Below are 228,376 nucleotides of genomic sequence, written 5' to 3' on the forward strand. Positions count from 1 at the left end.
TGTCCGACAAGATGGTCGCGCGCCACCCGCACGTGTTCGGGGATGAATCCCGCGATAAATCCGCCGAACAGCAGACCCGCGATTGGGAGACCATAAAGGCCGCCGAGCGGGCGGGCAAAGCCCAGCAAGGCGTGCTGGACGGCGTGGCCATCGGACTGCCTGCCCTGTTACGGGCGGTGAAACTGCAAAAACGCGCCGCGCGGGTGGGGTTTGACTGGCCCGATATCGGCCCCGTTCTGGACAAGATCACCGAAGAAGCGCGCGAGGTGGCCGAGGCGCGCGACACGCTTGGACCTGACGAGCTGCGTGAAGAGATCGGGGATTTGCTGTTCGTGGTCGCCAATCTGGCCCGCCATCTTGACGTCGAACCGGAGGAGGCCCTGCGCCACGCCAATGCGAAATTCGAACGTCGTTTCAAGGGGATCGAGCGGCGACTGGCCGTGGAAGGTCGCACCCCGGAAGATGCAACGCTTGAAGAAATGGATGGCCATTGGGAGGCCGAAAAACTGACTGAGCGGGCGGGCGGCAATTAATTTCCGATTAATTTAATCGGGTATTGACCCAATCAAAAGACTCAGGTTTAAGCGCAGCAACGAAACAAGGAGACCCATGTGATGAACATTGTTCGCACTTTCGCCTCGGCTTCGATCGTGGCCGCAACTCTCGCCCCCGCGATCGCAAGCGCCGACGAGGTCAACGTTTATTCCTATCGCCAGCCTGAGCTGATCCAACCGCTGACAGATGCCTTCACCGAAGAAACAGGGATTGCTGTCAATGTCGCCTTTTTGAACAAAGGCATGATCGAGCGACTGGAAGCGGAAGGCAAACGCAGCCCCGCCGACCTGATTTTCACAGTCGATATTTCCCGCCTTGCCGGCGTGGTGGATGCCGGTCTGACCCAGCCGGTCGAAAACGAAACGTTGACCGCCAACATTCCGGCAGAATACCGCGACCCCGGCAACCAATGGTTTGGCCTGACCACCCGCGCCCGCATCGTCTATGCCTCGAAAGAGCGCGTGGCAGACGGTGACGTGACCACCTATGAAGATCTGGCAGACCCAAAATGGAAGGGCCGGATCTGCACCCGGTCTGGCACCCATGCCTACACGCTGGCGCTGGTTTCAGCCTATATCCAACATCATGGCATTGAAGACGCCAAGACATGGCTGGAAGGCGTGAAAGCCAACCTTGCCCGCAAACCACAGGGCAACGACCGCGCGCAGGTCAAGGCCATCTGGGCCGGTGAATGCGACATCTCGATTGGCAACACCTATTACATGGGCAAGATGCTGAGCGATCCTGAGCAAAAGGAATGGGCCGAAAGCGTCAACGTGGTGTTCCCGACCTTTGAAAGTGCTGGCACCCACGTAAACGTCTCGGGCGTGGCGCTGGCCAAGAACGCGCCAAACAAGGACGCTGCGATCAAGCTGATGGAATTCCTGTCCTCACCGAAAGCGCAGGAAATCTATGCCGCCCAGAACTTCGAATACCCGATTGCACCGGGCACCGAGGCAGTCGATCTGGTGAAAAACTGGGGCAGCTTCACGCCGGATAGCGTCAACCTGATGGAAGTGGCCAGCCACCGCGCCGACGCGCTGAAACTGGTGCAAGAGGTCGATTTCGACGGCTGATCGGCCCCACCGGTAGAAACATCAAAACCCGGCCAATCGGCCGGGTTTTTTTGTGTTTCACTCACCCGCTTTTTGCATCGGCATCAGCATCTGCGCCAGGTAATGACCGGTATAGCTCTCCGCCACCTGCGCCACGTCCTCGGGCGTACCCGTTGCCACAATGCGCCCACCCCCGTCACCGCCTTCCGGGCCGATGTCGATCAGGTGATCAGCGGTCTTGATCACATCCAAATTGTGTTCGATCACGATGACACTGTTGCCCTGATCAACCAATTCATGCAGCACTTCCAACAGCTTGCGCACATCTTCAAAATGCAGACCCGTGGTGGGTTCATCAAGGATGTAAAGCGTCCGGCCCGTGGAGCGTTTCGACAGTTCCTTCGACAGCTTCACCCGCTGCGCCTCGCCGCCCGACAGGGTCGTCGCCTGCTGGCCCACCTTGATATAACCCAGCCCCACACGCATCAGCGCATCCATCTTGTCGCGGATCGACGGCACCGCCTGAAAGAAGGTCTGTGCATCCTCGACCGTCATGTCCAGCACATCGGCGATGGATTTGCCCTTGAACTGCACCTCAAGCGTTTCCCGGTTATAGCGCGCGCCTTTGCAGGTTTCGCATTGCACGTAGACATCGGGCAGAAAGTGCATCTCGATCTTGATGACACCGTCGCCCTGACAGGCCTCGCACCGTCCGCCCTTCACGTTGAAGCTGAACCGGCCCGGCTTGTAGCCGCGAGTCTTGGCCTCGGGCAGCCCGGCGAACCATTCGCGAATGGGCGTGAAGGCCCCGGTATAGGTCGCGGGGTTTGAGCGTGGCGTGCGCCCGATGGGGCGCTGGTCAATGTCGATCACCTTGTCCAGATGCTCCAATCCCTTGATGGTCTCGCAGGGCGCGGGTGTCTGGCGTGCTCCGTTCAGGCGCATCGAGGCGGTCTTGAACAACGTCTCGATGGTTAGCGTGGATTTTCCGCCACCCGACACGCCCGTCACGCAGACAAATTTGCCCAGAGGGAAGTCGGCGGTCACGCTTTGCAGGTTGTTTCCCGTGGCCTTTTTCACGGTGATTTTCTTGCCATTCCCTTTACGACGCGTGGCAGGGACCGATATCTCGCGCACGCCGGTAAGGTACTGCCCCGTAATGGAATTTAGGTTATTCGCAATATCTTCCGGCGTCCCTTGCGCAATGATCTCGCCGCCATGCACACCCGCGCCGGGACCGATATCCAGAACAAAGTCTGCCTCGCGAATGGCTTCCTCGTCATGCTCAACCACGATCACCGTATTGCCCTGATCGCGCAGGTTCTTGAGCGTGGTGAGCAGCCGGTCATTGTCGCGCTGGTGCAACCCAATGGACGGCTCGTCCAGTACGTAAAGCACGCCCGTCAGGCCCGAGCCGATCTGGCTGGCCAAGCGGATCCGCTGGCTTTCGCCGCCCGACAACGTGCCGGAATTGCGGCTGAGCGTCAGATACTCCAGCCCGACATTGTTCAGGAAGCCAAGGCGCTCGCGGATTTCCTTCAGGATGGCGCGCGCAATCTCGTTCTTTTGGGCGCTCAGATGGTTCGGCGCGTCCTCGACCCAAGCCAAGGCCTCGCGGATCGACATCTCGACCACCTGCCCCACATGCAACAGCTTGTCGCCCGAGCCGATTTTCACAGCCAGCGCCTCGTCCCGTAGGCGATAGCCACCACAGGCCCCGCACGGGCGGTTGTTCTGGTACCGCTCAAATTCCTCACGGATCCAGTTCGAATCCGTCTCGCGATAGCGACGCTCCATATTGGGGATGACGCCTTCGAAGGGACGCGTTACTTCGTAGACGCGCCCGCCCTCGTCAAAGCGGAACTTGATTTCTTCCTCGCCCGAGCCATAGAGGAACACCTGCTGCACATGAGCGGGCAGATCTTTCCATGGCGTATTCTTGTCGAACTCGTAATGTTTCGCAATCGATTCAATCGTTTGCAGGAAGTACGGCGACTTGCCTTTTCGCCATGGGGCCAGCGCGCCATCATAGACTTTCAGCGTCGCGTCCGGCACCACAAGACGTTCGTCAAAGAACAGCTCTTTGCCCAACCCGTCGCATTCCGGGCAGGCCCCGAAGGGCGCGTTGAACGAGAACAGGCGCGGCTCGATCTCGGGAATGGTGAAACCGCTTTCCGGGCAGGCGAAGTTTTCCGAGAAGGTGATAACCTCGGGGTCGCCTTCGCGCGGGGCGGTCTCGAACAATGCAATTCCGTCGGCCAAATCCAGCGCGGTGCGGAAACTGTCGGCCAGACGTTGCTCCATCCCTTCGCGCACCACCACACGGTCCACCACGACGTCGATATTGTGACGATATTTCTTATCCAGCGTTGGGGGCTGGTCCAGCTCATACATCTCGCCATTCACTTTGACGCGCTGGAAGCCCTTCTTCTGAAGCTCTTGAAATTCCTTGCGATATTCGCCTTTCCGGTCGCGCACAATGGGGGCGAGCAGATAGGCGCGTGTACCATCTTCCATCTGCATCACGCGGTCCACCATATCCTGCACCTGCTGGGCTTCGATGGGCAGACCGGTGGCAGGGGAATACGGCGTCCCTGCCCGCGCAAACAGCAGACGCAGGTAGTCATAAATCTCGGTCACCGTGCCGACGGTCGAGCGCGGGTTCTTGGACGTAGTTTTCTGCTCGATGGAAATCGCCGGAGACAGCCCCGCGATGTGATCCACATCAGGTTTCTCCATCATATCAAGGAACTGGCGCGCATAGGCCGACAGGCTTTCCACATAGCGCCGCTGCCCTTCCGCATAGATCGTGTCAAACGCCAAAGACGACTTGCCCGAGCCGGACAGACCGGTGATCACCACCAGCTTGTCACGCGGAATATCCACGTCGATGGATTTCAGATTGTGCTCGCGTGCGCCGCGGACCTGTATTTCTTTCAGCTCGGCCATTCTGACCCCCAGTTCACAATTGCTTAACGGTTAGGACAAACCGCGCGGCGGGACAATCGAAAAATTAGAACATTTGAAGAACACGCGCAATCACGCCGCCCCACCTGATGCCAAATATTCACCTTTTTGAATTTTTATTCACCGCCCCATTGACCTGTATACGATGCGATCTATATCCCGGATCAGACCCCTATCGGGACAGGAGCGATAGAATGTTTGGTTTCACAATGGGCGGCGCAAGGATGGACCCTCGCGAGGCGGTTTCCAAAGCCAGAACAGGCGACATAACGGTCATCGACGTACGCAACCATGGCGAGGTGCAGATGACCGGTAAGGCGAAAGGTGCCGTCGTCGTGCCGCTGACGGTCATGCCGTTCCAATGCGATCCGAAAGGACCGGATTTTCATGCAGATATCGACCCTGCTAAACCGGTCGCACTTTATTGTGCATCCGGCGCACGCTCGGCGCAGGGGGCGCAGATTCTGAAACGTCTGGGCTTTAACGAGGTCTATAATATCGGCGGGTTGGGTCACTGGCATCAGGCAGGTGGCGAGATCGAGAGATAACTTGGCGAAGTTGACGGCGCGAACATACATACGACGCGAAAAGACGCCTGACCGCTGTGACAATCCAACGAGCTTCTCGCTGGCTGTTACCCGGCGGTCTTAAACACCTGTTTTCAACCCTCCTGTCTTATCGCTCGTCACGTGACTCAGAATATGGGCACGGCTTACCAGCCCATTAGCCAGTTTATTTAAATGTTGGCTCGGTGACCGTCCGCCAGTAGCCCATCACACTCAACCAATTGATTTCAAATGATCAAATCACAGCTGCCCCTCTAAACACCCATTTTTCGTTTCGCAAATCTCATCCTGCAAGCACGGGATACACCGTCATTCACCTTTTTGGTTGACTGACTGCCCTTGGCTTGTTATTCACCCATATGGTTGAACGAAAGGATACAGATCGCCTTAGTGCGATATTGAAAGCTGCGTCGGATCCGACACGGCGCGCCGTACTCACGCTGTTGGCGCAGGAAGGGCCGATGCGCGTAACCGACATCGCGCGCCTTTTCGATATCAGCCTGAATTCAGTCTCGAAGCACATCAAGGTGCTGGAGGCCTGCGGCCTGGTGACCCGACGCACCGAATGGCGAGAGCATCTGATCGAGGTGCAGATGGCCCCGCTTTCCGAAATTGACCAATGGTTTGCCGAATTGCGTTCGATCTGGGCGCTCCGGCTGGATGCCCTCGAAGCTGCCCTGAAGGAGGACGACAATGACTGACCTATCCCTGGAAATAACCCGCCACATCCCCTATCCGCCCGAACGGGTTTTCGATGCATGGCTGGACGCAAAAATGCTTGCGAAATTCATGATCCCCGGCGCGGGCGTCACGGTGCCTGACGCAAGTGTCGACGCCAAGGTCGGCGGACGTTTCAGCATCATCATGCGGGTGCCCAACGCGGGTGATCTGCCGCATGAAGGCGAATACCGGATCATAGACCGCGCCAAAAGGCTGCAATTCACTTGGGAATCTCCTGCAAGCACGATTGACGACTCGATCGTCACGCTGGACCTGACTCCGAAAGACGGCGGAACCGATCTGCGCCTGCACCACATCCGTTTCCCGTCCGAGGAAAGCCGCGACAATCACAATGGCGGCTGGACCTCGATCCTGGCCAAACTGGACGAGGTGCTGTCGTGATCAACTGGGTCGCTATGGGCGCAGGTGTCGTCGCGGCCTTCCTGCTGGGGTTTGTGATCTATGGACCGTTTCTGGGCCTGCAACGCCGCTGGGCCGAAGGGACGCGGATCAACCCGGACCCGCCCGCAACAATGCCGGTGGGGCCGATGCTCGCCCAGATCGTATCGCTTGCCTTTCTGGCTCTGGTCATCGCCATGACCGAAACCACGGGCGCATTGGGTGTCGCGATGGTCGCGATACTGGCCGTGGCCACTCAGACAGCCTCGGTTGGGGCATGGGCACAGAAAAGCGGGTTCGCCATGGCCGTGGATGTGGGTTACGCGTTGCTCAGCGGGGTTGTGATGATCTTGGCGCACGCCGCGCTTTGAAAAAGAAGGCCGGGCAATGACCCGGCCTTCTTTGTATTACATGTGAATGACGCGGTCATACGCATCCAGCACCGCTTCGTGCATCGACTCGCTGATCGTCGGGTGCGGGAAGACCGTGTGCATCAGTTCCTCTTCCGTGGTTTCCAGCGTTTTACCGACCACATAGCCCTGGATCATCTCGGTCACTTCCGGGCCGACCATATGGGCGCCCAGCAGCTCTCCGGTTTTGGCGTCAAAGATGGTTTTGATCATCCCCTCGGGGTCGCCCATGGCGATGGCCTTGCCGTTGCCGATAAAGGGGAAGCGGCCGACCTTGATGTCATAGCCCTGCTCTTTCGCCTTCGCTTCGGACAGACCGACCGAGGCGACCTGCGGGTGGCAATAGGTACAGCCGGGAATGCTTTCGGGTTTGACCGGGTGGGCGTGCAGACCGGCGATCAGCTCGGCCACCATGACACCTTCATGGCTGGCTTTGTGCGCGAGCCACGGAGCACCGGCGATGTCCCCGATGGCATAAAGCCCATCCACACCCGTGCGGCAATGGGCGTCGGTCACGACATGGGTGCGGTCGATCTTCACGCCGAGCGCTTCAAGACCCAGACCCTCCACATTGCCGACGATGCCGACGGCGGAAATCACAGTGTCGAACTCTTGCTTCTCGACCTTGCCGCCCACCTCGATATGGGCGGTGACTTTGCCTTTCGCGCGATCAAGCTGCTTGACCATGGCTTTCTCCATGATCTTCATGCCCTGCTTCACGAAGGACTTCTTGGCGAAGGCCGAGATCTCGGCGTCTTCCACGGGCAGCACGCGATCCATGACCTCGACAACAGTGGTGTCCGCACCCAAGGTGTTGAAGAAGCTGGCAAATTCGATGCCGATTGCGCCCGATCCGATGACCAGAAGCTTCTTCGGCATGCGCGGCGGGTTCAGAGCGTGTTTATAGGTCCAAACCAGATCGCCATCGGCCTCTAGCCCCGGAAGTTCACGCGCACGGGCACCGGTGGCGAGCACGATATTCTTGGCGGTCAGCTCGTCGGTGCCCTTCTCGGTCTTGACCGAGACCTTACCCTTGGCCGGGATCGTCGCCTCGCCCATCACCACGGTGACTTTGTTTTTCTTCATCAGGTGGCCGATGCCGCCCGACAGCTGCGCCGCGACCCCGCGAGAACGCTTCACGATGGCGGGCAGATCGTAATCGACCTTATCCGCTGACAGACCAAATTCCTTGGCGCGGTGCATCAGGTGGAACACCTCGGCCGAGCGCAGAAGCGCCTTGGTTGGGATACAGCCCCAGTTCAGGCAGATACCGCCCAGATGTTCGCGTTCGACGATGGCCACGTTCTGGCCCAGCTGAGCGGCCCGAATTGCCGCAACATAGCCACCCGGCCCAGCACCGACCACAACCGTATCAAAAGCCTTGCCCGCCATGGGGATCCTCCTCATCTTCAAGATAGTTTGCCATTAAACTATTTAGTTCAACGGATCAATGACGCTAGGTAAAACCCGCTAGTCGCTGAGCGAAACCCAGCTAAGCGCGGAAATTCAGGGGATCATGGATCGGACAGCGGCCTAACCGTCACGCCTCTGTGCCCTGTGCTTCAAATTTTCTGCGAAGCGCAGTGTATCCGCCATCCTCAATAAACGTGCGCTCTTCTTCCGTTGTTTCGCGCCCCAACGCCTCGTTGCGATAGGGAAAACGACCGAAGCGATCAATGATGGCGCGGTGGACCCGCGCGTGCAGCGTATCGCCCTGCCCCGGCGTGTCGGACATCCGCTCGGCCATCAGCGCGATGCAACGGTCCTGATCCTCCATTGCTTCGCTATGCATGAAAGGCAGATAGAAAAACTGCCGATCGGGCAACGGAATCTGCATATCCAGCCCGCGTTCAATGGCATGATCAGAACAGGCCCGCGCCGCCGGATCGGTTGCAAACGACCGTGCATCGCCACGAAACATGTTGCGCGGAAACTGATCCGTCAGGATGAGAAAAGCCAACGCCCCCTGCGGCGTGTCGCGCCAATGGTCGCGCTTGCCGTCCCGCGCGGCCTCGTAATCTGCCATGAAGCGTGCGCGGATCGTATCGTCCAGCTTGTCCGAGGCAGTGTACCACCCCTTCTCTCCGACCTCGTCGAACCAGAACGTGATGATCTCTTGCGGCTCTGTCATGGCTGTGCCTCCTGTTTCCTTCACCCTAGCCGGAAAGGAACACAGTGCAAGGCGGGACGAATGCGCAAGGCTATTCGTCCTCTTCCGCCTCTTCGGCCCAGACTTCTTGCGCCATGTCCACAGCAACGGGTGAAGCGGCTGGCGACATGGTCATGTAAGCGCCCGTATCCCTGGGGGACGGACCCGACCGCTGTGTCATACGCCACAGGCCATAGATCAGGAAGCCGACCAACAGCAGCGCCATATAGCCAAAGAACCCCAGCGGTCCCATCACGCCCATGACCCAACCGGTGACCACTGGACCGGCAATCGCCCCCATCCCGTTGATGAAGATCAGCCCGGCGGATGCGGCAGGCATGTCGTCAGGCTCAAGGAAGTCGTTCACATAGGCCAAAAGCAACGCATAAAGCGGGTTGGTCATCCCGCCCAGAAAGAATGCGGCCAGCAAAAGAAGCTCGTAGCGGGCACCGAACAAAACCGGCAACAAGGCCGCGACGGCCGCGATGGCTGTGACAATCAGGATCAGCACACGCCGGTCCATCCGGTCCGATATCCAGCCAATGGGATATTGCAGCACCAGCCCGCCAATATAAAGCGCCGACACGAAAACCGAGATCTGTCCAATCTTCAACCCGACCTGCTGACCGAACACAGAGGCCATGCCAAACTGAGCAGAGAACACGCCCCCCAGCAACATGAATCCCACACATCCCATAGGCGAGATATGGAACAGCTCGCGCAGGCTCAGGCCCTTTGTCGTTTCAAACGCAGGGGTTGGATTCACCGACAGAAGAATGGGGGCAAAAGCGATCGAAACAAGCACTGACGGCAGGATGAACAGGATGAACCCGCCGGGATCCCCGATCACCAGAAGCCCCTGGGCTGCGATAATCCCCACCATCTGCACAAACATGTAAAGCGACAGCGCCTTGCCGCGGTTTTCATTGTCGGCGGCGTTGTTCAACCAGCTTTCCGCCGTGACATACACACCCGAGAAGCAGAACCCCACGATCACCCGCAATGCGGTCCAGGCCCATGGGTCCGTAAGCGCGGGATACAGGATCAGCACCGCCGAGATGAAAGACCCAAGCGCGGCAAAGACCCGAACATGCCCCACCCGCCGGATCATGATCGGGGCCATGCGCGACCCAAACAGGAAGCCCGCGAAATAGCCGGACATGACCATCGACAGCTGAAAGGTGGAAAACCCTTCCAAGCCACCCCGGATCCCCAACAGCGTGCCTTGCACCCCGTTGCCGACCATCAGCAGCATCATACCAAGAAGCAGCGCCCAAGAGCTCGACAAGACCTGAAGCATGGGAATCTCCTGTTTGCGTTGGGTAAGAGCCTAACAACACATGGCCAGAATCAAAGGGCATTTCACGACATGTAACGGCCCGGCACCGGCCAAATCGCTAGGGCCTGTCGGGCAAGAGCAGCGAACTGTCACCGTAGGAAAAGAAGCGATAGCGCTCTGCGATGGCGTGATCATAGACCGCGCGCATCCGATCCACCCCCATCAGCGCCGACACCAACATCATCAGCGTCGATTTAGGCAAGTGGAAATTGGTCATCAGGCCATCGGTCACATTGAACTGAAAACCGGGCGTGATGAAAATATCGGTTTCGCCCTGCCACGGCGCAATTTGGCCCGGACCGGTCGCCGCGCTTTCGATCAGGCGCAGCGCGGTGGTGCCCACAGGAATGATGCGGCCACCGGAGGCGATGGTCGCCTCGATCTCCTGCGCGGCGGTGGTGCTGACCCGCCCCCACTCGGCATGCATCTTGTGCTGCGATATGTCATCGACCTTGACGGGCAGGAAAGTCCCCGCCCCCACATGCAGCGTGACATGGGTCAGCCCGACGCCCATGGATTTGATCTGGTCAAGCAGTCCGTCGTCAAAATGAAGCGATGCTGTGGGCGCTGCGACAGCACCCGAGTGGCGGGCAAACACGGTCTGATAATCTTCGTTATCTTGCGCATCTGCAGCACGCTTCGCGGCGATGTAAGGTGGCAGCGGCATGTTCCCGACCATGGTCAGCGCGGCATCGAACCGGTCGCCTTCAAGGTTGAAACGTATCAGTGCCTGATCTTCATCCCGGCCCAGAAAAGTTGCCGAAAGCGCGTCCGAAAAAACGATGACATCCCCGTCGCGCAGCTTGCGCAGGGGTCTGGCCATCACATGCCATTGCCCTGCCCCGTCTGGCGACAGCAGTGTGACCTCGATCTTCGCCACACCCTCTCCGGCGGCTTGCCCGGCCCGTGTGCGGGTGCCAAACAACCGACCCGGAATGACCTTCGTGTCGTTCAGAACCAGCCGGTCGCCGGGCCGCAGCCAATTGGTCAGATCGCTGACATGGGCATCGGTGATGTGATCGGGCGTCGCCACAAGCATACGGCTTGCGGTGCGCGGCCGCGCCGGGCGCGTCGCGATCAGGTCATCGGGCAGATCAAAGTCAAAATCACTTAGTTTCATGGCGGCGCGTGTAGGGGGCTTCGCGCGCCCCGTCAACGGGTTCCTGACGATCGCTGACCGATCATTCGGCCTGCGGTCGCGGCGGCGGGTTGCGGCGGAAAATGTCGCGGAAAAAGCCCGGTGTGAACAAGGACAGCGGATTAACCCCAACCTTGGGATCGGACGCGGTCCCCTTGAGGGTATAGTTGAAGCCCACCAACCCCTCGCCCTTACGTGCAAAGATGCGCCCGGCCGAATTCACCACGTAGAAGGGTGAGATCACCCCCTGCATGTCCAATTGGCCTGATCCAAGGAAATAGTATCCGTCCATCGAGATACCCATGGAATGCCCTGTCGCGGCCCCCTCATAGATCGTGATCTTGTCCGGGTCCAAACGGAACCGCGCATCCACGTCGGTAAAGGGAATGCCCTGCCCGCCAAGCTGCTGCAACAAGCCGACCACCGAAATGGCCGACAGCAGTTCGGCCATCGCGGGCGCATCATGCACGTCAATATTCTTGATTTTCAGATCACCGTCATACACGCCCTTGCGACCACCGGGGGCGAGGATCAGCTCCATTTCGCCTTTCCTGGCATTTTTCAGGACACCCGCAGCACGCAAAACCCCACCCGCGCTCTTGCTGGTTAACCGAAACGCCGTGCCGTTCGGCTGTGGCGCAGCCGTGCCACGAATGGCGGGACCGCCGCCAATCTGGCCCCGGAAAGTGCCATTCAACCCACCGCCCGTCTGGGTAAAATCGCCGTCGAACCCGGTGATCGTGATCCCTTCCGAGATGATGAGCCGGTCCAGCAGCAACGAGATCGGCACAGGTTCACCACCTGAACCACCACCCTTGCCTGACCCCAAAGTGGTCTTGCGCATATCCACGGTGCCACCCTTGACGGTGACTGAAACCGGTTTTCCTTCCCCACGCCCCGTCAGCGTTACTGGCGCATCCAGCCAACCGCCCAGCGTCACCCGGTCAAACTGCGCGGCGACCAGCCCACCGCCTTCGGCCATGATGACGCTGCCATTTGCATCAAGCCCCGGCGCGCGCAATGAAAGCTCTTCAATCACGGGGACCGATCCCAGCTTGCCCGACAGGCTGAGCGCCCCACTGCTTCCCTTCGATTTGGACCAGCCGAGTGCTGATATGTTCAGGCCGACGCCGTTCAGCGGTGCATCAAGCGTGATGCGCGGGGCCTCGCCGCGCGCAAGGGCAACCTTGTAACTTGCTTCTGTCGAACCGGTCACGCTGTCCGCCGGCAGCCCGATCGAGAACGCCTCAAGGAAGGTCTGATCCAACGTCATGTTGCCGGTGACGGTCGAGCGCCCCGAGCTCGCATCCCCATCGAATGACTGTGCCCATGTCCCGGTGACTGGAACACCCGACAATCTTCCCTGCCCACTGATGCTGATACCATCGGTGTTGACGGTCAGATCGGCGGTGGGCAACTCCAAAGGTCGCCCGTTTACAATCGTGTCGCTTTTGACGGCGCTGAGCGTGCCCGCCAATTGATAGTCGATCGCGCTGCGGGGCGCTTTGCGCTGCATTTCGATGTCGATCCGACCGCCAAGCTCCACCCGCCCGCTGGCCATATCCGGGCCAATCGCCCCCTCAGGGGTGTCGCGGAAAATACGGAATGGTTTGTCGTCCAGCAGATGGAGCGCCGCCGTCAGCGGGCCGCTTACCGACAAGTCCACCCAGGCGGGCACCGGCGGGCGCGGGGCCGTGGGGTCTTCGGGTCGCCGCCCCATCTGGGGGATCACGAAGCTGGTGCCCGCGGCGTCCAGGACACCCGCCACCTTTCCGTTTCGATCCAGCGGACGCAACACCCCGTGATCTGCCGTGACCACCAGACGTCGCCCATCAATCGTGAATTGTCCGCTGGCGTTTTCGATCGGCACCATTTCCTTGACCGCTCGTACGGTCACGCCATCAAACGTCGCGCTCAGTGCGGTATGCGCCGGACGGTCCTGTTCTTTTCGCCACGCCACGTTGACATTGGTGAACCGCCCCTTGGTCACGTTGTCTCGTGCCCAGACGCGGGTGCGTGCGCCATTGGTCAGGGGCCAGAAAGCTGTGACCTGTCCGGGGTTGACCTGATCGGCGGCTGCATCAATAGCCACTGACCACCCGTCAGATCCGACACCAATCCGCGCGCGACCCGTTGCCAGCGCGCCATCATGTGTGATCGCGAATTGCCCCACATCAACCCGGAACGGGTTAAGGTTGAGCCGAAAATCCGCCGATCCTTGCCCCAACAGCAATGGGTTCTCGAATATATCCGGTGGACTGATCCGCGCATGGGTAACATTCAATTGCCCCAGCAATTCGGTCGGCCAGCCGCCCACCCAACCGCGCAAGTAAGAATGCCCATCGGCCTGCACCTCGCCCCAATCCGATTGTAGCGAAGCCTGGGCGAAGTTCATCCGCTCGCGTTCCGGGTCATAATCCAGATAGACCTTGCCGCCATTGAACTTCACGGGCTTGGCCGCAGGATCGGGCGACAGGCTGCCTGCGCCGAACTCCAGCGTTCCCGCCAGACCGGACACCTGTCCAGTATCGTCAATGACCGTCCGCAATGCGCCAGAAATCGGGGCATCCACCAGCCCCAGAAACGTCAAAAGAGGGGTCTGGGCGGCAATGTCACGGGCACGCGCATTCTTGAAGGTCGCCGTCAGGCGCGCCGATGAACTGCCTTTGACCGAACGAAAGCCAAGCACCGTTTCAGCCAGCTCTTCCGTTTGATTGAACACGTCAAAAGACAGCGTCATATCAACAGCTTGATCGGATTGGGTAATGCTTAGCGCGCCGTCGGTCACTTGCCACAACCGCCCGGACCGTGCATCCTCAAGCGTCAGGGTCAGGTTCGTGGCCGAAATGCGTTCGCTGTTGGACAGAATACCGGTCGTGAACACGGCATCGATACGATCCAGAACCGACGCCAGATCACCGCTTGCCCCGATCCCCTGCCCAAGGCTCAAGTCAAATGACCCATCACGACTGCGCCGAATGGTGATCTGCGCCCCGCGCAGCGACAAGGTTGCGGGTTCGACGCGACCAGACAAAACCGGACGCAGAAGCAACGACCCTTCCACCGCGTTCAGCCGCCCGATCTCCAGCCCCGTTTCGTCCTTTACCCCAAGATCCACCAGCCGCAATCGCGGCAGACCAAGTCGGGTTACACCCAGTTCGACCTGTGACAGCGACAACTTTACACGGTTCGTCTGGTTGTTGATCTTCTCTTCGATCCGTTCGGTTGCCCATTTCGGCAGAACAAAAACATGCCCCGTCACCGACATCGACAACAGCGCCAGAAACAGCGTCGCCAAGACGACCAGCAAAAAGGACCAGATGCCGAAATGCCATTTTAGCCTCTTTCGGCGGCGCGCGCGCCGTTCAGGGCAAATCTCGTGTTTTTCCAGTCCTCTCGCTTTGCGTCGGCGCGGAAACCGGGCTGTCGCAGCAAGGGGGGTTGAATCTGTGACCGTGTCAGCGGAACCCACATCTTCCGGCACGTTTTTGTCCGAGGCATCATCGGCGTCGCCTTCATCCGAGACGTTCTTCGTGGCCGTTTCTTCTGGTTCGGCGCCGATGTCCAAACCGACGTCGTCCTCCGACGAACCGTCCTCAGCTTCCAATTCAGATAGGTGGTCTTGCGTGGACGACACATCACCATCGCAGACTGGGCGCGCACCCTTGGCGTCCTCTTGTCCTGTCGGCTTGTCGTCGTTGTCCATGCAGATCGCCCAGATGCCCTTTGGCCGTGCGGCCTCGCGCCTTTCATCCTGATGCGATACGGCATAGAAGGAAAGTTCGGGAAACACTAGCGACTTAGCACAGGGAATGCCAAGCGAATGACGGATAACATGCTGAAGACAGGCGATATTGCGCCGGATTTCACACTGCCCCAGGACGGCGGTGAACCTGTGACTTTGTCCGGGCTCGCCCCGGCGCCGGTGGTGCTGTATTTCTACCCCAAGGACAACACGCCCGGTTGCACCACAGAGGCGCTGGATTTTTCGGCCCTTCTGCCCGAATTTGAGGCGCTTGGCGCGAAGGTGTTCGGTGTGTCAAAAGACAGCCTGAAAAAGCACGAGAACTTCCGCAACAAGCAAGACCTCAGCGTGCCTTTGCTGTCAGATGCCGAAGGTGACGTTTGTGAACGTTACGGTGTCTGGGGCGAGAAGAAGAACTATGGCCGCACCTATATGGGGATCACGCGCACCACATTCCTGATCGGCTCAGACGGCAAGATCGCGCAAATCTGGGGAAAGGTGAAGGTAAAGGGCCACGCGGACGAAGTATTGGCCGCCACCCGTGATCTGGTTCGTTCATGACCGCCCTGTCCCGCCCACTTGCAGAAATGGCTGATGCCGTATTGCGCACCGCAGACGGGCGCGAAAAGACCGCGCTGGCCCGCAAATACGCAACCGAATGGTTTGCAGCACGCGAGGCTGGTGCAATCGTCGCGCCGCTCACCGACCGCGATCAATTCATCGCCGCCGCCACGCCGCCTGATTTCCCCGCCCGTCCTGACCGGCCGGAATTGAAAGACCCGCGTGACGTGCCCCGCCGCCGTCCCGGCAGCCGCGAAGGTCAAATCGCGCTTCTGCACGCCGTTGCGCATATCGAACTGAACGCGGTGGATTTGCATTGGGACATCATTGCGCGTTTCACCGACACACCGATGCCGTTGGGTTTTTATGACGATTGGGTGAAAGCCGCCGACGAAGAGGCAAAGCATTTCAATCTTGTAAGCGACTGTCTTGAGGCGTTGGACAGCCATTACGGCGCGTTGGCCGCCCATGCGGGTATGTGGCGCGCCGCCGAAGATACGGCGGATGATCTTCTGGGGCGGCTTGCCGTCGTCCCCATGGTGCTGGAGGCCCGCGGGCTGGATGTCACACCCGGCATGATCGAGGTGTTTCGCAAAGCCAAGCTGAACGACACCGTGGCGGCGCTTGAAGTGATTTATGCTGAAGAGGTGGGGCACGTCGCCTATGGATCGAAATGGTTTCACTTTCTCTGCGGGCGTCACGAGCTGGACCCGAAAGAGACGTTTCACGGTTTGGTCCGCACCTATTTCCATGGCGCTTTGAAGCCGCCATTCAACGAAGAAAAACGCGCCGAGGCTGGATTGCCGCCAGATTTCTATTGGCCCCTTGCCGAGAAAACAGCGGCACAGTCGCGCGGCACGCCGGATTGATCATTGGTCCCGACACCCGCCGACGTCGGCAGATTCTCGCTCGAAACCACGACAATTGTTAAGCAATTTCAAAATCTCTTGCGTGAATGTGTCGCCCGCGTTAATCACCTCGGGTCTGCGGGGGTCGCCATTAGAAGCTGCATTTCCTACGGACAAGGGATCAAAGGGATGAATTCGGGGCTTCGGACTTGCATATCAGCTTGATGAACAAGGTTAACCACCTACTTGAACGTGCGTTCCCCGAGCAGCGGCTTTTCCTGCGATCCGAGACGGGCACGCGATACATCCGACTGTCTCCGTTGACGCAAGCCCTTGGCTGGACAGGCTCGGCCGCGTTCATTGCATGGTCCATCATCGCCACCGCCGTTCTGTTGATGGATTCCATCGGGTCCGGCAATATGCGCGATCAGGCGCAACGCGACAAACTTCTGTATGAACAACGGCTGCAAACCCTGTCCGAAGAACGCGACGCCCGCGCCGCCGAAGCAGCAGCCGCACAGGAACGGTTTAACCTCGCCCTCAGCGAAATCTCGGAGATGCAGAGCGAGTTGCTGGCATCCGAAGAGCGCCGCAAAGAATTTGAAACTGGCATCGGTGTGATCCAATCCACCTTGCGTCGCACCATGGGCGAACGTGACGATGCCAAGGACAGCCTTGAAACGATGCTGGCCGCTGCGCAGGACGAGCAAACGACAGGTGGGTCAGGTGTTGCCCCGGCCCAAACCGATGCCACACTGGCCTTTCTGACATCAGAGCTGACGCGCACCGCAGCCGAACGCGATCTGGTGGCGCAAAACGCAGTTGAAGCCGAACGGTTTGCACAGGATATGCTTTACGAAGCCCGCCTGCGCGATGAACGCAATGATCAGATCTTCCGCCAGCTTGAAGATGCCGTGACCATCTCGCTGGAGCCGCTGGACAAGATGTTCGCCAAATCCGGCATGTCGGTCGATCACATCCTCGATCAGGTCCGCCGTGGCTATTCCGGTCAGGGTGGCCCGCTGACACCGATGATCCTGTCAACGCGTGGACAAGGCCCGGATCCTGACGCAGAACGCGCCAACAACATCCTGAGCGAGCTGGACAAGATGAACCTGTATCGCATCGCCGCTCAGAAAATGCCGTTCGGAATGCCGGTCAAATCCAACTTCCGGTTTACGTCGGGCTTTGGATCGCGCTGGGGCCGCATGCACAATGGTACGGATTTCGCGGCCCCTATTGGCACCCCTGTCTATGCGCCAGCAGATGGTGTCGTGGTCAGCGCCTCGTGGAGCTCGGGCTATGGACGGCTTATCAAGATCCAACACGAGTTTGGTATCGAAACGCGATATGCCCATCTTTCGCGCATGAACGTGCAAAAAGGACAAAGGGTCTCGCGCGGGGATAGAATTGGTGATATTGGAAACTCCGGGCGGTCGACCGGACCGCATCTTCACTACGAGGTGCGCGTCGGCGGCAAGCCCATCAACCCGATGGTCTATATCAAGGCAGCAAAAGATGTTCTCTAAAAGCAGGATCAATGAACCCGGCCCCAAAGCCGGTGACAAGGAAACCAAAACCGAGGCGAAGACCGACAAGCCCGCATCTTCGGCCCCGGCCGTTCCGCCCGCACCTTCGTCGGCTGCCCCAAAGGTCAAGCCGCCCGCATCCACCCTGTCCTCGGACCTGGTGATCAAGGGCGACATCAAGTCGACCGGCGATATCCTGGTCGAAGGCACCGTCGAAGGCGACATTCGCGCCCACCAGCTGACCATTGGCGAAACCGCCACGGTCAAAGGCGAAGTCATCGGCGATGACGTTGTGATCAATGGCCGCATCATTGGCCGCCTGCGCGGCCTGAAAGTGCGCCTGACCTCGTCGGCGCGTGTGGAAGGCGACATTATCCACAAGACCATTGCCATTGAAAGCGGTGCGCATTTCGAAGGCTCTGTGCAGCGTCAGGATGATCCGCTGGGCGGCGCAAAACCCGCGCCGCAAGCCCCGGCCGCGCCGAAATCCGACAACGGCTGACCCGGTTCACAAACCGGAACGAACAAGGCCGCCCATTGGGCGGCCTTCATGTTTTGGGGCTGTGTTGGTTCAAAGCGCCCCACAACCTGTTCAGGCGTCAAAGCTCATAACGCGCCGGTACAGATGCCAGGTCGCATGTCCCAGAACCGGCAGAACCACGAACAACCCCAGAAAAAACGGCAACATTCCGATCAGCATCAGACCAGAGATGATAACGCCCCAGCTTACCATCGGCAGCAGGTTTTGCAGGACGGACTGGAACGAATAGATCATTGCAGTAATGAAATCCAGTTCACGGTCCAGAAGCAGCGGCAAACTGGTCACGGTCAGCGAGAACAAGCAGAAGGCCAGCACGGTCCCGACCACCGTGCCCACCGTCAGCATCGTGATGCCATTGCGGTTCAACAGTGCATCCTGCCAGTTCGAGGTAATGTTGGTCAGCGGCTCAAGCCCCATGAAGATCGCGAAGACAAGATGCGCGACGAAGACCCAGAACATGAAGATCATGATGATCACCATGGCGATGGACGGAAACTGCCGATCCTTCTGGTTGAACACGACCCCCAACACCTGCGCCCAGTCCAGCGGCTCTCCGGCCTCCAGGCGTCGGCTGACCTCGTACAAACCGACCGCAAGGAACGGGGCAAGCAGCGGAAACCCAAGGGCGACCGGAATGATCCAGTAGCTTTGTTCCAGAACATCCAGCTGAAGGTAAATCACGATCCCCATAATCACGTAGAACCCGGCGAAAAACAGGCCAAAGCCCGGCGCACGCACGAAATCTCGCACCCCTGCCTTCAGCGACGAAACGATATCGTCAAATCCGATGGTTTCGATATTCGGCGGCGCAGAAGCCTCCAAATGAGTTGAATCAGACATATCACCTCCATGCGCCTGTTAATTTTTGTTTTCGCGCGTGGTGAGAGTTTTGCGACTTACACGCAATCCGTCAAGTTTCTGAATGTGTTAATTTCTGTTACCATGCCGAGAGTTAACACCGCGCACCCTCAGAATCCGGGTCATGCAAGCAAAGCCTTTACCAACAAGGCAAAAGTCATACTATTAAGAGGTCCGAACGAAGGAACTTTCTTTATGTCTATTTTCAGAACGCTTACCGCTGCTGGTTTCATCCTTACATTGAGCACAGGCATCACGCTTGGGGCCACTTGCGGCAACAATGCCAGTGGATTTGAAAGCTGGAAGGCTGCGTTTGCCAAAGACGCCAAGGCCGCCGGGGTTGGGCAACGTGGGCTGCAGGCGCTGGCCACCGCAAAATATTCCACCGCGACCATCCGTGCGGATCGCAACCAGAAATCGTTCAAATACTCGTTGTCGAAATTCATGCAGGTGCGCGGGGCTGATACGATTGTGGCGCAGGGGCGCAAGCGCAAGGCGGGCAATCCGGGGTTCTATCAATCGCTGGAAAAGCACTTTGGCGTGCCTGCGGGCGTCCTGTTGGCCATTCATGGGATGGAGACAGGGTTTGGCGGCTTCATGGGGGACACGCCCGTCGTGTCCGCAATCACCACGTTGGCCTATGATTGCCGTAGGCCAAATTTTTTCACGCCTCACGCCATCGGGGCGCTGAAGCTGGTGGACCGTGGAACAATCACTGCCAACACGCGCGGTGCCAAGCACGGCGAGCTGGGGCATACGCAATTCCTGCCGGGCAACGCTTTCAATTACGGCGTGGACGCGTCAGGGGATGGCCGGGTCGACCTTTACAACCTTGCCGACGCACTGGCGTCGACCGCGAATTTTCTGCGCAAGAAGGGTTGGAAGCCCGGCAAAGGCTATCAACAGGGCCAGACCAATTACCGGGTGATCAAGGAATGGAACGCGGCCAGCGTCTATCAGCAGGCCATTGCAATCATGGCCGCGCGGATCGACGGCTGATAACAGCGTTTCGAGATCAAGCTGGATCACAGCTTGATTTCGAAACGCCCACGACATCAATAGGGTCCGACCGTTTCGAAGTATCTTTGTGCATCAACGACAAATCGAAACGCTTTAGTCGTCGGCATTTGCCGCTGATTAGTCGTCGGCATTCGCCGCTTATTAGTCGTCGGCATTCGCCTCGGCGCGCGATTTGCCAGCCACATCCTGCGCCAGAACCGCGGCCATGAACGCGCCCAGATCACCGTCGAGCACCCCCTTGGTGTCCGAGGTTTCATGCCCCGTGCGCAGGTCCTTCACCATCTGATAGGGTTGCAGCACGTAAGACCGGATCTGGTTGCCCCACCCCGCGTCACCCTTGCTTTCATGGGCTTCGTTGATCGCGGCATTGCGGCGATCCAGTTCCATCTGATACAGCCGCGATTTCAGCGCCTTCATGGCAATGTCGCGGTTCTGGTGCTGGGACTTCTCGGAACTCGTGGTCACGATCCCGGTCGGGATGTGGGTGATCCGCACCGCCGAGTCGGTCGTGTTCACGTGCTGCCCGCCCGCGCCCGATGACCGATAGGTGTCGATGCGGATGTCAGACGGGTTCACCTCGATCTCGATATTATCGTCCACCACGGGATAGACCCAGACCGAGCTGAAAGACGTGTGCCGCTTCGCAGCCGAGTCATAGGGCGAAATCCGCACCAGCCGGTGCACGCCGCTTTCCGATTTCAGCCAGCCATAGGCATTGTGCCCCGAAATCTTATAGGCCGCAGATTTTATCCCCGCCTCGTCGCCCGCGCTTTCCGACTGAAGCTCGACCTTATAGCCCTGCTTTTCCGCCCAGCGGACATACATGCGCGCCAGCATTGACGCCCAGTCGCAGCTTTCCGTGCCGCCCGCACCGGCGTTGATTTCCAGAAACGTGTCATTGCTGTCGGCTTCACCGTCCAGCAGCGCCTCCAACTCGGCGGCGGCGGCTTTTTCGACCAGCTTGGCAATCGCGGTTTCGGCATCCGCAACAACCTCGGTGTCTTCTTCCATTTCGCCCAGTTCGATCAGGTCAATATTATCCTGAAGGTCCTGCGCCATAGCCTTGTAACTGTTGACGGAATCCAAAAGCGCCTGACGTTCGCGCATCAGCTTTTGCGCCCTGTCGGGATCGTTCCACAGATCCGGGTCTTCGGTCATCGCGTTGAATTCCTCCAACCGATGTTCCGCCGTGTCCCAACCGATCCGCTGACGCAACAGCGCCAGAGATTTCTCGATTGCGTCAACGTTGTTCTGAGCCTCTGCCCGCATGGGTGCGTCCCTTGTCCGAAAACCTGCCCCCCGCAATATCAACAGGGGCGCGGATGGGCAAGATGATCAGTTGTTGGGTGCGGGTTCGACCATCCAGCTTTCGATTAACTTGCGGACGGCTTGGTCCTGGGCGATCCAGCGCTTCTCATAGTCAACAGACGAGCGAAACTCGTAGTCGACGAGCAGTCTGTCGCTGAACATGTAGCTGATCTTGCAGTAACCAAATCCACTGCAGCGCGCCAATATCGGGTTCCCGACGGGGCTTGTGTAGTGTTCCGGATATTGGATTAGACCTGATGCAAAAGTGCGATCATCATATTCTTCGAACAACTGACCGGTTTTTGATTCGAGGCGTTTGAAGCCGAAGGGAATACCAGCCATTCGATCTTTAAATCTTTCCAGTGTTCTGAATGTCCCTTCTTCCATCGCTTCCCGCGAAATACCTCCGTCGAGTTCTAGCGATCGAACCATTTCCAGGTCACCAGGTTTGAAACCAATGGCACCCTGAAACTTACCTCTCATACCAGACCCGTAAACCTCACCGATTTCCATCGGTTCTTCCTGACACCTCAGGTCCCGCAGCCATATCCCGTTCTCACGCAATTGCGCATTCCATGACGCGGGATTGGGCAAGGCAAACTGCACTTCACCATCGTTGTCGTCGGTAGGTTCATAGACCTGAAGAACCACGTCCAGAGTTTCGCCATAGCAGGCGTTCTTGTCGGTTTCGGCAAGCGCGGCGATGATTGATCCGCCATACAGACCCACCGCGCCGATCATGGCCAATATCGGTTTCATCAAATCACCTCGCACAAACCTCGTGCGATTAGCCTAGGCCGGGCCGTGCCGCTCAATCAATGGTAGATCGGCACAGCGGATGATCGACGCGATCGCCTTACCCCCGCATCGTCACCCCGTCATGGAAGATTTGCAGCTTGGCGGGGTCGGCGGTCAGCTTCACCGTCTGCCCCTTCAAGTTGTCATGGATGCCCGGCACCTTGGCGATCAGGTGGGTCTGGTTGGCGCTGTCCGCCCCCTCGCCCACCGACATTTTCGAGGGGATGTAGAGCAGCGTAACCTCTCCCAGTGCCTCGACGATCTCGACCGTGCCGGTGAAGATCGCCTCGCCCTCGGTTTGCACAAAATCCTCGGGCCGCACGCCAAGGTTCACGACCTTGCCCATATCGGCGTCGGTGGTGGCAATGTCGGTGCGCGCGACGCCGCCCGCGTCCAGCGTCACCTCGGTCCGGGCGCCCGTTGTGGTGATCTTGCCCGGCAGAAGGTTCATGGCGGGCGAGCCGATGAACTGCGCCACGAACTCGGTGCGGGGACGTTCGTAAAGCTCCAACGGGCTGCCCACCTGTGCGATGCCCTTATTGGCTAAGACCACAATCCGGTCGGCCAGCGTCATCGCCTCGACCTGATCATGGGTCACATAGATCATCGTGCTGTCCGGCATCGCCTCTTTCAGCTGCGAAATCTCGATCCGTGTGGCGACACGCAGCGCGGCGTCAAGGTTCGAAAGTGGTTCATCAAACAGGTAAACCTTGGGGTCGCGCACAATGGCTCGCCCGATGGCGACACGCTGACGTTGCCCGCCTGACAGCGCCTTGGGCAGACGGTCCAGATAAGGATCCAGTTGCAACGCCTTGGCCGCTTTGTCGACAGCCGCATCAATCTCGGCTTTCGGTTTCTTGGCGATGTTCAGCGCGAAGGCCATGTTGTCGCGGACCGTCATATGCGGATAAAGCGCATAGGATTGGAACACCATGGCAATGCCGCGCTGGCTGGGTGGGATGTCATTCACCACATCACCATCAATCGTCAACGTGCCATCGGTGATCTTTTCCAGCCCCGCGATCATACGCAGGAGCGTGGACTTGCCACAGCCCGAGGGGCCGACAAACACGATCAACTCGCCCGTCTTGATATCAAGGTTGATATCCCCCAACACATTCACATTGCCGTAGTTTTTCACGACATCCGTCAATTTCAGATCGGCCATTTACTTGTCCCCCTCGGGTTTCATCACCAGCGATTGCCACGCGCCAAGAACAAAGGGCGCGCCGCCTGTCACTGTGAGTTGTTCATCCTCGACCGATTGCCATTGCCCGTTGGGCAAAGTGACAGATTGGTCTGATCCGCCGATATTGAACACACATAGAAGCTGATCGTCCCCGAGCTGACGCAGGAAACGCAACGAGGTTCCTTCGACGTGCATGTCGTCCATCGTGCCCTTGGCCAATGCCGGGTTCATTCGACGCAATGCGATAGAACGGCGGTAATGGTGCAGGAGCGCATGCGTATCCTCCTCGGCCATGGCCACAGCGTGACGCAGGTGTTCGGGCGCGACGGGCAGCCAGGGCCTGGCGGCAGTGGTGAAACCGCCCTGACTGTTTGAAGCCTCCCAAACCATTGGTGTGCGGCACCCATCCCGGCCCTTAAACTCGGGCCAGAATTCTATGCCATAGGGATCTTGCAGATCTTCAAAGGCCAGTTCGGCCTCGGTCAGTCCCAATTCCTCGCCCTGATAAATACAGGCGGACCCGCGCAGACACATCAAAAGCGACACGAACAGTTTTTGCGCTTCTTCGGTCAACTTCCATCGGGTCGCGTGGCGCACGACATCATGGTTGGAATAGGCCCAGCACGCCCAGCCATCCTTTGCCACTTGTGCCACATGATCCATCAGCGCCGCGATACCGGCCGCATCCGGTTGGTCGCCGGACAGCAATTCGAACGCGTAACACATCTGAACCAGATCATCATTGGCGGTATATTCACCCATGATTTCCAACCCGCGTTGGGCATCGCCGACCTCACCGACAGCCGCCGCACAGTAAGGGTCCATCACCGCGCGCAATTTGCGCAGGAAATCCAACGTCTCGGGACGGTTTTTGTCATAGAGGTGCTCTTGATGGTTATAGGGATTAACCGCAGGCGCAATCGAGGTATTGCGCGCATCCGGCGGCAAGGCCGGATTATCACGCAGCTCGGCGTCATGGGTATAAAAGTTGATGGTGTCCAGACGAAAGCCGTCCACGCCACGCTCCAACCAGAACCGCGCCACATCCAGCAATGCGTCTTGAACCGCGGGTTCGTGGAAGTTCAGGTCAGGTTGTGACTCAAGGAAGTTGTGCAGGAAATACTGGCAACGCCGTGCGTCCCACGTCCAGGCCGAGCCACCGAAAATCGACAACCAGTTGTTGGGTGGCGTGCCATCGGGTTTCGCATCGGCCCAGACATACCAATTGGCCTTTTCATTGTCGCGATCTGCGCGGCTTTCACCGAACCATGGATGCTCGTCGGAACTGTGACTCAGCACGAGGTCGATCATGACCTTCAGCCCCTGCCCATGCGCCGACCTTACCAACGTGTCAAAATCTGCCAGCGTGCCGAACATCGGGTCAACATCGCAGTAATCGGCCACGTCATAGCCGAAATCCTTCATCGGCGAGGTGAAAAAAGGTGAGATCCAGATCGCATCGACGCCCAGCGACGCGACATAGGGCAAGCGGCGCGTGATCCCGCGCAGATCCCCGATCCCGTCTCCGTTGTCATCCTGAAAGCTGCGCGGATAGATCTGATAGATCACCGCCCCGCGCCACCAGTCAGCCTGCTTTTCAAGATGGGTCATTTCGCGATTTATGACAGTTGCGTTCATTCCTCAGCCCCCTTTGACCGAGCCAGCCAAAAGGCCGCGCACAAGATAGCGTTGCAGTGAGAAGAAAACGGCGATGGGCACCGCGATGGACACGAAGGCCGACGCGGCTAGGATTTCCCAATCCCCCCCGCGCGATCCCAGAAGGTCGACAATACGGCCTGTCATCACGACTTGATCCTCGCCGGTGCCAAGGAACACCTTGGCCACCAGCAGGTCGTTCCAGACCCACAGGAATTGGAAGATCGCGAAGGACGCCAGCGCCGGAAAGCTGAGCGGCAGGATGATCTTGCGGAAGATTGCGAAATCCGATGCGCCGTCTACGCGGGCGCTTTCGATGATCTCGCCCGGCAGACCCGCCATATAGTTTCGAAGCAGGAACACCGCCAGCGGCAATCCGAACCCTGTATGGGCCAGCCAGATGCCGATATAGCCCTTACCGATCCCGATATTGTTATGCAGTTTCAGAAGCGGGATGAACGCCACCTGCAACGGCACAACCAGCAAGCCCACGATGCCCGCGATCAGAAGCGCACGGCCTGGCATCTCCATCCACGCCAGCGCATAGGCTGCGAAAGCTGCCACAAGGATCGGGATGATCGTCGCGGGGATTGTGACGGTCAGCGTGTTGAGAAGTGCCTTCCCCATCCCTTCGGCAAACAGCACCTCGCGGTAATTGTCCAAGGTGAAGCTCGGTGGGCTTTCGGCGCGCACGAACAGACGCTGGCCGCGACTGCCTGACGGTTGTTCAGCATAGGCGATCCGATAATCCCCATTGGCGCCCACCGTGATCTCGTGCCCGTTGGCATGAACGGCAACCTCACCGGGGGCGAAGGCCTCTGGTGCGCGCGATGTGATACCGAAGGCGGTGACATCGCCCGCGCCGCTGTCAAAGACATTGCCCGATACGACCCAGACCTGCCCCTCTTGAACAGCATTGTCCGGAACATCCGCACGCACGATCACGTTTTGCTCGGAGGCGGACAAAGCCGTCCACCAGCCCGAGGTCGAAATCGCATCGCGATCGCGGAACGAGCTGATCAGCAGCCCGAATGTCGGAATGATCCACAGAAGGACCAGGAATCCGACGGCCAGATTGACCGCCCATGTCAGGCGGGATTTTGTGCCAGCCATTTCCATCAGCGGTTCTCCTTATGTGCGTTCGAGATGTTCCAGATCATCACCGGCGTGACCAGCAGCATGATCACCATCACAATGGCCGATCCGCGCCCGAAATCCGGCGTGCCGCGGAACATCCAGTCATACATGAGATTGGCCAGAACCTGCGTGCCCCATTGGCCGTTGGTCATGGCAAAAACGATGTCGAACACCTTCAGGACAGTGACAGTGATCGTGGTCCAGACCACAGCAATCGTGCCCCAGATTTGTGGTATCTTGATCTTGAAAAAGATCTGCAAAGGTGTCGCCCCGTCCAGATAGGCGGCTTCGATGGTTTCCTCGCTGATACCTTTCAGGGCGGCGGACAGGATGACCATGGCAAACCCGGTCTGAATCCAGATCAGGATGATCATCAGGAATATATTGTTCCAGAACGGCAGCGTGATCCAGGTTTGCGCCGTTCCGCCCATCGCCTCGACCATCGCGTTCAGCAAACCGATCTGTTCACCCTGATTTTCACCGCGATAGTCATAGATGAATTTCCAGATGACCGAAGCGCCCACGAAGCTGATCGCCATCGGCATGAAGATCAGGCTTTGCGCAACTGATCCCCACTTGATGCGGTCTGTCAGGCCAGCCGCAACCAACCCGAAAAAGGTCGAGGCGGCGGGAACGATGACCAACCACAGAAGGTTGTTTCCAAGGCTTTCGCGAAACTTGTCGTCCCCCGCCAGCCAAGTGTAATTGTCAGCGCCCACAAACGTGCCGCGCGCATCGCGCATCGACAGGAAGAAGGTCGAGAACACCGGATAGACAAGGTAAAGGCCCAGCACCAGCAAAGCGGGCAACACAAACAACCATGGCCGGATCGCGTTGGCCTTGTTGATATTGGCCCCTGCATTGGGTCCGCTGGCGGGATACACCCGATCCAGAATAATGTTCGAGAAGTAAAAGTAGGCAACGCAGCCGAAGACACCCACGATGATGGTCGAGACCGCGAAAAGCAGCTGGTCCATAGCCCCCTCCTTCACCGGCTTGCGGTGTGTAAAGTGGTGTGCCCCGGCACCGGTCAGGTGCCGAGGTTGAAGTCACGGATGATTACTTGATCGAATCCCAAGTCGACTGGATGGACGCGGCCACCTCGCCGGCGTCCTTACCGCCTGCGTAATCGACCATGCCCGTCCAGAAGACACCTGTCCCGATTGCGCCCGGCATCAGGTCGGACCCGTCAAAGCGGAACGTATCTGCATTCAGCAGGATGTCGTTCATCTTGGCCACGGTCGGGTCGGTATAGACCTCTGTGTTGACGCCCTTATGCGGGGTCAGGAAGCCTTTCTGCGCCATCCAGATTTCATGCGCGATGGGCGATTTCAGGAATTCCATGAACGCCTGCGCGCCCTTTGAATCGCTGGTGATCCCCCAAACGGTGCCAGCGCCCAGCACCGGTTTGCCCAGATCTTTTTCCGCATAGGCCGGGAAATAGAAGAAATCGGCATCCACGCCCACTTCGGTACCTTCGGGGAAGAAAGTCGGAATGAAGCTGGCCTGGCGGTGCATGTAACATTGCGGCGGCGAGGCAAACAGGCCTTGCGGGCTGTCGCGGAAATCGGTCGTCGCGACCGCACCTGCCCCGCCCGAGACATAGGCGTCATTGCGGGCAAACGCGCCAAACTCTTCGATCGCGGCGACGACCTTGGGATCATCGAAGGGCAGTTCGTTCCTCGTCCACGCGTCATAATCTTCGGGCGTATTGATGCGCAGCATCATATCCTCGACCCAGTCGGTCGCGGGCCAACCGGTCGCACCACCCGACCCCAGACCGATGCACCATGGCACTTCGCCATCTGCCGCGATCTGTTCGGTTAACGCCTTCAACTCCTCCATCGTCTGCGGCACTTCGTATCCCGCATCCTCGAAGTTTTCCGGCACATACCAAACCAGCGATTTTACATCGACCTTGTAAAAGAAACCATAAAGCGCCTCGGTGCCGTCCGCACCGGCATATGTGCCAAGATCGACCCAGCTTTGCCCGGCGGCATAGTTGTCACGCACCCAGTCCGCGGTTTCCGCCGGCAATGGTGCCAGCAGACCCTTCGAGGCCAAATCCGCCGCCAGACCCGGTTGCGGGAAGATCGCAATGTTGGGCGGGCTGCCCGCTTCGGAATCAATGACGATTTGTTGTTCGAAACTGTCTGACCCGGAATATTCCACATCGGCACCGGTGGCATCTTCGAAATAGTGAACGACGCTTTCGATCAACTCTTTATCCGGACCAAGCCACGGCCCAAGGATCGAGACCTTTTCGCCCGACAGGTCCATGGACTTCAGAGCCTCGAAGCTGTCCCAGCTGAACGCCCCTTCACCGGGTGCAAATTTCAGCTCGCCTTCGGCATGCGCCATGCCAGCCGTCAGCGCCAACGCCGCCGCGCTTGCGTACATTACGTGTTTCATTATTCCTCCCACTGGCCCGAACGGACCTCCCAGGTTTTTGAGGTCGATGATCCGACCCCGGCGCCTGTGGCGCCTGGTGAATTCACCAAAACGGCTGAAAGGCAGATTCGCCAGTTTTCCAAACCGCTTTGAATAGCTTAAAATTACGCAGAATTTCCAACCTGTCAACATTTACGTTAGCGCAAACGCTTTTTCGTTGTTATTCTTTATTTTCAACGTTAAATGTAATTCTATCTTTGACGCTGTCACGGCATAAGCATATCTTAGACAGCATTCAAATCGCTTTGGATCACCGCGCGGCCACCATGACACTGAAAGAGCTTTCGAATATTCTGGGCCTATCCCCTACCACCGTCAGCCGGGCGCTGAACGGGTATCCGGAAGTCTCTGAAGCCACCCGCAAACGGGTCGCCGCCGCGGCGCGTGAACATGGCTATGCCCCCAACACACGCGCGCGATCTCTTGCGACGGGACGTGCGATGGCAATCGGTCATGTGATTCCCATCAGCGCGAAGCACGAGATGGTGAACCCGGTCTTTGGCGATTTCATCGCCGGTGCGGGCGAGGTTTATTCCCGCAACGGCTATGACATGCTTCTGTCTGTGGTTCCGGACGATGACGAAGACAGTGCCTATCGCAGCTTCATAACCAAACGGAATGTTGATGGCATCATCCTGCACGCCCCGACCCTGAATGACCCGCGCATCCCGCTTCTGAACTCGTTGGGATTGCCCTATGTCGTGCATGGGCGCAGCTCGGACACCGACGCCTCCTATGCGTGGGTGGATGTGAACAACAAGCGCGCCTTTCAACGCGCCACCGAATTTCTGTTGGACCTCGGGCATCGTCGCATTGCCTTGGTCAACGGGCTTGAGCACATGGATTTCGCAATCCGCCGTCGTGCTGGTTATGAGGCCGCTCTGACCGCGCGCGGGATCACACCCGACGCCGCCTTGATGTTCGCCGGCGAAATGACCGAGGCACAGGGGCACGACCTGACCCGCACCCTTCTGGCCCAGCCCAATGCGCCGACGGCCATTCTTGTCAGCTCCATGATCACCGCGATCGGTGTGCGGCGCGGGATCGAAGAAATGGGGCTTCGCATGGGGCGCGATGTATCGCTGATCACCCATGATGATGAGCTGAGCTATTTTCGAAACGGAGCCGACATACCCGTTTACACGGCCACCCGCTCGTCCGTGCGCGACGCCGGACGCAAGGCCGCACAGATGCTGATCGACATCATGCAACACCGCGATTCACCGCGTGAAATCCTGCTTGAGGCTGACTTGACACTGGGTCTGTCCACCGGTCCCGCCACCCCCTTGCACGCAGGCACCCGCTGACCCCTGCCGTGTCTGCTTAGCTTTTAACAGAGAGAGATCAAGATGCTGCCACATCGCTCTGACTTTCCAGACAATTTCCTGTTTGGAGCCGCAACGTCTGCCTATCAAATCGAAGGCCATGCCAAGGGCGGTGCGGGCCGCACCCATTGGGACGATTTCGCCGCGACGCCCGGCAATGTGGCGGGGGCCGAGAACGGATCCGTCGCCTGTGGCCATCTCGACCGCTGGGCCGAGGATTTGGATCTGGTGCGCGATGCCGGGTTCGACGTTTATCGGTTTTCGACCTCGTGGGCGCGCGTGTTGCCAGAGGGCCGAGGCACCCCCAATACCGAGGGGTTGGATTTCTATGACAAGTTGGTCGACGGGATGCTGGAACGCGGCATCAAGCCCGCCGCCACGCTGTATCATTGGGAGCTGCCCGCGCCCCTGGCCGATTTAGGGGGGTGGCGCAACCGCGACATCGCGGGCTGGTTTGCCGATTTCACCGAGATCATCATGTCCCGCATTGGCGATCGGGTTTGGTCCGCCGCACCGATTAACGAACCGTGGTGTGTGTCGTGGCTCAGCCATTTCGAAGGGCACCACGCCCCCGGCCTGCGTGACATTCGTGCCACCGCCCGCGCCATGCACCACGTGCTGCTGGCGCATGGCCGTGCAACCGAGGTGATGCGCGGATTGGGCATGTCGAACCTTGGCGCGGTGTGCAACATGGAGTACGCAACCCCCGTTGACGATAGCCTCGCCGCGCAAAAGGCCGCGACGGTGCAAGACGCGATCTACAATCGGTTCTTCCTGTCGGGCATCACGAAAGGCACCTATCCGACCGAAGTACTGGAGGGGATCGAACCGCATTTGCCTGCGGGCTGGCAGGATGATTTCGCCACCATCACAACGCCCATCGACTGGATTGGCGTCAACTACTACACCCGCAAGATCTATGGCCCTGCCGATGAGCCTTCCGCCCCCTGGCCCGCGACCCGTGAGCATGACGGTCCCTTGCCCAAAACAGCGATGGGATGGGAGATTTATCCCAACGGGCTTGCCCATTTTCTGCAGATGGTGCCCGATTACACCGGCGATCTTCCCATTTATGTCACCGAGAATGGTATGGCCGGGTTGGTTGAGCGCGACAACGATCCCACGGATGACCCGGATCGCATCGCCTATCTGCGTGACCACATTCACGTGGTGCAGGCGGCCATTGCAAACGGCATGCCGGTAAAAGGCTACTTTACGTGGTCGCTTCTGGACAATTATGAATGGGCTTTGGGCTATGCGCCGCGCTTTGGGCTGGTCCATGTCGATTTCGAAACTCTGAACCGCACACCAAAGGCGTCCTATGACGCACTCAGAAAGGCCCTGACGCGCCCATGACTTCATATTCACTTGTCGCCGATGTTGGCGGCACCAATACCCGCGTCGCCCTTGCCAAAGGCAAAGACCTGCTGACCGACAGCATCGTTAAGCACCGTAACACGGACTACGCCGGGCTTCCGCAACTGCTGTCGGCTTATCTGAAGGGTCAGGACAACCCGGATTGCAAACGGGCGGCTGTGGCCATTGCCGGGCCGGTCAAGGACGGGGCCGGTCGTTTGACCAACCTGAACTGGTACATCGACAAGGATACACTGGCCAGCCTGTCCGGCGCGCAACGCGGTGCGGTGATGAACGATTTGCAGGCGCAGGGCCACGCATTGGGGCATATTGACGAAGCCAATCTGGTGACTCTGAAAAAGGGCGCGGACGAGAACCCGAACGCGGCGATGCTGGTGATTGGCGTGGGCACGGGGTTCAACTGCGCCCCGGTGTTCCAGACCGCCAAGGGCCGCTTCGTGCCGCCGTCAGAGGCCGGGCACCTGACCTTTGCCGCGCGCGGGGCAGACCAATGGGATCTGTCCCGGTTTCTTGAGGCCCAGCTGGGGCATGTCGGGGTCGAGGATATCCTGTCCGGGCGCGGGATGGAGCGATGCTATGCTTGGGCATCCGACCGTGCAGGCGTAGGCAAAACCGCCACCACGTCCGAGGTTTTCACCGCTGCCGACAAGGGCGACCCGGTTGCCATCCGCGCCATCGAGGCCTTCGTCACTGCGCTTGGCAATGTGACGGGCGATCTGGCCCTGACCCTTCTGCCCTTTGGCGGCATCTATCTGATCGGCGGCATGTCCCGCGCTGTCGCCCCATGGTTTGACCGCTGCGGCTTTGACACTGCAATGACCGACAAGGGACGCTTCGGCGATTTCCTGAACGCCTTTTCGGTCCGGCTTGTCGAGGATGATTATGCCGCACTGTCCGGTTGCGCACATTTTCTGGCACGTGCTGACAATCAGTAATAGAAGACCCCCGGTCACAACCAGAAATCGGAGGAAAGCATGAACGGATGGGTCGCGTATTTTCTGGCGTTCCTCGTGTTTTTCCTGACGCATTCCATACCGGTGCGCCCCGCGATGAAATCACGGATCGTCTCGGCGCTGGGGCCACGCGGCTTTACGCTAGCCTATTCGGCCCTGTCTATCGCGGTGCTGGCACTGGTGATCATGGCCGCCGGGCGCGCGCCATTTGTTGGCCTGTGGGACTGGGCCCCGTGGCAAAATCACGTGACACTGACCGTCATGTTTCTGGTCTGCGTGATCGCCGCATTGGCGCTTGGCCGTCCCAATCCCCTGTCCTTCGGCGGATCGAACAATGATCGCTTCGATCCCGATCACCCCGGCCTGATTGGCTGGATGCGCCATCCACTTCTGGTTGCCTTGTTCCTGTGGGCATTCGGGCACATGATCCCGAACGGCAACCTCGCCCATGTGATCCTCTTCGCGGTATTCGCTGGCTTTGCGCTTTTGGGGATGCGGATCATTGACCGTCGTAAAAAGCGCATCATGGGTAACGCGAACTGGGCACGGCTGGCAGACACAAAACGCGACATTACAGTGACCAAGGGCGGACTTATCCGCATCGCCGTTGCCGTGGTCGTTTACGCGCTGCTGTTGTCTCTGCACGGCCCGGTTATCGGGGTGGAGCCTCTGCTCTGACAACCGCGTCACGTGCAATGTCGCGTGGCGTCAACCCGAATTCGGCCCGAAACGCACGGCTGAAGGCGCTCGCGTCGCCATAGCCTGCCCGCAACCCGACCTCGGCAACAGACAAGCCACCGGTGGCCAGCATCCGACGGGCAGCATTCAGGCGCAAACGGCGATAGACCTGTCTGGGTGACGCACCAAAGTGGCGCTCGAATCGCTGCTCAAGATCGCGAAGGCGGCAACCTGACCGGCGCGCCAGCTGTGGGATCGTCAATGGGACTTCGATGTTCGCCTCCATTTCACGCAGGCAGGTCTCGACCCGTCGGTCGCCGCGCACCTGTGTCAGCGCCTGAGGGGTGGCCATGCTGTCGGACATGAACAATTGCGTGATTTCCAGGAGCAGCGCCGCCCCGTGATCCTCTTTGATCAGATCACAGGTCAGCTCATAGGCCGCCATCCCCCCGCTGCACGTCAGGCGATCACCATCCTGCACCCAGCGCGCGCGCTCGACCTTGATCATCGGAAACCGTTCCGAATATGCATCTATAAGGTCATAGTGGATCGCAGCGCGATGCCCGTCCAGAAGTCCGGCCGCCGCCAGCAACCACCCCCCGGAGTCAACCCCCGCCATGATCTGATATCGCGTCGCCAGCACGCGCAACGTCTTTGCATTGGGCAAGGTGGCATGGCTCAGGTAATCATAGCTTGCCACGGCAAACAGAAGATCACCCTGCCCGGCATCGGCCAGCCGTGCCGTGGGCATCACCGGCAACCCGCTGGACGTATGAACAACCCCGTCATTCGGCGTGAAAATCCGCCATTCATAGGCTTTGCGTCCCAACAACATATTGGCGGCGCGCAACGGCTCTAACAAATTGGCAAGCGCAAGGTTTGAAAAGCGGTCGAACAGCAAAAACCCGATGACGCGGGATTTCGTGTCGGATTTTGACCAAATCTGCATAATTTTCAATAAATCTGCACATCGCTCCCGTCAATCCCGGACATCATCAATGTAACACCCACGCTAGGACCGAGGATCTTATGCCGCTTTCCATGAACTCAGAGGTTTTCATCACCTGCGCCGTCACCGGATCAGGCAGTACACAAGACCGTTCGCCCCATGTGCCGCGCAGCCCCAAGCAGATTGCCGACAGCGCCATCGCCGCCGCGAAAGCTGGGGCCGCCATTGTCCACTGCCACGTGCGCGATCCTGAAACCGGCGCGCCCTCGCGCGATCTGAAGCTCTATCGTGAAGTCACCGACCGCATTCGCGCGGCTGAGGTGGACGTGGTTCTGAACCTGACCGCCGGCATGGGCGGCGATATCACATTCGGTCCGACGGAGGCGCCGATGCCGGTGAACCAGACGGGTACCGACATGATCGGCGCGGCCGAACGTGTCGCGCATGTGGCCGAATGCCTGCCCGAAATCTGCACTCTGGATTGCGGCACGATGAACTTCGCCGAGGCGGATTATGTCATGACCAACACGCCCGGCATGCTGCGCGCGATGGGTCAGATGATGACCGATCTGGGCGTGACACCGGAAATCGAGGCCTTCGACACCGGCCACCTCTGGTTCGCCAAAGAGCTGGTGAAAGAGGGCGTTCTGGACGGACCTGCCCTAGTGCAGCTGTGCATGGGCGTGCCGTGGGGCGCGCCGGATGACCTGAACACCTTCATGGCGATGGTGAACAACGTGCCAAACGATTGGACCTTTTCGGCCTTTGGTCTTGGGCGGAACCAGATGGCCTATGTCGCGGCGGCCGTGCTGGCAGGCGGCAATGTGCGCGTGGGGCTGGAGGATAACCTGTGGCTGGCCAAGGGCGAGCTTGCAACCAACGAACAACTCGTCACCCGCGCCCGAGGTATCATCGAAGGCATGGGCGCGCGCGTGATTGGCCCCGACGAGGTGCGTAAGAAGCTCGGCCTTGTGAAAAGGGCCCCCAAATGAAGGCCGCGATCATCGGCGGCGGCGTGATCGGTGGCGGCTGGGCCGCCCGGTTCTTGCTGAACGGCTGGGATGTGGCGGTGTTCGACCCCGACCCCGAGGCCGAACGCAAGATCAGCGAGGTGCTGAGCAACGCGCGACGCGCGCTTCCGGGTCTATATGAAACGGCTCTGCCAACCGAAGGCAAGCTGACCTACCACGCGGATCTGGCCGGAGCAGTCGTTGGCGCGGATTGGATCCAGGAAAGTGTACCGGAGCGGCTTGATCTGAAGCACAAAGTGTTCGCCGACCTCATCGCGCTTGCACCCGGTGACGCCATTGTCGGCTCATCAACATCAGGCTTCAAACCTTCGGAATTGAACGAAAAAGGAGCACGCGCAATCGTCGCGCACCCGTTCAATCCCGTCTATCTTCTTCCGCTGGTCGAACTGGTTGGCGACGCCGACACCTGCGCGCGCGCGGCGGATATCCTAAGCGGCATCGGCATGTTCCCCCTGAAAGTCCGCAAGGAAATCGACGCCCATATCGCCGACCGCTTCCTTGAAGCCGTCTGGCGCGAAGCCCTGTGGCTGGTCAAGGACGGCATCGCCACGACGGAAGAGATCGACGAGGCGATCCGAATGGGTTTCGGCCTTCGCTGGGCGCAAATGGGCCTTTTCGAAACCTACCGCGTGGCCGGTGGCGAAGCTGGCATGAAGCATTTCATGGCGCAGTTCGGACCCTGCCTCAGCTGGCCCTGGACCAAACTGATGGACGTGCCGGAGTTCACCGACGAGCTGGTCGACCTGATCGCGGGCCAGTCCGATGCGCAGTCGGGTCACATGTCGATCCGCGAGCTGGAACGCCTGCGCGACGACAACCTTGTGTCGATGCTGCGCGCATTGAAGGCGCGCGGGCTGGGGTCAGGTGCTGGCCGCGTGATCCGGGAGCACGAGGCCGGGTTGTGGCCCCCGATGGATGACACTGCCCCCCTGCGCACCGTTACGCGCGACGTGCCCATCGACTGGACGGATTATAACGGCCACATGAACGAAGGCCGCTATGGACAGGTCTTTTCGGATGCGGCTGACCGGGTGATGGCGCATGTGGGCGCGGATGCGGAGTATGTGGCCTCCGGGCTCAGCTATTTCACCGCCGAGACCAACATCAAATACCTTAATGAATGTCACGCGGGCGACGCCGTCCATGTGGACAGCACCGTCACGCTGGGCGATGGCAAGAAACTGAGGCTCTGGCACGAAATGCGCCGCGCCGCCGATGGTGGGCTGCTGGCCACCTGCGATCAATTCCTGCTGCATGTCGACCTGACCACCCGCAAATCCTGTCCGCCGCGCGCAGATGTCGAAGCCCGCATCGCGGCCCTCGCCGCCCTGCACGCCAAAGGAGCCAACTGATGCAGTTTGGATTATCCGAAGAGCAAGAGATGATCGTCGCCACCGTGCGCAGCTTCGTCGAGAACGAGATCTATCCGCACGAGGATATGGTCGAACGCACCGGACAGGTGCCATACGAGCTTGGGCAGGAAATCAAGCAAAAGGTCATCGACCTGGGCTTCTATGCGTGCAATTTCCCCGAGGAGGTCGGCGGCGCGGGCCTGTCTCACCTCGATTTCACGCTGGTCGAACGGGAACTTGGGCGTGGCGCCATGGCGCTGACCCATTTCTTCGGGCGCCCACAGAACATCCTGATGGCCTGCAAAGGCGACCAGCGGGAACGCTACCTTCTGCCCGCCGTGCGGGGCGAAAAGATGGACGCGTTGGCCATGACAGAACCCGACGCCGGATCAGACGTGCGGGGTATGAAATGCGCGGCGGTGCGCGATGGTGGTGACTGGATCGTGAACGGCTCCAAGCACTTTATCTCCGGTGCGGAACATGCTGACTTTTTTATTGTTTTCGCTGCCACGGGTGTGGATGAAACTCCCAAAGGCCCAAAGAAACGGATCACCTGTTTCCTCGTTGATCGTGGGACGCCGGGCTTTGAGGTGCGCGATGGATACGCCTCGGTCAGCCACAAGGGATACAAGAACTGCATCCTCGATTTCGACAATTGCCGCCTGCCCGACGCGCAGGTGCTGGGCGAGGTCGATGGCGGCTTTGCGGTGATGAACGAATGGCTCTACGCCACCCGCCTGACCGTCGCCGCCTTCTGCGTCGGCCGCGCGCGGCGTTGTTTTGACATGGCGCTGGAATACGCCGCCGCGCGCAAGCAGTTCGGCCAGCCCATCGCGAAATTCCAGGGCGTCAGCTTTCAGGTCGCCGATATGATCACCGAAATTGACGCCGCCGACTGGTTGACCCTTTCCGGGGCATGGCGTCTGGATCAAGACCTACCTGCAAACCGGGAAATCGCGTCGGCCAAGCTCTACGCCTCGGAAATGCTGGCGCGAGTCACCGACACCACGCTGCAAATTTTCGGTGGCATGGGCTTGATGAACGACTTCCCAATCGAGCGCTTCTGGCGCGACGCCCGTGTCGAACGGATCTGGGACGGCACATCGGAAATCCAACGCCACATCATCAGCCGCGACCTGTTCCGGCCCCTGGGAGCATAGATTTTATGCCTTCGGCGAGGATATTTGCAGCCAGAAGAAACGCAGGAGGACCACCGGTGCCCCCCCGCGCGCTGAAACACCTGATCGTGCTTCTCCTGGCGCGGTCATCGGCGTCCCCGCCTGTACCGCAAGCCCATGTTGACCGGAGTTGGTTAACAAATCGTTGCTTCTTCTGGCGTCAAATATCCTGGGGTGAATTGGCCAACGGCCAAGAGGGGCAAGGCCCCTCGCCCGCCTTGCAAACAAATATGCGGGTACGTGATGACCCGAGACCTTAATCGCCTGTTGCGTCCGACCTCGATCGCTGTCATCGGCGGAGGTGCGTGGTGCGCCGAAGTCATCGGCCAATGTCAAAAGATCGGCTTTTCGGGTCAGATCTGGCCCGTGCACCCGACCTTGCGCAGTATTGGCGGCTTTTCGGCATATGCGTCGATTGAAGCGCTGCCTGCTTCCCCGGATGCCGCCTTTGTCGGCATCAATCGCAACGCCACGATCCCGGTGATCGCCGCTCTGTCGGCGCGTGGCGCTGGCGGCGCGATCTGCTTTGCATCTGGATTTGCCGAGGCCGCAGCGGAAAGCAACGACGGTACAGATTTACAGGGTGAACTGCTGTCCGCCGCTGGTGACATGCCGATCATTGGTCCCAATTGCTATGGGTTTCTTAACTATCTCGACCGGGCGGTGTTGTGGCCCGACCAGCATGGCGGCCTGCCCTGCGACACCGGCGTGGCCGTGATCACCCAAAGCTCGAACATCGCGATCAATCTGACAATGCAGACGCGGGGCCTTCCCATCGCCTATGCCGTGACGGCGGGCAATCAGGCGCAGACCGGGCTGGCCGAGATCGGGGCGGCGCTTCTGGACGATGATCGTGTGACGGCGCTGGGTCTGCACATTGAGGGTGTGGGAGATATCAGAGCGCTGGAGGCACTGGCCGCCAAAGCCCGACGGCTCGACAAACCAATCATTGCGTTGAAGGTGGGACGGTCCGATCACGCGCAGGCGGCCTCGATCTCGCACACGGCGTCGCTGGCCGGCAGCGAGGTTGGCGCGCGGGCTTTGCTGGCACGTTTGGGGATTGGGCAAGTCGCATCTTTACCCGCCTTTCTAGAAGCGTTGAAACTGTTGCACTGCGTTGGGCCGCTTAGCTCAAACCGGGTTGCTTCGATGTCCTGTTCGGGTGGCGAGGCCAGTCTTGTGGCCGATACCGCGCATGGTAAAAACCTGTCTTTTCCGACGCTTCCCCCCACCCAGTCCAAGGCATTGCGCGCAACCCTCGGCCCGATGGTGGCATTGGCCAACCCGTTGGATTACCACACCTATATCTGGGGCGATCTTCAGGCGATGACGGATACGTTCACCGCCATGATGTGCACCGATCTGGGCTTTGGCATGGTGGTGCTGGACTTTCCGCGCCCCGACCGCTGCACCTCTCCGGCCTGGGAACTGGTGATCGAGGCAGTCGAGCGGGCGCGTGACGCCAGCGGTGTTCCGATGGGCATCGTGTCGTCCCTGCCCGAAACGATGCCGGAAGACGTTGCCACGCGCTTGCTGTCCAAGGGGATCGTGCCGCTGAGTGGGCTGGACCACGCGATTGACGCGATCGAGCTGGCCGCGACCCTTGGCCAGCCGAATGACAGCCCGGCGCCGATCTTTCTGGGCACGCCACAGGGTCATGGCGTGATGAGCGAACGGGACGCCAAGCAGGCGCTATCGGCGCAGGGAGTGCGTGTTCCGCAGTCCCGACACGCGCAATCGCCCGACGACGCCGTCGACATGGCCCGCGAGATCGGCTTCCCCGTGGTTCTGAAGGGCGAAGGTCATGCCCATAAGTCCGAGGCGGGGGCGGTTCGGCTGAACCTGGCGAGCGGGGCCGAGGTGCTGGACGCCGCGCGCGGCATGGGGTGTGACACGTTTCTGGTCGAGGAAATGATCACCGGCGCCATCGCCGAGCTACTTGTCGGCGTGACTCGCGACCCCGCGCATGGCTATGTTCTGACGCTTGCGGCGGGCGGGGTGCTGACGGAAGTCTTGCAAGACAGCCAGTCGCTTCTGGTGCCGTCCACCCGCGGGCAGGTTCAGGCGGCCCTGATGCGCCTGAAGATCGCGCCGGTGTTGCGCGGATACCGTGGTGCACCCGCCGGCGACATCGAGGCGCTACTTGACAACGTGATGGCGGTGCAGGCCCATGTGATGGCCGCCCCGGCAGACGAGGTCGAGATCAATCCGCTGATCGTCACCCCACATGGCGCGGTGGCCGCCGATGCGCTGATACGAACAGGAGACAGATAAATGACCGACACCCCCATCAAGACCCATCGCGACGGGCATGTGCTTGAGGTCACGCTGGACCGGCCCAAGGCCAACGCCATCGACCTGGCCACCAGTCGGATCATGGGCGAGGTCTTCACCGATTTCCGCGACGATCCCGACCTGCGTGTGGCGATCATCACCGGTGCGGGAGACAAGTTCTTCTGCCCCGGCTGGGATCTGAAAGCAGCGGCAGATGGGGATGCGGTTGATGGCGACTATGGCGTTGGCGGCTTCGGCGGCTTGCAGGAGTTGCGCGGGCTGAACAAGCCGGTCATTGCCGCCGTGAACGGGATTTGTTGCGGCGGCGGGTTGGAGCTTGCCCTGTCGGCCGACATCATCCTGGCCGCCGATCACGCCAGCTTCGCCCTGCCCGAAATCCGCTCTGGCACCGTGGCGGACGCGGCCAGCATCAAGCTGCCCAAGCGCATTCCCTATCACGTCGCGATGGAAATGCTGTTCACCGGGCGTTGGCTCGACGCCGAGGAAGCCGCGCGCTGGGGCATGATCAATCACATCCACCCCGCCGCCGACCTGATGGCCGAGGCGCGCAAGATGGCCGCGCTGCTGGCCTCCGGCCCGCCGCTCGTCTATGCCGCGATCAAGGAAGTTGTGCGCGAGGCGGAAGATATGAAGTTTCAGGACGCGATGAACCGGATCACCAAAAGTCAGTTTGAAACGGTCGAACGGCTTTACCGGTCCGAGGATCAGTTGGAAGGCGCCCGCGCCTTTGCCGAAAAGCGCGATCCGGTGTGGAAGGGTAAGTGACGGCTCAGAACACCACGTTCAGCATGACAAGGGACACCACAAGGAAGATCACCGTCATCACGCCACCGCTTTTGACGAAATCCTTCACCTTGTAACCCGCGGGGCCCATGATCAGCGCGTTCACCTGATGGGTCGGGATGATGAACGAGTTCGAGGTCGAGATTGCCACGGTCAGGGCAAACAGTGCCGGATCCCCGCCTGCTGCCACCGCGATGGACACCGCCAAGGGCACCAGAAGCACCGTGGCCCCCACATTCGACATCACCAGCGAAAAGGCGGTGGACAGGATGGCAATGCCCGTCTGCAAGGCCCAAAGCGGCCAGCCATCCAGCAGGGTCAGGATCTGTTGCGCGATCCATTCCGCCGTGCCCGTGTTCTGCACCGCCTGTCCCAACGGGATCAGGCTGGCCAACAGGAACACCGTGTTCCAGCCCACCGCCTGATATGCCTCGTCGATCGAGATCACGCGCGACAGCAACATGCCGACTGCGCCCGTCAACAGACACAGGGACAGGCGGACATCGGTGAACAGGATCATCGAGATCGAGATCGCAAAGAACAAAAGCGCCCAACCCACCTTGTGCGGGCGCAATTCCTCTTGCGGGAAATCCGAGGTGATGATCACGAAGTTCCGGTCGTCCTTCAGATTGGTCAGGTTGTCCCAGCGGGTGTGTGCCACCAGCATGTCCCCGACCTGAAACTCGACCAACCCGATGGCGGTGGGCTTGTGTTCGTCGGTCTCGACATGGCTCAGGGTTTCTTCGCCCCGGTGGATCGCCAACAGCGACAGACCATAGGTCTTGCGCAGCAAAAGTTCGCGCGGGGACTTGCCGATCAGCTTGCTTTCCGGCGGGATGACGATCTCGGCGATGCCCGCATTGGTGGGGGCGAATTCTTCGACGAACACGTCGAGTTCGGGAAAGATCGACAGGCCGAATTTCTCGGCAAAGGCTTCGACCACCGTTCGTTTGCCGATGATCGCCAGACGGCAGGGCGCTGCGATTTCTGCCGTCAGGACCTGCACCATCGAGGTCTTGCCACGATAGAAGGTCGAGATGATGTAAAGGTTGTTCTCAAGGTTCACATCGGCAAGGATCTGACCGACCAACGGGCTGTCGGCGGGAACGTCCACCTCGTAAACATCCGCCCGCAGCCCATAGACCCGTTTCAGATAGGCCGACATCCCCTGCCCGACCGATGCACTGCTGGCGGTGCCGCCCTCGGGCAGCACCCAACGGCCCAGAAACAGGAAATAGACAATCCCGCTCAGGATCAGAACCGCCCCGATCGGCGTTACGGCAAAAAGGCCGAATGTTCCCATTTTCTGGGCGTCCGGCAGGCTGGTATTGGCGGTCTGGATCAGGTCGTTCAACAGGATCAGCGGAGATGACCCGACCATGGTCATAGTGCCGCCAAGGATCGCACAGAACCCCATCGGCATGGCCAGACGGTTCAGGGGAATGCCGGACCGGGTCGAAATCCGGCTGATCACCGGCAAAAACAGCGCCGCGGCCCCGACATTCTGCATGAAACTGGAAATCACGCCCACAGTGCCCGCGACAATGGGCTGAATGCGCGCCTCGGTCGCGCCGCCGCGTTTCATGATCGTGGCGGCGACCTTGTTCATCAATCCGGTCTTGTCCAGCCCCGCCCCTACAATCATCACCGCGATGATCGAGATAACCGCATTCGACGCGAACCCGTCAAACAGGTGATTGACCTCGGCCAGGTTGGACAAGGCGGGGACATAGCTGAGAATGCCAAGAATAACGAGGATCAGGATCGCAGCCAGATCAATGCGCACGATCTCGGATACAAAAAGGAACACGGTGAAAGCCAGCATCGCACACACGACGCCCATCTCTAACGAAAAGACAATCGGCTCCATCCTGTCCCCCCTGTTCGTGCGTCACAGCCAACTGCCACGCACATCAGCCGTGTCTCAGCTTAGAGTGAACCTTCTTCACAAATCAATTTTTTAAGAGAAATCCGCGCGTTGCATGGCACGTCACGGTAACATCTCGGGGCGCCGGTTACGCTGTTTCCCTCGTGTCCATATGGTGCCAGACGGCTGCAAAAACATGCAGAACAATTGGCAAACCATTGTTAAGAAAATGTTTTATAAACGTTGGAAAGGTTGCCGCACTCTGCTGGTTGTCAATCCATGAATGCGATCTGAGCCCACCTCTTGGCGCGGCATTGTGTTGGCGGTGCCAAAGGCCGAGAGTGGTTACACCAATCCAATGACCTCACATACCGCATTGCAGGCGCGCGCCAACTTGCATCGGATTACGCAACCGGATTCCACGAACTGGCATGCGGAAATGAGAACCCGGCTGCAAGGAGATTGCTGCCGGGTTCCTTGTCAAAGCCAATTGGCTTATTTCGGCATGATCACCGCGTCGATCACGTGGATCACGCCGTTCGAGGTCTCGATATCTGCCTGAACGACACTCGCACCGTCGATCTTCACGCCGTCGGTCGCATCGACCATGGCCATTGCGCCATTCACGGTGCCAACCTCCATGCTTTTGCCCGCGATGTCACCCGACATGACCTTTCCGGGCACCACGTGATAGGTCAGGATCGCGGTCAGCTGGTCCCTGTTTTCGGGCATCAGCAGGGTTTCGACAATGCCTTCAGGCAAAGCTGCGAAGGCGTCGTCCGTTGGGGCGAAGACGGTGAACGGACCCTCGCCCTTCAAAGTGTCGACAAGCCCTGCGGCCTCGACCGCGGCAATCAGGGTGGTGAAGCTGCCAGCCCCGGCAGCCGTGTCGACAATATCCATGGAATGGTTGTCCGCCATGGCCGGGGTGGCCAGAAACGCGGCGGTGGTGATCGAAAGAAAGGTTCTGCGAAGCATGATGTGTCCTTTTCTGTATCCCGGTTGGAAGTTGTATGAGGGATACGGCACGGGTCGCGACCCGGATCACAATGCACCGAGTTATTTTTTCTGATTGACGTCCAAACGGCGAGTTTACCGCCAATTGTTGCGAGCACGGACGCAGTCAGCGTGCCGCCGTCACCTGATCCAGATCACCAAGTGCGGCGGCAAGGGTGCCGACCGGCTGCAGATCATCGCTCAGCAGGATCACATCATCCACCCCGCGCCCCTCAAGCCGCCCGATTTCCGGTTGCCCAATACAATCGGCAGGGATCGAGATCGCCATGCGCAACGCGGTGGTCAGCGATGTACCGGTGTGATCCACCAACCGCTTGACCCCCTCGGCCTGCGTAACATGTGCGCCGGCCAGACTGCCTTCGGAATTGATCAAACGACCTTCCCTCAAGGCAATGTCTTGCCCATATAGGTTGAAGTGATCCGGCCCGCCTACTGTCGCCATGGCGTCAGACACAAGGAACATCCGATCGGGCACCGGGCGGGCGCGGATGGCCAGCCCCACCATGTCATCCGCCACATGGATGCCATCGCAGATGATCCCGCTGTAATGGGTCGAGTTGATCACCGCCCCAACCGCGCCGGGCGCACGCCCCGCCATCGGAGACATAGCGTTGAACAGATGGGTGGCGCAGCTTGCCCCGGCATTGAAGGCGGCCGCCATCATCTCGGCCGTGGCATCTGTATGGCCCAGCGACACCACAGCGCCCATTTGTGCAAGCTGTGTGATCTGCTCGGGCGTGGCAGCTTCGGGGGCCAGCGTAATCATGACCGACACACCTGCTGCGCGCAGGCGCGTCACGGTGTTCATTGTGCGCGTGTCCAGCGGGCGCACCAGATCGGGCGAATGGGTGCCACGTCGCGCCCTCGCGATATGCGGCCCTTCGATGTGAAGTCCGACGATCCCCCGCGTCCCCTGAGCCGCAATCGCGGCATCGGCAGCGCGGTCGGTCACGTCGGGCAAGTCGGTGATCACGGTGGGCAGCACCGCCACCGTTCCGAACGTCCGATGGGCTTCGGCGATGATCTGCATCCCCTCGGCTGTGGGGGTCGAGTTCAATTGTACGCCCCCACCACCATTGACCTGAAGATCCACGAAACCGGGCGTCATAAGCCCCGGCACACGGATGGCATCCGCCTGCGCATCTGCCATATCAATCACGCGACCGTCACGAACCCGCACGGAGATTTCGCTGTGCAGGTCGCGGCCATCAAACACGCGGTTCGGGGTTATCCAGTGGTCCATCATACGGCCTCATCAAAGAAATAGGGGTCGAGTGCAAGCTGTATCTGTGCGTCTATCAGCCGCTGCACCTGATCGCCGGTCAGTTGCTCGGCGCGGGTCAATACGTCATCGTCGAACACCGTTTGCAAGCTGGCGTCGGGGATTGGGCCATCAAACCCATCCCGCAGCGCCGCCACGGCCGCCTGCGCCGTCGGATCGGGCCAGTAATAACGTATGCGATCGGCCAGCCCGAGGTGGCGTTGTTGATAGAGCGCCTGCGCGTCACCGTTATAATGCCCCTGCCAATAGGCGGGGTTTGCCAACATCACCTTCTCCATCACGACCGTAAGCGCACCGGGAGCGGCGCTGATCTGGTCCAACGCATAGAGTGCTTGCCGATAGGCAAATGTCAGGGCGGGACCGATCTTCTGGAACGCGAAGCCAAGCTCGGCCAGTCGCGGAAAAACCGCGGGGTGTTGGTAGTCGGTCGAATGCGCCTCAAGACACACGCCCGGCCAGCCATCCAACGCGGCCAAAAGGCCGGGATCACGGTCCAGCGGCATGTGATGCACGGCGGTGGGGCTGAACTCGACACCCGGTTGCACGACCAGACCGCCGATCATCGACGCCATATCTTCGAAGCTGTCGCCATGCGCAGCCAGCGTGGCCTTGGCGGCAGCCGGGTCGGTTGGGGGAATGTCGCCATCCTCGTCCACCCGCGCGCCGCCGGGTGGTGGCACTTCGGTGCCAACGACAAAAAGCAGCCCGGTTGAGTTCCCGTTGCACGCCTCGACACAGACCTGCGCCAGATCAGCGGACCGCGCGGCGGTTTGCGCGTCGTCAAGCTGCGCGGGCTCACCCGCACACCCTTCCGAACAATCCAGATGGATTTTTCGAAACCCGGCTTTGACGTAGTCGCGCACCAGAACGCGGGCTTTCTCCATCGCGGCATCAGCGGGCATTGACCGCCATGCCTGGGGGCCAAGGTGATCACCGCCGAAGATGATGCGGTCGCGATCCACGCCTGCCGCGTCGGCGATGTCGTGCACATACCCGATAAACCCGTCCGGGGTAATCCCGGTATAGCCACCATCCTGGTTGACCTGATTGCTGGTCGCCTCGACCACCACCGGGCGGTCAAGGGTCTGCGCCCGCATCAAAGAGGCGCGCAGCACGTCCGGTTGTGCCGAACAGACCGACGGGATGGCCGCCCGTGCTCCAGACCGGTTGCGCGCAATAATGTCGCGAAGGGGATCAGTCATCCTGCTGCTCCTTGGCTTGCCAGGCGGCATAGGCAGCGCCGCGCGCGCCGCTGGTATCACCGCCCTGCGCCAAAACGAGCTTGGCCGCTCCGAAATCGCCGATTTGCGCCCGCAGCGCGGCGGCAGTGAGGTCGTCGACAACACCATCGATCTGGCTCAACCCTCCGCCCAGAACGATCAGGTCAGGATCGACCGTCATGGTCAACGTGTGCAAAAGTTCGGCCGTCATTTCACACCAGACCGACCAGACCTGCATCATGTCGCCATGGCGGCGCGCCGCGATCTGAGGTGGGTCGATGTCCTTTCCGGTCAGCGCCTTGGCCAGACGCTGCATCCCCGGTCCGGCGATATAGGTTTCGGTGCAACCCGGACGGCCACACCCACAGGTCACGACGGGCAGGTTGTATTTCGCGACCAGATGCGCGGGCGCAGCGGTGTGTCCGAACTCGCCCCCGGTCATGGTCGGACCTTGCAGGATCGTACCGTCCACGGCGATCCCGCCTCCGATGCCGGTGCCAAGGATCAGGGCAACGACCGTGCGCTGCCCCTGCCCAACCCCGAAGATCGCTTCTGACAGGGCCATGGCGCGGCAATCGTTGACATAAGTGATTGAGCGACCAATCGCAGCCTCGATATCCTGCTGGAAAGGCTTGCCAGATGCGGGAAGGTTTGCGGTCAGCGCAAGCCCCGTCACCGGGTGCAAAAGCCCGGCGGCCCCGATCCCCACCGGAACAGCCGCACCTGCGATATCATCGGCCCAGCGGACCTGATCGGCAATCGCCGCAACAAGGTCGTCATAATCGGAAGGTGTGGGCACGCGATGGCGATGGGCCACGGCCCAGTCATCGTCGAACAGCTGCACCTCGATCTTGGTGCCGCCCAGGTCAATACCGGCCGCGATCATGACGCCACCGGATAGAGCTTCACCCCTGACACGACACGGCTGAGCGTGCCCTGCCCCGAAAACGGATCATCCACGTTCAGACCCAGCCCGTTCGCCCATTCGACACCCGTGACCTGCGCCAAAGCGACACAAAGCGGGGCTGCCCATGTGGGGCCAAAGGGCATCGGAATGTCGACGTCGCCGCCCGGCCCGACCGCCGTCACCCGTGCGGTCGGGAACTGTGCCCGCAATTCAGCCACTAGATCGGCATCATAGTCGCGCGTGGGGGCATCGGGACTGGTAAAGACCGTGATCGCCGTGCCCTCGGTCACAAAGGATTTCGGTCCATGGCGAAAGCCAAGCGTGCTGTCCCAAAGGGCCGGGATTTGCCCTGCCGATAGTTCCATCACCTTCAAGGCGGCCTCACGGGCTGCAAACGCCAATGGTCCCGCACCGACATAAACCGCGCGTTCAGGGCGGGGCATATCGCGCAGCTGTTGCAACAATCCCGTCATCTGATCTGCCAGAGCATCCATACGCGCGGGCACATCACACGGCGCGTCAAACAGCGCCAGTGCGGTGAACAGCATGGTCGAGAAACTGCTTGTCATCGCAAACCCCGCATCATGGGTGGCATCGGGCAACACGATTACCTTCTGCGGCCCGCGAGAGGGGCGCGTTGCCAATGCGCCATCCTTGTTGCAGGTGATATGCAGCCGCGGCGCGTCAGGCGCCAGCGCATCCAGTGCATCCAGCGTGCCGATGCTTTCCGTGCTGTTTCCCGATCGCCCGAAACTGACGACCAGCGGTTTCACACCGTTTAGAAAGGCTTTGGGCGTGGCCACCAAATCCGTGCTGGGCACTGCGCGCAATCCGGGGCGCATACCGGGCACGCCTGCCGCGATGATATCGCCGATATAGGCCGACGTGCCAGCCCCGCAAAACCAAACCTCGTCATGGTCAAGGCTGGCGATCCAGCCCCGCAATCCATTGACGTCCAGGGTCTTTCCCCAGGCGGACCAGATCTCGGGTTGGCGATGGATTTCAGCCCAGGTCGCCCAGTTTTCAAGTGGAGTGTTCATGTTGTCTGTGTCACTTTCGAAAGAGTTTCGGGCACGTCCGGGTCCAGTCCCAGCGCCAATGCCGTGTTCAGAATGACCGGGTACATCACCGCCAGCAAAACAGCAGCCGCGGCAGCGGGCGTCAGGTCAGACACGCCGATATCGTCAGGCGAGATACGATGCACGTCACAGCCGACGCCCCTGAACCGGGCCTCGGCCTGATCAAGACTGTCCTGAATATGATCCGATCCCGTATCAAGGATCAGAACCATCAGGGGGTTGGTTGCCAGTTGCAATGGGCCATGCAGCACTTCAGACGCAGAGTAGGCCTCGGCATGCAGCGCGCAGCATTCCTTGAGCTTCAACGCCACTTCGATCGCCGCACCATGGCCAGTATCGCGCCCGATCACATAGACATTCCGCGCCCGCAGCAGCGCGGCCTGCAGATCTTTGGCACGGGGGTGAGCGGTCGAGACGTTCCGCAGCGCCGCCACCGAGGCGTCAATCCGTGTCTTATACTCGGGCTTGATGCCGCCCAACAGCGCCATCCCGGCTGCAACAGATCCGATCACCGTCTTGGTCGCAGGCACCGCCAGTTCCGGTCCAGCCCCGATTGGCACCGTGGTTTCTGATGCAAGTTCAACCGGACTGCCCGGCTGATTGGTGATTGCCACGACGCTGGCCCCATTGGCGCCAGCCCCTCTGGCGGCCCGGACAAGGTCATCACTGGCCCCGGACTGGCTGATCACCAGCGCACCGAACCCGTGAACACCGACGCCCTTGCCCAGTGAAAACACCGAGGGCGGAAGCGAGGTGACAGGCACGGACAGCTCGCGCATCATTTCATAGGACAGGATGTTCGCTGCCGCATCCGATGATCCACGCGCGATGGTGAAGATCACCTTGGAATCGGCCAAACCGCCTGCATCAACCGTTTGTGTCGCAGCACGGCCAAACACCTCGATCGCCTCGGCGCTTTCGGATGCCATCAGATGACCGTGTGTTTTCGTCTCAATGCTCATGCGCGTAGTCCGAAGCTGTCAAATTCTTCCCACGTGCGGCCCAGATCGACAACGCCGCCGCTGATCCGTGCCTCGTCCAGCGCCATGGCGGCCAGACCGGCCTCCAGCGCATCAACGACCCCGACCGGAAGGCTGTCAGTCTCGTCCCGCAGGAAGGCTGCAATGTCTGCAACCATCATGTGATCTGCCCCGTAATGCGCGGACGCGTGTTTCTGGTCCATCGCCGTATAGTCATGATCGGCAATCACCGATCCGTCCCGCGCCGTGGCTTTCAAATAACCGCGCACAAAGTCGCCCTCGGCCATGCCAAGCGCGCCGAAGACGCAAAACCGCCGATGGTCGTCGGGCGCGTTCAGATTGGTGTGAAACGCCATCGACGCCCCGCTTTCATAGCGCAGGATCGCGGTTTGGAAGTCGATGATATCGCCGTCAGAGTTATAGGGATCCGGCGCGCTTTCCCAAACGCTCGACTTCCGCTGAGAGATTTCGGTTTCGACGTTAGAAGTAGGTGCGAACTCTGGGACAAAAGACTTTTTGCCACCAAAGCTCGCCACCTGCATGGGCCGTGAGTGGGTCACCATGTTATAGATATCCAGATCGTGGCAGCATTTTTCCAACATGAAGCCGCCGGACAGCGCGCTTTTACGCCGCCAATCGCGCATGAAAAACGCACCATGATAGGGCGGGATATGTTCGTTCGCTTCAAGCGAAGCGACAGGGCCAAGCTGATCCAACACAGCGCGCAGATCGACCATGTGCTGCGAATAGCGCAACACCAGCCCGACCATCACCTGATCGGTGCCGTACTCCGCCAAAAGGCGCGCCAGTTCGAATGTGTCTTCGCGCGTGGTCACGACCGGTTTTTCGGTGAAAATCCGCACCCCGGCCTCAAGCCCCAGCTTGATGTGCTCCAGGTGATAGACATTGGGCGAGCCGACGAAAAACAGGTCGGGTTGGGTGTCTGACAGCATCGTAGCCACATCGTCAAAACGTGGGACGTCCGTGCCGATCATGTCCAGATGGGCGGGTTGCGGGTCGTAATAGCCGACAAACTCGATCTCGGGCATGGTTTCTTTCAGGATCGAAAGAACATGACCGGCGCGCAGCCCTATCCCAGCGGTGGCAACTTTCATGCAACCATCTCCGGTGCAGCCTGACGGCGCAACACATCGCCATTGGCATCAAAGACATGACAGTTTTCAGGGGCGACGCTCAGGGTCAGGTTGCGCCCTTCTTCAATCACGGCATCCCCCGGAAGCGAGGCACAGAACCGTGTTCCATCGCCGATCACGCCATAGGTGATCGACACACCGCCCAGACGTTCCAGAACGTTCACGGAAATCTCAAGACCTTTGCTGGACACCTCAACATGTTCAGGACGAATGCCGACTTCCACCTTGTCGCCGGCTTTGACCGTTCCGGCCGCAACCGGAAGCGCCATGCGGTGGCCGCCGTCCAGTTCCACAGACACGCCGGTCGCATCTGCCCCGATCACGGTGGCAGGGATCAGGTTCATATTGGGTTGACCAATGAACGAGGCGACAAACTTGGTTGCGGGGTGGTGATACAGTTCCATCGGCGAACCAAACTGTTCGACCCGGCCGCCGTTCAACACGACAATCCGGTCGGCCATGGTCATTGCCTCGACCTGATCGTGGGTCACATAAACCATGGTGGCGTCCAGATCGCGGTGAAGCTGGCTTAGCTCGACCCGCATGTCGCCACGCAACGCGGCGTCGAGGTTCGACAAGGGTTCGTCGAACAGGAATACTTTCGGATTGCGCACGATCGACCGCCCGATGGCGACCCGTTGACGCTGACCGCCGGACAACTGCCCCGGCTTCAACTGCAACTTGTCGGTCAGTTGAAGGATCGCGGCGGCTTTCTGCACACGGCTGTCCATCTCGGCCGCGTCCATCTTCTGAACGCGCAGCGGAAAGGCGATGTTTTCATAGACGCTGAGATGCGGGTAAAGTGCATAGGACTGGAACACCATCGAGATGCCGCGGTCCACTGGATGCGCGTCGCTCACATCGTCACCACCGATGACGATCTGGCCTGACGAGGCCTCTTCCAGCCCGGCGATGATGCGCAGAAGCGTGGATTTCCCACAGCCTGACGGGCCGACAAAGACAACGAATTCCTTGTCCTTGATCGCAAGGCTGATGTCATGCAGCACCTTGGCCGAGCCAAAGGATTTGCTGATCGCGTTCAGGTCAAGTGTCGCCATGGTCTGGGCATCCTTTTGTTGAAACGTAAGGGGGCGGTCCGGGCAACGACCTGCGCTGCCCAGACCAGGGAGGTTCGGTTAAAGCGCTTCGTCCAGCTCTTCACCCGCAATCGTCACGAGGTTATCCACGCTGTCATCCTTCAGGATGATGCCCTGAACCATGTTGGTGAACACCGATTGCAGCGACTTGAAGTCTTCGACCAGCGGCTCGGGGCCACCTGTCGAAATCGTCGCGGTGAAGTTCGGCCAGATCCCACTTTCGTAATACAGATCGCTCATGCCAAGCGCGGCATAATCAAGGATCGGTGTCAGACCCCAGCTGCTGTCCAGATCGTACTGGCTTTCGCCCGAGGTGATCATCTGTGCCAGTTCATGCGCCAGATCTTCATGGCCCGTGCCCTTGAACACAACGATGCTGTCGGTGATCAGGATCGTGCCGCTTTCGCCTGACGGGCCTGCGGGCACCGGGGCCACCAATTGGTTGATATCCTCGTTATGCTGGCCATAGCCCCATGGGCCTTGGACATACATGGCGATCTTGCCGTCGTTGAACAGGTCGCGCAGTTGGTCACGTTCCCATGCGGTGGGGCCTTCCTGTGCGACATCCACCAGCTTGCCATAGAATTCCAGCGTTTCGCGGGTCTGTTGGCTGTCCAGCTTGTTTTCGCCGGTCGCCGGGTCGATCACCGCGCCGCCATTGGAATAAAGGTAATTCAGGAACTGGTGCATCGTGTTGTCGAAGTCTTTGCCCGCAAGGCCGACGCCTGCCACATCGGTGTTGTCGACGACGCCCTTGGCCATGGCATACATCTCGTCCCAGGTTTTGGGCGCGACGCATTCCTGACCGCTTTCTTCAATGATGCCACAGTTGATATACAGCGCCTTGGTCGAGAACGCGTGCGGATAACCCCAAGCCTGCCCTTCGATCGTGACGGTGTTCAAAACGCCGTCCTGATAAGGCGTATCCGCCGAGATATTGGCCGGAACGATCAGGTCGTTATTGGCCATCTGGCGCAAGGTACGCGACCCCATATAAGCGATTGAAGGGGGATCGCCAGCCGCCGCAAGCGTCAGCGACTTGTCCTGACAGGTGCCCCACGGAACAGCCTCCAGATTAACGGTGACGCCTTCATGCTTGGCGACAAATTCATCCACGGTCTTCTGATCCGCTTCGCGCACTTCACCGCCACACATGATGAAGTGCAGTTCGGTGGTATCAGCCGAGGCGGTCATCGCCGAGCCTGACAGCAGCAGCGCCGCCAGTGATAGTTTGGTTACATTCATTTTGGTCTCTCCCTTGGTTGGACTATTCCTTGACCGCACCGGCCGTCAGGCCTGCGACAAGGTATTTTTGTAGGAACAGGAAGATGACCATGACTGGCAGGACACCCACCAGGGCCGCGGCCATCATCTCGTTCCAGGTCACCGACTGATAGCCGATGAATTCATAAAGACCGGCAGGCAGCGGTTGCAGCTCGCGGGTCTGGTTGAAGGTAATTGCGAACAGGAATTGCTGCGCATACGCACCGATGAACACAGCCACGCCGACCACGATCAGGCCCGGTGTGGCCAGTGGCAACACCACGCGGCGCAGGGTATAGAGGCGCGAGGCGCCATCCACGAACGCGGCTTCCTCAAGCTCGCGCGGGATCTTTTCCAGATACGAGCGCAGCAGCCAGATGCCGGTGGGGATCAGGAACGCCACGCCCGGCACGATCATCGCCCAATAGGTGTTCAGAAGCCCCATGGTGCGCAACACGCGATAAAGCGGGATCAGCAGAACCGCACCTGTGAACATGTTGACGCCCAGAAAAATGCCCAGCGACAGGTTTTTGAACGGGAACTGCAACCGTGCATAGGCATAAGCGGCGGGCACCACGAAGATCATCGTCAGCCCCGTCACCATGAACGAGATATAGATCGAGTTGAAGATATAGCGGCCCAGCAGCGGCACCGTCACCCACATCTGCTTGTAGGCATCGAAGCTGAAATCGTCCGACCAGAACTGATAGGGGCTGCGGAACAGATGCTCCAGCGGGCGTAGCGAGGCCATGAACATCTCGAAGAACGGCAACAGAATGAAGGTCAGGAAGACGGCGACACAGGCATAGATTCCGACCATTTGCAGCTTGGTGTAGCGGTCCATCATCTTACTTCACTCCGTATTTCTTGTTCACCTTGTTCAGGAAGAACAGATAGGCGAGTGAGAACAGGCCAAGCAGCAGCACGATGATCACGGCTCGGGCGGACCCTTCACCGAACTTGTAGTTGCCGATGGCGGTTTTATAGGTGTCGACGATCAGGGTGGTGGTTGCGCCACGCGGGCCACCTTCGGTCAGGATCCAGATGATCTCAAAACTGTTGAAGGTGAAGATTGCGGACAGCAGCGACATCGAAACGATCACCGGCATGATCTGCGGGATCGTGATGCGGCGGAACCGATACCAGCGCCCTGCCCCGTCGACCCATGCGGCTTCGTACAGATCACGGCTGACCCCTTGCATGGCGGCCAGGAAAAACAGTGTGACCATCGGCACGCCGACCCAGACGTCGGTGGCAATCGCGGAGTAGAAAGCCGACTGCTTTTGGGCAAGGAATTCGAACGGCGCATCGGTGATGCCCAGATGCATCATCACACCCGACAGCACACCGAAGTAACCGTTGTAAAGCCACAGCCAGCCGATACAGCCGATGGCGATCGGAATAACCCAGGGTGGCATCACAAGCACCCGGAACAGCGCACGCCCCGGAATGGCGGCGTTCAGAAGCGTTGCCCCGATCAGCCCAAGCACCAGCTTCAGCCCGACCGATAAAAACATCCAATAAAAGGTGCGCACGATTGTCTGATGAAACTTCCGGCTTTCAGCTAGGTCTTGATAGTTCTCCAGCCCGATAAACTTTTCGCCACCCAATCCGGCCTCCATGAAGGAAAGTCGTATGGTCTCGGCCAGCGGCCAGGCCACAATAACGGCGATGAAGATCATGGCGGGGCCGACAAGAAGCCAGGCAAACAGGCTTTCAGGTATGGTCTTACGCTCGCGCTTCGTGGTCGCCGAGCTGTCTGCGTGCATCACGTCTGCCATTGATTTCCCCCTGTGGCACCTCAAGCGAATCGAGGCGTATACCAATAACTACCATTTCAGACCTATTTTGACTACCATTATAATACCAAATATCTCCGCCAAGCAAAATATCCTTCAATTTCTTTATCTTACACCCCTCAGTCACGCCCTATTCGCAATTTTCCATTGCCATTCATATCTCTTTGGTATTATTTTTAGATACCAAATTGATTGGAAAACCGATGCAGGCACAGATAGACTGGCTTTCACCCACCGCGTGGCTCCAACCGGGGCGCGGCCCGCGTTACCTGCAGTTGCACCGCCATATCCGCGCGGCGATTCAGTCAGGTGATCTGGCCCCGGACGATCAACTGCCGCCCGAACGGGATCTGGCCGAAGCCGCCGACGTCAGCCGGGTCACCGTGCGCAAGGCCATTGCCAAACTGGTCGAGGACGGATTGATCGAACAGCGGCAGGGTGCCGGTTCCTTCGTGCGCGCCGCCGCTCCCAAGCTGGAACAATCGCTGTCTTCTCTCGTGTCGTTCACCGAGAACATGCAGGCGCGTGGCATGACCTCGACCAGTGAAACGCTGTCCTTGGGCCTATTTCGCCCTACCACTGAAGAGATGATTGCGCTTGGGCTATCCTCAAATGACCGCGTCGCGCGAATTGAACGGCTGCGCAGTGCCAGCGGCACACCAATGGCGTTGGAACGGTCATCCCTTCCCGGTGATATCCTGCCCCATCCCGAACATATCGACGTGTCGCTTTATGCGCTGTTGCGCAAAACGGGTCAGGCCCCCACCCGCGCGATCCAGCGGGTCACGGCAACCAACCTGACCGCCACGGACGCCCAGATGTTCAACCTGCCTGAAGGCGCGGCGGTGTTGGAAATCGAGCGCACCGGATACCTGACCACCGGTCGCCCGATCGAATTTACAAGCGGTCTCTACCGCTCTGACATCTATGACTTTGTGTCTGAATTAAGATTGGACTGATATGGACTATACCTGTCGGCTGGACGGCGCAAAAATGATCTGCACCATCACACCGGATCGGGACCTTTCGGCCCCGATCTTCTGCTTTTCCGGCATGTCACCGATGACTGCGACCGGTGGTGGCAGCCGATTGCGTGGCATGGGAAGTTTTACTGAAATCGCGCTGCCTGACCTCAAAGCGGGTCAACCGCATGATGTGGTCGTTGAATACACCCACGGTCATAAGCCGGCAAACCGGGCGTGGCTGCCCCTTGGTCCCTATCTGCGCGTCGGGCAGGACGTGATTGCGCTGCCGTATCAGCCCAAAGGCTGTGTGCCACCTGCCCTGCCCGACCTTGGTCCGTTTAAGGGCCTGCCCCTTGTGCCCCAACCACAACGGTGGGAGCCGCGTGGTGGCACCCTCGACATCGCGGGGGTTCAGTGTTCAGACGATGCCCTGCGCGCGGTCGCCGACCTTGCCAAACGGCGAGGCTGGACCTTCAACGGGGCCTTCCCGGTCACGATCACCACCGCCGACATGCCCGACGATGCCTATCGGTTGGAGATCGCGCCTGACAGCATCCAGATCACGGCGGGCAGCTATGGCGGGCGGTTCTATGCGGGGATCACGCTTCTGACACTGATGCAGGCCGGACCGCTGCCATGTGGGGTGATCACCGACGCCCCACGGTTCGGCTGGCGCGGGCAGCATCTGGACACCGCCCGACATTACTACCACCCACAGACCATTCTGGACCTGCTGGACCTGATGGCGCTGTTGAAACTGAACCGGTTTCACTGGCATTTTGCGGATGACGAGGCGTTCCGCCTGCAAATCGACAGCTATCCCGAGCTTTGGCGCAAGACGGAATTCTGTGGCGAAGGCCACTTGCTGCCGGCCCTATTCGCGGGAGGGGTCGAGGCCGGGGGCAGCTACTCCAAAGACACCGCCCGCGCGATCATCGCCCATGCCGCCGCGCTGAATATCGAGGTGATGCCGGAAATCGAAGCCCCCGCCCACGCGATTGCCATGACGCATGTGTTTCCCGACACCCGCGACCCGGCGGATAACGGGCCCGAAACCTCGGTTCAGGGGTATCAGGGCAATTGCGTGAACCCGGCAATGCCCAAGACATGGGAGGTGTTAGAGGCCATCGCCCGCGAGGTTGGCGACCTGTTCCCCTTCGGCCACTTGCATCTGGGCTGTGACGAGTTGCCCAAGGACACGTGGATGGGGTCACCCAAGGCACGCGCGTTGATGGCGGCGGAAGGGTTGGAAACAACGCAAGACCTGCAGGGCTGGACCATTGCGAAACTGGCCGCAACCGTGGTGCAGAACGGCCAGCGCCCCACCGCTTGGGAGGAGGCTGCACAAGGGTCGAACGGGGGGATCGGACACGATGCGATCCTGTTCAGCTGGACCGGACAAGGACCGGGGCTGGAGGCTGCGCGCGCTGGCTATGACGTGGTGATGTCGCCTGCCCAGCATGTCTATCTGGACATGGCCCACAGCGCCGACCCCGACGATTGGGGGGCAAGCTGGGCGGCCTTCATCTCGCTTGCCGATACAATCAATTGGGATCCCGTCCCCGATCCGGCCTTGTCAGACAGGATCATCGGCGTGCAAGGCACGTTCTGGTCCGAATTTACCACCAAGGATGACCAAATCTGGCCGATGTTGATGCCCCGGATGCTCGGGGTGGCGGTGAAAGCATGGCAGGTTGCTGACCCCAGCGCAGACGACCTGACCCGACTTGCCGTCCTCTATCAAGACATCTGGCCTGTCGAGACCGGGGCGTGACGCCTATGCGTCGATCCTGAGCTGTGTTGTCGGATCAAACAGGTGCGCCTGTCCGGGTTGCACCGACAGGCGCAACACCTGCCCCCGATCCTGCGCATGATGCACGCCGGGAAGACTGGCGGTGAACTCAGTGTTCGTACCCTCAAGCCGACCATGCAGCAGCGTATTGGCGCCCAGCGGCTCGGACAATTGCACCGACAGGGCGATGGGGCCATTTTCGTCAGGCACCACATGTTCAGGACGAATGCCCAGCTTGACCGGCCCGTCAGATTGCGTGGTTCGGGTGATCTCGGCTCCACCAATCCGCACCGCACCGCTCTGAACCTCGGCATCCAGGACGTTCATCGCCGGGCTGCCGATAAACTGCGCGGCAAACAGGGTGCGCGGGGTTTCATAAACCTCAAGCGGGGTGCCAATCTGTTCGGCCACGCCCCCGTTCATCACGATCATCCGGTCCGCCATGGTCATCGCCTCGACCTGATCGTGGGTCACGTAAAGCGCGGTGATGCCCAGTTTGGATTGCAAATCCTTGATCTCCAACCGCATCTGGACCCGCAGCTTGGCGTCAAGGTTCGACAAGGGTTCGTCGAACAGGAACACCGCCGGTTCGCGCACGATGGCCCGCCCCATCGCGACGCGCTGACGCTGACCGCCGGACAATTGCTTGGGGCGGCGATCCAGCAACGCCTCAAGCTGCAAAAGCTGGGCAGCTTCGCGCACCTTGCGGGTAATCTCATCCTTCGGAAGCCCGGCGATTTTCAGCCCGTAGCCCATGTTCTGCGCCACCGACATATGCGGGTAAAGCGCATAGTTCTGGAACACCATGGCGATGTCACGGTCCATCGGCTCCTTGTCATTGGCCCGTTCCCCGCCGATCAGAACCTCGCCCGAGGTCACGGTCTCAAGCCCCGCGACCATACGCAGCAATGTGGACTTGCCGCAGCCCGACGGCCCGACGATCACGATAAACTCGCCATCTTGGATCTCGGCGCTGATGCCATGGATCACGTCCGTGGGTCCGAAGCTTTTCTTGATATCTTTCAGCGTGACAGTCGCCATCGGTTATTTCTCGCTATCTACTAGGCCGCGGATAAACAGTTTCTGCATCGACACCACCACGATCACCGGCGGGATCATCGCAAGGATCGAGGTCGCCATGATCGTCGGCCAGTGGGCAAAGTCATCCCCGCTGGGAAACATCTGCTTGATGCCCATGACGATGGTGTTCATTTCCGGGTCGGTGGTGATCAGAAGCGGCCACAGATACTGGTTCCAGCCATAGATGAACAGGATCACGAACAGCGCGGCGACATTGGTCCGGCTCATCGGAACCACGATGTCGATGAAAAACCGCATTGGGCGGGCACCATCGACGCGCGCAGCCTCGGCCAGTTCGTCGGGGATGGTCAGGAAAAATTGGCGGAACAGGAAGGTGGCGGTGGCCGACGCGATCAACGGAAAGATCAGGCCGGAATAGCTGTTGAGCATTCCAAAACCCGCCACCACTTCGTAGGTCGGGACGATCCGCACCTCGACCGGCAGCATAAGCGTCAGGAAGATCATCCAGAAAAAGAATGTTCGCCCCGGAAATCGGAAATAGACGATGGCGAAGGCGGACAGAAGCGAGATGATGATCTTGCCCACGGCGATCCCGATTGCCATGATCAGGCTGTTCAGCAGCATGGTCCCGACCGGGACGTTGATACCTGAAAACAAAGCGTTCTTATAGTTGATCCAAAGCTGATCGCCCGGCCAGACCGGCATGGGCGGGCGTATGATCTCGGCCTGGGTGACGGTCGAGGCGACGAAAGCCAGCCAGATCGGGAAGAAGATCACCAGAATGCCTGCAATCATCAGGACGTGGGTCAGCCATAACCCCGCCCCGCGCTTTTCCACCATGCCATGTCTCTCGCGGGCCATCAGTAATGCACCCTTTTCTCGACAAACTTGAACTGAAGCACGGTCAGAAGCCCGACCACGATCAGAAGGATCACGGATTGCGCCGAGGACGAGCCGAGGTCCTGCCCCACAAACCCGTCCGAGAACACCTTGTAGACAAGGATCGTCGTCGATTGCTGAGGCCCGCCCGAGGTGATCGTGTGGATCACGCCGAAGGTTTCGAAGAATGAATAGACCACGTTGACCACCAGCAAAAAGAAGGTGGTAGGTGACAGAAGCGGCAGGACAATGGTGAAGAACCGCCGCCAGAATCGCGCGCCGTCAATGGCGGCCGCCTCGATCACCGAGCGCGGAACGGCTTGCAGGGCGGCGAAGAAAAACAGGAAGTTATAGCTGATCCGCCCCCAGGCCGAGGCAACGACAACCAGCCCCATCGCCTCGCTGCCGTTCAGGACGTGGTTCCAGTCATAGCCCAGCTGGCCAAGATACCAAGACACAACGCCGACGCGGGTGTTGAACATGAAAAGCCACAGCACACCGGCCACGGCAGGCGCGACCGCATAGGGCCAGATCAGAAGTGTGCGATAGACGCCCGATCCCTTGATCAGCCGATCCGCCAGCACCGCCAGAAACAGCGCCGGGATCATCGAGGCGAGCGTGACCAGAATGGAAAACACCGCTGTCGTCACGAAAGACGCGCGGTAAAACTTGTCTGACAGCAAGTATTCAAAATTCCCAAGACCCACATACTGCATCGACAGGCCAAACGGATCGGGAATGAACAGCGACTGCCAAATCGCCTGCCCGGCCGGGTAAAAGAAAAACACCACCGAAATGATGACCTGTGGCGCGATCAGGCAGAGCGGCAAAAGCCAACCGCGAAAGGTGACGCGTTTTTCCATCATATCCCCCGGAACGGAAAGGACGGGCCGAACCGGCCCGCCCCATAGAGGCTTGGCTTACTTGCTGGCTTGCTCAAACCGGCGCAGCAGCGCGTCGCCACGCTCTTTTGCGCTGTCCATGGCCTCTTGTGCGGTTTTGTCACCGGCCCAGATGCCTTCCAGCTCTTCGTCGATGATGCCACGAATCTGGTCGAACGACCCCAGACGGATGCCATTGGAGTTGGCGGTTGGTTGCTTGGCAGTCATCTGGATCACAGCCACATCGGTGCCGGGGTTTTCGTCATAGAACCCAGCCTCTTTCGTGGCCTCACCAGCCGCAACCGTGATCGGCAGATAACCGGTGTCCTGATGCCATTTTGCTTGAACCGGGGTTGATGACAGGAAGGACAGGAATTCGCCTACGCCCTTGTATTCCTCGGCTTCGTGACCCTGCATCACCCACAGCGACGCACCACCGATGATGGTGTTTTGCGGCGCGTTGCCAACACCTTCCCAATAGGGCAGCGGGCGCACATCAAAGGCAAACTCGGCCTCGGCCTTGATGCCGGCGTAGCCAGCCGAGCTTTCGGTGAACAGCGCGCATTCCCCTGCGCGGAAGTTCGCGCCACCTTCGTTGCGACGACCGGTATAGATGAACTTTCCGTCCTTGGCCCATTCACCCATCTTGCTCAGATGCGCGACCTGAACCTCGCCGTTCAAGGCAAGTTCGGTGTCGGTTCCGGCAAAGCCGTTATCTTTCGTGGCAAACGGAACATCGTGATAGGCTGACAGGTTCTCAAGGTGGATCCAGCTTTGCCATGCGGTGACCAGCGGGCAGTCTTCACCACCAGCCTTCAGCTGCTCCAACACCGCATCCACGTTCTGCCAGGTGGACAGATCGGTATCGGGATCCACGCCTGCCGCTTCCATCGCGTCGCGGTTCACCCACAACACGGGCGTGGAGGAGTTGAAAGGCAAGGACAGCATTTGCCCATCGGCGCTGGTGTAATAACCTTTGACCGCGCCGATATAAGCGTCGGAGTCAAATTCCGCCCCGCTTTCGGCCATAACTTCATAGACAGGCTTGATGGCCCCACCGGCCGCCATCATGGTCGCGGTTCCGACCTCGAACACCATCAGAACATGGGGTTGTTCGCCTGCTCGGAAGGCGGCGATCCCGGCATTCAGGGTTTCGGAATAGTTACCCTTGTGGCTTGCGACCACGGTATAATCGCTCTGACTTGCGTTGAACTCCTCGACCTGTGCGGCCACAAGCTCGCCCAGACGGCCGGTAAAGGCGTGCCAGAATTGGATTTCGGTCTGCGCGTATGCCCCAATCGGGGACATCGCAGTGGTTGCGGCAGCAATAGCGCCAAACACGAGCTTTTTCACATCATCCTCCTTGCACCACAAAAGGTGCGTTTCCCAGGTGTGTCACGCAGCCAGATCGGCGCAATTTGCCAGCCTGCCCCGCGTGTCTGGCAAAAGGGTTACATCCCGCATGACATAATGCAAGAATATTTAGTGTAACGGTTTTATAACACGGCATTATACTGTAACGCTGCCCTTGTCTGGAAAGGAAGATCGCATGACACATCCGCTGCGGCTGCGCCAGCTCGAAGCCCTTATGGCCGTCACACATCACGGTTCCATGACACGTGGCGCGCAAGAACTGGGCATCAGCCAGCCTGCAGTGAGTCGCCTTCTGTCGGATCTGCGCGAGGTATTGGGGTTCAATCTGTTCAACCGTCGCGACGGGCGTCTGGTGCCAACGCAGGAGGTTCGATTTCTGCTGCCCGACATCCGGCGGGTGCTGGACATGATGCACCAGATTTCAGAGGCCAGTCAGAACATCACCGAAAAGAAAGCCGGGCATCTGCGCATTGCCTGTTTGCCCGGATTTGCAACCAGCCACCTTCCCGGCATCGTGGCCGCGTTCCTGCGCGACCGTCCGGGCGTCAGTGTCACCCTGGAACCCGATCGCCCCGAACGCATTCTGGAATGGATGGTGGGCGAACAATATGATTTCGGGATCACCGACGGGTTTGAAGGCCATCCCGCCGTCGAAAGCGAACATATCGACATCCGCACCGTCTGCGTGTTTCCAGAGGGGCATCGGCTGGCGTCCCTGAAAATCATCAGCCCACAAGATCTGGCCGATGAAAACCTGATACACACGCGCCGCGACAGCGCCTTTTTTCGCGATCTGAACGAAGCGTTTCAGAAGGCCAACACAACCATCAACTCTCTGGTGGAATCGCGTCAGTTCACCGCCGCATGCGAGATGGTCTGCCAGAGCATCGGTGTTTCGGTTGTCAGCGCGGTGGATGCGGCGAAATACATTGGCCAGGGTCTTGATCACCGCCCGTTCACGCCGACCATACCGCATCGGTTGTCGCTGGTCCGTCCCACGCTGAAACAGCCCTCGATGATTTCGCTTGAATTCATGGAAGCCTTCTCGGCAAGCCTTGCGCCCTATAAACTACCCTGAAGCGCGTACGTCGGCCCCAGTTCCGCTCAGGCGTCGCCGACCTTGTCTTTTAGCCAGCGCGCGCGCGCCTGCTGTTCGCGCACCATGTCCAGCTTCAGCGCCAGCCGGTCCCTTTTTGATGGCTTAGTCGCCGCGTCAAACTCGTCCTGAAGCAACCGGGCCTTCTTTTCGAGCTTCGACAAGATCTTGTCGACATGAGATGGCTTGATCTTCTGAGCCTTCCCCTGCTCAAGCCGACCGTAATACTTGTCCAGTTTCTCAACGGCGCTTTCAAGTCCCATGGTGACCCCCGATTTGCGACAGCGCATGATACAGCCTGAAGGTAATGGGAATATGACAGGCTTGCCGGATCATTGCGCCGTATCCTTCTGCTTGTCTTTGATAGCGGCCCGAACGATGGCCATCAGCTCGTCATCATCAAGCGCAAGGATACGTTCGACCTCGGCCATCGCGTCGTCGCGTTCGATGTAATAGGCGCGTGCAGCCCCCAGCAGATCTCGCATTGCCGAATAGGCATAGCTGGAGTCATTCAGAAATGACGTCGCAACTGAGGCTTCCAGTTCGTGTTGGCGGATCAAGGCTTCAATCCTTGTGTTTGTCTCGCGCGCGTCGGTTTCCACCTGCATCCGTTCCTGATCCAGCCACAGGCTTGAACGGTCATCGGGGTCGGCCAGATCAAGCTGGCGAATTTCGACAAGAATGCGCGCGATTTGGGTGCGAAGTTGATTGTACAGATCGGTCACGGCCCCTTGCCGCCGCACGGTGTAGCGGTCGACGTTGCGACGCAGGTGTTTGATCGCCTTCACCGCCCGAACGATCCGTCCCGCCACATCGCGGAGCGTATAGATATCATCCATTACATCCGCAGGCATGTCCTTCGATCCGATCCGCGTGGCAAATTCGACAATCGCGGCGTAAAGCGTCTTGATCCGCGCTTCGTATCGTTCGTCGATATCAAACTCGACTGATCTGCGACTGGCCCGAACGGTGGCGGCGATGTCCTTTGATGCAAACACGTCGTTCCGGTGAAGGTTCAGCCCGTGCAATGTCAATTCGACAGCGTTGTCATAGAGGTGCTTAACTTCAAGCCGCATCGCGGTTTCGACTGTCTTTGGAAATTCGTCCACCGCTTCGGACAGATATTTCGGTTGGCTCAGATCCTCGTCAGGCGGCGTGATTGTCCGTTCCAGAAATCCGATCAGACGGTTCAGAAACGGCAGCATCAGGACGACACCCAATGTGTTGAAGATGGTGTGAAACACCGCCAGTTTCAGGGCGTAATCCGTGTCAGGGATACCAACACCGGCCGATATGAAATCAACGCTTTGACGGATTGGTCCAATGAACGCCAGCGCGACCCCGGCGGTCAAAAGATTGAAAAGCAGATGCGCCAGCGCAAGACGTTTGCCCTGATAATTCGCCGTGAAAGATCCTATGATCGCGGTGATGGTGGTGCCGATATTGGCCCCAATGGCCAGCGCCAATGCGTTTTCATATGAAATCTGCCCCGCCGCCAGCGCGGTGATGATCAGGGTCATGGTGGCATGGCTGGACTGCATGACCACGGTCGCCGCTGCCCCGACCAGCGTATAGACCGCAAGCCCCAGCAGCCCTGTCATAGCAAACCGGGTCAGGTCGAACTGATCCTTGAAGGCCTCGAACCCTTCTTTCATGTGGTGAATGCCCAGAAACAGGAAGCCCAGCCCGGCCAGAACCAGCCCGACCCCGCGCAGGTATTTGTTTTTCTGGAACACCAGCACAATCGCGACCGCCAGCATCGGCAGCGCGTAAGAGGCAATGTTGACCTTCAGCCCAAACCCAGCCACCAGCCACGCCCCGGTGGTGGTACCGATATTGGCCCCGAAGATGATCCCGACGCCCGCCAGCAGCGTGATCAGCCCCGCTGACAAGAACGATATGGTGATCACCGACACCAGTGAACTGGACTGCATGATCGTCGTCGACAGGATACCGAAGCCCATGGACTTCGCGACCGAGCCTGTGGCTTTTTCCAGCACGGTTTCCAGCAACCCGCCGCTGAACAGCTTGAAGCCATCCTCCAGCATCAGCATCCCGAACAGAAAGATCGCGACACCCGCCGCAATCTCCTGAAAATCCCGACTGGCCCAAAAGCCGAAACCAAGGGCCATCAGGATCACCGGCAAAAGGAGTTTCTTCATCATGGGCGCATGTTTACGCGTTTCTCTGAAACATACCATGCCGCAAATCAATCCAGAGAAGCATTGCACCTTTAGAAGAATTATCGTTCCCTATGCGCCAATTAGGGGGGTGCATTGGAACAACTAACATCAGTCACAATGAAGGCACTGGCCATAGCGCTGATCGTGATGATGTGCGCGATCGTCGTGCAGGTAGTGGCCAGCGCGCTCGACATCAATCCGATTGTCGCCTTTACAACGGCGCTGCCCCTGTTGGGCAAGGCCATCACGCTGAACTCTCTGCTTGATTTTCAATGGCATCTCTTGGTGATGGTCGGATTGATCCCTGCCGAGCTGGTCTGGCTGGCAAACAAACATGTGCGGGTGGATTTCCTGTATCAGAACCGAAGCGACCGGATGCAGGCCCGCATTGATCTGGTGGGCAACCTGATCTTCGCGGTGCCGTTCTTTGCGCTGGGGCTGCCTGCAGCCTGGAGCTTCATGACCCGCGCCTGGACATCGGACGAAGGCGGGCGCAATGGCGGGCTGAACGATCTGTGGCTGATCAAGGCGGTGCTGCCCTTGGGGCTGGGCCTCTTGGCCCTCGCGATCCTGATCGAAACCCTTCGCCTGATCCGGGCCAGCCGATGAGCGAGAGCCTCATGCCTCTTGCCATGGCGGGCCTGACGCTGGCTGCGATCTTCGCGGGCTATCGTGTCGGTATGGTTCTGGCCGGGTCGGCGGCACTGTTCATCCTGATTTCCGACCTGCCGGTCGCCTATTTCAACCTGCTGATCAGCCGGATTTATGCCAATGTCCTGTCCAACTGGCTGCTGGTTGCGGTGCCGATGTTCATCTTCATGGGGCTGATCCTTGAAATCTCAGGCGCCGCCGAACGGTCGCTGAAGGCCGCGCAACGGGCCTTGGGGGGCAGCGCGGCAGGGATGGGGTTTTCGGTCCTTGTGATCGGGGTGTTGCTGGCCGCGTCCTCGGGCATTGTCGGGGCGTCGGTCGTGCTCTTGGCCCTGCTCGCCCTGCCCCGGCTTGAGGAAGTGGGGTATGACAAACCCACCTCGGCAGGGCTGATCGCGGCGTCCGGCACGCTGGCGATCCTGATCCCGCCGTCGGTGATGCTGATCGTCCTGGGCGATCAGTTGCAAACCCCGGTGCCCGACATGTTTGCGGGCGCCATCGGGCCGGGGCTGTTGCTGGTGCTAGTCTATGGCGCCTATGTCATCTGGCGCGCACGGGGTTTGCCCGCACAACCCCGACATGACAATATCTCAATACCGCGCCTGATCTTCGATCTGGTCCCCTTGCTTGCGCTGGTCATCTCGGTCCTTGGGTCCATCGTCGCGGGGCTTGCCACCCCGACCGAAGCCAGCGGTCTTGGTGCATTCGGCGCGGTTCTGATCACGCTGCTTTACCGCAAGTTCAGCATCGCCATGCTGATGGAGGCCGCGACCCGCACCGTCACCACCACATCGGTCGTGCTGTTCGTAATGATCGGCGCGACCTGTTTTTCCGCCGTATTCAAAGGCGTCGGCGGCGATGATCTAGTCGAAGCTGGCATCACCGCTTTCGGAACCGAACCTTACACGGTTCTGGCCGTGGTCATGGCCGCGATCTTCCTGTTGGGCTTCGTGCTGGACTGGCTGGAAATTACGCTTATCCTCATGCCCATCTTCGCGCCCATCGTGGCGGGGCTGGATTTCGGCAATGGGTTGTCGGGGGATGCGCTTCTGATCTGGTTCGGCATTCTGGTCGCCGTGAACCTGCAAACCTCGTTCCTGACGCCGCCTTTCGGCTTTTCGCTGTTCTATCTGCGCGGCGCGGCGGGCGAGGCATTGACGACCCCGCAAATCTATCGCGGCGTGTTGCCCTTCATCGCGCTTCAAGTGCTGGTGCTGGTGCTGCTGATCCTGTTTCCCGGTCTGATCACCGGCCTGACATCATCTTAATGGGAGGAAACTTATGAAAACGACCTACATGCTGGCGACTGTCGCCGCCCTTGCCGCAACAGGCGCGACCGCCGAAACCTTCACCCTGCAAAGTGCCTTTGGTGGCTTGCCGGTGCTCGACCCGACCGCCAAACGCTTTGTTGCCAATGTCTCGGCCCTGACCGGGGGCGAGGTCGAGTTCAACTATCTGCTCGCTGGCGAAATGTCCCCGCCCTTTGAGATTTTCGACAATGTCAGTGTCGGCGCCATCGACGCGGGCTGGTCCTTCGCTGCCTATGCCAGCGGCAAGGAACCGGCTGCCGCCCTGTTCGGGTCGGTGCCGTTCGGGGGCGACCCGCTGTCTTATATAAGCTGGCTGAACCATGGCGGCGGGCTTGAGCTTTGGCGCGAAATCTATGCCCCCTACAACCTTGTGCCGATGTCCTGCGGCGTGATCCTGTCCGAAGCTGGCGGCTGGTATACCAAGGAAATCAACACCCCCGAAGACCTGCAAGGGCTGAACATCCGCATCGGCGGGTTGGGCGGCGATATTCTGGCCAAGCTGGGCGCCAACGCGATGTCCCTTCCGACCGGCGAGATTTCCACATCGCTGGAAACCGGGCGGTTGGACGCGACCGAGCTGAGCTTCCCGCTGGTCGACAAGCTTCTAGGCTTCGACAAGGTGGCCAAGAACTACTATTTCCCCGGCTGGCACCAACCGGCGGGCTTTATCGAGTTCTATATGAACAAGGATAAATGGGACGGGCTGACCGACGGTCAGCGCACCGCGATCGAAGTCTCTTGCAGTGACGCGAACCTTTATGCGCTGGGGTCTGCCGCCGGGGCGCAAAGCGAGGTGCTGGAAGGTTTCCGCGCCAATGGTGTGAACGTCGCCCGCCTGCCCGACAGCGTGATGGAGGCGTTACGCGCCGCGGCGGACGAGGTCTATGCCGAGAAATCCGCCGAGGACGAGATGTTCAAGCGCGTGATTGACAGCTATCGCGCCTATGCCGCGAATTATCGCGAATATCAGGACCTGACCGACCTGAACTGAGCTGATGCGCCGCGCCTCGATCCGGGGCGCGGCGCATACAAAATTCCTGGGACCGCACTGTGACCTATGCCCTGAAAGATTTCGGCTCCTACACCGTGGGCGGGCGACTTCTGCACGTGACCGAAGGCACCCCGCGCAAGGTGCAGTTCACCCGCAGCGTGTCCTTCACGGTTGATCCGCGCGGCCATTTCGCCGTCGAACATGCCTATGTGCAATATTTCGTGCCGCAGGACCGGCGCCCCGGCCCGCCCGTGGTGCTGGTCCATGGTGGCGGCATGTCCGGCAGTTGTTGGGAGACCACGCCGGACGGACGACCCGGCTGGCTGCACCTTCTGCTGACCCTCGGATACGAGGTGCATGTGATCGACAATGTGGAACGGGGCCGCGCCGGGTTTGCCCCCGGCCTGTGGGACGGCGATCCGTTCCTGCGCAGTCTGGAAGAAGCGTGGAGCCTGTTCCGCATCGGCCCCGCCGATGGTTTCCCCACGCGCACACCCTTCCCCGGCCAGCTCTTCCCCGTGGACCAGTTTGAGACCTTCGCGCAGTCTTTCGTGCCGCGCTGGCTGGGCACCACACCGCTGCAATCCGCCGCGCTACTGTCCGTGCTGGACCGCACCGGCCCGGCATTGGTCATCTGTCACAGCCAAGGGGCCGAGGTCACGTTTGACGCGCTGGCTGCGGCCCCCGACCTGTTTGACGGGATCATCGCCGTTGAACCGTCCAGTTTACCAGAGGACACGCAGAGCCTGTCCGGCCGCCCCGTCGTGATCTGCGCCGGGGATTTCCTTGACACCGACCCGGACTGGCAGGCCCGCGCGCAGGGCTGGGAACAGTTTGCACAAAATGCAAAAAGCACACGCTACCTTGACGCTTCCGCGTTCACGCCCGGCAACAGCCACATGATGATGATGGACGCCAACAACGCCGAGGTGTTGAATGGGGCATTGAACGCGTTGGCGACAATTCGGGTCTAAAGGCGGCTGCCTGTCTTGAGTTCAAACCGCCGGAACAGAAGCGCGATGATCCCGGCAATGATCATGTAAAACAGGGCCAGCAGCAGCAATGGTTCGTAGACAATGAACAAGTCCGACCGAACGCGCGACGAGACCGCATATATCTCGACCACCGTGATCGTGGCCACCAGAGGCGTTGCCTTGAGTTGCAGAATAGTCTCGCCGCCCAAGGTGGGCAGGACGTTGCGGATGGCCTGCGGCAACCAGATGCGGCGAAACATGGTGAAACGGGGCATTCCGAACGCGTTTGCGGCTTCCAACTGCCCCTTGTTGACGCCCGCGAACGCCCCACGCATCACCTCGCCCTCATACCCCGCATAGGACAGGGTCAGCGCCAGCACCGCATAGGGCCAGGCCTGCCGCAGATAGGGCCACAGCTCGCTGCCGCGTATCCACGGAATTTGGGGGAACAGCGACCCCAGCCCGTAGTATAGCAGCCAGATTTGCAGCAATAGCGGCGTGCCGCGAATGATGGTGCAGAAGGTCTTGGCGGGCATGGACAGATACCAAGGGCCGATGGCCTGCGCGAGACCAAGGGGGATCGCCAGAAGAAACCCGACAACCGTGGTCACAACCAGTATCCAGATCGTCCGCCACGCCCCTTCGATCGCCAACGGAGCGTATTCCGGGATCCAGTCCCAGCGCAGCGAGATCGCGCACCAGACCACAAGTCCGGCAAACAGCGCCATCAGCACGATCCGGTGCGGTTGCAAAAGACTGCGCCAACCCATCATTTGCCCGCCCCCCGCAAAGACGGCTGACCCCGGCGCGCCCATTTTTCGATCCGGGCAAAGACGGCACCGGAAAACAGCGTGACGATCATGTAAAGCGCGCCTGCCGCCAGGAAGAAGGTGAAATAGGCGCGCGTGCTGGAGGCGGCTTGTCGGGTCTCCAGCGTCAACTCGCTGAAGCCCACGATGGCAAGCAGTGCCGTGTCCTTGGTGGCGATCAGCCACAGATTGGCCAGACCGGGGGTTGCATAGGACATCATCGCCGGGATCGTCACCCGGCGCATCAGCATGAAGGACGGCATCCCGAAGGCGCGCGCGGCCTCGATCTGACCATGCGGGATGGCCTGAATGGCGCCGCGCAGCACCTCGGTCGCGTAAGCGCCCTGCACGATGCCCAGAACCCAGATACCCGCCACCACGCCGCTGATTTCGACACGGCCATATCCCAGCGCGCTGGAGGCCTGATTGATCAGATCGGTGCCGACGTAATAAAGGATCAGGATCAGGACCAATTCCGGCACGGCCCGGATCACCGTTGTGTAGATGGCAAGGAGGTCACGAATGACCACCCCGCCATAGAGCTTCCCCGACGCGCCGAACAGCCCGATCAGCAATCCGAAGCCGAACGCTCCGAAAGCGATCTGCAGCGAATTGGCAAGCCCGCGCAGAAGGTTGCCGCCCCACCCCGGAGGGCTGAGCGACAGCAATTCTGCGCTTTTGGCCAGGCCAAGCGTGTCGAGGATCAGATCCAAAGCGCGACTTATTCGCTGTAGATACTGGTCGTGAAATAGCGCGACGTGATCTCGGCATGGGTGCCGTCGGCCAGAATGGCCGCGATCCCGGCGTTCAGGCTTTCACGCAAAGCATCATCGCCCTTGCGCACGCCCGCCCCGACGCCCTTGCCCAAAATGGCCTCGTCATTGGCGACCGCGCCCTTGATTTCGCAGCACGCACCGGCATCGGACCCGATGAAATCTGCCATCGCAATACTGTCGGCCTGAATGGCGTCAATGCGTCCGGCAACAAGGTCCTGATTGGCTTCGTCCTGTGTTTGATACACGCGAATTTCGGCGGCATCCCCGAAATAGGCGTTCGCATACGTCTGGTGGATGGTCGATGCCTGAATGCCGACGATCTTGCCGGCAAGCGAGGCCGGTGTAGCTTCGATCTCCATCGACTTGTCCGCCACGATCACTGCTGGCGTGTTGTAATAAGGATCGCTGAAATCAATGGTTTTCATGCGCTCTTCGGTGATCGACATAGACGCCATGATTGCGTCGATCTGCTGTCCGGTCAGCGATGGAATGATCCCGTCCCACGCCACAGGGGTGATCACGCAATCAAGTTCGGCCGCCGCACAGACCGCATCGATCACTTCGATTTCCCAACCGACCCAGGTGCCGGACGCATCCAGCGAGGCAAACGGCGGATAGGGTTCGGCGGCGATGCCGATCTTGACCTCTTGCGCCGCGGCCGCCCCTGCGGCCAGCAGCGACGATGCAAGGCCTGCGGCCAGGAATGTCTTGAGTTTCATGTGTAATCTCCCGTTGGTTGGTTTCGTTGTTGTTAGCCGACTGTTTTCAGAAATTGTTGCAGCCGGGCGGATTTCGGATTTCCAAATACCTCTTCCGGCGGACCCTGTTCCTCGATCCGTCCTTCGAAAAGATACACGACATGGGTCGCCACTTCGCGGGCAAACTTCATCTCGTGCGTGACCAGAAGCATGGTGCGCCCTTCCGCCGCCAGATCGCGTATGACGGTCAGCACCTCGCCCACAAGTTCGGGGTCAAGCGCGCTCGTGGGTTCGTCAAACAGCATCACGCTGGGATCGACCGCCAGGGCGCGGGCAATCGCGGCGCGCTGTTGCTGCCCGCCCGACAGATAGGACGGAAACGTATCCGCCCGGTCGCCCAGCCCCACCCGCTCCAACAGCGCTTGGGCGCGTTCAATGGCTTTCGCCCGCGGCACTTTCAGCACATGCACCGGCACCTCGATCACGTTTTCCAGAAGCGTGCGGTGGGTCCACAGGTTGAACGCCTGAAACACCATGCCAAGCCGCGTGCGGATGCGCTCGATCTGGCGCCGTTTGACCGGCATGCCGTCGGGCCGCATCAAGACCTCTTCCCCATTGATCACGATCTGGCCAGAGCTTGGGGTTTCCAGAAAATTGATGCAGCGCAGAAAGGTGGACTTGCCCGATCCGCTGCCCCCGATGATCGCCACCACGTCGCCCTTATGCGCGGTCAGCGAGACACCTTTCAGCACCTCAAGCGTTCCGAAGGATTTGTGCAGGTCTGTCACCCGAATGGCTTCGGTTTCTTCGACTGGAACCTGTTCTTCGTCGGCCGTCAGTTCCGGCATCGCCATTGTTGCCCCCTAAAATTCCGACTTGTAGTAAGCCGCGATCTCAGCAATTATGCAAGTGTATAATTAGAAAACTGAGATCTCCGGTGACGCAGCCCCCCCCAAAGTTCAGACGCGAACCTGCCGAACAACGCAAAGAAGCGTTGATCCTGGCCGCCCTTGCCCTGATCGCCGAGCGGGGTGTGCGCGGCGCGACTGTGCGCGCCATCGCCGACCGGGCAGATGTCACTCAGGGACTGATCCGACACCACTTCTCGTCGAAGGAAGACCTGATATCGGCGGCCTACGCGTTTCACATGAGCCGTATGACCAACCTCACGGCCTCGCCGAACATAGCTGAGGGCGCGTCTGCCAAAGCTCGGCTGGCGGCTTTTGTAGCCACAGGGTTAAACCCGCCTGTGGTCGATCCGGCCTCGGTGTCGCTGTGGGCCAGCTTTCTGAACAAGGTGCGGGAAGATGAACGAATGCGACAGATACACGAGCAGACCTATCACGATTTTCGCGACCGTTTGGAAGGGTTGATCACCGATGCTCTGGCCGAAGCGGGTATCACAGCAACCCCATCTCGCCTTAGACAACTGGCCATTGCCAGCAACGCGGTGATTGACGGGCTGTGGATGGAGGGCGGCGCACTGCCGAATGCGTTCGAACCGGGAGAATTGCCCGAAATCGGGTTGCAATCAGTCGGTGCGATTATCGGAATTGATCTACAAAAAACGGGAAGCCAACCATGAGATATGCAGATATCACCCAGCGCCTCGCCGGTCTTGGTGGTGCCAAGTGGGATGTTCACGTTAGGGCAAAAGCCCTTCGTGCAAAGGGGCATGACATTCTGGAACTGACGATTGGCGAACCGGACGTCCCCACCCCACAGGTATTGATCGACGCGGCCACGGCGGCCATGCAGGCCGGGCGCACGGGATATTCCGATGGACATGGGGAACCGGGGTTGCGGGCAGCCTTGTCCGGACGTTATTCGCAACGGACGGGACGCACGATCAGCGCCGATCAGGTGATGTGTTTTCCCGGCACACAGACCGCCTTGTTCGCCGTTATGATGGGCATCGCGGACAGCGGGTGTGAAGTGCTGGTCGGCGATCCGATGTATGCAACCTATGAGGGCGTGATCCGCGCCAGCGGGGCCGACATGGTGCCAGTGCCCCTGCGCCCCGAGAACGGATTTCGTCTGGCCGCCGACGACCTTGCTGCCCGTATCACACCCAGAACGAGCGCGATCCTTCTGACGACGCCGCACAATCCCACAGGGTCCATTCTGACGCCGGCGGACATAGATGCGATTGGCGCGCTGGCGCTGGCACATGATCTGTGGATCATCTCGGACGAGGTCTATGAAGACCTGATTTTCGACGGGGAAACCTTTACGTCTCCCCTGTCGCGGGCCCCTTTTTCCGACCGGGTGATTGTCGTGTCGTCAATCTCCAAGTCACATGCGGCACCGGGCTTTCGCAGCGGATGGTGCATCGGTCCAAAGGCCTTTACCGAGGCGTTGTTGCCGCTGTCCGAAACCATGTTGTTCGGCAATCAGCCATTTATTGCGGACATGACCGAACAAGCTGTGCGCAACGGATCAGATGTGGCACCGGGCATGTGCATGCGTTTTGCGGCCCGCGCCCGCCACCTTGCAGACCGTCTGACCCAAGACAGCAATCTAAGGGTCCACACACCACAGGCGGGCATGTTCGCGATGATCGACGTGTCTTCGACCGGACTTAACGGAAACGACTACGCACTGCATTTGCTGGAGCACGCGCATGTTGCCGTCATGCCGGGCTCGTCCTTTGGCACGACACTGGACAATTGGGTGCGCGTCGCGCTGACCGTCGATGACGACGCGTTCGACATGGCCTGCGCACGGATCATCCAACACGCCACTCAGTTGCAGTTCGAGACCGCATGACGAGCGTCGGAGAGGTCCTTGTAGCCCAGTTGGAACAGCGGGGCATCACCTGCGTCTTCGGCATTCCCGGTGTGCACACGATCGAGCTGTATCGCGGACTGGCGGCGTCAACCATTCGGCATGTCACGCCGCGCCACGAACAGGGGGCCGGGTTCATGGCTGATGGCTATGCGCGGGTGTCGGGCAAACCCGGCGTGGCCTTTGTGATCACCGGGCCGGGCTTGACGAATACACTGACTGCAATGGGTCAGGCGCGTGCCGACAGTGTACCGATGTTGGTGGTGTCGGGCGTGAATGCCCTGCCCGACCTTGGCAAAGGGCTGGGTCATTTGCACGAGTTGCCCGATCAACAGGGGTTGGCGCGCGCAGCGGCGCTGGTCTCTGAGCGGGTCGAATTGCCCGAGGGGCTGTCGCACGCATTGGACAAGGCGTTCGCCGCGTTCCAATCTGGACGACCGGGTCCAGCGCATATCGAAATCCCGCTGGACGTGGCCGGGCAGGAAACGACGCATACAACGCCTGCCCCCGTGCACCGGTCCCCACCGGACATAGACCTCGATCAGATCGCACAGGCGGCTGAGCTTTTGGCCTCTGCCCACGCCCCCGTCATTCTGGCGGGTGGCGGGGCGCGGGTGGCCGCGCCCGCCCTTCAGGATCTGGCCGAAAGGCTGGATGCGCCAGTGGTGCAAACCGTGAATGCACGCGGTGTCATGTATGCCCATCCATTGGGCATCCCTGCCAGTCCAAGCCTTGGCGCCGTGCGCGCGTTGATCAACGCTGCCGATGTGGTTCTGGCCATCGGAACCGAGCTGGGGCCGACAGACTACGACATGTATGCCAGCGGAACGATGCCGGTGTTGAACAACCTGATCCGTATTGACCTGTGCCCCGATCAATTGCCCCGCCATCCCGCCAGGGTTCCGATCCTTGGCGATGCCCTAGACGCCCTGACCGCGCTGAATACGAATCTCAAGGGCCATAATGCTGACCGGAATGGCGCGGCACGGTCGGATCAAGCCCGGCACGCGGCCTTCGACGAGATTGGCCCCGATATGCGGGCGCTGAATGCTGTCCTGAATACGATCCGCGACACGATCCCCGGCGCCATCATCGTCGGGGATTCCGCCCAGCCGATCTATGCCGGAAACCTGTATTACGACCACGACCGCCCCGGTGGCTGGTTCAACGCCGCTACCGGTTTTGGCGCATTGGGATACGGCATTCCAGCGGCGATTGGCGCGGCCGTGGCGGACCCGACCGCCCCGGTTATCTGTCTGACCGGCGATGGCGGCGCGCAGTTCAGCCTGCCCGAACTGATGTGCGCGGTGGATGAAAACCTTCCGATCACCTTCGTGATCTGGAACAACCATGGCTATCAGGAGATCGCGACCTCAATGCAGGATGCAGGTGTGAGCGTTGTGGGCTGCGACCCAACCCCGCCCGACTTTGAGCATATCGCCCGGTCGTGTGGAATGCCGTTCTGGCGCTGCACCCCTGACGATGTTTCCAGCACTCTGCGCGCCGCACGCGATGAACGCGGCCCGACGCTGATCGAAATTCAAGCGCCAAATCAGGCGCGCTTTCCCAAACCAAGCGAGACACTCCATGACTGACCCGACCTATGAGTTTACCCGCGCGATCACCCGCCGCCCCTCGGCCAGCATCTCGGATGGATTGCGTGCCAAAGACATTGGCACGCCCGATCTGGACCAGATGCTGAAAGATCACGCGCATTATGTCGCCACGTTAAAAAAGACCGGGGCGGAGGTGATCGAGCTGCCTGCGCTGGATGACTTCCCCGACGCGGTCTTTGTTGAAGACACAGCCCTGTGCCTGCCCCGGGGCGCGGTGCTGATGCGCCCCGGTGCCTCCAGCCGCATGGGTGAAGTGGCGCATATGGCCCCTGCCCTGCGTGACCAATATGACGACCTGCGCGAAATCTCCGGGCCGGGACATATCGAGGGCGGCGATATTCTGGTCACGGGTCGCGAGATTCTTGTCGGGCGGTCTGACCGGACCGACGCCGCCGGGGTTGCCGAACTGGCAGAGATCGTCAGGGAATGGGGCCATAACCTGCGTGAAGTCTTTACCCCACCGGGCGTCTTGCATTTCAAGACCGACTGTTCGCTGCTGGATGGAGAGACGATCCTGTCCACCCGACGTCTGGATGCCTCTGGCTGTTTTGAGGGGTACAGGGTTTTGCACGTGGCGGACGGCGAAGAAGCTGCGGCCAACAGCATTCGTTTCAACCAGTTTGTGTTGATGCCCGCGGGCTTTCCCCGCACCTCCGAGATGCTGAGTAACGCTGGCTACGACGTGGTCGAAATCAACAATTCGGAATGCGCCAAGCTGGATGGCGGTATGTCCTGTCTGTCGCTGCGTTTCTGAACACACCGACAGCACGTGCAAAGGAAAAGACCGCCTCGGTCGAGGCGGTCTTTGTTGTTTTCTTACGCGGCGTCTTTGATAGACCGTCGTTCAGATGACAGCCCCTTGCCGATGGCAATACACATCAGCAACAGCACAACCGTGAAAGGCAGCCCGGTGGAAATCACCATGGATTGCAACGATTGCAGCCCGCCGGCGCTGAGCAGCAGCACAATGGCCACCGCGCCTTCAAAGATGCACCAGAATGCACGCTGCGGCACCGGGGCGTCGATCTTCCCCCCTGCCGTGATCGTGTCGATCACCAGCGAACCGGAGTCTGACGATGTAACGAAGAACACGACCACCAGCATGATCCCGACCAGCGAGGTAATCCCGGCCAGCGGCATGACATCAAGCATCTTGAACAGCTTGAGCTCCAGCGTGGCTTCCTGCGCCAGCGTATAGCCGTCATTGATGACCTGGTGCAGCGCCGTGCCGCCAAAGACGGTCATCCACAGCACACACACCATCGACGGGATCAACAGAACGCAGATGATGAACTCGCGCACTGTGCGGCCCCGGCTAACGCGGGCGATGAACATGCCGACGAAAGGTGACCAGCTGATCCACCACGCCCAATAGAAGGATGTCCAGCCTTGCATGAAGTTCACATCTTCGCGCCCGACCGGGTTTGACAGGGCTGGCAGGTATTGCAGATAGGCCCCCAGCGACGTGAAGAACAACTTCACCAGATAGATTGTCGGGCCGACCAGCAGCACGAAAATCAGCAACAGGAAGGCAAGGCCCATATTGATCTCCGACAGTACTTTCACACCGCCATCAAGGCCACGAAGCACGGATACCAGCGCAATCGCGGTGATGACCGAGATCAGGACCACCTCGGTCGTTGATCCAACGGGCAGGCCAAACAGCTCGTTCAGGCCAGCATTCGCCTGCGTCGCGCCAAAGCCAAGCGAGGTCGCCAGACCAAACAGCGTGGCGAACACTGCCAGCGTGTCGATGATATGCCCGACCCAACCCCAGACGGCATCGCCAAAGATCGGATAGAAGGCCGAACGGATCGTCAGTGGCAGGCCCTTGTTATAGGAAAACAGCGCCAGCGACAGCGCCACGATGGCATAGATCGCCCAAGGATGCAGACCCCAGTGAAAGATCGTTGCGGCCATACCAAGGCGGACCGCTGCGTCCTGATCCCCACTGGCAGCCCCCAATGGCGCCCAGTCCGTGCGCACACCGTTCTCGGCCGCCGTTCCCCCGAGCGAGGACGAGAAATGACTCATCGGCTCTGAGACACCATAGAACATCAGCCCGATGCCCATCCCGGCGGCAAAAAGCATGGCGAACCAGCCGATATAGCTGTAATCGGGCGTCGCCTCGGTGCCACCAAGGCGCACGTTGCCCCACGGGGTAACGATCAGCGCGATACAGAACAGCACAAAAATGTTCGCCGCGCCAAGGAAGAACCAGTCAAAGCCTTTGGTCACAGCGCCGAACAGCCAGCTGAACAACGCATTCGACTGTTCTGGCAAGGCCAGCGTGTAAAAGACGAAGGCCACGATCGACATTCCCGAGATCAGGAACACCGGGTTGTGGATATCAAAGCCAAACGGCCCGACCGAGCCTTCGACGTTGTCCTCTCCTATTTCGTAGTCGGTTTCGATGAGTTGGGTGGTGCCATCGGGGCTTGGAATGCCCTCCAGCTCCTCCGTGTTGGGTGATTGGTCGACCATACGGCGTCCTTTCTGTTTTAGTTGGCGCGTGTTATCGCGCGATCAGCCACGGATCAGCATGACGGAAGCCTTGCTGTGAGCCGCCAGATGCGCCCCGTGCCCGGACCAAAAATAGTCGCTCACGCCCGGCGGATGTGTCGCCATAACGACCAAATCGGCACCAATTTCGGAAACTGCGTCCTCAAGATTCTGATTCATCTGCGTTGCCGGATCGTGGCTAACGATCATGTGGCTTGATGTTGGAACACCCAGAATTGCCCCCTGTTCGGCGGCAAATTTCTCTAGTTTCTGGTTGAATTCTTCAGGGGTGCGGCCCATTTCGCTGGGTGTCGATACCGTGACACCTACAAAGCAAATCTCGGCCCCGTTTGACCGGGCCAAATCGCCCGTGACAGTCATCGCCTTCGCAAGCTTGTCTACATGCGCAAGATCGACTGGTGAAAGTATCTTTTTGAACATCTTCCCTCCTGTATCCGACGGCGTACGTGTCGCCGCTTGTTGCCGGGTGGTGCCAATTCGAAGATTGGCCGTCCTCTGCTGGAAACGCGGGCCCCGCTAGATGGGCAGACCCAGTGAACCAGAGTGACAGGGCCAGTCTTGCATCCATGACCGCAGCAATCAACCCACCGGAATTTCTTTGTTTTTCCACCGTCATCGGCCATTTCGCCGGAGGATCACATCTATCCCAACACCACGCATATCAACGCGATCATTGATCCGGCATCCGTCGATGGACACCAAAATCCGACCACCGAATAGACAATCATGGCATGACGAGAAGCGGGATTTGAAGGGAGAGTGGCGGACAGGAAGGGATTCGAACCCTCGAGACGGTTTCCCGCCTACGCACTTTCCAGGCGCGCGCCTTCGACCACTCGGCCACCTGTCCGAGGGCGTTGCTACAGCAAAAACCCAAGCAGGTTCAAGCCGTCATTGCGATTTTCCAGAAAGGATTATTGCCCCGATGGGCGCGCCTGTCACATTGGGGTCGTGCCAGCCTGCGTTGTAAGGCCAATCAGTCCACCAGATGGATGTTGAACCGACGGTTCAGGCGGCTTTTCTTTTCAACCTTGCCGAAGCGGACAGGCCCGATTTCCGAGGTGCGGCGAACATGGGTGCCGCCACAGGGTTGAAGGTCAACCTGTTCGTCCCCGGTGCCGATCCGCACAAGGCGCACTTTCCCCGCCCCCTTTGGCGGCTGAACGGACATGGTTTTCACCAACCCGGGATTGGCGTCGAGTTCTTTGTCAGTGATCCAACGCTCGGACACCTCAAGGTCGCGGGCGATCAGCGCGTTCAACGCATCTTCCAGTGCCTGCTTGTCTTCGGGCGGTTCTTCCATCGCGAAATCAAGTCGTGATTTCTGCGCGCCGATCTGGCCGCCCGTGACGGGCAAGGGAATGATCACCGACAGAAGATGCAACGCCGTGTGCATGCGCATATGTCGCAGACGCGTCCCCCAATCAAGCGATTGCATGACCTGTGTGCCGACGGGAGGAAGCGCATCACCCTCTTCTGGGACAAGGGCGATATCCGCGCCGTCCCCTTTCAACGTATTGATCACGGACATCGACCCGCCATCCCAGGTCAGGGCGCCGCGGTCCCCCGGTTGGCCACCCCCGTTCGGATAATACAGGGACCGGTCAAGCACCACGCCGCGTTCGGCATGTGACACGACCCGCCCTGTCGCCTGCTGCATATAGGCGTCTTGCCGAAACAATGCCTCAGTCATCGCCTTCCTCTCCCACGCCGGTGTCGGTCCCGGCATCATCCATGTCATCGACCGTCAGCATCTTGGACATGGTGTTTTTGTTCGGGGTATCAACTTTGTCCGGGTCGTTGCCTGTCGCGCCCGACGTTCTCGTCGCGTCGGTCAATGCCTCGGGATTGCGCAGCCAGATGTCACGCTGCGCGAACGGGATCTCAATGCCTTCTTCCACAAAGCGACGGGCGATTTCGTGATTGATCTCGCTCTTCACCGACAGCATGTAGTTCACATCACTCAGGATCGCCCTGATCTCGAAATCCAAGCTATCTGCACCGAATCCCTGAAACACCACCGCAGGGGCAGGTTCCACGGTGACCATAGGGTGGTTTTCCGCGATTTCACGCAATATCGCCTCGATCCGCCTTGTGTCTGATCCATAGGCGACACCGACCGGGATGATGACCCGGCCGATCGAGTTGCCGCGCGTGTAATTCGTCACCACTCCCGACACCAGGTCACTGTTGGGCAGGATCACATCGGTGCGATCAAACGTCTCGATACGGGTGGCCCGCACGGAAATATCGCGGACATACCCCATCTGGCCGCCGACTTCGATCCAGTCCCCTTCCGAAATCGGGCGTTCGATCAGAAGAATGATGCCCGAAACGAAGTTGGACACGATGGTCTGAAGACCAAAACCGATGCCCACCGACAAGGCACCCGCGATGATCGCGATGGAACTCAGGTCAATGCCCGCTGTCGTGATGGCAATCACCGCGGCAAGGAAGATCCCCAGATATCCTACGCCGACCGCGATGGCGTTCTGGCCGCCCTTGTCCAGCCGGGTTTTCGGCAGGATCGAGCTGCGCAGGGCCGATTGCGCCCCCCGCGTCGCGACATACCCGATGCCGAAGATCAGCGCAAAGATCATAAATGTGCGTGGCGTTATCCGCGCTTCGCCCAGCTGGAAACCTTGTTGAAACGTCGCCCAAAGCTCGGACAGTTCGGTCGGGCGCACGCCCCAGATCAGGGCCATGATCGGCAACGACAACACGACCAGAACCGATGTCATGAGGACAGGCAGCAAAGCCTGATCCGCCTCATCTTCGTCAAGCTTGCGCGCGACCCCATACACACGGATCAAAAAGACATGCAGCAGCGACAGAACCGCAATCACGCCCATGGTCAACACCATGGGGAACAGGATAGAGGAGGCCAGCGACGTGTATCCAATCGCGGCCAAAACGGGCGCAGCGATACCGACAGCGGCACAGGCCTGCCCCATCAACAATACGGCGCGCTCGCGGAATGTCTTTACATCACCATCTGACTGGAGTTGGATGTTACGCCGCAACGTCCGGCCCATGCGCATCAACAGGTATCCCGTTGCAAGGATGGCCGGGAAGGACAGGACGGCGAAGGTGCCGCTGGAATAGCCTTCGTGTTTGGACAGGTTGGTCAAAATGGGCCATAGGCCCAGCAACATGCCCAGCAATGCCACGTTGACCCGGGCCTCGGTGCGCAAGGCTGCCCGTGGCAAATCGATCAACGGCGCGCCGCCACTTTCCGTTGCAAACAAACGGGTGCCAATCCACAGGCTGATGAACAGGCTGAACCCAAACCACGGCAGCAGGTCGGCAATCACCTGGCCACGCAGGCCAAGAACGCCAGCAAGGTTCAACGCCACCATCAGAATGAAAATCCCGATCATCGGGGCAAGCACCTGACCGATTGACACAAGGAAGCCGATCACGCCACGTGCCGATCCGCGCCGACGTTCGCGAACCTTGTTGCCAAGCCGCATGATCCAGGCCCGGCTGCGTGTCAGCAGCAAGATCGAAACAACCAGAAGCAACAGGGTCACCGGCAAGTCGGCCCGCAGATCCCGCCGCTGTGCATCGCTGCCCCAGTTTTCGCGCACCTCTGCGACTGCAAGGTCCAGCGTTGTCTTGAGGTCCGTGAACGCCTTTGGCCAAAGGACCAGATTGATCGGGCTTGGGCCCAGGGCCAACATCTGATCGGTCTGTCGCGACCGCATCAACGTGTCGATTTTGCTGATCAGAACATCTGCACGGGAATAGGCTTCTTCTGCTTCCTGAACCGGCAACCGCGCTGCGTTCAGCTTCGTCGTCAGCTCGCTGCGGCGTTGGGTCAGAACGGCGGGCTCTGATCCGGCAGTCTCGGGTTCCGGTCCCAAGGTCGCCAACTGGGTTTTCAGCGTGTCGATACGTATCGAGTTTTCTTTCTGCGCCTCGCTGAACAGGTTCCGCCAGTCGGTCAGTTCCAGTCGCAGGTCATCAAGCACCTTGTCCGATGCCCGGTTCTGTTCGATCGCCCGCTCCGCACGGTTGGCCACCTGATCCCAGACTTCGTAATCCGGCACACCGTCGTCCGTGACCACATAGGCTGGCGTGCGTTCTGCGGCCGGCTCAGCCGCATCCAGAGCCAGCGCGCCAAACGCGGTGAAAAGCGCCAGAAGGGCCGCTAATCCGGCCGTCAGAAGGCGGGTCATTCAACCTCCTCAAACACCTCGGGAAGCATCGCCGGACCACGGTCCAGCCAGTCCGGCACCGGCAGTTCTTTTTCCCGCAGGAAGTCCGGGTTGAACAGTTTCGACTGGTAGCGTGTGCCGTAATCGCACAAGACCGTCACAATGGTGTGGCCGGGGCCCATTTCTTTCGCCATGCGGATCGCTCCTGCGACGTTGATCCCCGATGATCCGCCAAGACACAGACCTTCGTCTTGCAACAGATCAAATATATAAGGCAGGGCCTCTTCATCCGGCACTTGCCACGCCATGTCAGGCGTGAACCCCTCAAGGTTCTTGGTGATCCGCACCTGTCCGATCCCTTCCGCGATCGAACTGCCCTCCATCGCGATCTCGCCGGTGGTGTAATAGCTGTAAAGCCCGGCGCCCATTGGGTCCGCAATACCGATTTTCACGCCTTTCGGCTGCAACGCCATGCCTACCCCGGCAAGCGTGCCACCCGATCCAACCGAGCACACGAAGCCGTCAACCTTGCCTCCGGTCTGCTCCCATATCTCGGGGCCGGTGGTTTCGATATGGGCCACGCGGTTGGCGACATTGTCGAACTGGTTGGCCCAGATCACACCATTGGGTTCTGTCTTGGCCAGCTTTTCGGCCAGACGACGCGAATAATGCACGAAATTGTTGGGGTTGCGATAAGGGGCTGCGGGCACCTGTACCAGCTCGGCGCCAGCCAGCCGCAGCATATCCTTCTTTTCCTCGGACTGGGTTTCGGGGATCACGATAACCGTCTTGAACCCCATCGACGCCCCAACCAGCGCCAAACCGATCCCGGTGTTGCCCGCCGTGCCTTCGACAATGGTGCCGCCCGGTTTCAAATCGCCCCGCGCGACCGCATCCTTGATGATATACAGCGCCGCCCGGTCCTTGACCGACTGGCCGGGGTTCATGAACTCCGCCTTGCCAAGAATTTCACAACCGGTCTGTTCCGACGCTTTTTTCAGTCGGATCAATGGCGTATTGCCAACGGTCGCTTCCAGATCCTGCTTGATATCCATCTTCTGCCCCATGTGTCGCGTTTCCCTATAATCTGTAGGGGTTGGCAGAAGGGGGTTCAAGGGGGCGCGGATCAGCTTTGGGCCCGAAGCGCCTCGCGGTTCGTGGACAGCCACAACGCACACAAGACCAGCGGGCCGCAGGCGACTTCACCGCTGAGGACTAGGTCCATCAATTGTGCGAAGGAAATGACATGGCTGCGAATATCCTCGACTTCCGCTTCCGCGCCCCCGATCCCCGCAGCATGATCGGGCAGGTCACACAGCGCCACGTAGGTGTAGAAGAACTCAGTGCTTGAGCCGGGGGCTGGGATAGTGGTGCGGCAGCGCCAGCAGGCGCTCGAGTTTCAATCCCGCCTCTTCCATGGCTTCGCGGTGGGCGCAATCTTCGGGCGTTTCGCCCGCGTCGATACGGCCCGCGATGGGTTCCAGCAACCACGGATGAGGATCACCGCGCATATGCGGGCCCATGCGGAATTGCTCGATCAGCATCACGCGGTCGCGCACCGGGTCATAAGGCAACACGATCACCGCATCCGTGCCAATGAAGGCCGCGCGGTTCACAACCTCGCTCATTTCGCCGGAATAGCGGCGGAAGGACAGGTCTTGCTCTTCCATCGTAAAAAAACGGGAATAGGGGCGACTGCTTGCGCGAATGTCGATATCCCCTGCCCCGAAACTGGCGCGAAGCGTCGTCGGGATTGTGTTGGCCCGCGCACGCACGCGGCTTGCCGCACGTGCGCGGATCATCGGGAACCTCTGGGCGATCACCTCGGACGGCACCTCTCCAAAGTAGGACATGACCTCTTGCGCGGCTTCCAATGTCATCGCTCCCCATCGCGCCACCCAATCGTCAAGCGACCACGGGTCGCCGGGCGCCCACAGACCGGGCGTGGGAAAATAGACCTGTGCGGATACCGCGGCAGCACCGTCATCGGGATGCACGTCGACCTGTTCTAACGCGTAATCGAACCCACCTTCATAGAAATCGAGCCGCGCGCGGGCGGTGTCACTCAACCCTTCGACCAGCAAGCCCTGCGCGCTGGCCGCCGCGTCCACTTCGATGGTTGGAAAGGGCTGGTCTTTGACCCAACTGACCCGGTGACCCGACAGCTGTGCCGGGCGCGTTTGATACCGCTCTCCAGTCAAGACCAAATCAAGCAATGGCAGGTGGCACAACGTGCCATAAAAGAACATGTTGGTCAAAGAGTTAGCCCCATTTGCGAGCGGCGTTGAACGCACACCACGACGCCAATCCGCCGCCAATCAGGGCCGCGATGATAACCTCGGCTGTGAAATATTTCTGAAAAAAGTCGACGCATATCATGAAAATGTCCTGCAGCGCCTCGATCGGGCCGTCATAGGCTTTACGAAGGCTTTGTTGGATCATCACGGAAAACGCAAAGACAAACAGGGTCAACCCGACCTGCACAAGTGTCGTAGTAAACGCATTGGCCCCAACGCTGCCAAGGCTGCGATCCGCGCGGGGGCCAAGGAACTTCCAGCCGACAAACAGCCCGACCAGAGCACATACCGGGCCGAGCTTCGACAGATCGCGCCCCTCTTCCATCAAGGGCTTGATCAGTTCGGCACAGAACCAGCCCGTGACTGCCAAAATGGCAGCGGCGACAAGTTTTGCAGCTGTCGGCATGTAACACTCCTGCTCACACGACGTTGGTATCGACGTTTTTACAGGGGCTTATGGCCTTTTTATGGCACATGTCCCAGGAAAAACAGCAGTGCGGCGCAAACCACGCAGTGGCCGCACCCGCACTCACGCAGGATTTTTCAATGTCACCTGAACCACATCACAATTGCCAGACCGAAAGGCCGCCGCACAGGACGTCAAATAGAAGTTCCACATCCTCTTGAAACGGTCGTCAAAGCCAAGCGCCGCGACCTGCCCCCATCTGGCATTGAACACCTCGTGCCATCGCCTGAGCGTTGCCGAATAGCTTTCCCCGAACGCGATCTGGTTTCGAAACGCCAAACCCGCTTTCTCGACCTCGGCCCGCAGCGCGGTTTTGGACGGAAGCATGCCACCCGGAAAGATGTATTTCTGTATGAAATCAACGCCTTTTCGATAGACCTCAAAGCGCTTTTCGGTGATCGTGATAATCTGCAGAACCGCCTGTGCGCCGGGGCGCAGGCATTTGCGCACTGTGCCGAAATAGATCGGCCAGTATTTCTCGCCCACCGCTTCGAACATCTCGATCGACGCAATGCCGTCATACTGGCCTTTCTCGTCACGGTAATCCTGCATCTTGATCGTCACCAGATCGGACAGGCCCGCCTTGCGCATACGCTCGACCGCGAAATCATGCTGTTCCTGACTGATTGTCAGGCCCGTCACCCGGATACCGCGCCGTGCGGCATGTTCGGCAAACCCGCCCCAGCCACAGCCGATTTCGAGCACATGATCGCCCGGCCCGACGCCTATCTGTTCGATCATCGAGGCATATTTCTGCTCCTGCGCCTTTTCCAGACTGTCCTGCCCGCTGCGAAACAGCGCCGAGGAATAGGTCATCGTGTCATCCAGCCACAGAGCATAGAAATCGTTGCCCAGGTCATAGTGATAGCTGATGTTCTTTCTGGCCCGGCTTTTGGTGTTTGCATTCATCAGATGGCGCAAACGTTCATAGGCGCGCAGGAAAATCTGCCCCGGAAAGCCGTCATATAGAATGTCGTTGTCGTCCTGTAGCAGGTCCAGAAATGCCTGCAGATCCGGCGTCGACCACCCGCCATCAATATAGGCATCGCAAAACCCAAGATCGCCTTCACGGATCAGGCGGGCGAAGACATCGGGATCATGCACATGAAGTTCGGCCACGAAGCCGGGATGCGCGCCTTCGGCACGAAACCTGCGCCCGTCCGGCATGACGAAATCCAGCCGCCCGCGGTTCATCCGGTAGGCGATGTCGAACACATTGCTAAAATAGCGCGGCAGATCGGACTGCCCCGCAGTGCTGGTCAGGATCATATCACCCCCCACGTCCGTGATCCGTACCCTTTAGGCTAAGACGGTGATGACATGGCTGACAAGACGGTTGCTTTGCGGTTGCAACAAGCCATGCTGCAACCGCAAAGCTGGCGTGACTGACAGGTGGCAACAGCTCACCCACGAAGGTTCAATTAAGACCTGTATCCGGTTGTTATATATAACTTCTCAAAGAACCTTATCCAAAGCGCCGATCAACTTCGCCACTTCGTCTTCAGATGTATAGTGGGTATAACTGACCCTCAGCACCCCGTGATCCAGGTCGATCCCCTGCGCCTGCAATGCCCGGACCGCATAGAAATCGCCGCCTCCGGCCATGATGCCCAGCGGCACCAATTGTTCAGCAATTCCCGCCGCGGGCGTTTGCGTGGCAATGGCAACGGTGGGCGCGCGGCGGCTCGCCCGTGTGGGACCAAGCAAACGCACCGAGTTCTTTGACGTAAGATAGTCCAACAGGGGTTGCAGCAAGTGCTCCTCGTGCGCGCGCATCAGGTCATGAACGCCCGCCGCCCTTGTGGCTGCATCCCCCGCGATGCCGTGATGGGCCGCCATTGCGTCAAAATAGTCTGCCATGCCTGCCGAGGCTGCGATCTGCGCGTGATCCGGCCCGGCGGGTGTAAACCGCTTATAAAGCGCATCTGCATTGAAGAAATGCCCCTGATTGGGCAACGCCTCGCCCAGTGCACGGCGGATCACCATGATCCCCTGATGCGGGCCATAGGTCTTATAGGCCGAAAACAGATAGATATCAGCGCCCAGCGCATCCACGTTCACCAACCCATGTGGCGCATAGCTGACGCCATCGACACAGGTAACGGCCCCTGCCGCGCGGGCCTTGGTGCAGATCGCGGCGACGTCGTTCACCTCGCCCACCACGTTCGAGCAATGGGGAAAACACACCAACCGCACCTTGCCATCCGCCAACAGGTCGTCCAGCGCCGCCGGGTCCAGATGGCCGGTTTCGGGGTCAATTCGCCACTCGCGGACCTCCAGACCTTCATCAGCCAATCGCCGCCATGGGCCGGAATTCGCTTCATGATCCTGATTGGTCACGACAATGGCATCCCCCGGCGCGAGATACTGCCGGAACGCCTGCGCCAACACATAGGTGTTCTGCGTGGTGGACGGACCAAAGGACAGTTCGTCCGCTTCAACCCCCATCATGGCCGCCAGACGTGTTCTGGCTTCATCCATTTCCTGGCCCGCCGACCGGGAAGCGTCATAAGGGCCATAAGGCTGCACTTTGCGCTGTGTGTAATAGCGGTTCAGACGATCAATGACCGGCTTGCAGGTATACGACCCGCCTGCATTCTCAAAGAACGCCTGCCCTTGCAGGGTCGGCTCTGAAAAAGCCGGGAATTGGGCACGCACCCAGTTGATGTCCAATTCTGTCATGATTGGCTCCTTCAGCTCGCGTTGAGGGGAACCATAGCAGCCCCCTGATCCGGCAGGTCTTCCAGCCAGTCAGCAGGTGCTGACAGCCCCGACGGTACGGGACATCTTTTTTGTGCAATGCACGGGCAAAGGGGTCAAGCCACCTGTTTAGCTGCGATGGCTGCGGTGAAGGTCGGTGAGCACCCCATCCTCTGGCCAGCGTTTGAAGGCGGCATCCAGAAGGTCCCCCGGGTGGTAATCCCCCTCGGCCATCGGATCGTCCCGCGGGACCGCAAGCGCGAAGGGCTTCAGCACATCCGCGCCAATATCCTGTGCAATCATGATGCGCAGGTCTTCAGTTGTGAATTGTCTAAGGGGCTTCTTGCGCAGCGAGGCGCATGTGGTCTCAACATACGACGCACAGCAGGGCGTTCCCCAGCGCTGCCCGTCAATCTCTTCCAGTCTTTTGTTGGTGAGGGACGCGATCGCGCCCCTCTCCTTTCTAGGCATTTACATCCACAACGACCCGGCCTTTGACACCCCCTTTAAGGATATCGGCCCCCAGTCCGGGAAGGTCTTCCAGTGTCGCAGGCGAGATCATCGCTTCCAGCTTGTCCTTCGGCAGGTCTTTGGCGATCCGCTGCCATGCCCGGACGCGGTTGTCATAGGGCTGCATCACTGAATCAATGCCCAGAAGGTTCACCCCGCGCAGAAGGAACGGGATGACCGTCGCGGGCAGATGTGCGCCGCCAGCCAGACCGACTGCCGAAACGCTTGCGCCGTATTTCATCTGCCCCAGCACACGCGCCAGCATGTCGCCACCCACGGCATCCACACAGCCTGCCCATGTTTCGGCTTCCAGCGGGCGTTTGGTGGTTTCGTTCAGCTCTTCACGCGGGACGATGGTCGTGGCGCCCAGAGATTTCAGATAGTCCGCCTGATCGGCACGGCCTGTCACAGCGGCAACTTCGTAGCCAAGACCCGCCAGAATAGCGGTCGCGACCGATCCCACACCGCCAGCGGCCCCCGTGACCAGCACCGGCCCCTGCCCCGGCTTCAGCCCGTGATCCTCCAGCGCCATGACGGCCAGCATCGCGGTGAAGCCAGCAGTTCCCACAGCCATCGCTTGACAGGTGGTCAGACCTTCGGGCAGAGGCACCAGCTTGTCCGCATCAATGCGCGCCTTCTGGGCATAGCCGCCCCATGTGACCTCGCCCACACGCCAGCCGGTCAACACGACCTTGTCGCCGGGCTTGTAGCGGTCGTCATCCGACGCCTCCACAGTGCCCGCATAGTCGATCCCCGGCACATGGGGATAGTTGCGTACAAGCCCACCGCCCTTAGCCGAGAGGCACAGACCGTCCTTGTAGTTCACGGTGGAATACTCCACGGCGACAGTCACATTGCCCTCTGGCAGCGCGTCTTCACCGATGTCCTTAATCGAAGCGGATGCCAGCCCTTCGTCGTTTTGCTCCATCATCAATGCCTTGAACATTGTCGTCTCCTCAGATCCAGAAAGTGTCATGGACGCTCGCCGCGCGCGGTCCGTCAGGTGTCATCACATCAAGCTCGGTGCCGGCATCCCAATGGGTCATACGCACCATGCCGATGGCGACACCGGTATTGAAATCAGGCGAGTTGGCGGCCGACGTCACCTGCCCCACCTGTCGATCCCCATCCATTAGGGGCCAAGCCCGGTCGCAGGGCGGCACACCGCCCAGAATCTCAATCGCCCGCACTTGTTGCACAGGGCCTTCCTTGGCCACGCGCAAAAGCGCATCACGCCCCACGCAACCAATGGCGCTTTGAGTGGAGCAGAACCGCCCCAGCCCGGCCTCATGCGGTGTGTTTTCACGGGTCATGTCGTTGCCATAGGACAGAAGCCCGCCTTCAACGCGCTCGATCCCATTCGGGCATCCCGCATGTACATCCATGCTTTTCCCCGCCTCCATCAGCGCATTCCAAAGCGGCATCCCAATGTCGGTTCCCTCGACGTAGATCTCGAACCCGCCTTGCTTGGAGTAGCCCGAGCGCGCCACGACCAGCGTTCGCCCTTGGAACTCCAGCCGCTTGTAGCGAAAGAACCGGATGTCGCGCACGGCATCGCCAAAGACAGCCGCTGCCAGATCATCCGCTTTCGGCCCCTGAATAGCCAAGGGCGAGACGTCAGGCTCATCCACCAGCACATCCAGCCGGAACCCATAGGCCAGCCCTTTCACCCACATTATCAGGTCACTGTCCGCAATCGAAATCCAGAAGCGATCATCGTCCAGTTTCACAGCCACCGGGTCGTTCAGCATCCCGCCGGTTTCATCCACCATCGGGACATAGAAACACTGCCCGTCCTGCATCTTCGACAGATCGCGCGGGGTGAGCATCTGGATCAGACGGGCAGCATCCGGGCCGCGCAGCTCGACTTGCCGTTCGCCAGCCACGTCCCAGACCTGCACGGCGTCTTTCAGATGGCGATAGTCTTCCTCCACCGACCGAAAGACGGTCGGCAGCAGCATGTGGTTATATACCGTGTAGCCCTTGACCCCGGCGGCTTCGACGCCGTCAGAGAAAGGGGTGCGCCGCAAGCGGCGGGAGGGTGAGATCAAGGCCATGTGGCGCGCTCCCGAGCATGGCGGGGCTTAACGCCCCGGCCCTTTCCAGTCGATCTGGCAAATCTCGGCGGATTTGCCGTCGAAATCCCAAACGCGCCCGAAGGCGCGCACGCGGGCCTCGTCGGCCTTGGCGACGGTGATGTCCGGACCCATCCAGTAGTTGGTGTTGGTGATCACCTGATCCGCACCGCCCTTACCCGGCACCGGGGTGATTGATCCGCGAATGGCCTTGCCAACAATCAGACGGCGGGTGTTGCCTTCGGTCTCGAACGACACCGGCGCGCGTTCGGCGCCCAGAAACTCGCTGACCAGCATCTTGAACAGCCCCGTGGTGCCTTTGGCCGCGCCGGTGAAGATGTGGCAGAGCGCTTCAAACGCCTCGTCCGAGGCACGGTCGTCGATATAGGCTGCCGCTTTCCAGTTCCCACGCGCCATACGGCCAGGGATTTCCAGCAGAAGGCCCACATTCAGACCCGCCAGATCCACGTCACCATACTGGCCGTTGTCAATGCGAATGCCCGCCCAGCCCATGCAATAGCCCTCGGTCGGCGGGTGGTCGCCAAGGCTGACCACGCAGGGGCAGAACACCGTACAGTTACAGTTAAGGATCAGCTCCCCTTTGATGGTCCATTCGACCGTGCCAATTTGCGATCCGTCCATGTTATCCTCCCTGGACAAGCGCCGCGATCCCGCCCGCAATCAGCGCCCAGCCCAAGGGGCGGGTCAGATAGCGGCCCAGATCGGGCAATTTTTCAAAAATCATGATGAGTGTAGCCAGGCCCATGAAGGCGAGGTTCATCACCCCGCCGACGAAGCCCAAAAGCATCAGCGCCCAGCAGCAACCAAGGCAGATTGCGCCCAAACGCAGGCCCAGCGCAACCGCGTTCCACCGGGTCTCGCGCCAATATTGCATGAAGAAGGTCATGGGTTGGCGGCACTGGCTGAGGCAGCTGTCTTTGAGGGACGAGAACTGGTACGCCCCTGCCCCGATCAGTAAGCCCCCGGTTAGCCACGGCGAGACGCTCTGGCCCAGCGGCGACAGAAGCCCAGCGCGGAACAGCACAAGCTGTCCGGCAGCGGCGATGGCAGCAAAGCTCAGCCAAATGGCCAGATAGCCCGCGATCAGCTCGGCAAAGCCTTGGCGTGTGCCTGCACCCGAGGCGATCATGTCGTCATAGGTGGCAAAGGTCGGCAGCGCCGTGGGGGCCATCATCGCGGCGGACATCACCGCCCACATGGCAAAAAGGCCCAGAAACCCAGCCTTGTCAGGCTCGACCACACAGAGCGAGCGCCAAAACTCGGCGCCGTAAATGCGCGACAGCTCCAAAGCATCGGATGGCAGCGCCATCGCATAGAGAAGCACCCAGCCGACAAGGATAAGCCCGAACAGCGCCAGCCAATGCGGCGCACCCATCGTTCTTATCCTTGACGAAACGGACATGGTTCCCCCATCTTGCGAGTCGGAATGATAATGTCTGACAATTGCCATTCTGGCAAGTAAATGTCTGACAATTGGAAAGTGACGCGGCGTGAAAACGGACCTGAACGAAAACGAAGACCTCTCGACCCAGATCGCAGAAGCCATTCGCGATGCCATTGTCGAGGGTAGCCTGATCGTGGATCAACGCCTGCCGTCCGAGGCGGAACTGTGCGAGAAATTCGACGTGGGCCGCTCCACCGTACGCGAGGCGTTGAAACGGCTGGCCGCGCAAAACCTGATCCGCACCCAGCGGGGCGCGTCCGGCGGGGCGTTCGTGAACCGCATGTCCTTTGAAGAGGCCTATGATCAGCAGATCACCACCTCGACCCTGCTTCTGTCCATGAACCGCGTGGATTTTGAAACGGCATGCGAGGCCCGATATGCCCTGGAACGCTCCTGCGCGCCCCTGTCGGCCCAGCGCCGCACGCCGGATCAATTGGCCACGATGCGCGCAGAAATCCACCGCCAGTCGCAGCCCGGCCTGACCGACGAGGCCTTCTGTGCCTCAGACGTGGCCTTCCACCGGGCCTTAGTGGATGGCGCGGGCAATCCGGTGCTGTCATATCAACTGGCCGGTGCAGTCGAGGCCATGCAGCCTCTGATGAACATGATCACCTATACGCAGCGGGATAGGGATCGGATTGTCGGTCTGCATACGCGACTGGCGGATGCTGCAGAGGCGCAAGATGCCGAGGGCATTGAAGATGTGCTTGAGCATTTAATGAGATACGCCTGCCAACTGGTACGGGAACGCACACAAAAGAAATAGTTCCTCGGAAACTTGAGGCGATAATGAAAACAATCTTCATTGCGGGTGCGACGGGCTATCTTGGAAGCCACCTTTGCGCTCAATTCAAAGTTGCCAACTGGCGCGTCGTGGCGCAAGTGCGCGATGCAAACTCGCAACGCGCAAAGGCGCTGGATTGCGACGCTTTGGTCCAGTCCGACCTAACTTCGGTTGATCAGCTAACTGAACACCTTCAAGGCGTAGATTCCGTCTGTTCCTGCATCGGCATTACCCGCCAACGCGATGGGGTAACCTATGAAGACGTTGATTATGGGTTGAACGCAAATCTCTTGAAGGCAGCGCTTGCTGCGCATGTTGAACAGTTTGCCTATGTCCATGTGTTCGGTGCCGAGAGCTTGCTGGACTGCAAACTTGTCGCTGCAAAAGAGAAATTTGCCCAATCCTTGAGACACGCCCCAATTCGGCACAGCATCATCGCACCTACCGGCTATTTCTCGGACATGGCCGACTTCCTGTCGATGGCCAAATCTGGGCGTGTATACCTCTTCGGCGACGGATCGATGAAGATGAACCCGATCTCGGGCCAAGATCTGGCGCAAGCATGTGTGGAGGCCATCACGAAAAATACCGAGGAGTTTCCAGTTGGCGGACCACAAGTGTTCACCCACCGGGAGCTTGCCATCCTGACCTTTGAAAGCCTCGGGAAGCCGGCCAAAATCATGCACTTGCCCATGTGGCTGAACCATTTGGTAACTTTTCTGCTCCGTCGGTTAACACCGGTGCGTATTCATGGTCCAATCGAGTTCTTTCTGACCGCGATGCGACAGGACATGGTCGCCCCGCAAACGGGGGATCAAACACTCGACGCATATTTTAGATCCCTTCAGACCAGTCACAAGACACAGAAATAGGCGAATTCCCCTTTTCAATCTCATGTCCTCTGCCTACATATAATCTGTCCTTCGGGACTATGGACATAAACGCGCTCGTAATAAGCGGATCGGACCCGGGGGCGGTACCCGGCGCCTCCACCATAATGCACTCAGGGGCATCCTTCGTTTGGGGACACCTTGATATCGTGGGGGCGAAACAGGATCGACGGACGTCTAAAGGGGTTTGCTTTGTCTCGGTGAGATACCACCGTTATCGGTTCACTTAAGCTAGTTGCAAACGACAACAAAGCTCCGGCAATGGCTCTGGCTGCGTAAGCAGTTCGGGTCGCCGATCTTAAGCCCCTGAGCCTAGCCGCTTAGGGCGGGGTTCGCAGGCACCTGGCAACAGAAGCCTGCACTTCCAAAACTATCTTCACCGACCTGATGTCAGTTACCCATCATTAAGGGTTTTGATCTAACATGGTCGTCGTGAAAACCGAAACGAATGGTATTGGAAGGAACGGCGCGTGTCCCATCTGGAGCTTCTGAAACAATGGTATGACCGGGTCTGGGTCCAACAGGACCTGGACGCAATTGGACGTTTTTTTACACCCGACATCGAAGCACAAGGCGTGATGGATTTCGGCGTCGGCCCCGATGATTTTCGTGTGCTGGCCGAGGCTTTGCTGGCTCAGGTCGAAATCAGCGCAATCCGCTTTGATCGCGAGGTCGAGTTGGGCGATTGGGTCTGGGCGACGCTGACTGTTCAAGCGGTGACTTTGGCGGATCGCAGACCCGTGCAAACCACGGGCCAGATCATGGTGCGCATTAGCAACGGACAGGTTGTCGAGGCATATAACCAAATCGATTTCCTGACCTTCTTCGAACAGCTTGGATATTTGCCACCAGATAGTCTGGCACTCTGCCTTTCAGGCGAAGGGATCGCGGCCTAGGCGGCTTTCCCCTTGCCAAGGGGCGCGGATCAAGGCCCTATCCGGCCATGACCCCCAGCCTGCCCGACCTGACCCGAATATTTGCACGCATCGGATTGATGTCCTTTGGCGGACCGGCGGCGCAAATTGCGGTGATGCACCGGGAACTGGTGGAAGATCGCCCGTGGCTTACTGAACGGCAATTCCTGAATGCGCTGTCTTTCTGCATGTTGCTGCCCGGCCCCGAGGCCATGCAATTGTGCACCTATGCCGGTTGGCGCTTGCGTGGTGTCGCGGGCGGTTTGATCGCTGGGCTTCTGTTCGTCCTCCCGGGTGCCATGGTCATGCTAAGCCTCGCCTATGCCTATGGGCGTTGGGGACAGGTGCCAGTGGTCGAGGCCGTGTTTCTGGGCGTGAAGGCAGCGGTGGTCGTCGTGGTTCTGCAAGCCCTTCTAAAGCTGGCAAGAAAAACCCTTCGGCACAGCGTTCATTGGGTGATCGCGGGAACGTCCTTCATCGCACTTTATGCATTCGACGCCTCTTTTCCGCTGGTGATCCTGACCGCTGCCTGCATCGGCTTCATCTGGATGACCTCCCGCCCCGCCACAGTGCCTCCCGCACAAGCACCATCGGCTTCCCTTTTCGCAACACTGCGGCAGGCCGCCATCTGGCTAACATTGTGGTTTGCGCCCATCATCTTGGCCCACAGCCTGGGGGCAGACATTCTGACCTCCATCGGCTTGTTCTTCTCAAAGCTCGCAGTGGCCAGCTTTGGTGGCGCCTATGCGGTTCTGGCTTATATGGCGCAAGAGGCCGTCACCACTCACGGATGGGTGTCGCCTGCTCAAATGATGGATGGGCTGGGGCTGGCCGAAACCACCCCCGGTCCGCTGATACTGGTGACAGAATTCGTGGGCTACATGGCTGGTTTTGGCCAATCAGGGCCGATATTTGCCCTACTCACCGCCGCGATGACCTTGTGGGCCACTTTCGTGCCCTGCTTTTTGTGGATCTTCACTGCGGCTCCGCATGTGGAGTGGTTGACCACCCGCCCGCGCCTGACCTCGGCATTGGAGGCGATATCGGCGGCGGTGGTCGGGGTGATCGCGAACCTGTCTCTATGGTTTGCGCTACACGTGTTTTTCGATCAGGTCACACGCGCAGACGCCGTTTTCGCCCCAAGCCTGCCAGTCGCAAGCAGTCTGAACAGCCCCGCTGTCATACTCGCGACCATCGCGGGCGTGCTGCTTTTCCGGCTGCGCGCATCTCTGCCCCTGACACTGGTGATCATGGCCATCATCGGCGCGGGGCTGCATCCGCTTGGCATCTGACCATCTTGCGTCTTTTCATCGCCACCGAATCCCGTATTCTGGGCCCAAGCAGAAGAAAGAACGCTCATGTCCGATGCCATCGACTATGGAAACCTGATGCACGACGCCATGCGGGACCTGATCCGCAAGGTTCTGAGTGACGTTTCAGCCTCTGGCCTGCCGGGCGAGCATCATTTCTTCATCAATTTCGACACCCGCCATGACGGGGTCGAGATCGCGAACTGGATGCATGATCGTTTTCCCGAGGACATGACCATCGTATTGCAGCATTGGTTCGAAGATCTGGCTGTCAGTGACGACGGTTTCTCGGTCACACTGAATTTCGGCGACGCACCGGAAACGCTGTTTGTCCCGTTCGATGCGATCAACACCTTTGTCGATCCGTCCGTCGAATTTGGACTGCGATTTGAAATGCAGGACGAACACCTTCCCGACCTGCACTTGGCCGGTGATGAAGATGGCGACATCGCGGAAGAGGCCGCGCCCGTGGCGGACCCGGAACGTGACGCGCACCCGAACGAGGACTTCACGCCCGACGCATCACACAAAGAAGCCGAGATCGTCAGACTGGACAGTTTCCGGAAATAATCTTCACGAGTGCGGCGCGGCTTTGTTCGGGCGCTACCAGCATTGAATCTGGTGTGCAGTCGTGTACAACAGCGACGGTTTTGCAAATAAAGGCGCTGTGACATGACCCAGACCCGCACCGAATCCGACAGCTTTGGCCCGCTCGAGGTTCCCTCTGACAAATACTGGGGCGCGCAAACGCAGCGCTCGTTGATGAACTTCCCAATCGGTTGGGAAAAGCAGCCGGTCGCCATCGTGCGCGCGCTGGGTGTGATCAAGCAGGCCTGCGCTGAAGCCAACAAGGCGTCGGGTGCGATGAACGCCGACATCGCGGATGCGGTCATTCAGGCGGCTTCCGAAGTGGTCGCCGGCAAGTTTGACGACAACTTCCCGCTGGTTGTCTGGCAGACCGGGTCCGGCACCCAATCGAACATGAACGCCAACGAAGTCATCGCCAACCGCGCGATTGAAATCATGGGCGGCGTTATCGGCTCGAAAGACCCGGTGCACCCGAATGATCACTGCAACATGGGGCAATCCTCGAACGACACCTTCCCGACCGCGATGCATATCGCCACCGCCATGTCAGTTCGTGACGTGCTGCTGCCCGGTCTGGAAAAACTTCTGGCGGGTCTTGAAGCCAAGGAACAGGAATTCAAGGACATCATCAAGATCGGCCGCACCCACACGCAGGACGCGACCCCTCTGACACTGGGACAGGAATTCTCGGGTTATGCCCATATGATCCGTCAAGGGATCGCGCGGGTGAAACTCGCCCTGCCCGGCATTTACGAGCTGGCACAGGGCGGCACCGCCGTCGGCACCGGGCTGAACACCAAGAAAGGCTGGGGTGAAGAGGTCGCCGCCAACATGGCCCGCATCACCGACCTGCCCTTCGTCACCGCCCCCAACAAGTTCGAGGCCCTGTCGGCCCATGACGCGATGGTGTTCATGTCGGGCGCTTTGGCTACGGTGGCTGGCAGCTGCTACAAGATTGCCAATGACATTCGTTTCCTCGGCTCCGGCCCGCGCTCGGGTCTGGGCGAATTGATCCTGCCGGAGAACGAACCCGGCTCGTCGATCATGCCGGGCAAGGTGAACCCGACACAGGCCGAAGCACTGACGCAGGTCGCCGCCCACGTCATGGGCAACGACGCCGCGATCAAGTTCGCGGGCAGCCAAGGTCACTTCGAGTTGAACGTCTATAACCCGATGATGAGCTATAACCTGCTTCAGTCCATCCAACTGCTGGGCGACGCCGCGGACAGCTTTACCGAACGGATGCTGAACGGCATTCAGGCCAATGAGCCGCGCATCGACAAGCTGATGAAGGAAAGCCTGATGCTGGTGACGGCTCTGGCGCCGACGATCGGCTATGACAACGCAACCAAGGTGGCCAAGACCGCGCACAAGAACGGCACGACGCTTAAGGAAGAAGCAATCGCGCTGGGGTTCGTGGACGAAAAGACCTTTGACGAGGTGGTGCGTCCCGAGCAGATGATCGGCCCGAAGGACTGATGGTCGGGTCTGGTTCAGGGCCGGTCAACCTGAACCGGTATCGCAAAGAAAAGGCGCGGGCCGACAAAAAGGCCCGCGCGGATGAGAACGCCGTAAAATATGGACGTACTAAGGCCCAAAAAGCGGCCGAAAGCGCGGATAAGGCCCGCGCGGAACGGCTGCTGGACAGTCACAGGACCGACCCGGAATGACCGCGCGCCCTGAAAAACACTCGCTGACCCTGCACGGGCACCGCACGTCGGTGTCGCTGGAGCCGGAGTTCTGGCAAGCCTTTCGCGAGATCGCCAAGGAACGCGGCCTGCCGTTGAATGCACTCGCCGCCGAGGTGGACGCGGCACGCGGCGTGGACCGGGGTCTGGCCTCGGCGATCCGGGTTTATGTGCTGAATCACTATCGGGGTTAAACACCCCACCGATAACAGGAACAACATGAAAACTTCAACAATGACCGAACCGACCCGGAAGAAGGCCAAATTGATTTACCAAATCATGTCAACTTTGCGGGTCTTGGATGCCGATATGAACATGAACCAAGTGGTGTGTTTGTGTTGGATTGCATTGAACGAAGGTCGCACTCAGGTTGAATTGCGCCAAGAACTAGGTATGGCGTCATCGACCTCCTCACGCAGCCTAGCGGCCCTCTCTAAAATGCACCGCTTGGGTAAGCCGGGTCTGGACCTGATCGAGTGGGTTGAGAACCCAGATGACCGCCGCGCAAAGTTGTTGTTCCTCACCACACGAGGCAGGCACCTCATGGGCGAGCTGGTGGACGCCATCCGGTAACCCGGCTTTAACCCTGATAGGGCAGGCTTGTCTCATGCCTGTTCCCGCCCCTCTCACACCTGACGCCTGGATGCTCCATCTGTTCAGTTCGAAAGCTGCCCGCCAAGGCGCCGTCATCCGTCGGAAGATTCGCGACATCGAACGCTATGTCGGCCGCGCCGCGTTTGAGGCCGAGTTGCGCCGCCGTGGCTATCACGCGGTCGAGAATGCCGGGCAATTGGTGATCTTCTGCAACCAGGAACCAATCCGTCGCGTCGTGTGATCGTTTTCGTGCACGAAAACGCAGCGGAGAAATGGATTTCTCCGCATCACCCACGCGGTGTCAGTTTCAACCAGATCCCATCCTTTCCCCGCACGGTCAGATGCGCCACCGGAATGGCGGGCTTGTCGGCCACAAGGTCGAACCGATAGGCGCGCACCAGCATCGACAGGATCAACGGCCCCTCGATCATCGCGAAACCTGCACCGGGGCACACCCTTTGCCCGCTGGAAAACGGGATATAGGCGCTCCGCAAACAGGTTTTCCCATTCGCGGTCTGAAACCGGGTCGGGTCAAATGCATCCGGGTCGTTCCACAAGCGTTCATGGCGGTGCAGATGCCACGGGCTGAGCACGATCTGGCTGCCTTTGGGCACGTCACGGCCCCGGAAGCGTTCGGGACAGCGGGTCTCACGCACCATCATCGGCACCGGGGGATAGAGGCGCAGCGCCTCGCGAAACACGTCGCGCGACAGGCGCAGACGTGACATGACTGAAAAATATATCTTGTGGGGGTCGATCTCGGCCCGTGCTTCCTGGGCAACACGATCCTGCCATTCGGGATAAAGCGCCAGAAGATACAGCGCCCAGGCCAGGGCCGAGGCGCTGGTCTCGTGCCCCGCAAGGAAAAAGATCGCCACCTGATCGACCATTTCACCGGTATCGAACCGCTCACCCGTCTCGGGGTCGTTCGTGGTCATGATCTTGGTGGCCAGATCGTCAGGCGCGGTGCCCTGCCCGATATCAGCCATACGCGCGGCGGTCAGATTCTCGATCAATCGCCGGATTTCGCGCGCGGTCTGTTTGGTCTTGCGGCTGTGAAAGCGCGGCATCCAGCGCGGCAGGGGCAACAAAGCCCCAAGGTTCACAACGGGTTGCGCGCGTTGATGGTCGCGGAACCTTTGAAACACCTGCCCTGCAACCTCGTGTTCGATGGGAATCGAAAACAGCGTGCGGAAAATCACGTCGGCAGCGACATGACTGGCATGGCTTTCCAACTCTATCGGACGCCCATCGGCCAAGGGGTGCAGACGATCCACGGCAGACACGGCCGCGTCCCACATGGCCGGGAACACTTCTTTCAACCGCCCGCCTTCGAAAGCCGGGTCGATGATCCGGCGTTGGCGTTTCCAGACCGCGCCGTTGGTGACAAAAACGGAACCGCCCAGAAGCGGTGCCAAACCTTCGCGAATGCGATCAGATTTTGGGAAGTCGTCAGGCCGGTCTTTCAGCACCAGATCGACCAGCGTTGGGTCATTGCACATGTAGCTGCGAAAAAACGGTGTGCGAAACTCGGCCATCCACGCCCGATAAAGCCGCGCGGGTTGGGCCGACAGGATGTCGCGACGAAACAGTTTTGCATAGCGCCACAGCGACACCCGCCCACTGCGCGACGGTGGTTTCGGGGGCAGGCGATAGGTCATGGGGCCATGCTCGTAAACTTCGACACCGGGGTTTCAATGCGGCTGGCTGACGGGCGGCGGTCACGATAGCGGTCTGCCAAGGTCAATGGCCCGGCAGTTATTTGAAAGTAGTCGTAGTCACCGGGTCGATCAAAAGCGCAGAGATATTGAAAATGCAGCCGGAAGAACCGCCAGCGAAGCTCCTTCCACCGCGCGGGGCTGAGTGTTTTTGAAAAGGCTGCCGAAACAACCAAGGGCCATTTTTTCTCCCTGTCCGGTGCTACACCCGACACCGCGACAGGATCGCATAAGGCAAAGGCGCAGCCATCGCCGGGGGCGGTGACATCGACCCACGTGATGCTGTCCTGAACGCTCATCTCATGCAGGTCACGCCGTAGCCGATGCGCATCGGGCAGAAAACTGACCATTGGCACCACCTGTCCAAGGCTGAGAAACGCCAGTGCCGGACCATCTTTTGAAACGCGCCCCGCCCGCGCAAGATCCGCCAGCACCGACACAGCCAGATGCGCACCCGAACTGTGGCCCACCACCAAAACCTCGTCCACGTCCGAGCCGAGCGCCTCGGCAATCTGGTCGGCGAATATCCCCATGCGCGCCTCAAGCTCGGGCGGATTGGCGCCATTGGACCGTGCGGAATAGGCGTAATCATGCATCAGATAATAGACATAGAGCCGGTTATCGACCTTGCGAAACCATTGCAACAAGACGGCCACCGTGCTTGCAAACCCAACCCAGTAACCCATCACCATCGCCTCGGGCCTCAGCGTCAGATGCCCGGCAAAAAACGCGGCGACATGACCAAGGATATGCCCAAGCAGCAGCGCAAGGATCAATTGCAGGATCAGCATACCCACCGGATAAAGCGCCGCGATCACCGGCCCTTTGCGCAGGCGCATCAATCGCCACAAGGTGCCCGAAGCGATATAGGTCCACGCCGTGCGCGCCATCAGAAGATAGGTCTGCGCGATGTTGAGCTTCATGCTGTCGCGCACGATATCGGCCCAGACCAGCACATCGAACTCGGCCTCGGTCTCGACCCCGTCCATCCGGCCCGTCACTTGCCAGCCATATGTGCCCGGTCCCTGCCGCCCGATCAGGTCGATCTGATAACCCGAGATCGCCGCTTGCGCGGCCCCTTCCTTGCGATACAGCTCGCGATATCTGCGCGGATGAATCGGGTCGTAACCGGGGATGTAGAACACCCTGCGGCGGCGCACATTTGCGCGAGATTGCGTTGCGGGGGCGTCGTTCGGTCTCATGGGCCCGGCCTGTCTGCTTCGACCTGCAGACTAGCCGGAAAAACAGGCGAAATTAAGCCCTTATCTGGCAGGTCCGCTGTCAGCCAAGCGTGGCCAAGGCCGGGAAGGTTTCAAGCAACCAATAGGAAAATCGCGAAAAGCCACCGGTCAGCATCATCAATCCGATGGTCCACAAAAGCAGACCCATAATCCGCTCGATCCGCTCCATATGTCGTTTCATGAAGTTCATGACGCCGGTCATACGGGGGAAAAAGGCTGCGACCAGAAGGAACGGGATGCCCAGCCCCGCCGCATAGATCGCCAGCAATGTTGTGCCCCGCGCGATGGATCCTTCGGATGCTGCCAGCGACAGGATCGCGCCCAGCTGCGGGCCGATACAGGGTGTCCAGCCAAAGGCGAAGGCCAGCCCCAGAAGATAGGCGCCGAACGCGCTCCCCCCTTGGTCGCCAGCATCAAGCCGCGCCTCGCGATTGAGGAACGGGATCGAGATCACGCCCAAAAAATGCGCCCCGAAAACCATCACGACGATACCGGCGAAAGTCGAGAAAAGCTGTTGATTTTGCAGGAAAAACGCCCCGAACGCCGAGGCTGCAAAGCCAAGAAACAGAAAGACGGTGGACAGACCCATCACGAAAAACAGCGCGGCCAGCGTTGCTTTGCGCGCGGCGCTTCGCCCCTCGCTCATCTCGCCCATGCTGACACCGGACATATAGGCAAGATAGGGCGGCACGATGGGCAGGACGCAGGGGCTGAGAAAGCTCAATATCCCCGCCACAAAGGCGATGATCAGGGCCGGCAGCAGGCTGGCGTCGATAAGGTCAAATCCAAACATACCCACCACATAGCGCGGGAAATGCGCGCCGTCACCTGCCGGATCGTCACAACTGCGCGACATATTGGTACACCCGACAATCGGACGCGCCGATGGACAGAACCGCGCCAAACGCCTATGGGAAGATATGGAGTTTGACGACGATCTGGACGCATTGGGGCTGCTCTGCCCCCTGCCCGTTTTGAAGGCGCGTAAGCGTTTGAAGTCGCTTGAGAAAGGTCAGGTTCTTCGGGTGCAAGCAACCGATCCGGCCGCCGTGATCGACGTGCCGCATTTCTGTGCCGAACAGGGTCATGAGTTCCTGGGCCGCGAAGAGAACGGGACGGCCACGCATTACTTCATCCGCAAAGGTTAAGCCCAAAATGAAAAAGCCGGGCGATGCCCGGCCTTTCCTTTTCTTCGGTTTAGCGGCCCAGTGACCACCACCCCTTGCGCTTCGGCTTCGGCGGTTCGTCGGCTTTCGCCTCGGGCTCGGGCGCGGCGGCCGGTGCGGCGCTTGCCATTGCCGGTTCCGGCACCTTCTCGGTGGACGGCGCGTCATCTGCCACCTCGTCGACCTTCTTCTTGCGCGACGTGGTCGCCCGTTTGCGTGGCGCTTTCTTGGGTTTCGCGTCGGCTTCCGGCGCGGCCTCTTCGGCTATAGGAGCATCCTCGCCCGCCTCGTCCTTGGCCTTCTTGGCGCGGGACTTGCGCGCGGGTTTCTTGGGGGCGTCCTCGACCTCGGCGTCGGCCTTGGCATCATCGGTCGCAACCTCTTCCGCCTTCGCCTTTGTGGCCCGTTTACGCGGGGCGCGCTTGGGTTTCGGCTTCTCCTCCGGCTCGGCGTCCGCCACCTCGGATGTTTCCTCAGCCGGGGCGTCGGCAGCCGCGACGGCCTCGTCATCGGCTTTCTTCGACCGGCGGCGCGGGGCGCGTTTGCGCTTGGGCTTGTCCTCGGTGCCTTCGGCAGAGGTTTCGGCCTCGGCCTCCGTTGCCGCGTTGTCCTTGGCCTCTTCCGCCGCGCCGTTCTCCTCCGACGCCTCTTCGTTCTGGTTGTCCTGACGCGCGTCGTCCCCATTGGACGACCGACGACGGCGACGACGGCGGCGACGTTTCTTGGGCTTCTGTTCTTCCTCGACAGTGTCCTCGGACACGACTTCGGCCTCTTCGACCTCGTCAATATCTTCCATCAGAGAGGCATCGACCGACACGACAGGCGCGGTTGCTTCCGGCACTGTGCGGGTCGCCGTCTTGAACTTCTCGATCGAATAGTCAGGCGAGATCAGGAACGGATCAGCCTCGATCCGAACGGCCATACCATAGCGCGCTTCGATCTGCGCGATATGTTCACGCTTGTTGTTCATCAGGAAATTCACGATGCCGACAGGTGCTTTCACCAGAACCTCGCGTGACCGGCGGCGCACACCTTCTTCTTCCAACTGACGCAGGATCGTCAGCGCAAGGTTGTCGTCCGAACGGATCAGACCGGTGCCGTGGCAATGGTTGCATGGCTGCGTCGTGGCTTCGATCATGCCCGGGCGCAGACGCTGGCGCGACATCTCGGCCAGACCAAAGCCCGAAATGCGGCCCACCTGAATACGCGCACGGTCCGTTTTCAGCTTGTCTTTCAGACGCTTTTCAACCGCATTATTGTTGCGGCGTTCTTCCATGTCGATGAAGTCGATCACGATCAGCCCGGCAAGGTCGCGCAGACGCAGCTGGCGTGCCACCTCTTCCGCGGCCTCGAGGTTGGTTTTCAGCGCCGTTTCCTCGATCGAGCCTTCCTTGGTGGCGCGACCAGAGTTCACATCGATCGCCACCAGCGCCTCGGTCACGCCGATCACGATATAGCCACCGGATTTCAGCTGCACGGTCGGGCTGAACATCCCCGACAGATAGCTTTCAACCTGGTAGCGCGCGAACAGCGGCATCTGATCATGGTACAGCTTCACGTTCTTCGCGTGGGACGGCATGATCATCTTCATGAAGTCTTTGGCGGTGCGATAACCTGCCTCGCCTTCCACGAACACCTCGTCGATCTCGCGCGAATACAGATCACGGATCGAGCGTTTGATCAGGTTGCCTTCTTCATAGATCTTCGCAGGGGCTGTGGAATTCAACGTCAGTTCGCGGATCTGCTCCCACAGCCGTTGCAGATATTCGTAATCGCGCTTGATCTCCGACTTGGTGCGCTTGGCCCCAGCGGTACGCACGATCAGACCTGCGCCCTTGGGCACATCGATCTCGGCGGCGATTTCCTTCAATTTCTTGCGGTCGGCGGCGTTGGTGATTTTGCGGCTGATCCCGCCCCCGCGCGCGGTGTTGGGCATCAGGACGCAGTAACGACCGGCCAGCGACAGATAGGTGGTCAGCGCCGCACCCTTGTTGCCGCGTTCTTCTTTCACGACTTGCACCAGAAGGATCTGGCGCACCTTGATCACTTCCTGGATCTTATAGCGTTTCGGGCGCGGTTTGCGGCGCGGACGGATGTCTTCGACGGCATCATCATCGGCGACGCTTTCGATCTGGTCATCCTTTTCCGAGGCATCCAGCGGTTCATCATCCTCGTCGTCATCGCTGTCGCTGTCGTCGTCGGAATCGTCTGACTTGTCCGCAGACGCATCGTCGGCATCAGCGACTTTTTTGGCGTCATCGGTGTTTGCGCCGTCCTCAGGCTCTTCAACCGGCGTTTCATCAACGCGTTCCATCGGCGACTGACCTTCAAGGTCATCTTCTTCGCCATTGTCCAGATCAATGACGTCCATGCCCGACCCCGTGGTCTCGACCTCTTTGGTCACCACGGCATCATCGGACTTGGCGTCCTCGGCCTTGGCACGAGACCGGCCACGCGACCGACGACGGCGCGATTTGGGTTTTTCTTCTTCCGCGGCCATGGCTTCGGCATAGGCGCGCTCTTCTTCCAAGAGCGCCTCGCGATCCGCGACGGGGATTTGATAGTAATCTGGATGAATTTCGGAAAAGGCCAGAAAGCCGTGGCGATTGCCGCCGTAATCCACGAAAGCCGCCTGCAACGACGGTTCGACCCGCGTTACTTTGGCCAGATAAATGTTGCCAGCGAGTTGGCGTTTGTTTTCGGATTCAAAGTCAAATTCTTCAACCTTGTTCCCGTCGACCACCACAACGCGGGTTTCTTCCGCGTGGGTGGCATCGATAAGCATCTTCTTGGGCATGTATTCTTTCCGCACCCAAAACGCGCGCCCTTCCAGGCGGAAGCGCACGATTTTCGGGGTGTCTTGTCAGGGCGAAGCGATGCGTGGGATACGGCAACAAAGTCAGGGGCTTGCGCCCCGCCTTCTGTGTTTGCTCGTTCCTCTCGCGCATCATCGCGTTTCTTCTCCGGTCGCGCTTGCAGGTTCTGGAGTGGCCAGAAACCCGTGCGCGGCCCATTCTTTTGCCCGGTCTGTTGTCAGACATCGGGCGGATTTTCGGATCCAGAACAAAGGCCTTGCGGGCTCTACCGTCCTTGATCGTCAATTTCGCGCTCTGGCAGCCAGCCCATGATCGGGCGCGTTCCAAAGCATTCTCGGCTTGTTTTGCCCCGGCCTGCGGCATTGGCCATCATTCGGTCAGCAAAACAACGAAACTCTCGCGGTGGTCGGGCGCGAACGCGCGATCCACCGTAGATGGACCATACGTGGTCCGGGGTTGGAATGACAATGGGCAAAATGCACATCGGTGCAGATGAGTGAACACAACATGGCGCAAAGCGGGCCACTGGCACGCTTGCTCCACCCTCGCAACGCCTTACCGGGGCCTGTTAATAAAGGCCGCCCGAGGACAATGACCCGAAATCGGCCTTGTCCGGCACCACGACCGTCTTGCCGGTCGAGGTCTGGACCCGCGTTGACCCGCCATCGGTTTCGCCACGATCAAACATGGGCAGATTGGCCCCCATCGCGAACCCACCGTCGAACATCACGCCAAACAGCGGCTCTTCCCCATCTCGGAAATACTCGGCGACCACGTGATCACCGGACGCATCTGGCGGCAAGCGTGCACCGGTGAAACGGTCGATCTTGATGAAATGGCCACCGGGCGGCACCTTGAATTCACCGCCACCATATTCCTTGACCGCCTCAAGCATGAAACGCTGAAACACCGGGCCGCACATCCCGCCACCGGACGTTCCGGGCATGGTGCGTGGGCGATCATAGCCGACGTAGCACCCCGCCACGATATTCGAGGTAAAGCCAATGAACCAGGCGTCATGCTCATCATTGGTCGTGCCCGTTTTACCTGCGGTAGGCACCGGCAGGTTGACCACACTGCGGGCCGTGCCGCGCTCGACAACGCCGCGCATCATTGATGTCAACTGATAGGCGGTGATGGCGTTCATAACGCGTTCGCGATCCGACACGATCTGCGGCGCCTGCCCGCTGGCAAGGGTCGGGTCGCTGCAATCGGCGCATTGTCGGCTGTCATGGCGATAGATCGTTTTGCCCCATCGGTCCTGTACACGGTCCACCAGCGTGGGTTCGACCCGCTCGCCACCATTGGCGAACATCGCATAGGCCGCGACCATGCGGAACAATGTGGTCTCTTCCGCACCAAGCGAGTTGGCGAGGAATTGATTCATGCGGTCATAGACACCGAACCGCTCGGCATAGCCCGCCACGGTGTCCATGCCGATCTCCTGCGCCAGACGAACGGTCATCAGGTTACGCGACTGTTCGATCCCGGTGCGCAGGGGAGTCGGACCGTAGAACCGGTTGGAATAGTTCTTGGGCCGCCAGATCTTTCCGCCCGCGACCACTTCGATCGGGGCATCGATCACAATCGTGGCCGGGGAAAACCCGCTGTCCAGCGCGGCGGCATAGACGAAGGGCTTGAAGCTTGACCCCGGTTGGCGCGTGGCTTGCGTCGCGCGATTGAACACCGAATGCTGATAGCTGAAGCCACCCTGCATGGCGATCACACGCCCCGTGTTCACGTCCATCGCCATGAACCCGCCCTGCACTTCCGGCACCTGCCGCAATGTCCAGCGGATGAAGCTGCCATCGTCATCCTTGGTCATCCGGCGCACATGGACAACCTCGCCCACCCGCACCAGATCACCGGCGACCTTGGCCCGGCGACCAAGGCTGCCATCTTCTTCCAGACGACGCGCCCACGTCACGTCCTTGGCGGGGATCCAGTGGCCGTCCTCATCCTCGTCCACGCCTTCGATGCCGATGCGGGCATCATTACCGCCAACCTCAAGCACCACCGCCGGATACCAGCCTTCGATGTCGCGCGGGAAACGGGTGTCGGCCAGCGCGGCACGCCAGGCCTGTTCGTCGCCAAGCACATCCTGCGGCAACGTCACGCCAGTCGGGCGCCAGACGCCGCGGCTGCGGTCATAGCCTTCCAGCCCGATCCGCAGGCTTTTCGCCGCCACGTCCTGCAAATCCGGATCGACGGTCGCACGCACTGTCAGGCCGCCGGTAAAGAACTCCTCTTCCCCGAAATCGCGGCTAAGCTGGCGACGGATTTCATCGGTGAAATAGTCGCGCGACGGCAATGCCTGCCGGAAGGCCGGGAAATCGCCGTTCTGAACCGAGCGCAGGGGCTTTGCCACCTCGGCGTCGTAAGTCGCCTTGTCGAGATATCCGTTCTGGTTCATCTCGCGCAGGACATAATTGCGCCGCGCCAGAAGGCGTTCTTTGGCGCGCACCGGGTGGAAATTGCTGGGCGCTTGCGGCATCGACGCCAGCGTGGCGGCCTCGTGCGGCTCCAGCTCGTCCAGCGTCTTGTTGAAATAGGTCTGCGCCGCGGCGGTCACACCATAGGAATTCTGACCCAGAAAAATCTCATTCAGATACAGCGCCAGAATCTCGTCCTTGGACAAGGTGCTTTCCAGGCGCACCGACAGGATCAACTCCTTGATCTTGCGTTCCGCCGAGCGTTCCGAGCTGAGCAGGAAGTTCTTCACCACCTGCTGCGGAATGGTCGAGGCCCCGCGCAGCTTACCGCCACGCGCCGCTTCAATCGCGGCGGCGGCGATCCCGCGTGGGTCAAACCCCGCATGGGTATAGAAGTTTTTATCCTCGGCCGAGATGAAAGCGTGTTTCACAAGGGCCGGAATCTCGTCTGACGGGGTGAACAGACGACGTTCGCGCGCGAACTCGTCCATCAGCTGCCCTTCGCCGGAATAGACCCGGCTGATCGTGGCAGGCGTGTAGTTGGCAAGCTGCTCGTGGCTGGGCAAGTCCCTGGAATACATCCAGAAAACACCGCCGATTACCAACGCGGCCATAAAGACGGCCAGCGTTATGCCGGTAAAGACGGCACCGAATATGCCAAGAATGAATCTGATCACGCGCGCACCCTCGAAAAACTGCTACCTTCCTATAAAGGGACCGGTGGGCCGGGTCAAAACCCCTTGGCGGGGAAAATCGGCCATTTTGCGCCCTTTGCCGCGACGTGCCTCCGATCCGGCCGGGCGGATTGCAACTGCCCTTCCCCCGTCCTATGTCTTGAGCCAGACAACAACCGGAGGTCCGATGCTTACCACCCTTCCCTTTCCCGTCCGAGATGCCAATGCACAAACCGGTGATATTCCGCTTGAAGGGCTGCCCGAATGGGATCTGAGCGACCTTTACACCTCTGCCGATGCGCCGGAACTGACCCGCGACATGGAATGGCTTGAAAAAGCCTGTGCAGACTTCGCCGCCACCTATCAAGGCAAATTGGCCGCGCTGGATGCAGACGGCATGCTGGGCTGCATCGACGCTTATGAAAAGATCGACCTGATCGGCGGGCGCATCATGTCCTTTGCTGGCCTGCGCTATTATCAGAAAACCACCGACGCTGACCGGGCGCAGTTCCTTCAGAACTGTCAGGAACAGATCACCGTGTTCACGGCGCCGCTGGTGTTTTTCTCGCTGGAAGTGAACCGGATTGACGACAAAGTGCTGGACGGGTGGTTTGCCGATAATGCGGCGCTGGCCCGATACAAACCCATCTTCGACCGGCTGCGCGCGATGCGCCCCTATCAGCTGTCCGATGAGTTGGAGCAGTTCCTGCACGACAAATCCTCGGTCGGGGCGTCCGCCTGGAACACGCTGTTTGACGAAACCGTCGCGGGGCTGATGTTTACGGTGAATGGCGAAGAACGTGGGCTGGAAGCCACCGCCAACCTGCTGACCGACAAGGACCGTGCGACCCGCGAAGCGGCCAGTCACGAGATCGCGCGTGTTCTGGGGGAAAACATCAAGATTTTCTCGCGTATCCACAATACGTTGGCAAAAGAAAAAGACATCGAAGACACATGGCGCAAGATGCCCACGCCTCAGACCGGGCGGCATTTGTCCAACCATGTTGAACCCGAAGTGGTTGAAGCCCTGCGCAACGCCGTCGTCGCCGCCTATCCGCGCCTGAGCCATCGGTATTACGAGCTGAAGCGCAAATGGCTGGGGCTGGACGTGATGCAGGTTTGGGACCGCAACGCCCCCCTTCCGATGGAAGACGACAAGCTGGTCAATTGGCCAGATGCCGAAAAGATCGTCATGGACGCCTACGCCGATTTCGACCCGCGCATGGCCGAGATTGCCGCCCCCTTCTTCTCGAAAGGCTGGATTGACGCGGGCGTGAAACCGGGCAAAGCCCCCGGCGCCTTTGCACACCCGACCGTCACCGACGTGCACCCCTATGTGATGCTGAACTATCTGGGCAAACCGCGTGACGTGATGACGCTGGCCCATGAACTTGGCCACGGTGTCCACCAGGTGCTGGCCGCGGATCAGGGCGAAATGCTGTCATCAACGCCGCTGACGCTGGCGGAAACCGCATCCGTCTTTGGTGAGATGCTGACGTTCCGAAAACTCCTTGGCGAAGCTAAAACGCAAGCCGAGAAGAAAGTTATGCTGGCGGGCAAGGTCGAAGACATGATCAACACGGTCGTGCGCCAGATCGCGTTCTATGACTTCGAATGCAAACTGCACGAGGCACGCGCGGGCGGCGAATTGACCCCCGACCAGATCAACGACATCTGGATGAGCGTTCAGGGCGAAAGCCTTGGCCCGGCCTTTGAATTCATGGACGGCTATGAAACCTTCTGGGCCTATATCCCGCATTTCGTCCATTCGCCGTTCTATGTCTATGCCTATGCGTTTGGCGACGGGTTGGTGAACGCGCTTTATGCTGTCTACGAAGACAGCGGCGCGGACTTCCAGGACAAGTATTTCGACATGCTGAAAGCTGGCGGATCGAAACACCACAAAGAGCTTCTGGCCCCGTTTGGCCTCGATGCCTCGGACCCGAAATTCTGGGATAAAGGGCTGGCGATGATCGAAGGCTTCATCGACGAATTGGAAGCAATGGAAGACTGAGCAATATGAAAGGGGCGCACGGGGCGCCCCTTTCCTTGTCTGTAACTTGTGCGCGGATCAGTTCGGGATCACTTCGCCGGTCGGGCGCGGGGTGGTCGCAGTCTCAGCCGGCAGAAGCGGATAGGTGACCTCTGGCAGCGTTCCGGTCAGGCTGTCCAGAAACGCGACAAGCTGATCGGCCGTGGCCCCGTCAATCTCTTCCCCCAACTGGCTTTCTGCCATGATCTCGACCGCCACTTTCAGATCCCAGACCTTGCCGGAATGGAAATAAGGCGCGGTCAGCGCGATGTTGCGCAGGGGCGAAGCACGGAAGACATATTCGTCATCCACCGTTTCGGTCACGGCAAACCGCCCCTTGTCCCCTTCCGGCAGAACATCCGCGCCGGGTTTTTCGATCAGGCCGAAGGGATAATATCCATGCCCGCCGACATTGACGCCCGAATGGCAGGACGCACAGCCCAGATCCATGAACTTTTCAAGCCCGGCCAGTTGCAGGTCCGACATGGCGTTGTCGTCGCCATTCAGCCAGGCATCGAACGGGGCCGGTGTGATCAGCGTTGCCTCGAACGCCTCGATCGCCTTGGCGAAGTTGTCGAATGTGATCGGATCAGCCTCGCCTTCGAAGGCGGCCCCGAACCATTCAACATATTGCGGCATCGAATTCAGCGTGGCGATCACGTTGTCAGGCGTGTTGGCCATCTCGACCCCGGCCTGCACCGGACCTTTGGCCTGTTCGGCCAGGTCGGCGGCACGTCCATCCCAGAACTGCGCTTCGTTAAAGACCGAGTTCAGCGCGGTGGGCGAGTTGCGCGGCCCCTTCTGCCAACCATGCCCGATCGAGGTTTCAAGGTTGTCGTCCCCACCCGTGGCAAGGTTGTGGCAAGAGTTACAGGAAAACACGCCCGACGCAGACATCCGCGGATCGAAGAACAACGCTTTCCCCAGATCGACCTTGGCTTCGGTGATCGGGTTGTCATTCACCGCCGGCACAGTCGAGGGCAGCGGTTTGAAGGTCTCCAGCGCCGCGTCGCGTAAGTCATTGGCACAAGCCATGTTTGCGACGGTAATCAACAGGCCACTGGCAAGTGTCAGTTTTCCAAACATCATTCTATTCTCCCAAAAAGCGCGCGCTGGGAGGAGTTTAGAATTCACAGATGCCTATACGTTGATTTAGATCAATTCTAATTTAGAATTATTCTAAATATCTTAACAGGTGAAAGGCTGCGCCGCGGGACGGTCCACACCGCGCAGCCTTCCGATCTCGTTGACAAATTGGCGCAATTACGTGACAGCCGGGCACAACACGCGCCGCGACGGATGCGAAACCCTACGATATCCAAACATCACCACAAGCGCGCTCAGCAGCAGAACCAGCCCGGCTGGCACCGGCACCGGGGCGACCGTGATGATATATGCGCCACTTGCGATGATGCCATCAAACGCAACCGCATTGAACGCCGCGAAGACAGGCGGTGTCACGTTGTCGATGGCTGTTTCAAACTCAAGAACGCAATCCCCGGCCGGACATCCAGGCGCAGCAACCGAATTGGAAAAATATCCAAACAAGCTGCCCGCAGCGGCAATGTCATTGTTGACCGGATCATAGAGCGGCGGCATCGCAGCGTCGGGCGTATCAAAGGTGACGCCCCCCAAAGTGATCGAGAAATCGCCGACAGCCCCCCCGCCCATTGGCGCGGTGAAGGTCGTGTTCTGTCCGCCCATCGCGATGTCATAGGTGACAGTGGCGGCAGTGGCAGGCGCGGCCAACACCCAAACAACAAGAAGAGCAACGAGTTTAATCGGAACAAAATCGAAAATAGACATAGAAATAAGGCGTTTCATTGAAGTTTCTCCTTCTGAAAACACCTCACATCATATCATTGTTTACGAAAATATCCAAATCACACCAAAGCGCCGCTTTTGTTGCACATGCTCTGCCAATCTATCACGGGTGTTGGGCGATCCCGTTCCGTCTGGGAATTGCCGTCTCGTTATTTCAGCTGGCTGTCTTTCGACCCACGCCGATTGAAGCCAGGGCGCGCTTTGAAGGCCGCATCCCGTTCCTGCATGCAGTCGATACACAGTTTGACGCCCGGAACAGCCTTTCGCCGCGCTTCGGGAATTTCTTCTTCACACTCGGCGCAATGCGTGCGGCTTTCGCCCACCGGCCCCTTGTTGGCCTGCATCCGTTTCAGTTCATCCTGAACCGAGGCATCAATCTGTTCCTGAACCGCGCCATCGCGCGCCCATCCGCCAGCCATTTCACCCTCCGTCAGCCAATATCCACAGCCACGTCAAACACGCGATCAATCATCGCCTGCGTGCCGCGTGAAAACTCCAGCGGGCACGGATAAGCCGCACCTTCGTGCACCGCGCGGCCAAAGTTTTCGACTTGCAGGATATAATGGTTGGTTTGTGGCCAGCTTTCAATGGTCCGGGTGCCGTCAGGCCGCCGCACTTCAAGCTCCGCCTGCCCGAAGACGCCCGGATTAAAGGGCGCCGTCAGGCGGATTTCTCCGGCATCGCCTTGAAACACAACCTCTTGCCGTGGGCTTAGCCGCATGGATGTGATTGCGGAATAGGTGAACCGCCCCAACGGTCCTTCCATCTCGCCCACCACCTGCGCCCAGGTGTCCACACCGTTTTCAGTCTTGATGCGCGCCGAGATTTCGGCGGGCTCGGCGCCAGTGACAAAACGCACCGAGGAATAGGTATAGACACCGATATCACGGATCCCGCCGCCCCCCAGATCGGGGTCGTTACGCACGTTCTTGGTATCCGTTCGGTTGTCATAGCTAAACGCCGTGTCGACATGATCGACCCGACCAATCGCCCCTGACTGCACCAAGTCCCGCGCGCGGATCCACTGGGGATGATGCACGATCATATAGGCTTCGGCGATCAACAGGCCGGTTTTGTCGCGCAGGGCGGTCAGGTCGTCAATCTCTTCTGCTTTCATCGCAATTGGTTTTTCCACCAGCACATGCTTGCCAGCGCGCGCCGCCTTATGCGCCCATTCGACATGCAAAGAGTTCGGCAGAGGGATATAAACCGCGTCAATATCCGGATCATCCAACAGGGCGTCATAGCTCTCGTGAACTTTAAGTTCAGGTCGAAACAATTTGAAACCTTTTGCTTTTTCGAGACTGGATGTCGCAAGCGCGGTAAGCTGGGCATTCCCCGCTGCGTGGATCGCTGGCCCCATGTGGTTAAGCGCGAATTTCGACGCGCCCAATATGCCCCAGTTCAACACCTCACCCATGATCAATCCCCCCAACAAGCAATGGCCGACCCAACGTAACGTGGGTCGGCCATGTGGTAAATCTGAATGATCCGGATCAGGCTTGTTCCAGAAGCCCCTTCTCGGACGCCAGCTCCTGCATCCGTTTCTGCAGCTTTTCGAACGCGCGCACTTCGATCTGGCGGATGCGTTCGCGGCTGACATCATAGACGCCAGACAGATCCTCAAGCGTTACCGGCTTATCCTGCAGCCGTCGCTGGGTCAGGATGTCTTTCTCACGGTCATTCAACACGTCCATGGCCTTCGCCAGCAGTTCGCGACGCACCTGCAATTCGTCTTGTTCGGCATAGTCGCCAGCCTGGTCGGCGTCTTCATCTTCCAACCAATCCTGCCACTGCATCGTTCCTTCGCCATCGGCCGACACCGTCGCGTTCAGAGATGCGTCGCCCCCTGACAATCGGCGGTTCATTGAAATCACTTCGTCTTCCGTGACGTTCAGATCATTGGCAATCCGGGCGACGTTTTCAGGGCGCAGATCGCCCTCTTCCAGCGCGCCGATGCGGGCCTTGGCCTTGCGCAGGTTAAAAAACAGCTTTTTCTGCGCCGAGGTCGTCCCCAGTTTCACCAATGACCAGGACCGCAGGATATACTCCTGAATCGAGGCACGAATCCACCACATGGCATAGGTTGCCAGGCGGAAGCCTTTTTCCGGGTCAAACCGTTTCACCGCCTGCATCAGGCCCACATTAGCCTCGGAAATCACCTCGGCCTGCGGCAGACCATAGCCGCGATAGCCCATGGCGATCTTGGCTGCCAGACGCAGGTGCGAGTTCACCATCTGGTGCGCCGCATCACGGTCCTGATGGTCCACCCACCGTTTGGCCAGCATGTATTCCTGTTCCGGCTCAAGCATCGGGAACTTCCGGATTTCCTGAAGATAGCGGTTCAAGCCACCTTCCGGCGTTGGGGCTGGCAGATTTTTGTAATTGCTCATCGTGGCTACTCTCCCTCACTTTACCCGCAATGTTGCGAGGCTTAACATCGAGATAAGCCCTCGCAGCGCGAAATCAAGCGAAACGTCAATATATTTCTTGATCAAGATATGGCCCTCCCAACGCGGAAATGGAAGGGAATGACATCAAACCTCACAACCTCGTGCAGTAAGTTGCAGTGGGTTAAAGCAACGGGGACAACATGCCGATGCTGTTGATCAGAATGCGGCGCGGCACCGACCAGTTCACAACCGTGTCCGCCTGAACCTGCAGCGAGACATTCATAAACGCCTCTTGCTTGTTGCTAAGATCGGAAACCACATCAGGATTGACCAGCATCATGCTGTTTTCATAGTTTAAATCGAAACTTCTTTGATCCAGGTTTGGCGAGCCTACCAGGGCGGCAGTGCCATCGACGCTCAGAATCTTGGCATGCAGCAACCCCGGTTGAAACTCGTGAATCTCGACCCCGGCTTTCAGCATCGATCGATAGAAACTGCGCGAGGCAAAGGCGACGATCAGACTATCATTGGTAGCAGGCACGTTCAGCCGCACGCGAACCCCGCGCAAGGCGGCCGCACAAATCTGTTGGTGCAGCGCTTCGGACGGTACGTAATATGGGGTCGTGATGATCACCTCGTCCTGCGCCGCGGCCAGCAACATTTGCATCATGTCAGGCACCGCCTGAACGCTTTCGGTTGGCCCCGTCCCAGCCATTACCGCGGGAAACCCGTCCTGTGGAACGCTCGGCACGTGATCCAGACAGTCCGAGATATCATCGCCCCCATGCACCATCCAGTCGGACACGAAAAGTCGCTGTGCCTGCCAGGCGACCGGCCCGGTCACGCGCAGCATAACATCAACCCACGGCGCATATTTTGCTTTCACCCGAAACGCCGCATCTGCGCAGTTCTGACTGCCGACATAGGTGGTGGCATGGTCGATCACCACGATCTTACGGTGATTGCGGATATCCAGCCTGCGAAAGAAGGCGGAAATCAGCGGAAACCGGAAAGCAAAGGCGATCACGGTGGCAACCCCACCCGCTTTCATCCGTCGCCACAGCGGATCATACAGCAACCGCCGCGAGCCCAGCCCGTCCACGATCACCCGCACCTTGACCCCACGTGCCGCCGCCCGGATCAGCGCTTCGGCCACTTTGGTGCCGTTGACATCCGCCAGCCAGATATAGAACAGAATGTGCACATGGTCGGTGGCTGCATCTATGTCAGCCACCAACCAGTCAATGCTTTCATTGCTGTCCGTGGTCACGGTTGCACGATTGCCCGGCACCGGCTGAAACCCGTTCACCGAGGCCGCGCGGGCAAAGGCCTGGCGATAGAGAAGCGGAATGTCAGCGTCGGGCAACGCCTGTGCCGGACGTTTCGGAAGCTCATGCCGTAAATCTTTGAGTTTCTTATCGGATTTTCGATCCGCGCTGGTGTCGCCCAGAAAGAAATACGCAATCACACCAAGCGCCGGCAGGGTCATGATCACCACGCTCCACGCCAACCGGGACGCGGGTGATCGGTGTTCCCGCGTCACCGCGCGTGCGATGGTCGCAATGTCCACCACGAACAGCAGGACAGCCCAGATGGCACCCCAGGATGCCCATGAAAGGTTGGTCATGCTCGCCTCTCGCGTCTCATCTGTCAGCGGGCGCGCGCACCCGTCCGCAGCGTTTCGATCAAGGCCACCATATCCGCGGGCATCGGCGCGTCAAAGCTCAAGTTTTCGTCGGTGACGGGATGCACAAACCCAAGCGTTGCGGCATGAAGTGCCTGACGCGGGAAACTGCGCGCCGCTTCCACCGCCGCGTCGCCAATGACTTTCGCATTCAGCTTGCGCCGCCCGCCATAGGTGGGATCACCGATCAAGCCATGACCGGCATGGGCCATATGCACGCGAATCTGGTGCGTTCGACCGGTTTCCAGCCAACACTCGATCAGCGCCGCCTGCGCCGGATCGCCGAACACCTCGACCATTCGGGCGCGTGTCACCGCGTGGCGCCCGCCGGAAAACAATACCGCCTGTTTCTGCCGGTCTGTCTTGTGCCGCGCCAGTTGCGTGGTGATTTTCAGGATGTTGCCCGGCTCGAAACTCGTGCCTTTGATGCCCCCCAGCCGCGGATCGGCCTTATCCGGCGCGCCATGCGTGACGGCATGATAATGCCGCTCAACGCTGTGAGCTTCGAACTGTTTTGCCAACCCGTGGTGAGCCGCGTCAGACTTGGCCACCACCAACAGGCCCGAGGTATCCTTGTCGATCCGATGCACGATGCCGGGCCGTTTTTCTCCGCCCACACCTGACAAATCGCCGCCAAAATGGTGCAAAAGCGCGTTGACCAAAGTCCCATTTGGCGTGCCGGGGGCCGGGTGCACAACCATGCCCGCCGGTTTGTTTACAACGATCAGATCCGCATCCTCATAGACGATATCCAGCGGAATGTCCTCCGGCCCGATATGGCTTTCCTCGGCCTCAGGCACATGGATTTCAAATGTCTCGCCCTCGACCACCTTCGCGCGTGGGTCGTCCATCACCTCACCCGCGCGCGTCACGGCCCCGTCGGCAATCAGGCGCGCCAGCCGTGACCGCGACAGGTTCGCTTCCTCTGGCACATCACGCGCAATCGCCTTATCAAGACGCTTGGGCGGGTTTTCTGAGATGATCACCTCAACGATACGGTGCGAGGACGACATGAACGACACTCCTGAACAGGATCTGGACGCAGCGCTCGAAGCCTCGGCAGGCCACGGCACGGTGCGCTATCTGAAACGGTTGGTGACAGCCATGACCCTCACCACGATTGTGGGCCTTGTAGTGCTGGTGGGCGTCGTTGTCATGCGTTTCTCGCAAACCACGCCGGATCAACCCGCACTGCCCGCGTTGCCCGATCAGATTGCCTTGCCAGATGGGGTGACGGCCGATGCCGTCACGTTTGGCCCCGACTGGATCGCGGTGGTGGCGGACAACGACATCCTGATCTTCGACCGCGCCAACGGCAACCTGATCAAACGCATCCCGGTGCGCTGAACGCAGGCGGCGTTTTTACTGCTATGGGGGATGGTACCGACACCCCGGCTCGAACGGGGGACCTCTTGATCCACAATCAAGCGCTCTAACCTACTGAGCTATGTCGGCACGCAGGACGCATTTACCCGCCACGCGCAGCCAATGCAAGAGGTCGCCGCTTGAAAAATGCACGAAAGGCCACTAACCCCAAAGGGATATTTTCAGGAGACCGGATATGGGCATCAACGACGAAAGCGACATCGACGCCAACCTTCAGATCGGCCCAACCTCACTTGGGATGGTGCGGCTTTACGTCGAGGGCGGCGGGGTCGAACTGCCGATGGATTTCGAACCGGAAGAGGCCGAGGAAATCGCCGAAGAACTGCGCGTCGCCGCCCAGCAGGCCCGCGCCTTGGCCGACAGTGGCAAATCAAAAAAGAAATAGCCGGTTTCTTCTGGCCGGAAATATCCTGGGGTAGCGTGAAATCCCGAAGGGTTTCGCGCGTAGGGGCAACGCCCCTGACCGATCATATGTTCACAAGCCCCGCCACGCCGGGATCACGAAACCCCTGCAACCTGCGTGCGGCATGGGTCGCAAACTTCTGCACCATCACCTTGCGGCGCGCAGGTGGCAGCTTGTCCTCTGGACCCATGCGGATAACCTCGGCATCGTAACTGTCTGCAATGATCAGCCCGGTTCCCTCGGGCAACAGCTCGGTCGGGAAATCGGCGTCGACTGCCCAGAAATAACGGTCACACCACTCAAGATAGCCCTGCCATTTCTGGTCCGACATGAAGTCCACGCGGGACGACTTGCATTCGATCACCCAGATCTCGCCCTTTGGTCCCAGCGCCATCACGTCCACCCGCAACCCCCGTGTTGGCACCAGTTCTTCAACGGTGACAAACCCATGGCTCAGCATGTGGCGGCACACGCCGCGCGCCAGCAATTGCCCGGGCATCAAGGTCTGATTTTGCGTCTCCATAATGCGAACATGAACAATTCGTGAACATTTTGTCAATGGGACGCTTTCAAGTCCCATCTCTCCCCTTGTAACGCCGTGATGTGCCGCCTATCTAGGACGAGGCGGCTTCTGCCCTTCTCGTCCCACGCGGGTACAATTCCAGTGGCCTTAAGCAATTCCGAGGGAGCTGGCTCTGTCCGGACCCTGGTTCGGTTACCCGGCGCCCACCTGTATATACAGGTCCTCGGGAATTCAGACCCCGACGGATGCGTGCGGTTCCGCCACCTTTTTCTTTCCTGACCTCCCAAGGCTCACGCGGATTTGTTCGCGGCAATCGGGGCGTTGCCCTAGACTGCCAACAATGTCGCATTCATTTCTGCAGGAGGTTCCATGAAAAAACTGTCCCTTGTTGCGGTGTTCAGCCTGTCCGCCCTATTCGGGCAGGTGCAGGTCGGTGCTGCTTTCACCGCGAACGGTTCTTCCGGCAGCACCTTGAACGCAACCGTGGTTGCCAGCTTTGACAGTCCTTGGGCGATGAGCTTCATCAGCGACACCCAGCTTCTGGTGACGACCAAACCGGGGGAAATGTGGCTGGTCTCGACCGACGGTGTGAAACGCCCGATCAAGGGCGTGCCAAGGCCCGTGGTTGGCGGGCAAGGCGGTTTGGGCGACGTGGTGCCGCATCCTGATTTCGCCTCTAACGGTCTGATTTATCTATCCTATGTCGAAAGCCACGATGGCGGCGCGACACGTGGGGCAGTGGTTGTGCGCGGCACGCTTGAGCAAGGGGATCAACCTGCGCTGACCAACATCCAAAGGGTCTGGAGTCAGTATCCCCACCGGTCTGGGTCCGGCCATTTCTCGCACAAGATCGCCTTTGGCCCCAAGGGGTCCGCGCAGGACGGGATGTTGTTCATCACCTCGGGCGACCGGCAGGAACAAACCCCGGCGCAGCGGTGGGACATGGCGCTTGGCAAGGTGATCCGGCTGAACGATGACGGTACCGTGCCCACCGACAATCCGTTTCAGGATCAGGGCGAGCTGGCAAAAACGTTCTGGACAACAGGTCATCGCAATCTGTTGGGAATTGACTTTGATGCGGATGGCCAGCTTTGGACCCATGAGATGGGTCCGCGTCACGGCGACGAATTGAACCTGATCAAGCCGGGTCAAAATTATGGCTGGCCCGTCGTGTCGATGGGCGACAATTACAGCGGCAAAGCCATCCCCGATCACGACACACGCCCGGACTTTACCGCTCCGGCGGCCTATTGGGTGCCCAGCATCGCGCCGGCGGGCCTGGTGATGTATTCGGGAGACATGTTCCCTGATTGGCAGGGGGATGCGTTCATCGGCGGCCTTGTCAGCCAAGCTCTGATCCGGGTCGAGATCAATGGCAACACAGCACGCGAAGCCGAGCGGTTCAGCTGGAACCGTCGCCTGCGCGACGTTGAACAAGGACCACAAGGCGCGATCTGGGTGTTGGAGGATCGGGGCGGAGGGCGGCTCTTACGGCTAACCACCCCGTAAGACGTTGACATCGCCCGGTCAGCTCTGCATTTCGCAGCTATATTCCACCTTGTCGCCATCTTTGGTAAACCACTTGGCGCTGCCTGTGCGCCGGTCAAGCGTGAATTTCCATTCATAGCTCAGGTTGCTGCCCGTGCCTTCGCCATATTGCGCGTTGAATCGCACCGCTTTTGGGCCTGCAATCGCGGTCAGTTTCCCAACCAGATGCTCATGAGCCGTTTTCCAGTCCGTGGTGACAAAAACAAGTGTTGGCACGTCCGCATTGCTTAGCAGCCCCCACCCAGCATTTGGCGCGCAATATGTGTCACCAGACAGGCGTTCGGATGTTATGCAATGCAAAGGTGTTTCAAATCGTGACGGAGACCAAAGAGCGACTGTGATGACATCCTCGTCGCTATTACACAGGATCACTTCTTCGCGCGTCGCAACATCTTCGGCCATTGCACCTGTGGTCAGGCTGGCAACAAAGGCGCTCAATATGATCTGCTTCATTGGCCTTCCTTTGGTAAGGACCGCTGCAACTTATCGAAGGTTACGACAATACCTCATGTCGCGCCGCGACCAAGATCATGGTTTGGGCAGGATCAAATTCGGGGCAAAAGAGGTTGGCGTTCACTTCCGCGACGTGGCGGCCACCCGCGCCGGGATCGTGGTGGCAACTGGCTGGCGTTTGCCGCCTTTGGGCGTGTCGTCATGCTCCATCCGCATGATCACGATGGCAAATTGCACACCTGCGAAGACGATCCCGTTGAACATGAACAGCATCAGGACCGCGATCCAACCGATATCCGACGTGGACACAAGGTGCCACAGATTACCGACATTGGTGTAAAGCAGCAGGGCAACGAAGGTCGCTGACAGGCCAAACCCGATCAGAACCTGTTTGATGTAAAGGCGGACAAGTTTTGGCATGACGATCCCTTTCCTGCTTCGTCCCTAATCTAGCGCATGCGCAGAAGACTTAAAGGGGCAAGCCGTCGCAGGGGCATCCGTCGGTGGATACGCGCAAACCCTTGCCGTCAAAACGCCTCGGGTTTCGCCTCGCGTGCCATGTGATCCAGCACGGCATTGGCAAACTTGCCTTCATCACTTTCCGGGTAAAACGCCTTGGCGACGTCAACGAACTCGGTGATCACCACTTTTGGTGGCGTGTCGCCCTGTGTCAGCTCGGCCCCTGCGGCGCGGAACAGGGCGCGCAGGGTCGGGTCGATCCGTCCGATGGGCCATTTCGCCACCAGCGCCCGATCTGTCATCTGGTCGATCTTGGCCTGATGGTTCACCGCGTCCTCGACCAGTTTGCGAAACAGGCGGCTGTCGCCCTCGGCCATCGCATAATCGTCGAACTCTTCGCCGAAACGATGGTCTTCGAATTCGACCATCACGCGGTCGGCGGTTTGACCCGCAGATTCCATCTGAAACAGCGCCTGCACGGCAAACAGCCGGGCGGCGGATTTCATCTGGCGTTTCTGATTGCCGGAAAGCGTCATGCCTTTGGGGTATCCTTCGTGTCTCCTGCAAGCTTGATCGCGTCCGAGATCGACTTGAACCCGACGCCTTTGCTTGCGCCGGCCCATTTGCGCGAAAGCGCGACCAGATGCAAGGCCGCAGCCGCCGCCCCGCCCCCTTTATTTTGATCTTTCGTGTCCGCGCGCATCTCGGCCTGTTTGCGGTTCTCGACGGTCAGGATGCCGTTGCCGATGCACAAGCCTTGTAGCCCCATCATCTGGATTGCCCGCGAACTGTCGTTGCAGACCGTTTCGTAATGGGTGGTTTCCCCCCGGATCACGCAGCCCAGCGCCACGTAGCCGTCGAAATTCGACAGCCGATCCGCCATCGCAATCGCCGTGGGCACTTCCAGCGCGCCGGGCACTTCGACCAGATCCCATGTGCCACCTGCGGCCTCGATCTCGGCCTTGGCGCCTGCGACCAGATTGTCGGCAATGTCCTTGTAATACGGCGCGACAACGATCAGCAGCTTCACCGGTTTGTCAAATTTCGGACGATCCAGCACATAGTGCTTTTCTGCGGTGGCCATGGTTCAATCCTTCTGAATGGGGCGGGTGCCGGTGATGGCCAGCCCATAGGCGTCCAAACCCACATATCGGGTGTCGGGGCTGTCGGTCAAAAGCACCATGTCATGCAGGCCCAGCGCCGACAGGATTTGCGACCCAAGCCCGATCTGGCGCACCGTGCGCGGGCCGTCATCATCGTCATTGGCATAAAGCGTCTTGCGCGGTTCACGGAACAGGCAGACCACGCCCCGTCCTTCGTCCGCGATGATCTGCATGGCGCGGGGCAATTCGTCGGCGGGTCGTGGTCCAAGACCCAGCACGTCCTGCGCCTCTTGCAGGGCATGGGTGCGCACCAAAACCGGGTCGGGCGTGGTGATATCGCCCTTGATCAGGACGACATGTTCGATTTCGTGGGTCAGGTCGGTGAAAATCCGCATCTCCCAATCGCCACCATATTGCGAGGTGACACGCTCGCGCGAGGTTTCACGCACAAGATTGTCGTGGCGGCGGCGGTAGGCGATCAGGTCCGAAATCGTGCCGATCTTCAGCCCGTGCGCCCTCGCAATCTCGACCAGCTCCGGCAGCCGCGCCATGGTGCCGTCTACGTTCATGATCTCGCAGATCACACCCGCAGGTGTACGTCCCGCAAGGCGCGAGATATCGACCGCAGCCTCTGTATGGCCCGCCCGCACCAACACACCACCATTGCGCGCGCGCAGCGGAAAGACGTGGCCGGGGGTTGCGATCTCGGCAGGTCCGTTCTCGGGATCAATGGCAACCGCCACGGTCAGCGCGCGGTCGGCAGCGGAAATCCCCGTGCTGACACCTTCGCGCGCCTCGATCGAGGTGGTGAACGCAGTTTCATGGCGCGACGAGTTGTGCATCGACATCATCGGCAGGCCCAGCGCCTCGATCCGCGCGGCCTCCATCGGCAGGCAAATCAGCCCGCGCCCATGCGTCGCCATGAAATTAATCGTCTCGGCGGTGCAGGCATCGGCAGGAATGACGAAATCGCCTTCATTCTCACGATCTTCGTGATCGACAAGAATATACATCCGCCCCGCGCGGGCTTCCTCGATGATCTCCTCGGCCGAGGCGATGGCATCCGACAGGCTGGCCTCGACCGGGCCGGGCGTTTCATATGTGCTGCGTTCAGTCACGCGCGTTCCCCTCAGCTTCGCGCCCGTGACTAGCGCAGGCGGAGGGCGTTTGCCAGTGGAAAGGCGGCTTTAAAACTTCTCGTCAACGTTTGTTCAGCTTGTACAGCGCCTCTTGCCCGCTTCCGGTTACCAAGTATTGGTTTGGCCGGGCTTTAAAGTAAGACGCCCACGTTTTCTGCGGCTGATCCGAAATTTTCCCCGCCCCGCATTCACGAATATTCTTGTTGATATCAGATTTTGTAATCCCTTGCGGATGGTCGCGAACGATCCGTAGCACTTCGTCGTCAAAGGAGAGGGTGACGTCGTTGTAAAGCTTGGGAGCAGCCGCAACAGCCTTTGCAGCTGCTAGAGTCACCCAAGAATTACACGATTTCCTGAAACACTCTGGCGCTTTCTTCTCACCAATTCCAACGACCCGAAAACCGCGTTCGCGCAAGCGGGCGGCCAGATGCATGAAGTCCCCGTCAGAACTGGCAAGGGCGAACACATCAATTTTGCTTTCGTAGCTCAGTTGGAATGCATCTAGGGCTAAAACAATATCGGCTGAGTTTTTCCCCGCACCTGAATGCACCAATCGAATGCCGGGTGCTGTATCCCAACCTTTGATCATTGCCGCGTTCCCGTAGACACGCCGAACCTGTAATTCGCCCAGCTTGCCCGCCGCGACCATCATCTTGCCTGCAAAAGCACTGGAAATATTCTCACCATCAACAAGCAGCGCAACGATTGGCTTGTCAGTTTGTGACGCTAAACAGTTCTCGGACATACACAACTCTCCACTCAATTAGAGCGAGAGTTGTGTATTTGCTTCAGGAGTTCAACCACCTTGATCAAAACTGCCACAGTGCAGGCACGAACTGGAACGCCTCGCCCACGCGGCGCACGTGTCCCACGCCGGGGAACGGGAAGTGATAGCCCAGCACTGCGATCCGGTCGGATGCGGCCATGTCAAGGATCTTGCGGCGGCTGGCGACGGTCATCTCGCCATCCGTATCGGTGTCGTTGAACCAGTCGGGGTGCGCGAAATTCGTATAGGCATGGGTCAACGCATCGCCCGTGGCGATCAGTTGCTGCCCGCCGCTGTCGATCATAACCGACAAATGACCGGGCGTATGGCCCGGACTGTCCAGCAAGGTCACACCCGGCACGACCTCGGCCCCGCCGGACGCCAGTGTCCAGTCAAGACCGTCGGCGTTGATCGAGTTTGCCGCCCCGACCACGAATTGCTGACGTTCAGGGCTGACCTGATCCACCAAACCATCCTGTAGCCAATAGGCCTGTTCCGCCTCGCCTATGATATATTCCGCGTCGGGGATGAGCGGTTCGTCGAAATCATCGCGGATACCCCAGATATGGTCGGGATGTGCATGTGTGATCACCACGTGAGTGATCCCCATCGGGTCGATGCCCGCCGCCTCAAGATTGCCCATCAACCGTCCCGTTGTGTCCAGCCAACGTGTTCCCGACCCAACGTCGATCAGAACCCGTGCGTCTCCGACCTCGATATACAGGTGGTTGGTATGGGAATAGCCGCGCTCGGGATCAAGGAAGTGGTCCTTCAGAAACGCGATCTTTTCGTCCCCGGGCGCGTTCACCGCCAACCCGCTCGCGGGAAGCGAGAAATAGCCGTCCGACACCACGGTCAGACGCGCTTCCCCAAGAGTGAAGCTGAAATGCGCCGGGTTGCCTGCGGTTGGTGCGCCCAACATGGCGCGCGCGGTGGCGGGCATGGCGAAGGCAGGGGCAATTGCGGCCAGGCGCAGAAGGTCGCGGCGCGTGGGGCGGATCAGGGTCATGGGTGGCTCCGTCTTGGTGAGGCGTCTCGTCGATCATATGCCTGCACCCGAATATGTCAAAGACAACCCGAGCGGATCATCACCCGTATTCGGCCAGACGTGCCACGTAGCGGGCCAAGGTGTCGATCTCAAGGTTCACGCGGTCGCCAACCTTGGCCTGCCCCCAGTTCGTCACATCTTTCGTGTGTGAAATCAGGTTCACCCCGAAGACGTCCCCCTCAACCTCGTTCACGGTCAGCGATGTGCCGTTGAGCGCGACAGAGCCTTTGGGCGCTATGAACCGCGCCAGTTCAGAAGGCGCCCGGAACCGGACACGTGTGCTGTCGCCCTCATCCGTCATCCCGACGATCTCGGCCACGCCATCCACATGGCCCGACACGATGTGTCCACCCAGCTCGTCCCCCACTTTCAAAGCGCGTTCAAGATTCACCTTGTGGCCGACCGACCACGTGCCAAGATTGGTTTTCGATACGGTTTCCGCAGAAATATCAACGTCATACCAATCATCACCCAGTGCCACCACGGTCAGGCACACCCCGTCCGACGCGATTGACGCGCCGATATCGATGCCGCCGGTGTCATAACGGGTCTTGATCCGCGCGCGCATGTCGCCCGCCTGTTCCAGCGCTTCGATGCGGCCTATGTCGGTAATGATCCCGGTGAACATGCCCTCTCCCTTTCAGCGGTGTGGAGCCTCAGCCCTAGCGCGCGACAAAGGTCTTGCCAAGACGTCACGACACCCGACCGCGCGATCCCACATAGCGGCAGGCCACAATTTCGCCCAAAGGCAGGGGTAACAGAGTGGAAAGGTTCCCCTTCCCATATTGAACGGACCGGGGCAAAAGGGATTAGGCGTCGCCCAGCCCCCAACACGACGACGGCAAAAGACAGACAGGCAGACGATGATCACCGGCCAAGAACGACATTTCCTGTTTTTGCAAGGCCCCCATGGCCCGTTCTTCTGGCAGTTGGGGCGGATGCTGCGAACAGCCGGTGCCAAGGTCTGGCGCGTCGGGTTCAACATGGGCGATCAGATGTTCTGGCGGGATCGGTCGACATATATTCCGTTCACCGCCCCGCAGGAAGATTGGCCCGACCGGTTCGCGCGGCTGCTGGATGACCACGCCATCACAGATATCGTGCTTTACGGCGACACACGCCCGATCCACGCCAACGCGGTCGAGATTGCCAAAGCGCGCGGGTTGAACATCCACGTTTTCGAAGAAGGCTATTTACGCCCCTATTGGGTGACGTATGAACGCGACGGTTCGAACGGCAATTCACGCCTGATGCAAACCAGCGTTGCACAGATGCGCGATACGCTGGCCCATGCCGAGCTTGATATCCCCGAGGCACCGGCCCACTGGGGCGACATGCGTCACCATGTTTTCTATGGTGCCCTGTATCATTGGTTCGTGATGTTCACCAACCGCCGCTATCGCCACTTCCGCCCGCACCGGGCGGTGAGCGTCGGACACGAGTTGAACCTGTACCTGAAACGGCTTCTTCTGATGCCCTTCCTTGCCGCTGACCGGATCGCGGCAACCCTTCGGATCAAATATGGCGGTTTCCCCTACCATCTTGCCCTGCTTCAGCTAGAGCATGACTCGAGTTTTCAAAACCATAGTCCTTTCAACACGATGACAGAGTTTCTTGATGTGGTGATCAAGGGGTTTTCGGCAGGCGCAGCAGGCCATCATCATCTTGTTTTCAAAGCCCACCCTCTGGAAGACGGGCGCATCCCTCAACGCCGTGAAATCCGGCGGCTGGCGCAAACCTATGGCGTATCCGACCGTGTTCACTATGTGCGCGGTGGTAAACTGGCCAAACTTCTGGATCATGCGCGTTCTGCGATGACCGTGAATTCCACCGCGGCCCAGCAGGTCTTGTGGCGCGGGCTGCCGTTAAGAGTGTTCGGCACGGCGGTCTTTGACAAACCCGAGTTTACCTCGACCCAATCGGTCGAAGAGTTTTTCGCCCTGCCAAGCCGCCCCGACAGCCGCGCGTATCGCGACTATCGCCATTATTTGCTGGAAACAAGTCAGGTCACCGGCAGCTTTTATGCCGCGCGTGGCCGACGGCAGCTTTTGCGCCAGGTGGTCGACATGATGCTGGCGGCTGATGACCCATATCAGGCACTTGAACGGGGAACAGCGGCACCAAGGCAACAGTTACGCCTTGTAAATTAGCGCGATAAAGCTGAAAAGCTGGATTAAATCCGCGCGTCCGACTAGGTTCACGCCAAAACCATCCCGGCTATTCGCCCAGAAGGAGCACGAGCAGTTGTCCACCACCGGAAAAAAATGGGTCCGCGCTGCGGCCGTTTGTGCATTGGTCCTTTCTGTTGGTGCGTGCGGCCTGCCACGCAGCGGCCCAAACAAGTCAGAGCTGCTTGCCGATTCTGAAAACAAGGTAAATGATGCCATTGTCGTGCTAGTCAACGATCACGTGAACCGCGCTACAGCCGTCACGCCGTCGCTTGGGTTCAGCAAGGCCTTTTCCAATGCCCCTCTGGTCGGGTCGGATACGATCCAGCCGGGTGATACCTTGGGTATTTCGATCTGGGAAAACGTCGATACTGGCATTTTGACCACCGCCGGCGCACCTGCGGCGCTGGAAGAGGTGCAGGTTGACGGATCCGGGTTCATTTTCATCCCTTACGCTGGGCGCATCAAGGCGTCAGGCAATTCACCTGAAGCGATCCGCCGGATCATCACCCGCAAACTGGCCGAGCAAACCCCTGACCCGCAGGTTCTGGTGCGCCGTCTGGCGGGCGACGGGTCCACGGTCACGATCACCGGGGCAGTCAGCGGTCAAGGTGTCTATCCGATCGAACGTCCGACCCGGACCCTGAACGCCATGCTCGCGCGCGCGGGCGGCATCGCCATTTCGCCCGAGATCGCCAAAATCAAGGTTAATCGCGGCAACCAGACCGGTGAAGTCTGGTTCCAGGACCTGTTTAACCATCCTGAAACAAACATCGCCCTGCGCGGTGGCGACCGCATTCTGGTCGAAGAGGACAGCCGGTCTTACACCGCCATCGGGGCGACCGGAGGACAAAGCCGTGTCCGGTTTGAAACCCAGACCCTGTCGGCCATGGAGGCCCTTGCACAGGTTGGGGGTCTGTCGGGTTCCTCTGCCGACCCCAAGGGCATCTTTATCCTGCGCGACGAAACGGCCAGCATAGCGAACTCTGTTCTGGGCCGGTCCGACCTTCGCGGCACGCAACGCATGGTCTATGTGCTGAACCTGACCGAGCCCAATGGCATGTTCAAGGCGCGCGATTTCGTCATTCGCGATGGCGACACGATTTATGTGACCGAAGCGCCTTATGTCCAGTGGACCAAGCTCTTGTCAGCCCTGACCGGGTCTCTGGCGACGGCGGGATCAATCTCGTCGCTGAACCAGTCCTTGTCCGACAGCTGATCCAGAGGGCATGATGGCCCGTTCTTCAAACTCCAAAGAAGCCGTCGAGGACAATCAGCCCCGGCGGCTTTTTGTTTACAATGGCGGCTTCCTGACGCAACCGCGCATCCGCCGCATTCTGTCTCTGGCAGGATGGGACGTGCGGATTGGCATTCCCAAAGACGGCGACTTTGTCGGCACGTGGGGCAAAAGCCCGACCTCGGGCCGTGGGGAAGCCGTCGCTGGCCACCGCGATGCCCCTGTCATTCGGGTCGAAGACGCCTTTTTGCGCTCGGTCCTGCCGGGGCGTTCGGGCGAGCCACCACTGGGTCTTCTGATTGATGATATGGGCGTGCATTTTGACAGCGCCCAACCGTCGCGGCTGGAACATATTCTGGCGACCGACCCGCTGGATCACAGCGACACCTTGCGCCGGGCGCGCGATGCGATGGACCGGATGCGGCGGGCCCATCTGTCGAAATACAACGCCTTTGACCCCGCCCTGCCCGTCCCAGATGCGCCCTATGTGCTGATCATCGACCAGACGCGGGGGGATGCTTCGATCACCCATGCTGGGGCGTCGGAAACCACGTTCCGCGACATGCTGGTTACCGCCCGCCTGACCCACCCTGACGCCCGCATTCTGATCAAATCCCACCCCGAGACGACGGCTGGCCATCGCTCGGGTCACTACGGGTCCGAGGATGAGAACGAACAGGTCCGCCTGCTGACCGATCCGGTCAGTCCGTGGGCGCTGATGGAGGGCGCGCAGGCGGTGTATACCGTCAGTTCCGGTTTGGGGTTCGAGGCCATTCTGGCGGGCCACAAGCCCCACGTATTCGGGCAGCCGTTCTACGCGGGTTGGGGATTGACCGTGGACGACCGCCCGGTTGATCGGCGGGTGCGCAGCTTAACCCGCACACAGTTGTTCATGGGGGCGATGATCCTTTACCCCACATGGTATGACCCCTACCACAACACGCTGTGCGAGATCGAGACCGTGCTGGACACGCTTGAGGCCCGCGCCCGCGCGTGGCGTGAAGATCATCGCGGCTATGTTGCCAGCAGTATGCGCCTGTGGAAGCGCCGCCCTCTGGCACAGTTTTTTGCAGACGGTCCGGCGATCGTTTTCGACAACAACGCCGCGCGTGCCGCCAAAGGCGCAGAAGATGTGGATCGCCCCCTGATGGTCTGGGCCGGGAAAGAACAGCCCGATCACCGAACCCACAGTCCATTGTTGCGGATCGAAGATGGGTTCCTACGGTCACGCGGTTTGGGCGCCGAACTGGTGCCGCCCATGTCCTTGGTGCGGGACGATCTGGGCATCTATTACGATCCCACCCGCGAAAGCCGGCTGGAACGGTGGATCGCAGCGTCAACGGCCCTGCCTGACCATGCCCGCGAACGGGCCGAGCGGTTGATCGCGCGCCTGACAGCGACGGGCGTTGGCAAATACAACCTCGACCGCCCCCTGCCCGATGAGCTGGACGCTCTGCCCAAAGAACACCGCGTTCTGGTGCCGGGACAGGTTGAAGATGACGCATCGATCCGGCTGGGCACCGACGCGGTGTCCACCAATCTGGCCCTGCTGGAGCGAACGCGTTCGGAAAACCCCGACGCGGTGATCATCTATAAGCCCCATCCTGATGTGGAAGCCGGGTTGCGGGCAGGCGCGATCCCGGTGGATAAGGCCCGCACTTTGGCAGATCTTGTCGCCGAAAGCGCCGACCCCATCGGGTTGATCAACGCCGTGGATGACGTTTGGACGATGACGTCGACCTTGGGTTTTGAGGCGCTGATCCGTGGGAAACGCGTCACCTGCCTTGGCGCGCCCTTCTATGCCGGCTGGGGGCTGACCCGCGATCTGGGCGAAACGCCCGCACGTCGCACCGCCCGGCCTGACCTCATCGCACTGACCCATGCCGTGCTGATTGATTACCCGCGCTACCACGATCCGGTGACCGGCACCGCCTGCCCGGTCGAACTGGCGGTCGAGCGGCTGGCGGACGGTGTCTCGCCCAAGATCACCCCCGCCACACGCATCTTGTCGAAGTTGCAGGGCATTTTTGCCAGCTACGCCTATCTCTGGCGTTGACGCCAGCGGTGCAGGATATCACCGTCAATGGCGCGGGTCTCAACAAGGTCGAAACGCGGCGCTTCAGCCAGCCGTCCCAAACCCATGGCCGCCAGCGACGGACGCCCCTCGGCCCCAAGAGCAAGCCCGGCGGTGTAACCGACAAGCTCGTCCACCAGCCCCGCTGACAAAAGCGAGGCCGCGAGGCTTCCGCCCCCTTCGCAATAAACGCGGGTCAGGCCACGATCACCAAGCGCCTGCAAGACTGCCGCAGGGTCCAGCGCACCTTCCGCTTCATCCACCTCGATCATCCTGGCGCCAAGGCCTGCCCATGCGGACACCAGTTCGGGCGCGGCGCGGCGGCCATGGCAAATCCAGACCGGGACATCATTGGCGGTACGCGCCAATTGACCATCGAGCGGTAGGTCCAGATGGCGTGACAAGACAACGCGAACGGGTTGGTGATCGACACCTAACCCGCGTACAGTCAGCGATGGGTCATCTGCCCGTGCGGTGCCCGCCCCGATCATCACCGCATCATGGGTGGCGCGCATCGCGTGAACATGGCGGCGTGCCCCCTCCCCCGTGATCCATTGGCTGTCCCCCGAGGCTGTCGCAATTCGCCCGTCAAAAGAACTGGCCAGCTTGAGTGTGACCATCGGTCGGCCTTGCGTAACACGGGTCAGGAATCCCAGCTGATCGGCACGGGCTTCGTCGGCACATAGGCCAGTTTCAACCGCGATCCCAGCCGCACGCAGAATGTCGACGCCACCCCCGTCCACGCGCGGATCGGGATCGCCAAGGGCCACAACCACGCGCGCGATGCCCGCGTCAACCAACGCCGCCGCACAAGGCGGCGTCTGCCCGTGATGGGCACAGGGTTCCAACGTGACATAGGCCGTCGCCCCGCGCGCCGCGTCCCCGGCTTGCGCCAGCGCCACGGGTTCCGCATGGGGCCGCCCGCCGGGTTGGGTCCACCCCCGCCCGACAATCCGCCCATCCCGCACGATCACGCAGCCCACCGCAGGGTTCGGTGCACAACGTCCAAGACCCCGCCGCCCAAGCGACAGGGCCAGACGCATATAGCGCGTGTCAGATTGGGTCACTCGTCTTCCGGCGCGACGTCCGGTCGAAGTTCGCTGACGAATTTGTCAAAGTCATCGGCCGCCTGGAAGTTTTTGTAAACACTGGCAAAACGCACATAAGCCACGGTGTCGATCCGCGCCAGGCTTTCCATCACGATCTCGCCGATGGTTTTCGACGGAATATCCGTCTCGCCCATGCTTTCCAACCGGCGCACGATGCCCGAGATCATCTGGTCGATACGCTCGGGTTCAACGGGGCGTTTCTGCATCGAGATACGGATCGAACGTTCCAGCTTCTCGCGGTCAAAATCCTCGCGTCGTCCGTTGGATTTCACCACGACAAGGTCGCGCAGCTGCACACGTTCATAGGTGGTGAACCGCCCCCCACAGGCCGGGCAAAAGCGACGCCTGCGAATGGCAACGTGGTCTTCGGCCGGGCGGCTATCTTTCACCTGAGTATCAATATTTCCGCAAAACGGGCAGCGCATCGGCCTTCCTCTTCTCTCATCTCACCTCGGTTTTTGGGTCTTTCGCCCAGTTATCCACAGGCACTATAGGACAGCCGCTAGGTCTTGTGTAGTGGGAAATACCCGCCCCAAGATGCGCGATGCACCCTTGTCACGGGGAAAGATTGCTTTCCCTTCCCCTGCACGATGGGCGTAAACTTGAACACTCTGCCAGCCAATCAACCAAAAGGGAGAAGACACATGACAATCGCACGCGTAACCGAGATTTCCGCCACCTCAACGAAAAGCTTTGACGATGCCGTGGAGCAAGGGGTGAAACGCGCGTCGGATACCCTGCGCAATGTCGTCAGCGCATGGGTCAAAGAACAATCGGTAAAGGTCGAAAACGGCAAGGTCGCCCATTACCAGGTCAACATGATGGTGACATTCGTTCTGGATGACTGAACCGTCTAAGAGCCAAGATGCGCCGCCACGTGACGGGTGTGCGGCGCATTTCTGTGTTCAAACAGGTAGATCCCCTGCCACGTGCCCAAAACCAGCTGTCCGGACTGCACCGGGATTGACAGGCTGACGGGCAGCAATGCGGCCTTGATATGGGCCGGCATATCATCTGGCCCCTCGTAAGTGTGCGTCAGATAGGACATGGCAGGATCGGTCGTGGGCGGCACAAGCCGGTGAAAGAAGTTCTGAAGGTCGGTCTGCACCTCTGGATCGGCGTTTTCCTGTATCAGAAGCGAGCAAGACGTATGGCGCACAAAGAGCGTCAGCAGCCCATCACCCGTGGTCTGCCCCGCCAGCCAGCGTGCAACATCATTGGTAAATTCATAAAGGCCGGGGCCTTGCGTGTGTATCTTGAAACCATGTCCCATGGCGGTGATAGAATGTCACCCAAGCGATACGCGCAAGGCCCCTTCGTTCGTTTTTCCGGCACCCGAAGCAATCAAATTCAGGTCAGCAGGGCCGGCACCCTCTCCGCCTTTGTTCGCGTGAGTGGTTTGCCTCGAAGCGCCGGAAAACACAGGGGAACCCTAGAGCGGGATCAGGGCGGGACGCCGCGAAATGTGCCCATCCTGCCGCCGGGTTTCCAACTTCATCAGCGCCCTGAGCCGCCCGGATCGCACATCCGGTCGGCTATCGCACTGAGCCAATTCTTCTTGAAAGTTCGTGATCGGCCCCTTCAGGCCGGTGGCGTATGTCTGCGCGCCCACCATCTTACGCATCATAATCCCCAGTTAAAATAAGTTTCGTGTCAAACAAAGCGATCGTCCAATGTGTTCACATTATCGCCACATTTCCGCCCTATTTCAAAGGAAACAAATTATTAACGCCTGAAAAACAGCGAAAACAGATTGTTTCCGAGCCTCGGTTCTTTTCTGAGAAGAGTTGAAAATATGCGTTTCGCGAATAGATAGGCGCATCTGACGCCAGCTTCGCGAAAACCTCGTTAACTGACCGAGATTCGTTTAACCTGCCGACCATCGAATTTCATGGTCAAAATGAGGCAGGAATGTGGCATCCTGTCGGGATGACGGCACCATCTGAATCGTTCTTCGGCGCCAGCACCCGTGCCGGTCCATGTCGGACCGATACCTAGATCCGTTAATCTGTGATATGTTTGCCAGGTCAGGCTGTGACGTTGTCGGGTGACAGACCCCTTAGCGTCGCCAAATTCGTTCCAGTATTTCAGATCAATCCTATTCACGCCAAGTTTCCTGACGCACTGACCCGCAGAGGGTTCCAACAGACAATATTTAAGGAAATTAACCATGCCATTTGATATTCGCACCGCGCCAAACAGAAACCCGTTGGCCACAATCTCGGACTTTCTGACACAATTGAGAGGGTTCTTGGGCCGCCTGTTTGAAGCGCCGAAGGAGTTCGGTTTGGAGTATGTTTATGACATCCAAACTGAGATCATGACCGCATTTCATGAAGAAACCGTCAGGTCATTTGAGACGACACAGGCGCAACTTCGTGATGCTGATCCAGAGAAGCTCTATGAGCATGGTCTGACGGGTCATTCGCTGCACGCCAAGATGATGGGCATCAATGTTATCTCAGATGCCGTGAATCGACATGCGCTGCGCGCGATCAGGTACCTGCTGTCTCTTGTGAACTCGATCCTCGGGTCAATCGCCTCTATCGCGGGTGCTGCGGGCGCGATTAAAGAGATCAAAGACCTGTTTGAGAACACAACCGATTTCGCAACGGGACAATAAAAAGGCGCCCGCAGGCGCCTTTATTTCTTACATCACTGGTCCAGGAACGACCGCAACTTGCGGCTTCGGCTGGGGTGTTTCAGTTTCCTGAGCGCCTTGGCCTCGATCTGGCGAATCCGTTCACGGGTGACCGAGAACTGTTGCCCCACCTCTTCCAGCGTGTGGTCGGTGTTCATCCCGATGCCAAAGCGCATCCGAAGCACCCGTTCCTCGCGCGGGGTGAGCGAGGCCAGAACCCGCGTGGTGGTTTCCTTGAGGTTTTCCTGAATGGCGCTGTCCAATGGCAGCACGGCATTCTTATCCTCGATGAAATCACCCAGCTGGCTGTCTTCCTCATCGCCAATCGGCGTTTCTAGCGAGATCGGCTCTTTGGCGATCTTCATCACCTTGCGCACCTTCTCAAGCGGCATTTGCAGCTTTTCGGCCAGCTCTTCCGGGGTCGGTTCGCGGCCGATCTCGTGCAGCATCTGACGACCGGTGCGGACCAGTTTGTTGATCGTTTCGATCATGTGCACCGGAATACGGATCGTGCGGGCTTGGTCGGCAATCGAACGCGTGATCGCCTGACGGATCCACCACGTCGCATAGGTCGAGAACTTGTAACCGCGACGGTATTCGAACTTGTCCACCGCCTTCATCAGACCGATGTTACCTTCCTGAATAAGATCAAGGAATTGCAACCCGCGGTTGGTGTATTTCTTGGCAATCGAGATCACCAGACGCAGGTTGGCTTCGACCATTTCTTTCTTGGCCTGACGCGCTTCTTTCTCGCCCTTCTGAACCTGCTGCACGATGCGGCGGAATTCGGGGATATCAACGCCGACATATTGACCAACCTGGGCCATGTCAGCACGCAGCTGTTCCACCTTGTCGGTCGAGCGTTCGATAAAGCTCTGCCAGGCGCGCCCCGATTGGGCCGCCATGTCTTCCAGCCATGTCGGGTCAAGTTCGCGCCCACGATAGGCGTCAATAAACTCGCGGCGGTTGATCCGGGCCTGATCGGCCAGTTTCACCATCGCCGAGTCAATCGACATGATCCGACGGTTGATACCGTATAGCTGGTCGACCAGCGCTTCGATCCGGTTGTTGTGCAGATGCAGTTCATTCACCAAAAGCACGATTTCCGAACGCAGTTTCTGATATTCAACCTCGGCCTTCTTCGAGAAACTGTCATCTTCGTTCAGGGTCGCGGACATCCGCAGGTCCTGCATCTCGGACAGCTTGTTATAGTCGCGGGCAATCAGCTCAAGCGTTTCCAGAACACGCGGCTTCAGCGCGGCCTCCATCGCGGCAAGCGACATGTTGGCGGCTTCATCCTCGTCATCATCGTCATCGTCCGACGCGATCGGATTGCCGTCTGCATCCAGCTCTGGATCGGATTTCTTCTTGTCGTCGGACGATGCGGCCCCGTTTACGCCGGCTGTGGCGGCCACGGTTTCGGTGTCGCCATCCTCCATCGCGTTGCCAAAAGTGGCATCCAGGTCGATGACATCACGCAGAAGAATGTCTTCGCTCAGAAGTTCGTCGCGCCAGATGGTGATGGCCTGGAACGTCAGAGGGCTTTCGCACAGCCCCGAAATCATGGTGTTGCGACCCGCTTCGATCCGTTTTGCGATCGCGATCTCGCCTTCGCGGCTCAGCAGTTCGACCGACCCCATTTCACGCAGATACATGCGAACAGGGTCGTCGGTGCGATCCAGCTTTTCGGTTTCGGCGGTGGCAACGGCAACCTCACGGGCCCCCTGTTGTGTCACCAGCTCGGTCGAACCTTTTTCTTCTTCTTCGGCTTCTTCGTCTTCGATGATGTTGATGCCCATTTCGGACAACATCGACATCACGTCTTCAATCTGTTCAGAGCTCACCTGATCGGGGGGCAGAACCTGATTAAGCTGATCGTAGGTAATGTAACCTTTTTCCCGCGCCTCAGCGATCATCTTCTTGACGGCTTTTTGGCTGACGTCGCCCATCGGTTCGTCGTCTTGGTCGTCGTCCTTGCGGTCGTTGGCGGTGTCCTTGGCGGCCATGGGCCCTCCCTGCACTTGGCTTGGATATGGGGCATCAGGCGTCAGCCAGTGTGATGTCCCATCACGTCGGTGATTCGGGTTGGCCGAATCATCACCTCGAATCAGTGATTCGCCAACCCATGTATCGCGTATTCTTCGCCTGATCATCCTGAAAAGACCAGAGATCACGGCAGTGTTGCTATTTCCCCTTAGTCTTCTTGGGAGATATCTGCGCCAACAGCTTGTCCAGCGCATCGCGTTCGTCGCGGTTCAGAAGCGTCCCGTTATCGGCGACCTCATATGTGGCTTTGTCCTCGGTCTGGCTGCGCAGCGCCTTGTTCCGCGCCTCGGCCGCCTGCCCCAAACGCCATGTCACACCCTCATCCGGCAGCGTGCCCATATCTTCGGCGGCATCCGCAATCTCGCGCCTCAGCCCGCGCGACGCCTCAAGCTTCATGATCTCTTCGTTCAGGCTGGCCTCGACGATTTCATCATCATCTGAGTGGCGTAAAGCGGGGGTGATCCGCACATGGTTAAGTGCATACAGCTTTTCAAGAGCCGTCGCGCCAATTCGCTCAATTATCGTCTGCTCAAGGGCTTCAGCCCCCTCATGGGCGTGGCGCAACAACACGCGTTGCAGTGCTCCATGATCGGGGCCGAGCATCTCTAACCGTTCCATCCGGCTTTCGACCTGTTCAAGCATATCGGGTCTGCGGATCAGGATCGCCAGGATCACCGCTTCGCGCAGCACCTCTTGCGCCTGATCGTCGGCGGTCGCCAGCAGGGACGACTTGGTGGAATGCAAAACAGGTGGCACTGGTGCCCAGCCCCGCCCCTTGCCCGACTTCCATGGCGCGCGGGCCCCGCCCTGTGCGCCCTGCACTTTGGGACGCGACCGGAACAGTTCCCACCGTTTGTCTTTGATTGCTTGCCCATAGTGCGACCGGATCGACGGATCCTGAATGCGTGCAATCGCAGCGCGCAAATCCTTGTCCAGCGCCGCTTTGCGTTCGGGACTGTCGAACACTTTGCCTTCGGTTTCGCGTCGCCACAGCAAATCGACCATCGGGATCGCGCCGTTGATCAGAGCCTGCATCGCCTCCGGGCCGCTTTCCTTCACCAAGTCATCAGGGTCTTTGCCTTCCGGCATAATCGCAAAGCGAAGGCTTTGACCGGCTTCAAGCAACGGCAGCGCATTGTCGATCACCCGCATCGCGGCGTTCAGCCCGGCCTTGTCACCGTCCAGCGCGATAATCGGCTCGGGAGCAATGCGCCACAAAAGACGCAACTGGTCTTCGGTGATCGCGGTGCCAAGGGGCGCGACGGTCGCGCCAAACCCGGCTTCGGACAGGGCAATGACATCCATATAGCCCTCTGCCACGATCAGCGGCTGACCTTTGCTAGCGGCTTCCCGCGCCGGTCCGTGATTGTAAAGACTACGCCCCTTATCAAACAGCTCAGTCTCGGGTGAATTCAGGTATTTCGCGCTTTCCTCAGGGTCCATCGCACGGCCCCCGAAGGCAATCGCCCGCCCGCGCGCATCGCGGATCGGGAACAGAATACGGTTTCGAAACGTATCATATGGGTTGCCGCCCTTCGTGCTGGGTTTGGCCAGCCCCGCGCCAAGGATCAGATCATCCTCGACCCCCTTGCCTTTCAGGTGATCCCACAAACCCTGCCATGCATCCGGAGCAAAACCAATTTCCCACCGCTCAAGCGCGCTGTCCTTCAGGCCACGGCGGGCCAGATAATCGCGTGCCGCTGCGCCCGCGCCCGTTTTCAGCATCAGTCGGAAATGACCAACGGCCATTTCCATCACTTCGATCAGCTTTGTCCGGCGGTCGGCTTTTTCTTGTGCCTTGGGGTCGCGTGCAGGCATCTGCATCCCGGCCTCGCCCGCCAAAATCTCGACCGCTTCCATGAAGCCTACATTTTCGGTTTCCTGAACGAAACCGATCGCATCCCCCTTCGCATGGCACCCAAAGCAGTAATAAAACCCCTTCTGGTCATCCACATGAAAAGACGCGGTTTTTTCCTGATGAAACGGGCATGGCGCCCACATGTCGCCCTTGGCTTGATTGGATTTGCGCTGGTCCCATATCACCTTGCGCCCAACAACCTGTGACAGGCTCAGACGATTGCGCAATTCATCAAGGAAACCGGGTGGCAGTGACATGTTCTATATATCGGTGCGAAGGGCGCCAGAGTCCAGTGGCGACACGTCCATTCACGCACCGACTGCGCCGCGCACCATGTCCCAGTAGATGTCCGCCACCGCGTCGCGCGACAGTCGTCCGCCTTCGCGATACCACGTGTTGACCCCGGTCAGCATGGCAATCAAGGCCATCGTGGTCAGGCGCACATCGGGGGCCGTGATCGCCCCTTCGGCCTGCCCGGCGCGCAGGATCGCCTCAAGCTCGCCTTCATACCGTCGGCGCAGGGCTTCGACAGCAGCGAAGTTCTCGTCTGACAGGTTGCGCAGTTCCATATAGGCGATAAACACCGCATCGGGTCGTTCAAGGTGAAAGCGTATGTGAAACCGCGCGAAGGCTTCAAGGCGCGACAATGCGCTGTCGCCCTTCGGCTCATCCGCCCACGCCGCCAGAAGCTCGTCCATATGCGCTTGCATCAGGTCATAAAGCAGGCTTTGCTTGTCCTTGGTGTACAGGTAAAGCGCGCCCGCCTGCACACCGACCTTGGCGGCGATCTGGCGCATCGAGACGGCGGCAAACCCATGTTGCGCGAACAGCGAAAGCGCCGCCTCGCGCACCTTGGGGCCGGTGATTTCGCTGTGTGATCCGGTTTTCCGTGCCATGCCCTTTGATAACTGAACGCTCGTTCAAATCAAACCCATTCCGTCCCGCGCCATCTTGCGACACCCGCGCCACGCAGATAAGGTCACGCCAGCCATTGCGGCACGTTACAGGAGACCCAGATGCCCATGCGCCAGCTTGTCCTTGCAGTGCTCCTGCCCTGTGCCGTCGCGGGCTGTGCCAATGCCCCGGACTTTCCGGCGGGCGACGCTGCCAACGCACCCTTTCCGCAAATCGTCCCGATCAGCGAGATACAGGCAGAAGTGACGACAACGCCAGACGAAGATGGGATAGACGCGCTGGCCGCTCGTGCCGCCGATCTGCGCGCGCGGGCAGATAAGCTGCGCGGCACCCCGGCGGTCGACGACGCAACAGAAGATGAGATGCAGGATGCGTTGACCGCGTCCTAGGCAGACACGGCATATTCAGAAATATCTCCGAACGCTCACCCTGCGGATTGCACCATGGGCAGCCATTGGATACACGTCGCTGGACCGAATGACAGCCGACGGAGAGCGACATGAGTGACAAAAGCCCCCTGCGCACCCCTCTACGCCTTGGGATTGCTGGTCTTGGCACCGTCGGCATGGGCGTGATCAAGATCATCCGGCGCCAGGCCGCCCTGCTGGAAGATCGCGCGGGTCGCCCGGTTGTGGTCACCGCAGTTTCGGCCCGATCACGCGATAAGGATCGCGGCGTCGACCTGTCGGACTATGTCTGGGAAGATGATCCCGTCGCCCTTGCGAAACGCGATGATATCGACGTGTTTGTCGAACTGATGGGTGGTCACGAAGGCGCCGCAAAAGACGCCTGCGACGCAGCGATTGCGGCAGGCAAGGACATCGTCACCGCCAACAAGGCTCTTCTGGCCCATCACGGACAGGAACTGGCACTGGCTGCCGAAGCTGCGGGCATTCGGCTGCGCTACGAAGCGGCCGTTGCAGGCGGCATCCCGATCATCAAAGCCCTGACCGAAGGGTTGGCGGGCAACGAAATCACCCGAGTCATGGGCGTCATGAACGGCACCTGCAATTACATCCTGACCCAAATGCAGGCCACCGGGCGCGGCTATAACGCGCTGTTCGATGAATGTGCTGATCTGGGCTATCTCGAGGCCGACCCCAACCTTGACGTGGGCGGCATCGACGCCGCGCACAAGCTGTCCATCCTGTCATCAATCGCCTTTGGCACGCAGGTCAATTTCGACGCGGTCGAGATCGAGGGCATTCAACGCATCCAGTTGGAGGACATCGAACACGCCGCCGAAATGGGCTATCGCATCAAGCTGTTGGGCGTGGCGCAGATGACCGGGCGCGGGCTTGAGCAACGCATGACGCCCTGTCTTGTGCCCGATGGTTCCCCCCTTGGGCAGTTGGAGGGAGGCACCAACATGGTCGTGGTCGAAGGCGACGCGATTGAACAGGTCGTTCTGCGCGGCCCCGGCGCGGGCGAAGGCCCGACCGCCAGCGCCGTGATGGGCGACGTGATGGACATCGCCCGCGGATTTCACCTTTCCACTTTTGGGCAACCTGCAACCACCCTGCGCCCCGTGACGGGCGTAAAGGCCATGAAACCCGCGCCGTTCTATCTGCGCATGGTGTTGCTGGACAAACCCGGCGCGCTGGCAAAGGTGGCCGCGGTGTTGGGCGATGCGGGCATCTCGATTGATCGGATGCGGCAGATCAGCCACGACCAGAAACTGGCCCCGGTGCTGATCGTGACCCATAAATGCACGCGCGATGCGTTGGACACAGCGCTGGCCGGCCTGGCCAAGACCAATGTGGTCGACGGCGACCCGGTTGCCATTCGCATCGAAAAGGTCTGACAGGTCTTGGATTGGTTCACCGCCATCGACATCTATTGCGAACGCACAGGGCCAGAGTTCTGGTCTGAACCTTTGAACGCCCTGTCCAACCTTTCGTTCATCTTCGCGGCGCTCTGGGGCTGGATTGAGGCCCGAAAGCGCGACCGCACCGACCTCATGACAGTGATCCTGATCGTGCTGGCCGCTCTGATTGGTGTGGGCAGCTTTCTGTTTCATACTTTCGCCAATACGTGGTCCAGCCTGGCTGACGTCATCCCGATCTGGACCTTTGTCGCCCTGTTCGTTCTGGTCGCCATCCACCGGATCGGAGGCGTCCGTCCCGGACGTATCGGGATCGGTCTGGCCATCGCGGTGGGCCTTGTTGCCATCCTGTTTGCCTTCGGGGGCGATGGCAGTGGCAGCCAGACCAGTGACCTGCCTGCGGCGTCTGGGCACACACATGACCACACAGCTTCCGCGAATTCACTTCTAAACGGGTCCGAACAGTATTTGCCCGCCGTTCTGGCGCTTTTGGCCTTCGCGGCCCTCAGCCACCGCAAAGGACACCCGATCGCGCCCTGGATTGCTGCGGCCACCGGCACGTTTATTGTTTCGCTGACCTTGCGCACGCTGGACATGCACCTGTGTGAAATCTGGCCCCTTGGCACGCATTTCATCTGGCACATCCTGAACGGCGTCATGATCGCACTTCTGTTCCAGGGTCTTATTCGCAGTCCCGTTGCAAAGCCCGGATAAGCGTCAAAACCGTCAGCGAGTCTCTTGCCCCTGCCCCGTGCGGGCACTAAACCCGTGGTCAAACATTGAAAGTAAGGATTGCCCCTCATGGCCGATAAAGTCGTTTTTCTGGATCGCATGCTCTCGCTCGGTCTGGCCCGTGTGTCCGAAGCCGCCGCCATGGCCAGCGCCAATCTTGTCGGGCGTGGGGATGAAAAGGCCGCCGACCAGGCCGCGGTGAACGCCATGCGCGATCAGCTGAACCTTTTGGACATCAAAGGCACCGTGGTGATCGGCGAAGGCGAACGGGACGAGGCCCCGATGCTGTATATCGGGGAAGAAGTCGGCACCGGTGACGGCCCTGCCGTGGACATTGCGCTGGACCCGCTGGAAGGCACCACGCTGACCGCGAAAGACATGCCCAACGCGCTGACCGTCATCGCCATGGCCCCACGCGGCACGCTGCTGCATGCCCCGGACGTTTACATGGAAAAGCTGGCCATTGGGCCGGGCTATCCAAAAGATGTGGTGAGCCTTGAAATGTCGCCCGCCGAGCGCGTCAAGGCGCTGGCCAACGCACGTGGCTGCGATATGTCGGACATCACCGTTTGCGTGCTGGAGCGCCCGCGCCACGAGGAAATGATCGAGGGCATCCGCTCGACCGGTGCGGCGATCCGGCTGATCACCGATGGCGACGTCGCCGGTGTCATCCACTGTGCCGAAGCCGAGATCACCGGGATCGACATGTATATGGGCAGCGGCGGGGCGCCCGAAGGTGTGCTGGCCGCTTCGGCTTTGAAGTGCATGGGCGGGCAGATGTGGGGCAAGCTGACGTTCCGCAACGATGACGAGCGCGGACGGGCTGCCAAAGCCGGCATCACCGATCTGGACCGCATATACACGCGGGACGAAATGGTGACGGCGGATGTGATTTTTGCCGCAACAGGCGTCACGGATGGATCCGTCGTATCAGGCATCAAACGCGAACCCGGCTTTCTGACCACCGAAACCATCCTGATGCGATCGAAAACAGGGTCAGTCCGCCGGATGATCTATCGCAATCCGGTGACCGCCAGCTGAGTCCGTCATCGCGCGGTGTCTCGCATCAACTGAACGGCGCTGTATCTGAGGTGAGCATGGGCAGTTTTCTGGGGGTCGACAGTTCAATCACCGGTCGCCGCTGGATTGGCCCCTCGACCGAAGTCAGTCGACAGGCCGAAGCGTTGGAACAGCACACCGGCCTGCCCGGCCCCTTGTGCACCGTGCTGGCGCGACGCGGCGTTGCGCCCGAGGAAACAGCCGGGTTTCTTGACCCGACCCTACGGGATTTGCTGCCGGACCCGCGCAAGCTGAAAGACATGGAAACCGCCGCGACGCGTGTGCTCCGCGCGCTTGATCGGAACGAACGAGTCGCGGTTTTTGCCGATTATGATGTCGATGGCGCGACCTCCGCCACCTTATTGATCGACTGGTTTCGCTTCTTCGGGCGCGAGGTCACGCTTTATATCCCCGACCGGATCGACGAAGGCTATGGCCCCAACGTGCCCGCGATGCAGGACCTTGCCCGCGATCACTCGCTGATCATCTGCGTCGATTGCGGTACGCCGAGTTTCGAGCCCATCGCCGCCGCCTGCGCCGCTGGTGCCGATGTTGTGGTTCTGGATCACCACCTTGGCGGTGAAACCCTGCCTGAAGCGACCGCCGTGGTGAATCCGAACCGGCAAGACGAGGCGGACGCCCCGGGATACCTGTGTGCTGCGGGCGTGGTCTTTCTGCTGCTGGTCGAACTGGGCCGCCGCCTGCGTGAAGCCGGGCGTGGCGGGCCTGATCTGATCTCGATGCTGGATTTGGTGGCGTTGGGAACAGTGGCCGATGTCGCGCCCCTGACAGATGCCAACCGGGCCTTCGTGCGGCAGGGGTTGAAGATCATGGCACGTCGTGCCCGGCCCGGCATGGTGGCGCTGGCCGATGTGGCAGGTTTGAACGAAGCGCCGCGCGCATATCATCTTGGCTATCTGATGGGTCCGCGGGTGAATGCTGGCGGGCGGATCGGCAAGGCCGATCTGGGCGCACGACTGCTGTCGACCACCGACATGAACGAAGCCCGCGCAATTGCCGAAAAGTTGAATGAACTGAACGCGGAACGACGCGAGATCGAAGCGCGCGTGCAGGACGCCGCCATGGCACAGGCGGAGGAACGCGGATTGGATGCCCCGCTGGTCTGGGCCGCATCCGATGGGTGGCATCCCGGTGTTGTGGGCATCGTCGCAAGTCGCCTGAAGGAAGCCACCAACCGCCCGGCCATCGTGATCGGGTTCGATGGGGACGACGGCAAGGGGTCGGGTCGATCCGTCACGGGCATCGACCTGGGCGCTGCCATCCAACGGCTGGCGGCTGATGGGTTGATCGAAAAAGGGGGTGGGCACAAGATGGCAGCCGGTCTTAGCCTGACACGCGATCAATTGCAGCCGGCAATGGAACAGCTGTCCACTTTGCTTGCCAAGCAGGGCGCAGGCGAACTTGGGGCCGCTGATCTGAAAATCGACGGGCTTTTGATGCCGTCAGGTGCGACCGTCGACCTGATTGAAAAACTGGAAGACGCCGGACCGTTTGGCGCATCAGCCCCCGCCCCGCGTTTTGCCTTTCCCGATGTGCAGATTCTGTTTGCCAAACGGGTCGGCCAGAACCACCTGAAGGTCAGCTTTGGCGACGGAATGGGCACCCGTCTTGACGCCATTGCCTTCGGCGCGTTTGACGGCCCGCTTGGCACGACGCTGGAACAACATGCAGGCCAGCGTTTTCATCTTGCCGGACGCATTGAAATCAACCAGTGGCAGGGCCGCAGCAGCGCCCAATTGCGACTGGAAGATGCCGCAAAAGCCTGATTTTCATGGGCCTTACAGTTTTTTTAAAAAAGCTGAAAAACCCTCTTGCACGGCCCCAACCTTTCTCTTAGAACCCCCTCACCGACAGAGTGGCCCGTTCGTCTATCGGTTAGGACGCCAGGTTTTCAACCTGGAAAGAGGGGTTCGATTCCCCTACGGGCTGCCACTTCCTTCCTTAGATTTTATTCCTTTGTTTCTGATGGTTGAGCAAATCTGCTTACCTCTGGAGCAGGGTTTCATATGTCTGTTCCGTCGATTTGTCTTGCGGTCAGGTGGCGTTGAAACGGTCCAGTATCGAAACCATGACGATGACGAAGGCCCTGGGCGGCAATCCGGTATTGGCAACGAAAAGCCATAAATAATTGGTCGAATGCGTTTCTTTAGCGAGCGGGCCGACCGAACACAGCCTAACCCAGCAAGCTGTCGCGCTGGCCGGCCAGGCGCTCTCTCAACTGCCCTTCGACCTCGCGCATCGGTGTGGTCTGGATTGTATCGACATGGCGCGCGACCCAAAGCGGTGATCGCAGGTGAGGTGCCTTGGTCTTCAGGCGGACAAGATCGCGGTGCAAGTCGCCGACGAAGCAAGGCAACAGGGCAGCCCCCGCCCCTTGTGCGGCCAAGGCGGCAAGTGTCAGAAAGCTGTCTGATGCCGTGGTCATCTGGTCAGGGCTGATATTTTCAGCCATCCAGGTGCCCGCAACGGATCGGGTCAGCGGCCCTGACAAGCCCAGCCATTGGTCTTGGAACGTATCGGTGGCATAGGCGGCAAACCCGATTTCGCAGGCGGCAATCCCGACCAAATCATCCGCAAGTTTGAGTGACGGCCGCACGATGATATGTGCCTGTTCCCGGATCAGATCGAGATGGGTATTGCTGCTTAACAGTGTCATTTCCAGATCCTGGCTGTCGGCTTTGATCGCGCGGGTAATGCGCGGCAAGACCAGCACACATAACGTGTCGGTCGAGGTGATCCGCACCGTCCCCTTCATGGCGCCGCGCTCCCCTCCCCCGGCAAGCCGCGCAACTTCGTGGATCGCCGAAGCCGCGGCCTGCGCTGCACGAATGATATGCTCGCGATCCGCCAGCACTCGATATCCGTTCGGTGTGCGTTCAAAGATCGGCAACCCATGCCTGTCCTCGAACGCCGCCAGATGCCGAAGCACGGTCGCATGATTGACACCCAGCCTTTTCGCCGCCTGCAAGACCGATCCGGTTTCCACAACCGCAAGCACATAGCGCAGATCGTCCCAGTTTTCGTTGTGCATTTTTTGATACCTTGCAGCGCGAATTTTCTAACTGTTGCCATATTTTCGAACAGCTATCCTTTCTGCAAGTCCAATCACCTTTTCAGATAAGGAGCTCAGACATGCGGAAATCATTGATTGCAGGCCTTGCAATTGCCGGAGTGGCCGTCGGTGCCATCGCCTATGCAGACAATCACGTCAGTGACGCACAGAAAGAGGCAGCGGTCAAAGCCCGCAAAGCGCATATGACGCTTTATGCCTTCAATCTGGGCACCCTTGGCGCCATGGCGAAAGAAGAAATGCCCTATGATGCGGCAGCTGCCACGGCAGCGGCTGACGCGATTGCCGCTCTGGCCCAACTTCCCCAGTCAGGCTATTGGTTGCCCGGCACGGACAATCAAAGCATGGAAAAAACCCGCGCCCTGCCAGCAATTTGGGCGGATGGCAGCGATGTTGGCACCAAGGCTGGCGATTTGGTCAAAGCCGCGATGGAGATGCAAACGGCTGCGGCAATGGACCTTGATTCACTGAAGGCCGCCATGGGCCCCTTGGGCGCATCCTGCGGCGGATGTCACAAGAGCTTCCGTCAACCAGACGAATAAGGGCGCAGGTCTTTTGACCGTCACATGAAACGGATCATCCTGATATTATTCATTGTTGGATGTGTGGTCGCCACCATTGGGCTGGTGATCACGCGTCCGCAACGCGTATCGGCCGAGACCCTGGCCGGTTTCACGCCGGACGCGGATCGGGGCAAGCTGGTATATGCCGCGATGGGCTGTGCCAGCTGCCATATGGCACCGGGTTCTGATGATCAGACCCGCCTTCCAGGCGGCAAAGCCTTCCTGACCGATTTTGGCACGTTCTATGCGCCCAACATCTCCTCTGACCCGGAACATGGCATCGGCGACTGGACGGATGAACAGATTGCCACTGCGGTGCTCCGGGGCACCTCACCCGACAATCAGCACTATTTTCCGGTCTTTCCCTATGGGTCGTATGTGCGTGCCAACCCGTCCGATGTGGTTGACCTGATTGCGCATCTGCGAACGCTTGAACCTGATCAGACCCCCAGTCGAGCGCATGATGTAGGGTTTCCCTTCAATATCCGCGCCAGCCTTGGGGGGTGGAAACTGCTGTTCACTGACCCAGACTGGATCGTCACCCAAGACCTGACCGAACAGGAAGAGCGTGGCCGGTTGCTTGTCGAGGCGATGGGCCATTGCGGCGAATGCCATACGCCAAGAAACATCTTTGGCGGGATGAAAACCGACGAATGGCTGGCAGGTGCGGCAATCCCCGGCAAAAAGGGCCGCACGCCTGATCTGCGCGCGCCATCGTTAGAGTGGAGCGCCGCCGACATCGTGGCTTATCTGAAAACCGGCCTGACCCCGGAATACGACTCTGCCGGGGGCGAAATGGTCGACGTGATCGCGAACACCAGCCAATTGCCGGACAGTGATCTTTCCGCCATCGCGGCCTATCTGCTCCTGATTGGTGCCAGTTAGGCATCCAGTGTCTTTTCCACCGCCCCAGCGATGTCATCATCCGACCCGCGCCACCTGTTAACCGGGCAAGGATCTGATCCCCGAGCAATCTCAGCACATGTTCGCCTGCCCGATGCGATGGTGCGATTCGCCTTCTCGCGCATCACCCGTTGCGCTGGAACCTGTCGATTCAATGCAGCAAGCAGGCAAGCGCCCTTTCGCGGAATATTCGCTGGTGGTGGGAAACCACTGCCCCAATCTCACTCATCGCCGGTAAATATTGGGGGGTGCAAGGCAGTCTGCATTGATATCGCCACTCGGTCGTCTTCTTTGTTCAATAGACCGAGCAGCACCTTAGCGGGTCAGAGCAGACGCGGTGCGGCGAAACAAACCCGCGTGCAATACACAGAACTCGAAATGCGAACAGAGCTTGAGATGAGCGCAATCGTCAGACGCTACGCCTCTTGCCGGGACAGGCGGTATTCAGGGCGAAAGATCGTCTGGCAAGCGCGGCCCCTATCCTTCGACATGTAAAGCGCAAAGTCGGCATCGGATACCAGCTGCTCCGCCGTGATACTGTCATAATCGGTGCTGCGGGCAATACCGATGCTGGCTGAAATCTGGCAGGTCTTACCGTCGAAGGGGATGGGGCGCTCAAGCCGTGCAATGATGCGCAACGCAATACTTTTTAGCATGTCGGCCTCGGTCAAACGATTGAACAATAAAACAAATTCGTCACCACCCACCCGTGCTACCATATCTGAATCCCGCGTCTCGTCCCGCAGAATGCTGGCCACTTCGCGCAATACCGCGTCTCCGGCCGCATGCCCTTGGGTGTCATTGACCGCTTTGAAAAAATCCAGATCAATATGCATCAGCGAAAACACCCCGCCACGGGCAATCTGCCGATCGAGGTTGATGTCAAAGGCGCGGCGGTTTTGCAGGCCGGTCAATCCGTCGGTCATCGCCTCAACCTGCGCTTCTGCCTTTTCATCGTGCAGGCGATGGGCAAGCTGGGTGGTGGCTTCCATCGCCGCCGTCTTCGCCTCCATCAGATAAAGCATTTCGACGGTCAGATCGGTCGGTGCAAAATCAGATCCGGCAAGTTTATAGCGCGCGACGGCATCGACCACGGAATAGCCGAATGATAGATTCATGAGCACCTGATCGCCACCCGGCAGGACCGCAACGGCGCCCACCATCGTCGTGCCTGACCCGTCCTTCAGACGTAGATAGACCTTCGCATCGCCCATCGCCCGCACATCATCCATCGACCGCACGATACGGGGGCGCCGCAGTTCGAACAGGGAAAACGCGCTGCGACCGACAAGTGGCGCGCCGAACACTTTTTCAATGGTAGGGCCAGCATGGCTGATCCTTGCCGCACCATCCAAAACCAGATGCATTGGCATCATCTGATCCAGAGTATGCGGTGCAATTGGTATTGTCTGAGCGGACATCACGACACCCCGCCTGCTGCAAGATGAAAAGCGCGCCCTGTGCCGTGACGCATTTCCAGCAACCTGATCGAAATGGTCTCGTCCTGACCCTCACGACCAAGATGTTCCAGATAGGCCAGTGCACCATAATCATCCGCCAGCGCCCGCAGGATTCCCAGAAGTATGAAACCCACGCCGTCCGAGACATTGTAACAGGTGATCCGAAACTCCTCAGCCGAGACAGCGTCCAGTTCAATTGTAGGCAGATCCAGATCCGGAACAGCAAGTTGCGCCCGGCCACTCAGGTCTTCAAGCGAGTGGAGGAAATCGGTGTAATCCACCCCCCCAAATCGCAACAACCGCCGCACACGCTCGACCCGTTCGTCGGTCACGAGGAAGGTGCCAAAGTCTTCCAGCAAGGTATCGGCTGGCTTGCCCAACTGACGGGCAGCCGCTGAGATCAAACGGTTCGCCAGATCGACGTCATATCGAAACAACGGTTCGAAACTGTCATAGCCAAGGTCAAGGTCGCCCATGATGGAACGCCAGCGACCGGCCCCATAGGTATAGATAAGGAACCCTTCGAAACACCAGAATATCAAACCATGAATCGTCATTTCACACTCGTTTCTGAACCGAGGTTAGCAGCCGAGTGTAAACAAAACTGAAACAGCCGATTGGGCAGGAAGCTATCCAGACGCCCCATCCAACCATGTCGGGATGTGCCCGATATCATCCAATACGACGTCTGCAAATGGAGCAAGCTGATCCTCGGTCGCCAGCCCGGTCAGAACAGCGATGGTTTTCATTCCGGCCGCACGTCCGGCATGCAGGTCATGCAGGCTATCGCCCACCATCGCCACGCGATCCGGTGCAAGGCCTGTTGCCGTCGCGAAGGCCAGGCACGGTCCCGGCTCTGGCTTCACGCCATGGCCGCTGTCATAGCCTGAGATGAAGTCGAACAGACCGGTCACACCTGCTGCATCCAGATGCGCCCGCGCAGGACGTTCCGCATCATTGGTGGCGACACCGATTTTCAGCCCGCGCTGGCGCAGTGTCTGAAGATACGGGACCAGAGCAACCGCTTCGACCTGCGGCGCAACGGCGGCCTCCTCGTTAAGAATGGTTTCCAGCGCGTCGTCGGAATAGGCGACATGTCGCCGAAGCTCTTGCACAACCTCAAACGGGGTGCCGGCAATCACAACGCTGTTGCGCTCAAAGCTTTTCGTATCGAGATCATAGCCGATGTCCAAGCCGATCACGCGGGCGCGGTCCAGATCGCCATCCGTCAGACGCATCAGCACCGCATGTGCCCAACTTTCCCATGTAGCCTCGAACAGGAACAACGTTCCGTCCTTATCAAAAAGCAACGCATCAATGGACATATGGCCTCTCTCGGGGAATCCCTAAAATATTGGAAAGTTTACGTTTCTGGTTCAGGTCCAATGGGTTTGCGCCCCACCGGGCAGCATCTGGCGGGCAATTGCCAGCTGGTCATAGGGCAGGTTCAGCGCATCACAAACCCGGATGACCCAAGCATCATCCATCAGCAGGAAATCCAGCACCGACCCCAAAAACGCAGCTTCTCCGGCGCCTGCCCTTAAGGCATCCTGATCAACACCGGTTGCCCCCATGAAGACCGGTAGCAAATCCTCGTCCGCGACCAGCCATCCCAGCGCCTTCAGCGCGGTGGTTTCGGCATTTTCCGGTGACATCCTTACCCTCCTTAACGATTGGAAAGGTTTTCTTAACCAATCTGGCAGCAATATGAACAGACCTTAAACCTGGGCACAATGACAAGGGCGAATTGACGATATGAGTGAGAGAATCCTGATAGCGGATGACCTTGCGACCAATCGCATCGTTTTGAAGGTCAAACTGACCGTCGCCTGTTACGACGTGATACAGAGCGACCGCTGCGACGAGGTCGCTGCCCTGGCCCGTGACGCTCAGCCTGATCTTATCATTCTTGGACGCGGGCGCACCGATTGTAGCCTGTCCACCTGTCGCGAACTCAAGGCAGACCCCGTACTTGGCTTGATTCCGATCATCATGGTTTCGGACCAGGACGACCAACATGCTCGGCTGGAGGCGATCATGGCCGGAGCGGATGATGTGTTTTCCAAACCCCTGAACGAAGCCACGCTGATGGCCATGGTACGCAATCTGATCCGGGCGCGCGGGACTGATAACGAGGTTATGCGCCGACGCGAGTTGTCGCGCGATTTCGGATGCGCCGAAGCCCCCGCTTTGTTCGCGCGTCATGCGCGGGTTGCCTTGATCGCGCCGGATGCCGAAACGGGTGTTTACTGGCGGATGCACCTTGCGACCGAGATCCGGCACCGCATTGATATCATGACACATTCACAAGCGCTTGAGGATATCGGCACCATCGGCAATGTCCCTGATGCTTTCATCATCGCCTCGACGCTTGGCGAAACGTCTGATGGCCTGCGACTGGTCAGCGAACTAAGGTCGCGCCAGACAACGCGCCATTCGGTTATCGTCGTGCAGGATTGCGGCGAAACCCCATCGCCCAGCTCGATGGCCCTTGATCTGGGGGCAAATGCTGTCCTTCGGCCCGGTTTCGATGCGCGTGAGCTGGCATTGCGCCTGACGCGATTGTTGGCGCGGAAATTCGAAGGCGACGATCTGCGCAAAAGTTTTGATGCCAATCTGGCCTTGGCGTTACGCGACCCGCTGACCGGGCTGCACAATCGGCGGTTTGCCCAAAGCTATCTGGACCGGCTAGAGCGCGAAGCACAGGTGAAAAACCAACCCTTTGCCATCATGGTGCTGGACCTTGATCGGTTCAAATCCATCAATGATACGTTCGGCCACCCGGTCGGCGATGAGGTTCTGGTCGAGGTTTCAAACCGGCTGAAGGCAAATTTACGCGATATGGATCTGCTGGCCCGCTATGGCGGAGAAGAGTTTTTAATCGCCCTGCCCGGTGTCGGTCGAAAACAGGCTCAGGCGATGGCCGAACGGCTCAGACGTGCGGTAGGAGATTTCCCGGTCGCCCGCAGCGAATTCACGGACGGCATCAACGTGACACTGTCTATCGGTGTCGCGGTTTCGGGCGACACGCCGAAAAACGCGCGCTCGGCACATGAATTGTTGCAGTTCGCTGATCAGGCGCTGTACCGCGCCAAATCAGACGGTCGCAATCAGGTCACTTTCGTATCCGACGCGGCCTGAACATCCCCTCAGTGATCTGGTGCTTGAAGCTGGTGACGGAAAACTTTGATCAGCGCGCGCGCTTACGCACGGATTTTTCGATCCGGTCCGCAAACTCGTGACGTTCCGACATGCTCATCCGCCCGATCCGTTCAACCAGCACGGTGCGGGCAAGCTCGCCACGTTGGCGCATCCGCTCGGATTGCTGGGACATGTTCGACAACAGTGCCTCGGGATCGAACGGGTCAGCGCGAAGGGCTGACAGCATGGCTTGAAACTCGCTCTCCAACCGCTTGCGGTTTTCGGCAAAGGATCCGCTGCGATCCCGAAGAATCTTGCCGATTTCGCGACGATCAGCCCGGTCCAGCGCCCCTGCCAAAGGCGCAAAGCCCAAATCGCGGATCGCACCGCGATTGGGGCCACGGGGATCGAACCCGTGATCGCGATGACCGCCCAACTTGGCACCGATCACCAGCCCAAGAACCAACAGGTTAAGTGTCAACGACACCACCAACAGAACGCGCATCCATTTTCGGCGCCCGGTGCCAGACTGGTCGGTAGGTGGTAAAGTGGGTGTGGTCATCCCTCATCCTCCATGAAAACGTCGGTGCCCAAATAGCTTGGGGCAAAATCCTCCAGCACATAGGTTTGCGCGGAGGTGGAATAATCACCACTCAGGACCAATCCGCCAGACATCGCCTCAAGCTGGGCAGGAGAGACAAACCCAATCCACACCCCGGCAATTGTCGCGGTCGCCATACCCGCCAGCGCAGGCCACCCGCCCATGCTTGCCCTGAGATCGGCCCAGAACCCGCGCCTTTGGCGCCGGTCTTTTCCCTGCACAAGCGATTTGTCTTTCAATGAGCTTGGCGAGGCATCCCGTCCAGCTTGTTCGGTTGCGGCATCGTCAAGAATAGCAGCCATCAATGCGTCAGACGGTGTAGCCGTGTCGTTTCGGGCCGCATTGAAAAACGCTTCCAGCTCGTGATCATCCAGCATGTTTTTGTCAGTCTTTGCCATATCCCAACTCCTCTCGCTGTCCCGCCAGGGCCTGCGCCAGCGCTCTTTTTCCCCGTGCCGTCAGGCTTTCAACCGCCTCGACACTGATATCCATGATCTGCGCAATGTCGGGGTTGGTCTCCCCTTCGATATGGCGCAGCGTCACGGCGATCCGTTGCCGCTCCGGCAAACTGCTCAGCGCGGCTTGCAGGGCGGCGGCGCGGTCCGCCTGGATCATCCGATCGACCGCAGCGGGCGTATCGTCTTCCGGTTCCTCAATCGCGTCGATGTCGACAGTGCGCCGCTTGCGCAGCCGGTCCGTACACAGGTTAGACACAACCCGGAACAGCCATGTCGATACTTTCGCCTCGCCTGTCCGCCAGTCGGGGGCGATCTTCCACAGACGCAGCATCGCCTCTTGCGTCACATCTTCAGCCTCGGCGCGATCACCGCCCAACAGACGCGCAGCAAACCCCAAGATCCGCGGGGCAAGGCGGCGGGTCAGAAGCTCTGCCGCCACCGGATCACCATTCCCGTACAAGACGAGAAGCGCGTCATCCGATGCGTCAGCATACGCGTCCAAAGCCATTTCCATTCGTCCTGCCTAGCCCCAATACCCGCAGGTGACAACGGGCGGGTCCGCCCCCGCAACACGCGGGGGCACACCTTTTTTACCCGCCTTGGCGTTTGCCGTGGCCGCCTTTGCCATGCCCGCCTTGGCCATGCCCACGTTTCCCATGTCCGCGCAAGAAGGCTTCCTTTTGCGCCTCGTCGAACTCGGCCTGCGAAATCGCGTTGTCATCATCGGTGTCGAACCGGTCGATCATGCGATCCAGCCGCACCTGATCCGGGGTCATTTCATCAAGGCTCAGGGTGCCATTGCCGTTGCTGTCACGCTTGGCAATCATCTTTTCAACCATCCAGCCCATCTGTTTTTCCGACAGTGGCTTGGATCGCTTCTGTTGATCACCCGATGCCGCCTGACGCTCGGCCATTTTCGCGCTGCGATGTGCCTGCAGCTCTTCGACGGTAAGCTCTCCGTTCCCGTCGGTATCGGCCGACGTAAAACGTGCCTGTGCGTTGGCCTGCAGGTCTTCGACGGTGAGCTGGCCATTGGCATCAGCATCCAGATCGGCAAACTCCATCTGCATGAACCCGCCGTGTGGGCCATCCATTCCGCGACCGTCTTTCCCACCAAAAGCCATAACCGCGGTCCCGCCAAGCGCCACGGAGGCACCCAGCACCAAAGCAATTGCGGTTGCAGTCTGTTTTCTTGTCAATGTCATGGTATATTCCTTTTCCTTGCCTGTTCTCACCGGGCATTTCTAACCGGCGACATATCCATTGAACGCTGCTGGGTTGTGTTTCCGTCGCATGTCGGCGAAATAAATCGCGACATCCCGCCGCAAGACCAAATTCGCTGCATGATTTTCCGTGCGTCATTCCTTAGAATGGGTTGGTGCGCGACAAAGGACGATTGAATGACCGACGTAAGAACGATGACACCAGACTCCATGGCCCTTGACGATGGGCTGGAACGCGAGCTGAAACCCGCGATCAAGAGGGGATGGCGCAAACGCTGCCCCAACTGTGGCACGGGCAAAATGTTTCAGGGCTATCTGAAAGTTCATGACAGCTGCACGGTGTGCGGGGAAGAGCTGTATCACCACCGCGCCGATGACGGCCCTGCCTATTTGACCATTCTGGTCGTCGGGCACCTGATGGCACCGCTTTTGCACATCACATATGTGAATTTCGTGCAGGAACCGATGGTGCTGGCATCAATCTTTACCGTGGGCACGGTCGCCGCATCGCTGTATCTTCTGCCCCGGTTCAAGGGCTTCATGGTCGGGTTTCAATGGGCCAAACGAATGCACGGATTTGCAGTGAAAACCGGGCCGGGCGGATAAAAAGGTGGGCAAGGCGATGGACAAGACAATGGACGGGGCGATCGACAAGGCGAAGATCATTCGGGACGCGGCAACCGTCATCCTGATCCGCGACAAAGCGGCCCGCCCGCATGTTCTGATGGGCCAACGCGGGGCCAAGGCCGCCTTCATGCCCAACAAGTTCGTGTTTCCCGGCGGGGCGGTTGACCCCACCGACAGCCATGTTCCGCTGGCCGAAGGTGGGGCTGAACCCTGCCGCACACGGCTGGGGGAACAGGCCGACCCGACCTTGTCATCAGCCCTTCTGGTGGCTGCCATTCGCGAATTGTGGGAAGAAACCGGCCAGATGTTGGCCGCACCCGGCAATTGGAACGGCGACATCCCCAAAGGGTGGGAGGCCTTCGCAAAAGAGGGATTGATCCCGTCCGCCCGCGGCATGGCGTTTGTGTTTCGGGCCATCACGCCCAAGGGGCGCCCGCGCCGGTTCGACGCGCGTTTTTTCGCCGTGGATGCAGACGAGCTGCACACCGACATTGATGATTTCTCGCGCGCCTCGGACGAGTTGAGCCATCTGCAATGGATCCCGCTGGACGATGTGCGTCGCTTCGACCTGCCTTTCATCACCGAGGTTGTGTTGGCCGAGATCGTCGGCAATTTGCCCGATTTGGGCGCCCCCGCGCAGGTGCCGTTTTTCAACAACTCGGACGAAGAAAGCCTGTTTGAACGACTGGGCGGTGTCGGCCCCCTGAGCGCATCCGGGTAAGGGCTATTTCAGGAACAGCACCAACACCAGAACCGAGATCAGGATCAGCGCGGTCCCGGCATATTCGCGCCCCGTGACCTTTTCGCGAAAGACAAATAGCGTGGCAGCGTAAGAAAACAGAAGCTCGACCTGACCCAACGCCTTGACCAATGCCGCGTTCTGCAAGGCGAAGGCGGTGAACCAGCAGAAACTGCCGATCATCGAGCTAAGCCCCACCAGCGCCCCCACCCGCCACGCGGCAAAGACGCGTGTAATCTCGCCTTTTTCGCGCAGGGTCATCCACATGATCATCACGGCGGACTGAAACGCGGTGACGACGGCAAGCGTGAAACCCGCGCGCGCGACCACATCCTGTGCAGGCAGCGACAGGGCCGCCCCGCGATACCCGATGGCCGAGACCGAGAAAAGAAACCCCGCCCCCAGCCCCAAGGCTGCAGCGCGATTGAAAAACCGCTTCCAGCCGGTCTTGCCCCCCTCGGGTGGATCGGACAGCAGGATCAGCCCGAGGAACCCAACGGCAATTGCCAAGCCTCCGGCCAGTCCGACACCCTCGCCCAGGACGGCCAGACCAACAAGCGCGGTCAGAACAACCTCGGTTTTCTTGAACGTGATGCCCACGGCAAAATTGCGTTCCGCAAAAAGGGCGACAACACAAATCGTGGCAAGGATCTGGGCAATGCCCCCCGTAAACGCAAACAGAAAGAACCGCCCACCCGGTATCGGCGCCGATTGATCGGTCGCGGATAAATAGGCCACAAGGATCAGCGCCACCAATGGCGCGGAATAGACAAACCGCGCCAACGTTGCCCCGGTCGACGACAGCCGCGTGTCTTTCAGCTGTTTTTGCAGCATGAACCGCAGATTCTGCGAAAACGCGGCGGCAATGGTGATCGGAATCCAAGCTTGCATGATGTCCCTTTGGCACAGGGACGACGGAAACGCCAGTGGCGTTAACGCGTTCGTAGCCGCGACAGGGTATAGCCGTTGAATCCCAACACATCGCGCGCCGCTTTGATCCGGTCTTCGCCGCCGGATCGTGACCGGTCGATAATCCAGCCAAAACTGCCTGACGGCGTGCCGATGGCGGCCGTGCGGTAATCTGCGTCGACCCACAACACCCAATATTGTGTATCAAAGGGCGGGGTTCCAACAGAAATGCGACCGGGCGCGGGTTGCTTGGTGTCGTACCTTTCCAGCAAACCCGACGGACCATAAACATCCAACGCCACGATTGAACCGTTGCGATGGGTCAGGTTCACCGCCCCGAAAGATGGCTTTTCACCGGGATAAACGAACTCGCCACGAATTTCCCAACGCCCTGCAAAGCGCGCGGCGTCAAAGCGCGTGGTCGAGCTAAGTTGTCGTGTCTTGCTGCGGTGAAACTCGACGCCAGAGCCACCACCGACACAAGCCGTCAGGCCAGCGGCCACGGCAACCGCGCCGGTCATGGCAAGTATTTGACGTCGTTTCATGGCACTCATCCTTCACTGGGTCGCGGTTGTGCAGACAAACCCGTTATCCAACCGTCAGAATGGCATTGGATGGGCACGGTGGGCTTGATCAATGTCTTTCATCACGTCGTCTGATAGTATCAGGTCTTTACCATCCAAAATACGGGTCAGTTGTTCCATCGATGACGCCCCGAAAATCGTCGACCCCATGAAGGGGCGCGACACCGAAAAGGCCAGCGCCATGTGAACCGGGTCCAACCCATGCTTGTTCGCGACCGCAAGATAGGCATCCACCGCATCGAACGCCCGTGGCGTGGCCCGTCCACCCAGCCCCGGCGACAGGTCCAGCCGCGACCCTTTGGGCACCACATTATTCTGGTACTTGCCCGTCAGAAGACCAGTGGCCAGCGGCGAATAGGCCAGCACACGCACGCCTTCGTTCATACACAGCTCGGCCAGATCGGTGTCGGCAAGCCGGAACAACAGGCTATATTCGTTCTGGATCGAGATCACTTCAGGCGCGCCCATCTCGCGTGCGATGCGCAGCCACTGGGCCGTGCCCCATACGCTTTCGTTGGACAACGCGAAATGGCGCACTTTGCCAGCTGCCACGACCTCGGTCATCGCCTGCAAGACGTCGCGCATATGCGCCTCGACCTCGTCCTTGTTCTGGCCGGAGGGATCAAAGGTCCAGTTCTGGCGAAACGCATAGCTGCCGCGAATGGGCCAATGGGTCTGATAGATGTCGATATAATCGGTGTTCAACTTGACCAGAGACTCATCCACCGCGTCGCGAATGATCGCGCCGTCATACCCTTTGCCACCGCGTTTCCAGCCCGGATTGTCGCCCGAAACTTTCGTGGCAATGACCACGTCATCCCGCCGCCCGGATTTCGCAAGCCAGCTTCCGATCACTTCCTCGGAGCGGCCACATCGTTCCGCTTTGATCGGATTGACCGGATACATTTCCGCGGTGTCGATAAAGTTGATCCCGTGATCCAGCGACATGTCGATCTGGTCGTGACCGTCGGCCTCGGTGTTGGTGGACCCCCATAGCATCGAGCCAAGGCACAGGGCGCTGACCTTCAACTCTCCGCCTGCCAGTTTGTTCATCTGCATCGGTTCATCCTTTTTCGTCTGCTCGCGGCGGCAAGGTTGCCCATCGTATTCGCAAGAACAACCCCAAAACGCTGCGCCTAGAACGTCGCGTTCACTGCGCCGCCGTCCAGAAGCACGTTCTGCCCCACCATGAAACCGGCATGTTGCGAGCATAGGAAGGCGCAGGTGGCCCCAAATTCGTCAATCGTGCCATATCGCCCTGCGGGGATGGTGGCTGCGCGGGCGGCGCGGGCCGCATCAACGGTCCCGCCCTGCGCATCGACAACCCCTTGGTCCAGCGCCGCCGCACGATCGGTATCATGGATGCCGGGCAACAGGTTGTTGATGATGACACCCTGCCCGGCCACCTGCCGCGCTGTGCCCGCGACAAAGCCGGTCAGCCCGGTGCGCGCGGTGTTGGACAGGCCCAAAATGGGAATGGGTGACTTGACGGATTGACTGGTGATGTTCACCACACGGCCCCACCCACGCTTGATCATCCCCGGGATCAGTGCCTGCATCAGGGCAATCGGCGTCAGCATATTGGCATCGAACGCAGCGATGAAGTCTTCGCGGCTCCAATCCGACCACGTGCCGGGGGGCGGACCGCCTGCATTGGTCACAAGGATGTCGACCGCGCCCGCCGCTTTCAGAACCTCGGCACGACCGTCCTCTGATGTAATGTCGGCAGCGACCGTCACCACATCGACCCCGTTTTCATCGCGAATCTGCTGAGCGGCCTCCAACAAAGGCCCCTCGGTCCGCGCATTCATCACCAAGGACACGCCTTCGCGCGCCAAAGCCTGCGCACAGCCAAAACCCAATCCTTTGGATGACGCGCAGACCAGCGCGTTCTTTCCCGAAATTCCCAGATCCATGAGACCCTCCGCTGCAATAATTGGTTTTCCCACACCTAGCGGTCTGCGCGTCCCGAACGCAACCATCCTTGTTGCGCGCGCCTGCCCCCGCCGCTATATGCGAGCCATGTTGGATACGAACACAAACCGCCCCGAATTGCCGCCCGAGATTGCGCGCCGTCGCACCTTCGCGATCATCAGCCACCCCGACGCCGGCAAGACGACCCTGACCGAGAAATTCCTTCTGTATGGTGGTGCCATTCAGATGGCCGGACAAGTGCGCGCCAAGGGCGAAGCACGCCGCACGCGCTCGGACTTCATGAAGATGGAACAGGACCGGGGCATTTCGGTCTCGGCCTCTGCCATGTCGTTTGATTTCGGCAAGTATCGCTTCAACCTTGTCGACACGCCCGGCCACTCGGATTTCTCGGAAGATACCTATCGCACGCTGACCGCAGTGGACGCGGCCGTGATGGTGATCGACGGGGCAAAAGGTGTGGAAAGCCAGACGCAGAAACTGTTCGAGGTCTGCCGCCTGCGCGATCTGCCGATCCTGACCTTCTGTAACAAGATGGACCGGGAAAGCCGGGACACCTTTGATATCATTGACGAGATTCAGGAAAACCTCGCCATCGACGTGACCGCCGCAAGCTGGCCGATCGGCATGGGGCGCGATTTCATGGGGTGCTATGACCTGCTGAACGACCGGCTGGAGCTGATGGACCGCGCCGACCGGAACGTCGTCGCCGAAACCATCGAGATCAACGGGCTGGACGACCCCAAGCTGGCCGAACACGTGCCCGCGCACCTGCTTGAGAAGTTTTTGGAAGAGGTCGAGATGGCGAAGGAACTCCTTCCCGCGCTCGACCCCAAATCCGTGCTGGAAGGCCACATGACGCCGATCTGGTTCGGCTCGGCCATCAACTCGTTCGGCGTGCAGGAACTGATGCAGGGCATCGCCAATTACGGGCCGGAACCGCAGCCGCAACAGGCCGATCCCCGCGCCATCGCGCCCGAGGAAAAGAAGGTCGCTGGGTTCGTCTTCAAGGTTCAGGCCAATATGGACCCGAAACACCGCGACCGCGTGGCGTTTATGCGTTTGGCCTCGGGCCATTTCAAACGCGGGATGAAACTGACCCATGTGCGCTCGAAAAAGCCGATGGCGGTGTCGAACCCTGTGCTGTTCCTCGCCTCGGACCGCGAACTGGCAGAAGAGGCATGGGCGGGCGATATCATCGGCATTCCGAACCACGGCCAGTTGCGCATCGGTGACACGCTGACCGAGGGCGAGATGATCCGCGCCACTGGCATTCCGTCCTTCGCGCCGGAACTGCTGCAGGGCGTGCGCGCGGGCGATCCGATGAAAGCCAAGCACCTTGAAAAGGCGCTGATGCAGTTTGCGGAAGAGGGTGCGGCCAAAGTGTTCAAACCGAACATCGGTTCAGGCTTCATTGTCGGTGTTGTTGGCGCCCTTCAATTCGAAGTGCTCGCCAGCCGGATCGAACAGGAATACGGCCTGCCCGTGCGCTTTGAGCCGTCGCAATTCACTTCGGCCCGTTGGATCCTTGGCGACAAGGACGAGGTCGAGAAACTGGTCAATGCCAACAAGCAGCACATCGCCCATGACAATGACGGCGACCCGGTCTTTTTGACACGTCTTCAATGGGATATCGACCGTGTTGAACGTGATTACCCGGACCTGAAATTGTCGGCCACCAAGGAAATGATGGTCTGATTCATGTGCCCGCCACGCCCCTCGCCCCTGCAAAACCGCGTTTTGCCAACGGGTGAGATCGTGGCGGACCGCGCACGCGGGATGTTCACCGGAAATCGCGGCATCTTGCCTTTCATCAATGGACGGCTTTGCGTTTCACGCTGGAAGCATCAGCATTGGATCATCTGCGATCTGAAACACCCGAAGGGCCGCTATCACGGACCCATGCCTGCCCGCGCATGGACACCTTTGTTCTTTTTGGATGAAGCCGTCGGGCTGGCCGCTGGCCACCGGCCCTGCGCCTATTGCCGACCTAATGCCTATCGCGCATTCAAATCCGCATGGCATGCCTCCCACCGTGGCGCGGATGGGCATAAAGAAATTGATCAGTCTCTGCACCATCACCGGGTCAATCGCATACGGGCGCAAATCCGCCACACCGCAGAAGGGGCGTTCTTGCCAGATGGTAGCTTTATCTTGAACAACGGTATGCCGCATCTGGTCTTCAACAACCAGATTCTTCCTTTTTCAACCAACGGTTACGGCCCTGGGATCAGCAAGCCAAACGGCCCGCTGATGGTTTTATCGCCCGCCCCGATCATCGACGTCCTGCGCGCCGGTTACCAGCCCATCCTGCATCACAGCGCCGCGAATGTGGCAACAATCGCAACGCAACGCTCAGATTGACCACAAACCCACCCATGTCATTGACCGCGCGCCCGTTTTTCTTTACCCACAAGGCATATCGAAGGGGCGCAAGCCTTGCGCAACGGCCATCCGGGCCTTCCCTTCTCATCCGCACGGGCCAATGTTGTCCGTGAAACAGGACATACATGACCAAATTTTCTGACTTGAAACTCAGCCCCAAGGTGCTGAAAGCGATCGACGAAGCGGGTTACGAGACCCCGACCCCCATTCAGGAAGGTGCCATTCCCCACGCTCTCGAAGGGCGCGATGTGCTGGGCATTGCCCAGACCGGCACTGGCAAGACGGCGTCTTTCACCTTGCCGATGATCACCGCGCTTGCCCGTGGCCGCGCCCGCGCACGCATGCCGCGATCACTGGTGCTGTGCCCAACACGCGAGCTGGCCGCACAGGTCGCCGAGAACTTCGACACCTATGCCAAGCATGTAAAACTGACCAAGGCGCTTTTGATCGGCGGTGTCAGCTTCAAAGAACAGGATCAGGCCATCGACCGTGGCGTGGACGTGCTGATTGCCACCCCCGGTCGTCTGCTGGACCATTTCGAACGCGGCAAATTGCTGCTGACCGGTGTGCAGATCATGGTGGTCGACGAGGCTGACCGGATGCTCGACATGGGCTTTATCCCAGACATCGAAAAGATTTTCTCGCTGACCCCGTTCACCCGCCAAACCCTGTTTTTCTCGGCCACCATGGCGCCCGAGATCGAGCGGATCACGAACACCTTCCTGTCCAACCCCGCCCGGATCGAGGTTGCGCGACAAGCCACAGCCTCCGAGACGATCGCGCAAGAATTGTGCATGTTCAAAGCGTCGCGCCGCGACCGCGCCGCCAGCGAGAAGCGTAAACTTCTGCGTGCACTCATCGACCGTGAAGGCGACGCCTGCACCAACGCCATCATCTTCTGCAACCGCAAGACAGACGTGGATATCACCGCCAAAAGCCTGAAGAAATACGGCTATGACGCGGCACCCATTCACGGCGATCTGGAGCAATCCAAACGGATGGAGGTGCTGGACGGGTTCCGCTCGGGTACGCTCAAACTCCTGTGCGCCTCGGATGTGGCCGCCCGCGGGCTGGACATTCCGAATGTCAGCCACGTGTTCAACTATGACGTCCCCGGCCATGCCGAAGACTACGTGCACCGGATCGGACGCACGGGGCGCGCCGGGCGTGACGGCAAGGCAATCATGATCTGTGAACCGCGCGACGAAAAGAATCTGGATGCGGTTGAACGGCTGATTGAAAACAAGATCCCCCGCGTGGACAATCCCCTGGGCGACAAACCTGCCCCTGCCCGCAAAAAGAATGATGACGCACAGGACAGCGCGCCATCCAAACGTCCCCGCCGCGGCAAAAATGACGACAAGCCGAAGGACACGACCCCAGCAGAGCCCACTGAACAGCCAGTGAAAGACAAAAAGCCAGCGCGCGGCCGCGGGGATCGTCGCAACCAGAAGAACGACAATAATTCTGTCGGAATGGGCGACCACTTGCCCGACTTCATCGCCAAGAGCTTCGACGAACGACGCACCGGCTAAGATGGCGCGCCGTATTGTCGTTCCAACCGACTTGTCCGCTCAGGCGCGCAAGGCGACCCTTGAGGTATCAGGGGCCGCCGCCCCCTTCCCCGACACGGAACTCTGGCGGCTGGACAAACGCCGCTACATCCTTGAAACGCTGCCCAAGGGATCAATCGGAACCGAAATCGGCGTGTTTCGCGGGCATTTCGCCGAGGTGATCCTGGAAACGGTCAAACCAACCCATTTCTACATGATCGACCCGTGGACCCTGCTGGGCGACACGTTTGGCTGGGGCAACGGAAAATATGTCAGCAACGGCGCTTTAACGACCCGGATGGCGCGGGACGAAGCCTGCCTGCGGGCCGCAAATCACCCCGCCACTCAAACCACCGTGATCGAAGGCTTCTTCCCAGACTGCGCGCGCCTGATTGAGCGCAAACTGGACTGGGCCTATCTCGATGCGAGCCACGGCTTTCAGGAAACCTATGCCGAGTTGCGCGCTCTTGCCCGTCTGGTCAGACGCGACGGGGCCATCCTTGGCGACGACTGGCGCCCGGATCCCACCAGCCACCAGCATGGCGTCTTCCGGGCCGTCCAGAAATTCGTGGCCGAGACGAACTGGCAGATCGTCACCTGCGGACCCGCAGGCCAATGTATGATCAGACGCAAGGCCAGACGCGGCTGACCCGCCTTTCTGACACAAACCCCGTCTTCTTCTGGCCAAAAATATCCCCGCCGGAGGCCGCCGCGCAACGCGCGGCACCCTCGCCTTATTCCAATCGGCTGACCACAACGGTTACTTCGGGTTTGCGCCCGATCTCATCGTTGGCTGACTTTCGTGCTAGGCGTTTCAGCTCCTCGCCCAGCTTGTCGTCATCGCGCAGCGTCTTGCCTCCGGCACGCATCAGGAACTGACCCAGATCTTCTTCCAACACGTCGACCAATGGTGCTTTCGACCTACCGATCTCAGGCAATCCCATCAACTCGACCCACGGATCGCCCAAAGGTTCGTCCCCTTCCACGATCACATTCACGATGACATGGCCGTTCAGCGCCAAGCGGATACGGTCGCGGACAACACCGTCCAGCGATCCGATCAGGATGTCGCCGTCCAGATAGATCCGGTCGGTATCCACATGCTCAACGATATGCGGCATGTCCTCGGTCAAATCGCACACCGCACCGTTTACCACGACCAACGCTTTCCGCCCGCCCTCGTCTGCCAGCTTGGCATGTTCGCGCAAGTGGCGGTGTTCACCATGCATCGGAATGACCATTTCGGGATTGATGATGTCGTGAACGCGTTGAAGATCGGGGCGGTTTGCGTGGCCCGAGACGTGATAGCGATCACTCTCGGCCACCAGGTCCACGCCCATCTCGGAAAATGCGTTCATGATCCGGATCACGCCGCGTTCATTGCCCGGAATGGTCTTGGACGAGAACAGGAACATGTCCCCTTCCGCCATCGACAACCCCATGTATTTACCGCGCGCCAGCTGGGCCGATGCCGCGCGCCGCTCGCCCTGACTGCCGGTGACGATCAGCATCAGATTTTCGCGCGGCACGTCGCGCGCATCTTCGACTGTGATGGTGGTGGGAAAGTCCCCCAACACACCGGTTTCCACACCCGCCTGAATCATCCGCCGCATCGCCCGACCCAGAAGGCAGACCGAGCGGCCCGCCGCCTTACCAGCCTCGGCCAGTTGCTTCACCCGCGCCACGTTCGAGGCAAAGGTCGTTGCCACCACCATATGCGGGGCCTCGTCGATCAATTTGACCAGTTCGGGGCCGACCTCGGCCTCGGACCGACCGGGATGGGTGGAAAACACGTTGGTGGAATCGCAGACCAACGCCTTCACGCCCGGCTTCGCAACTTCGCGCCACAGCGCTTCGTCAAACGGGTCGCCCAGCACAGGTGTTTCATCCAGCTTGAAGTCGCCCGTATGCACGATCCGGCCTGCGGGCGTATCAATCACCAACCCGGCGCTTTCCGGGATAGAGTGGCTGAGCGGCAGGAAGCTGACCTTGAACGGTCCCGCTTCGATCACCTGCGGATAGCTGTCTGCGGCAATCACCACTTCGGGCACCTGTCCGGCTTCCTCCATCTTGCGCTGTGCATGGTATCGGGTGAAAGGCCGCGCGTGGATCGGTGCTTTCAGACGCGAATACAGCCGCCCCACAGCGCCCACGTGATCCTCGTGTGCGTGGGTGATAAAGATTGCGTCCAGCCGGTCGGCATTGTCTGCAAGCCATGTGATATCCGGCATGATCAGGTTCACACCCGGTGTCGTGTCCATATCCGGAAAGGTCACCCCCAGATCGACAAGGATCAGACGCTCTTTGCCCGGTTTGCCATAGCCATAAACATAGGCATTCATGCCGATCTCGCCGGCGCCCCCCAGCGGGAGGTAAATCAAGCGGTCAGCGGTCATATGTTGCCCTGTTCCTTATTATGTTTGTAGATGCTGACCAGCCCGTGAAGGGTCAGGTCGTGGTCGATTTCGTCATATAGATGCGCACCTTGCTCGAAAAGCGGCGCAAGACCGCCGGTGCCAATCACTTTCATCGACAGACCGTATTCGTCTTTCACCTTCTGTACCAGCCCCTGCACAAGGCCGACATAGCCCCAGAAGATACCGGACTGAATGCATTCGACCGTGTTGGTGCCGATCACCTTGTCGGGCTGCGTGACATCGACATGGGGCAGCGCAGCCGCCCCTTGGTGCAGTGCCTCAAGCGACAGGTTTACGCCCGGCGCGATCACGCCCCCGATATACGCGCCGTCATGGGCCACAACGTCAATATTCGTGGCCGTTCCAAAATCGACGACCATGCAATCCCCTCCATAGCGTTCAAAGGCGGCGACGGCATTGGCCAGCCGGTCCGGGCCGGGGTTGGTGCCCTGATCGACGCGTGGGGCAACCGGCAGAAGACAATCGGGTTTGCCGACCACCAGCGGACGACAGCCGAAAAAGCGGTCGGCAAAGACACGCAGGTTCCACACCACGCGCGGCACCGTCGAACTGACCACCACATCTTCGATTTCCGGTTTGATCCCATAGTGGTTGATCAGTGTCGAAAACCACGTGAAATATGCATCCGCAGTGCGCGAATGGTGGGTCGACGTGCGCAAGGTGCACAGAAATTTATCGCCGTCCCAGATCGAGAAGACCGTGTTGGTGTTGCCGCAGTCGATGGCCAGAAGCATCTATGCCTCCCTCAGAAGAATATCTCGGCCGCGGGGATCACCACGCGGGTTGAGGTCGTTGATAGGACAAGGTTGCCCTCGGCGTCCACCGTGTCAAACCGCCCCACATGTTCCGCGCGCGTGGTGCGGGCGGTGATCACTTCACCCAAACGGGCCGCACGGGCCAGCCATGCCTCGCGTATGGGGGCAAACCCATAGGTGGTGAAGGTTGCCTCGTGCCGCGCATAAGCCGGGGCCAGCAAGTCAAGGAAAGCTTCCGGCGTCAGGTTGATACCGGTTTCGCCTGCAAGACTGACGGGCGCGACAGCACCGCCTTCAATGGCGGTGCCTTCCGGCACGTCGATCAGGTTTACGCCGATGCCAATGGCGAAATGCCCGACCTGCGCACCCAACCCGGCGCTTTCCAGCAGGATGCCCGCCACCTTGCCCCCATTCAGCAAAACATCATTAGGCCATTTCAGGGAAAACCCATCAGGTCGACCCGTAGCCATAACGAAAGCGTCGTAGAGCGCAAGCGACGCCACAAAACTCCTCAGCGCCACCTGCGCAGGCGGCTCGGACGGGCGCATGACCAGCGTGGCCGAGAAATGTCCCTTCGGGTCCGCCCAAGCCCTGCCCCGGCGTCCACGGCCAGCGGTTTGGCGATGGGCAAGGATCCAACATGGACCCAAAAGACCCGGCGCAATGCGCCGGGCCTCTTCGTTTGTACTGTCGACCTGATCCAGAATGCGTTTCTCGACGCCTTCGGGCCAGGCCGTGAGGCCGCTAGTTGACAAGGGCTTGCGCGGCCGCGGCGGCGGCGGTTTCGATGCCAAAGAAATTCACCACGCCAAGGATGACAATCGCAGCTGACCCGACCAGCGCCACCCAGGCCGCCGGCGACATGTTCAGTTCCAGACCTTCGCCCTCGTCCCCGAAATACATGAAATAGACGATGCGCAGGTAATAGAACGCCCCGATAACCGACGCGACCACACCCGCCACGGCAAGCCATGTCAGGCCCGCTTGAACGGCCGCGATCAGCACACCGTATTTGGCAAAGAAGCCCAGCATCGGCGGCACACCGGCCAGCGAGAACAGCAGGATCAGCATCGCCAATCCCTTCAGCTTGTCCGTCACCGCAAACTGGTTCAGGGCCGAAATATCAGCAATCGGGCGGCCGTCGCGCTCCATCGACATGATGAAGGCGAAGGTGCCGATATTCATGGTCAGATAAACGGCCATATACAGAAGCATCGCCTGCACACCATATTCGCTGCCAGCTGCCAGACCCAGCAAAGCAAAGCCCATATGGGCGATCGACGAATAGGCCATCAGACGCTTGATGTTGGTCTGGCCAATCGCAGCGATGGCACCCAAAAACATCGACAGCACCGCCAGCAGCGCAATGATCTGTTGCCAGTCACCGATAGCCCCACCGAACGCATCAAACAGGACACGCCCAAACAGCGCCATTGCGGCCAGTTTCGGCGCAGTGGCAAAGAACGCGGTGACGGCGGTCGGCGCGCCTTCGTACACATCCGGCGTCCACATATGGAATGGAACGGCAGAGACCTTGAAGGCCATCCCGGCGGTGACAAAAACCAGACCGATCAGCAGACCAAGGCCCACATGACCATCGCTGGCAGCCGTGATAATGCCCGAGAACAACGTCGTACCGGCATAGCCATAGGTCAGCGACGCACCATAGAGCAGCAGGCCCGAGGACAGCGCGCCCAGCACGAAGTATTTCAGACCGGCCTCGGTCGATTTCACGCTGTCGCGGTTCAGCGACGCGACAACGTAAAGCGACAGAGATTGCAGTTCGAGCCCCATGTAAAGCGACATCAGGTCGCCCGCCGACACCATCATCATCATGCCGACAGTGCCCAATGCAACGAGGATCGGGTATTCGAACCGCAAAAGACCGCGGCGCGACATCGTCGCCTCGCCCATCACCAGAACGGCGGCGGCGGCCAGCAGGATCGCGACCTTGGCAAAGCGTGCATAGGCATCGTCAAGGAACATGCCCCCGAAGGCGGCGGTCGCCCCGTCTCCGCCTGCGACCATCAGCGCGATGACCACCATGACGGCACCGGTGATCCATGTGATCGGTTTCGCCAGTGCGTCCTTGCCGGTATAGACCGCGCCCAGCAGGGCAACCATCGCATAGATGGCCAAAGCGAGTTCGGGCAGAACCGTTTGAATATCAACAGAGCTCATCTGTGCTCTCCTTAATGCGATGCCGTCTGGGCCATCTCGGCTGCGTCAGCAGGGATGGCGGCGTGGAAGTTGGTCAGAAGCGCCTCGACCGAGGGGCCGATCAGGTCGGTCACAAGGCTGGGATAGACGCCCAAAAGCAGGGTCATGAACACCAGCGGGGCGAAGATCATCTTCTCGCGCGTGTCCATATCGGTGATCGACTTCAGGCTTTCCTTGATCAGGTCGCCAAAGACGACGCGGCGATACAGGTAAAGCGCATAAGCGGCCGAGAAGATCACGCCCGACGCCGCAACCAAAGCAACCCAGGTGTTGGCCTGGAACATACCGACCAGCGTCAGGAATTCACCGACAAAGCCCGATGTGCCCGGCAGACCGACATTGGCCATGGTGAAAAACATGAAGATCAGCGCATAGGCCGGCATGCGGTTCACCAGACCGCCATAGGCGTCGATCTCGCGGGTGTGCATGCGGTCATAGATGACACCCACACACAGGAACAGCGCGCCCGAGATGAAGCCGTGGCTGAGCATCTGGAAGATTGCGCCATCGACACCTTGTTGGTTGAGCGAAAAGATACCGGCGGTCACATACCCCATATGCGCGACGGATGAATAGGCGATCAGCTTCTTCATGTCCTCCTGCACCAGCGCGACCAGCGAGGTGTAGACGATGGCGATCACCGACAGCCACAGCACGAAACAGGCCATGACGTCCGACCCGACCGGGAACATCGGCAGGCTGAAGCGCAGAAAGCCATAGCCCCCCATCTTCAGAAGGATCGCCGCCAGCACGACCGAACCGGCGGTGGGCGCCTGAACGTGGGCGTCCGGCAACCAAGTGTGAACCGGCCACATCGGCATTTTCACCGCGAAGCTGGCGAAGAAGGCCAGGAACAGCATGGTCTGTGCCCCGCCCACGATCTGAATGCCCAACAGGCTGAACGTATCCGACCCGAACTTGTGGCTCATCAGAGTCGGAATGTCGGTCGTACCCGCATCCACATACATATAGATCATGGCAACAAGCATCAGGACCGAGCCAAGGAACGTATAGAGGAAGAACTTGAACGCGGCATAGATTCGCTCTTTCCCGCCCCAAATCCCGATGATCAGGAACATGGGGATCAGGCCTGCCTCGAAGAACAGATAGAACAGCACCAGATCCAGCGCCATGAACACGCCGAGCATCAGCGTTTCAAGCAGCAGGAAGGCGATCATGTATTCTTTCACGCGCGCCTTGACACCCCAGCTGGCCCAGATGGTCAGCGGCATCATGAATGTGGTGAGCATGACAAACAGGACCGAGATCCCGTCGACACCCATCTTGTATTTCAGGCCCATGATCCAGCTGCCCTCTTCCACGAACTGGAAGCCCGTGTCGGCGGCGTCGAACCCGGTCAGCAGAAGCAGCGAGAACAGGAAGGTCGCCACGGTTGCCGCAAGTGCAAGCCACTTGGCGTTGCGGGCGGCCGCTTCGTCATCCCCGCGCAAGAACAGCGCGAGGATCACAGCCGCAACCAGCGGCAGGAATGTGATGATGGAAAGCAGGTTGTTCATTAGTGCGCTCCACCGCTGAAGAGGATCATGATTGTCACCAATGCGACGATGCCAAGAACCATCGCGAAGGCGTAAGAGAAGAGGTAACCGGTTTGCGCCCGGCCAGCCTGTTTGGTGAACCACGGCACAACGCCCATCGCGACCCCGTTCAGGAAGCCATCAATGACGTTACCGTCGCCGCGTTTCCACAGGAACCGACCGATGGCAAAGGCGGGCTTTACGAAGATCACGTCGTAAATCTCGTCGAAATACCATTTGTTCAGCAGGAACTGATAGACATGCGGGAACGTGTCGGCCAACCGCTTGGGCAAGCTCGTGTTCACGATATAGAACCAGAAGGCCACGACAAAGCCGATCAGCATCGCGATGAAGGGCGACACCTTGACCCATTTGGGGGCGTGGTGTGCATCGTCAATCACGTGGTTGTCGGGGGCCATGAAGATCGCGCCTTTGGGTGCTTCTCCGTGATGGGCCGCGGCAACTGGTGCGTGGGCCGGATCCGCCATGGTATCGGCATGGGCCTCATCCGTGGCGTGACCTTCGTCTGCATTCGTGTCTTCCGCATGCGTGTCCGCTGCTTCGCCGTGCCCGTCCGTGGCCTCGCCATGATCTCCGGCTTCTGCATGCGCTTCGATGCCGAAGAAGGCGTTGACCTTGTGATGGTCGCCAAAGAACGAGCCATACCAGATCATACCCGAGAAGATCGCCCCAAGCGCCAGAACGCCCAGCGGCACAAGCATGACCATCGGGCTTTCATGCGCGTGTTCATGCGTGTGCTTGTCGCCGCGCGCCTTGCCATAGAATGTCATGAACATCAGGCGCCAGCTATAGAAGCTGGTGAACAGTGCCGCGATGACCAGCATCCAGAAGGCGTAACCGCCGTTGGTACCAGCATAGGCGCTTTCGATGATCGCATCTTTCGACAGGAAGCCCGCGAAACCGATCGTGGTCAGCGGAATGCCGACCCCGGTGATGGCCAGCGTGCCGATCATCATCGCCCAGAAGGTGACGGGCAGTTTCTTGCGCAGATCGCCATAGTTCCGCATGTCCTGTTCGTGATGCATCCCGTGGATCACGGAACCTGCGCCAAGGAACAGCATCGCCTTGAAGAACGCGTGCGTCAGCAGGTGGAACATCGCGACCGAATAGACACCAACGCCCGCCGCCACGAACATATAGCCCAGCTGCGAACAGGTCGAATAGGCGATCACGCGTTTGATGTCGTTCTGCACAAGCCCCACGGTGGCCGCGAAGAACGCGGTGGTGGCGCCAAGGAAGACGATGAAGTTCGTCGCCTCGGGGGCGTATTCCATCAGCGGAGACATCCGGCAGACAAGGAACACACCCGCCGTCACCATGGTCGCGGCGTGGATCAGGGCCGACACAGGGGTCGGGCCTTCCATCGCGTCCGGCAACCAGGTGTGCAGGAACAGTTGCGCCGATTTACCCATGGCCCCGACGAACAGAAGGAAGGCCAGAAGGTTGGCGGCGTTCCATTCCGTCCAGAGGAAGTGCAGTTGCGTTTCCGCCAGCGCAGGGGCTGCGGCAAACACATCGTCCAGACGAATGCTGTCGGTCAGGTAGAACAGCCCGAAGATGCCCAGTGCGAACCCGAAGTCACCGACCCGGTTCACCACGAAGGCCTTGATCGCGGCGGCATTGGCGGACGGTTTCTTGTAGTAAAACCCGATCAGCAGATAAGACGCGACGCCCACGCCTTCCCAGCCAAAGAACATTTGCAGCAGGTTGTCGGCCGTCACCAGCATCAGCATCGTGAATGTGAAAAAGCTGAGATAGGCAAAGAAACGGGGGCGATAGCTTTCGCCCTCGAACTGCGGGTCATGGGCCATGTAACCCATGGAATACAGGTGCACCAGCGAAGACACCGTGGTGACGACGATCAGCATGATCGCGGTCAGCCGGTCCAGCCGGATCGACCAGTCAACCGACAACGTGCCCGACTGAACCCAGTCCATCAGATGGATATGCTGTGTTTCGGCGCCCAGACCCAGGAACACGACCCAGGACAGAAGCGCGGACAGGAACAACAGCGCGGTGGTCAACACCTGCGCGCCCTTGTCGCCAATGATCCGATGGCCGAAGCCCGCAATCAGCGCACCGATGAGCGGGGCAAAAAGGATGATCTGTACCATTTGCCGTTAGCCTTTCATCACGTTGACGTCTTCGACATCAATTGTGCCACGGTTGCGGAAGAAGCTGACCAGGATCGCAAGGCCAATGGCGGCCTCGGCGGCGGCCACGGTCAGGACGAACAGCGTGAACACCTGCCCTGCCAGATCGCCAAGATAGGACGAAAAGGCGACAAGGTTGATGTTCACCGCCAGCAGCATCAATTCGATCGACATCAGCAAAATGATGACGTTCTTGCGGTTCAGGAACAGCCCGAAAATGCCGATGACGAACAGGGCCGCCCCGACCGCGAGATAATGTTCAAGTCCTACCATATGCGTGCGTCCCTTCGTTCCGGGCTTGGCTGCCGGTGCAGCGCGCCCAAGTCTTGTTATACGTATTCATCACAGTTCTGCTTTCCGACCCGATCAAAGCCCCTGCCCCGGTTTCACGTCGATCACTTCCATCGCCTTGGCGGGGTCGCGATGCATCTGGGCAATCACGTTCTGGCGCTTGACGTTTGTGCGGTGGCGGAGCGTCAGCACGATCGCGCCGATCATCGCAACCAGCAGGATCAAACCGGCCAGTTGGAACAGCAGAATGTAATCCGTGTAAAGGATCTGCCCCAGCGCCTGCGTGTTATGCGCCACGTCCAAAGCAGGTGTTACAGCAGCCCGCGCGGCGTCTGCGCCGTCGGCAAACTGCCAGGTGCCGAAGATCGTCGCCAGTTCCATCAACAGGATCACACCGATCAGAAGCGCCAGCGGCAGTGACTTGGCCATCTCGGCCTTCAGCTCGGCAAAGTCGACGTCCAGCATCATCACGACGAACAGGAACAGAACCGCGACCGCGCCCACATAGACGATCATCAGAAGCATCGCCACGAACTCGGCGCCCAGCAGGACGAACAGCCCGGTCGCGCCAACAAAGGCGGTGATCAGCCACAGAACCGAGTGCACGGGGTTCCTTGCCATAACGGTAAAGAACCCGCCCACCACGGTGGTCAGGGCAAAGAGGTAAAATGCGAAATCGGCAACGCTCATGCGTCCCCCTCCTCGTTGTCGTCAAACACGGCTTGCGCCAGTTCCAATGCACGGGTCATGGCCGGAAGGCCGCCCAGCATCGACATTTGATAGATCACCTCGGCGATCTCTTTTTCAGTCGCGCCCGCTTCCAAAGCGTGGCGCACGGTCAGCTTGATCTGGGTGTCGGCCTGCGCCCCCAGCACGGTCAGCCCTGCCAGCGTGATCAACATCCGCGTCTTGGCATCCAGCCCGTCCTTGTTGAAGGCGTTGCCAAACATCATGTCCATCATGTCTTTCGGCATGGTCGGCATGAGCTTGTCAAAACCCTGCGGTTTGAACGTCTCCAGCGCAGGGTTGAAGTTGCGGAGCATTTCCTGCCCCTGCTCCATCATCTGCGCATATAGTTTGGAGAAATCGTTCATGGCTTTTCCTTCGCGCTCACTCAGCGATACGGCGCATCAAGTTCGATGTTGCGGGCAATCTCGGCTTCCCAGCGTTCGCCGTTCTCCAAGAGCTTGGCCTTGTCATAGAACAGCTCTTCACGGGTTTCGGTCGCGAACTCGAAATTCGGGCCTTCGACGATGGCATCCACTGGGCAAGCCTCTTGGCAGAAGCCGCAATAGATGCACTTCGTCATGTCGATGTCATAGCGCGTGGTGCGGCGCGAGCCATCCTCACGCGGTTCCGCGTCGATGGTGATCGCCTGTGCCGGGCAGATGGCCTCGCACAGTTTACAGGCGATGCAACGCTCTTCCCCGTTGGGATAGCGGCGCAGCGCATGTTCGCCACGGAAACGCGGGCTCAGCGGGCCTTTCTCGTGCGGATAGTTCAAGGTTGCCTTGGGCGAGAAGAAGTATTTCAGCCCCAAGCCGAACCCTTTGACGAAATCCGCCAGCAGGAAGTATTTGGTTGCGCGTGCGTAATCAAATGCCATTGATCAGCCCCCCACTGTCCAGCGGGCGTAAGTGCCCCAGAATGCCCCGTATTGGGCGAAGAATGCGACCAGCACGACCCAGGCCAGCGACAAGGGCAGGAAGACTTTCCAACCGATCCGCATCAATTGGTCATAGCGATAGCGCGGCGTGATGGCCTTCACCATCGAGAAGACGAAGAAGAAGAAGAATATCTTCGCAAACAGCCACAGGATACCATCCGGCAGCGCCTCGACCGGCGACAGCCAGCCACCGAAGAACAGGATCGAGATCAGCGTGCACATCAGAACGATGGCCACGTATTCGCCGATCATGAACAGAAGGAACGGGGTCGAGGAATATTCCACCTGATAGCCCGCCACCAGTTCCGATTCAGCCTCCGGCAGGTCAAACGGCGGGCGGTTTGTTTCGGCAAGCGCCGAGATCAGGAACAGGAACACCATCGGGAAATGGGGCAGCCAGTACCAGCTGAACAGCCCCTTGCCGTCCTGTGCCATCACGATGTCACCAAAGTTCATCGACCCGGTGGTGATGATCACACCGATGATGATCAGGCCGATCGACACCTCGTATGAAATCATCTGCGCTGCTGAGCGCAGCGAGCCGAGGAACGGGTATTTCGAGTTCGACGCCCAGCCGCCCATAATCACGCCGTATACCTCAAGCGAGGAGACCGCGAAGACGAACAGGATTGCGACGTTCACATCGGCCAGAACCCAGCCGTCATTGAACGGGATCACCGACCAGGCCACCATGGCCAAAACGAAGCTCATCATCGGGGCAAGGAAGAACACGAAGCGGTCCGCACCGGCGGGCACCACGATTTCCTTCAACACGTATTTGATGAAATCAGCGAAGGATTGCAGCACACCAAACGCGCCCACCACGTTAGGGCCTTTGCGCATCTGCACCGCCGCCCAGACCTTGCGGTCGAAATACAAAAGGAAGGCCAGCGCCACCAAAAGCGGGACCACGATCAACAGACATTGTCCGATGATCAAAAGGGCGATGCCCAGATTTGTTGTCGTGAAGAATTCAATCATTTCTCTTCATGCCCTCAGACCGTCGGTATTCATTTTCCGTTGCAGAACCAACGGGGTAGACAGGAAAGCTCCTGCTATATGATCGTCGCCAAACATCCCGTTTCCGCCCCCGTTCCTACTCTGCTGCCATTTTTGATCCGGCGCGCGCACGCGCCTGGGCCGACAGCTCTGCCATCACCTCCGACGCCCGTGCAATCGGGTTGGTCAGATAGAAATCGCCAATCACATAGCGGAAGCTCGCCGTCCCCATCTTCTCGACTGGCAGCGGCTGCCATTCGTTCTCGGCGACCTGATCCACACCGCCCAGCACCAGCGCGGCCTCGACCATCGCGCGGCGCAGGCTGGCTTGAGTGTCCCAGGGCAGCGTCGCACCCAGTTCCGCCGACAGTGCCCGCAGGATGGCCCAGTTTTCCTTGGCCTCACCCGGTGCGAAGTTTGCGCGCAGCGCCAGTTGGGGGCGCCCTTCAGTGTTCACGAACAGCCCGCCCTCTTCCGTATAGGCCGCGCCCGGCAGGATCACGTCGGCACGCATTGCACCCCGGTCGCCATGGCTGCCCTGATAGATCACAAACGGACCGTCAGCGATTTCGATCTCGTCGGCAGCCATGTTGAAGATGACGTCCGCGCCCATCGTTGCGGCTTCCATACCGCCTTCGGTCACGGCGCCCACGTCCATTGCGCCCACACGGCCAGCCGCGGTGTGCAGGATCATCAACTTCGAACCCGTGTCCTCCGCCAGCTTCATCGCATTCGACAGAACAGCCAGACCATCGGCCTCGCGCAATGCGCCCATGCCGACGACAACCACCGACGGGGCGTCTTTCACCGCGCCATAATCCTTGCCGACGATGCTGCTCAGCGCCGCGCGATCATTGCCGACATGCGCATATTCATATGTCAGATCAACGGCTTCGCCGACCAGACCGATTTGCGCGCCCTTCAGCCACGCCTTGCGGATGCGGGCGTTCAGAACCGGCGCCTCGACGCGGGGGTTGGTGCCGATCAGTTGGATGAACTTGGCATTGTCGATGTCTTCAATCGACGCCGTGCCGACATAACCCGAGCGGTTGCCGATCGGCAGACGCGCATTGTCGGTGCGACATTCGACGTTGCCGCCCAACCCTTCGATCAGTGTTTTCAGGCTGAAGGCTGCTTCGGTCGAAGCCAGATCACCAACCAGACCGGCCACTTTCTTGGCACCTTTCAGCGCCTCGGCAGCCTTGGCCAGCGCCTCCCCCCATGTGGCTTTGCGCAGTTTGCCATTCTCGCGGATGTAAGGCGCGTCCAGTCGCTGGCGGCGCAGACCGTCCCAGATGAAGCGCGTTTTATCCGAAATCCACTCCTCGTTCACGCCGTCATGGTTGCGCGGCAGAATGCGCATCACTTCGCGGCCCTTGGTGTCGACCCGGATGTTCGAGCCGAGCGCGTCCATCACGTCGATGGTTTCGGTCTTGGTCAGCTCCCACGGGCGGGCGGTGAAGGCATAGGGTTTTGAGGTCAGCGCACCGACCGGACACAGGTCGATGATGTTGCCCTGAAGGTTCGAGTCCAGCGTCTGGTTCAGATAGCTGGTGATCTCGGCATCCTCGCCGCGGCCGGTCTGACCCATCTGGGTGATCCCGGCAATCTCGGTCGTGAAGCGCACGCAGCGGGTGCAGCTGATGCAGCGGGTCATCGCAGTGCCGACAAGCGGCCCCAGATCCAGATCATCGACCGCGCGTTTCTGTTCCTTGAAGCGAGAGCCGGACAGACCATAGGCCATGGCCTGATCCTGCAAATCACACTCGCCGCCCTGATCGCAAATCGGGCAATCCAGCGGGTGGTTGATCAGCATGAATTCCATCACGCCTTCACGGGCCTTCTTGACCATGGGCGAGTTGGTTTTCACCACCGGCGGCTGACCTTCCGGACCGGGGCGCAGGTCGCGCACCTGCATGGCGCAGCTTGCGGCAGGCTTGGGCGGGCCGCCCACGACCTCGACCAGACACATGCGGCAGTTGCCGGCAATCGACAGGCGTTCGTGATAGCAGAAGCGCGGCACCTCGATCCCGGCCACTTCACAGGCCTGAATCAGCGTCATCGCGCCGTCAACTTCGATTTCCATGTCGTCAATGACGATCTTTTTCAAGTCGCTCATCACGGTCCCTTTTTTCGTTCCGCAGACCGGGGTTTTCCCCGTGCCCGCACATGCCTGCCCCTAGCTCTCGTAAAGTAACGATCCAGCGAAGGAGCCCTGTTTGATCTCTGCCCGTCCAACCGCGCAGTAGCTGTCTTCATCCCCCGGTTTCGCGCCGCGCTTGGCCAGGATCGGCTCGGCGATTGCACGGAAACGGTTTTGTTCGGTTTTGCTTTCCACATAGGCCATTACTTCTTTCGAAGAATAACCAAGCGTTATTGCGTGTTTGCGCAGTGAAAACGCCTTGTTCAGCAGGCGGAATTTCCGCAGCTTCAATGTCGGGCAATTCTCGTCGATCAGATAAGCGATCGACGCGCCCAACAGCTCGTTGTGCATCCGGCTGTCATCGCGCAGCGCCGCATAATCGACCGACGAGGCCGCGCCGGTGGCGGCGGTCGCGATAAAAGCCGTCGTAAAAGCAAAAGTGCGAAGTTTCGTCATTGCATGTCTCCTTTTGTTAAAAAGGAGGTGGGGACGGGTGATGTTGTCATGCAATAACAACACGCGAAAACGGACGGGAAACCGTCGGTTTTCAGTATGTTGCGTTGCATATTCATCATCATGTCCTTCATTCGCCCTGCGCCGGATCACTCCGCCGCGATGCTGGCCTTGCCTTGTTTGTTCACCCGGATCCGGTCTTCAATCTCGTCCCGGAAGTTGCGGATCAGACCTTGGATAGGCCAAGCCGCCGCGTCACCAAGCGCACAGATCGTGTGGCCTTCGACCTGCTTGGTCACGTCCCACAACATGTCGATTTCTTCGACCTCGGCCTCGCCGCGCATCAGACGGTCCATCACGCGCATCATCCAGCCGGTGCCTTCGCGGCACGGCGTGCACTGGCCGCAGCTTTCGTGCTTATAGAATTTCGACAGGCGCCAGATCGCCTTGATGATGTCGGTGGATTGGTCCATGACGATCACCGCCGCGGTGCCAAGACCCGAGCCAAGCTCGCCGCGCAGATAGTCGAAATCCATGATCGCCTCGCGCATGTTTTCACCGCGCACACACGGGACGGACGATCCGCCGGGGATTACAGCTTTCAGATTGTCCCAACCGCCGCGAATACCACCGCAATGCTTTTCAATCAGTTCCTCGAAGGAAATCGACATCGCTTCTTCGACAACGCAGGGGTTGTTCACATGGCCCGAGATGCCGAAGAGCTTGGTGCCCGAGTTGTTGGGGCGCCCGAAGCCTGCAAACCATTCCGGCCCGCGGCGCAGGATGGTCGGCACGACGGCAATGGATTCCACGTTGTTCACCGTGGTCGGGCAGCCATAAAGACCTGCACCCGCCGGGAATGGCGGCTTCATGCGCGGCATGCCCTTCTTTCCCTCAAGGCTTTCCAGAAGCGCGGTTTCTTCGCCGCAGATATAAGCACCGGCGCCGTGATGCAGGAACAGGTCGAAATCCCAGCCGGACTTCGCGGCGTTCTTGCCCAGAAGGCCCGCGTCATAGCATTCGTCAATCGCCGCCTGAAGCGCCTCGCGCTCGCGGATATACTCGCCGCGCAGATAGATATAGCAGGTATTCGCGTTCATCGCGAAAGACGCGATCAGCGCCCCTTCGATCAGCGTGTGCGGATCGTGGCGCATGATCTCGCGGTCTTTACAGGTGCCCGGCTCGGATTCGTCGGCATTGATCACCAGATAAGCCGGGCGACCGTCGCTTTCCTTCGGCATGAAGGACCATTTCAGACCGGTGGGGAAGCCCGCACCACCACGACCACGCAGACCCGAGGCTTTCATCTGTTCGATGATCCAGTCACGGCCCTTCTTGATGATCCCGGCGGTGCCATCCCAATGGCCACGCTGTTTCGCGCCCGCAAGGGTGCGGTCGTGCATGCCATAAAGGTTGGTAAAGATCCGGTCTTTATCCTGCAGCATTCGTTCTTATCCTTCATCCGCCCGGCGCTTGCGCCAGATCCGATACGTAACAACCAGGCCAAACAAGAACCCGGCAAGAGCCAGCAGATCCACCAACGCCATGGTCCGGTTGGACCAGCCGAGGCTTTTCCCGACCCAAGTGCCACCGACCCACAGCGCACCGGTGAAGGCGATGACAAGACCTGCCAGGCGCCCTTCCCGCTGTATGCTGTTTTTTGGATCGGTGTGCATGATCTGTGTCATCCTTTAATAAACATCGCCCTTCTTGACCTTTTTCGAGAACGCGGTTTCCCCGCCTTCGGCCAAGGTCTTGGCTTGTTCCACCCAGCCGTCGCGTTCGATCCGGCCTTTGAAGCTCAGGTTGTCATCGACCCAGGCAATCTCGTCCGCCGTCCACTTGGCGATCTGGTCGAAATGCCAGAAGCCAAGCCCGTTCAGAGTTTGCTCTAGCTTGGGACCAACGCCTTTGAGCTGCTTCAGGTCGTCGGCGCCGGCTTTGCGCGGCGCTTTCATCGTGCGTGGCTTTTTGGATGTGCCGGTCGCCGCGGCGGGTTCGGCCTGGGCCGTCGTTGTTGCAGCCTTCGCAGAAGCTTTCTTCGCCGCTGGTTTTTTCGCAGCTGCCTTCTTTGCTTTCGGCGTCTCAGCAGGCGTCTCGGCCTTTGCCGGTTTTTCGGCTGCGACCGGGGCAGCAGGCGCGGTTGCCGCTTCGACCGGGACGGGGGCGCCATCCATCGCAGCGGCTGGAATGCTGGCGGCAGAGGCCGCCACTTCATCGCTCGTGTTCGCATCCGCCGAGGCGTGCGCGGTGTTGCCACCCAGGCTCGCGGCCGTCGTTTCGCCCATCGCGGATCGTGTATCGACGACCACGCCACAAAGGAATTTTTGCAACAGCAGCGCAGCGCCAACCGCCACGATGATGCCGACAATCAGGCCGATAAAGCCTGAAATCATCAGAAAGACTGCAAATCCCAGCAAAGCGCCGATGATCCAGCAGATGTTTTTGCAGGTGAAAAACCCGGTATCTTTAGTCATTGTCCCTATCCCTGTTGTTGATGGTGGACACACAATCAGGTCGCACGGATGCGTTGGCATTTTTCTGCCTTGTCAGACGCTTATGTTCCATTCGACCCTTCAACATACCCGGTTCCAGTCAGACCTAGCCTTTCTTGTTCTTGCGCGAAAACTCGGTTTCGCCGCCGTCTGCAAGGATCTTGGCTTGCTCTACCCAGCCGTCGCGCTCAATCCGACCCTTGAAGGACAGTTGATCGTCAACCCAGGCAATCTCTTCCGCACCCCATTTGGCAACCTGATCAAAATGCCAGAAGCCAAGGCCGTTCAGAACGCCCTCCAGCTTGGGGCCAACGCCCTTCAGCAGTTTCAGGTCGTCCGCACCCGACTTGCGGGGGGCCTTCATGGTGCGCGGTTTCTTCGTTTTCTGACCCGCCACCGGCGCAGCGGCCGGTTTCACCGGGGGTTTGGCAATCTTCTTGCTGTCATCCTCGGGCACTTTGCGTGCAGGTTTCTGCTTGTTGGCGGGCTTGGGGTCCACCGCAGGCTTCGGCGGCTGCGCCTTGCCGCTGGTGGCGTTCTTGCCCAGCCACGGGGTCAGAAGCGGCACCTCGGTGCCGTCGATCCGTTTGACCGTATCACCGATATCGGTCGCCAGTTGCGCGCTGGCGTTATACTGCGTCTTGCCGCTGTCATATTCCTTCAGGCTGGTCAGCCCCGCCAGCGGTTCCGAGGCATAGCGCCCGTTCTGCGGACCCGGCACCGGCACCTTGCCCGCGGCCAGATCGTCCAGCAAGTTCGACAGGCTTTCTGCGGTCAGATCCTCGTAATAATCCTTGCCGATCTGCGCCATGGGCGCGTTGGTGCAGGCCCCCAGGCATTCAACCTCTTCCCAGCTGAACTTGCCGTCAGCCGACACGACATGCGGCTTGTCGGCGATCTTCTCGCGGCACACAGCGATCAGGTTTTCCGCCCCGCAGATCATGCAGGACGTGGTGCCGCAAATCTGGATATGCGCAACAGAACCAACAGGTTGCAGCTGAAACATGAAATAGAACGAGGCGACTTCCAGCACGCGAATATCGGCCATGCCCAGCATATCGGCCACATGTTCGATCGCGGGCTTGGTCAGCCAGCCTTCCTGTTCCTGCGCCCGCCACAAAAGCGGGATCACCGCCGAGGCCTGACGCCCCTCGGGATACTTCGTGATCTGCCCTTCGGCCCAGGCCTGGTTGGCGGGGGTGAAAGCGAAGCTCTCAGGCTGTTCATGATGCAAACGGCGAAGCATTAGCGGTCGATCTCCCCAAACACGACGTCCATGGTGCCGATGATGGCGGCGACGTCGGCCAGTTGGTGGCCACCGGCCACGTGGTCCATAGCTTGCAGGTGCAGATACCCCGGCGCGCGGATCTTGGCGCGATAGGGCCGGTTGGTCCCGTCGGCCACTAGATAAACGCCGAACTCGCCCTTGGGCGCTTCCACGGCGGCATAGACCTCGCCCGCGGGCACCTTGAAGCCTTCGGTGTAAAGCTTGAAGTGGTGGATCAACGCTTCCATCGAGCGCTTCATCTCGCCACGGGCCGGCGGCGACAGCTTGCCGCGCGCCATGACATCGCCCTGCCCGTCCGGGGCACGCAGCTTTGCGATGGCCTGATGCATGATCTTCAGCGACTGGCGCATTTCTTCCATGCGGACAAGGTAACGGTCATAGCAGTCGCCGTTCTTACCGACGGGGATCTGGAAGTCAAACTCGTCATAGCATTCATAGGGCTGCGCGCGGCGCAGGTCCCATGCAAAGCCCGATCCGCGCACCATCACGCCCGAGAAGCCCCAGTTCAGGATGTCTTCCTCGGTCACGATGCCGATATCGGCGTTGCGCTGCTTGAAAATGCGGTTTTCGGTCAGCAGCCCGTCAATATCGTCGATCTTGGCGGGGAATTCGTTGGCCCATGTCTCGATATCGTCGATCAGCTCGGGCGGCAGGTCCTGATGAACGCCGCCGGGGCGGAAATAATTGGCGTGCAGGCGCGCACCGCAGGCGCGTTCATAGAAGATCATCAGCTTCTCGCGCTCTTCAAATCCCCATAGCGGCGGGGTCAGCGCGCCCACGTCCATCGCCTGCGTGGTGATGTTCAGAAGGTGGTTCAGGATACGCCCGATTTCCGAGAACAGCACGCGGATCAGCGAGCCACGGCGGGGAACTTCCACGCCACACAGCTTTTCAATGGCCAGACACCAGGCGTGTTCCTGGTTCATCGGCGCCACATAGTCGAGCCGGTCGAAATAAGGCAGGTTTTGCAGATAAGTGCGGCTTTCCATCAGCTTTTCGGTACCGCGATGCAAAAGGCCGATATGCGGGTCTGCACGTTCGACAATCTCGCCATCCAGCTCCAACACCATGCGCAGCACGCCGTGGGCCGCGGGGTGTTGCGGGCCGAAGTTGATGTTGAAATTGCGGATCTTCTGTTCGCCGGTCAGGGCGTCGTTGAAATCCTTGGATCCGTCCATCATGCGCTCACCATCTTCTGGGTCCATTCCGGCGGAAGCTCTCCCATGAACTTCTCGACGAAATTGTATTGCGGTTTAAGGGCTGCCTGAAGCTGGGCGCGCTGGCCCATGGGCAGGTCGGCTTTCATGCTTTGATGCACCACGCGGTCAAACGATGCGGGCTGGGGCGTGATCCCCAGAAACGCGCACAGACGTTCGATGGCGTCGGGTGTGAACAGCCGTTCGTAAAATTCGATATGCAAGGCTTCGCGCGGGATCGCGCGGGTCAGCCTGTTCAGCGTGCGGCGATAGTTCGACCGGTCAAGGATGTTGTCTGCCGTGCCGTTCAACACACCATCGACCTTGGCGTCCAGTGCCGCGCCGTCATTGCCCGCCATCATGCGGATATTCGACCAGATCCGATCCACCGGGTCACGCATCAGATAGACGAACCGCACCTTGTCGGTCAGTGCGGCCATCGCAGACAGCGTCTTTTCCTTCAGAAGCCCATAGGCCGGGGTGAAGTCACCCACCACGCGCGCCGCCTCACCGCCTTCGCGCACGTAACGCAGATAGGCTGCATCGTCGCGCGTCTTGCCGTCAAACACTGCCAGCCAGCGTTCCAGATCGGCGATCAGCCGCTTTTGCCATGGCGTCGGGGCGGCGGTCCGGGCGGCCTCAAGCCGCGCTTGCGCCTCTTTACGGTAAAACGCACCGGTGTCATGCTCCAACGCGTCGAAGTAATGGAGTTCCTTCATTGCCGGAAGATGGCATTCCCGGTGGTTCGACAGATAGTCGAACAACCAGCTTGTGCCAGCTTTCGTTGCCCCAAGGCAGAATATGAAGGTTTGCCCGGTCATCTGGTTCAGCCCTTGGCCTCGTCAGATTTTTCATCGCCGGGCAGAATGTAATTGGCCCCTTCCCACGGCGACATGAAGTCGAACTGGCGATATTCCTGGGTCAGCGACACGGGTTCATAGACCACGCGTTTCTCCACCTCGTCATAGCGCACTTCGGTATAGCCGGTGGTCGGAAAATCCTTGCGCAGCGGATGGCCGCGGAAACCATAGTCGGTCAGGATGCGGCGCAGGTCCGGATGGCCCGAAAACAGGATGCCGAACATGTCAAAGACTTCACGTTCGAACCAACCGGCCGAGGGGTGAACCTCGGTGATCGACGGCACCATGTCGTCTTCGCGCACGGCAACCTTCACGCGGATACGCTGGTTCGTATACATCGACAGGAAGTGATAAACGACATCGAAGCGTTCTTCGCGCGACGGATAATCCACCGCGGTGATATCCACCAGCGTCGAAAACCTGCAAGCTCTGTCGGTTTTCAGAAACTCGATGAACGCAGGGATGGCGGAGAGGGGCACCACCACCGTCAGCTCGCCAAAGGCGATGCCCCAGCTCAGCACGCAATCCGGGCGTTTGGCTTCCAGCAGGGCACCAAGTTCGTTCAGGGCGTCACTCATCGCTTACCTCACAATCGTGCCGGTGCGGCGGATTTTGCGTTGCAGTTGCAGAATACCGTAAACCAGCGCTTCGGCGGTCGGGGGGCAGCCGGGAACATAGATGTCCACCGGGACGATGCGATCACAGCCCCGCACCACCGAATAGGAATAATGGTAATACCCACCGCCATTCGCACAGGACCCCATCGAGATCACATAGCGCGGATCGGGCATCTGGTCGTAAACCTTGCGCAGCGCAGGGGCCATCTTGTTGGTCAGCGTGCCCGCCACGATCATCACGTCCGACTGGCGCGGAGAGGCGCGCGGGGCAACGCCATAGCGTTCAAGGTCGTAACGCGGCATGGACGCGTGCATCATCTCGACCGCACAGCAGGCCAGACCGAAGGTCATCCAGTGCAGCGACCCGGTGCGCGCCCAGTTGATGATGTCATCCGTGGTGGTCAGCAGAAAGCCCTTGTCGGCCAGCTGATCATTCAAAAGGCGCGTGCCATGCTCGCGGTCGCCTTGTGCCGTGTTGGCCCCAGTCATCACTCCCATTCGAGCGCCCCTTTTTTCCACTCATATGCAAAGCCGATCGTCAGAACGGCCAGGAACACCATCATCGACCAGAAGCCAACCATGCCCACATCCTTGAAGGCCACGGCCCACGGGAACAGGAAGGCGATTTCGAGGTCGAAAATGATGAACAGAATCGACACCAGATAGAACCGGACATCGAATTTCATCCGCGCATCATCAAAAGCGTTGAACCCGCATTCATAAGCACTGAGTTTTTCGGGGTCGGGATTGCGCACTGCCAGCACGACGGCTGCAAGGATCAGAACAAGTCCGATAACAATGGCTAATCCGAGGAAAATGATAATGGGGAGATATTCTCTGAGAAGGTCTTCCACGTGTGGCTCCTTTGAACGGTTTACCCGCCTGTCGCTAGCTCATTGCGGTTTACCGTTAGGGGGTGGCAGGGTCAACCGAGTGCATATCGCATTCAAGTTTATGAATACGATGGCAAAACCACATCGAAACGTATCAGTATACCGTTGTTTGCAAGGGTTTCAGCCACAGGTTAAGCATTTTGCAGGTGCAGAATTTCGTCACCTGTTAACCAAAAAACCATCGCGTTTTGCCGTTGCGCAGCAACTGGCGGGCAAAACCGGGTTGAGAAAAGAGACTCACCTGCTTGAATTTGCTTGAGGTTAACCCCACGCAAGCCGCAACCCGCACAGGACCAGCAGAACGGTCACCGGCCCCCAGAGCAGCCGTTCGGGTCGCGACGGCGTTGCAAGGTTGGCCACACATGTCAGGACTGTCGCCAACAGAGCTGCCCAGAACGTCCAGTCGGGAAGCGCGCTGATAATCCCGGCGCGTGCGGCCATTGCCCATCCCATCATGCCCAGAATTGCGCCCTGCCCCACGGCGGCAAATCGCATGGGCATAGGCAATCGTCCGGGCCATTTGCCACCATTTGCCAGATGCCCCCACGGCGCCCCTGCGGCCATGGCAGCCTGAAACAGCATGACCACGGCGATCAGCGCAACATAGCTATACCCGGCCAAGACCATCGCGGACATTTGCGACCTAGACCCAGCTGGGCTTGCGCTTGTCGAAGAAGGCCGCGATGCCTTCCTGCGCTTCGGCGCTTTCCCAACGGGCGACCAGACCAGCGATGGTCTCGTCGATGATGTCTTCGGTGATCGGGGGACCAAGTCGGCGGGCGAGCGCTTTGGCCTCGGCAACGGCGCCCGGGGCGACGGACAGGTATGGCTTCACCTCGGCTTCGACGGCGGCGTCCAGATCCTCGGGCGCGACAGCCTTGGCCAGAAGGCCCAGCGTCACGGCTTCGTCCGCGTCGAAAATGCGTGCCGACATGAACACACGCCGCGCCATGGCTTCGCCCAGACGGGCCAGAACATAGGGACCGATGGTGGCGGGGATCAGGCCCAGACGGGTTTCCGTCAGGCCGAATTTTGCACCACTCACACCGATAGACACATCCGACACCGACGCCATGCCGACGCCACCACCGAATGCCTGCCCCTGCACGCGGGCGATCAACGGTTTGGGCATTTCATTCAACGCATTCAGCATCATGGCCAGTTTCTTGGCCTCGACCCCGCGCGTCACCGGGTCTGCCGCCATCTGATCCTGCATCCACCGCAAATCACCGCCCGCGCAGAAGCTCTTGCCCGCCCCGGTCAAGACAACGACACGCACGGCGTCATCCTTGCCCAGCGCGCGGGCCGCGTCGGTCAATTCCTCGATCATCGTGGCCGACATGGCGTTGTGCTTGTCCGCGCGATCCAGAAGCAGGGTCGCAACACCGCGTTCATCTGTCGTGATGGAAATCGTCTCGTAACCCATAATCACTCCCCTGCCCGCATCTGCCGCGCCATCTGTGCGGCCTTGTCCAGAATGTCGCGATCCAGACCGGTCGCATAGCCCAACGCCGTCACCCGGTCATGCACCGCTTCGGTCGCCACGTTGCCCTGTGCGCCGGGGGCATAGGGACAACCGCCCAACCCGCCCACAGCGGCATCGAACACCCGCAAACCCTTTTTCAACGACGCCCCGATATTGTCGCAGGCCCGGCCCGCCGTGTCGTGATAATGACCGGCAAACATGTCCGGCCCGGCAACGCCAAGCACCGCGTCCAGCATCGCATCGATGCTTTCGGGCGTCGCCTGCCCGATCGTATCCCCCAGCGAAATCTCGTAGCAGCCCATCGCGATAAGCTGCTCGGCCACCCACGCCACCTTGTCCGGCGGGGTCGGCCCGTCAAACGGGCAGTCGGTCACGCAGGAAATATAGCCCCGCATCATGATCCCGGCGTCATTCGCGGCATCGGCCACGGGTTGGAACCGTTCAAGGCTTTCAGCGATGGTGCAGTTGATATTGGCCTTGGAAAACCCTTCCGACGCCGAGCCGAATATCGCGATCTCGTCCGCTTTGGCCGCCACCGCCCCTTCGAACCCGCGCAGGTTTGGGGTCAGCGCCGCATAGGACACATCACGGGATCGCTTGATCCCCTTCAGCACCTCGGCCGAATCCGCCATTTGCGGCACCCATTTGGGGCTGACGAAGCTTGCGACCTCAATACGCTTGAAGCCTGCACCGGAAAGAAGATCAACCAGCGCGATCTTCTCGGCGGTCGGGATCTGGCGCTTTTCATTTTGCAGCCCGTCGCGTGGGCCGACTTCGAAAATCTCGACATATTCCATCGGGGTCACTCCTGTGGAACGGGATAGAAATCACGGTCATAGAACCGTTGTTCGCCCTCGCGTTCGACCACGCGCTGATAGGACGGCATGGCTTCGATCCGCGCCTTGTAGGCCCGAATGTTTGGAAACTCGTCCAGTTTCACATAGTACGGCACAGCAAACAGGTTGAAGCCCAGCATGATATCGGCACCGGAAAAGCCACGATCCAGAAGCCAGTCGCGCCCCTCAAGCCGCGCCTCAAGCCCCACAAGCGTGTGCCGCAGCCGCGCCACGTTCAGCTTGATCACAATCGGGCTGGGTTTGGCAGGCGGGCGCAGGAAGATCATTTGCAGGTTCAACTGCTCGATCAGGCTGGCCATTGTCTCGGCGTAATGGATCCATTGCAAATAATCCGTCCGCTCGGCCCCGCCGGGATCGACGCCCAGCTCTGGCGCAAACTCCTCGATCAGATACTGGATGATGGCACCGCTTTCGCTGATCCGCTTTTGGCCGATTTCCAGGGCCGGGACGCGGGACGCGGGCGAAACCTCGGGCAGCTCGCCCTCATACATCTGTTTCGAGCCGATCTGGTATTCCACCACCTCAAGCGTGCGGCCCAGTTTTTCCTCAAGCCTGATTTCTTCAATCAGCCACAAAACCCGGATCGAACGGGCATATTGAACGTGATGCAGGCGGAAGGTCATCAGCTTTCCTCTTCTTCCTCTAGCCGAACAAGCGGCGCACCGGCTTCGACCTGATCGCCATCGGCACACAAAACCTCGGCCACCACGCCATCGCGGGCGGCGGTCAGGCTGTGTTCCATCTTCATGGCCTCCAGAATGGCCAGACGGTCGCCTTGCTTGACCTCCTGCCCGGCCTTCGCAAAGACGGCCTTAACCAGACCCGGCATCGGCGCTTCGACGACACCTGCCCCGGCGCCTGCCCCGGCGTCTTGGTCCAGCGGGTCAACCACGTGGAATTCCAACCCGGATTGCGCAAAAACAGTCACGACATTGACAGCCTTGGCAACGCGCGGGCCACGGTCGCCGCCCATCTTCCATTGGCCGTTCAGGCAGGTCGCCTCGATGCTGCCCTCGCCAACAGTGATAACATGACGGTCGGCACCGTAAGAAGTTACGACCACTTCATAGGTATCGTCGCCATGGGTCAGCGTTACAAAGTGGTTCAACCCGCCCCACAGGGTAAAGCCCGAGCCTTCGCGTTTCAGAAGCCCCAGCGCGCTGAGTGCAGCCGCCCCGACATCCGCCATGCTGGGGCCGGGATCGGCCGTCAAAGCCTCAAGATCGCGTTCGATCAGGCCAGTATCCACGTCACCTGCGGCAAAGCCCTCGTGACGGGTCAGCGCGCCAAGGAACGCAAGGTTCGTGACCGACCCCGCGACCTCGGTATGGGTCAGGGCCGAGGACATTTGCCGAAGCGCCGCCGCCCGCGACGCGGCATGAACGGTGATCTTGGCGATCATCGGGTCATAGAATGGGCTGATCGTGTCGCCCGCCCGCACACCGGTATCCGCCCGCGCCCCTTCGGGAAACTTCAGATGCGTGAGCGTGCCAGTGGCGGGCAGGAAGCCCTTGGGCACATCCTCGGCATAAAGCCGCGCCTCGAAGGAATGGCCGGTGATGGACAGCTCGTCCTGTTGCTTGGGCAGCCCCTCTCCGCTGGCTACACGCAGCTGCCATTCCACCAGATCAACGCCAGTGATGGCTTCCGTGACGGGGTGTTCCACCTGCAGACGGGTGTTCATCTCCATGAACCAGAACCCGTCGGTGCGCAGGCCATTCGCCCCGTCCACGATGAATTCCACCGTGCCCGCGCCCTTATAACCAATCGCCTCGGCGGCGCGTACACCCGCCATGCCCATCGCCTCACGGACGTCCTCGGTCATGCCGGGGGCAGGGGCTTCTTCGATCACTTTCTGGTGGCGACGTTGAAGCGAACAATCGCGCTCGAACAGATGCACCGCATGGGTGCCGTCGCCAAAGACCTGCACCTCGATATGGCGCGGGGAAAGGATGTATTTCTCGACCAGCACATCGGGGTTGCCAAAAGCGGTCTGGGCTTCGCCCTGCGCAGATTTCAGCGCGTCGGCGAAATCGGCAGGATTGTCCACCCGACGCATCCCCTTGCCGCCGCCGCCCGCCACGGCCTTGATCAGGACCGGATAGCCCATCTTTTCAGCTTCGGACGCCAGCAGCGCGGGGTCTTGGTCTGCACCGTGATAGCCGGGCACGACCGGCACGCCCGCATCGACCATCAGTTTCTTGGCCGCGTCTTTCAAACCCATCTTGCGGATCGCACCCGACGACGGGCCGATAAACACCAGTCCGGCTTTTTCAACCGCGTCCACGAAATCCGGGTTCTCGGACAGAAAACCATAACCGGGATGGATCGCCTGCGCGCCCGTGTCCAACGCGGCCTGAATGATCACATCGCCCTTCAGATAGGACTGCGCGGGCTGCGGCGGGCCGATATGCACGGCCTCATCCGCCATCTTCACATGGCGCGCCGCCGCATCGGCGTCTGAGTAGACCGCGACCGTTGCAACACCCAGTTTTCGGGCCGTGTCGATGACGCGGCAGGCAATTTCACCCCGGTTGGCAATCAGGATTTTTGTGAACATCAAGGTTCCTCCTTCGGGTGGAGGGCGATGCCCCCCGGCATTTCGGTTCACCGCCGGTCTGAGGGCGGCGTAAAGTCAAGTCAGCCAGCCAATCGATCACACCAGTTGATCCGCGCACCGGCGCTATAGGCAACCGCCAATCCTTCGCGGATCAGCGTCTTTCCAACATCCAGCCCGTCAGCAGAAAGCCGCACCAGCTCGCGCCCGTATTTGTCATGACCTTCATGACCAAGCGACAGCTCGGCACCGTTCACAAGCTCGCGCAGACGGCGCGTGGCCTTGTCGCCCAGCGCCTTTTCAGCAGCGCATCCCGGCTCTTTCGTCTCGGGCGTATCAAACCCAACCAGCCGCGCGGTGCGCGTACGGTCCGGGCATTTCAGCTCGACCGTGTCCCCGTCATAAACATAGCCAAGCTGACAGCCATCTATCGCGCTGGTCCGCGGCACGGGCGCGACGCGCTCTGCCAGCGAATACAGGACCAGAAACGTCAGTCCGCAATATATGACAAGATTCGTGTCCAAGGGCTCACATCCGGAAGACGCCGAACTTGGTCGGTTCAATCGGCGCATTCAGCGCGGCAAGCAGCGACAGATACAGCACCTCGCGCGATTTGCGCGGGTCGATAACGCCGTCATCCCACAGACGTGCCGAGGCATAGAGCGGGTGGCTCTGTTCTTCGAACATGTCGATGGTGGGCTGCTTGAATTCGGCTTCCTCTTCCGCCGACCATTCGCCGCCCTGACGTTCAATCGCGTCGCGTTTCACGGTCGCCAGCACGCCCGCCGCCTGTTCACCACCCATCACGGAAATCCGCGAGTTCGGCCAGGTCCACATGAAGCGCGGCTGATAGGCGCGCCCGGCCATGCCGTAGTTGCCCGCGCCATACGAGCCACCGACAACCATCGTCACCTTCGGGACGTTGGTGGTGGCCACGGCTGTCACCATCTTGGCGCCGTGACGGGCAATGCCTTCGTTTTCGTACTTCCGCCCTACCATGAAGCCGGTGATATTTTGCAGGAAGACCAGCGGGATATTGCGCTGGCTGCAGAGTTCCACGAAATGCGCACCTTTCTGCGCGGCTTCCGAGAAGATCACGCCATTGTTGGCGATGATCCCGATGGGGCAGCCTTTCAGGTGGGCAAAGCCGGTGACCAGCGTTTCACCAAAGCGCGGCTTGAATTCGTCAAAGCGCGAGCCGTCGACAATGCGCATGATGACTTCACGAATGTCGTAAGGCGTCTTCAGGTCGGCGGGGACCACGCCCAGCAGCTCTTCGGCGTCATAGGCGGGCTCTTCCGGTTCCTGCCATTTCACCGTGGCGGGCTTCGTGCGGTTCAGGCTTTCAACGGCGCGGCGGGCCAGCGCCAGCGCGTGGGCGTCGTCTTCCGCCAAATAGTCTGCCACGCCCGACAGGCGCGTGTGAACATCGCCACCGCCGAGGTCTTCTGCCGACACCACCTCGCCGGTTGCGGCCTTCACCAAGGGCGGGCCAGCCAGGAAAATCGTCCCCTGCTCTTTCACGATGATGGTCACGTCCGACATGGCGGGCACATAAGCGCCACCTGCGGTACAGGAGCCCATCACAACCGCGATCTGCGGGATGCCTTTCGCGCTCATCCGCGCCTGATTATAGAAAATCCGGCCAAAGTGGTCGCGGTCGGGAAACACCTCGTCCTGATTGGGCAGGTTCGCACCACCGCTATCGACCAGATAGATACAGGGCAGATTGCACTCTTCCGCAATTTCTTGCGCGCGCAGGTGCTTTTTCACCGTCATCGGATAATAGGTGCCACCCTTCACGGTGGCATCGTTGCACACGATCATGCATTCCTGACCATGAACCTGACCGATACCGGCGACGACACCTGCACAAGGGGCAGCGCCATCATACATGCCATGGGCAGCCGTCGCCCCGACCTCAAGAAAGGGCGATCCGGGATCCAGCAGGTTCGACACCCGGTCGCGCGGCAGCATCTTGCCACGGCTCAGGTGACGATCACGGGATGTCTGCCCACCGCCACCAACGGCGGCTTCGGCGGCATCCGCCACCACTTTCAGGGCTTCAAGATGCCCCTCGCGATTGGCCTTCCAGGCCTCGGATCCGGGGGTTGCTTGGGATTGTAGTTTCATCTCAGCATCCTTCGTGGTTGCAGATAGTGTCGCCGTACCTGTTCAGGTCGGCTTCGAGCACAAGCGCCTGACGGGCGGTCTGGTGCAGCATGCAGGCCACGGACGCGGGGCCGCCGCCTGTTCCTCCGCCCCATTTCGTGCGTTCATAATCGCATGACGCATCGCGGAACGTGATCCACGCGCGTTGCATCGCCAAAAGCGCGGGCGCTTGTTTTGGAGCGGCCGACCCAAGGGTCGCCATTTCTTCATCCTCGGCCTTCAGTCGGGTCATCAACAAACCATAGGCACGGTTCAGACGGCGATCCCAGTCTTCGTATTCCAACCCAAGGCAGGTCGACGTACCGACCGTGCTCAACCCGCCTTCGGTCGCCTCCATGCAATAGTTTGCCGCCGATCCAACGCAGCGCATCGGATCTCCATCATCACCGATGGCGGACAAACAGTCCGTGGTGGGGTGAAAGCTGTAGGTCATGTCCTGCGCAGGGGCCGGAAGGGACAGGAACAGCGATGCAATCGCCAAAACCGAAGGTGCGGCCACCGCTCGGAAGGATTTCGTGCCAGCCAGCCGGTGTTTGGTTGTCGATGTCATGGCAATATCACCTCATATCACGCAGTTCGATGGTCCGTCGCGCGGTTTGCACCATCATGCAATTGGCGGCCACGATCACCCGGATCGACCCGTCGCGCCAAAGCGCGTGGGCCAATGCACATTCCGCATCGCGAAAAACGATCCAGGCACGCTGCGCGGCCAGAAGCTGGTCCAGCACCACCTGATCCTCGGAGTAAGCCTGCCGCGTTGCCTTGTATTCCCGGTTCAACAGCACGTCCCAGGCTTGGGTCTCGGCCTGAATGCACTCGGAAATACCAATCGTGGTCTCGCCCCCTTGGGTCGCTTTCTGGCACGCATTAGATGCCTCGCCCAAGCAGGACGGGTCAATTGCGCCAGTGGGCGTCGATGCCAGACAGGCATCAACGGTGCCACTATTCAGGATGACATCCTGTGCCATGGCCTTCGCCGCGAAGACCGAAAGCCCAACGACCACAGACAAAACGCCCAGACGGAAACCCATCACATGGCCCCCATCAACTCGCGCCCGATCAGCATACGGCGAATTTCCGATGTGCCCGCGCCGATCTCCATCAGCTTGGCATCGCGGAAGATGCGGCTGACCGGCGTTTCGTTCATGTAACCCGAACCACCCATGGCCTGCACCGCCTGATGCGCCTGTTTCATGGCTTCTTCGGACGCATAAAGCACACAGGCCGCGGCGTCCTGACGGGTCACTTCACCCCGGTCACAGGCTTTTGCGACTTCGTAGACATAAGCCCGCGCTGAGTTCATCGCGGTGTACATATCCGCGATCTTTGCCTGCATCAGTTGGAAGTCGCCAATCGGGCGACCGAACTGCTTGCGCTCTTTCATATAGGGCATGATCTCGTCCATGCAGGCGGCCATGATGCCGGTGCCGATGCCCGACAGCACGACACGCTCGTAATCAAGGCCCGACATCAGAACGGCAACGCCCTTGCCTTCTTCGCCCAGCACGTTTTCAAACGGCACTTCCACGTCTTCGAAGATCAGCTCGGCGGTGTTCGACCCGCGCATCCCCAGCTTGTCGAAATGCGGCGAGGTACTGAACCCCTTCATATCCTTCTCGATGATGAAGGTGGTGATGCCCTTGGGGCCCGCATCCGGGTCGGTCTTGGCATAGACCACCAGCGTATCGGCATCCGGGCCGTTGGTGATCCAGAACTTGGTGCCGTTCAGCACGTAATAGCCATTGCGTTTCTCGGCGCGCAGCTTCATCGACACAACGTCCGACCCCGCGCCCGCTTCGGACATGGCCAGCGCGCCGATATGCTCACCCGAAATCAGCTTCGGCAAGTATTTCTGCTTCTGCTCTTCCGTGGCGTTGCGGCGGATCTGGTTCACGCACAGGTTCGAATGCGCCCCATAGGACAATGAAACCGAAGCGGACGCCCGTGCAATCTCCTCGACGATGACCACATGCGCCAGATAGGACATCCCCGCGCCGCCATATTCCTCGGGCGTGGTCACACCCAGCAGGCCAAGCTCGCCAAACTCGCGCCACAGCTCGTTGGGAAATTCGTTCTTCGCATCCACGTCGCCAGCAATGGGTTTGATCCGATCCTGTGCAAAGCGATGCACCATCTCGCGCAGCGCATTCACATCTTCGCCAAGATCAAAATTCATGGTGTGGTTGAACATCGGTCATCCTCCGTTTGGCGCGCCGTGCCGCCCGCCGTTATTGAACGCTTGTTCAGTTAATCGCGCAAAGCCCGATTCGGGTCAACACGCGCACAAACTCACGCAGCGTCACTTACACACCTGCCCGGCTTCTTCTGGCCCAAAATATCCTGGGGAAGAGCCAAATCCACGATTTGGCTCTGGGGCAACGCCCCCTAGCCCGCCCTTTGATACACCCGTGATACCACATCCCGAATGATCCGCGCGATCTGGGCGCAATCCTCGTGGCTGAAGGTCAGTGGCAGGCGCAGGTCCAGTATCCCGCACAGCACCCGGTCCGTCTTTGGCATCTTTGGCGCATCGGCATAACGCCAGCTGTCATAGCGGCTTGTGAAGCCCGCAGGCTCGGCCCCGCCGAACCATTTCAGCTCCACGCCGCGATCGGCACACCGTCGCACCACCTCCTGTACCTCGCGCTCAGTCCAATCCAAAAGCAAGAACTGGAACGACGACATGACGTAGCTCTCTTCAGCCGGTCGTTCGATCACCGTCAGACCCGGCGTGTCACGCAGTCCGGCCTCGACCACGCGATAGCGCGCATTCCATGCAGAGCATTGATCGTCCAACCCCGCCAACTGAGGCCGCAAGATCGCCGCCCGCAGATTGTCCATCCGACCCGAGATGTTGGGGGTAATATATTTCACCTTCTCGAACGCTTCTGGCGGCGGACCGGCCAAGTGACGTTCATAGAGCATATAGCTGCCCGACAAGATGATCGCGCGGGCCATTAAGTCGGGATCATCCGAGATCAAAAGCCCGCCCTCGCCCGAGTTCACATGTTTATAGGTCTGGGTCGAATAGGCCGCCATCGCGCCATGTCGCCCGGACAAGACCCCGTTCCAGCGCGCGCCCATCGTATGGGCGCAATCCTCGATCACCGTGACACCCGCCGCATCGGTGATCGCCATCAACCGGTCCATGTCACAGATATGCCCGCGCATATGGGACAGCAGCAGCACACGTGGGGCGTTCTTTTCGACCACGATCTGCGCCAGATGATCCAGATCAATGGTCAGCGCCTCGGTCACATCGACAAAGACCGGCACGGCGCCGACAGACGCAATCGCCCCCGGCACCGGCGCCAGTGTGAAGGCATTGGTCAGCACACGGTCCCCCGGCCCGACCCCCACGGCCCTCAGCGCCGTGGCAATCGCATAGCCGCCCGACGCCACGGCCAATGCGTATTTCGACCCCATCAGCGCGGCAAACTCCTGTTCCAGCAGCGCGGTTTGCGCGGTCTCTCCTTCGGCCACGTTGTAACGGTGCAATCGCCCATGGCGCAGCACATCCAACGCAGCCTCGATCCCCGCCTCGGGGATCGGTTCCTGTTGGGTGAAATTTCCTGTGAATCGTTCAGTCATACGACGACCCTGCGCAAGTGGGGGCACGGCGTCAATGTATCATCCGATCAACCCGGCCACCACGCGATCCAGATCGTCGAAATGATCCAACATTGCCTCGGGGTTCAGACGCGACACCCCAGGCCCTTCCGGACCAAAGCCCACAAGGATGCAGGGCACGCCTGCCGCCCGTGCGGTCAGCCTGTCGGTTTCGGTGTCGCCCACCAGCAGCGCACGGGCCGGATCGCCGCCGGCTTCTTGCGCGGCCGCCACAAACGGCGCGGGGTCCGGCTTGCGCGTCGGCAATGTATCCGCACCGATCAACGAGGTGAAACGATCCAAAACCCCCAGCCGGGTCAGCAAGAGCCGTGCCAGCCCCTCGGGCTTGTTGGTGCATATTCCCACCGCGTATCCACCATCATGCAATCGGGCAACCGCGTCCAGAGCGCCGGGATACAGGCGCGTGTGGTGGTCGATGTTCTCTTCATAGGCAACAAGCAGATTGGGAAACGCGCGCTCGACGTCATTTTCGTCGACCACCCCGCCATTCACCCGTGAGAAGCCAAGGCGCAGCATCGCACGACCACCGTGAAAAGCGGTCAGCTGGTCGGCGCTGGCATCCAGCACCTCGCCATGTCCCAGCGCGATGAAACACGCGTTCGCCGCAGCGATCAGATCGCCCGAAGTGTCCGCCAACGTGCCATCCAGATCGAATATCACCGTTCGTCTTCCGGGGTGCCGCCCCGGCGTTGCCTTGTTCGTCATGATACCTTCAGCCTTTGGATTTTCCACGCAAAGCCTGTAACCTCGCGTAAGGTTAATTGAACAGCTTTCGCTTGCGAGCCGCGCCCCAAGGGGTAAAACGGGCGAAAAGAAATTGAAAGAGCAGATAGATATGGCAACCGCCCTGATTGTCCTTGCCGCTGGCATGGGAACACGGATGAATTCAGACCTGCCCAAAGTCATGCACGAGATTGCAGGCGCACCGCTTTTTGCACATGCGCTGGCCTCTGGTGCTGCCCTGTCACCGGATCGCGCGGTGCTGGTTGTGGGCCACGGGGCCGACATGGTCGGGGCCGCGGCCAAAGACATCGACCCCGAGATCATGATCGCAGTGCAAGAAGAACAGCTGGGCACCGGCCATGCTGTGCAACAGGCGCGGTCGGCTCTGGATGGGTTCGACGGCGATGCAGTCGTGCTGTACGGTGACACGCCCTTCATCCGCCCCGAAACGCTGGAGGCGATGGCTGCCGCGCGCACCCGCGGTGCCGATGTGGTCGTTCTGGGATTCGAGGCCGCCGACCCCGGTCGCTATGGCCGCTTGATCGTCGTGGATGGTGCGTTGGATCGCATTGTTGAATTCAAGGATGCATCCGCCGACGAACGCGCCGTAACCCTTTGCAACAGCGGCGTGATCGCCGCAGATGCAAAACTTCTGTTCGACCTGCTGGACGGGGTCGGAAACGACAATGCCGCCGGTGAATTCTATTTGCCCGATATCGTGTCGGTTGCCCGCGCCCGCGGGCTGACCGCGTCGGTGGTCACCTGTGACGAGGCTGAGACTTTGGGCATCAACTCCCGCGCCGAACTTGCCGCCGCCGAGGAGGTCTTTCAGACCCGCGCCCGCGATGCGGCACTGGAGGATGGCGTGACCCTTGTTGCCCGCGACACGGTATTCTTCGCCCATGATACTGTTATTGGCCGCGATTCTGTGATCGAGCCGAACGTGGTCTTTGGCCCCGGCGTCACCGTCGAAAGCGGCGCGCGTATCCGGGCATTTTCGCATCTGGAAGGGTGCCATGTCTCACGCGGAGCAGTGGTCGGCCCCTATGCCCGCCTGCGCCCCGGTGCCGAACTGGCCAATGACGCCAAGGTTGGCAATTTTGTCGAGATCAAGAATGCCCAGATCGAAGAAGGTGCGAAGGTCAACCACCTGTCTTACGTGGGCGATGCGCGCGTGGGGGAACACGCCAATATCGGCGCGGGCACCATCACCTGCAACTATGACGGCGTGTCCAAGCACCATACCGACATCGGTGCACACACCTTCATCGGGTCGAACACCTGCCTTGTGGCCCCGGTTTCGGTGGGCGATGAAGCGATGACAGCAACCGGCACCGTGGTCACGAAAAACGTGCCTGCCGGCGCCATGGCCGTGGGCCGCGCCAAGATGGAGGTCAAACCCGGCCTTGCCATCAAACTGTTTGCAAAGCTCAAGGCCGCGAAGGCCAAACGCCAGAAAGGGTCCTGATCATGTGTGGTATCGTAGGGGTTCTGGGAAATCACGAGGCCGCGCCGATCCTGGTCGAAGCCCTGAAACGGCTGGAATATCGCGGCTATGACAGCGCCGGGATCGCGACCATCAATGACGCGGGTCAGTTGGATCGCCGCCGCGCGGTCGGCAAGCTGGTGAACCTGTCGGACCTGCTGGTCCACAATCCGCTGGCCGGGAAATCCGGCATCGGCCACACCCGCTGGGCCACCCATGGCGCACCCACCACGGAAAACGCCCATCCGCACAAGGCGGGACCGGTCGCGGTGGTGCATAACGGGATCATCGAGAACTTCCGCGAGTTGCGCGAAAAACTTGCCGCTGACGGGCTGGAGTTTTCGACCGAGACCGATACGGAAACCGTTGCCCTTCTGGCACAAAGCCATATCGCGCGCGGCAAATCCCCGAAAGATGCCGTCGCCGCAACACTGGCGGAACTCGACGGTGCTTTTGCCCTGTGCTTCCTGTTCGATGGCGAAGATGACTTGATGATCGCCGCCCGCAAGGGCAGCCCCTTGGCCATCGGCCATGGCGACGGCGAGATGTTCGTGGGTTCCGACGCCATCGCACTGGCCCCGATGACCGACCGCATCACCTATCTGGAAGAAGGCGACTGGGCCGTCATCACCCGCGACGGGGCCGAAATCTATGACGATAACGGCCGCCTTGCCAACCGCCCGATGAAACAGGTCCGCCTTGACGCCGCCCGGATCGAGAAAGGCGGTTACAAGCACTTTATGGCGAAAGAGATTGCCCAGCAGCCCACAGTCGTGGGTGAAGTTCTGAACGCCTATGTGAAAGGCGACCGGATCGCCATGGATATGGGGGGCATCAACTTCGCCGATGTGGATCGCCTGTCCATCGTCGCCTGCGGCACCGCCTACTATGCCGGGCTGGTCGCGAAATACTGGTTTGAACACCACGCCCGCCTGCCCGTCGATATCGACGTGGCATCGGAATTTCGCTATCGCGAGGCACCCTTTGCCCCGAAAACCCTCGGCGTCTTTGTCAGCCAATCCGGCGAAACCGCCGACACGCTGGCCGCGCTGCGCTATTCGTCGGGCAAGGTGGACAAGATCGTCAGCCTGATCAACGTGCCTGAAAGCTCGATCGCGCGGGAAAGTGATGTGGCGGTGGAAATTCATGCGGGGCCGGAAGTGTCCGTGGCCTCGACCAAGGCGTTCACCTGCCAGTTGACCTGTTTCGCCATCATGGCGCTCAAGGCTGCCCATGACCGCGGGCATCTGGACGATGCTGGCCTGGCCGCACATCTGACAGACCTGCGTCAGTTGCCGGGTCTGATGAGCCACGCGCTGACCATCGACACCGCCACGAAAGAGATCGCCACAAAACTGGCCGAGGCACGCGACGTGCTGTTCCTTGGACGCGGGCAGATGTTCCCGCTTGCCCTTGAAGGCGCGCTGAAACTGAAAGAAATCAGCTATATACACGCCGAAGGTTATGCTTCTGGCGAGTTGAAACATGGCCCCATTGCCTTGGTCGACAAGGCCACGCCGACAGTGGTGATGGCCCCCCATGACGGGCTGTTCGACAAGACCGTGTCGAATATGCAGGAAGTCATGGCACGCGGCGGGCGGGTTGTGCTTGTCTCGGACGCGCGCGCCGCGAAAGAGGCTGGCGACGGCGTCTGGCAATCGCTTGCCCTGCCCGAAGCGCCGGAACTTGTGCAGCCGATCCTCTATGCGATCCCGGCCCAGCTTCTGGCCTATCACACGGCAATTGCCAAAGGCACCGATGTGGACCAGCCGCGCAACCTTGCCAAATCGGTCACGGTCGAATGACGCTGAGCGAGGCGCTGGCCGCCCTGCGCGCCCATGTGGAAGAGGGTCGTGCCGAAGGCATGGCCGCCTATCACAAGCAAACGCGCGAGGTTCTGGGCATCCCCAACCCGGCGCTGAACGATCTGACAAAAACATGGCGGCAAAGCCTGACGGTTGAGGATCGCGTCCGCTTGGCCGACGAGCTTTGGAAAACCGATATCTTTGAAGCCCGGATTGCCGCTGCAAAGCTGCTGACACAGGCCCGCTTGCGCCCGGACGGGGACGCTTGGGCCTTGATCCAAAGCTGGGTGCCCGATTTTGACAGTTGGGCGATTGCGGATCATGCCTGCATGGCCGGTCAGAAGCGTTTGGTCGCTGATCCGTCGCGCATCGACACGGTCGAGGGTTGGACAAGGTCTGACCACCTGTGGACCCGTCGCGCCGCGCTGGTCATCACTCTGCCTTGGACCAAGCAGAACAACCCGAAGCCGGATGATCTTGCGATCCGCGACCGCGTGCTGGGCTGGGCGGCCGGTTATGTTGATGACCCCGAATGGTTCATCCAAAAAGCAATCGCATGGTGGCTGCGCGACCTTTCCAAACACGACCCCGCACGCGTAAGCGCCTTCCTTGAGGCGCATGGTGACAGGCTGAAAGCCTTTGCGCGGAAAGAGGCGGGGAAGTATCTGGCCTAACGCCTTGTTTTCACGACAAAGGACAGCGCAAGGCAGATAAGCCCCGCGATGCCAAGGATGACGGACAGCGGCAGGAAGAAGCTTTCCTGAAGCACACCGTTTTCATCCACACCGCCATAAAAGGTCCGCTCGGCGGCCCAGGATGCGGCGGCAAAAACAAGTGACACCAGTCCAATCGTTCGCAATAGGTTTTTCACTTCTATATCCCTTCAGGGTTAAGTTTTGGGTTGCTGTATCAGAATTCACATAATCGGGTGCCTGTCCTGATGTGTTAACCAACTGGCGCATTAAATACGCAGTAACACTTGCGCCTAGCGAAAGACCGTGCCCCTTTCCGTGCGAGACCAGCAAGGTTTGTTTTGCATGCGCACACTCAGCCGGGCATCAGCCGTCTGAACACACGCCGTGCCAACGTGGCCCCAGACGCCACACCTGCATCCATATCTGATAAGATGCCCATGATCGCAGGCTCCAGATCGGCAACCCGCCTTCCCCGATGGGGTCTGTCTTGTAGCAGAGCTTCTACGCGGTCTTCGGACCAGTTCAGCATCTTGGCTAAGTCCTCGGCATAGAACGCTGGATAGGTTTCATGGTCCCCATCCACCCGTTCAGTCCATTCAGCCTTTTTGCCAAGTAACCGGGACAAACGCGCCTTAACCTCACCCGCGTAAGTGTGATCGCGCTCGTACAGGTTCAACACTCTGAAAATTTCGACGTCCACGGCATCAATTGTCTTTGTGTTGAAGTGTTTGGCAGGCAACGGGATATCGCTGAAGTATTCTGCGCCAACAACGTCGCGAAACACCTTGACGCTATCGTGCTTCCCATATTCGAAACCATGTACATTGTCGCCAAACAATGCGCGATATGAACGCATCAGGAATTGATAATCAAACATTCCTCGGCGTCTTGAGATAAACCGCTCATAGCCAGTCTTGTTCGTATCGTTGGTGGTTAGCTCCCGATAATAGCTGACGCGATAGTCCACTGCGTTACGAAGAAAAAGGACAGCGTGGGCGTCGGCATACCCCAGCGCCCTGAAATCATTCACGATACGCATGAGATGCAGCGCCATCCTCGGCGCACTCCATGCTTCCGAGGATAGAATGACCGTTTCTGCTCCGGCCTCTCGCACTTCGTCGATCAACCGTTTTGGGGTTGCCACATCTTCATTTGCGTTAAACCGATACGCCAGCTCAGAGTGGCGATGTCCCAGACTTCTATTGGCGTTGGCCACGGAAGCCGGATAGAGAATTCCACGCTCCAGCAGTTTTTCTCGATTGTCGAAAAGGTGATTCTGGATCGAGGTCGAGCCGGTCTTATACGTGCCCAGATGGAATATGATCTTTGCCATCGGATCCCTTTTCGTTCCAGTTCAGGCTTCGTTGCTTGACGCTTTAGCGTTTCAAGCCCGTTATCCATAATGCACAATTCTACAATGGTTCAATCTCATTCATATGACACAACCAAGTCAGTCGCGTAACTCGCGCCGCATGATCTTTCCCGTTGCAGTCATTGGAAGTTTATCAACAAACTCAACCTGCCGGGGGGCAACATGGGGGCTGATCCGGTCGCGCACCAACCAGATCAACTGATCAGCCATCTCAGTTTCGCACGCACCCTTGCGCAGCACGACGAAGGCTTTCACGGCCTCGGTTCTAAGGGGGTCGGGCACGCCCACTACCGCGGCCATCGCGACGTCTGGATGGGTCTGCAAACAGTTTTCGATTTCGGACGGGCCAATGCGATACCCGGCCGAGGTGATTACATCATCATCCCGACTGGCGAAGGTAAAATACCCCTGCTCATCCCGCACGGCCAGATCGCCTGTGCGCATCCAGTCGCCGTCGAATTTTGCGGCCGTCTTATCGGGCAGGTTCCAATAGCGCAGAAACATCACGGGGTCGCCCCGGCGCACGGCAATCTCGCCCATTTCGCCGGGGGCGCAGGGGACGCCTTGCGCGTCGATCACTGCCACCTCGTGGCCCGGAATGGGCTGCCCCATGCTGCCGGGTTTGACAGACATTGCGCCGGCCACGGACGACAGGACAAGATTGCATTCGGTCTGGCCATAGAACTCGTTCACATTCACGGCCAGAACGTCACGCGCCCAGCCCAGCAACCCGGCGCCAAGGCTTTCACCCCCCGACCCGATTGTGCGAATGTGGACACCCTCCGGCGGCGCATCAGATTGCCGCAGCAGCTTCAAGGCAGTCGGCGGCATGAACAGGTTGCGGATCTTGTGCTTGGCAATCAGAGCATAGGCCGCGTCGGCTTCGAACTTGCGCATGCGGTGGCTGACAATGGGCACACCGAAATAAAGGAACGGCAGTGCCAGATCCATCAGACCGCCAATCCACGCCCAGTCGGCAGGCGTCCAGCCTTTGTCACCGGATTGCGGAAAATCTTCGTTATAGGTTTCTACGCAGGGCAGATGGCCCAGAAGAAACCGATGCGCGTGCAAAACCCCTTTTGGGGGTCCGGTGGTGCCGGACGTGTAAATCATCACAGCCGGATCGTCCGCCAGCGTGATTTCGGGAACCGGCAGCGGGCTGGACGCGTTAATCTCGGCCCAGAAATCACGTGCCGCATCGGTTGGGCTGGTTGTATAGACCTCGATCAGGTCAGAAAGGTCCGCCCGGATCTCGGAAACTTTTGGCAGGTTTGGGGCATCAGTGACCAAAATCCGTGCGCCACTGTCAGACAGGCGATAGGCCAGCGCATCAGCGCCAAACAAGGTGAACAATGGCAGAACCACCGCGCCCAGCTTATAGGCCGCGAAATGCGTGATCAGCACCTCTGGCCCCTGCCCCAGCAACACTGCGATCCGGTCGCCCTTGCGCAAACCACGCGCCTGCAGCGCCGTTGCCAGCCGATCGGACGCCGCTTTCAATGCGCCGAAGCTCCAGTCCTGAGCTGCCCCATCTTGCGCCACATGGGTCAGCGCAACGCGACCAGCCTCCACCGCGGCCCAACTGTCGCAGCACCGTTCGGCGATGTTGAAATGTTCGGGAATATCCCACGCGAAATCATCGCGCATATCCTGCCAATTTCCCCATTGGGCAATCAGCTTGCGCGCCCGACCATGGGCCAGCCAGTCCGCGTCAGACAGACGCGCGGTCACGATCCAAAGACAACCAGCTCATGCAGGCCCGAGATGTCGAGGTCCAGCAACTGAAGCGTCGACAAAGATACGCGGCTTCCGCCACCCGACGCGGGGCGCAGGGTCACTTTCACGGTACGGCCCGTTGTTTTGGATTGCACACGGCCTTGCGTCTCGGACGACACAAGCGAGGTTTCGACCCAGAAACCCGGCGCGGTGGGATCGCCAAGGCTGGCCACAGTGACCCCCAATGACCCGGCCGCGGCGTTGGGCGCGGTCGTCGCAGCCGCCATCCGGTCTTGTTCCGTGGCGGTATCCAACTCGTCCACGGTAATCGCGTCTTCCGGCGGCGCGGGCGGCAGATCGGAGTTATAGGTCGGCTGGTTTTGCAAATGCGGTGGGCGGGGCATGATATTGTTCATGTCCAAACCGGAACAGCCGGCCAGGGTCAGACAAATCGCGGGCATAAGAATGACATGTTTCATATCCGCAGCGTGGCGCAATTCGCCGACTGATTCAACGGCAGAATTCACCGATCATTGACTTGCGCGCCTGCCCGCCCGTGCATAGGTTCAGGGCATGAATACACCTCGGCTTGTCGATCCGTTCATGCGAGCGGTCACTTATCTGCGCCTGTCCGTCACGGACCGGTGTGATTTCCGTTGCACCTATTGCATGTCCGAGAACATGACCTTCCTGCCCAAGAAAGACCTGCTGACATTAGAGGAGCTGGACCGCATATGTTCGGCCTTCATCGGTCTGGGCGTGCGCAAGCTGCGCATCACCGGGGGGGAGCCACTTGTGCGCAAGGGAATCATCGGCTTCTTCGAAGGCATGGGCCGTCATCTGGACAGCGGTGCGCTGGACGAGCTGACGTTGACCACCAACGGCTCGCAACTTCATCGCTTTGCCAAGGAGCTGTATGCGGCAGGTGTGCGGCGGGTGAATATCTCGCTTGATACGCTGGACGAAGAGAAGTTCGCCCGGATCACCCGCTGGGGTCGACTGCCACAGGTCATGCGCGGGATCGACGCGGCGCTCGAGGCTGGATTGAACGTCAAGATCAACGCGGTTGCCCTCAAGGGGTTCAATGACAGCGAGCTGTTCGAGCTGGTAGACTGGTGCGCGCAAAAGGGTATGGACCTGACCTTCATCGAGGTCATGCCGATGGGTGACATGGGGGAAGAGGATCGGCTGGACCAGTATTGGCCGCTCTCAGATCTGCGTGCGCAACTGGCTGAACGCCTGACCTTGACGGATTTGGATCTGTCGACTGGTGGCCCCGCGCGATACATGAGGGTTGAAGAGACGGGTCAGAAGATCGGCCTGATCACCCCCCTGACCCATAATTTCTGCGAAAGCTGCAACCGTGTCAGGATGAGCTGCACCGGCCAGCTTTATACCTGTCTGGGACATGACGGCATGTCGGACCTGCGCGCGCCCCTGCGCGCATCCGAAAGCGATGCGGTGCTGATCGACGCGATTCACGCCGCCATCGGACGCAAACCGAAGGGGCATGATTTCGACTACTCCCGACAGGGGGTTCAGGGCCAAACGATCCGCCACATGAACCACACGGGTGGCTAAGGCGAAGGCTGGCGCTTACACGGGCATGCGCTGCTCGACCACCTCAACCCACCATGAGCACCCCTGCGGAATGATGTCGTCGTTGAAGTTGTATTCCGGGTGATGAACCATGGCGGTGTCACCATTGCCCACCAGGATATAGGCCCCCGGCCGTTCCTCCAGCATATAGGCGAAATCCTCGCCGCCCATGATCAGGGGGGCGTCCTCGCATTCGCCGGCGACAGTCCGCGCCGCTTGCGCGGCGTGATCGGTCTCAGCCGCGTGGTTCACCATAACCGGATAGTTTCGGTCATATCGCACATCGACGGATCCACCAAAGGCCGCGGCAATCCCGTTGCAAATGGCGTGAACCCGTTCTTCGGCCAGATCACGAACGTCCTCTGATAGCGTTCGCACCGTGCCAAGAAGGTGAGCTTCTTGCGGTATCACATTGAAAGTTTTGGAACTTGTCTCGAAAGACGTGATCGACACAACCACCTGTTCCGTCGGATCGGCATTGCGCGATGCGATGGACTGCAAGGCCTGAACGGCTTGCGAGGCCATCACCACCGGATCAATCGTATCGTGTGGCTTGGCAGCATGTCCCCCGCGACCTTCGAAACGAATGTCCAACAGGTCGGTTGCTGCGAAGAACGGGCCGGGTCGGATCGCGAATGTGCCTGCATCGTGGCCGGGCCAGTTGTGCATGCCATACACTTCCTGAATGCCGAACCGCTCCATCAACCCGTCCTCGCACATGACGCGTCCACCCCCGCCACCTTCTTCGGCAGGTTGGAAGATCACGACACAGGTTCCGTCGAAATTCCGGGTTTCAGCCAGATATTGCGCTGCGCCCAGCAGCATTGCCGTGTGCCCATCATGGCCGCAGGCGTGCATCTTGCCGGGATTGGTCGAAGCATAATCCAATCCGGTCGCCTCTTCGATCGGCAGCGCATCCATATCGGCGCGCAGCCCGACAACCCGGCCTGCCGTATCGCTGCGCCCCTTGATAACGCCGACAACCCCTGTACGTCCGATCCCTTCCACCACATCGTCACAGCCAAAAGCGCGAAGCTTCTCGGCAACGATGCCAGCGGTGCGGTGGGTGTCGAACAACAGCTCTGGATGCGCATGGAAATCGCGTCGCCAAGCGGTAATGTCGTCTTTCAACTCGTGAAATCGGTTCCTGATCGGCACGTTTTGACCTTTCCAGATGAAGTGCTGTGCGGATTTGGCGAACCAGCAAAGAATCCTTCCGCATGTGTGACAATGCGCGGCTTGGCCGTCTGGTTCAACCATAGAGCCGACGCAGGTGATATATTTGGGTCAAATCTGACCGCTATGGCGTGACATCGGCAAACGGCAACGCTAAGCCTTGAAGACAAAGAACGGCCGTGCCGACGTCAGGCACCTTTGTCATGAGTTGATGGTTTGAGCAGTACCGGGGCCACACCGACCATGAAGAGGATGCGAGAATGATGGGGAACAAACGGTCCGGCTGGGGATTGGCAACGGGGGTAGCTTTGTCACTGCTGCCAGCCGCCACATTGGCCGAGCGTGGTGCGGCGGGGCATCTGAACATCCTGTACTGGCAAGCCCCGACGATTTTGAACCCCTATCTGTCCAGCGGCCCAAAAGACATCGAACCTGCGTCGTTGGTGCTGGAACCTCTGGCCCGATACGACGAAACCGGCAATCTTGTGCCGTGGCTGGCTGCCGACATTCCGACACTGGCCAATGGTGGTATTTCGGACGATCTGACGACTATCACGTGGAGGTTGCGCCCTGACCTGACATGGTCCGATGGAATGAACTTTACCGCGCATGATGTTGTTTTCACAGCGAATTATTGCATTTCCTCAGATGGAGGATGCCAGCAGGCAGGCAAGTTCTCGGATGTCACACGCGTTGAGGCAATGGATGATCTGACCGTCCGCCTGACATTCGCCGCCCCCAAACCTTTCCCCTATGGCCCGCTGGTTGGCGTCGAAACGCCGATTCTGCAGAAGGCGCAGTTTGAAGCCTGCATGGGCGCAGGCGCGCAAAGCTGTACCGCCCAGAACACCGCACCCATCGGCACCGGCCCGTTTCAAGTGACAGACTTCCGGGCGGGCGATGTCGTCACGTTCGAGGCCAATCCTCGCTATCGCGACCCAGAGAAACCGGGGTTTGCGACCGTAACCATCAAAGGTGGTGGGGATGCCATCAGCGCCGCCCGCGCCGTGCTGGAAACCGGCGAGATGGACTACGCGTGGAACCTTCAGGTGGACCCGGAAATCCTGAATACGATGGCCGATGGGGGCACAGGGCAGATCATCCGATCCTTCGGCACGCCGGTCGAAAGGTTGATGATCAACCGCACGAATCCAGCGCCCTCTCTGGGCGATTTGCGCTCGACCCTCAAGGGCGGGCCGCACCCGTTTCTGACCGATCCCGCTGTTCTGGCCGCAATGTCCCTGGCCATCGACCGAACGGTGGTTGCCGAACTGGGCTATGGCGCGGCGGGCAAACCGATCTGCGATATCCTGCCTGCCCCGGCGATCTATGCCTCATCCGCCAATGACACCTGCCTGACCCAAGATATCGACCGCGCCCGCCATCTTTTGGATGATGCGGGCTGGATCGACAGCGATGGCGACGGGGTGCGCGAGAAAGACGGGGTGCGCCTCTCGGTGCTGTTCCAAACCTCGACCAACCCGGTGCGGCAGGACACGCAGGCCTTGCTGAAATCCTGGTGGGCCGGGATCGGAATTGAAACCGAGTTGCGGCATATCGATCCATCGGTCTTTTTCGGCGGCGATCCGGGCAGCCCGGACACCTTCCAGAAGTTTTATGCCGACATCCAGATGTTCACCAACTTCTTTCCCGGCACCGACCCCGAGGCCTATCTGAACAACTGGACCTGCAAAAGCATCCCCGCCCCCGCCAATAACTGGCTGGGCTTCAACATCCCGCGCTACTGCAATGCCGACTATGACGCGTTGGCAGCGGAACTGGCGCAAACTTCAGCACTGGAGGAGCGCGCTGTCATCGCCCGGCGCATGAATGACATGCTGATGCAGGCAGGCGCCCTGATCCCGCTGGTTCATCGCGGCGATGTCTCTGCGATCTCCAATACGCTGAAGGGCGTTCGGATGAATTCCTGGGACAGTGAGCTTTGGAACATCGCGGACTGGACCCGCGCCAAGTAACATCGCTAGACTGTACCCACTTCCCACCGGTGCGGTGGACCGTCACAAGGACCGCGGGTCGCCCATGTTTACCTATACGCTGCGGCGACTTGCCTTTTCCATTCCCGTCCTGCTGGCAATCAGCCTTGTGATATTCCTGCTCATCGACCTTGCACCGAACGATCCAACGGCCAACCTGCCCCTGACCATCCCGCCCGAGATACGCGAGCAGCTTCGCACCGGCCTGGGCCTGGATGCCCCCACCCATGTCCGATATCTTTTGTGGTGCAAACAGTTCTTTATCCACGAACCCCTGAACCTGTTGGACGGGATGATGGGCAATGAAAGCAGCCGTTTGCGGCTGCAAAGCTGGTCGACCCACACGCCCGTCATGGAGCTGATTGCCGAACGCTTGCCGCAAACCCTATGGGTCGTCGGTCTGTCGCTGGTGATCGGTATTCTGATCGCCCTTCCCCTGGGCATCCTTTCGGCACGCCATCAACATGGCTGGGTGGATCAATTTGGCACCTTCGTTGCGATGCTCGGCTTTTCCGTACCGTCGTTTTTTCTGGGTGTCCTTATGATCATCGTCTTCTCGGTCAAGCTGGGGTGGTTCCCGTCGATCTATGACACAACGCATCGGGTCACGGATTGGCACAGTCTTGGCGTCCAGCTTCGCCAGATGGTCATGCCGGTGACGGTATTGGCCCTGTTCAACGCGGCCCAGTTCAGCCGCTTTCTGCGGGCCTCGATGCTTGAAACGCTTCATCAGGATTTCATCCGCACCGCCCGCGCCAAAGGCATGTCCGAGGCGCGTGTTCTGCTGCGCCACGCATTGCGCAACGCCATCGGGCCGGTCGTCACGGTCATCTCACTTGCCATTCCGCAAGTCTTCGCGGGTGCCATCATTACCGAGCAGGTGTTTCGCGTGAACGGGCTGGGGCAGCTTTTGATCTCGGGCATCCAAAGCGGCGACGTGCCACTTGTGCAAACGCTGACCTTCCTGTTCGCCGTGCTGATCGTTTTATTCAACCTGATGGCCGATATCACCTATGGGCTGCTTGATCCCCGGATCCGCTATGACTGATCGCGCGGCATCTCTCCCACCACTGCACAGCCGTGTGAGCTTGTGGCGTCGCTTCGGTCGCCATCGCGGCGCGGTGGTTGGGATGGTGGTTTTTGCGGCCATCACTGCGGCAGTGCTTCTTGGCCCGTTTGTCTGGCCTGTGGACCCGGCGCAGATCGACATTGCGGCAAAGAACCAATCGCCCAGTCTGGCCCATCCCCTTGGCACCGATCAGTTGGGGCACGACCTTCTGGCCGGATTGCTGGCGGGGGGGCGTGTATCGCTGCTGGTCGGGCTGGTTGCCATGGGACTGGCCGTGGGACTTGGCACGCTGGTCGGGGTTTTGGCCGGTGTGTTGCGCCACTGGGACGCGCCCCTGATGCGGATGACCGACCTGTTCCTGTCCTTGCCACTTCTGCCGTTGTTGCTTGTGGCAATCATGCTTTGGCGCGACAGCCTGCGGGCGCAGTTCGGTCCCGAGGCGGGCATCTTTCTGCTCATCGTCTGCGCCATCGGGTTGACCAGTTGGATGCAGACGGCCCGGATCGTCCGGGGCGAGGTGCTGGCCTTGCGCGAGCGCGAGTTCATCATCGCCGCCACCGCCCTTGGCACACGCCCACTTGCCATGATCCGCCGCCACATCCTGCCCAACATTCTTGGACCGATCCTTGTATCGGCCACATTGGGCGTCGGCCACGCGATCCTGACCGAAAGCGCGCTGAGCTTTCTGGGGCTGGGATTTCCGTCCGATGTGCCAAGCTGGGGGCGGATGCTGTTTGACGGCACAAACTACATGACCCTGACACCGACACGGGTGGTCTGGCCGGGGCTTGCGATCACCCTGACCGTGCTGAGCGTCAATTATCTGGGCGATGGGTTGCGCGACGCGCTGGATCCGCGCCGGGTGCGGGGCGCCGCGCGTTGAAAAAGAACGCCGCGCGGCGATTGTTCATCCGTTAAGCAATGTCGGTTCCGCGAACCCGCCAAAGCTGTGCATGATGTTCGCGACTCATGCGCTGGGATGGAATATTGTTCCCGCTTTCCGCTTGCTCGACGCCCTACCCGCCCTTGCCAGAGTCATATTCACTTGCCAGATGGAACATATTCCCAAATGCGGAGACATGAAGATGTTCGAGACCCTTGGCTTTGAGACCCTCACCCCACGCACCGCGTCGATCCTGTTCGGATTGGGGCTGGGCGCGGCTTTTGGTGTGCTGGCAGAGATCACGCGCTTCTGTCTGCGGCGCGGCCTGATTGGCGGGGGACAGGACAACCGGTCCGCTCTTGCGATCTGGGTGACAGCTTTGGCCGTGGCCGTTATGGGCACCCAGGCCGTCGTGCAGGCGGGATGGATCGAGTTCTCGGCCCATCGCTTCCACGCTGCAGACCTGCCCTATCTGGCGATCATCGCCGGGGGGCTTCTGTTTGGTGTCGGTATGGTGATGACACGCGGCTGCCTGTCACGTCTGGCTGTGCTGGGCGCATCAGGCAACCTGCGCGCATTGGTGGTGCTGCTCGTGGCCGCGCTCGCGGCACTGGCGACGCTAAAAGGCCTGCTGGCCCCGGCCCGTGTCGCGCTTGAGGCCGTGGTGATCCCTGCCCCAGCTCTGCCGCTGTGGACCGCGATCCTGCCGCTGCTTCTGGCGGGCTTCCTGATCAAGCGGGCGCGTCCGCGCATCGGGACACTGCTTCTCGCCGCCCTGCTTGGCGCGCTTATCCCGCTGGGTTGGGTCGGCACGGGTCTTGTGCTGCTGGACGAGTTTGACCCGATTACCTTTGAAAGCCTTTCGTTCACCGCACCGTTGGCTGACACGCTGTTCTGGACGGGCGCATCGTCGGCGATCGGGGCCAATTTCGGCACCGGGCTGATCGGTGGCGTTGTTCTGGGCGCACTGGCATCGGCCCTGATCGCCGGTCGCTTTCAGTGGCAAAGCTTTGAAGGACCGGGGCAAATGGGCCGTTATCTGGCTGGCGGGGCGCTGATGGGTTTTGGCGGCGTGCTGGCGGGGGGCTGCACCGTTGGTGCCGGCATCTCGGGCGTGGCAACACTGTCTGTTGCTGCTGTTCTGGCGCTCGTGGCTATTTCGGCAGGGGCCTGGGGCGCGGGGCGCGTGGATGCGCGCCTTACTTCCCGATCGAATGCCGGATCCGTCGCACACCCAACCACACAAGCGCAACCACAGGCAGCGTAAGCGCCGCTGTCAGCGTCCCTTTCGAGATGCCCAGCACATCGGTCAATGGATAGGCCAGATAGCCTGCCAGTGACACGGCGTAATAGCTGATCGCGACCACCGACAGCCCTTCAACCGTTTCTTGCAGGCGTAGCTGTAAATCGGCGCGGCGGTCCATACTGGCCAGCAAAGCCTGGTTTTGTTCGGACCGCTGAACATCGACACGGGTTCTGAGCAGATCGCCCGCCCGCTTCGCCCGCTCGGCCATGCTACCCAACTGCCGTTCGGCGCTTTTGATCGTGCGCATCGCCGGGTCGTAGCGGCGCATCATGAACTCGCTCATCGTCTGGCGGCCCATGAACCGTTCTTCGCGCAACACCTGAATGCGCTGGTTCACCAGGGCTTCATAAGCCTTTGTCGCGCTCAGTCGGAACGAGGTTGCGGCGGTCAGGTCCTCAAGCTCGGACGAGATTTGCAGAAGCTCGTCCAGCGTCGCCTCGGGCGCTTCGTCAGCGCGCGACATGGCCCCGACCAACTTGGTCAGCTCGCCGTCCAACTGGCCTAGCTTGGCTTGCAACTGACGCGCCTGTGGTAGGCCCAGCATCGACATGGATTTATAGGTCTCGATCTCGCACAGGCGCTGTACAATGCGCCCAATGCGCCGGGGGCCTGCGTCCTCGCCGATGAAGGCAGCAAAGCGCATATGCCCTGCGGGGTCGATACGGAAATCCCCAGCCACAATGGCCGCGCGATCCAGCACCCAAGTTGCCGCGACGCTTTCAGCAACGAACCAGTTTTTGATCGCCTCGTTCATATCCGCCTGGGATTCAGGCATGGTGTCGATCCGAATTTGGGCCGACGTCACGCGCTTACCCGGTGCGTTTTGCAGCCAATCTTCAGGAAACACATCAAATGCCGCGGGATCGAAGGCCCGCGACCCGACCCCATCGGCGAAAACCGTGTAGGTCACGATTTCCGTGTGCTGTTCCCACTTGAGCTGATACCGCCCGATGGTTCCGAAATAGTGGTTCGCATCCGGACTGGGATGAGGGGCACCGAAGCGATCCAGCAGATCGATCAAATGCGCCCGGTCCGCATCGCGATCACGACCCGCTGCGTTTCTGGTCGGTTTCACCGCCAGAAAAGCAGCCGTCGCCGGAGCATTCAGCGCAGGTGACGGACGCGCATGAAGCTCGTTCGCCAATTCATAGCGCTGTGGGTAATCATCCAGTGAAAACATATCGGCATGCTCCTTCAGCGACACAGGTAGCAGAGCCGACACCCCTTGCAAACCCTTAATAACAAGGGGTTTTCGTCAAAGTTCGTATGCCGCGGAATACAGGCGACCTAGCCGAGGGACAAAAGCACGGCAACCCGTTGCGTGAAATCCTCGCCGCGTTTTTCGAAGTCCGGATACTGATCAAAGCTGGCGGCGGCGGGAGCCAGAAGAACGGTGTCACCAGATTGGGCTTCCTCGGCGGCGCGCGTCACCGCCTGCGCCATCGTTTCACAGACCTCGTGCGGCACATCACCCAACTGCAACGCAAACTCGCGGGCGGAATGACCGATCAGATAGGCCTTGGTGACGCCCAACAAATCCTCGGCGGTCAGGCTTTCGATGCCACCGTCTTTGCCCAATCCGCCTGCTATCCATCGAATGTTGCGGAACGCGGAAAGCGCCGCACGTGCACTGTCCACATTCGTTGCCTTGCTGTCATTGACGAAGGCCACGCCGCCTTTTTCCCCCACCAGTTGCGACCGGTGTGGCAAGCCCTTGAAAGCATGAAACGCGGTCTCGATCTGCTTTGGCGACAGGCCCAGCGTGCGGCAAGCGGCATAGGCGGCGCAGGCATTCTGATGGTTGTGGGCGCCCGGCAAGCCCTTGATCTTGCGCAGGTCAATTGACCCCACCTGACGGCCCTTGCGGTATTCCGCCAGGAACCCTTTACGCGCGAAGACCTGCCAACCCGGCCCGGTCAACTTGCGATCCACCGAGATGCGGATGACGCGATCATCCGACGGCCCTTCCGACAGTTGGCCGGCCAGATACACGCCCTCGGCCTCGTCCACACCGATGACGGCGCGGTCGGGGCCACCTTCGGCAAACAGGCGGCGTTTGGCGGCGAAATAGCCGCCCATACCGCCATGCCGGTCCAGATGATCGGGCGACAGGTTGGTGAAAACGGCCACGTCCGGGGTCAGGGCGCGCGCCAGATCGGTCTGGTAACTGGACAGTTCCAATACCACGACTTCGCCATCATGGGCCGGGTCAATATCCAGGACCCCACGCCCGATATTGCCTGCCAGCTGCGTCGGTCGACCGGATTGTTCCAAAATGTGATGGATCAGCGCCGAGGTCGTCGATTTCCCGTTCGAGCCAGTGATCGCGACCACTTTGGGCATGGTGTCGAAACTGTCCCAATCGTGACTTGCGAAGCTGCGGAAAAACAGCCCGATGTCATTATCGACCGGCACGCCTGCCTCCATCGCGGCGGCGATGATCTTGTTGGGTTCAGGGTAAAGATGGGGAATGCCGGGGCTGACGATCAGGGCGGCAACGTCTTGCCAGGCATCTGCGCGGGTCAGATCGTGCAGGATCAAAGCCTGCCCCTCGGCGCGGTCGCGGGCCTCAAGGCTGTCATCCCAGCAAAGCGCCTCGGCCCCGCCTTCTTCCAACGCATGGGCCGTGGCAAGCCCGGACCGTCCCAGCCCAAGAACCGCAACCTTCTGCCCTTCATATCCTTTGACCGGGATCATCCGCGTCCTCCACCTTCGTTACATCATGGCTAGACCAGAGCGCGCGGAAACGAAAGCCCTTGCCGCCTGATGCGGCACAGGAAAGGGGCGTTGCCCCTCGGCGCGCGCATACGCGCGCCTCACCCCAGGATATTTCAGGCCAGAAGAAACAGCGGGGTCAGCGCACTTTCAGCGTCGCCAGCCCGATCAGAGCCAGGATCAGAGAAATGATCCAGAAGCGGATGACGATCTGTGGTTCCTGCCATCCCTTGTGTTCGAAATGGTGGTGGATCGGGGCCATCAGGAACACGCGGCGCCCGGTGCGTTTGTAATAGAGCACCTGGATGATGACCGACAATGCCTCGACCACGAAGAGACCGCCGACGATGGCCAGCACGATCTCGTGCTTAGTGGCAACCGCAATGGCGCCAAGCGCGCCACCCAGAGCCAGCGATCCGGTGTCGCCCATGAAAACCGCAGCCGGTGGGGCGTTGTACCACAGAAAGCCCAGCCCGCCGCCGATCAGCGCCGAGGTAAAGATGAACAGCTCGCCCGTGCCCGGCACATAGTGGACATCCAGATATTCGGTGAAGTCGACACGGCCGACCGCATAGGCGATCACACCCAATGTGCCTGCTGCGATCATCACCGGCATGATCGCCAACCCGTCCAGACCATCCGTCAGGTTCACCGCATTGGCGGCACCGACGATGACGATCATCACGAAGGGAATGAAGAACATCCCCATGTTCAAAAGCGTATCCTTGAAGAACGGCAGGGCCAGTTGAAACTGGAGCCCCTCGGGGTGGCAGATCGACGCCAGATAGCCCGCAATCGCTGCTATCAGCAGCCCCAGCGCCATGCGCAGCTTGCCCGACACCCCATCGGTCGTCGCTTTGGAGACTTTGGCGTAATCATCGGCAAACCCGATCAATCCAAAGCCATAGGTGACGAATAGCGTGATCCAGATATAGGGATTGTCCAGCCGCGCCCATAACAAGGTCGAAACCAGAAGCGCCGACAGGATAAGCAAGCCGCCCATCGTTGGCGTCCCCTGCTTTTCCTTATGGCTTTCCGGGCCATCATCACGGATCGGCTGCCCTTTGCCCTGCCTGCGGCGCAGGATATTGATCAGCGGTTGGCCAAAAATGAACCCAAAGACAAGGGCGGTGAAAAAGGCCCCGCCGGATCGGAAAGTGATATAGCGAAACAGGTTGAAAACATCGCCACCATCCGAGAACTCGGTCAACCAATACAACATATAGTGGGTCCCTTTTTGGAATTAACGAAGCGATTGACCCATTTTGCGGATCGCGTCAACTGTTTGAGATACCAAAGAGCCTTTTGACCCCTTCACCAGCACCACGTCACCTGCGTCGATCAGCCGGTGCACCTGCGCTGACATGCCGGCGGCGGTGTCGACCCACAGCCCTTGCTGATCCCCGTCCAATCGCGCCCAGAGCGCCTGCATCCGTGGCCCCACGCAATGCACCTGATCAATGGCCGGGATAAACGGCAGATCGGCCAGATCGGCGTGCAGCTGGACCTCGTCCGGGCCAAGCTCCAGCATGTCGCCCAGTATGGCGATGCGGCGGCCTTTCTGGATGCGACCCACACCGTTTACGGGCTGCATGGCGCCCAGAACCTCCAATGCGGCGGCCATCGAGGTTGGGTTGGCGTTGAACGCGTCGTCGATCAGGGTCACGGACAGGCCTTCGGGCGCGTCCAGTATGATTTCTTCGCGTGTGCCGCGCCCGGTTGGCGGTTGCCATTGGGTCATGGCCCGCGCGGCCAACGTCGCATCCGCGCCCAGCGCACGCGCGGCGACCAGCGCGCCCAACGCGTTCATCGCGAAATGTCGCCCGGGCGACGCGATCTTGAACAACTGCTCCTCGCCCGCGATCATTGCTTTGCAGATTGTGGCATCGGGCGTCAGCGAAACATGGGTCAACCGGTGGTCATTGCCGTCGCCTTCGCCGAAACATTCGATGTCATGCCCATCGGCGGACGCCGCAAGAACTGGTGTCGTGTCCAGATCTCCGTTGATCACGGCGATGCCTTCGGGTTCCAAGCCTTCGAAAATCGCGCCTTTTTCGCGAGCGATCCCGGCAAGGTCGTCGAAGGCCTCCAGATGGGCGGCGGCGACGGTGGTGACCATGGCCACATCTGGTCGCGTCAGGCGCGCCAGCGGGCCGATCTCACCCGGATGGTTCATTCCAATCTCGATGATTGCAAACTCTGTATCCTCGGGCATGCGGGCCAGCGTCAGCGGCACCCCCCAGTGGTTGTTATAGCTGGCCTCGGCGGCATGGGTGCGGCCTTGTGACGACAAAACCGCGCGCAGCATTTCCTTGGTGGATGTCTTGCCGACCGATCCCGTCACCGCGACCACGCGCGCCTGCGTGCGGGCGCGCCCTGCACGCCCCAGCGCCTCCAACGCGGCCAAGACATCGTCAACGATCAACAGGGGCGCATCGGAGGGAACGCCATCGGGAATACGGCTGACCATGGCGGCGCCTGCGCCCTTTTCCAGTGCTTGGGTCACGAACTCATGCCCATCGCGCACGTCTTTCAGGGCAACGAACAGATCGCCGGGCTGGATGGTGCGCGTATCAATCGACACACCGTCAACCGACCAGCTCCCCTGCACCTGCCCACCAGTTGCATTGGCGGCATCCTTGTCTCGCCACAAGGTCATGCCAGCCGCCCCTCAAGCGCCGCCACGGCGACCGAGGCTTGTTCGGCATCGTCAAAGGGCAGCACGTCATCCCCAACCGTCTGTCCAGTCTCATGCCCTTTGCCCGCGATCAGCAGGGCGTCGCCCGGCCCCAGCGCATCGACGCCTCGCAGGATCGCTTCGGCCCGGTCACCGACATTCACCGCCTCGGGGCAGCCAGCCATCACCATGGCGCGGATCGCGGCGGGATCTTCGCTGCGCGGGTTGTCATCGGTCACGAACACCACATCTGCATTTTCTGCCGCCGCCTGCCCCATCAGCGCGCGTTTCGAGGTATCGCGATCACCGCCCGCCCCGAACACCACCACCAGCCGACCCAGAACATGTGGGCGCATGGCGCGCAGTGCGGTTTTCAGGGCGTCAGGCGTGTGGGCATAGTCAACGAACACCGCTGCCCCGTTTTCACGAGTCGCCGCCAGTTGCATCCGCCCGCGCACGGTTTCAAGATCCTTGAACGTGTCGAACACATGCGCGGGTTCTGCTCCACAGCCAATGGCCAACCCCGCTGCCGCCAACACGTTCTCTGCCTGAAATCCACCGATCAGTTCCAACCGCGCTGTGTGCGCCACACCATTCCACGTGAACATCAGCTCTTGCCCCGTGGCGTCAAAGCGGCGGGCTTTCAATCGAAGCTCGCAATCATCGTGTTGCCCGACGCGGATCAGGTGTTGACCGCGCGCCTCGGCGATGGTGGCAATCTCGGCCCCTTTGGGGTCGTCCATGTTGACCACGGCGGTGCCGCCTTCCGGCAGGACACGGGCAAACAGCCCGGCCTTGGCGGCGAAGTATTCGTCGAAGGTTTCGTGGTAATCCAGATGGTCTTGCGTAAAATTCGTGAATGCGGCTGCCATCAGGCGCACCCCGTCCAGTCGGCGCTGCGCCAACCCGTGTGAGGACGCCTCCATCGCCGCATGAGTGACGCCTGCACCCGCCATGTCAGCCAGCACCCTGTGCAGGGTGATCGGTTCGGGCGTGGTGTGGGCCAGTGGCGCGGTAAATGCTCCTTCGACCCCGGTGGTGCCCAGATTGGCCGCCTTGATCCCCAGAAGGGTCCATATCTGGCGGGTGAAGTTGGCAACCGAGGTCTTCCCGTTGGTGCCGGTCGCCGCAACCACGTGTTCCGGCTGCGCGCCAAACCAAAGGGCTGCGGCATAGGCCAGCGCCATGCGCGGGTCTTCGGTGACGACCAAGGCGGCGTCCGATGCGTCCAGCTCAGCCTTGGCGATCTTCGCCCCTTCGGGGTCGGTCAGGATCGCCCCGGCCTGCATGCGCAAGGCATATTGAATGAACTCGCCCCCATGGACCTTTGTTCCCGGCAAGGCGGCAAACAAATGTCCGGGCTTCACATTGCGGCTGTCGACGGACAGGCCGGTAATCTCGGCCTCTTTGCCGCCACGGGCACTTAGCCCCAGTTCAGCCAGGGATTTCGTCTTCGTCTCAGCACCCATGTCAGTTCGGCCCATCCAGATCAGTTCGAGGTGAGTGTTACCCCACTTGCCGCAAGGGATTCAACGATGGGTTCCGGCTCGGGTTTCAAACCCAGAAGCGGGGCGACCCGGCGCACGATTTCAGACGCCACCGGAACGGCGGTCCAGCCAGCGGTGCGGCGCGGTTTTGGACCGGATGTCTCAACCGGCTCGTCCAGCGTGACCACCAGAACATATTTCGGATTGTCGGCCGGAAACATGCTGGCAAACGTATTGATCACCTTGTCGTCGTAATAGCCGCCCTGGGGGCGCGGTTTGTCGGCGGTTCCGGTCTTTCCCGCCACCTTGTATCCCTTCACTTCGCCGAACGAGGCGGTGCCTTCGGTGACAACCTTGCGCAACATGTCGCGTGCCGAAGCGGCCGAAGTCGCAGACATGATCCGCGGCCCGCGTGCGATACGATCCTGTTTCAGCACCGTCGGCTTTACCGCGAACCCACCATTGGCAATCGCCGCGTAACCCGCCGCCAGATGCATGGGGGTCGAGGACAACCCGTGCCCATAGGAAATCGTGACCGAGCTGAGCTTGCCCCAGTTCTTGGGCAAAAGCGGTTGCGAGCCGCGCGCCTCGACGATCTCAAACGGGGTGCGGTCGAACATGCCCAGCGATCGCAGGAAGGTCTGCTGACGTTCTGGCCCGATCTCAAGCGCCATCCGCCCGGTGCCTCGGTTCGAGGATTTGACGATGATGTCCGCGACGCTCAGCTTGCCGTAATTCTTGTTTTTGAATTCACCGATCCGGTAGCCCGCGATCTTCATCGGGATACCGGTGTCAATGATCGTGTTGGCGTTCACCAACCCCAGATCCATGGCCTGAATAGCCGTGAAAATCTTGAAGGTCGATCCAAGCTCATAGACACCCTGCACCGCGCGGTTGAACAACGGGCTGTCAGACTGATCGCCCTTGGTCAGAACACGCGGGCGTTTGTTGGGATCGAAATCCGGCAGCGAGACCACGGACACCACTTCGCCAGTATGCACATCCATCAGGATTGCGGCAGCACCCTTGGCATTCATCAGCTTCATGCCGCCATACAGCACCCGCTCAACCGCGCTTTGGATGGTCAGATCAATCGCCAGCTCCAGCGGCTTGTCGCCATTGGCGGGGTCGCGCAAATAGTCGTCGAACTGCTTTTCAACACCCGCCACGCCGATCACTTCGGCGGCGCTGACGCCTTCGCGACCGAAACTGGCCCCGCCCAGCACATGCGCCGCCAGCTTGCCATTCGGGTAAAGCCGCATCTCGCGCGGGCCAAACAGAAGCCCCGGCTCGCCGATGTCAAACACCGCCTGTTTTTGTTCGGGGCTGAGTTTCTTCTTGATCCACAGGAACTTGCGGGCGCCCGTGAAGTCCTTGATCAAGCGTTCGCGCTTCAGATCAGGGAAGATTTTCACAAGCTCATCAGCGGCCCGCAACGGGTCCACCATCAAGGGTGGCTGCGCGTAAAGCGCATGGGTCACAAGATTGGTCGCCAGAATGCGCCCCTGCCGGTCGACAATATCGGCCCGCGCGGTGGCAATCGCCGACCCCGACGCCTGCGCGCGCGGCTCCTGCGGCTCGGTCGAGGACAGCATCGCCATCCGCCCGCCAACCACCAGAAAGGCACACAGAAACAGCCCCGCCATCACCAACAGCCGCCCTTCCGAGCGCAGCCGCGACCGGTCACGGATTTCTTCATGCCGGTGGCGCAGGTTCTCGCGTTCAATCGCATCGGGATTTTCACCCTTGGCGCGGGCATCAAGAATACGGGCGAGCGGGCGCAGGGGGACACGGGTCATTGTTCAATCTCCCCAAAAACATCGAAGGTTTCTGTGATTTCCGGCAAATCCTCGTCGGGATAGGCCACCTGGTCGACCCGCCCGAACTGCTCGGGCGCGAGCGGCAGAAGGCCCAGACGGTCATAATTCAGCTCGGCCAGATCTCGCAGCCGGTCGGGGCGGTTCAGATAGGCCCATTCGGCGCGCAGCACTGCCAGTTGTTCCTGCATCTGTCCGATTTCACGCTGCAACTCCTCGACCCGATCAAGCGATGCCTGCGTTTTGTAGTTCTCGGAGTAAGCCCAATAGGCCAGCGCCATAACGACCAGGGCAGATGTGATGTAAAGCAAGCTACGCATTATGATTTATCCTTGAAGACAAGGGGTGGAAGGCCAAGTTTGCGCCGGTCGGACGGGCCGGAAGGTGCATCCGTGCGGGTGGCCACGCGCAGGCGCGACGACCGGGCGCGTGGGTTTTCGGAAAGCTCGTCAGCGTCGGGCGCAATGGCCTTCTTCGGGGTCAGTTTGAAGCGCGGCGTTTCCGCGGCCTCTTGTGGGGCATAGCGCGACCCGCCACCGCCTTCGGAGGCGCGGGCCTGCAAAAACCGTTTCACGACGCGGTCTTCCATCGAATGGAAGGTGACAACCGCCAGCTTGCCGCCGGGTTTCAGCGCACGTTCTGCGGCCTCAAGTCCGTCGATCAACTGCCCGAACTCGTCATTCACGGCGATGCGGATCGCCTGAAACGACCGGGTCGCGGGATGGCTTTGACCGGGTTTCGAGCGGGGCAGGCACTTCTCAACCACACCTGCCAGTTGCAGTGTGGTTTCAAACGGTGCCTCTGCCCGCGTCTTCACAATCGCACGCGCAATCCGGCGCGAGGCGCGTTCTTCACCGTAGTGATACAGGATGTCGGCCAGCGTTTCTTCATCCGCCTGATTAACGATGTCAGCAGCAGTGGGGCCGGATTGGCTCATCCGCATGTCCAGCGGCCCGTCGCGCATGAAGGAAAACCCGCGATCCGCCTGATCCAACTGCATCGAGCTGACGCCAAGGTCCAAAACCACGCCATCCAACGGGCGTCCGGCCAGCGTGTCCATGTCGGAAAACGTGCCTTCACAAAGGGTCAGCCTATCGCCGTAGTCCGCTGCCCAACCGGCGGCCATGTCGAACACCATCGGGTCACGGTCAATGCCGCAGACCCAGTCGGCCCCGGCGTCGAGCAATCCACGGGTATAGCCCCCCGCCCCGAACGTGCCATCCGCCCAATCGCCAGAAACAGGCGCGACCGCTTCCAAAAGCGGCCGTAGCAAGACTGGGATGTGAGGACGTTTTTCGGTGGCAGCCGGGTCGGTCATATCATCCATCCCCGCCTGATGTGGCTCCTCCGCCCAACAAGGTAAGCGGATCGAAATCCTCGGGCTGGCTGTCCAGCCATGCCTCGGCCTTGGCCATTTCGACGTTTTCGTAAGTCTCGGGCTTCCAGATCTGGAACGTATCACCGGTGGCGATGAAGAAGGCTTCGTTCTCAAGTCCGATTTTCTGGCGCAGCTTGGCAGGCAACACCAGACGACCGGTTTCATCCACCGTGGTCGGCAGCGATTGACCGTTGAACATGCGTTCAAGCGCGCGACGCTCGACCGAGCCGCGCGGCAATTGGGCGATCTGTTGATCGACCTCGTCAATCGCTTCGATAGTATAGCATTCAAGATAGTTGCGGCGATGGTCGCCGTAAACGATGACAATGTTGGGGTTCAGACCATCGGTCCAGTCGGGGTCGCCAGCCTCAAGCACACGGCGAAACAGGGCCGGGATCGAAACCCTGCCCTTCGTGTCCACCTTGTGGTGGCTTTCACCTCTGAACCTGCGTGCCACTTGCGCGGCTCCTTCACTGTCCCACTTCACTGCCCTGCCCCGAAACCGTGGGGCTGGAATAGAAACGGCGGATTGAGCTGCTGCCACTGCCCAATCCGCCGCCTGTCCCGTTTCCGGGTGTCCAGCTGCGCGCGCCACCTGGGGGGATGTCTGCTCGCGTTCGCGCCGGATCTCTTTCGTTACGATGAAGCGGGTGCCTGTATGAAACCTGACTTGGGAGTGTCACGAGGTCTTGTTGCCTCTTATGTCCCGTCCTCATCTTGTATTTAGGGATAGCTTGGGAAATCGTGGGACGCAATAGATTTTTATGGGAAATACTGCCCAGATATTGTTCTGCAGGGGTGTCAAAAACAACATGTAGCGTGTGTTTCCGCCAACATAGCGCGACACCTAGCGGAAATTGGTTGTGATAAGCACTAAATATAGTGCTGCATGTGCAGCACAAAAAAGTCCCACAATTTCCCGAAAAACTATCCCGGCAGTCGCGAATTCAGGCGAAGCAATCGCACGTAGCCCCTGCCCCGGCGACGAAATCCAACGGTGATTTGCGTTGATTCGGCGACTTTTCGCCGTTTGCCCATGGTTTCCCATGGGACTGACAAAAGGGAAGAATCAAGACGGCCCATGGTTTCCCACGGGCCACCCAGAACCTATCAGACCCGATCAGGCGATGCCGCGCGCCACCAAATCACGAGCCAGCGTCGCATAGGCCTCGGCCACCGGACCAGCGCCCGCTGCGGCCGGGGTGCCGCTGTCCCCCGCCAGACGCACATCCAGCGACAAGGGAATCTCGCCCAGGAACGGCGCACCCAGTTCGGCGGCTTCATCGCGGACGCCGCCATGGCCGAACAAATGCGCCTCGTGCCCGCAATTGGGGCAGACATAGGTGGACATGTTTTCAACCAGCCCAAGGATCGGCACCTTGACCTTGTCGAACATGTCAATCGCCTTGCGCGCGTCCAGAAGGGCGACGTCCTGCGGCGTGGACACGATAATCGCGCCAGTGATCTGGGATTTCTGCGCCAGAGTCAGCTGCACATCCCCCGTTCCGGGCGGCAGGTCGATGATCAGCACGTCCAGCGGCGCCCAGTCGACCTGAAACATCAGCTGTTGCAGCGCGCCCATCAACATCGGACCACGCCACACCACGGCCTCGCGGTCGGATTTCAGCATAAGGCCGATGGACATCATCTTGACCCCATGCGCTTCGACCGGGATCAACTGCTCGCCATCGGGCGAGGACGGGCGCTGGCTGGTGCCCATCATGCGCGGCTGGCTTGGCCCAAGGATGTCTGCATCCAAAAGGCCGACCTTGCGCCCCTGACGCGCCAGCGCCACGGCAAGGTTCGAACTGAGCGTGGATTTCCCCACCCCGCCCTTGCCCGATGCAATGGCAATCACATTCGCCACGCCCGGCACAGGCAGCGGCCCGGCTTGCGGCTTGGGATGCCCTCCGATCTTCAGATTGGGTGGTTGGGGGGCGGCTTTTGCCGGACCATGCGCCGTTAGAATGACGGACACGCGTTCGACACCGTCCAAAGCAACAACAGCGGCTTCGGCTGCGCGTCGTTGGGCTTCCATCCCCGCGGCCTGCTCGGGCGTCGGGGCTTCGATGACGAAACTTACCGCCCCGCCCTCAATGCTCAGCGCACGCACCATGTCTCGCGAAGCCAAATCCCCGCCATCCGGCAGGGCAACGGTGGACAAGGTGCCCATGATCTTCTCGCGCATATCCGACATTCGTGCCTCCTTCAGTGTCGCCCATTACTTGGCAGCTTTACCGGCGGGTGCAAGGGGATTGGTGCCAAATGCCGGTCGTCGCGCACGCCCAGACCTGCGGTGAGTCGCCCTGGGGGCCGTCCGCATCACGGCTTTGATCCGCACACCTCGCCTTGGATCTGAGCGCACCGGGTAAAAAATAAGCACCCGATAGCTGACCTAAAGTTAACGCCAACATCTTGCCTTCTGCGCCGCAGCAATTTACCTAGCGTCAGCGCACAAAATGTCAGCAAACGTTTAATATTATGGCATTTTTATGTATGCACCAACCGCATACCGGCTTTGATTAAGCGAGGTATTGTGCATCTGCAGCATTGGCCCCATCTTGTGTCTCGAGGCGACGATGTGAGCGCCAACAGAAACAACAGCGGCCCAGCCGCCCCGCCCCGCAGGGTTCTGCGGATGAGATGTAAGTGAGTGAAGATATGACATACGCAACAGAAATCGTTTCGGCCCCCGTCAGCATTGCAGACCGCATGGCCGCCCGTATCGCCGTTTGGAAAGAACAGCTCGAGCAACGTGCGCAGTATCGCGAAACCGTGCGCGAACTGAACGCACTGAGCGACCGTGAGCTGAACGATCTGGGCCTTGGACGCTCGTCGATCCGTTTTGTGGCTCGCATGGCCGTTTACGGCAACTAAGTTTCCTTGCCGCTACCTACCTCCTCCCAGGTGGCGGCTTTGATTGGCGGCGGGACCGACCTCCTCCCCGGTTCCGCCGCACAATCTGAAAGTTTCGGGCCTTCCTCCTCCTCCCGGAAGGTTCGTGGGTCGCGGCGGCACCTACCTCCTCCCAGGTGTCGCCGCACCCCCAAAGATCCGGTTCTTCCTCACCTCCTCCCGAGGCGGAACCGATACGGTGACGGGTCTACCTCCTCCCAGACCCCAAACCATCTGACGACGGGTCTCTACCTCCTCCCAGAGCCCCGCCTCACATAAGAGCGGCGGCGCCCACCTCCTCCCGGGCGTCGCCGTTTTCTTTTGCACGTGCGCTGAGAACACCATTCTAATGCCCCTTCGCAGGCCGACCCCTTTCCACGCGGGCGCGAAGACCGCTTGATTTTCCCGCGCGGGGCGGCATAGCTCGTCCCATGAAACCCAAGATCCTGACGACACTTGCCACCTATGACCGCGACCAGTTCCTTGGCGACCTCGTTGCTGGTGTGACCGTCGCAATGGTCGCGCTTCCGCTCAGCCTTGCGATCGCCATTGCCTCGGGGGCCGGGCCGGAAAAGGGGCTGGTGACGGCCATCGTCGCGGGGTTCCTGATTTCGCTTCTGGGCGGAAGCCGCGTTCAGATCGGTGGGCCGACCGGCGCATTCATCGTTGTGGTCTACGGAGTCATTGCCGAATACGGCTATGACGGGCTGGTTCTGGCGACATTGATGGCTGGCGGCATCATGTTGATTGCCGGCGTGATGCGCGCGGGAAATCTTGTTGCCTATGTACCGGAACCCGTGATCAACGGTTTCACGATCGGCATTGGGATCATCATCGCGGCAAGCCAGATCAAGGACCTGTTTGGGCTGACCATCGCCGAGGTGCCTGCCGAGTTCACCCACAAGATGGCCGCCCTTTGGGCCGCCCGCGACACGGTCAGCGGTGCAGCACTGGCCATCGGACTGGTGACAATGGTGCTGATTGTCTTTCTGCGACGGCTTGCCCCTCGGTTTCCGGGGCTGATCGTTGCGGTCGGGATCACATCGGCCCTTGTGGCATTGGCCTCGCTGCCGGTCGACACGATCTTCTCGCGGTTTGGTCCCCTGCCCAGCACCTTGCCCACCCCGTCCCTGCCGCAGATCAGCCTTGCGCGGATCACCGAACTGCTGCCATCGGCCATCGTCATCGCCTTTCTGGCCAGCATCGAATCGCTTTTGTCTGCGATGGTCGCGGACCGCATGATCGGTGGGAAACATCGCCCCAACGCAGAGGTTCTGGCACAGGGCTTTGCCAATATCGGGTCGGCCCTGTTTGCCGGGCTGCCCGCCACCGGGGCGATTGCGCGCACCGCAACCAATGTGCGGGCGGGCGGGCGAACGCCGGTGGCCGGGATCGTTCATGCCCTGACCATTCTGCTGGTTATGCTGCTCGCCGCCCCGCTGGCGGGCTACCTTGCCATGCCTGCGCTGGCGGGTCTGCTCATCCTGACGGCTTGGAACATGAGCGAGCCGCAGAACTGGCGCGGCTACATGCAGGGTCGCATGTCAGACCGAGTGCTGCTGCTGTTGACGCTGGTGCTGACGGTGTTTGCCGATCTGACGATCGCCATTGGCGTCGGGGTATCCATCGGGCTGGCCCTGCGCCTGCGCCGTCACAACGTAGCCATCGAAAAGGACTGGACGCCGCCCGACCGATAGGCGCTTAAAACGGCACGTCGCCTGCCTGCGCGGCGGGCACGATGAATTTCGACACGACCTTCTTGGCGCCTGCTTTGTCGAACTCGATATCCAGCTTGTCGCCTTCGATCCCCATCACCGTGCCATAGCCGAACTTGGTGTGAAACACGCGGTCGCCTTGGGTGAAGGACGACACGACGGTCGCGTCGATTACCAGCCCACGCGCCTCGTTCGGGCTGGGTTTGGCACGCAGGTTCCCCTGGGTCTGCATCCGCTTCCAACCGGGAGAATTATAGGCATCCGCCCGGCTGGCTTTATCCTCAAGCGGCGACGCGCCGAAATCACCAGACATGCCACCATAGCCACCGCCATAAAGGCCCGGCGCGGTCAGCACTTCCACGTGGTCCTCAGGGAGTTCATCGACGAAGCGCGAGGGCAGCTGCGACTGCCATTGACCATAAACGCGGCGGTTCGACGCGAAGGAAATCGTGCAGACCTCCTCGGCCCGCGTGATGCCCACATAGGCCAGTCGGCGTTCTTCCTCGAGCCCCTTCAGCCCGCTTTCATCCATCGAACGTTGGGACGGAAACAGCCCGTCCTCCCAACCCGGCAGGAACACGGCGGGATATTCCAGCCCCTTGGCCGCGTGAAGGGTCATAATCGTGACCTTCTCTTCCGCGTCTTCCGTGTCGTTGTCCATGATCAGGCTGACATGCTCCAGAAAACCCTGAAGGTTTTCAAAGCTTTCCAGCGCCTTCACCAGTTCTTTAAGGTTCTCAAGCCGCCCCGGAGCCTCGGGCGTTTTATCGTTCAGCCACATCTCGGTGTATCCCGATTCCTCAAGGATCATCTCGGCCATTTCGATATGGGTGTCTTCCTCGGCGCGCAGCTGGTTGAACCACCGGTCGAGGTTCCCGACCAGCTCGGCCAGCCCCTTGCCGCCCTTGCCCTTGATCGCGCCGCTGTCCACCGCAATACGCGCGCCTTCGACCAGCGACACACCATTGGTACGGGCGAGCGTCTGGATCGTCTGCACCGCCTTGTCGCCCAAGCCGCGGCGGGGGGTGTTCACGATGCGCTCAAACGCCAGATCATCGTCCTGCGACACGGCCAAGCGGAAATAGGCCATCGCATCGCGAATTTCGAGCCGTTCATAGAATCGCGGACCGCCGATGACGCGATAGGGTAAACCGATGGTCAGGAAGCGATCCTCAAAGGCGCGCATCTGGTGGGACGCGCGCACAAGGATCGCCATGTCGTCCAGTGATTTCGGCGCCATGCCCCGTGTGCCGGATTGCATCGCCTCGATTTCCTCGCCGACCCAGCGGGCTTCCTCGTCGCCGTCCCAATGGCCGATCAGGCGGACCTTCTCGCCGCCTTCGGCTTCGGTCCACAGCTCTTTGCCCAGACGCCCCTCGTTGCCCGCGATCACGCCCGATGCGGCCGCCAGAATATGCGCGGTCGAGCGATAGTTCTGCTCAAGCCGGACCACCTTCGCGCCCGGAAAATCCTTTTCAAACCGCAGGATGTTGCCGACCTCGGCGCCGCGCCAGCCATAGATCGACTGGTCGTCATCGCCCACGCAGCAGATGTTTTTATGCCCCGCCGCCAGAAGCCGCAGCCACAGGTATTGGGCGACGTTGGTATCCTGATATTCGTCGACAAGGATATAGCGAAACCAGCTTTGATACTTGGCCAGAATGTCTTCGTGCTGCTGGAAAATCGTGACCATGTGCAACAGCAGGTCGCCGAAATCACAAGCATTCAGCGTCTTCAGCCGTTCTTGGTATTGGGCATATAGTTCCGGCCCGCGACCGTTGAACGCCTGCGCTTCGGACGCAGGCAGCGTTTCCGGCGTCCACGCGCGGTTTTTCCAATTGTCGATCACGCCGGACAACAGCCGCGCGGGCCAGCGTTTTTCGTCGATATTGTTGGCCACGATCAACTGTTTCAGCAGTCGGATTTGGTCGTCCGTGTCCAGAATGGTGAAGTTGGTTTTCAGCCCAACCAGTTCCGCGTGACGGCGCAAGAGCTTCACGCAAATCGAGTGGAAGGTGCCCATCCACGGCATCCCCTCGACCGTCTGACCCAGCAGCCCGGCGACCCGCTCTTTCATCTCGCGTGCGGCCTTATTCGTAAAGGTCACAGCAAGGATTTCGTTGGTCCGCGCAGACCCGGTGGTCAGCAGATGCGCGATCCGCGTGGTCAGCGCTTTGGTCTTACCCGTCC

The 228,376-nt window shown here is 59.8% G+C and carries 218 protein-coding genes, 3 tRNA genes and 1 other RNA gene (2 of these 222 cut by a window edge); 78 read left to right on the forward strand and 144 right to left on the reverse strand.

What is annotated here, in order from left to right; translation table 11 throughout:
• Together mazG and J3R80_RS01730 are read left to right on the forward strand one after the other, a co-directional pair.
• Nucleotides 1-533 carry the 3' portion of a nucleoside triphosphate pyrophosphohydrolase gene (gene mazG, locus J3R80_RS01725; protein WP_275392027.1) on the forward strand. 313 nt of this gene lie to the left of the window's left edge, so the window shows 533 of its 846 coding nt (coding positions 314-846); its start codon lies off the left edge, out of view; it ends in the stop codon at nt 531-533.
• 81 nt (nt 534-614) lie between these two features.
• Nucleotides 615-1,631, forward strand: a complete 1,017-nt coding sequence (locus J3R80_RS01730; RefSeq protein ID WP_275392028.1) for a Fe(3+) ABC transporter substrate-binding protein — start codon at nt 615-617, stop codon at nt 1,629-1,631.
• 57 nt (nt 1,632-1,688) lie between these two features.
• On the opposite strand, the gene uvrA is transcribed toward J3R80_RS01730, so the two are convergent.
• Nucleotides 1,689-4,559, reverse strand: coding sequence for an excinuclease ABC subunit UvrA (gene uvrA, locus J3R80_RS01735; protein WP_275392029.1), 2,871 nt, complete (start codon nt 4,557-4,559; stop codon nt 1,689-1,691).
• A gap of 212 nt (nt 4,560-4,771) precedes the next feature.
• Here uvrA and J3R80_RS01740 point away from each other — a divergent pair, with 212 nt between their 5' ends.
• From J3R80_RS01740 to J3R80_RS01755, 4 genes are all read left to right on the forward strand, one after another.
• Nucleotides 4,772-5,125: a rhodanese-like domain-containing protein gene (locus J3R80_RS01740; RefSeq protein ID WP_275392030.1), complete on the forward strand. Its 354-nt coding sequence runs from the start codon at nt 4,772-4,774 to the stop codon at nt 5,123-5,125.
• A 377-nt stretch (nt 5,126-5,502) separates the two neighbouring features.
• Nucleotides 5,503-5,844, forward strand: coding sequence for a metalloregulator ArsR/SmtB family transcription factor (locus J3R80_RS01745; RefSeq protein ID WP_275392031.1), 342 nt, complete (start codon nt 5,503-5,505; stop codon nt 5,842-5,844).
• Nucleotides 5,837-6,265 (forward strand): SRPBCC domain-containing protein, encoded by a 429-nt coding sequence (locus J3R80_RS01750; RefSeq protein WP_275392032.1) that lies wholly within the window; start codon nt 5,837-5,839, stop codon nt 6,263-6,265. The genes J3R80_RS01745 and J3R80_RS01750 overlap by 8 nt, the downstream gene beginning before the upstream one ends.
• Nucleotides 6,262-6,633, forward strand: coding sequence for a DUF1761 family protein (locus tag J3R80_RS01755; RefSeq protein WP_275392033.1), 372 nt, complete (start codon nt 6,262-6,264; stop codon nt 6,631-6,633). The genes J3R80_RS01750 and J3R80_RS01755 overlap by 4 nt, the downstream gene beginning before the upstream one ends.
• A gap of 36 nt (nt 6,634-6,669) precedes the next feature.
• Here the strand turns inward: J3R80_RS01755 and lpdA are convergent, their stop codons facing one another.
• The 5 genes from lpdA to J3R80_RS01780 all read right to left on the reverse strand — a co-directional run bounded on the left by lpdA (nt 6,670) and on the right by J3R80_RS01780 (nt 15,091).
• A complete protein-coding gene (lpdA, locus tag J3R80_RS01760) occupies nt 6,670-8,064 on the reverse strand; it encodes a dihydrolipoyl dehydrogenase (protein ID WP_275392251.1) in 1,395 nt (464 codons plus the stop codon).
• A 148-nt stretch (nt 8,065-8,212) separates the two neighbouring features.
• On the reverse strand, nt 8,213-8,803 hold the full coding sequence (locus J3R80_RS01765; protein ID WP_275392034.1) for a DUF924 family protein: 591 nt from the start codon (nt 8,801-8,803) through the stop codon (nt 8,213-8,215).
• A 70-nt stretch (nt 8,804-8,873) separates the two neighbouring features.
• The gene (locus J3R80_RS01770) at nt 8,874-10,121 is read right to left on the reverse strand and encodes an MFS transporter (RefSeq protein ID WP_275392035.1); all 1,248 of its coding nucleotides are present in this window, start codon (nt 10,119-10,121) and stop codon (nt 8,874-8,876) included.
• A gap of 97 nt (nt 10,122-10,218) precedes the next feature.
• On the reverse strand, nt 10,219-11,280 hold the full coding sequence (queA, locus tag J3R80_RS01775; protein ID WP_275392036.1) for a tRNA preQ1(34) S-adenosylmethionine ribosyltransferase-isomerase QueA: 1,062 nt from the start codon (nt 11,278-11,280) through the stop codon (nt 10,219-10,221).
• 61 nt (nt 11,281-11,341) lie between these two features.
• A complete protein-coding gene (locus J3R80_RS01780) occupies nt 11,342-15,091 on the reverse strand; it encodes an AsmA-like C-terminal region-containing protein (RefSeq protein WP_275392037.1) in 3,750 nt (1,249 codons plus the stop codon).
• A 30-nt stretch (nt 15,092-15,121) separates the two neighbouring features.
• Here J3R80_RS01780 and bcp point away from each other — a divergent pair, with 30 nt between their 5' ends.
• The 4 genes from bcp to J3R80_RS01800 all read left to right on the forward strand — a co-directional run bounded on the left by bcp (nt 15,122) and on the right by J3R80_RS01800 (nt 18,483).
• Nucleotides 15,122-15,604: a thioredoxin-dependent thiol peroxidase gene (bcp, locus tag J3R80_RS01785; protein WP_275392038.1), complete on the forward strand. Its 483-nt coding sequence runs from the start codon at nt 15,122-15,124 to the stop codon at nt 15,602-15,604.
• Nucleotides 15,601-16,473, forward strand: coding sequence for a ferritin-like domain-containing protein (locus J3R80_RS01790; protein ID WP_275392039.1), 873 nt, complete (start codon nt 15,601-15,603; stop codon nt 16,471-16,473). Before bcp ends, J3R80_RS01790 begins: the two co-directional genes overlap by 4 nt.
• Before the next feature lie 203 nt (nt 16,474-16,676).
• Nucleotides 16,677-17,981 (forward strand): M23 family metallopeptidase, encoded by a 1,305-nt coding sequence (locus J3R80_RS01795; RefSeq protein WP_275392040.1) that lies wholly within the window; start codon nt 16,677-16,679, stop codon nt 17,979-17,981.
• A complete protein-coding gene (locus J3R80_RS01800; RefSeq protein ID WP_275392041.1) occupies nt 17,971-18,483 on the forward strand; it encodes a polymer-forming cytoskeletal protein in 513 nt (170 codons plus the stop codon). Before J3R80_RS01795 ends, J3R80_RS01800 begins: the two co-directional genes overlap by 11 nt.
• A gap of 90 nt (nt 18,484-18,573) precedes the next feature.
• Here the strand turns inward: J3R80_RS01800 and J3R80_RS01805 are convergent, their stop codons facing one another.
• Entirely contained in the window at nt 18,574-19,362 is a 789-nt protein-coding gene (locus J3R80_RS01805; protein WP_275392042.1) for a DUF2189 domain-containing protein, read from the reverse strand.
• 213 nt (nt 19,363-19,575) lie between these two features.
• Here J3R80_RS01805 and J3R80_RS01810 point away from each other — a divergent pair, with 213 nt between their 5' ends.
• Nucleotides 19,576-20,379, forward strand: coding sequence for a lytic transglycosylase domain-containing protein (locus J3R80_RS01810; RefSeq protein ID WP_275392043.1), 804 nt, complete (start codon nt 19,576-19,578; stop codon nt 20,377-20,379).
• Between the two features lie 162 nt (nt 20,380-20,541).
• On the opposite strand, the gene prfB is transcribed toward J3R80_RS01810, so the two are convergent.
• From prfB to J3R80_RS01845, 7 genes are all read right to left on the reverse strand, one after another.
• Nucleotides 20,542-21,669, reverse strand: a complete 1,128-nt coding sequence (gene prfB, locus J3R80_RS01815; RefSeq protein ID WP_275392044.1) for a peptide chain release factor 2 — start codon at nt 21,667-21,669, stop codon at nt 20,542-20,544.
• Between the two features lie 66 nt (nt 21,670-21,735).
• Nucleotides 21,736-22,467, reverse strand: a complete 732-nt coding sequence (locus J3R80_RS01820) for a hypothetical protein (RefSeq protein WP_275392045.1) — start codon at nt 22,465-22,467, stop codon at nt 21,736-21,738.
• 97 nt (nt 22,468-22,564) lie between these two features.
• Nucleotides 22,565-23,674 carry a sn-glycerol-3-phosphate ABC transporter ATP-binding protein UgpC gene (gene ugpC / locus J3R80_RS01825; RefSeq protein WP_275392046.1) on the reverse strand — a complete coding sequence of 370 codons (1,110 nt, stop codon included), beginning with the start codon at nt 23,672-23,674 and terminating at the stop codon, nt 22,565-22,567.
• The gene (locus tag J3R80_RS01830) at nt 23,675-25,333 is read right to left on the reverse strand and encodes an alpha-amylase family glycosyl hydrolase (protein WP_275392047.1); all 1,659 of its coding nucleotides are present in this window, start codon (nt 25,331-25,333) and stop codon (nt 23,675-23,677) included.
• Between the two features lie 3 nt (nt 25,334-25,336).
• On the reverse strand, nt 25,337-26,473 hold the full coding sequence (locus tag J3R80_RS01835; RefSeq protein ID WP_275392252.1) for a carbohydrate ABC transporter permease: 1,137 nt from the start codon (nt 26,471-26,473) through the stop codon (nt 25,337-25,339).
• A complete protein-coding gene (locus tag J3R80_RS01840) occupies nt 26,470-27,465 on the reverse strand; it encodes a sugar ABC transporter permease (protein WP_275392048.1) in 996 nt (331 codons plus the stop codon). Before J3R80_RS01840 ends, J3R80_RS01835 begins: the two co-directional genes overlap by 4 nt.
• 82 nt (nt 27,466-27,547) lie before the next feature.
• Nucleotides 27,548-28,900, reverse strand: coding sequence for an ABC transporter substrate-binding protein (locus tag J3R80_RS01845; RefSeq protein WP_275392049.1), 1,353 nt, complete (start codon nt 28,898-28,900; stop codon nt 27,548-27,550).
• Nucleotides 28,901-29,205: 305 nt separating this feature from the next.
• Here J3R80_RS01845 and J3R80_RS01850 point away from each other — a divergent pair, with 305 nt between their 5' ends.
• From J3R80_RS01850 to J3R80_RS01865, 4 genes are read left to right on the forward strand one after another with little or no spacing between them, the layout of a single operon-like run.
• Entirely contained in the window at nt 29,206-30,246 is a 1,041-nt protein-coding gene (locus J3R80_RS01850; RefSeq protein WP_275392051.1) for a substrate-binding domain-containing protein, read from the forward strand.
• Nucleotides 30,247-30,288: 42 nt separating this feature from the next.
• Nucleotides 30,289-31,620, forward strand: coding sequence for a GH1 family beta-glucosidase (locus tag J3R80_RS01855; RefSeq protein ID WP_275392052.1), 1,332 nt, complete (start codon nt 30,289-30,291; stop codon nt 31,618-31,620).
• Nucleotides 31,617-32,576, forward strand: coding sequence for an ROK family protein (locus J3R80_RS01860; protein WP_275392053.1), 960 nt, complete (start codon nt 31,617-31,619; stop codon nt 32,574-32,576). Before J3R80_RS01855 ends, J3R80_RS01860 begins: the two co-directional genes overlap by 4 nt.
• 39 nt (nt 32,577-32,615) lie before the next feature.
• The gene (locus J3R80_RS01865; protein ID WP_275392054.1) at nt 32,616-33,272 is read left to right on the forward strand and encodes an NnrU family protein; all 657 of its coding nucleotides are present in this window, start codon (nt 32,616-32,618) and stop codon (nt 33,270-33,272) included.
• On the opposite strand, the gene J3R80_RS01870 is transcribed toward J3R80_RS01865, so the two are convergent.
• Entirely contained in the window at nt 33,247-34,221 is a 975-nt protein-coding gene (locus J3R80_RS01870; RefSeq protein ID WP_275392055.1) for a helix-turn-helix domain-containing protein, read from the reverse strand. The genes J3R80_RS01865 and J3R80_RS01870 overlap by 26 nt on opposite strands.
• Before the next feature lie 80 nt (nt 34,222-34,301).
• On the opposite strand from J3R80_RS01870, the gene J3R80_RS01875 reads away from it, so the two are divergent.
• The 5 genes from J3R80_RS01875 to J3R80_RS01895 all read left to right on the forward strand — a co-directional run bounded on the left by J3R80_RS01875 (nt 34,302) and on the right by J3R80_RS01895 (nt 40,842).
• A complete protein-coding gene (locus J3R80_RS01875; protein WP_275392056.1) occupies nt 34,302-35,213 on the forward strand; it encodes a 3-keto-5-aminohexanoate cleavage protein in 912 nt (303 codons plus the stop codon).
• Entirely contained in the window at nt 35,210-36,604 is a 1,395-nt protein-coding gene (locus tag J3R80_RS01880; RefSeq protein ID WP_275392057.1) for a carnitine 3-dehydrogenase, read from the forward strand. The genes J3R80_RS01875 and J3R80_RS01880 overlap by 4 nt, the downstream gene beginning before the upstream one ends.
• A complete protein-coding gene (locus J3R80_RS01885; protein ID WP_275392058.1) occupies nt 36,604-37,764 on the forward strand; it encodes an acyl-CoA dehydrogenase family protein in 1,161 nt (386 codons plus the stop codon). The genes J3R80_RS01880 and J3R80_RS01885 overlap by 1 nt, the downstream gene beginning before the upstream one ends.
• A gap of 261 nt (nt 37,765-38,025) precedes the next feature.
• The gene (locus tag J3R80_RS01890; RefSeq protein ID WP_275392059.1) at nt 38,026-40,056 is read left to right on the forward strand and encodes an acetate--CoA ligase family protein; all 2,031 of its coding nucleotides are present in this window, start codon (nt 38,026-38,028) and stop codon (nt 40,054-40,056) included.
• Entirely contained in the window at nt 40,057-40,842 is a 786-nt protein-coding gene (locus J3R80_RS01895; protein ID WP_275392060.1) for a carnitinyl-CoA dehydratase, read from the forward strand.
• A gap of 4 nt (nt 40,843-40,846) precedes the next feature.
• On the opposite strand, the gene J3R80_RS01900 is transcribed toward J3R80_RS01895, so the two are convergent.
• From J3R80_RS01900 to J3R80_RS01955, 12 genes are all read right to left on the reverse strand, one after another.
• Nucleotides 40,847-42,730, reverse strand: a complete 1,884-nt coding sequence (locus J3R80_RS01900; protein WP_275392061.1) for an SLC13 family permease — start codon at nt 42,728-42,730, stop codon at nt 40,847-40,849.
• Nucleotides 42,731-43,222: 492 nt separating this feature from the next.
• Nucleotides 43,223-43,705 (reverse strand): fasciclin domain-containing protein, encoded by a 483-nt coding sequence (locus tag J3R80_RS01905; RefSeq protein WP_275392062.1) that lies wholly within the window; start codon nt 43,703-43,705, stop codon nt 43,223-43,225.
• Nucleotides 43,706-43,850: 145 nt separating this feature from the next.
• Entirely contained in the window at nt 43,851-44,990 is a 1,140-nt protein-coding gene (gene nagA / locus J3R80_RS01910; protein ID WP_275392063.1) for an N-acetylglucosamine-6-phosphate deacetylase, read from the reverse strand.
• Nucleotides 44,987-46,228, reverse strand: a complete 1,242-nt coding sequence (locus J3R80_RS01915; RefSeq protein WP_275392064.1) for a class II D-tagatose-bisphosphate aldolase, non-catalytic subunit — start codon at nt 46,226-46,228, stop codon at nt 44,987-44,989. Before J3R80_RS01915 ends, nagA begins: the two co-directional genes overlap by 4 nt.
• Nucleotides 46,221-47,132: an ROK family protein gene (locus J3R80_RS01920; protein WP_275392065.1), complete on the reverse strand. Its 912-nt coding sequence runs from the start codon at nt 47,130-47,132 to the stop codon at nt 46,221-46,223. The genes J3R80_RS01915 and J3R80_RS01920 overlap by 8 nt, the downstream gene beginning before the upstream one ends.
• Nucleotides 47,129-48,193, reverse strand: coding sequence for an SIS domain-containing protein (locus J3R80_RS01925; RefSeq protein ID WP_275392066.1), 1,065 nt, complete (start codon nt 48,191-48,193; stop codon nt 47,129-47,131). Before J3R80_RS01925 ends, J3R80_RS01920 begins: the two co-directional genes overlap by 4 nt.
• Nucleotides 48,190-49,194: an SIS domain-containing protein gene (locus tag J3R80_RS01930; RefSeq protein ID WP_275392067.1), complete on the reverse strand. Its 1,005-nt coding sequence runs from the start codon at nt 49,192-49,194 to the stop codon at nt 48,190-48,192. Before J3R80_RS01930 ends, J3R80_RS01925 begins: the two co-directional genes overlap by 4 nt.
• Nucleotides 49,191-50,327, reverse strand: a complete 1,137-nt coding sequence (locus J3R80_RS01935) for a Gfo/Idh/MocA family oxidoreductase (RefSeq protein WP_275392068.1) — start codon at nt 50,325-50,327, stop codon at nt 49,191-49,193. The genes J3R80_RS01930 and J3R80_RS01935 overlap by 4 nt, the downstream gene beginning before the upstream one ends.
• Nucleotides 50,324-51,424 (reverse strand): sn-glycerol-3-phosphate ABC transporter ATP-binding protein UgpC, encoded by a 1,101-nt coding sequence (ugpC, locus tag J3R80_RS01940; protein WP_275392069.1) that lies wholly within the window; start codon nt 51,422-51,424, stop codon nt 50,324-50,326. Before ugpC (J3R80_RS01940) ends, J3R80_RS01935 begins: the two co-directional genes overlap by 4 nt.
• Before the next feature lie 78 nt (nt 51,425-51,502).
• On the reverse strand, nt 51,503-52,708 hold the full coding sequence (locus J3R80_RS01945) for a sugar ABC transporter substrate-binding protein (RefSeq protein ID WP_275392070.1): 1,206 nt from the start codon (nt 52,706-52,708) through the stop codon (nt 51,503-51,505).
• A gap of 22 nt (nt 52,709-52,730) precedes the next feature.
• Nucleotides 52,731-53,573, reverse strand: coding sequence for a carbohydrate ABC transporter permease (locus J3R80_RS01950; RefSeq protein ID WP_275392071.1), 843 nt, complete (start codon nt 53,571-53,573; stop codon nt 52,731-52,733).
• 1 nt (nt 53,574) lies between these two features.
• Complete coding sequence (locus J3R80_RS01955; RefSeq protein ID WP_275392072.1) at nt 53,575-54,507, reverse strand: sugar ABC transporter permease; 933 nt, start codon at nt 54,505-54,507, stop codon at nt 53,575-53,577.
• Nucleotides 54,508-54,728: 221 nt separating this feature from the next.
• On the opposite strand from J3R80_RS01955, the gene J3R80_RS01960 reads away from it, so the two are divergent.
• Both J3R80_RS01960 and J3R80_RS01965 read left to right on the forward strand, forming a co-directional pair.
• On the forward strand, nt 54,729-55,484 hold the full coding sequence (locus tag J3R80_RS01960; protein ID WP_275392073.1) for a GntR family transcriptional regulator: 756 nt from the start codon (nt 54,729-54,731) through the stop codon (nt 55,482-55,484).
• 1 nt (nt 55,485) lies between these two features.
• Nucleotides 55,486-57,264 (forward strand): family 20 glycosylhydrolase, encoded by a 1,779-nt coding sequence (locus J3R80_RS01965; RefSeq protein ID WP_275392074.1) that lies wholly within the window; start codon nt 55,486-55,488, stop codon nt 57,262-57,264.
• A 3-nt stretch (nt 57,265-57,267) separates the two neighbouring features.
• Here J3R80_RS01965 and ugpC (J3R80_RS01970) read toward each other — a convergent pair whose 3' ends face one another.
• From ugpC (J3R80_RS01970) to ugpB, 4 genes are read right to left on the reverse strand one after another with little or no spacing between them, the layout of a single operon-like run.
• The gene (gene ugpC, locus J3R80_RS01970) at nt 57,268-58,323 is read right to left on the reverse strand and encodes a sn-glycerol-3-phosphate ABC transporter ATP-binding protein UgpC (protein ID WP_275392075.1); all 1,056 of its coding nucleotides are present in this window, start codon (nt 58,321-58,323) and stop codon (nt 57,268-57,270) included.
• A 3-nt stretch (nt 58,324-58,326) separates the two neighbouring features.
• Nucleotides 58,327-59,163 carry a sn-glycerol-3-phosphate ABC transporter permease UgpE gene (gene ugpE / locus J3R80_RS01975; protein ID WP_275392253.1) on the reverse strand — a complete coding sequence of 279 codons (837 nt, stop codon included), beginning with the start codon at nt 59,161-59,163 and terminating at the stop codon, nt 58,327-58,329.
• A 20-nt stretch (nt 59,164-59,183) separates the two neighbouring features.
• Entirely contained in the window at nt 59,184-60,065 is an 882-nt protein-coding gene (gene ugpA / locus J3R80_RS01980; RefSeq protein WP_275392254.1) for a sn-glycerol-3-phosphate ABC transporter permease UgpA, read from the reverse strand.
• Nucleotides 60,066-60,122: 57 nt separating this feature from the next.
• Nucleotides 60,123-61,436, reverse strand: a complete 1,314-nt coding sequence (gene ugpB / locus J3R80_RS01985; protein ID WP_275392076.1) for a sn-glycerol-3-phosphate ABC transporter substrate-binding protein UgpB — start codon at nt 61,434-61,436, stop codon at nt 60,123-60,125.
• Between the two features lie 196 nt (nt 61,437-61,632).
• Between ugpB and J3R80_RS01990 the strand changes: the two genes are divergently transcribed.
• Complete coding sequence (locus J3R80_RS01990; protein WP_275392077.1) at nt 61,633-62,535, forward strand: LysR substrate-binding domain-containing protein; 903 nt, start codon at nt 61,633-61,635, stop codon at nt 62,533-62,535.
• Nucleotides 62,536-62,561: 26 nt separating this feature from the next.
• Here J3R80_RS01990 and J3R80_RS01995 read toward each other — a convergent pair whose 3' ends face one another.
• The gene (locus tag J3R80_RS01995) at nt 62,562-62,816 is read right to left on the reverse strand and encodes a hypothetical protein (protein WP_275392078.1); all 255 of its coding nucleotides are present in this window, start codon (nt 62,814-62,816) and stop codon (nt 62,562-62,564) included.
• A 69-nt stretch (nt 62,817-62,885) separates the two neighbouring features.
• Nucleotides 62,886-64,718, reverse strand: a complete 1,833-nt coding sequence (locus tag J3R80_RS02000; RefSeq protein ID WP_275392079.1) for a Na/Pi symporter — start codon at nt 64,716-64,718, stop codon at nt 62,886-62,888.
• 111 nt (nt 64,719-64,829) lie between these two features.
• Here J3R80_RS02000 and J3R80_RS02005 point away from each other — a divergent pair, with 111 nt between their 5' ends.
• Genes J3R80_RS02005 through J3R80_RS02020 form a run of 4 tightly spaced genes read left to right on the forward strand, consistent with a single transcriptional unit; the run spans nt 64,830 to nt 68,662 of the window.
• Nucleotides 64,830-65,345 (forward strand): TRAP transporter small permease subunit, encoded by a 516-nt coding sequence (locus J3R80_RS02005; protein ID WP_275392080.1) that lies wholly within the window; start codon nt 64,830-64,832, stop codon nt 65,343-65,345.
• Complete coding sequence (locus tag J3R80_RS02010; protein WP_275392081.1) at nt 65,342-66,655, forward strand: TRAP transporter large permease subunit; 1,314 nt, start codon at nt 65,342-65,344, stop codon at nt 66,653-66,655. Before J3R80_RS02005 ends, J3R80_RS02010 begins: the two co-directional genes overlap by 4 nt.
• A gap of 13 nt (nt 66,656-66,668) precedes the next feature.
• Nucleotides 66,669-67,688: a TRAP transporter substrate-binding protein gene (locus tag J3R80_RS02015; protein WP_275392082.1), complete on the forward strand. Its 1,020-nt coding sequence runs from the start codon at nt 66,669-66,671 to the stop codon at nt 67,686-67,688.
• Between the two features lie 59 nt (nt 67,689-67,747).
• A complete protein-coding gene (locus J3R80_RS02020) occupies nt 67,748-68,662 on the forward strand; it encodes an alpha/beta fold hydrolase (RefSeq protein WP_275392083.1) in 915 nt (304 codons plus the stop codon).
• On the opposite strand, the gene J3R80_RS02025 is transcribed toward J3R80_RS02020, so the two are convergent.
• Genes J3R80_RS02025 through J3R80_RS02040 form a run of 4 tightly spaced genes read right to left on the reverse strand, consistent with a single transcriptional unit; the run spans nt 68,659 to nt 71,793 of the window.
• A complete protein-coding gene (locus tag J3R80_RS02025) occupies nt 68,659-69,435 on the reverse strand; it encodes an ABC transporter permease (RefSeq protein WP_275392084.1) in 777 nt (258 codons plus the stop codon). The two genes, J3R80_RS02020 and J3R80_RS02025, sit on opposite strands and share 4 nt — an antisense overlap.
• Complete coding sequence (locus tag J3R80_RS02030; RefSeq protein WP_275392085.1) at nt 69,432-70,184, reverse strand: ABC transporter permease subunit; 753 nt, start codon at nt 70,182-70,184, stop codon at nt 69,432-69,434. Before J3R80_RS02030 ends, J3R80_RS02025 begins: the two co-directional genes overlap by 4 nt.
• A gap of 8 nt (nt 70,185-70,192) precedes the next feature.
• Complete coding sequence (locus J3R80_RS02035; RefSeq protein WP_275392086.1) at nt 70,193-70,966, reverse strand: transporter substrate-binding domain-containing protein; 774 nt, start codon at nt 70,964-70,966, stop codon at nt 70,193-70,195.
• A 32-nt stretch (nt 70,967-70,998) separates the two neighbouring features.
• Nucleotides 70,999-71,793 (reverse strand): ATP-binding cassette domain-containing protein, encoded by a 795-nt coding sequence (locus tag J3R80_RS02040; protein WP_275392255.1) that lies wholly within the window; start codon nt 71,791-71,793, stop codon nt 70,999-71,001.
• 89 nt (nt 71,794-71,882) lie between these two features.
• Between J3R80_RS02040 and J3R80_RS02045 the strand changes: the two genes are divergently transcribed.
• The 4 genes from J3R80_RS02045 to J3R80_RS02060 are packed head-to-tail and all read left to right on the forward strand — an operon-like array spanning nt 71,883 to nt 76,102.
• Entirely contained in the window at nt 71,883-72,530 is a 648-nt protein-coding gene (locus J3R80_RS02045) for a TetR/AcrR family transcriptional regulator (protein ID WP_275392087.1), read from the forward strand.
• Nucleotides 72,527-73,714 (forward strand): pyridoxal phosphate-dependent aminotransferase, encoded by a 1,188-nt coding sequence (locus J3R80_RS02050; RefSeq protein WP_275392088.1) that lies wholly within the window; start codon nt 72,527-72,529, stop codon nt 73,712-73,714. The genes J3R80_RS02045 and J3R80_RS02050 overlap by 4 nt, the downstream gene beginning before the upstream one ends.
• Nucleotides 73,711-75,327 (forward strand): 5-guanidino-2-oxopentanoate decarboxylase, encoded by a 1,617-nt coding sequence (locus J3R80_RS02055; protein ID WP_275392089.1) that lies wholly within the window; start codon nt 73,711-73,713, stop codon nt 75,325-75,327. The genes J3R80_RS02050 and J3R80_RS02055 overlap by 4 nt, the downstream gene beginning before the upstream one ends.
• Entirely contained in the window at nt 75,320-76,102 is a 783-nt protein-coding gene (locus J3R80_RS02060; protein ID WP_275392090.1) for an arginine deiminase family protein, read from the forward strand. The genes J3R80_RS02055 and J3R80_RS02060 overlap by 8 nt, the downstream gene beginning before the upstream one ends.
• A gap of 62 nt (nt 76,103-76,164) precedes the next feature.
• On the opposite strand, the gene J3R80_RS02065 is transcribed toward J3R80_RS02060, so the two are convergent.
• From J3R80_RS02065 to J3R80_RS02135, 15 genes are all read right to left on the reverse strand, one after another.
• Complete coding sequence (locus J3R80_RS02065) at nt 76,165-77,832, reverse strand: BCCT family transporter (RefSeq protein ID WP_275392091.1); 1,668 nt, start codon at nt 77,830-77,832, stop codon at nt 76,165-76,167.
• Nucleotides 77,833-77,874: 42 nt separating this feature from the next.
• Nucleotides 77,875-78,291, reverse strand: coding sequence for a universal stress protein (locus J3R80_RS02070; RefSeq protein ID WP_275392093.1), 417 nt, complete (start codon nt 78,289-78,291; stop codon nt 77,875-77,877).
• A 340-nt stretch (nt 78,292-78,631) separates the two neighbouring features.
• A tRNA-Ser gene (locus tag J3R80_RS02075) sits at nt 78,632-78,721 on the reverse strand.
• 126 nt (nt 78,722-78,847) lie between these two features.
• The gene (locus J3R80_RS02080; RefSeq protein ID WP_275392094.1) at nt 78,848-79,564 is read right to left on the reverse strand and encodes an alanyl-tRNA editing protein; all 717 of its coding nucleotides are present in this window, start codon (nt 79,562-79,564) and stop codon (nt 78,848-78,850) included.
• Nucleotides 79,557-82,052 carry a DUF3772 domain-containing protein gene (locus J3R80_RS02085; RefSeq protein ID WP_275392095.1) on the reverse strand — a complete coding sequence of 832 codons (2,496 nt, stop codon included), beginning with the start codon at nt 82,050-82,052 and terminating at the stop codon, nt 79,557-79,559. Before J3R80_RS02085 ends, J3R80_RS02080 begins: the two co-directional genes overlap by 8 nt.
• Nucleotides 82,049-83,086: a cysteine synthase A gene (locus J3R80_RS02090; RefSeq protein WP_275392096.1), complete on the reverse strand. Its 1,038-nt coding sequence runs from the start codon at nt 83,084-83,086 to the stop codon at nt 82,049-82,051. Before J3R80_RS02090 ends, J3R80_RS02085 begins: the two co-directional genes overlap by 4 nt.
• A 285-nt stretch (nt 83,087-83,371) precedes the next feature.
• The gene (locus J3R80_RS02095; protein WP_275392256.1) at nt 83,372-84,280 is read right to left on the reverse strand and encodes an NUDIX domain-containing protein; all 909 of its coding nucleotides are present in this window, start codon (nt 84,278-84,280) and stop codon (nt 83,372-83,374) included.
• A 13-nt stretch (nt 84,281-84,293) separates the two neighbouring features.
• Complete coding sequence (locus J3R80_RS02100; RefSeq protein ID WP_275392097.1) at nt 84,294-84,734, reverse strand: TrgA family protein; 441 nt, start codon at nt 84,732-84,734, stop codon at nt 84,294-84,296.
• Nucleotides 84,735-84,857: 123 nt separating this feature from the next.
• The gene (locus tag J3R80_RS02105; protein WP_275392098.1) at nt 84,858-86,063 is read right to left on the reverse strand and encodes a cyclopropane-fatty-acyl-phospholipid synthase family protein; all 1,206 of its coding nucleotides are present in this window, start codon (nt 86,061-86,063) and stop codon (nt 84,858-84,860) included.
• Between the two features lie 186 nt (nt 86,064-86,249).
• Nucleotides 86,250-87,476 (reverse strand): aminotransferase class V-fold PLP-dependent enzyme, encoded by a 1,227-nt coding sequence (locus J3R80_RS02110; RefSeq protein ID WP_275392099.1) that lies wholly within the window; start codon nt 87,474-87,476, stop codon nt 86,250-86,252.
• Nucleotides 87,477-87,623: 147 nt separating this feature from the next.
• A complete protein-coding gene (locus J3R80_RS02115; protein ID WP_275392100.1) occupies nt 87,624-87,965 on the reverse strand; it encodes a contact-dependent growth inhibition system immunity protein in 342 nt (113 codons plus the stop codon).
• Nucleotides 87,958-88,950 (reverse strand): acryloyl-CoA reductase, encoded by a 993-nt coding sequence (gene acuI, locus J3R80_RS02120; protein WP_275392101.1) that lies wholly within the window; start codon nt 88,948-88,950, stop codon nt 87,958-87,960. Before acuI ends, J3R80_RS02115 begins: the two co-directional genes overlap by 8 nt.
• Nucleotides 88,951-88,960: 10 nt before the next feature.
• Nucleotides 88,961-90,061, reverse strand: a complete 1,101-nt coding sequence (locus tag J3R80_RS02125) for a dimethylsulfoniopropionate demethylase (protein WP_275392102.1) — start codon at nt 90,059-90,061, stop codon at nt 88,961-88,963.
• 27 nt (nt 90,062-90,088) lie between these two features.
• Nucleotides 90,089-90,721 carry a DUF1326 domain-containing protein gene (locus J3R80_RS02130; protein ID WP_275392103.1) on the reverse strand — a complete coding sequence of 211 codons (633 nt, stop codon included), beginning with the start codon at nt 90,719-90,721 and terminating at the stop codon, nt 90,089-90,091.
• A gap of 1 nt (nt 90,722) precedes the next feature.
• On the reverse strand, nt 90,723-91,475 hold the full coding sequence (locus J3R80_RS02135; RefSeq protein ID WP_275392104.1) for a DUF2182 domain-containing protein: 753 nt from the start codon (nt 91,473-91,475) through the stop codon (nt 90,723-90,725).
• A gap of 115 nt (nt 91,476-91,590) precedes the next feature.
• On the opposite strand from J3R80_RS02135, the gene J3R80_RS02140 reads away from it, so the two are divergent.
• From J3R80_RS02140 to J3R80_RS02190, 11 genes are all read left to right on the forward strand, one after another.
• Nucleotides 91,591-92,310: an FCD domain-containing protein gene (locus tag J3R80_RS02140; RefSeq protein ID WP_275392105.1), complete on the forward strand. Its 720-nt coding sequence runs from the start codon at nt 91,591-91,593 to the stop codon at nt 92,308-92,310.
• Between the two features lie 23 nt (nt 92,311-92,333).
• Nucleotides 92,334-93,200 (forward strand): NmrA family NAD(P)-binding protein, encoded by an 867-nt coding sequence (locus tag J3R80_RS02145; RefSeq protein WP_275392106.1) that lies wholly within the window; start codon nt 92,334-92,336, stop codon nt 93,198-93,200.
• A 7-nt stretch (nt 93,201-93,207) separates the two neighbouring features.
• Nucleotides 93,208-93,581: a transfer-messenger RNA gene (ssrA, locus tag J3R80_RS02150) on the forward strand.
• Nucleotides 93,582-93,688: 107 nt separating this feature from the next.
• On the forward strand, nt 93,689-94,114 hold the full coding sequence (locus J3R80_RS02155; protein ID WP_275392107.1) for a nuclear transport factor 2 family protein: 426 nt from the start codon (nt 93,689-93,691) through the stop codon (nt 94,112-94,114).
• Nucleotides 94,115-94,161: 47 nt separating this feature from the next.
• Nucleotides 94,162-95,424 carry a chromate efflux transporter gene (gene chrA / locus J3R80_RS02160; protein WP_275392108.1) on the forward strand — a complete coding sequence of 421 codons (1,263 nt, stop codon included), beginning with the start codon at nt 94,162-94,164 and terminating at the stop codon, nt 95,422-95,424.
• A gap of 66 nt (nt 95,425-95,490) precedes the next feature.
• On the forward strand, nt 95,491-96,012 hold the full coding sequence (locus tag J3R80_RS02165) for a ClpXP protease specificity-enhancing factor SspB (protein ID WP_275392109.1): 522 nt from the start codon (nt 95,491-95,493) through the stop codon (nt 96,010-96,012).
• 102 nt (nt 96,013-96,114) lie between these two features.
• Nucleotides 96,115-97,509, forward strand: a complete 1,395-nt coding sequence (gene fumC, locus J3R80_RS02170; RefSeq protein ID WP_275392110.1) for a class II fumarate hydratase — start codon at nt 96,115-96,117, stop codon at nt 97,507-97,509.
• Nucleotides 97,509-97,700 (forward strand): DUF4169 family protein, encoded by a 192-nt coding sequence (locus tag J3R80_RS02175; protein ID WP_275392111.1) that lies wholly within the window; start codon nt 97,509-97,511, stop codon nt 97,698-97,700. The genes fumC and J3R80_RS02175 overlap by 1 nt, the downstream gene beginning before the upstream one ends.
• A complete protein-coding gene (locus tag J3R80_RS02180) occupies nt 97,697-97,912 on the forward strand; it encodes a ribbon-helix-helix domain-containing protein (RefSeq protein ID WP_275392112.1) in 216 nt (71 codons plus the stop codon). The genes J3R80_RS02175 and J3R80_RS02180 overlap by 4 nt, the downstream gene beginning before the upstream one ends.
• A 25-nt stretch (nt 97,913-97,937) precedes the next feature.
• On the forward strand, nt 97,938-98,291 hold the full coding sequence (locus J3R80_RS02185) for a MarR family winged helix-turn-helix transcriptional regulator (protein ID WP_275392113.1): 354 nt from the start codon (nt 97,938-97,940) through the stop codon (nt 98,289-98,291).
• Nucleotides 98,292-98,361: 70 nt separating this feature from the next.
• Nucleotides 98,362-98,553 carry a hypothetical protein gene (locus J3R80_RS02190; protein WP_275392114.1) on the forward strand — a complete coding sequence of 64 codons (192 nt, stop codon included), beginning with the start codon at nt 98,362-98,364 and terminating at the stop codon, nt 98,551-98,553.
• Between the two features lie 46 nt (nt 98,554-98,599).
• Here the strand turns inward: J3R80_RS02190 and J3R80_RS02195 are convergent, their stop codons facing one another.
• From J3R80_RS02195 to J3R80_RS02205, 3 genes are all read right to left on the reverse strand, one after another.
• On the reverse strand, nt 98,600-99,973 hold the full coding sequence (locus J3R80_RS02195; RefSeq protein ID WP_275392115.1) for a cytochrome P450: 1,374 nt from the start codon (nt 99,971-99,973) through the stop codon (nt 98,600-98,602).
• Entirely contained in the window at nt 99,970-101,232 is a 1,263-nt protein-coding gene (locus J3R80_RS02200; RefSeq protein ID WP_275392116.1) for a hypothetical protein, read from the reverse strand. The genes J3R80_RS02195 and J3R80_RS02200 overlap by 4 nt, the downstream gene beginning before the upstream one ends.
• Before the next feature lie 79 nt (nt 101,233-101,311).
• Nucleotides 101,312-102,064 carry a cytochrome c biogenesis CcdA family protein gene (locus tag J3R80_RS02205; protein WP_275392257.1) on the reverse strand — a complete coding sequence of 251 codons (753 nt, stop codon included), beginning with the start codon at nt 102,062-102,064 and terminating at the stop codon, nt 101,312-101,314.
• Between the two features lie 127 nt (nt 102,065-102,191).
• Here J3R80_RS02205 and J3R80_RS02210 point away from each other — a divergent pair, with 127 nt between their 5' ends.
• Nucleotides 102,192-102,419 carry a sulfurtransferase TusA family protein gene (locus J3R80_RS02210; RefSeq protein ID WP_275392258.1) on the forward strand — a complete coding sequence of 76 codons (228 nt, stop codon included), beginning with the start codon at nt 102,192-102,194 and terminating at the stop codon, nt 102,417-102,419.
• Between the two features lie 49 nt (nt 102,420-102,468).
• On the opposite strand, the gene J3R80_RS02215 is transcribed toward J3R80_RS02210, so the two are convergent.
• Together J3R80_RS02215 and J3R80_RS02220 are read right to left on the reverse strand one after the other, a co-directional pair.
• Nucleotides 102,469-105,234 carry an Rne/Rng family ribonuclease gene (locus tag J3R80_RS02215; RefSeq protein WP_275392117.1) on the reverse strand — a complete coding sequence of 922 codons (2,766 nt, stop codon included), beginning with the start codon at nt 105,232-105,234 and terminating at the stop codon, nt 102,469-102,471.
• 587 nt (nt 105,235-105,821) lie between these two features.
• Nucleotides 105,822-108,362: a PBP1A family penicillin-binding protein gene (locus J3R80_RS02220; RefSeq protein WP_275392118.1), complete on the reverse strand. Its 2,541-nt coding sequence runs from the start codon at nt 108,360-108,362 to the stop codon at nt 105,822-105,824.
• Nucleotides 108,363-108,546: 184 nt separating this feature from the next.
• Here J3R80_RS02220 and J3R80_RS02225 point away from each other — a divergent pair, with 184 nt between their 5' ends.
• The gene (locus J3R80_RS02225; RefSeq protein WP_275392119.1) at nt 108,547-110,373 is read left to right on the forward strand and encodes a M3 family oligoendopeptidase; all 1,827 of its coding nucleotides are present in this window, start codon (nt 108,547-108,549) and stop codon (nt 110,371-110,373) included.
• Nucleotides 110,374-110,430: 57 nt separating this feature from the next.
• On the opposite strand, the gene J3R80_RS02230 is transcribed toward J3R80_RS02225, so the two are convergent.
• The 7 genes from J3R80_RS02230 to J3R80_RS02260 form a co-directional block, all read right to left on the reverse strand.
• On the reverse strand, nt 110,431-111,477 hold the full coding sequence (locus J3R80_RS02230; protein ID WP_275392259.1) for a cytochrome-c peroxidase: 1,047 nt from the start codon (nt 111,475-111,477) through the stop codon (nt 110,431-110,433).
• A gap of 177 nt (nt 111,478-111,654) precedes the next feature.
• Nucleotides 111,655-112,215, reverse strand: coding sequence for a hypothetical protein (locus J3R80_RS02235; protein ID WP_275392120.1), 561 nt, complete (start codon nt 112,213-112,215; stop codon nt 111,655-111,657).
• A 149-nt stretch (nt 112,216-112,364) separates the two neighbouring features.
• The gene (locus J3R80_RS02240; RefSeq protein ID WP_275392121.1) at nt 112,365-112,634 is read right to left on the reverse strand and encodes a DksA/TraR family C4-type zinc finger protein; all 270 of its coding nucleotides are present in this window, start codon (nt 112,632-112,634) and stop codon (nt 112,365-112,367) included.
• An 11-nt stretch (nt 112,635-112,645) separates the two neighbouring features.
• Nucleotides 112,646-113,635: a Gfo/Idh/MocA family oxidoreductase gene (locus J3R80_RS02245; RefSeq protein ID WP_275392122.1), complete on the reverse strand. Its 990-nt coding sequence runs from the start codon at nt 113,633-113,635 to the stop codon at nt 112,646-112,648.
• 76 nt (nt 113,636-113,711) lie between these two features.
• Nucleotides 113,712-114,608, reverse strand: a complete 897-nt coding sequence (rpoH, locus tag J3R80_RS02250; RefSeq protein WP_275392123.1) for an RNA polymerase sigma factor RpoH — start codon at nt 114,606-114,608, stop codon at nt 113,712-113,714.
• Nucleotides 114,609-114,789: 181 nt separating this feature from the next.
• Nucleotides 114,790-116,235 carry a cardiolipin synthase gene (gene cls / locus J3R80_RS02255; protein WP_275392124.1) on the reverse strand — a complete coding sequence of 482 codons (1,446 nt, stop codon included), beginning with the start codon at nt 116,233-116,235 and terminating at the stop codon, nt 114,790-114,792.
• Nucleotides 116,236-116,258: 23 nt separating this feature from the next.
• Entirely contained in the window at nt 116,259-117,305 is a 1,047-nt protein-coding gene (locus J3R80_RS02260) for an RluA family pseudouridine synthase (protein WP_275392125.1), read from the reverse strand.
• Between J3R80_RS02260 and J3R80_RS02265 the strand changes: the two genes are divergently transcribed.
• Nucleotides 117,304-117,639 (forward strand): DUF6476 family protein, encoded by a 336-nt coding sequence (locus tag J3R80_RS02265; RefSeq protein WP_275392126.1) that lies wholly within the window; start codon nt 117,304-117,306, stop codon nt 117,637-117,639. The genes J3R80_RS02260 and J3R80_RS02265 overlap by 2 nt on opposite strands.
• A 31-nt stretch (nt 117,640-117,670) precedes the next feature.
• Here the strand turns inward: J3R80_RS02265 and J3R80_RS02270 are convergent.
• Nucleotides 117,671-117,747: transfer RNA gene (locus J3R80_RS02270), tRNA-His, on the reverse strand.
• 106 nt (nt 117,748-117,853) lie between these two features.
• Here J3R80_RS02270 and J3R80_RS02275 point away from each other — a divergent pair.
• Entirely contained in the window at nt 117,854-118,063 is a 210-nt protein-coding gene (locus J3R80_RS02275) for a DUF6324 family protein (protein ID WP_275392127.1), read from the forward strand.
• Nucleotides 118,064-118,145: 82 nt separating this feature from the next.
• Here the strand turns inward: J3R80_RS02275 and J3R80_RS02280 are convergent, their stop codons facing one another.
• Nucleotides 118,146-118,604, reverse strand: coding sequence for an MmcB family DNA repair protein (locus J3R80_RS02280; protein WP_275392128.1), 459 nt, complete (start codon nt 118,602-118,604; stop codon nt 118,146-118,148).
• A 369-nt stretch (nt 118,605-118,973) separates the two neighbouring features.
• Here J3R80_RS02280 and J3R80_RS02285 point away from each other — a divergent pair, with 369 nt between their 5' ends.
• Nucleotides 118,974-120,113 carry a PQQ-dependent sugar dehydrogenase gene (locus tag J3R80_RS02285; RefSeq protein WP_275392129.1) on the forward strand — a complete coding sequence of 380 codons (1,140 nt, stop codon included), beginning with the start codon at nt 118,974-118,976 and terminating at the stop codon, nt 120,111-120,113.
• An 18-nt stretch (nt 120,114-120,131) separates the two neighbouring features.
• On the opposite strand, the gene J3R80_RS02290 is transcribed toward J3R80_RS02285, so the two are convergent.
• The 8 genes from J3R80_RS02290 to J3R80_RS02325 form a co-directional block, all read right to left on the reverse strand.
• Nucleotides 120,132-120,605, reverse strand: a complete 474-nt coding sequence (locus J3R80_RS02290; RefSeq protein WP_275392130.1) for a hypothetical protein — start codon at nt 120,603-120,605, stop codon at nt 120,132-120,134.
• A 120-nt stretch (nt 120,606-120,725) separates the two neighbouring features.
• Nucleotides 120,726-121,025 carry a hypothetical protein gene (locus J3R80_RS02295; RefSeq protein WP_275392131.1) on the reverse strand — a complete coding sequence of 100 codons (300 nt, stop codon included), beginning with the start codon at nt 121,023-121,025 and terminating at the stop codon, nt 120,726-120,728.
• A 107-nt stretch (nt 121,026-121,132) separates the two neighbouring features.
• Nucleotides 121,133-121,600 carry a transcription antitermination factor NusB gene (gene nusB, locus J3R80_RS02300; protein WP_275392132.1) on the reverse strand — a complete coding sequence of 156 codons (468 nt, stop codon included), beginning with the start codon at nt 121,598-121,600 and terminating at the stop codon, nt 121,133-121,135.
• Nucleotides 121,597-122,148 carry a 6,7-dimethyl-8-ribityllumazine synthase gene (locus tag J3R80_RS02305; protein WP_275392133.1) on the reverse strand — a complete coding sequence of 184 codons (552 nt, stop codon included), beginning with the start codon at nt 122,146-122,148 and terminating at the stop codon, nt 121,597-121,599. Before J3R80_RS02305 ends, nusB begins: the two co-directional genes overlap by 4 nt.
• 3 nt (nt 122,149-122,151) lie before the next feature.
• Entirely contained in the window at nt 122,152-123,285 is a 1,134-nt protein-coding gene (gene ribB / locus J3R80_RS02310; protein ID WP_275392134.1) for a 3,4-dihydroxy-2-butanone-4-phosphate synthase, read from the reverse strand.
• A gap of 82 nt (nt 123,286-123,367) precedes the next feature.
• The gene (locus J3R80_RS02315; RefSeq protein WP_275392135.1) at nt 123,368-124,051 is read right to left on the reverse strand and encodes an NYN domain-containing protein; all 684 of its coding nucleotides are present in this window, start codon (nt 124,049-124,051) and stop codon (nt 123,368-123,370) included.
• A gap of 64 nt (nt 124,052-124,115) precedes the next feature.
• Nucleotides 124,116-125,081, reverse strand: coding sequence for an MBL fold metallo-hydrolase (locus J3R80_RS02320; protein WP_275392136.1), 966 nt, complete (start codon nt 125,079-125,081; stop codon nt 124,116-124,118).
• A gap of 79 nt (nt 125,082-125,160) precedes the next feature.
• A complete protein-coding gene (locus J3R80_RS02325) occupies nt 125,161-125,748 on the reverse strand; it encodes a riboflavin synthase (RefSeq protein ID WP_275392137.1) in 588 nt (195 codons plus the stop codon).
• 235 nt (nt 125,749-125,983) lie between these two features.
• On the opposite strand from J3R80_RS02325, the gene J3R80_RS02330 reads away from it, so the two are divergent.
• The 3 genes from J3R80_RS02330 (at nt 125,984) to J3R80_RS02340 (ending at nt 130,581) form a co-directional block, all read left to right on the forward strand.
• Complete coding sequence (locus tag J3R80_RS02330; protein WP_275392138.1) at nt 125,984-127,270, forward strand: capsule biosynthesis protein CapA; 1,287 nt, start codon at nt 125,984-125,986, stop codon at nt 127,268-127,270.
• Between the two features lie 142 nt (nt 127,271-127,412).
• Nucleotides 127,413-128,507: a polysaccharide biosynthesis/export family protein gene (locus tag J3R80_RS02335; RefSeq protein ID WP_275392260.1), complete on the forward strand. Its 1,095-nt coding sequence runs from the start codon at nt 127,413-127,415 to the stop codon at nt 128,505-128,507.
• 13 nt (nt 128,508-128,520) lie between these two features.
• Nucleotides 128,521-130,581 carry a capsular polysaccharide biosynthesis protein gene (locus J3R80_RS02340; protein WP_275392261.1) on the forward strand — a complete coding sequence of 687 codons (2,061 nt, stop codon included), beginning with the start codon at nt 128,521-128,523 and terminating at the stop codon, nt 130,579-130,581.
• On the opposite strand, the gene ribD is transcribed toward J3R80_RS02340, so the two are convergent.
• Nucleotides 130,566-131,666: a bifunctional diaminohydroxyphosphoribosylaminopyrimidine deaminase/5-amino-6-(5-phosphoribosylamino)uracil reductase RibD gene (ribD, locus tag J3R80_RS02345; protein ID WP_275392139.1), complete on the reverse strand. Its 1,101-nt coding sequence runs from the start codon at nt 131,664-131,666 to the stop codon at nt 130,566-130,568. The genes J3R80_RS02340 and ribD overlap by 16 nt on opposite strands.
• Nucleotides 131,663-132,133, reverse strand: a complete 471-nt coding sequence (gene nrdR, locus J3R80_RS02350) for a transcriptional regulator NrdR (protein WP_091429505.1) — start codon at nt 132,131-132,133, stop codon at nt 131,663-131,665. The genes ribD and nrdR overlap by 4 nt, the downstream gene beginning before the upstream one ends.
• A gap of 219 nt (nt 132,134-132,352) precedes the next feature.
• Here nrdR and J3R80_RS02355 point away from each other — a divergent pair, with 219 nt between their 5' ends.
• Nucleotides 132,353-132,556: a dodecin family protein gene (locus tag J3R80_RS02355; protein WP_275392140.1), complete on the forward strand. Its 204-nt coding sequence runs from the start codon at nt 132,353-132,355 to the stop codon at nt 132,554-132,556.
• Nucleotides 132,557-132,561: 5 nt separating this feature from the next.
• On the opposite strand, the gene J3R80_RS02360 is transcribed toward J3R80_RS02355, so the two are convergent.
• Complete coding sequence (locus J3R80_RS02360; RefSeq protein ID WP_275392141.1) at nt 132,562-132,981, reverse strand: secondary thiamine-phosphate synthase enzyme YjbQ; 420 nt, start codon at nt 132,979-132,981, stop codon at nt 132,562-132,564.
• Between the two features lie 159 nt (nt 132,982-133,140).
• Nucleotides 133,141-133,335, reverse strand: a complete 195-nt coding sequence (locus tag J3R80_RS02365; RefSeq protein ID WP_275392142.1) for a hypothetical protein — start codon at nt 133,333-133,335, stop codon at nt 133,141-133,143.
• A gap of 543 nt (nt 133,336-133,878) precedes the next feature.
• Here J3R80_RS02365 and J3R80_RS02370 point away from each other — a divergent pair.
• A complete protein-coding gene (locus J3R80_RS02370) occupies nt 133,879-134,331 on the forward strand; it encodes a hypothetical protein (protein WP_275392143.1) in 453 nt (150 codons plus the stop codon).
• A 32-nt stretch (nt 134,332-134,363) separates the two neighbouring features.
• Here J3R80_RS02370 and rpoD read toward each other — a convergent pair whose 3' ends face one another.
• From rpoD to J3R80_RS02385, 3 genes are all read right to left on the reverse strand, one after another.
• Entirely contained in the window at nt 134,364-136,355 is a 1,992-nt protein-coding gene (rpoD, locus tag J3R80_RS02375) for an RNA polymerase sigma factor RpoD (protein ID WP_275392144.1), read from the reverse strand.
• 178 nt (nt 136,356-136,533) lie between these two features.
• Nucleotides 136,534-138,510: a DNA primase gene (dnaG, locus tag J3R80_RS02380; RefSeq protein ID WP_275392145.1), complete on the reverse strand. Its 1,977-nt coding sequence runs from the start codon at nt 138,508-138,510 to the stop codon at nt 136,534-136,536.
• A 51-nt stretch (nt 138,511-138,561) separates the two neighbouring features.
• On the reverse strand, nt 138,562-139,149 hold the full coding sequence (locus J3R80_RS02385; RefSeq protein WP_275392146.1) for a TetR/AcrR family transcriptional regulator: 588 nt from the start codon (nt 139,147-139,149) through the stop codon (nt 138,562-138,564).
• A gap of 120 nt (nt 139,150-139,269) precedes the next feature.
• Between J3R80_RS02385 and J3R80_RS02390 the strand changes: the two genes are divergently transcribed.
• The 6 genes from J3R80_RS02390 to J3R80_RS02415 all read left to right on the forward strand — a co-directional run bounded on the left by J3R80_RS02390 (nt 139,270) and on the right by J3R80_RS02415 (nt 144,737).
• Nucleotides 139,270-139,557 carry a hypothetical protein gene (locus J3R80_RS02390; protein WP_275392147.1) on the forward strand — a complete coding sequence of 96 codons (288 nt, stop codon included), beginning with the start codon at nt 139,270-139,272 and terminating at the stop codon, nt 139,555-139,557.
• Between the two features lie 128 nt (nt 139,558-139,685).
• Nucleotides 139,686-140,972, forward strand: a complete 1,287-nt coding sequence (locus tag J3R80_RS02395) for a homoserine dehydrogenase (RefSeq protein WP_275392262.1) — start codon at nt 139,686-139,688, stop codon at nt 140,970-140,972.
• Between the two features lie 6 nt (nt 140,973-140,978).
• On the forward strand, nt 140,979-141,707 hold the full coding sequence (locus J3R80_RS02400; RefSeq protein WP_275392148.1) for a ceramidase domain-containing protein: 729 nt from the start codon (nt 140,979-140,981) through the stop codon (nt 141,705-141,707).
• 87 nt (nt 141,708-141,794) lie between these two features.
• Nucleotides 141,795-142,766 (forward strand): class II fructose-bisphosphatase, encoded by a 972-nt coding sequence (gene glpX / locus J3R80_RS02405; protein WP_275392149.1) that lies wholly within the window; start codon nt 141,795-141,797, stop codon nt 142,764-142,766.
• 56 nt (nt 142,767-142,822) lie between these two features.
• The gene (recJ, locus tag J3R80_RS02410) at nt 142,823-144,571 is read left to right on the forward strand and encodes a single-stranded-DNA-specific exonuclease RecJ (RefSeq protein ID WP_275392150.1); all 1,749 of its coding nucleotides are present in this window, start codon (nt 142,823-142,825) and stop codon (nt 144,569-144,571) included.
• A 91-nt stretch (nt 144,572-144,662) separates the two neighbouring features.
• Nucleotides 144,663-144,737, forward strand: a tRNA-Glu gene (locus tag J3R80_RS02415).
• 241 nt (nt 144,738-144,978) lie between these two features.
• On the opposite strand, the gene J3R80_RS02420 is transcribed toward J3R80_RS02415, so the two are convergent.
• Complete coding sequence (locus J3R80_RS02420; protein ID WP_275392151.1) at nt 144,979-145,836, reverse strand: LysR family transcriptional regulator; 858 nt, start codon at nt 145,834-145,836, stop codon at nt 144,979-144,981.
• Nucleotides 145,837-145,937: 101 nt separating this feature from the next.
• Between J3R80_RS02420 and J3R80_RS02425 the strand changes: the two genes are divergently transcribed.
• Nucleotides 145,938-146,417, forward strand: a complete 480-nt coding sequence (locus J3R80_RS02425; protein WP_275392152.1) for a cytochrome c — start codon at nt 145,938-145,940, stop codon at nt 146,415-146,417.
• 24 nt (nt 146,418-146,441) lie between these two features.
• Complete coding sequence (locus J3R80_RS02430) at nt 146,442-147,323, forward strand: c-type cytochrome (protein ID WP_275392153.1); 882 nt, start codon at nt 146,442-146,444, stop codon at nt 147,321-147,323.
• A 434-nt stretch (nt 147,324-147,757) separates the two neighbouring features.
• Here J3R80_RS02430 and J3R80_RS02435 read toward each other — a convergent pair whose 3' ends face one another.
• The 4 genes from J3R80_RS02435 to J3R80_RS02450 all read right to left on the reverse strand — a co-directional run bounded on the left by J3R80_RS02435 (nt 147,758) and on the right by J3R80_RS02450 (nt 150,456).
• A complete protein-coding gene (locus J3R80_RS02435; protein WP_275392154.1) occupies nt 147,758-148,762 on the reverse strand; it encodes a diguanylate cyclase in 1,005 nt (334 codons plus the stop codon).
• The gene (locus J3R80_RS02440; RefSeq protein WP_275392155.1) at nt 148,762-149,358 is read right to left on the reverse strand and encodes a heme NO-binding domain-containing protein; all 597 of its coding nucleotides are present in this window, start codon (nt 149,356-149,358) and stop codon (nt 148,762-148,764) included. Before J3R80_RS02440 ends, J3R80_RS02435 begins: the two co-directional genes overlap by 1 nt.
• A 72-nt stretch (nt 149,359-149,430) precedes the next feature.
• Nucleotides 149,431-150,126, reverse strand: coding sequence for an HAD family hydrolase (locus J3R80_RS02445; RefSeq protein ID WP_275392156.1), 696 nt, complete (start codon nt 150,124-150,126; stop codon nt 149,431-149,433).
• Nucleotides 150,127-150,177: 51 nt separating this feature from the next.
• Nucleotides 150,178-150,456, reverse strand: a complete 279-nt coding sequence (locus J3R80_RS02450; protein ID WP_275392157.1) for a DUF3572 domain-containing protein — start codon at nt 150,454-150,456, stop codon at nt 150,178-150,180.
• A gap of 100 nt (nt 150,457-150,556) precedes the next feature.
• On the opposite strand from J3R80_RS02450, the gene J3R80_RS02455 reads away from it, so the two are divergent.
• Nucleotides 150,557-151,942 (forward strand): diguanylate cyclase, encoded by a 1,386-nt coding sequence (locus tag J3R80_RS02455; protein ID WP_275392158.1) that lies wholly within the window; start codon nt 150,557-150,559, stop codon nt 151,940-151,942.
• Nucleotides 151,943-151,991: 49 nt separating this feature from the next.
• On the opposite strand, the gene J3R80_RS02460 is transcribed toward J3R80_RS02455, so the two are convergent.
• The 4 genes from J3R80_RS02460 to J3R80_RS02475 all read right to left on the reverse strand — a co-directional run bounded on the left by J3R80_RS02460 (nt 151,992) and on the right by J3R80_RS02475 (nt 154,206).
• The gene (locus tag J3R80_RS02460) at nt 151,992-152,504 is read right to left on the reverse strand and encodes a periplasmic heavy metal sensor (RefSeq protein WP_275392159.1); all 513 of its coding nucleotides are present in this window, start codon (nt 152,502-152,504) and stop codon (nt 151,992-151,994) included.
• Nucleotides 152,501-152,941, reverse strand: coding sequence for a hypothetical protein (locus tag J3R80_RS02465; RefSeq protein WP_275392160.1), 441 nt, complete (start codon nt 152,939-152,941; stop codon nt 152,501-152,503). The genes J3R80_RS02460 and J3R80_RS02465 overlap by 4 nt, the downstream gene beginning before the upstream one ends.
• Nucleotides 152,928-153,515: an RNA polymerase sigma factor gene (locus tag J3R80_RS02470; RefSeq protein ID WP_275392161.1), complete on the reverse strand. Its 588-nt coding sequence runs from the start codon at nt 153,513-153,515 to the stop codon at nt 152,928-152,930. The genes J3R80_RS02465 and J3R80_RS02470 overlap by 14 nt, the downstream gene beginning before the upstream one ends.
• Before the next feature lie 76 nt (nt 153,516-153,591).
• Nucleotides 153,592-154,206, reverse strand: a complete 615-nt coding sequence (locus tag J3R80_RS02475) for an EF-hand domain-containing protein (RefSeq protein WP_275392162.1) — start codon at nt 154,204-154,206, stop codon at nt 153,592-153,594.
• A gap of 195 nt (nt 154,207-154,401) precedes the next feature.
• On the opposite strand from J3R80_RS02475, the gene J3R80_RS02480 reads away from it, so the two are divergent.
• Together J3R80_RS02480 and J3R80_RS02485 are read left to right on the forward strand one after the other, a co-directional pair.
• Nucleotides 154,402-154,830: a DUF983 domain-containing protein gene (locus J3R80_RS02480; protein ID WP_275392163.1), complete on the forward strand. Its 429-nt coding sequence runs from the start codon at nt 154,402-154,404 to the stop codon at nt 154,828-154,830.
• A gap of 16 nt (nt 154,831-154,846) precedes the next feature.
• Nucleotides 154,847-155,572, forward strand: a complete 726-nt coding sequence (locus tag J3R80_RS02485; RefSeq protein ID WP_275392164.1) for an NUDIX hydrolase — start codon at nt 154,847-154,849, stop codon at nt 155,570-155,572.
• 3 nt (nt 155,573-155,575) lie between these two features.
• Here J3R80_RS02485 and J3R80_RS02490 read toward each other — a convergent pair whose 3' ends face one another.
• From J3R80_RS02490 to J3R80_RS02505, 4 genes are all read right to left on the reverse strand, one after another.
• Nucleotides 155,576-156,481 (reverse strand): DMT family transporter, encoded by a 906-nt coding sequence (locus J3R80_RS02490; protein WP_275392165.1) that lies wholly within the window; start codon nt 156,479-156,481, stop codon nt 155,576-155,578.
• 41 nt (nt 156,482-156,522) lie between these two features.
• Complete coding sequence (locus tag J3R80_RS02495) at nt 156,523-157,044, reverse strand: lipocalin family protein (RefSeq protein WP_275392166.1); 522 nt, start codon at nt 157,042-157,044, stop codon at nt 156,523-156,525.
• Between the two features lie 54 nt (nt 157,045-157,098).
• The gene (locus J3R80_RS02500) at nt 157,099-158,142 is read right to left on the reverse strand and encodes an aldo/keto reductase (protein WP_275392167.1); all 1,044 of its coding nucleotides are present in this window, start codon (nt 158,140-158,142) and stop codon (nt 157,099-157,101) included.
• A gap of 77 nt (nt 158,143-158,219) precedes the next feature.
• Entirely contained in the window at nt 158,220-158,999 is a 780-nt protein-coding gene (locus J3R80_RS02505) for an SDR family oxidoreductase (protein ID WP_275392168.1), read from the reverse strand.
• Between the two features lie 106 nt (nt 159,000-159,105).
• Here J3R80_RS02505 and J3R80_RS02510 point away from each other — a divergent pair, with 106 nt between their 5' ends.
• From J3R80_RS02510 to J3R80_RS02525, 4 genes are all read left to right on the forward strand, one after another.
• Nucleotides 159,106-160,713 (forward strand): peptide chain release factor 3, encoded by a 1,608-nt coding sequence (locus J3R80_RS02510; protein WP_275392169.1) that lies wholly within the window; start codon nt 159,106-159,108, stop codon nt 160,711-160,713.
• A 3-nt stretch (nt 160,714-160,716) separates the two neighbouring features.
• On the forward strand, nt 160,717-161,379 hold the full coding sequence (locus J3R80_RS02515) for a hypothetical protein (protein WP_275392170.1): 663 nt from the start codon (nt 160,717-160,719) through the stop codon (nt 161,377-161,379).
• Between the two features lie 146 nt (nt 161,380-161,525).
• The gene (locus tag J3R80_RS02520) at nt 161,526-162,935 is read left to right on the forward strand and encodes a DEAD/DEAH box helicase (protein ID WP_275392171.1); all 1,410 of its coding nucleotides are present in this window, start codon (nt 161,526-161,528) and stop codon (nt 162,933-162,935) included.
• A 1-nt stretch (nt 162,936) separates the two neighbouring features.
• Nucleotides 162,937-163,602, forward strand: a complete 666-nt coding sequence (locus J3R80_RS02525) for a class I SAM-dependent methyltransferase (protein WP_275392172.1) — start codon at nt 162,937-162,939, stop codon at nt 163,600-163,602.
• Nucleotides 163,603-163,687: 85 nt separating this feature from the next.
• Here J3R80_RS02525 and J3R80_RS02530 read toward each other — a convergent pair whose 3' ends face one another.
• From J3R80_RS02530 to J3R80_RS02635, 22 genes are all read right to left on the reverse strand, one after another.
• Nucleotides 163,688-165,349: a ribonuclease J gene (locus tag J3R80_RS02530; RefSeq protein WP_275392173.1), complete on the reverse strand. Its 1,662-nt coding sequence runs from the start codon at nt 165,347-165,349 to the stop codon at nt 163,688-163,690.
• Nucleotides 165,346-166,125: a type III pantothenate kinase gene (locus J3R80_RS02535; RefSeq protein ID WP_275392174.1), complete on the reverse strand. Its 780-nt coding sequence runs from the start codon at nt 166,123-166,125 to the stop codon at nt 165,346-165,348. Before J3R80_RS02535 ends, J3R80_RS02530 begins: the two co-directional genes overlap by 4 nt.
• A gap of 11 nt (nt 166,126-166,136) precedes the next feature.
• Nucleotides 166,137-166,901: a biotin--[acetyl-CoA-carboxylase] ligase gene (locus J3R80_RS02540; RefSeq protein WP_275392175.1), complete on the reverse strand. Its 765-nt coding sequence runs from the start codon at nt 166,899-166,901 to the stop codon at nt 166,137-166,139.
• The gene (gene nuoN / locus J3R80_RS02545) at nt 166,891-168,327 is read right to left on the reverse strand and encodes an NADH-quinone oxidoreductase subunit NuoN (protein WP_275392176.1); all 1,437 of its coding nucleotides are present in this window, start codon (nt 168,325-168,327) and stop codon (nt 166,891-166,893) included. The genes J3R80_RS02540 and nuoN overlap by 11 nt, the downstream gene beginning before the upstream one ends.
• 11 nt (nt 168,328-168,338) lie before the next feature.
• Nucleotides 168,339-169,883, reverse strand: coding sequence for an NADH-quinone oxidoreductase subunit M (locus tag J3R80_RS02550; protein WP_275392177.1), 1,545 nt, complete (start codon nt 169,881-169,883; stop codon nt 168,339-168,341).
• Nucleotides 169,883-172,036, reverse strand: a complete 2,154-nt coding sequence (gene nuoL, locus J3R80_RS02555; RefSeq protein WP_275392178.1) for an NADH-quinone oxidoreductase subunit L — start codon at nt 172,034-172,036, stop codon at nt 169,883-169,885. The genes J3R80_RS02550 and nuoL overlap by 1 nt, the downstream gene beginning before the upstream one ends.
• Nucleotides 172,037-172,042: 6 nt before the next feature.
• Nucleotides 172,043-172,348 carry an NADH-quinone oxidoreductase subunit NuoK gene (nuoK, locus tag J3R80_RS02560; protein ID WP_191285578.1) on the reverse strand — a complete coding sequence of 102 codons (306 nt, stop codon included), beginning with the start codon at nt 172,346-172,348 and terminating at the stop codon, nt 172,043-172,045.
• A gap of 93 nt (nt 172,349-172,441) precedes the next feature.
• Entirely contained in the window at nt 172,442-173,056 is a 615-nt protein-coding gene (locus J3R80_RS02565; RefSeq protein WP_248410648.1) for an NADH-quinone oxidoreductase subunit J, read from the reverse strand.
• The gene (locus J3R80_RS02570) at nt 173,053-173,460 is read right to left on the reverse strand and encodes a carboxymuconolactone decarboxylase family protein (RefSeq protein ID WP_275392179.1); all 408 of its coding nucleotides are present in this window, start codon (nt 173,458-173,460) and stop codon (nt 173,053-173,055) included. The genes J3R80_RS02565 and J3R80_RS02570 overlap by 4 nt, the downstream gene beginning before the upstream one ends.
• A 20-nt stretch (nt 173,461-173,480) precedes the next feature.
• Nucleotides 173,481-173,972: an NADH-quinone oxidoreductase subunit NuoI gene (gene nuoI, locus J3R80_RS02575; protein ID WP_275392180.1), complete on the reverse strand. Its 492-nt coding sequence runs from the start codon at nt 173,970-173,972 to the stop codon at nt 173,481-173,483.
• Nucleotides 173,973-173,975: 3 nt separating this feature from the next.
• Nucleotides 173,976-175,013, reverse strand: a complete 1,038-nt coding sequence (gene nuoH / locus J3R80_RS02580) for an NADH-quinone oxidoreductase subunit NuoH (protein ID WP_275392181.1) — start codon at nt 175,011-175,013, stop codon at nt 173,976-173,978.
• Nucleotides 175,014-175,128: 115 nt separating this feature from the next.
• Entirely contained in the window at nt 175,129-177,150 is a 2,022-nt protein-coding gene (gene nuoG / locus J3R80_RS02585) for an NADH-quinone oxidoreductase subunit NuoG (protein WP_275392182.1), read from the reverse strand.
• A gap of 60 nt (nt 177,151-177,210) precedes the next feature.
• Nucleotides 177,211-177,630 (reverse strand): DUF5333 domain-containing protein, encoded by a 420-nt coding sequence (locus tag J3R80_RS02590; protein WP_275392183.1) that lies wholly within the window; start codon nt 177,628-177,630, stop codon nt 177,211-177,213.
• Nucleotides 177,631-177,776: 146 nt separating this feature from the next.
• Nucleotides 177,777-179,072, reverse strand: coding sequence for an NADH-quinone oxidoreductase subunit NuoF (gene nuoF / locus J3R80_RS02595; protein WP_275392184.1), 1,296 nt, complete (start codon nt 179,070-179,072; stop codon nt 177,777-177,779).
• Between the two features lie 6 nt (nt 179,073-179,078).
• Complete coding sequence (locus J3R80_RS02600; RefSeq protein ID WP_275392185.1) at nt 179,079-179,315, reverse strand: DUF5337 domain-containing protein; 237 nt, start codon at nt 179,313-179,315, stop codon at nt 179,079-179,081.
• A 3-nt stretch (nt 179,316-179,318) separates the two neighbouring features.
• Nucleotides 179,319-180,104 (reverse strand): NADH:quinone oxidoreductase, encoded by a 786-nt coding sequence (locus J3R80_RS17280; RefSeq protein ID WP_343075808.1) that lies wholly within the window; start codon nt 180,102-180,104, stop codon nt 179,319-179,321.
• 124 nt (nt 180,105-180,228) lie between these two features.
• Entirely contained in the window at nt 180,229-181,368 is a 1,140-nt protein-coding gene (locus J3R80_RS02610; protein WP_275392186.1) for an NADH-quinone oxidoreductase subunit E, read from the reverse strand.
• Nucleotides 181,368-182,588, reverse strand: coding sequence for an NADH-quinone oxidoreductase subunit D (locus J3R80_RS02615; RefSeq protein WP_275392263.1), 1,221 nt, complete (start codon nt 182,586-182,588; stop codon nt 181,368-181,370). The genes J3R80_RS02610 and J3R80_RS02615 overlap by 1 nt, the downstream gene beginning before the upstream one ends.
• On the reverse strand, nt 182,588-183,427 hold the full coding sequence (locus J3R80_RS02620) for a sulfotransferase (protein WP_275392187.1): 840 nt from the start codon (nt 183,425-183,427) through the stop codon (nt 182,588-182,590). Before J3R80_RS02620 ends, J3R80_RS02615 begins: the two co-directional genes overlap by 1 nt.
• Before the next feature lie 5 nt (nt 183,428-183,432).
• Nucleotides 183,433-184,044, reverse strand: a complete 612-nt coding sequence (locus tag J3R80_RS02625) for an NADH-quinone oxidoreductase subunit C (protein WP_275392188.1) — start codon at nt 184,042-184,044, stop codon at nt 183,433-183,435.
• A gap of 3 nt (nt 184,045-184,047) precedes the next feature.
• Nucleotides 184,048-184,581: an NADH-quinone oxidoreductase subunit B gene (locus J3R80_RS02630; protein WP_091429419.1), complete on the reverse strand. Its 534-nt coding sequence runs from the start codon at nt 184,579-184,581 to the stop codon at nt 184,048-184,050.
• The gene (locus J3R80_RS02635; RefSeq protein WP_091429417.1) at nt 184,572-184,937 is read right to left on the reverse strand and encodes an NADH-quinone oxidoreductase subunit A; all 366 of its coding nucleotides are present in this window, start codon (nt 184,935-184,937) and stop codon (nt 184,572-184,574) included. Before J3R80_RS02635 ends, J3R80_RS02630 begins: the two co-directional genes overlap by 10 nt.
• Nucleotides 184,938-185,016: 79 nt before the next feature.
• Here J3R80_RS02635 and J3R80_RS02640 point away from each other — a divergent pair, with 79 nt between their 5' ends.
• Nucleotides 185,017-185,235, forward strand: coding sequence for a hypothetical protein (locus tag J3R80_RS02640; protein WP_275392189.1), 219 nt, complete (start codon nt 185,017-185,019; stop codon nt 185,233-185,235).
• A gap of 2 nt (nt 185,236-185,237) precedes the next feature.
• Here the strand turns inward: J3R80_RS02640 and J3R80_RS02645 are convergent, their stop codons facing one another.
• From J3R80_RS02645 to J3R80_RS02700, 12 genes are all read right to left on the reverse strand, one after another.
• Entirely contained in the window at nt 185,238-185,612 is a 375-nt protein-coding gene (locus J3R80_RS02645; RefSeq protein ID WP_275392190.1) for a hypothetical protein, read from the reverse strand.
• A 7-nt stretch (nt 185,613-185,619) separates the two neighbouring features.
• On the reverse strand, nt 185,620-186,402 hold the full coding sequence (locus J3R80_RS02650; protein ID WP_275392191.1) for a crotonase/enoyl-CoA hydratase family protein: 783 nt from the start codon (nt 186,400-186,402) through the stop codon (nt 185,620-185,622).
• Nucleotides 186,403-186,404: 2 nt separating this feature from the next.
• Nucleotides 186,405-187,259: a hydroxymethylglutaryl-CoA lyase gene (locus tag J3R80_RS02655; RefSeq protein WP_275392192.1), complete on the reverse strand. Its 855-nt coding sequence runs from the start codon at nt 187,257-187,259 to the stop codon at nt 186,405-186,407.
• 5 nt (nt 187,260-187,264) lie between these two features.
• Nucleotides 187,265-187,942, reverse strand: a complete 678-nt coding sequence (locus J3R80_RS02660) for a glutathione S-transferase family protein (protein ID WP_275392193.1) — start codon at nt 187,940-187,942, stop codon at nt 187,265-187,267.
• The gene (locus tag J3R80_RS02665; RefSeq protein WP_275392194.1) at nt 187,942-189,879 is read right to left on the reverse strand and encodes an acetyl/propionyl/methylcrotonyl-CoA carboxylase subunit alpha; all 1,938 of its coding nucleotides are present in this window, start codon (nt 189,877-189,879) and stop codon (nt 187,942-187,944) included. The genes J3R80_RS02660 and J3R80_RS02665 overlap by 1 nt, the downstream gene beginning before the upstream one ends.
• 80 nt (nt 189,880-189,959) lie before the next feature.
• On the reverse strand, nt 189,960-190,400 hold the full coding sequence (locus tag J3R80_RS02670) for a thermonuclease family protein (protein WP_275392195.1): 441 nt from the start codon (nt 190,398-190,400) through the stop codon (nt 189,960-189,962).
• A 4-nt stretch (nt 190,401-190,404) separates the two neighbouring features.
• Nucleotides 190,405-192,009, reverse strand: a complete 1,605-nt coding sequence (locus tag J3R80_RS02675; protein ID WP_275392196.1) for a carboxyl transferase domain-containing protein — start codon at nt 192,007-192,009, stop codon at nt 190,405-190,407.
• Nucleotide 192,010: 1 nt separating this feature from the next.
• On the reverse strand, nt 192,011-192,598 hold the full coding sequence (locus tag J3R80_RS02680) for a lysozyme inhibitor LprI family protein (protein ID WP_275392197.1): 588 nt from the start codon (nt 192,596-192,598) through the stop codon (nt 192,011-192,013).
• Between the two features lie 7 nt (nt 192,599-192,605).
• Nucleotides 192,606-193,079, reverse strand: a complete 474-nt coding sequence (locus J3R80_RS02685; protein WP_275392198.1) for a lysozyme inhibitor LprI family protein — start codon at nt 193,077-193,079, stop codon at nt 192,606-192,608.
• Nucleotides 193,079-194,239, reverse strand: a complete 1,161-nt coding sequence (locus tag J3R80_RS02690; RefSeq protein WP_275392199.1) for an isovaleryl-CoA dehydrogenase — start codon at nt 194,237-194,239, stop codon at nt 193,079-193,081. Before J3R80_RS02690 ends, J3R80_RS02685 begins: the two co-directional genes overlap by 1 nt.
• 194 nt (nt 194,240-194,433) lie before the next feature.
• Nucleotides 194,434-195,639 (reverse strand): aminotransferase class I/II-fold pyridoxal phosphate-dependent enzyme, encoded by a 1,206-nt coding sequence (locus tag J3R80_RS02695; RefSeq protein WP_275392200.1) that lies wholly within the window; start codon nt 195,637-195,639, stop codon nt 194,434-194,436.
• Nucleotides 195,640-195,678: 39 nt separating this feature from the next.
• Nucleotides 195,679-196,383 (reverse strand): HAD-IA family hydrolase, encoded by a 705-nt coding sequence (locus J3R80_RS02700; RefSeq protein WP_275392201.1) that lies wholly within the window; start codon nt 196,381-196,383, stop codon nt 195,679-195,681.
• Nucleotides 196,384-196,513: 130 nt separating this feature from the next.
• Here J3R80_RS02700 and glmU point away from each other — a divergent pair, with 130 nt between their 5' ends.
• Genes glmU through J3R80_RS02715 form a run of 3 tightly spaced genes read left to right on the forward strand, consistent with a single transcriptional unit; the run spans nt 196,514 to nt 200,366 of the window.
• Nucleotides 196,514-197,869, forward strand: coding sequence for a bifunctional UDP-N-acetylglucosamine diphosphorylase/glucosamine-1-phosphate N-acetyltransferase GlmU (glmU, locus tag J3R80_RS02705; RefSeq protein WP_275392202.1), 1,356 nt, complete (start codon nt 196,514-196,516; stop codon nt 197,867-197,869).
• 2 nt (nt 197,870-197,871) lie between these two features.
• Nucleotides 197,872-199,692 (forward strand): glutamine--fructose-6-phosphate transaminase (isomerizing), encoded by a 1,821-nt coding sequence (glmS, locus tag J3R80_RS02710; protein WP_275392203.1) that lies wholly within the window; start codon nt 197,872-197,874, stop codon nt 199,690-199,692.
• Nucleotides 199,689-200,366, forward strand: coding sequence for a DNA alkylation repair protein (locus tag J3R80_RS02715; RefSeq protein WP_275392204.1), 678 nt, complete (start codon nt 199,689-199,691; stop codon nt 200,364-200,366). Before glmS ends, J3R80_RS02715 begins: the two co-directional genes overlap by 4 nt.
• Here the strand turns inward: J3R80_RS02715 and J3R80_RS02720 are convergent.
• From J3R80_RS02720 to J3R80_RS02735, 4 genes are all read right to left on the reverse strand, one after another.
• Nucleotides 200,363-200,563, reverse strand: a complete 201-nt coding sequence (locus J3R80_RS02720; protein ID WP_275392205.1) for a DUF3955 domain-containing protein — start codon at nt 200,561-200,563, stop codon at nt 200,363-200,365. The genes J3R80_RS02715 and J3R80_RS02720 overlap by 4 nt on opposite strands.
• A gap of 176 nt (nt 200,564-200,739) precedes the next feature.
• Complete coding sequence (locus J3R80_RS02725; protein WP_275392206.1) at nt 200,740-201,720, reverse strand: hypothetical protein; 981 nt, start codon at nt 201,718-201,720, stop codon at nt 200,740-200,742.
• 117 nt (nt 201,721-201,837) lie between these two features.
• The gene (locus J3R80_RS02730; protein ID WP_343075809.1) at nt 201,838-203,490 is read right to left on the reverse strand and encodes an AMP-binding protein; all 1,653 of its coding nucleotides are present in this window, start codon (nt 203,488-203,490) and stop codon (nt 201,838-201,840) included.
• Nucleotides 203,487-203,954, reverse strand: a complete 468-nt coding sequence (locus J3R80_RS02735) for a D-galactarate dehydratase (RefSeq protein ID WP_275392207.1) — start codon at nt 203,952-203,954, stop codon at nt 203,487-203,489. The genes J3R80_RS02730 and J3R80_RS02735 overlap by 4 nt, the downstream gene beginning before the upstream one ends.
• Nucleotides 203,955-204,048: 94 nt before the next feature.
• Here J3R80_RS02735 and moaA point away from each other — a divergent pair, with 94 nt between their 5' ends.
• Nucleotides 204,049-205,056 carry a GTP 3',8-cyclase MoaA gene (gene moaA / locus J3R80_RS02740; RefSeq protein WP_275392208.1) on the forward strand — a complete coding sequence of 336 codons (1,008 nt, stop codon included), beginning with the start codon at nt 204,049-204,051 and terminating at the stop codon, nt 205,054-205,056.
• A 15-nt stretch (nt 205,057-205,071) separates the two neighbouring features.
• On the opposite strand, the gene J3R80_RS02745 is transcribed toward moaA, so the two are convergent.
• Nucleotides 205,072-206,232 (reverse strand): M20 aminoacylase family protein, encoded by a 1,161-nt coding sequence (locus J3R80_RS02745; protein WP_275392209.1) that lies wholly within the window; start codon nt 206,230-206,232, stop codon nt 205,072-205,074.
• A gap of 278 nt (nt 206,233-206,510) precedes the next feature.
• Between J3R80_RS02745 and J3R80_RS02750 the strand changes: the two genes are divergently transcribed.
• The 4 genes from J3R80_RS02750 to J3R80_RS02765 all read left to right on the forward strand — a co-directional run bounded on the left by J3R80_RS02750 (nt 206,511) and on the right by J3R80_RS02765 (nt 211,463).
• Nucleotides 206,511-208,226: a peptide ABC transporter substrate-binding protein gene (locus J3R80_RS02750; RefSeq protein ID WP_275392210.1), complete on the forward strand. Its 1,716-nt coding sequence runs from the start codon at nt 206,511-206,513 to the stop codon at nt 208,224-208,226.
• A 64-nt stretch (nt 208,227-208,290) separates the two neighbouring features.
• Nucleotides 208,291-209,292, forward strand: coding sequence for an ABC transporter permease (locus J3R80_RS02755; RefSeq protein ID WP_275392211.1), 1,002 nt, complete (start codon nt 208,291-208,293; stop codon nt 209,290-209,292).
• Nucleotides 209,285-210,196, forward strand: coding sequence for an ABC transporter permease (locus J3R80_RS02760; RefSeq protein WP_275392212.1), 912 nt, complete (start codon nt 209,285-209,287; stop codon nt 210,194-210,196). The genes J3R80_RS02755 and J3R80_RS02760 overlap by 8 nt, the downstream gene beginning before the upstream one ends.
• A 202-nt stretch (nt 210,197-210,398) precedes the next feature.
• A complete protein-coding gene (locus J3R80_RS02765; protein WP_275392265.1) occupies nt 210,399-211,463 on the forward strand; it encodes a YeeE/YedE family protein in 1,065 nt (354 codons plus the stop codon).
• Here the strand turns inward: J3R80_RS02765 and J3R80_RS02770 are convergent.
• The 10 genes from J3R80_RS02770 to J3R80_RS02815 form a co-directional block, all read right to left on the reverse strand.
• Nucleotides 211,396-212,682 carry a DUF3422 domain-containing protein gene (locus J3R80_RS02770; RefSeq protein ID WP_275392213.1) on the reverse strand — a complete coding sequence of 429 codons (1,287 nt, stop codon included), beginning with the start codon at nt 212,680-212,682 and terminating at the stop codon, nt 211,396-211,398. The genes J3R80_RS02765 and J3R80_RS02770 overlap by 68 nt on opposite strands.
• Nucleotides 212,683-212,789: 107 nt before the next feature.
• Nucleotides 212,790-214,199: a UDP-N-acetylmuramoyl-L-alanine--D-glutamate ligase gene (murD, locus tag J3R80_RS02775; RefSeq protein WP_275392214.1), complete on the reverse strand. Its 1,410-nt coding sequence runs from the start codon at nt 214,197-214,199 to the stop codon at nt 212,790-212,792.
• Nucleotides 214,200-214,356: 157 nt separating this feature from the next.
• A complete protein-coding gene (gene mraY / locus J3R80_RS02780; protein ID WP_275392215.1) occupies nt 214,357-215,439 on the reverse strand; it encodes a phospho-N-acetylmuramoyl-pentapeptide-transferase in 1,083 nt (360 codons plus the stop codon).
• 21 nt (nt 215,440-215,460) lie between these two features.
• A complete protein-coding gene (murF, locus tag J3R80_RS02785) occupies nt 215,461-216,876 on the reverse strand; it encodes a UDP-N-acetylmuramoyl-tripeptide--D-alanyl-D-alanine ligase (RefSeq protein WP_275392216.1) in 1,416 nt (471 codons plus the stop codon).
• Nucleotides 216,873-218,363, reverse strand: a complete 1,491-nt coding sequence (locus J3R80_RS02790; RefSeq protein ID WP_275392217.1) for a UDP-N-acetylmuramoyl-L-alanyl-D-glutamate--2,6-diaminopimelate ligase — start codon at nt 218,361-218,363, stop codon at nt 216,873-216,875. The genes murF and J3R80_RS02790 overlap by 4 nt, the downstream gene beginning before the upstream one ends.
• 20 nt (nt 218,364-218,383) lie before the next feature.
• Nucleotides 218,384-220,180, reverse strand: a complete 1,797-nt coding sequence (locus tag J3R80_RS02795; RefSeq protein WP_275392218.1) for a penicillin-binding protein 2 — start codon at nt 220,178-220,180, stop codon at nt 218,384-218,386.
• The gene (locus J3R80_RS02800) at nt 220,177-220,518 is read right to left on the reverse strand and encodes a cell division protein FtsL (RefSeq protein WP_275392219.1); all 342 of its coding nucleotides are present in this window, start codon (nt 220,516-220,518) and stop codon (nt 220,177-220,179) included. Before J3R80_RS02800 ends, J3R80_RS02795 begins: the two co-directional genes overlap by 4 nt.
• Nucleotides 220,518-221,516: a 16S rRNA (cytosine(1402)-N(4))-methyltransferase RsmH gene (rsmH, locus tag J3R80_RS02805; RefSeq protein ID WP_275392220.1), complete on the reverse strand. Its 999-nt coding sequence runs from the start codon at nt 221,514-221,516 to the stop codon at nt 220,518-220,520. The genes J3R80_RS02800 and rsmH overlap by 1 nt, the downstream gene beginning before the upstream one ends.
• A 1-nt stretch (nt 221,517) precedes the next feature.
• On the reverse strand, nt 221,518-222,033 hold the full coding sequence (gene mraZ / locus J3R80_RS02810) for a division/cell wall cluster transcriptional repressor MraZ (protein ID WP_275392221.1): 516 nt from the start codon (nt 222,031-222,033) through the stop codon (nt 221,518-221,520).
• Between the two features lie 663 nt (nt 222,034-222,696).
• On the reverse strand, nt 222,697-223,773 hold the full coding sequence (locus J3R80_RS02815) for an Mrp/NBP35 family ATP-binding protein (protein WP_275392222.1): 1,077 nt from the start codon (nt 223,771-223,773) through the stop codon (nt 222,697-222,699).
• Nucleotides 223,774-224,237: 464 nt separating this feature from the next.
• Between J3R80_RS02815 and J3R80_RS02820 the strand changes: the two genes are divergently transcribed.
• Nucleotides 224,238-224,453: a DUF1127 domain-containing protein gene (locus J3R80_RS02820; RefSeq protein WP_275392223.1), complete on the forward strand. Its 216-nt coding sequence runs from the start codon at nt 224,238-224,240 to the stop codon at nt 224,451-224,453.
• 449 nt (nt 224,454-224,902) lie between these two features.
• Entirely contained in the window at nt 224,903-226,168 is a 1,266-nt protein-coding gene (locus J3R80_RS02825; protein ID WP_275392224.1) for a SulP family inorganic anion transporter, read from the forward strand.
• A gap of 4 nt (nt 226,169-226,172) precedes the next feature.
• Here the strand turns inward: J3R80_RS02825 and J3R80_RS02830 are convergent, their stop codons facing one another.
• Nucleotides 226,173-228,376: the 3' portion of a UvrD-helicase domain-containing protein gene (locus tag J3R80_RS02830; RefSeq protein WP_275392266.1), read on the reverse strand. It continues 112 nt past the right edge of the window; 2,204 of the gene's 2,316 nt are visible here — the last part of the coding sequence; its start codon lies beyond the right edge, outside the window; it ends in the stop codon at nt 226,173-226,175.

It is taken from the genome of Aliiroseovarius sp. Z3 (genome assembly GCF_029105185.1).
Lineage (GTDB): Bacteria > Pseudomonadota > Alphaproteobacteria > Rhodobacterales > Rhodobacteraceae > Aliiroseovarius.

Excerpts from the sequence above, each read along its gene's own strand:
- J3R80_RS01730 (WP_275392028.1), top strand. The coding sequence starts at position 615 with ATGAACATTGTTCGCACTTTCGCCTCGGCTTCGATCGTGGCCGCAACT.
- uvrA (WP_275392029.1), bottom strand. The coding sequence starts at position 4,559 with ATGGCCGAGCTGAAAGAAATACAGGTCCGCGGCGCACGCGAGCACAAT.
- J3R80_RS01740 (WP_275392030.1), top strand. The coding sequence starts at position 4,772 with ATGTTTGGTTTCACAATGGGCGGCGCAAGGATGGACCCTCGCGAGGCG.
- J3R80_RS01745 (WP_275392031.1), top strand. The coding sequence starts at position 5,503 with ATGGTTGAACGAAAGGATACAGATCGCCTTAGTGCGATATTGAAAGCT.
- J3R80_RS01750 (WP_275392032.1), top strand. The coding sequence starts at position 5,837 with ATGACTGACCTATCCCTGGAAATAACCCGCCACATCCCCTATCCGCCC.
- lpdA (WP_275392251.1), bottom strand. The coding sequence starts at position 8,064 with ATGGCGGGCAAGGCTTTTGATACGGTTGTGGTCGGTGCTGGGCCGGGT.
- J3R80_RS01765 (WP_275392034.1), bottom strand. The coding sequence starts at position 8,803 with ATGACAGAGCCGCAAGAGATCATCACGTTCTGGTTCGACGAGGTCGGA.
- J3R80_RS01770 (WP_275392035.1), bottom strand. The coding sequence starts at position 10,121 with ATGCTTCAGGTCTTGTCGAGCTCTTGGGCGCTGCTTCTTGGTATGATG.
- queA (WP_275392036.1), bottom strand. The coding sequence starts at position 11,280 with ATGAAACTAAGTGATTTTGACTTTGATCTGCCCGATGACCTGATCGCG.
- bcp (WP_275392038.1), top strand. The coding sequence starts at position 15,122 with ATGACGGATAACATGCTGAAGACAGGCGATATTGCGCCGGATTTCACA.
- J3R80_RS01790 (WP_275392039.1), top strand. The coding sequence starts at position 15,601 with ATGACCGCCCTGTCCCGCCCACTTGCAGAAATGGCTGATGCCGTATTG.
- J3R80_RS01795 (WP_275392040.1), top strand. The coding sequence starts at position 16,677 with ATGAACAAGGTTAACCACCTACTTGAACGTGCGTTCCCCGAGCAGCGG.
- J3R80_RS01800 (WP_275392041.1), top strand. The coding sequence starts at position 17,971 with ATGTTCTCTAAAAGCAGGATCAATGAACCCGGCCCCAAAGCCGGTGAC.
- J3R80_RS01805 (WP_275392042.1), bottom strand. The coding sequence starts at position 19,362 with ATGTCTGATTCAACTCATTTGGAGGCTTCTGCGCCGCCGAATATCGAA.
- J3R80_RS01810 (WP_275392043.1), top strand. The coding sequence starts at position 19,576 with ATGTCTATTTTCAGAACGCTTACCGCTGCTGGTTTCATCCTTACATTG.
- prfB (WP_275392044.1), bottom strand. The coding sequence starts at position 21,669 with ATGCGGGCAGAGGCTCAGAACAACGTTGACGCAATCGAGAAATCTCTG.
- J3R80_RS01820 (WP_275392045.1), bottom strand. The coding sequence starts at position 22,467 with ATGAAACCGATATTGGCCATGATCGGCGCGGTGGGTCTGTATGGCGGA.
- ugpC (WP_275392046.1), bottom strand. The coding sequence starts at position 23,674 with ATGGCCGATCTGAAATTGACGGATGTCGTGAAAAACTACGGCAATGTG.
- J3R80_RS01830 (WP_275392047.1), bottom strand. The coding sequence starts at position 25,333 with ATGAACGCAACTGTCATAAATCGCGAAATGACCCATCTTGAAAAGCAG.
- J3R80_RS01840 (WP_275392048.1), bottom strand. The coding sequence starts at position 27,465 with ATGGACCAGCTGCTTTTCGCGGTCTCGACCATCATCGTGGGTGTCTTC.
- J3R80_RS01845 (WP_275392049.1), bottom strand. The coding sequence starts at position 28,900 with ATGAAACACGTAATGTACGCAAGCGCGGCGGCGTTGGCGCTGACGGCT.
- J3R80_RS01850 (WP_275392051.1), top strand. The coding sequence starts at position 29,206 with ATGACACTGAAAGAGCTTTCGAATATTCTGGGCCTATCCCCTACCACC.
- J3R80_RS01855 (WP_275392052.1), top strand. The coding sequence starts at position 30,289 with ATGCTGCCACATCGCTCTGACTTTCCAGACAATTTCCTGTTTGGAGCC.
- J3R80_RS01860 (WP_275392053.1), top strand. The coding sequence starts at position 31,617 with ATGACTTCATATTCACTTGTCGCCGATGTTGGCGGCACCAATACCCGC.
- J3R80_RS01865 (WP_275392054.1), top strand. The coding sequence starts at position 32,616 with ATGAACGGATGGGTCGCGTATTTTCTGGCGTTCCTCGTGTTTTTCCTG.
- J3R80_RS01870 (WP_275392055.1), bottom strand. The coding sequence starts at position 34,221 with ATGCAGATTTGGTCAAAATCCGACACGAAATCCCGCGTCATCGGGTTT.
- J3R80_RS01875 (WP_275392056.1), top strand. The coding sequence starts at position 34,302 with ATGCCGCTTTCCATGAACTCAGAGGTTTTCATCACCTGCGCCGTCACC.
- J3R80_RS01880 (WP_275392057.1), top strand. The coding sequence starts at position 35,210 with ATGAAGGCCGCGATCATCGGCGGCGGCGTGATCGGTGGCGGCTGGGCC.
- J3R80_RS01885 (WP_275392058.1), top strand. The coding sequence starts at position 36,604 with ATGCAGTTTGGATTATCCGAAGAGCAAGAGATGATCGTCGCCACCGTG.
- J3R80_RS01890 (WP_275392059.1), top strand. The coding sequence starts at position 38,026 with ATGACCCGAGACCTTAATCGCCTGTTGCGTCCGACCTCGATCGCTGTC.
- J3R80_RS01895 (WP_275392060.1), top strand. The coding sequence starts at position 40,057 with ATGACCGACACCCCCATCAAGACCCATCGCGACGGGCATGTGCTTGAG.
- J3R80_RS01900 (WP_275392061.1), bottom strand. The coding sequence starts at position 42,730 with ATGGAGCCGATTGTCTTTTCGTTAGAGATGGGCGTCGTGTGTGCGATG.
- J3R80_RS01905 (WP_275392062.1), bottom strand. The coding sequence starts at position 43,705 with ATGCTTCGCAGAACCTTTCTTTCGATCACCACCGCCGCGTTTCTGGCC.
- nagA (WP_275392063.1), bottom strand. The coding sequence starts at position 44,990 with ATGATGGACCACTGGATAACCCCGAACCGCGTGTTTGATGGCCGCGAC.
- J3R80_RS01915 (WP_275392064.1), bottom strand. The coding sequence starts at position 46,228 with ATGACTGATCCCCTTCGCGACATTATTGCGCGCAACCGGTCTGGAGCA.
- J3R80_RS01920 (WP_275392065.1), bottom strand. The coding sequence starts at position 47,132 with ATGATCGCGGCCGGTATTGACCTGGGCGGCACCAAGATCGAGGTGCAG.
- J3R80_RS01925 (WP_275392066.1), bottom strand. The coding sequence starts at position 48,193 with ATGAACACTCCACTTGAAAACTGGGCGACCTGGGCTGAAATCCATCGC.
- J3R80_RS01930 (WP_275392067.1), bottom strand. The coding sequence starts at position 49,194 with ATGAGCATTGAGACGAAAACACACGGTCATCTGATGGCATCCGAAAGC.
- J3R80_RS01935 (WP_275392068.1), bottom strand. The coding sequence starts at position 50,327 with ATGAAAGTTGCCACCGCTGGGATAGGGCTGCGCGCCGGTCATGTTCTT.
- ugpC (WP_275392069.1), bottom strand. The coding sequence starts at position 51,424 with ATGGCGACACTTGACCTGAACGCGATCAGCAAATCCTTTGGCTCGGCC.
- J3R80_RS01945 (WP_275392070.1), bottom strand. The coding sequence starts at position 52,708 with ATGAATGTAACCAAACTATCACTGGCGGCGCTGCTGCTGTCAGGCTCG.
- J3R80_RS01950 (WP_275392071.1), bottom strand. The coding sequence starts at position 53,573 with ATGATGGACCGCTACACCAAGCTGCAAATGGTCGGAATCTATGCCTGT.
- J3R80_RS01955 (WP_275392072.1), bottom strand. The coding sequence starts at position 54,507 with ATGGCAGACGTGATGCACGCAGACAGCTCGGCGACCACGAAGCGCGAG.
- J3R80_RS01960 (WP_275392073.1), top strand. The coding sequence starts at position 54,729 with ATGCAGGCACAGATAGACTGGCTTTCACCCACCGCGTGGCTCCAACCG.
- J3R80_RS01965 (WP_275392074.1), top strand. The coding sequence starts at position 55,486 with ATGGACTATACCTGTCGGCTGGACGGCGCAAAAATGATCTGCACCATC.
- ugpC (WP_275392075.1), bottom strand. The coding sequence starts at position 58,323 with ATGGCGACTGTCACGCTGAAAGATATCAAGAAAAGCTTCGGACCCACG.
- ugpE (WP_275392253.1), bottom strand. The coding sequence starts at position 59,163 with ATGGTGGAAAAGCGCGGGGCGGGGTTATGGCTGACCCACGTCCTGATG.
- ugpA (WP_275392254.1), bottom strand. The coding sequence starts at position 60,065 with ATGGAAAAACGCGTCACCTTTCGCGGTTGGCTTTTGCCGCTCTGCCTG.
- J3R80_RS01990 (WP_275392077.1), top strand. The coding sequence starts at position 61,633 with ATGACACATCCGCTGCGGCTGCGCCAGCTCGAAGCCCTTATGGCCGTC.
- J3R80_RS01995 (WP_275392078.1), bottom strand. The coding sequence starts at position 62,816 with ATGGGACTTGAAAGCGCCGTTGAGAAACTGGACAAGTATTACGGTCGG.
- J3R80_RS02000 (WP_275392079.1), bottom strand. The coding sequence starts at position 64,718 with ATGATGAAGAAACTCCTTTTGCCGGTGATCCTGATGGCCCTTGGTTTC.
- J3R80_RS02010 (WP_275392081.1), top strand. The coding sequence starts at position 65,342 with ATGAGCGAGAGCCTCATGCCTCTTGCCATGGCGGGCCTGACGCTGGCT.
- J3R80_RS02015 (WP_275392082.1), top strand. The coding sequence starts at position 66,669 with ATGAAAACGACCTACATGCTGGCGACTGTCGCCGCCCTTGCCGCAACA.
- J3R80_RS02025 (WP_275392084.1), bottom strand. The coding sequence starts at position 69,435 with ATGATGGGTTGGCGCAGTCTTTTGCAACCGCACCGGATCGTGCTGATG.
- J3R80_RS02035 (WP_275392086.1), bottom strand. The coding sequence starts at position 70,966 with ATGAAACTCAAGACATTCCTGGCCGCAGGCCTTGCATCGTCGCTGCTG.
- J3R80_RS02040 (WP_275392255.1), bottom strand. The coding sequence starts at position 71,793 with ATGCCGGAACTGACGGCCGACGAAGAACAGGTTCCAGTCGAAGAAACC.
- J3R80_RS02050 (WP_275392088.1), top strand. The coding sequence starts at position 72,527 with ATGAGATATGCAGATATCACCCAGCGCCTCGCCGGTCTTGGTGGTGCC.
- J3R80_RS02055 (WP_275392089.1), top strand. The coding sequence starts at position 73,711 with ATGACGAGCGTCGGAGAGGTCCTTGTAGCCCAGTTGGAACAGCGGGGC.
- J3R80_RS02060 (WP_275392090.1), top strand. The coding sequence starts at position 75,320 with ATGACTGACCCGACCTATGAGTTTACCCGCGCGATCACCCGCCGCCCC.
- J3R80_RS02065 (WP_275392091.1), bottom strand. The coding sequence starts at position 77,832 with ATGGTCGACCAATCACCCAACACGGAGGAGCTGGAGGGCATTCCAAGC.
- J3R80_RS02070 (WP_275392093.1), bottom strand. The coding sequence starts at position 78,291 with ATGTTCAAAAAGATACTTTCACCAGTCGATCTTGCGCATGTAGACAAG.
- J3R80_RS02080 (WP_275392094.1), bottom strand. The coding sequence starts at position 79,564 with ATGACTGAGGCATTGTTTCGGCAAGACGCCTATATGCAGCAGGCGACA.
- J3R80_RS02085 (WP_275392095.1), bottom strand. The coding sequence starts at position 82,052 with ATGACCCGCCTTCTGACGGCCGGATTAGCGGCCCTTCTGGCGCTTTTC.
- J3R80_RS02090 (WP_275392096.1), bottom strand. The coding sequence starts at position 83,086 with ATGGATATCAAGCAGGATCTGGAAGCGACCGTTGGCAATACGCCATTG.
- J3R80_RS02095 (WP_275392256.1), bottom strand. The coding sequence starts at position 84,280 with ATGTTCTTTTATGGCACGTTGTGCCACCTGCCATTGCTTGATTTGGTC.
- J3R80_RS02100 (WP_275392097.1), bottom strand. The coding sequence starts at position 84,734 with ATGCCGACAGCTGCAAAACTTGTCGCCGCTGCCATTTTGGCAGTCACG.
- J3R80_RS02105 (WP_275392098.1), bottom strand. The coding sequence starts at position 86,063 with ATGATCCTGACCAGCACTGCGGGGCAGTCCGATCTGCCGCGCTATTTT.
- J3R80_RS02110 (WP_275392099.1), bottom strand. The coding sequence starts at position 87,476 with ATGACAGAATTGGACATCAACTGGGTGCGTGCCCAATTCCCGGCTTTT.
- J3R80_RS02115 (WP_275392100.1), bottom strand. The coding sequence starts at position 87,965 with ATGCCTAGAAAGGAGAGGGGCGCGATCGCGTCCCTCACCAACAAAAGA.
- acuI (WP_275392101.1), bottom strand. The coding sequence starts at position 88,950 with ATGTTCAAGGCATTGATGATGGAGCAAAACGACGAAGGGCTGGCATCC.
- J3R80_RS02125 (WP_275392102.1), bottom strand. The coding sequence starts at position 90,061 with ATGGCCTTGATCTCACCCTCCCGCCGCTTGCGGCGCACCCCTTTCTCT.
- J3R80_RS02130 (WP_275392103.1), bottom strand. The coding sequence starts at position 90,721 with ATGGACGGATCGCAAATTGGCACGGTCGAATGGACCATCAAAGGGGAG.
- J3R80_RS02135 (WP_275392104.1), bottom strand. The coding sequence starts at position 91,475 with ATGGGTGCGCCGCATTGGCTGGCGCTGTTCGGGCTTATCCTTGTCGGC.
- J3R80_RS02145 (WP_275392106.1), top strand. The coding sequence starts at position 92,334 with ATGAAAACAATCTTCATTGCGGGTGCGACGGGCTATCTTGGAAGCCAC.
- chrA (WP_275392108.1), top strand. The coding sequence starts at position 94,162 with ATGACCCCCAGCCTGCCCGACCTGACCCGAATATTTGCACGCATCGGA.
- J3R80_RS02165 (WP_275392109.1), top strand. The coding sequence starts at position 95,491 with ATGTCCGATGCCATCGACTATGGAAACCTGATGCACGACGCCATGCGG.
- fumC (WP_275392110.1), top strand. The coding sequence starts at position 96,115 with ATGACCCAGACCCGCACCGAATCCGACAGCTTTGGCCCGCTCGAGGTT.
- J3R80_RS02175 (WP_275392111.1), top strand. The coding sequence starts at position 97,509 with ATGGTCGGGTCTGGTTCAGGGCCGGTCAACCTGAACCGGTATCGCAAA.
- J3R80_RS02180 (WP_275392112.1), top strand. The coding sequence starts at position 97,697 with ATGACCGCGCGCCCTGAAAAACACTCGCTGACCCTGCACGGGCACCGC.
- J3R80_RS02185 (WP_275392113.1), top strand. The coding sequence starts at position 97,938 with ATGAAAACTTCAACAATGACCGAACCGACCCGGAAGAAGGCCAAATTG.
- J3R80_RS02190 (WP_275392114.1), top strand. The coding sequence starts at position 98,362 with ATGCTCCATCTGTTCAGTTCGAAAGCTGCCCGCCAAGGCGCCGTCATC.
- J3R80_RS02195 (WP_275392115.1), bottom strand. The coding sequence starts at position 99,973 with ATGACCTATCGCCTGCCCCCGAAACCACCGTCGCGCAGTGGGCGGGTG.
- J3R80_RS02200 (WP_275392116.1), bottom strand. The coding sequence starts at position 101,232 with ATGAGACCGAACGACGCCCCCGCAACGCAATCTCGCGCAAATGTGCGC.
- J3R80_RS02205 (WP_275392257.1), bottom strand. The coding sequence starts at position 102,064 with ATGTTTGGATTTGACCTTATCGACGCCAGCCTGCTGCCGGCCCTGATC.
- J3R80_RS02210 (WP_275392258.1), top strand. The coding sequence starts at position 102,192 with ATGGAGTTTGACGACGATCTGGACGCATTGGGGCTGCTCTGCCCCCTG.
- J3R80_RS02215 (WP_275392117.1), bottom strand. The coding sequence starts at position 105,234 with ATGCCCAAGAAGATGCTTATCGATGCCACCCACGCGGAAGAAACCCGC.
- J3R80_RS02225 (WP_275392119.1), top strand. The coding sequence starts at position 108,547 with ATGCTTACCACCCTTCCCTTTCCCGTCCGAGATGCCAATGCACAAACC.
- J3R80_RS02230 (WP_275392259.1), bottom strand. The coding sequence starts at position 111,477 with ATGTTTGGAAAACTGACACTTGCCAGTGGCCTGTTGATTACCGTCGCA.
- J3R80_RS02235 (WP_275392120.1), bottom strand. The coding sequence starts at position 112,215 with ATGAAACGCCTTATTTCTATGTCTATTTTCGATTTTGTTCCGATTAAA.
- J3R80_RS02240 (WP_275392121.1), bottom strand. The coding sequence starts at position 112,634 with ATGGCTGGCGGATGGGCGCGCGATGGCGCGGTTCAGGAACAGATTGAT.
- J3R80_RS02245 (WP_275392122.1), bottom strand. The coding sequence starts at position 113,635 with ATGGGTGAGGTGTTGAACTGGGGCATATTGGGCGCGTCGAAATTCGCG.
- rpoH (WP_275392123.1), bottom strand. The coding sequence starts at position 114,608 with ATGAGCAATTACAAAAATCTGCCAGCCCCAACGCCGGAAGGTGGCTTG.
- cls (WP_275392124.1), bottom strand. The coding sequence starts at position 116,235 with ATGACCAACCTTTCATGGGCATCCTGGGGTGCCATCTGGGCTGTCCTG.
- J3R80_RS02265 (WP_275392126.1), top strand. The coding sequence starts at position 117,304 with ATGAACGACACTCCTGAACAGGATCTGGACGCAGCGCTCGAAGCCTCG.
- J3R80_RS02260 (WP_275392125.1), bottom strand. The coding sequence starts at position 117,305 with ATGTCGTCCTCGCACCGTATCGTTGAGGTGATCATCTCAGAAAACCCG.
- J3R80_RS02275 (WP_275392127.1), top strand. The coding sequence starts at position 117,854 with ATGGGCATCAACGACGAAAGCGACATCGACGCCAACCTTCAGATCGGC.
- J3R80_RS02280 (WP_275392128.1), bottom strand. The coding sequence starts at position 118,604 with ATGGAGACGCAAAATCAGACCTTGATGCCCGGGCAATTGCTGGCGCGC.
- J3R80_RS02285 (WP_275392129.1), top strand. The coding sequence starts at position 118,974 with ATGAAAAAACTGTCCCTTGTTGCGGTGTTCAGCCTGTCCGCCCTATTC.
- J3R80_RS02290 (WP_275392130.1), bottom strand. The coding sequence starts at position 120,605 with ATGAAGCAGATCATATTGAGCGCCTTTGTTGCCAGCCTGACCACAGGT.
- J3R80_RS02295 (WP_275392131.1), bottom strand. The coding sequence starts at position 121,025 with ATGCCAAAACTTGTCCGCCTTTACATCAAACAGGTTCTGATCGGGTTT.
- nusB (WP_275392132.1), bottom strand. The coding sequence starts at position 121,600 with ATGACGCTTTCCGGCAATCAGAAACGCCAGATGAAATCCGCCGCCCGG.
- J3R80_RS02305 (WP_275392133.1), bottom strand. The coding sequence starts at position 122,148 with ATGGCCACCGCAGAAAAGCACTATGTGCTGGATCGTCCGAAATTTGAC.
- J3R80_RS02315 (WP_275392135.1), bottom strand. The coding sequence starts at position 124,051 with ATGTCCGAGAACTGTTTAGCGTCACAAACTGACAAGCCAATCGTTGCG.
- J3R80_RS02320 (WP_275392136.1), bottom strand. The coding sequence starts at position 125,081 with ATGACCCTGATCCGCCCCACGCGCCGCGACCTTCTGCGCCTGGCCGCA.
- J3R80_RS02325 (WP_275392137.1), bottom strand. The coding sequence starts at position 125,748 with ATGTTCACCGGGATCATTACCGACATAGGCCGCATCGAAGCGCTGGAA.
- J3R80_RS02330 (WP_275392138.1), top strand. The coding sequence starts at position 125,984 with ATGATCACCGGCCAAGAACGACATTTCCTGTTTTTGCAAGGCCCCCAT.
- J3R80_RS02340 (WP_275392261.1), top strand. The coding sequence starts at position 128,521 with ATGGCCCGTTCTTCAAACTCCAAAGAAGCCGTCGAGGACAATCAGCCC.
- nrdR (WP_091429505.1), bottom strand. The coding sequence starts at position 132,133 with ATGCGCTGCCCGTTTTGCGGAAATATTGATACTCAGGTGAAAGATAGC.
- J3R80_RS02355 (WP_275392140.1), top strand. The coding sequence starts at position 132,353 with ATGACAATCGCACGCGTAACCGAGATTTCCGCCACCTCAACGAAAAGC.
- J3R80_RS02360 (WP_275392141.1), bottom strand. The coding sequence starts at position 132,981 with ATGGGACATGGTTTCAAGATACACACGCAAGGCCCCGGCCTTTATGAA.
- J3R80_RS02365 (WP_275392142.1), bottom strand. The coding sequence starts at position 133,335 with ATGATGCGTAAGATGGTGGGCGCGCAGACATACGCCACCGGCCTGAAG.
- J3R80_RS02370 (WP_275392143.1), top strand. The coding sequence starts at position 133,879 with ATGCCATTTGATATTCGCACCGCGCCAAACAGAAACCCGTTGGCCACA.
- rpoD (WP_275392144.1), bottom strand. The coding sequence starts at position 136,355 with ATGGCCGCCAAGGACACCGCCAACGACCGCAAGGACGACGACCAAGAC.
- dnaG (WP_275392145.1), bottom strand. The coding sequence starts at position 138,510 with ATGTCACTGCCACCCGGTTTCCTTGATGAATTGCGCAATCGTCTGAGC.
- J3R80_RS02385 (WP_275392146.1), bottom strand. The coding sequence starts at position 139,149 with ATGGCACGGAAAACCGGATCACACAGCGAAATCACCGGCCCCAAGGTG.
- J3R80_RS02390 (WP_275392147.1), top strand. The coding sequence starts at position 139,270 with ATGCCCATGCGCCAGCTTGTCCTTGCAGTGCTCCTGCCCTGTGCCGTC.
- glpX (WP_275392149.1), top strand. The coding sequence starts at position 141,795 with ATGGCCGATAAAGTCGTTTTTCTGGATCGCATGCTCTCGCTCGGTCTG.
- recJ (WP_275392150.1), top strand. The coding sequence starts at position 142,823 with ATGGGCAGTTTTCTGGGGGTCGACAGTTCAATCACCGGTCGCCGCTGG.
- J3R80_RS02420 (WP_275392151.1), bottom strand. The coding sequence starts at position 145,836 with ATGCACAACGAAAACTGGGACGATCTGCGCTATGTGCTTGCGGTTGTG.
- J3R80_RS02425 (WP_275392152.1), top strand. The coding sequence starts at position 145,938 with ATGCGGAAATCATTGATTGCAGGCCTTGCAATTGCCGGAGTGGCCGTC.
- J3R80_RS02430 (WP_275392153.1), top strand. The coding sequence starts at position 146,442 with ATGAAACGGATCATCCTGATATTATTCATTGTTGGATGTGTGGTCGCC.
- J3R80_RS02435 (WP_275392154.1), bottom strand. The coding sequence starts at position 148,762 with ATGTCCGCTCAGACAATACCAATTGCACCGCATACTCTGGATCAGATG.
- J3R80_RS02440 (WP_275392155.1), bottom strand. The coding sequence starts at position 149,358 with ATGACGATTCATGGTTTGATATTCTGGTGTTTCGAAGGGTTCCTTATC.
- J3R80_RS02445 (WP_275392156.1), bottom strand. The coding sequence starts at position 150,126 with ATGTCCATTGATGCGTTGCTTTTTGATAAGGACGGAACGTTGTTCCTG.
- J3R80_RS02450 (WP_275392157.1), bottom strand. The coding sequence starts at position 150,456 with ATGTCACCGGAAAATGCCGAAACCACCGCGCTGAAGGCGCTGGGATGG.
- J3R80_RS02455 (WP_275392158.1), top strand. The coding sequence starts at position 150,557 with ATGAGTGAGAGAATCCTGATAGCGGATGACCTTGCGACCAATCGCATC.
- J3R80_RS02460 (WP_275392159.1), bottom strand. The coding sequence starts at position 152,504 with ATGACCACACCCACTTTACCACCTACCGACCAGTCTGGCACCGGGCGC.
- J3R80_RS02465 (WP_275392160.1), bottom strand. The coding sequence starts at position 152,941 with ATGGCAAAGACTGACAAAAACATGCTGGATGATCACGAGCTGGAAGCG.
- J3R80_RS02470 (WP_275392161.1), bottom strand. The coding sequence starts at position 153,515 with ATGGAAATGGCTTTGGACGCGTATGCTGACGCATCGGATGACGCGCTT.
- J3R80_RS02475 (WP_275392162.1), bottom strand. The coding sequence starts at position 154,206 with ATGACATTGACAAGAAAACAGACTGCAACCGCAATTGCTTTGGTGCTG.
- J3R80_RS02480 (WP_275392163.1), top strand. The coding sequence starts at position 154,402 with ATGACCGACGTAAGAACGATGACACCAGACTCCATGGCCCTTGACGAT.
- J3R80_RS02485 (WP_275392164.1), top strand. The coding sequence starts at position 154,847 with ATGGACAAGACAATGGACGGGGCGATCGACAAGGCGAAGATCATTCGG.
- J3R80_RS02490 (WP_275392165.1), bottom strand. The coding sequence starts at position 156,481 with ATGCAAGCTTGGATTCCGATCACCATTGCCGCCGCGTTTTCGCAGAAT.
- J3R80_RS02495 (WP_275392166.1), bottom strand. The coding sequence starts at position 157,044 with ATGAAACGACGTCAAATACTTGCCATGACCGGCGCGGTTGCCGTGGCC.
- J3R80_RS02500 (WP_275392167.1), bottom strand. The coding sequence starts at position 158,142 with ATGCAGATGAACAAACTGGCAGGCGGAGAGTTGAAGGTCAGCGCCCTG.
- J3R80_RS02505 (WP_275392168.1), bottom strand. The coding sequence starts at position 158,999 with ATGGATCTGGGAATTTCGGGAAAGAACGCGCTGGTCTGCGCGTCATCC.
- J3R80_RS02510 (WP_275392169.1), top strand. The coding sequence starts at position 159,106 with ATGTTGGATACGAACACAAACCGCCCCGAATTGCCGCCCGAGATTGCG.
- J3R80_RS02515 (WP_275392170.1), top strand. The coding sequence starts at position 160,717 with ATGTGCCCGCCACGCCCCTCGCCCCTGCAAAACCGCGTTTTGCCAACG.
- J3R80_RS02520 (WP_275392171.1), top strand. The coding sequence starts at position 161,526 with ATGACCAAATTTTCTGACTTGAAACTCAGCCCCAAGGTGCTGAAAGCG.
- J3R80_RS02525 (WP_275392172.1), top strand. The coding sequence starts at position 162,937 with ATGGCGCGCCGTATTGTCGTTCCAACCGACTTGTCCGCTCAGGCGCGC.
- J3R80_RS02530 (WP_275392173.1), bottom strand. The coding sequence starts at position 165,349 with ATGACCGCTGACCGCTTGATTTACCTCCCGCTGGGGGGCGCCGGCGAG.
- J3R80_RS02535 (WP_275392174.1), bottom strand. The coding sequence starts at position 166,125 with ATGCTTCTGGCCATCGACTGCGGCAACACCAACACGGTCTTCTCGATC.
- nuoN (WP_275392176.1), bottom strand. The coding sequence starts at position 168,327 with ATGAGCTCTGTTGATATTCAAACGGTTCTGCCCGAACTCGCTTTGGCC.
- J3R80_RS02550 (WP_275392177.1), bottom strand. The coding sequence starts at position 169,883 with ATGAACAACCTGCTTTCCATCATCACATTCCTGCCGCTGGTTGCGGCT.
- nuoL (WP_275392178.1), bottom strand. The coding sequence starts at position 172,036 with ATGGTACAGATCATCCTTTTTGCCCCGCTCATCGGTGCGCTGATTGCG.
- nuoK (WP_191285578.1), bottom strand. The coding sequence starts at position 172,348 with ATGGTAGGACTTGAACATTATCTCGCGGTCGGGGCGGCCCTGTTCGTC.
- J3R80_RS02565 (WP_248410648.1), bottom strand. The coding sequence starts at position 173,056 with ATGAGCGTTGCCGATTTCGCATTTTACCTCTTTGCCCTGACCACCGTG.
- J3R80_RS02570 (WP_275392179.1), bottom strand. The coding sequence starts at position 173,460 with ATGAACGATTTCTCCAAACTATATGCGCAGATGATGGAGCAGGGGCAG.
- nuoI (WP_275392180.1), bottom strand. The coding sequence starts at position 173,972 with ATGGCATTTGATTACGCACGCGCAACCAAATACTTCCTGCTGGCGGAT.
- nuoH (WP_275392181.1), bottom strand. The coding sequence starts at position 175,013 with ATGATTGAATTCTTCACGACAACAAATCTGGGCATCGCCCTTTTGATC.
- nuoG (WP_275392182.1), bottom strand. The coding sequence starts at position 177,150 with ATGAGCGACTTGAAAAAGATCGTCATTGACGACATGGAAATCGAAGTT.
- J3R80_RS02590 (WP_275392183.1), bottom strand. The coding sequence starts at position 177,630 with ATGACGAAACTTCGCACTTTTGCTTTTACGACGGCTTTTATCGCGACC.
- nuoF (WP_275392184.1), bottom strand. The coding sequence starts at position 179,072 with ATGCTGCAGGATAAAGACCGGATCTTTACCAACCTTTATGGCATGCAC.
- J3R80_RS02600 (WP_275392185.1), bottom strand. The coding sequence starts at position 179,315 with ATGACACAGATCATGCACACCGATCCAAAAAACAGCATACAGCGGGAA.
- J3R80_RS17280 (WP_343075808.1), bottom strand. The coding sequence starts at position 180,104 with ATGACTAAAGATACCGGGTTTTTCACCTGCAAAAACATCTGCTGGATC.
- J3R80_RS02610 (WP_275392186.1), bottom strand. The coding sequence starts at position 181,368 with ATGCTTCGCCGTTTGCATCATGAACAGCCTGAGAGCTTCGCTTTCACC.
- J3R80_RS02615 (WP_275392263.1), bottom strand. The coding sequence starts at position 182,588 with ATGGACGGATCCAAGGATTTCAACGACGCCCTGACCGGCGAACAGAAG.
- J3R80_RS02620 (WP_275392187.1), bottom strand. The coding sequence starts at position 183,427 with ATGACCGGGCAAACCTTCATATTCTGCCTTGGGGCAACGAAAGCTGGC.
- J3R80_RS02625 (WP_275392188.1), bottom strand. The coding sequence starts at position 184,044 with ATGAGTGACGCCCTGAACGAACTTGGTGCCCTGCTGGAAGCCAAACGC.
- J3R80_RS02630 (WP_091429419.1), bottom strand. The coding sequence starts at position 184,581 with ATGGGAGTGATGACTGGGGCCAACACGGCACAAGGCGACCGCGAGCAT.
- J3R80_RS02645 (WP_275392190.1), bottom strand. The coding sequence starts at position 185,612 with ATGTCCGCGATGGTCTTGGCCGGGTATAGCTATGTTGCGCTGATCGCC.
- J3R80_RS02650 (WP_275392191.1), bottom strand. The coding sequence starts at position 186,402 with ATGGGTTACGAGACGATTTCCATCACGACAGATGAACGCGGTGTTGCG.
- J3R80_RS02655 (WP_275392192.1), bottom strand. The coding sequence starts at position 187,259 with ATGGAATATGTCGAGATTTTCGAAGTCGGCCCACGCGACGGGCTGCAA.
- J3R80_RS02660 (WP_275392193.1), bottom strand. The coding sequence starts at position 187,942 with ATGACCTTCCGCCTGCATCACGTTCAATATGCCCGTTCGATCCGGGTT.
- J3R80_RS02665 (WP_275392194.1), bottom strand. The coding sequence starts at position 189,879 with ATGTTCACAAAAATCCTGATTGCCAACCGGGGTGAAATTGCCTGCCGC.
- J3R80_RS02675 (WP_275392196.1), bottom strand. The coding sequence starts at position 192,009 with ATGAAACTACAATCCCAAGCAACCCCCGGATCCGAGGCCTGGAAGGCC.
- J3R80_RS02680 (WP_275392197.1), bottom strand. The coding sequence starts at position 192,598 with ATGACATCGACAACCAAACACCGGCTGGCTGGCACGAAATCCTTCCGA.
- J3R80_RS02685 (WP_275392198.1), bottom strand. The coding sequence starts at position 193,079 with ATGGGTTTCCGTCTGGGCGTTTTGTCTGTGGTCGTTGGGCTTTCGGTC.
- J3R80_RS02690 (WP_275392199.1), bottom strand. The coding sequence starts at position 194,239 with ATGTTCAACCACACCATGAATTTTGATCTTGGCGAAGATGTGAATGCG.
- J3R80_RS02695 (WP_275392200.1), bottom strand. The coding sequence starts at position 195,639 with ATGACTGAACGATTCACAGGAAATTTCACCCAACAGGAACCGATCCCC.
- J3R80_RS02700 (WP_275392201.1), bottom strand. The coding sequence starts at position 196,383 with ATGACGAACAAGGCAACGCCGGGGCGGCACCCCGGAAGACGAACGGTG.
- glmU (WP_275392202.1), top strand. The coding sequence starts at position 196,514 with ATGGCAACCGCCCTGATTGTCCTTGCCGCTGGCATGGGAACACGGATG.
- glmS (WP_275392203.1), top strand. The coding sequence starts at position 197,872 with ATGTGTGGTATCGTAGGGGTTCTGGGAAATCACGAGGCCGCGCCGATC.
- J3R80_RS02715 (WP_275392204.1), top strand. The coding sequence starts at position 199,689 with ATGACGCTGAGCGAGGCGCTGGCCGCCCTGCGCGCCCATGTGGAAGAG.
- J3R80_RS02725 (WP_275392206.1), bottom strand. The coding sequence starts at position 201,720 with ATGGCAAAGATCATATTCCATCTGGGCACGTATAAGACCGGCTCGACC.
- J3R80_RS02735 (WP_275392207.1), bottom strand. The coding sequence starts at position 203,954 with ATGAAACATGTCATTCTTATGCCCGCGATTTGTCTGACCCTGGCCGGC.
- moaA (WP_275392208.1), top strand. The coding sequence starts at position 204,049 with ATGAATACACCTCGGCTTGTCGATCCGTTCATGCGAGCGGTCACTTAT.
- J3R80_RS02750 (WP_275392210.1), top strand. The coding sequence starts at position 206,511 with ATGATGGGGAACAAACGGTCCGGCTGGGGATTGGCAACGGGGGTAGCT.
- J3R80_RS02755 (WP_275392211.1), top strand. The coding sequence starts at position 208,291 with ATGTTTACCTATACGCTGCGGCGACTTGCCTTTTCCATTCCCGTCCTG.
- J3R80_RS02760 (WP_275392212.1), top strand. The coding sequence starts at position 209,285 with ATGACTGATCGCGCGGCATCTCTCCCACCACTGCACAGCCGTGTGAGC.
- J3R80_RS02765 (WP_275392265.1), top strand. The coding sequence starts at position 210,399 with ATGTTCGAGACCCTTGGCTTTGAGACCCTCACCCCACGCACCGCGTCG.
- J3R80_RS02770 (WP_275392213.1), bottom strand. The coding sequence starts at position 212,682 with ATGTTTTCACTGGATGATTACCCACAGCGCTATGAATTGGCGAACGAG.
- murD (WP_275392214.1), bottom strand. The coding sequence starts at position 214,199 with ATGATCCCGGTCAAAGGATATGAAGGGCAGAAGGTTGCGGTTCTTGGG.
- mraY (WP_275392215.1), bottom strand. The coding sequence starts at position 215,439 with ATGTTGTATTGGTTGACCGAGTTCTCGGATGGTGGCGATGTTTTCAAC.
- murF (WP_275392216.1), bottom strand. The coding sequence starts at position 216,876 with ATGACCTTGTGGCGAGACAAGGATGCCGCCAATGCAACTGGTGGGCAG.
- J3R80_RS02790 (WP_275392217.1), bottom strand. The coding sequence starts at position 218,363 with ATGGGTGCTGAGACGAAGACGAAATCCCTGGCTGAACTGGGGCTAAGT.
- J3R80_RS02795 (WP_275392218.1), bottom strand. The coding sequence starts at position 220,180 with ATGACCCGTGTCCCCCTGCGCCCGCTCGCCCGTATTCTTGATGCCCGC.
- J3R80_RS02800 (WP_275392219.1), bottom strand. The coding sequence starts at position 220,518 with ATGCGTAGCTTGCTTTACATCACATCTGCCCTGGTCGTTATGGCGCTG.
- rsmH (WP_275392220.1), bottom strand. The coding sequence starts at position 221,516 with ATGACCGACCCGGCTGCCACCGAAAAACGTCCTCACATCCCAGTCTTG.
- J3R80_RS02815 (WP_275392222.1), bottom strand. The coding sequence starts at position 223,773 with ATGTCGGATATGCGCGAGAAGATCATGGGCACCTTGTCCACCGTTGCC.
- J3R80_RS02820 (WP_275392223.1), top strand. The coding sequence starts at position 224,238 with ATGACATACGCAACAGAAATCGTTTCGGCCCCCGTCAGCATTGCAGAC.
- J3R80_RS02825 (WP_275392224.1), top strand. The coding sequence starts at position 224,903 with ATGAAACCCAAGATCCTGACGACACTTGCCACCTATGACCGCGACCAG.